The sequence below is a fragment of the Parafrigoribacterium mesophilum genome, from assembly GCF_039652555.1.
Taxonomy (GTDB): domain Bacteria; phylum Actinomycetota; class Actinomycetes; order Actinomycetales; family Microbacteriaceae; genus Parafrigoribacterium; species Parafrigoribacterium mesophilum.
The window spans coordinates 168,860-346,602 of record NZ_JBDJAF010000002.1; the positions used below are offsets into that span (position 1 = coordinate 168,860).

At 66.0% G+C, this 177,743-nt stretch carries 157 protein-coding genes, 1 tRNA gene and 1 pseudogene; 78 read left to right on the plus strand and 81 right to left on the minus strand.

Going from position 1 to position 177,743, the window contains the following annotated elements:
* Window positions 1-16 precede the first annotated feature (16 nt).
* A complete protein-coding gene (locus ABFX56_RS10900; protein ID WP_346233350.1) occupies window positions 17-991 on the minus strand; it encodes an MIP/aquaporin family protein in 975 nt (324 codons plus the stop codon).
* A gap of 235 nt (window positions 992-1,226) precedes the next feature.
* Between ABFX56_RS10900 and glpK the strand changes: the two genes are divergently transcribed.
* Window positions 1,227-2,741, plus strand: coding sequence for a glycerol kinase GlpK (gene glpK, locus ABFX56_RS10905; RefSeq protein ID WP_346233351.1), 1,515 nt, complete (start codon window positions 1,227-1,229; stop codon window positions 2,739-2,741).
* 10 nt (window positions 2,742-2,751) lie between these two features.
* Here glpK and ptsP (ABFX56_RS10910) read toward each other — a convergent pair whose 3' ends face one another.
* The 8 genes and pseudogenes from ptsP (ABFX56_RS10910) to ABFX56_RS10940 all read right to left on the minus strand — a co-directional run bounded on the left by ptsP (ABFX56_RS10910) (window position 2,752) and on the right by ABFX56_RS10940 (window position 10,985).
* Window positions 2,752-4,368, minus strand: a complete 1,617-nt coding sequence (gene ptsP / locus ABFX56_RS10910) for a phosphoenolpyruvate--protein phosphotransferase (protein WP_428834439.1) — start codon at window positions 4,366-4,368, stop codon at window positions 2,752-2,754.
* A 123-nt stretch (window positions 4,369-4,491) separates the two neighbouring features.
* Window positions 4,492-5,205 (minus strand): annotated as a pseudogene (gene dhaM, locus ABFX56_RS16310) (dihydroxyacetone kinase phosphoryl donor subunit DhaM); the annotation flags it as partial.
* Window positions 5,206-5,268: 63 nt separating this feature from the next.
* Window positions 5,269-5,865, minus strand: coding sequence for a dihydroxyacetone kinase subunit DhaL (gene dhaL / locus ABFX56_RS10915; protein ID WP_346233353.1), 597 nt, complete (start codon window positions 5,863-5,865; stop codon window positions 5,269-5,271).
* Window positions 5,866-5,905: 40 nt separating this feature from the next.
* Window positions 5,906-6,904: a dihydroxyacetone kinase subunit DhaK gene (gene dhaK, locus ABFX56_RS10920; RefSeq protein WP_346233354.1), complete on the minus strand. Its 999-nt coding sequence runs from the start codon at window positions 6,902-6,904 to the stop codon at window positions 5,906-5,908.
* Window positions 6,905-7,206: 302 nt separating this feature from the next.
* On the minus strand, window positions 7,207-7,803 hold the full coding sequence (locus ABFX56_RS10925; RefSeq protein ID WP_346233355.1) for a GNAT family N-acetyltransferase: 597 nt from the start codon (window positions 7,801-7,803) through the stop codon (window positions 7,207-7,209).
* Window positions 7,804-7,821: 18 nt separating this feature from the next.
* Entirely contained in the window at window positions 7,822-8,835 is a 1,014-nt protein-coding gene (trpS, locus tag ABFX56_RS10930) for a tryptophan--tRNA ligase (RefSeq protein WP_346233356.1), read from the minus strand.
* Window positions 8,836-9,026: 191 nt separating this feature from the next.
* Complete coding sequence (locus tag ABFX56_RS10935; RefSeq protein ID WP_346233357.1) at window positions 9,027-9,884, minus strand: exodeoxyribonuclease III; 858 nt, start codon at window positions 9,882-9,884, stop codon at window positions 9,027-9,029.
* 39 nt (window positions 9,885-9,923) lie between these two features.
* Window positions 9,924-10,985 (minus strand): YihY/virulence factor BrkB family protein, encoded by a 1,062-nt coding sequence (locus ABFX56_RS10940; protein ID WP_346233358.1) that lies wholly within the window; start codon window positions 10,983-10,985, stop codon window positions 9,924-9,926.
* 80 nt (window positions 10,986-11,065) lie between these two features.
* Between ABFX56_RS10940 and ptsP (ABFX56_RS10945) the strand changes: the two genes are divergently transcribed.
* Both ptsP (ABFX56_RS10945) and ABFX56_RS10950 read left to right on the plus strand, forming a co-directional pair.
* Entirely contained in the window at window positions 11,066-12,754 is a 1,689-nt protein-coding gene (gene ptsP, locus ABFX56_RS10945; RefSeq protein ID WP_346233359.1) for a phosphoenolpyruvate--protein phosphotransferase, read from the plus strand.
* A gap of 65 nt (window positions 12,755-12,819) precedes the next feature.
* Window positions 12,820-14,328, plus strand: coding sequence for a sigma-70 family RNA polymerase sigma factor (locus ABFX56_RS10950; RefSeq protein WP_346233360.1), 1,509 nt, complete (start codon window positions 12,820-12,822; stop codon window positions 14,326-14,328).
* Window positions 14,329-14,687: 359 nt separating this feature from the next.
* On the opposite strand, the gene ABFX56_RS10955 is transcribed toward ABFX56_RS10950, so the two are convergent.
* From ABFX56_RS10955 to sdhC, 4 genes are read right to left on the minus strand one after another with little or no spacing between them, the layout of a single operon-like run.
* Window positions 14,688-15,449 carry a succinate dehydrogenase iron-sulfur subunit gene (locus ABFX56_RS10955; protein WP_346233361.1) on the minus strand — a complete coding sequence of 254 codons (762 nt, stop codon included), beginning with the start codon at window positions 15,447-15,449 and terminating at the stop codon, window positions 14,688-14,690.
* A complete protein-coding gene (sdhA, locus tag ABFX56_RS10960) occupies window positions 15,449-17,266 on the minus strand; it encodes a succinate dehydrogenase flavoprotein subunit (protein WP_346233362.1) in 1,818 nt (605 codons plus the stop codon). Before sdhA ends, ABFX56_RS10955 begins: the two co-directional genes overlap by 1 nt.
* Complete coding sequence (locus ABFX56_RS10965) at window positions 17,266-17,712, minus strand: succinate dehydrogenase hydrophobic membrane anchor subunit (RefSeq protein WP_346233363.1); 447 nt, start codon at window positions 17,710-17,712, stop codon at window positions 17,266-17,268. The genes sdhA and ABFX56_RS10965 overlap by 1 nt, the downstream gene beginning before the upstream one ends.
* A 4-nt stretch (window positions 17,713-17,716) precedes the next feature.
* Window positions 17,717-18,055, minus strand: a complete 339-nt coding sequence (gene sdhC / locus ABFX56_RS10970) for a succinate dehydrogenase, cytochrome b556 subunit (protein WP_428834434.1) — start codon at window positions 18,053-18,055, stop codon at window positions 17,717-17,719.
* Between the two features lie 257 nt (window positions 18,056-18,312).
* On the opposite strand from sdhC, the gene ABFX56_RS10975 reads away from it, so the two are divergent.
* From ABFX56_RS10975 to ABFX56_RS11010, 8 genes are all read left to right on the plus strand, one after another.
* Window positions 18,313-19,434: a mannose-1-phosphate guanylyltransferase gene (locus ABFX56_RS10975; RefSeq protein WP_346233364.1), complete on the plus strand. Its 1,122-nt coding sequence runs from the start codon at window positions 18,313-18,315 to the stop codon at window positions 19,432-19,434.
* Window positions 19,435-19,780: 346 nt separating this feature from the next.
* On the plus strand, window positions 19,781-20,917 hold the full coding sequence (locus ABFX56_RS10980) for a BMP family lipoprotein (RefSeq protein WP_346233365.1): 1,137 nt from the start codon (window positions 19,781-19,783) through the stop codon (window positions 20,915-20,917).
* Between the two features lie 129 nt (window positions 20,918-21,046).
* Window positions 21,047-22,561, plus strand: coding sequence for an ABC transporter ATP-binding protein (locus tag ABFX56_RS10985; RefSeq protein ID WP_346233366.1), 1,515 nt, complete (start codon window positions 21,047-21,049; stop codon window positions 22,559-22,561).
* Window positions 22,558-23,877 (plus strand): ABC transporter permease, encoded by a 1,320-nt coding sequence (locus tag ABFX56_RS10990; protein ID WP_346233367.1) that lies wholly within the window; start codon window positions 22,558-22,560, stop codon window positions 23,875-23,877. The genes ABFX56_RS10985 and ABFX56_RS10990 overlap by 4 nt, the downstream gene beginning before the upstream one ends.
* Window positions 23,874-25,154, plus strand: a complete 1,281-nt coding sequence (locus ABFX56_RS10995) for an ABC transporter permease (protein ID WP_346233368.1) — start codon at window positions 23,874-23,876, stop codon at window positions 25,152-25,154. The genes ABFX56_RS10990 and ABFX56_RS10995 overlap by 4 nt, the downstream gene beginning before the upstream one ends.
* A 19-nt stretch (window positions 25,155-25,173) precedes the next feature.
* Complete coding sequence (locus tag ABFX56_RS11000; protein ID WP_346233369.1) at window positions 25,174-26,373, plus strand: CynX/NimT family MFS transporter; 1,200 nt, start codon at window positions 25,174-25,176, stop codon at window positions 26,371-26,373.
* Window positions 26,370-26,792 carry a cytidine deaminase gene (locus tag ABFX56_RS11005; RefSeq protein WP_346233370.1) on the plus strand — a complete coding sequence of 141 codons (423 nt, stop codon included), beginning with the start codon at window positions 26,370-26,372 and terminating at the stop codon, window positions 26,790-26,792. Before ABFX56_RS11000 ends, ABFX56_RS11005 begins: the two co-directional genes overlap by 4 nt.
* A gap of 236 nt (window positions 26,793-27,028) precedes the next feature.
* Entirely contained in the window at window positions 27,029-28,333 is a 1,305-nt protein-coding gene (locus tag ABFX56_RS11010; RefSeq protein WP_346233371.1) for a thymidine phosphorylase, read from the plus strand.
* Between the two features lie 258 nt (window positions 28,334-28,591).
* Here the strand turns inward: ABFX56_RS11010 and ABFX56_RS11015 are convergent, their stop codons facing one another.
* The 3 genes from ABFX56_RS11015 to ABFX56_RS11025 are packed head-to-tail and all read right to left on the minus strand — an operon-like array spanning window position 28,592 to window position 32,372.
* Window positions 28,592-30,094, minus strand: a complete 1,503-nt coding sequence (locus ABFX56_RS11015) for a glycoside hydrolase family 130 protein (protein ID WP_346233372.1) — start codon at window positions 30,092-30,094, stop codon at window positions 28,592-28,594.
* Complete coding sequence (locus ABFX56_RS11020; RefSeq protein ID WP_346233373.1) at window positions 30,091-31,107, minus strand: glycosyltransferase; 1,017 nt, start codon at window positions 31,105-31,107, stop codon at window positions 30,091-30,093. The genes ABFX56_RS11015 and ABFX56_RS11020 overlap by 4 nt, the downstream gene beginning before the upstream one ends.
* Entirely contained in the window at window positions 31,104-32,372 is a 1,269-nt protein-coding gene (locus ABFX56_RS11025) for a glycosyltransferase (RefSeq protein WP_346233374.1), read from the minus strand. Before ABFX56_RS11025 ends, ABFX56_RS11020 begins: the two co-directional genes overlap by 4 nt.
* Window positions 32,373-32,578: 206 nt before the next feature.
* On the opposite strand from ABFX56_RS11025, the gene ABFX56_RS11030 reads away from it, so the two are divergent.
* Window positions 32,579-33,700, plus strand: a complete 1,122-nt coding sequence (locus tag ABFX56_RS11030) for an adenosine deaminase (protein ID WP_346233375.1) — start codon at window positions 32,579-32,581, stop codon at window positions 33,698-33,700.
* Window positions 33,701-33,721: 21 nt separating this feature from the next.
* Entirely contained in the window at window positions 33,722-34,189 is a 468-nt protein-coding gene (locus ABFX56_RS11035; protein ID WP_346233376.1) for a PTS sugar transporter subunit IIA, read from the plus strand.
* On the opposite strand, the gene ABFX56_RS11040 is transcribed toward ABFX56_RS11035, so the two are convergent.
* Together ABFX56_RS11040 and ABFX56_RS11045 are read right to left on the minus strand one after the other, a co-directional pair.
* Window positions 34,186-35,937, minus strand: a complete 1,752-nt coding sequence (locus tag ABFX56_RS11040; RefSeq protein ID WP_346233377.1) for a phospho-sugar mutase — start codon at window positions 35,935-35,937, stop codon at window positions 34,186-34,188. The genes ABFX56_RS11035 and ABFX56_RS11040 overlap by 4 nt on opposite strands.
* Entirely contained in the window at window positions 35,934-36,758 is an 825-nt protein-coding gene (locus tag ABFX56_RS11045; protein ID WP_346233378.1) for a purine-nucleoside phosphorylase, read from the minus strand. The genes ABFX56_RS11040 and ABFX56_RS11045 overlap by 4 nt, the downstream gene beginning before the upstream one ends.
* Before the next feature lie 213 nt (window positions 36,759-36,971).
* Between ABFX56_RS11045 and ABFX56_RS11050 the strand changes: the two genes are divergently transcribed.
* Both ABFX56_RS11050 and ABFX56_RS11055 read left to right on the plus strand, forming a co-directional pair.
* Window positions 36,972-38,408 (plus strand): NAD(P)H-quinone dehydrogenase, encoded by a 1,437-nt coding sequence (locus tag ABFX56_RS11050; protein ID WP_346233379.1) that lies wholly within the window; start codon window positions 36,972-36,974, stop codon window positions 38,406-38,408.
* Between the two features lie 363 nt (window positions 38,409-38,771).
* Entirely contained in the window at window positions 38,772-39,566 is a 795-nt protein-coding gene (locus ABFX56_RS11055) for an endonuclease domain-containing protein (RefSeq protein WP_346233380.1), read from the plus strand.
* 208 nt (window positions 39,567-39,774) lie between these two features.
* Here ABFX56_RS11055 and ABFX56_RS11060 read toward each other — a convergent pair whose 3' ends face one another.
* Both ABFX56_RS11060 and ABFX56_RS11065 read right to left on the minus strand, forming a co-directional pair.
* Window positions 39,775-41,529 (minus strand): acetyl/propionyl/methylcrotonyl-CoA carboxylase subunit alpha, encoded by a 1,755-nt coding sequence (locus ABFX56_RS11060; protein ID WP_346233381.1) that lies wholly within the window; start codon window positions 41,527-41,529, stop codon window positions 39,775-39,777.
* A 79-nt stretch (window positions 41,530-41,608) separates the two neighbouring features.
* The gene (locus ABFX56_RS11065; RefSeq protein ID WP_346233382.1) at window positions 41,609-42,268 is read right to left on the minus strand and encodes a Maf family protein; all 660 of its coding nucleotides are present in this window, start codon (window positions 42,266-42,268) and stop codon (window positions 41,609-41,611) included.
* 20 nt (window positions 42,269-42,288) lie between these two features.
* On the opposite strand from ABFX56_RS11065, the gene ABFX56_RS11070 reads away from it, so the two are divergent.
* The 4 genes from ABFX56_RS11070 (at window position 42,289) to ABFX56_RS11085 (ending at window position 46,696) form a co-directional block, all read left to right on the plus strand.
* The gene (locus tag ABFX56_RS11070; RefSeq protein WP_346233383.1) at window positions 42,289-43,542 is read left to right on the plus strand and encodes a class I SAM-dependent RNA methyltransferase; all 1,254 of its coding nucleotides are present in this window, start codon (window positions 42,289-42,291) and stop codon (window positions 43,540-43,542) included.
* A 211-nt stretch (window positions 43,543-43,753) separates the two neighbouring features.
* Window positions 43,754-44,407 (plus strand): response regulator transcription factor, encoded by a 654-nt coding sequence (locus ABFX56_RS11075; protein WP_346233384.1) that lies wholly within the window; start codon window positions 43,754-43,756, stop codon window positions 44,405-44,407.
* Window positions 44,397-45,635, plus strand: a complete 1,239-nt coding sequence (locus ABFX56_RS11080; protein ID WP_346233385.1) for a sensor histidine kinase — start codon at window positions 44,397-44,399, stop codon at window positions 45,633-45,635. The genes ABFX56_RS11075 and ABFX56_RS11080 overlap by 11 nt, the downstream gene beginning before the upstream one ends.
* Entirely contained in the window at window positions 45,632-46,696 is a 1,065-nt protein-coding gene (locus tag ABFX56_RS11085; protein ID WP_346233386.1) for a hypothetical protein, read from the plus strand. Before ABFX56_RS11080 ends, ABFX56_RS11085 begins: the two co-directional genes overlap by 4 nt.
* Window positions 46,697-47,253: 557 nt before the next feature.
* Here the strand turns inward: ABFX56_RS11085 and ABFX56_RS11090 are convergent.
* The 8 genes from ABFX56_RS11090 to ABFX56_RS11125 all read right to left on the minus strand — a co-directional run bounded on the left by ABFX56_RS11090 (window position 47,254) and on the right by ABFX56_RS11125 (window position 55,697).
* Entirely contained in the window at window positions 47,254-47,529 is a 276-nt protein-coding gene (locus ABFX56_RS11090) for an acyl-CoA carboxylase subunit epsilon (protein WP_346233387.1), read from the minus strand.
* Window positions 47,526-49,127: an acyl-CoA carboxylase subunit beta gene (locus tag ABFX56_RS11095; protein ID WP_428834435.1), complete on the minus strand. Its 1,602-nt coding sequence runs from the start codon at window positions 49,125-49,127 to the stop codon at window positions 47,526-47,528. Before ABFX56_RS11095 ends, ABFX56_RS11090 begins: the two co-directional genes overlap by 4 nt.
* A 194-nt stretch (window positions 49,128-49,321) precedes the next feature.
* Entirely contained in the window at window positions 49,322-50,539 is a 1,218-nt protein-coding gene (gene fdhA / locus ABFX56_RS11100; RefSeq protein ID WP_346233388.1) for a formaldehyde dehydrogenase, glutathione-independent, read from the minus strand.
* A gap of 254 nt (window positions 50,540-50,793) precedes the next feature.
* Window positions 50,794-51,846, minus strand: a complete 1,053-nt coding sequence (locus ABFX56_RS11105) for a PfkB family carbohydrate kinase (RefSeq protein ID WP_346233389.1) — start codon at window positions 51,844-51,846, stop codon at window positions 50,794-50,796.
* 1 nt (window position 51,847) lies between these two features.
* Window positions 51,848-52,840, minus strand: a complete 993-nt coding sequence (locus ABFX56_RS11110; protein ID WP_346233390.1) for an ADP-ribosylglycohydrolase family protein — start codon at window positions 52,838-52,840, stop codon at window positions 51,848-51,850.
* Window positions 52,837-53,583, minus strand: a complete 747-nt coding sequence (locus tag ABFX56_RS11115; protein WP_346233391.1) for a GntR family transcriptional regulator — start codon at window positions 53,581-53,583, stop codon at window positions 52,837-52,839. The genes ABFX56_RS11110 and ABFX56_RS11115 overlap by 4 nt, the downstream gene beginning before the upstream one ends.
* Entirely contained in the window at window positions 53,576-54,187 is a 612-nt protein-coding gene (locus tag ABFX56_RS11120) for a cysteine hydrolase family protein (protein WP_346233392.1), read from the minus strand. The genes ABFX56_RS11115 and ABFX56_RS11120 overlap by 8 nt, the downstream gene beginning before the upstream one ends.
* 1 nt (window position 54,188) lies before the next feature.
* The gene (locus ABFX56_RS11125) at window positions 54,189-55,697 is read right to left on the minus strand and encodes a purine-cytosine permease family protein (RefSeq protein ID WP_346233393.1); all 1,509 of its coding nucleotides are present in this window, start codon (window positions 55,695-55,697) and stop codon (window positions 54,189-54,191) included.
* A 228-nt stretch (window positions 55,698-55,925) separates the two neighbouring features.
* Here ABFX56_RS11125 and ABFX56_RS11130 point away from each other — a divergent pair, with 228 nt between their 5' ends.
* Complete coding sequence (locus ABFX56_RS11130) at window positions 55,926-56,732, plus strand: biotin--[acetyl-CoA-carboxylase] ligase (protein ID WP_346233394.1); 807 nt, start codon at window positions 55,926-55,928, stop codon at window positions 56,730-56,732.
* A 9-nt stretch (window positions 56,733-56,741) separates the two neighbouring features.
* Window positions 56,742-57,278: a PH domain-containing protein gene (locus tag ABFX56_RS11135; protein ID WP_346233395.1), complete on the plus strand. Its 537-nt coding sequence runs from the start codon at window positions 56,742-56,744 to the stop codon at window positions 57,276-57,278.
* On the opposite strand, the gene ABFX56_RS11140 is transcribed toward ABFX56_RS11135, so the two are convergent.
* On the minus strand, window positions 57,202-57,756 hold the full coding sequence (locus ABFX56_RS11140; protein WP_346233396.1) for a GtrA family protein: 555 nt from the start codon (window positions 57,754-57,756) through the stop codon (window positions 57,202-57,204). The two genes, ABFX56_RS11135 and ABFX56_RS11140, sit on opposite strands and share 77 nt — an antisense overlap.
* Before the next feature lie 141 nt (window positions 57,757-57,897).
* Between ABFX56_RS11140 and ABFX56_RS11145 the strand changes: the two genes are divergently transcribed.
* From ABFX56_RS11145 to ABFX56_RS11155, 3 genes are all read left to right on the plus strand, one after another.
* Window positions 57,898-59,031 carry a 5-(carboxyamino)imidazole ribonucleotide synthase gene (locus tag ABFX56_RS11145; protein WP_346233397.1) on the plus strand — a complete coding sequence of 378 codons (1,134 nt, stop codon included), beginning with the start codon at window positions 57,898-57,900 and terminating at the stop codon, window positions 59,029-59,031.
* A gap of 210 nt (window positions 59,032-59,241) precedes the next feature.
* Window positions 59,242-60,753: an FGGY-family carbohydrate kinase gene (locus tag ABFX56_RS11150; protein WP_346233398.1), complete on the plus strand. Its 1,512-nt coding sequence runs from the start codon at window positions 59,242-59,244 to the stop codon at window positions 60,751-60,753.
* Window positions 60,750-61,637 (plus strand): hypothetical protein, encoded by an 888-nt coding sequence (locus tag ABFX56_RS11155; RefSeq protein ID WP_346233399.1) that lies wholly within the window; start codon window positions 60,750-60,752, stop codon window positions 61,635-61,637. The genes ABFX56_RS11150 and ABFX56_RS11155 overlap by 4 nt, the downstream gene beginning before the upstream one ends.
* Window positions 61,638-61,705: 68 nt before the next feature.
* On the opposite strand, the gene ABFX56_RS11160 is transcribed toward ABFX56_RS11155, so the two are convergent.
* Window positions 61,706-62,257: a GtrA family protein gene (locus ABFX56_RS11160; protein WP_346233400.1), complete on the minus strand. Its 552-nt coding sequence runs from the start codon at window positions 62,255-62,257 to the stop codon at window positions 61,706-61,708.
* A gap of 151 nt (window positions 62,258-62,408) precedes the next feature.
* On the opposite strand from ABFX56_RS11160, the gene purE reads away from it, so the two are divergent.
* Together purE and ABFX56_RS11170 are read left to right on the plus strand one after the other, a co-directional pair.
* Entirely contained in the window at window positions 62,409-62,903 is a 495-nt protein-coding gene (gene purE, locus ABFX56_RS11165) for a 5-(carboxyamino)imidazole ribonucleotide mutase (RefSeq protein WP_346233401.1), read from the plus strand.
* A gap of 13 nt (window positions 62,904-62,916) precedes the next feature.
* The gene (locus tag ABFX56_RS11170; protein WP_346233402.1) at window positions 62,917-64,263 is read left to right on the plus strand and encodes an LCP family protein; all 1,347 of its coding nucleotides are present in this window, start codon (window positions 62,917-62,919) and stop codon (window positions 64,261-64,263) included.
* A gap of 137 nt (window positions 64,264-64,400) precedes the next feature.
* Here the strand turns inward: ABFX56_RS11170 and ABFX56_RS11175 are convergent, their stop codons facing one another.
* From ABFX56_RS11175 to rfbB, 5 genes are all read right to left on the minus strand, one after another.
* Complete coding sequence (locus ABFX56_RS11175) at window positions 64,401-65,540, minus strand: glycosyltransferase family 4 protein (RefSeq protein ID WP_346233403.1); 1,140 nt, start codon at window positions 65,538-65,540, stop codon at window positions 64,401-64,403.
* Window positions 65,537-66,397 (minus strand): dTDP-4-dehydrorhamnose reductase, encoded by an 861-nt coding sequence (gene rfbD, locus ABFX56_RS11180; RefSeq protein WP_346233404.1) that lies wholly within the window; start codon window positions 66,395-66,397, stop codon window positions 65,537-65,539. The genes ABFX56_RS11175 and rfbD overlap by 4 nt, the downstream gene beginning before the upstream one ends.
* 69 nt (window positions 66,398-66,466) lie before the next feature.
* Entirely contained in the window at window positions 66,467-67,600 is a 1,134-nt protein-coding gene (locus ABFX56_RS11185) for a glycosyltransferase family 4 protein (protein ID WP_346233405.1), read from the minus strand.
* A 36-nt stretch (window positions 67,601-67,636) separates the two neighbouring features.
* Entirely contained in the window at window positions 67,637-68,497 is an 861-nt protein-coding gene (locus ABFX56_RS11190) for an FkbM family methyltransferase (protein ID WP_346233406.1), read from the minus strand.
* Between the two features lie 58 nt (window positions 68,498-68,555).
* Window positions 68,556-69,545, minus strand: a complete 990-nt coding sequence (rfbB, locus tag ABFX56_RS11195) for a dTDP-glucose 4,6-dehydratase (RefSeq protein WP_346233407.1) — start codon at window positions 69,543-69,545, stop codon at window positions 68,556-68,558.
* A gap of 66 nt (window positions 69,546-69,611) precedes the next feature.
* Between rfbB and ABFX56_RS11200 the strand changes: the two genes are divergently transcribed.
* Together ABFX56_RS11200 and rfbA are read left to right on the plus strand one after the other, a co-directional pair.
* Window positions 69,612-70,205, plus strand: a complete 594-nt coding sequence (locus tag ABFX56_RS11200) for a dTDP-4-dehydrorhamnose 3,5-epimerase family protein (RefSeq protein ID WP_346233408.1) — start codon at window positions 69,612-69,614, stop codon at window positions 70,203-70,205.
* Entirely contained in the window at window positions 70,202-71,062 is an 861-nt protein-coding gene (rfbA, locus tag ABFX56_RS11205; protein ID WP_346233409.1) for a glucose-1-phosphate thymidylyltransferase RfbA, read from the plus strand. Before ABFX56_RS11200 ends, rfbA begins: the two co-directional genes overlap by 4 nt.
* An 11-nt stretch (window positions 71,063-71,073) precedes the next feature.
* Here the strand turns inward: rfbA and ABFX56_RS11210 are convergent, their stop codons facing one another.
* From ABFX56_RS11210 to ABFX56_RS11225, 4 genes are read right to left on the minus strand one after another with little or no spacing between them, the layout of a single operon-like run.
* Window positions 71,074-71,925 carry a glycosyltransferase family 2 protein gene (locus tag ABFX56_RS11210; RefSeq protein ID WP_346233410.1) on the minus strand — a complete coding sequence of 284 codons (852 nt, stop codon included), beginning with the start codon at window positions 71,923-71,925 and terminating at the stop codon, window positions 71,074-71,076.
* The gene (locus ABFX56_RS11215) at window positions 71,918-73,054 is read right to left on the minus strand and encodes a glycosyltransferase family 4 protein (protein WP_346233411.1); all 1,137 of its coding nucleotides are present in this window, start codon (window positions 73,052-73,054) and stop codon (window positions 71,918-71,920) included. Before ABFX56_RS11215 ends, ABFX56_RS11210 begins: the two co-directional genes overlap by 8 nt.
* A 23-nt stretch (window positions 73,055-73,077) precedes the next feature.
* Window positions 73,078-74,037 carry a GDP-mannose 4,6-dehydratase gene (locus ABFX56_RS11220; protein WP_346233412.1) on the minus strand — a complete coding sequence of 320 codons (960 nt, stop codon included), beginning with the start codon at window positions 74,035-74,037 and terminating at the stop codon, window positions 73,078-73,080.
* A 4-nt stretch (window positions 74,038-74,041) separates the two neighbouring features.
* Window positions 74,042-75,025: a GDP-mannose 4,6-dehydratase gene (locus tag ABFX56_RS11225; RefSeq protein WP_346233413.1), complete on the minus strand. Its 984-nt coding sequence runs from the start codon at window positions 75,023-75,025 to the stop codon at window positions 74,042-74,044.
* Window positions 75,026-75,263: 238 nt separating this feature from the next.
* Between ABFX56_RS11225 and ABFX56_RS11230 the strand changes: the two genes are divergently transcribed.
* Both ABFX56_RS11230 and ABFX56_RS11235 read left to right on the plus strand, forming a co-directional pair.
* Window positions 75,264-76,670, plus strand: a complete 1,407-nt coding sequence (locus ABFX56_RS11230; protein WP_346233414.1) for a glycosyltransferase family 39 protein — start codon at window positions 75,264-75,266, stop codon at window positions 76,668-76,670.
* Between the two features lie 312 nt (window positions 76,671-76,982).
* Window positions 76,983-78,950, plus strand: a complete 1,968-nt coding sequence (locus tag ABFX56_RS11235; RefSeq protein ID WP_346233415.1) for a DUF4214 domain-containing protein — start codon at window positions 76,983-76,985, stop codon at window positions 78,948-78,950.
* An 11-nt stretch (window positions 78,951-78,961) separates the two neighbouring features.
* Here the strand turns inward: ABFX56_RS11235 and ABFX56_RS11240 are convergent, their stop codons facing one another.
* From ABFX56_RS11240 to ABFX56_RS11255, 4 genes are all read right to left on the minus strand, one after another.
* Window positions 78,962-80,278: a UDP-glucose dehydrogenase family protein gene (locus ABFX56_RS11240; RefSeq protein WP_346233416.1), complete on the minus strand. Its 1,317-nt coding sequence runs from the start codon at window positions 80,276-80,278 to the stop codon at window positions 78,962-78,964.
* A gap of 2 nt (window positions 80,279-80,280) precedes the next feature.
* Window positions 80,281-81,009: a glycosyltransferase family 2 protein gene (locus ABFX56_RS11245; RefSeq protein WP_346233417.1), complete on the minus strand. Its 729-nt coding sequence runs from the start codon at window positions 81,007-81,009 to the stop codon at window positions 80,281-80,283.
* Window positions 81,010-81,021: 12 nt separating this feature from the next.
* A complete protein-coding gene (locus tag ABFX56_RS11250; protein WP_346233418.1) occupies window positions 81,022-81,960 on the minus strand; it encodes a UDP-glucuronic acid decarboxylase family protein in 939 nt (312 codons plus the stop codon).
* Between the two features lie 86 nt (window positions 81,961-82,046).
* Entirely contained in the window at window positions 82,047-83,480 is a 1,434-nt protein-coding gene (locus tag ABFX56_RS11255; RefSeq protein ID WP_346233419.1) for a DUF4214 domain-containing protein, read from the minus strand.
* 154 nt (window positions 83,481-83,634) lie between these two features.
* Between ABFX56_RS11255 and ABFX56_RS11260 the strand changes: the two genes are divergently transcribed.
* From ABFX56_RS11260 to ABFX56_RS11270, 3 genes are read left to right on the plus strand one after another with little or no spacing between them, the layout of a single operon-like run.
* Entirely contained in the window at window positions 83,635-83,886 is a 252-nt protein-coding gene (locus tag ABFX56_RS11260) for a hypothetical protein (RefSeq protein ID WP_346233420.1), read from the plus strand.
* A gap of 56 nt (window positions 83,887-83,942) precedes the next feature.
* The gene (locus tag ABFX56_RS11265) at window positions 83,943-85,394 is read left to right on the plus strand and encodes a glycosyltransferase (protein ID WP_346233421.1); all 1,452 of its coding nucleotides are present in this window, start codon (window positions 83,943-83,945) and stop codon (window positions 85,392-85,394) included.
* On the plus strand, window positions 85,394-86,833 hold the full coding sequence (locus tag ABFX56_RS11270; protein ID WP_346233513.1) for a glycosyltransferase family 4 protein: 1,440 nt from the start codon (window positions 85,394-85,396) through the stop codon (window positions 86,831-86,833). The genes ABFX56_RS11265 and ABFX56_RS11270 overlap by 1 nt, the downstream gene beginning before the upstream one ends.
* A gap of 17 nt (window positions 86,834-86,850) precedes the next feature.
* On the opposite strand, the gene ABFX56_RS11275 is transcribed toward ABFX56_RS11270, so the two are convergent.
* Window positions 86,851-87,615, minus strand: coding sequence for an ABC transporter permease (locus tag ABFX56_RS11275; RefSeq protein ID WP_346233422.1), 765 nt, complete (start codon window positions 87,613-87,615; stop codon window positions 86,851-86,853).
* A 270-nt stretch (window positions 87,616-87,885) separates the two neighbouring features.
* On the opposite strand from ABFX56_RS11275, the gene ABFX56_RS11280 reads away from it, so the two are divergent.
* Window positions 87,886-89,091 carry an ABC transporter ATP-binding protein gene (locus tag ABFX56_RS11280; RefSeq protein ID WP_346233423.1) on the plus strand — a complete coding sequence of 402 codons (1,206 nt, stop codon included), beginning with the start codon at window positions 87,886-87,888 and terminating at the stop codon, window positions 89,089-89,091.
* Between the two features lie 59 nt (window positions 89,092-89,150).
* Here the strand turns inward: ABFX56_RS11280 and ABFX56_RS11285 are convergent, their stop codons facing one another.
* Both ABFX56_RS11285 and ABFX56_RS11290 read right to left on the minus strand, forming a co-directional pair.
* The gene (locus tag ABFX56_RS11285) at window positions 89,151-91,010 is read right to left on the minus strand and encodes a DUF4012 domain-containing protein (RefSeq protein WP_346233424.1); all 1,860 of its coding nucleotides are present in this window, start codon (window positions 91,008-91,010) and stop codon (window positions 89,151-89,153) included.
* 62 nt (window positions 91,011-91,072) lie between these two features.
* Window positions 91,073-92,383, minus strand: a complete 1,311-nt coding sequence (locus ABFX56_RS11290; RefSeq protein WP_346233425.1) for a hypothetical protein — start codon at window positions 92,381-92,383, stop codon at window positions 91,073-91,075.
* Window positions 92,384-92,673: 290 nt separating this feature from the next.
* On the opposite strand from ABFX56_RS11290, the gene ABFX56_RS11295 reads away from it, so the two are divergent.
* The 3 genes from ABFX56_RS11295 to ABFX56_RS11305 all read left to right on the plus strand — a co-directional run bounded on the left by ABFX56_RS11295 (window position 92,674) and on the right by ABFX56_RS11305 (window position 96,072).
* On the plus strand, window positions 92,674-93,642 hold the full coding sequence (locus ABFX56_RS11295) for an NAD-dependent epimerase/dehydratase family protein (RefSeq protein WP_346233426.1): 969 nt from the start codon (window positions 92,674-92,676) through the stop codon (window positions 93,640-93,642).
* 950 nt (window positions 93,643-94,592) lie between these two features.
* Window positions 94,593-95,144, plus strand: coding sequence for a polysaccharide biosynthesis protein (locus tag ABFX56_RS11300; protein WP_346233427.1), 552 nt, complete (start codon window positions 94,593-94,595; stop codon window positions 95,142-95,144).
* The gene (locus ABFX56_RS11305; protein ID WP_346233428.1) at window positions 95,137-96,072 is read left to right on the plus strand and encodes a glycosyltransferase; all 936 of its coding nucleotides are present in this window, start codon (window positions 95,137-95,139) and stop codon (window positions 96,070-96,072) included. Before ABFX56_RS11300 ends, ABFX56_RS11305 begins: the two co-directional genes overlap by 8 nt.
* Window positions 96,073-96,101: 29 nt before the next feature.
* On the opposite strand, the gene ABFX56_RS11310 is transcribed toward ABFX56_RS11305, so the two are convergent.
* From ABFX56_RS11310 to ABFX56_RS11335, 6 genes are all read right to left on the minus strand, one after another.
* Window positions 96,102-97,151, minus strand: coding sequence for a glycosyltransferase family protein (locus ABFX56_RS11310; RefSeq protein ID WP_346233429.1), 1,050 nt, complete (start codon window positions 97,149-97,151; stop codon window positions 96,102-96,104).
* Between the two features lie 116 nt (window positions 97,152-97,267).
* On the minus strand, window positions 97,268-98,452 hold the full coding sequence (locus ABFX56_RS11315) for a glycosyltransferase family 4 protein (protein ID WP_346233430.1): 1,185 nt from the start codon (window positions 98,450-98,452) through the stop codon (window positions 97,268-97,270).
* Between the two features lie 83 nt (window positions 98,453-98,535).
* Window positions 98,536-99,180 carry an acetyltransferase gene (locus tag ABFX56_RS11320; protein WP_346233431.1) on the minus strand — a complete coding sequence of 215 codons (645 nt, stop codon included), beginning with the start codon at window positions 99,178-99,180 and terminating at the stop codon, window positions 98,536-98,538.
* Window positions 99,177-99,821, minus strand: coding sequence for a sugar transferase (locus ABFX56_RS11325; protein WP_346233432.1), 645 nt, complete (start codon window positions 99,819-99,821; stop codon window positions 99,177-99,179). The genes ABFX56_RS11320 and ABFX56_RS11325 overlap by 4 nt, the downstream gene beginning before the upstream one ends.
* Entirely contained in the window at window positions 99,818-100,954 is a 1,137-nt protein-coding gene (locus ABFX56_RS11330) for a DegT/DnrJ/EryC1/StrS family aminotransferase (RefSeq protein WP_346233433.1), read from the minus strand. The genes ABFX56_RS11325 and ABFX56_RS11330 overlap by 4 nt, the downstream gene beginning before the upstream one ends.
* A complete protein-coding gene (locus tag ABFX56_RS11335; RefSeq protein WP_346233434.1) occupies window positions 100,951-102,663 on the minus strand; it encodes a polysaccharide biosynthesis protein in 1,713 nt (570 codons plus the stop codon). The genes ABFX56_RS11330 and ABFX56_RS11335 overlap by 4 nt, the downstream gene beginning before the upstream one ends.
* A gap of 930 nt (window positions 102,664-103,593) precedes the next feature.
* Here ABFX56_RS11335 and ABFX56_RS11340 point away from each other — a divergent pair.
* A complete protein-coding gene (locus tag ABFX56_RS11340) occupies window positions 103,594-104,298 on the plus strand; it encodes a class I SAM-dependent methyltransferase (RefSeq protein WP_346233435.1) in 705 nt (234 codons plus the stop codon).
* Between the two features lie 87 nt (window positions 104,299-104,385).
* On the opposite strand, the gene ABFX56_RS11345 is transcribed toward ABFX56_RS11340, so the two are convergent.
* From ABFX56_RS11345 to ABFX56_RS11355, 3 genes are all read right to left on the minus strand, one after another.
* Window positions 104,386-104,892, minus strand: coding sequence for an acyltransferase (locus ABFX56_RS11345; protein ID WP_346233436.1), 507 nt, complete (start codon window positions 104,890-104,892; stop codon window positions 104,386-104,388).
* Window positions 104,893-105,077: 185 nt separating this feature from the next.
* Window positions 105,078-106,391 carry an O-antigen ligase family protein gene (locus ABFX56_RS11350; protein WP_346233437.1) on the minus strand — a complete coding sequence of 438 codons (1,314 nt, stop codon included), beginning with the start codon at window positions 106,389-106,391 and terminating at the stop codon, window positions 105,078-105,080.
* A 13-nt stretch (window positions 106,392-106,404) separates the two neighbouring features.
* Entirely contained in the window at window positions 106,405-107,748 is a 1,344-nt protein-coding gene (locus ABFX56_RS11355) for an O-antigen ligase family protein (RefSeq protein ID WP_346233438.1), read from the minus strand.
* 257 nt (window positions 107,749-108,005) lie between these two features.
* On the opposite strand from ABFX56_RS11355, the gene manA reads away from it, so the two are divergent.
* Entirely contained in the window at window positions 108,006-109,292 is a 1,287-nt protein-coding gene (gene manA / locus ABFX56_RS11360; protein WP_346233439.1) for a mannose-6-phosphate isomerase, class I, read from the plus strand.
* 217 nt (window positions 109,293-109,509) lie between these two features.
* Here the strand turns inward: manA and ABFX56_RS11365 are convergent, their stop codons facing one another.
* The gene (locus ABFX56_RS11365) at window positions 109,510-110,463 is read right to left on the minus strand and encodes a GlxA family transcriptional regulator (RefSeq protein ID WP_346233440.1); all 954 of its coding nucleotides are present in this window, start codon (window positions 110,461-110,463) and stop codon (window positions 109,510-109,512) included.
* Window positions 110,464-110,741: 278 nt separating this feature from the next.
* Here ABFX56_RS11365 and galE point away from each other — a divergent pair, with 278 nt between their 5' ends.
* The 5 genes from galE to ABFX56_RS11390 all read left to right on the plus strand — a co-directional run bounded on the left by galE (window position 110,742) and on the right by ABFX56_RS11390 (window position 118,811).
* Window positions 110,742-111,704, plus strand: coding sequence for a UDP-glucose 4-epimerase GalE (galE, locus tag ABFX56_RS11370; RefSeq protein ID WP_346233441.1), 963 nt, complete (start codon window positions 110,742-110,744; stop codon window positions 111,702-111,704).
* Between the two features lie 140 nt (window positions 111,705-111,844).
* Window positions 111,845-112,162: a WhiB family transcriptional regulator gene (locus ABFX56_RS11375; protein WP_346233442.1), complete on the plus strand. Its 318-nt coding sequence runs from the start codon at window positions 111,845-111,847 to the stop codon at window positions 112,160-112,162.
* A gap of 223 nt (window positions 112,163-112,385) precedes the next feature.
* On the plus strand, window positions 112,386-113,843 hold the full coding sequence (locus ABFX56_RS11380; protein ID WP_346233443.1) for an HNH endonuclease signature motif containing protein: 1,458 nt from the start codon (window positions 112,386-112,388) through the stop codon (window positions 113,841-113,843).
* Between the two features lie 181 nt (window positions 113,844-114,024).
* Window positions 114,025-116,904, plus strand: a complete 2,880-nt coding sequence (locus ABFX56_RS11385) for a glycosyltransferase family 2 protein (protein ID WP_346233444.1) — start codon at window positions 114,025-114,027, stop codon at window positions 116,902-116,904.
* Window positions 116,904-118,811, plus strand: coding sequence for a DUF5719 family protein (locus ABFX56_RS11390; RefSeq protein WP_346233445.1), 1,908 nt, complete (start codon window positions 116,904-116,906; stop codon window positions 118,809-118,811). Before ABFX56_RS11385 ends, ABFX56_RS11390 begins: the two co-directional genes overlap by 1 nt.
* A 7-nt stretch (window positions 118,812-118,818) precedes the next feature.
* Here ABFX56_RS11390 and ABFX56_RS11395 read toward each other — a convergent pair whose 3' ends face one another.
* On the minus strand, window positions 118,819-119,262 hold the full coding sequence (locus ABFX56_RS11395; RefSeq protein ID WP_346233446.1) for a metallopeptidase family protein: 444 nt from the start codon (window positions 119,260-119,262) through the stop codon (window positions 118,819-118,821).
* Window positions 119,263-119,325: 63 nt separating this feature from the next.
* Here ABFX56_RS11395 and ABFX56_RS11400 point away from each other — a divergent pair, with 63 nt between their 5' ends.
* The 5 genes from ABFX56_RS11400 to ABFX56_RS11420 all read left to right on the plus strand — a co-directional run bounded on the left by ABFX56_RS11400 (window position 119,326) and on the right by ABFX56_RS11420 (window position 124,829).
* Window positions 119,326-119,583: a DUF3499 family protein gene (locus tag ABFX56_RS11400; protein WP_428834436.1), complete on the plus strand. Its 258-nt coding sequence runs from the start codon at window positions 119,326-119,328 to the stop codon at window positions 119,581-119,583.
* Entirely contained in the window at window positions 119,580-121,007 is a 1,428-nt protein-coding gene (locus ABFX56_RS11405; RefSeq protein ID WP_346233447.1) for a phosphomannomutase/phosphoglucomutase, read from the plus strand. Before ABFX56_RS11400 ends, ABFX56_RS11405 begins: the two co-directional genes overlap by 4 nt.
* A 165-nt stretch (window positions 121,008-121,172) precedes the next feature.
* Window positions 121,173-122,624 (plus strand): adenosylhomocysteinase, encoded by a 1,452-nt coding sequence (ahcY, locus tag ABFX56_RS11410; protein ID WP_346233448.1) that lies wholly within the window; start codon window positions 121,173-121,175, stop codon window positions 122,622-122,624.
* Window positions 122,625-122,796: 172 nt separating this feature from the next.
* Window positions 122,797-123,636, plus strand: a complete 840-nt coding sequence (locus tag ABFX56_RS11415; protein WP_346233449.1) for a hypothetical protein — start codon at window positions 122,797-122,799, stop codon at window positions 123,634-123,636.
* A gap of 92 nt (window positions 123,637-123,728) precedes the next feature.
* A complete protein-coding gene (locus tag ABFX56_RS11420) occupies window positions 123,729-124,829 on the plus strand; it encodes a hypothetical protein (protein WP_346233450.1) in 1,101 nt (366 codons plus the stop codon).
* A gap of 71 nt (window positions 124,830-124,900) precedes the next feature.
* Here ABFX56_RS11420 and aqpZ read toward each other — a convergent pair whose 3' ends face one another.
* Together aqpZ and ABFX56_RS11430 are read right to left on the minus strand one after the other, a co-directional pair.
* Window positions 124,901-125,662 carry an aquaporin Z gene (aqpZ, locus tag ABFX56_RS11425; RefSeq protein WP_346233451.1) on the minus strand — a complete coding sequence of 254 codons (762 nt, stop codon included), beginning with the start codon at window positions 125,660-125,662 and terminating at the stop codon, window positions 124,901-124,903.
* Between the two features lie 76 nt (window positions 125,663-125,738).
* Entirely contained in the window at window positions 125,739-126,572 is an 834-nt protein-coding gene (locus tag ABFX56_RS11430) for an RDD family protein (protein ID WP_346233452.1), read from the minus strand.
* Between the two features lie 17 nt (window positions 126,573-126,589).
* On the opposite strand from ABFX56_RS11430, the gene ABFX56_RS11435 reads away from it, so the two are divergent.
* A complete protein-coding gene (locus ABFX56_RS11435; protein WP_346233453.1) occupies window positions 126,590-127,588 on the plus strand; it encodes a stage II sporulation protein M in 999 nt (332 codons plus the stop codon).
* A gap of 92 nt (window positions 127,589-127,680) precedes the next feature.
* Here ABFX56_RS11435 and ABFX56_RS11440 read toward each other — a convergent pair whose 3' ends face one another.
* From ABFX56_RS11440 to ABFX56_RS11460, 5 genes are read right to left on the minus strand one after another with little or no spacing between them, the layout of a single operon-like run.
* Window positions 127,681-128,991, minus strand: coding sequence for a DUF58 domain-containing protein (locus ABFX56_RS11440; protein WP_346233454.1), 1,311 nt, complete (start codon window positions 128,989-128,991; stop codon window positions 127,681-127,683).
* 1 nt (window position 128,992) lies between these two features.
* A complete protein-coding gene (locus ABFX56_RS11445) occupies window positions 128,993-129,946 on the minus strand; it encodes an AAA family ATPase (RefSeq protein ID WP_346233455.1) in 954 nt (317 codons plus the stop codon).
* Window positions 129,947-129,950: 4 nt separating this feature from the next.
* A complete protein-coding gene (locus ABFX56_RS11450) occupies window positions 129,951-131,147 on the minus strand; it encodes a DUF4350 domain-containing protein (protein ID WP_346233456.1) in 1,197 nt (398 codons plus the stop codon).
* Window positions 131,144-131,824, minus strand: a complete 681-nt coding sequence (locus tag ABFX56_RS11455; RefSeq protein ID WP_346233457.1) for a DUF4129 domain-containing protein — start codon at window positions 131,822-131,824, stop codon at window positions 131,144-131,146. The genes ABFX56_RS11450 and ABFX56_RS11455 overlap by 4 nt, the downstream gene beginning before the upstream one ends.
* On the minus strand, window positions 131,821-133,062 hold the full coding sequence (locus tag ABFX56_RS11460; RefSeq protein WP_346233458.1) for a hypothetical protein: 1,242 nt from the start codon (window positions 133,060-133,062) through the stop codon (window positions 131,821-131,823). The genes ABFX56_RS11455 and ABFX56_RS11460 overlap by 4 nt, the downstream gene beginning before the upstream one ends.
* An 86-nt stretch (window positions 133,063-133,148) precedes the next feature.
* On the opposite strand from ABFX56_RS11460, the gene mtrA reads away from it, so the two are divergent.
* The 6 genes from mtrA (at window position 133,149) to secA (ending at window position 141,759) form a co-directional block, all read left to right on the plus strand.
* Window positions 133,149-133,829 (plus strand): MtrAB system response regulator MtrA, encoded by a 681-nt coding sequence (gene mtrA, locus ABFX56_RS11465; protein ID WP_346233459.1) that lies wholly within the window; start codon window positions 133,149-133,151, stop codon window positions 133,827-133,829.
* A gap of 1 nt (window position 133,830) precedes the next feature.
* A complete protein-coding gene (gene mtrB, locus ABFX56_RS11470; RefSeq protein ID WP_428834440.1) occupies window positions 133,831-135,432 on the plus strand; it encodes an MtrAB system histidine kinase MtrB in 1,602 nt (533 codons plus the stop codon).
* A complete protein-coding gene (locus ABFX56_RS11475) occupies window positions 135,425-137,128 on the plus strand; it encodes an LpqB family beta-propeller domain-containing protein (protein ID WP_346233461.1) in 1,704 nt (567 codons plus the stop codon). The genes mtrB and ABFX56_RS11475 overlap by 8 nt, the downstream gene beginning before the upstream one ends.
* A 192-nt stretch (window positions 137,129-137,320) precedes the next feature.
* Entirely contained in the window at window positions 137,321-138,034 is a 714-nt protein-coding gene (locus ABFX56_RS11480; protein ID WP_346233462.1) for a ComF family protein, read from the plus strand.
* 93 nt (window positions 138,035-138,127) lie between these two features.
* Complete coding sequence (hpf, locus tag ABFX56_RS11485) at window positions 138,128-138,814, plus strand: ribosome hibernation-promoting factor, HPF/YfiA family (RefSeq protein ID WP_346233463.1); 687 nt, start codon at window positions 138,128-138,130, stop codon at window positions 138,812-138,814.
* Window positions 138,815-138,930: 116 nt separating this feature from the next.
* A complete protein-coding gene (secA, locus tag ABFX56_RS11490) occupies window positions 138,931-141,759 on the plus strand; it encodes a preprotein translocase subunit SecA (protein WP_346233464.1) in 2,829 nt (942 codons plus the stop codon).
* 21 nt (window positions 141,760-141,780) lie between these two features.
* On the opposite strand, the gene ABFX56_RS11495 is transcribed toward secA, so the two are convergent.
* Window positions 141,781-142,302 (minus strand): Rv3235 family protein, encoded by a 522-nt coding sequence (locus ABFX56_RS11495; protein WP_346233465.1) that lies wholly within the window; start codon window positions 142,300-142,302, stop codon window positions 141,781-141,783.
* Between the two features lie 111 nt (window positions 142,303-142,413).
* Between ABFX56_RS11495 and ABFX56_RS11500 the strand changes: the two genes are divergently transcribed.
* Window positions 142,414-143,064, plus strand: a complete 651-nt coding sequence (locus tag ABFX56_RS11500) for a hypothetical protein (RefSeq protein WP_346233466.1) — start codon at window positions 142,414-142,416, stop codon at window positions 143,062-143,064.
* Here the strand turns inward: ABFX56_RS11500 and ABFX56_RS11505 are convergent.
* On the minus strand, window positions 143,040-143,354 hold the full coding sequence (locus ABFX56_RS11505) for a helix-turn-helix domain-containing protein (RefSeq protein ID WP_346233467.1): 315 nt from the start codon (window positions 143,352-143,354) through the stop codon (window positions 143,040-143,042). The two genes, ABFX56_RS11500 and ABFX56_RS11505, sit on opposite strands and share 25 nt — an antisense overlap.
* A gap of 126 nt (window positions 143,355-143,480) precedes the next feature.
* Between ABFX56_RS11505 and ABFX56_RS11510 the strand changes: the two genes are divergently transcribed.
* From ABFX56_RS11510 to ABFX56_RS11520, 3 genes are read left to right on the plus strand one after another with little or no spacing between them, the layout of a single operon-like run.
* Window positions 143,481-144,128 carry an SAF domain-containing protein gene (locus tag ABFX56_RS11510; RefSeq protein WP_346233468.1) on the plus strand — a complete coding sequence of 216 codons (648 nt, stop codon included), beginning with the start codon at window positions 143,481-143,483 and terminating at the stop codon, window positions 144,126-144,128.
* A 3-nt stretch (window positions 144,129-144,131) separates the two neighbouring features.
* Complete coding sequence (locus ABFX56_RS11515) at window positions 144,132-145,406, plus strand: CpaE/TadZ family protein (protein WP_346233469.1); 1,275 nt, start codon at window positions 144,132-144,134, stop codon at window positions 145,404-145,406.
* A 5-nt stretch (window positions 145,407-145,411) separates the two neighbouring features.
* On the plus strand, window positions 145,412-146,905 hold the full coding sequence (locus tag ABFX56_RS11520) for a sensor histidine kinase (protein ID WP_346233470.1): 1,494 nt from the start codon (window positions 145,412-145,414) through the stop codon (window positions 146,903-146,905).
* Window positions 146,906-146,923: 18 nt separating this feature from the next.
* Here the strand turns inward: ABFX56_RS11520 and ABFX56_RS11525 are convergent, their stop codons facing one another.
* A complete protein-coding gene (locus ABFX56_RS11525) occupies window positions 146,924-147,172 on the minus strand; it encodes a WhiB family transcriptional regulator (RefSeq protein WP_346233471.1) in 249 nt (82 codons plus the stop codon).
* Window positions 147,173-147,332: 160 nt separating this feature from the next.
* Between ABFX56_RS11525 and ABFX56_RS11530 the strand changes: the two genes are divergently transcribed.
* The gene (locus ABFX56_RS11530) at window positions 147,333-147,761 is read left to right on the plus strand and encodes a hypothetical protein (protein WP_346233472.1); all 429 of its coding nucleotides are present in this window, start codon (window positions 147,333-147,335) and stop codon (window positions 147,759-147,761) included.
* Window positions 147,762-147,799: 38 nt separating this feature from the next.
* Window positions 147,800-148,207 carry an aspartate 1-decarboxylase gene (gene panD, locus ABFX56_RS11535; RefSeq protein WP_346233473.1) on the plus strand — a complete coding sequence of 136 codons (408 nt, stop codon included), beginning with the start codon at window positions 147,800-147,802 and terminating at the stop codon, window positions 148,205-148,207.
* 10 nt (window positions 148,208-148,217) lie between these two features.
* Here panD and bcp read toward each other — a convergent pair whose 3' ends face one another.
* Window positions 148,218-148,694, minus strand: a complete 477-nt coding sequence (bcp, locus tag ABFX56_RS11540) for a thioredoxin-dependent thiol peroxidase (RefSeq protein ID WP_346233474.1) — start codon at window positions 148,692-148,694, stop codon at window positions 148,218-148,220.
* Window positions 148,695-148,819: 125 nt separating this feature from the next.
* Between bcp and ABFX56_RS11545 the strand changes: the two genes are divergently transcribed.
* From ABFX56_RS11545 to fliG, 3 genes are all read left to right on the plus strand, one after another.
* Window positions 148,820-148,895, plus strand: a tRNA-Lys gene (locus ABFX56_RS11545).
* A gap of 675 nt (window positions 148,896-149,570) precedes the next feature.
* Window positions 149,571-149,876, plus strand: coding sequence for a hypothetical protein (locus tag ABFX56_RS11550; protein ID WP_346233475.1), 306 nt, complete (start codon window positions 149,571-149,573; stop codon window positions 149,874-149,876).
* A gap of 224 nt (window positions 149,877-150,100) precedes the next feature.
* Window positions 150,101-151,132 carry a flagellar motor switch protein FliG gene (gene fliG, locus ABFX56_RS11555; RefSeq protein WP_428834437.1) on the plus strand — a complete coding sequence of 344 codons (1,032 nt, stop codon included), beginning with the start codon at window positions 150,101-150,103 and terminating at the stop codon, window positions 151,130-151,132.
* Window positions 151,133-151,627: 495 nt separating this feature from the next.
* Here fliG and ABFX56_RS11560 read toward each other — a convergent pair whose 3' ends face one another.
* Window positions 151,628-152,287 (minus strand): GDSL-type esterase/lipase family protein, encoded by a 660-nt coding sequence (locus ABFX56_RS11560; protein ID WP_346233477.1) that lies wholly within the window; start codon window positions 152,285-152,287, stop codon window positions 151,628-151,630.
* A gap of 573 nt (window positions 152,288-152,860) precedes the next feature.
* Window positions 152,861-153,670, minus strand: coding sequence for an SGNH/GDSL hydrolase family protein (locus ABFX56_RS11565; RefSeq protein ID WP_346233478.1), 810 nt, complete (start codon window positions 153,668-153,670; stop codon window positions 152,861-152,863).
* A gap of 482 nt (window positions 153,671-154,152) precedes the next feature.
* Between ABFX56_RS11565 and ABFX56_RS11570 the strand changes: the two genes are divergently transcribed.
* Entirely contained in the window at window positions 154,153-154,290 is a 138-nt protein-coding gene (locus ABFX56_RS11570) for a hypothetical protein (protein ID WP_346233479.1), read from the plus strand.
* Here the strand turns inward: ABFX56_RS11570 and ABFX56_RS11575 are convergent.
* A complete protein-coding gene (locus ABFX56_RS11575; protein ID WP_346233480.1) occupies window positions 154,287-155,012 on the minus strand; it encodes a helix-turn-helix transcriptional regulator in 726 nt (241 codons plus the stop codon). The genes ABFX56_RS11570 and ABFX56_RS11575 overlap by 4 nt on opposite strands.
* Before the next feature lie 192 nt (window positions 155,013-155,204).
* On the opposite strand from ABFX56_RS11575, the gene ABFX56_RS11580 reads away from it, so the two are divergent.
* The 3 genes from ABFX56_RS11580 (at window position 155,205) to ABFX56_RS11590 (ending at window position 158,056) form a co-directional block, all read left to right on the plus strand.
* Window positions 155,205-156,542, plus strand: coding sequence for an Ig-like domain-containing protein (locus ABFX56_RS11580; RefSeq protein ID WP_346233481.1), 1,338 nt, complete (start codon window positions 155,205-155,207; stop codon window positions 156,540-156,542).
* Between the two features lie 357 nt (window positions 156,543-156,899).
* Complete coding sequence (locus ABFX56_RS11585; RefSeq protein WP_346233482.1) at window positions 156,900-157,865, plus strand: hypothetical protein; 966 nt, start codon at window positions 156,900-156,902, stop codon at window positions 157,863-157,865.
* 50 nt (window positions 157,866-157,915) lie between these two features.
* Window positions 157,916-158,056: a hypothetical protein gene (locus ABFX56_RS11590; protein ID WP_346233483.1), complete on the plus strand. Its 141-nt coding sequence runs from the start codon at window positions 157,916-157,918 to the stop codon at window positions 158,054-158,056.
* A 14-nt stretch (window positions 158,057-158,070) separates the two neighbouring features.
* Here the strand turns inward: ABFX56_RS11590 and pstS are convergent, their stop codons facing one another.
* On the minus strand, window positions 158,071-159,183 hold the full coding sequence (gene pstS / locus ABFX56_RS11595; RefSeq protein WP_346233484.1) for a phosphate ABC transporter substrate-binding protein PstS: 1,113 nt from the start codon (window positions 159,181-159,183) through the stop codon (window positions 158,071-158,073).
* A 145-nt stretch (window positions 159,184-159,328) separates the two neighbouring features.
* Here pstS and ABFX56_RS11600 point away from each other — a divergent pair, with 145 nt between their 5' ends.
* The 4 genes from ABFX56_RS11600 (at window position 159,329) to mctP (ending at window position 163,988) form a co-directional block, all read left to right on the plus strand.
* Window positions 159,329-160,603, plus strand: a complete 1,275-nt coding sequence (locus tag ABFX56_RS11600) for a M18 family aminopeptidase (RefSeq protein ID WP_346233485.1) — start codon at window positions 159,329-159,331, stop codon at window positions 160,601-160,603.
* A 14-nt stretch (window positions 160,604-160,617) separates the two neighbouring features.
* Window positions 160,618-161,850: an MFS transporter gene (locus ABFX56_RS11605; protein WP_346233486.1), complete on the plus strand. Its 1,233-nt coding sequence runs from the start codon at window positions 160,618-160,620 to the stop codon at window positions 161,848-161,850.
* A 126-nt stretch (window positions 161,851-161,976) separates the two neighbouring features.
* A complete protein-coding gene (locus tag ABFX56_RS11610; RefSeq protein ID WP_346233487.1) occupies window positions 161,977-162,264 on the plus strand; it encodes a DUF3311 domain-containing protein in 288 nt (95 codons plus the stop codon).
* Complete coding sequence (gene mctP / locus ABFX56_RS11615; RefSeq protein ID WP_346233488.1) at window positions 162,261-163,988, plus strand: monocarboxylate uptake permease MctP; 1,728 nt, start codon at window positions 162,261-162,263, stop codon at window positions 163,986-163,988. Before ABFX56_RS11610 ends, mctP begins: the two co-directional genes overlap by 4 nt.
* A gap of 103 nt (window positions 163,989-164,091) precedes the next feature.
* Here mctP and ABFX56_RS11620 read toward each other — a convergent pair whose 3' ends face one another.
* From ABFX56_RS11620 to ABFX56_RS11635, 4 genes are all read right to left on the minus strand, one after another.
* A complete protein-coding gene (locus tag ABFX56_RS11620; protein WP_346233489.1) occupies window positions 164,092-164,814 on the minus strand; it encodes a GMC family oxidoreductase in 723 nt (240 codons plus the stop codon).
* Window positions 164,793-165,263, minus strand: coding sequence for a GMC family oxidoreductase N-terminal domain-containing protein (locus tag ABFX56_RS11625; protein ID WP_346233490.1), 471 nt, complete (start codon window positions 165,261-165,263; stop codon window positions 164,793-164,795). The genes ABFX56_RS11620 and ABFX56_RS11625 overlap by 22 nt, the downstream gene beginning before the upstream one ends.
* A complete protein-coding gene (locus ABFX56_RS11630) occupies window positions 165,230-165,382 on the minus strand; it encodes an NAD(P)-binding protein (protein ID WP_346233491.1) in 153 nt (50 codons plus the stop codon). Before ABFX56_RS11630 ends, ABFX56_RS11625 begins: the two co-directional genes overlap by 34 nt.
* A gap of 182 nt (window positions 165,383-165,564) precedes the next feature.
* Entirely contained in the window at window positions 165,565-165,741 is a 177-nt protein-coding gene (locus ABFX56_RS11635; RefSeq protein WP_346233492.1) for a hypothetical protein, read from the minus strand.
* Window positions 165,742-165,871: 130 nt separating this feature from the next.
* Here ABFX56_RS11635 and ABFX56_RS11640 point away from each other — a divergent pair, with 130 nt between their 5' ends.
* Complete coding sequence (locus ABFX56_RS11640; RefSeq protein ID WP_346233493.1) at window positions 165,872-167,140, plus strand: type III PLP-dependent enzyme domain-containing protein; 1,269 nt, start codon at window positions 165,872-165,874, stop codon at window positions 167,138-167,140.
* Here ABFX56_RS11640 and ABFX56_RS11645 read toward each other — a convergent pair.
* Entirely contained in the window at window positions 167,137-167,409 is a 273-nt protein-coding gene (locus tag ABFX56_RS11645) for a hypothetical protein (RefSeq protein WP_346233494.1), read from the minus strand. The genes ABFX56_RS11640 and ABFX56_RS11645 overlap by 4 nt on opposite strands.
* Window positions 167,410-167,545: 136 nt before the next feature.
* On the opposite strand from ABFX56_RS11645, the gene ABFX56_RS11650 reads away from it, so the two are divergent.
* Complete coding sequence (locus tag ABFX56_RS11650; protein ID WP_346233495.1) at window positions 167,546-168,397, plus strand: PHP domain-containing protein; 852 nt, start codon at window positions 167,546-167,548, stop codon at window positions 168,395-168,397.
* A 3-nt stretch (window positions 168,398-168,400) separates the two neighbouring features.
* On the opposite strand, the gene ABFX56_RS11655 is transcribed toward ABFX56_RS11650, so the two are convergent.
* On the minus strand, window positions 168,401-169,780 hold the full coding sequence (locus ABFX56_RS11655) for a DEAD/DEAH box helicase (protein ID WP_346233496.1): 1,380 nt from the start codon (window positions 169,778-169,780) through the stop codon (window positions 168,401-168,403).
* Between the two features lie 169 nt (window positions 169,781-169,949).
* Here ABFX56_RS11655 and ABFX56_RS11660 point away from each other — a divergent pair, with 169 nt between their 5' ends.
* Window positions 169,950-170,675: a ferritin-like fold-containing protein gene (locus ABFX56_RS11660; RefSeq protein ID WP_346233497.1), complete on the plus strand. Its 726-nt coding sequence runs from the start codon at window positions 169,950-169,952 to the stop codon at window positions 170,673-170,675.
* Between the two features lie 6 nt (window positions 170,676-170,681).
* On the opposite strand, the gene ABFX56_RS11665 is transcribed toward ABFX56_RS11660, so the two are convergent.
* Entirely contained in the window at window positions 170,682-170,972 is a 291-nt protein-coding gene (locus ABFX56_RS11665; RefSeq protein WP_346233498.1) for a hypothetical protein, read from the minus strand.
* Window positions 170,973-170,974: 2 nt separating this feature from the next.
* On the minus strand, window positions 170,975-171,199 hold the full coding sequence (locus ABFX56_RS11670; protein WP_346233499.1) for a DUF3107 domain-containing protein: 225 nt from the start codon (window positions 171,197-171,199) through the stop codon (window positions 170,975-170,977).
* A 74-nt stretch (window positions 171,200-171,273) separates the two neighbouring features.
* On the opposite strand from ABFX56_RS11670, the gene ABFX56_RS11675 reads away from it, so the two are divergent.
* Window positions 171,274-174,339 carry an ATP-dependent helicase gene (locus ABFX56_RS11675; RefSeq protein ID WP_346233500.1) on the plus strand — a complete coding sequence of 1,022 codons (3,066 nt, stop codon included), beginning with the start codon at window positions 171,274-171,276 and terminating at the stop codon, window positions 174,337-174,339.
* A complete protein-coding gene (locus ABFX56_RS11680; RefSeq protein WP_346233501.1) occupies window positions 174,332-177,565 on the plus strand; it encodes an ATP-dependent helicase in 3,234 nt (1,077 codons plus the stop codon). The genes ABFX56_RS11675 and ABFX56_RS11680 overlap by 8 nt, the downstream gene beginning before the upstream one ends.
* Before the next feature lie 21 nt (window positions 177,566-177,586).
* Here the strand turns inward: ABFX56_RS11680 and ABFX56_RS11685 are convergent.
* A partial coding sequence (locus ABFX56_RS11685) for an integrase core domain-containing protein (protein ID WP_346233515.1) occupies window positions 177,587-177,743 on the minus strand: 157 nt, incomplete at its 5' end.

Genomic DNA, 177,743 nt, shown 5'->3' on the forward strand with positions numbered 1-177,743 from the left:
GGAATACCGGTGACAGCTACTCCTCGTCGGCCGTGGTCGGCAAGTCGGTGTCGTCGCGGGTACGGCCCGTCGGTTCGACGAGCCCGGCCCTAGCGTGCAGGATGTCGCCGATGAACCAGTCGTACACGAACACGCCGACGATGCCACCGACCAGCGGACCGATGATCGGCACCCAGAAGTACCAGCTGAACGAACCGTCGATCGTGCCGGGGAGGGCGACGTCACCCCAGCCGGCCATCCACGCGAACAGACGGGGGCCGAAGTCACGAGCCGGGTTGATCGCGTATCCGGCGTTGGCTCCGAAGGAGATGCCGATCGCGGCCACGGCGAATCCGATAATCAACGGTCCGAGGTTGGCCTTGACGGCGAGGTTGCGCATGTCGATCACCGCCGCCACCAGCATCACCAGGAACATCGTGCCCACGACCTGGTCGATGAACGGAATGGTCAGGTTGCCGTGGAAGTACGGCGCCGGGAACGTGGCGAAGATCGAGAAGGTGGCTAGCCCACCCGCGGCATCCCTGGCTGTCTTGGATGCCTTGTTGAACGCGTCGATCGCGTCGTGGTAGAGCAGGTAGACCAGTGCGGCGCCGGCGAAGGCGCCGACGACTTGAGCGGCCATATATGGCAACACCTTGCCCCAGGCGAACTTGCGCCGGACGGCGAACGCGAGCGTGATCGCCGGATTGAGGTGCGCTCCGCTGACGCCGCCGGCGATGTACACGCCGAACACGACCGCGAAGGCCCAACCCCAGGCGATCAGCAACCAGTCGCCCGCCGCGAGGAAGATCGTGGTGTCGCTTTGCGCGCGACCCGATCCCGGCAGTGCGGCGACCGCCATCGCCACGACCCCGTCGCCGAATGAGAGCAAAACGAAGGTGCCGAGGAACTCGGCGAGTACCTCGCCCCAGGTGCCTCCCACGCGTTTCAGGCCGCTGCCGTTGCGCATAGAGTTGCGGAGCGAATTCCGGATGGGGCTGATGTCAGTCACGATTCAATCTCCCTCGATCGGTGGCGAGATCTGCCACGCATCCATGAAAGAACTGTCGAACGACCGCCAGGCTAGACCCACTGTTTGCGCCTCACCAGCCCCAATTTTTTGTCGTGAAATTCAGCCGGCATCGAGCCGAAGTGACGATAATGCACTTCCACACCCCCTTGTCCGCGGTGAGCGGCGGGGATAGCTTCATCACGCGGACCACTCTTAACGCAAGGAGTTGCACATTATGAATCAGTACGTTGTCGCCATCGACCAGGGCACGACCAGCTCCCGGGCCATCGTGTTCGACCACTCGGGATCCATCGTCTCCACCGGGCAACTGGAGCACGAGCAGATCTTCCCAAGGGCGGGCTGGGTCGAGCACGATCCCATGGAGATCTGGAACAACACCCGTGAGGTGATCGGGCAGGCGCTGTCCAAGGCGAACATCACTCGGCACGACGTTGCCGCGATCGGCATCACCAACCAGCGTGAGACCGCCGTGGTGTGGGACAAGACCACCGGTGAGCCGGTGTACAACGCCATCGTCTGGCAGGACACGCGCACGCAGGACATCGTCGACCGGCTCGCGGCCGACGGCGGTGTCGAGCGGTTCAAGCAGAAGGTGGGGCTGCCGCTGGCCACGTATTTCTCCGGCACGAAGATCGTCTGGATCCTGGAGAACGTGGACGGGGCGCGCGAGAAAGCCGAGGCCGGCGATCTGTACTTCGGCAACACCGACTCCTGGGTGCTCTGGAACCTGACCGGCGGTGTCAACGGCGGGGTGCACGTCACCGATGTGACGAACGCGTCCCGCACCATGTTCATGGACCTGGAGACGCTGCAGTGGGATGACGACATCCTGCGGGCCTTCAACGTGCCGAAATCCATGCTGCCCGATATCAAGAGTTCATCCGAGGTGTACGGCACCGCCGAGTCGTCGTCGTTGCTGCGCGAGACGCCGATCGCCGGCATCCTGGGCGACCAGCAGGCGGCCACGTTCGGCCAGGCCGCGTTCGACCAAGGCGAGGCGAAGAACACCTACGGCACCGGGAACTTCCTGATCTTCAACACCGGCGAGGACATCGTCCACTCGAAGAACGGACTGCTCACCACACTCGGCTACAAGCTCGGCGACGCCGCGCCGCACTACGCGCTCGAAGGCTCGATCGCCGTGACCGGCGCCCTGGTGCAGTGGCTCCGCGACAATCTGGGCATGGTCTCCTCGGCGGCGGACGTCGAAGCGCTCGCAAAGACCGTTGAGGACAACGGTGGCGCCTACTTCGTGCCGGCGTTCTCCGGCCTGTTCGCGCCGTACTGGCGATCGGATGCCCGCGGTGCACTCGTCGGACTCACCCGGTTCGTGAACAAAGGCCACATCGCGCGCGCCGTTTTGGAGGCGACCGCGTTCCAGACCCGTGAGGTGCTGGATGCTGTCAACGCCGACTCCGGAGTGCCGCTGGAGGAACTCAAGGTCGACGGTGGCATGATCGCCAACAACCTGCTCATGCAGTTCCAGGCCGACATCCTCGGGGTGCCGGTGGTGCGTCCGGTGGTCGCCGAGACCACGGCGCTCGGCGCGGCGTACGCGGCGGGACTGGCGGTCGGATTCTGGGAGAACCTCGACGACCTGCGGGCGAACTGGCAGGAGGACAGTCGCTGGGAGCCGAAGATGGATGCGGCCGAACGCGACCGCCTCATCCGCAACTGGAAGAAGGCCGTCACCAAGACTTTCGACTGGGTAGACGAGGACGTCACCTGAGGAGCAGCGACTACCCCAGCGCATCCCGGGCGCAGGCGCGCGCATCCGTCGCCGTGCGGGCGGCGCTGGCCGCATCCGCCGCGCGTCTGCACTGATCGAGGGTGACCGACTTCACCTGAACGGCGACCGGCCCGCGGGAGCGCGGCGACATCGACAGACTCGTCACGCCCAGTCCCACGAGCACGGCAGCCAACAGTGGGTCGGCGGCCGCCTCCCCGCACACCCCAACCGGTTTTCCGGCCGACCCGTCGCACACCATCCGAATCAGGCGCAGCACGCTGGGCTGCCACGGGTCGCCGAGCGCCCCGAGTGCGCCCAGGGTGCGGTCGGCGGCCAGCGTGTATTGGGTCAGGTCGTTGGTGCCCAGGCTGACGAAGTCCACCTCGGCGAAGATCTCCGCAGCCATGATGGCCGCTGCGGGGATTTCCACCATCACCCCCACGGTGTCGATCCCGTGAGCGCGGCAGAGCGTCGCGAATTGGGCGGCCTCGTCGGCCGTCGCGATCATCGGCGCCATCACCTGCACCTGCGCCGTTTCGGCCGCGGCGGCGGCAGCGATGGCGGTGAGCTGGTCGTCTAGCACCTGCGGATGCGTGGTGGCGGTGCGGTAGCCCCGCACGCCGAGCGCCGGGTTCGGTTCCGAATGGTCGGTCACAAACGGCAACGGCTTGTCGGCACCGGCATCCAGGGTGCGGATGACCACCTTCTTGCCCGCGAACCCGGCGAACACCTCCCGGTAGGCGGCGGTCTGTTCCTGGACGCTGGGCGCCTCGGTGCGGTCGAGGAAACTGAACTCGGTGCGGAACAGCCCGATCCCTTCTGCGCCTTCTGCCAGGGCGGCGGCGACAGCCTGCGCCGAGCCGATGTTGGCCAGTAGCGGCACCGGATAGCCATCTGCCGTGGCCCCCGGCTCCAGTACCGGGGGGTGCTCGCCGGATGCCGCGACGGTGCCGAGCTGGTCCGGACTCGGATCGATCACGATCTCACCGGTCGTCCCGTCGACCAGGACCGTCGTGCCCTCCGGGATGTCGGTGACGCCCGATGCGCCGACGACGGCGGGGATACCGAGCGAGCGGGCCAGGATGGCGGTGTGCGAGGTCGGACCGCCCTGCTCGGTGACGATGGCGAGACAGTGTGCCGGGTCGAGCACCGCGGTATCCGTCGGGGCCAGGTCGATGGCGGTGAGCACGTACGGTGCACTCGAGTGCGGGATACCGGGTACGGGCTGTCCGCTCAGGTGGGCGATGAGGCGGTCGCGCACGGAGGTGAGGTCGACAATGCGTGCCGCCAATCTGGTGCCGGCGCCCTTGTAGACGGCGGCGATGGCGGTGACCGCCTCCCACACCGCACGCTCGGCGCTCAGTCCGCGGTCGATGATGCCCGAGCGGATGGTGGTCGCCAGTTCCGGATCCCGGGCGATCGCGGCGGTGGCGGTGATGATGTCGCCAGCCTCACCGCGCACCCGGGCGGCCAGTTCCCCGAGGGCGCTGGCCACTGCGTCGATCGCCGGATCGACTCGGCTCGCGGCCGTCTCGCGCTGATCGTCCGGCAGCGGCATGCCGGTGGCGGGCTCGGCGATCGGTGGTGACACGACCATGACCGGGCCGGCGGCGCGCCCGGGGCTCACTCCGAGCGGCCTCCCGGCCCCGGTGGTACCGCCGGTACCGGTGGTTGAGCCTGTCGAAACCGTCGGAACCGCCCCGCTGGCGGTTCCCTCCGCTTTCTCCCCGAACCCCTCGGCGACAAACTGGCGCACAGCAGCCACCGCCTCGACGGCATCCGGCCCGCTGGCCTCGATTCTCAGCGTGTCGCCCTGGCGCGCGGCCAGGGTGGCCAATGCGATGGGACTGTTCGCGGCCGCCGGGCCAGCACCCGAGCGCAGGTTCGTCACGGCGACCGGTGCGGCAAAACCCGAGACCCGGGCGACGAGTGCCGCCGCCGGCCGGGCGTGCAGTCCATCCGGGTTCACCAGGGTGGCCTCGGCAGAGGCGTCGGGTGCGGCCGTCGGGTCCCCGACGGGCTTAGCCACCGCGGCAGGCTCGACCACCGCGGCAGGCTCAGGCAACTGCGCCTGCTTGGCGCTCAGCGCACCGGCCGCCTCCCGCTCCACCTCGTCGAGAGAGGCGCCGGCCGCGGCCAGAACGACAGCCGACTGCAAACCCTCGAAGAACGGGCCAGGGCTCAGCCGCACGTCGATGGATGCGTCCGGCAGCAACTCCAGGGCCAGTCCAGCGCTGAGCACGGCCGAGCCGAGATCCATGACGACGAGCACACCGTCCCCGGCGGAGACCTCACCGATGGCATCCGCCACCTTCGTGGCGTCGGTACCAGTGCCGCCGTCTTCCGTGCCCGCGGCGATCGCGATCGCCGGCTTGTCCCCGGTCACCATCTCCAGCGCCAGCTCGACCGCCGCTTCGGCCAGTCGCCGACTGTGCGAGACCACGACGATGCCGACCCTGGTCATGGGGCCTCTGTCATGCCAGTGCGACCGTTGCACTGCGTGAGGCCGTCGCTGCACTGCATGAGCTCAGTGCAGCGCGGTGGCGAGGGCGCGGAAAAGCAGTGCGGTGGATGTCGCGCCCGGGTCGATGTGGCCGATGCTGCGCTCGCCGAGGTAGCTGGCTCTGCCCTTCTTCGCGAGCATCGGCTCCGTGGCATCCCGGCCCTGTTCCGCGGCGGCCAGGGCTGCGTCGGCGGCCGCAGCAAGGTCGGAGCCTGACTCGACGGCGTTCTGGAAAGCGCCGACCGCCGGGATCAACGCGTCGAGCATGGTCTTGTCCTCCAGCTCGGCCTTTCCGCGGGCGACGACGCCCTCGAGGCCGGCGCGCAGGGCTGCAGCCAGGGCGTTTCCGTCCAGCGTTTCGGCATCACCGGCGGCGGTGCCCAGTCGCAGGAAGAACGTGCCGTACAGCGGACCGCTTGCACCGCCGACCGAGCTGACCAGCGTCATCCCGATCGTTTTGAAGAACTCGCCGGCGTCGGCGGCGGGCGCGGCGCCGGCTTTGGCCATCGCCGCCGTCATGCCGCGGGTCATGTTTGTGCCGTGGTCGGCGTCGCCGATGGCGGAGTCGAGTTCGGTGAGATAGTCGCGTTGCTCGGTGACGAGCCGGCTGAATTCCGTCATCCAGGCCGTCAGTTGGTCCAGCGTCAGCGCATCCGTGGTGCTACACCCCCCAGCGCAGGCCGGGCGTCTTCACCGGGGCGTCCCACAGCGAGATCAGCTCGTCGTCGGCGGCGAGGACGGTGAGTGAGCATCCGGCCATGTCGAGGGAGGTGATGTAGTTGCCGACGAGATTGCGGGCGACGCGCACGCCGGCCTTGTCGAGGAGCTTCTTCACCTCGCCGTACATCAGGTACAGCTCGATGAGCGGCGACCCGCCCATGCCGTTGAGCATCACGATGGTGTCGCCGCCGGTGAAGTCGAAGTCGGCCAGAACCGGATCGACCAGTTGCACGGCGATGTCGGCGGCGCTGGCCAACGGCTCGCGGTGCCGGCCGGGCTCGCCGTGGATGCCGATGCCGATCTCCATCTGATCGTCGGGCAGGTCGAAAGTCGGTTTGCCGGCCGACGGTACGGTGCAACTGGTGAGCGCCATGCCCATCGAACGGCCGGAGTCGTTGACGCGGCGTGCGATGTCGGCGACGGATGCGAGGTCGCGGCCCTCTTCCGCTGCCGCCCCGGCGATCTTCTCCAGCAGCACGGTGATGCCGACACCGCGGCGGCCCGCGGTGTAGAGGGAGTCCTGCACGGCGACGTCATCGTTGGTGACCACCGATTGCACCTCCACGCCGGCGTCGTCGGCCGCGATCTCGGCGGCCATGTCGAAGTTCATCACGTCGCCCGTGTAGTTCTTGACGATGTGCAGCACGCCGGCGCCGCCGTTGACGTTCTTCGTCGCCTCCACCATCTGGTCCGGAGTGGGAGAGGTGAAGATCTCGCCCGCGCAGGCGGCATCCAGCATCCCGAGCCCGACGAAACCGCCGTGGAGCGGCTCGTGGCCGGAGCCGCCTCCCGAGATCAGGCCGACTTTGCCTGACCGCGGAGTGTCGCGTCGGTAGATGATGCGGTGCTCGTGGTCGATTCGCAGGTCGGGGCAGGCTGCTTCGATGCCGACGAGCGCGTCTGCGACGACGTTGTCCGGCGAGTTGATGAGCTTTTTCATGGTCTGCTTCTCTCAGAGGAGTGAATACCGAGCGTTGAGTACGTCGGAGACTGAAGTACGTCGAATATGCTCCCGGCTTTGATCAACTGTCAAGGCCTGGCGCGGGGCCCTTCGGTGGTTGAGGTCCGTCGACACCGCGCCACGTTCGGTGCACGGGCTCGTCGAGATCCGCACATCCGGTGGTCGAGCCCCGTCGAGATCCGCACTGAATCCGGTCTCCGGTGGTCGAGCCCCGTCGAGATCCGCACTGAATCCTGATTCCGGTGGTCGAGCCCCGCCGAGACCGCGCGTGTCCCTCGGCCCTAGCTTTCCGTTTCCCACCAGCGCGGTGTGCCCGGTGGGGGAGCCGGCCAGCCCGGTTGCGGCACGGAGGGATCGCCGCGCCGCAGTACACCGTGCCAGGATCGCGGATACGAACCATCTCGCGCCGCAGTCGACGCCGGGCCTGCTCCCGTATACGTGAAGCCGCAGCTGCGTGCCACCGACATCGAGGACCAATTGCCTTCCACGCAAGCCCAATTGACTTCCGTGACCCCGCCGACGCTGCTGGAAAACACCCACTCGGTGAGCAGCCGCACGGCGCGAGGCATGTATCCCCGGCCCCGGCGTTCAGCTCCCAACCAGAAGCCCAGGTCCGACGTCGGCAACCGCAGCCCGATCACGCCGAGGAACACGCCGTCCGGATCCCGCAACGCCCACGTCAATTCACTGCCGTCCGCCCAGCCCTGCGGCACGAACTCCCTCACGAAGTACTCGGCGTCGTCCCGGCGGTACGGCCACGGAATCGTGAGGAACCGCTCGAACACCGGGTCCTGGCAATACTGAAAGATCGCCGCTTCATCGGAGGAACGGAATTCATCGAGCCGCAGACCGGGAGCACTCAGGGTGAACGGCGACATGGCGAATGCTGCTAGGTGTCAGGGCCGGGACTGGGGCAGCAGCCCGATCCGGTCATACACCTTGGCTAGCGTCACGTTGGCGATCGCCGCGGCGCGCTCGGCGTTGCCGGCCAGTACCCGGTCGAGTTCGGCCGGGTCGTCGAGCAGTTCCAGCGCACGCGAACGGATCGGCCCGAACCTGTCCACCACGATGTCCGCGAGGTCTTTCTTGAGGTCGCCGTATCCGTGTCCCCCGTACTGCTGCTCGAGCTCCGGAATCGGTCGGTCGGCGAGCACCGAGTAGATCGTGAGCAGGTTCGCGATGCCAGGCTTCGCCTCCTGGTCGAATCGCACCTCCCGCTCGTCATCCGTCACCGCGGAGCGGATCTTCTTCGCACTGACCGACGGATCGTCCATCATCCACAGCACTCCCGACGTGGATGCGGCGGATTTGCTCATCTTCGATGTGGGGTCCTGCAGGTCGTAGATCTTCGCCGTCTCCTTCAGGATCACCGCTTCGGGCACCACAAAGGTGTCTCCGAACCGGGAGTTGAACCGGGCGGCTAGGTCGCGGGTCAGCTCGACGTGCTGCCGCTGGTCGGCCCCTACCGGCACCACGCTCGCTCCGTACAGCAGGATGTCCGCTGCCATCAGCATCGGGTACGCGAACAGGCCAACGGTGGTCGACTCGGCGCCGTGCCGGGTCGACTTGTCCTTGAACTGGGTCATCCGGCCCGCCTCGCCGAACCCGGTGATGGTGTTGAGCACCCACGCGAGTTGCGGATGCGCGGCCACGTGCGACTGCACGAACAGTGTGGAGGCGGACGGGTCGATTCCGGCCGCGATGTACTGCGCCGCCGTGCGTCGGGTGTTCTCCCGCAGCTCGGCGGGATCCTGGGCGACGGTGATCGCATGCAGATCGACGATGCTGAACACGGCGTCGAATTCGGACTGCAGCTTCTTCCACTGCAGCAGTGCGCCCATGTAGTTGCCGATGTGCAGGCTGCCCGCGGAGGGTTGCATGCCGGAGAAGAGTCGGAGTTTGTCGGTCATGTGTCGATTCTTTCAGTCATCAGTGGAACAAGTTCGCGAGTGCCATCCGCCGTCCCCCTCCGGAAATTCAGGAACTGGGGAGACGAGCATCCGAGGAATCCGGTGGGGGACCCCGAGGTGGCACGCATCTTCCTGAATTTCCGGGGGGCGGAGAGAGAGGGGACGAGGCGGGCGGGGGCTGGGGTGGGTCGTCAGATGGCGTAGTCGACGACGACCGGCGTGTGGTCCGACCATCGCTGATCCCAGGACTGCGCGCGGTCCACGCGGTAGTCCTGCACGCGCTCCGCGAGGGCCGGGGTCGCCACGTGGTAGTCGAGCCGCCATCCGGTGTCGGTGTCGAAGGCCTTGCCGCGCCAGCTCCACCAGGTGTAGGGGCCGTCCACCTCGCCCGCCCAACGGCGGCCGACATCCACCCACCCCAGGCCGGGTCCGACGCTGCCGTCCACGCCCGTGACCGGTTCGCCGACCGGCCCGAAGAACCGGTCGAAGTAGGCGCGCTCCTTGGGCAGGAACCCGGCGTTCTTGCGGTTGCCCTTCCAGTTGCGGATGTCGAGCTCCCGATGCCCGACGTTGAGGTCGCCGAGCACGACGGCGAGTTCCGAATGCGCCGCCAGCTCCGGCAGTCGGGCGGTCATCGCGTCGAGGAACTTGTACTTCTCCGCCTGCTTGGGCGTGCCGTCCGCACCGGAGTGCACGTAGGTGCTCACCACAGTGACGATGTGGCCGTCCACCTGATAATCGGCCTCGAGCCAACGTCCGGCGCTGTCGAAGTCGGGGTCGCCGAGCTCCACGCGGTGAATGGATGCCCCGTGTCCATGAGCGCCGGCCCGGCTGGCCAATGCCACGCCGGCGCGACCCTTCGCGGTGGCCGGATCGTGCAGGATGTCCCACTTCGGCCCGAGCAGTTCCTCGAGGTCTTCTGTGGAGGCGCGCACCTCTTGGATGGCGAGGATGTCGACATCCCGGGTCTCCAGCCAGGCGGCCATGCCCTTGCGGTATGCGGCGCGGATGCCATTGGTGTTGATCGTGGCGATTCGCAGCGGCGGCATGCCCTCCAGCTTACCGATCGGCCTCCGACGCTCCGGCTGTCAGCGGCGCCGGAACAAGCGGCGGAACCGCCGCCGCCACCAGCCGCCCGCGGAGGCCGCCGCCTGTTCGGCGGTTGCCTTCTCTGCTGCCTTCGCGGCTGCCTTCTCTGCGGCCACCCGCTCCGCCTCGCGCCGCTCCGCCGCGATCTCCGGATCGGCGACGATGCCGTCGTCGGCCATGCCGGTGGCGATCCACGAGGCGGTGAGCAGTATCACCTGGCAGACCAGGTTGAACCAGATCAGCAGTCCGATGATGACGGCGAAGGAGGCGAGCAACGGATTCCGGCTCGCGCCGCCCAGCAGTGCGCTGCCGAGCACCTTCAGCACACCCAGGCCGACGGCGCCGAGCAACGCCCCGCCGAACAGGCGCCGCGACGGAATGGTCAGCCCGGACAGTAGCCGAAACAGCGCCGCCAACACCCCGGTGTCCAGCATCAGCATGAGCACCAGTCCGATCCCGCGGCCGACGACGGAGGCGACGACGGAGTGTTCGTCGACACCGAGCCAACCGAACACCACTCCGAGCGCCTGTGTGCTCACCACCGACAGCGCCGCCGAGACGAGCAGGACGGCGCCGAAGCCGAGCGCGAGGCCGAAATCCTTGAGCTTCAGCAGCAGAAAGTTGGTGCGCTCCCCTGGGAGGTCGAACAGCGCGCGCACCGCGTCGCGTGCGGACGACAGCCAGCCCAGCCCGGTGAACAGCAACCCGACGGCCGCGATGATGCCGGACCAGCCCAGGATGCTGGTTTGCAGCAGTTGGTCGACGGTTACGGCTCCCTTGCCGCTGCCGGTGTCGATAAGCCCGGGAATCGACGTGTTGATGGTGGCGAAGAACGCCGAACTCAGCTCCGGATTCGCGCGCAGGACCAGCCCGGCCACCGAGAACCCCAGCCACAGTGCGGCGAACACGGCAAATATCGACTGGAACGACAGCCCGCCCGCCAGGATCGGACCGCGCCGCTCCTGGTATCTGAGGAACATCCGCACCGCTTTGAGTTTCTGCGCCCGGCCGATGAGTCGCTGCACGGCATTCGAAGGTGCGGATCCTTCGGCAGCCCTCATGCGGTCAGCATAAGCGTAGGGCGCGTGGATCGCCCACCCCGATAGAGTGGCCGGAGGCGGCGAGGACGAAGAGAACAGCCATGGAATTGCACGGTGTGGGCGTCGGTCGCGGTGTCGTGGTCGGCACGGTGCGCCGGATGCCCGACCCCCTGCCCGAACCTGCCGACGTACCGTTCCTCGGCGATCCGGTGCTCGAATTCGCGGCGGTGGTGGCGGCCCAACGCCACGTGGCGCAGGAACTTCTCGGCCGCGGCGCCCGCGCCGGCGCCCAGGCGCAGGCCATCCTCGACGCCGTGGCGATGATGGCGGAGGATCCCAGCCTGATCGCGCAGGTACGCCAACGGATTGAGGCGGGCGCCACCGGCGAACGCGCGGTGTTCGAGGCGTTCGCCGGATTCCAGACCACCTTGGAGGGGCTCGGCGGCCGATTCGCCGAACGCGCCGTCGACCTCGCCGACGTCGCCGGCCGGGTCATCGCCCAGCTGCGCGGCGTGGGCGCGCCAGGAGTCCCGGTTTCCGAGCATCCGTTCATCCTCGTCGCGCCGGACCTCGCCCCCGCCGATGCGGCACTCCTCGATCCCGCGCTCGTGCTGGGACTGATCACCCGCGACGGCGGCCCCACCAGCCACACCGCTGTGCTGGCACGCGCGAAGTCGCTGCCGACAATCGTGGCGGTGGCGGAGGCGCTTGAGATCCAGGAGGGCACCGAGGTGCTGCTGGATGCCGCCGCCGGTGTGGTGCGGACCGACCCCAGCACCGCGGAGCGGGCCGCAGCCGGCACACCACCGCCGGCCGCGCACTCCGACACGGCCGGCCGGACCGGCGCCCGCGCCGGCTCCCTGGCCGACGGCACCGCGGTGCCGCTGCTGGGCATCCTCGGATCCGCGGCGGACGCCGCAGACGCGCTCGACCGCGGTGCCGAGGGGATTGGGCTGTTCCGCACCGAGTTCCTCTACCTGGACGCCGCATCCGCCCCCTCGATCGCCGACCAGCAGGCTCGATATCTGCAGCTGTTGCGGCACTTCCCAGGTAAGACCGTCATCGTTCGGTGCTTCGATTCCGGCGCGGACAAGCCGCTGAAGTTCCTGCCAGTGCCCCGGGGCGAGAACCCGGCCCTGGGGATGCGCGGACTGCGGGCGCTGCGCGCCCACGAGCCGGTGCTGCGCGACCAGCTGACCGCGCTGGCGCGCGCCGGAGCCCAGGCCGACGCCGACCTGTGGGTGATGGCGCCGATCGTCACGGACCCGGAGCAGGCGGCCTACTTCGTCCGACTCGGGCACGACAGCGGCTTGTCCACCGTCGGCGTGATGGCCGAGGTGCCGTCGCTGGCGATCCTGGCCGACCAGGTGGCCGAGGTGGCGGACTTCATCAGCGTGGGCACCAACGACCTCACCCAGTACACGCTGGCGGCCGATCGGCAGTTGGGCGCCATGTCCGGGCTGCAGGACCCATGGCATCCGGCGGTGCTGCGGCTGATCCAGCGGATCGGTGCCGCCGGCGCCGCAGCCGGCAAGCACATCAGTGTCTGCGGCGAGGCGGCAGCCGATCCGCAGCTCGCCGTGGTGCTCGTCGGGCTCGGCGCCACGACGCTGAGCATGGCACCGAACGCGCTGGGCGCCGTGCGGGATCAACTGGCCCAGGTCACGCTCGAGAAGGCCCGGGAACTGGCCGCCACCGCGCTGCAGGCGCGCTCCGCAGCCGAAGCGCGCGGCAGCATCCGACATTTCTTTGCCCCTGGCTCTACCGCTCCGGAGCAAAACCCGGCATAATTGGGGCAGTTTCACCTTCCGCTCCATGGTGGGCATGGGGGGGGCGGGGATCCTGAGGGGGATCAGTGCTGCGTCACCCGAGACGAGACCAGGCGACCGCGTCGGACGAGTCGTTGCTGGCCGGAGCGCGCGCCGGCGACAAGGGCGCGTTCGCCGAACTGTGGCAGCGTCACGCCCGTTCCGGCCTGCGGGTGGCCCGGCAGTTCACCTCGTCCCTGGACGCCGACGACCTCGTGGCGGAGGCATTCACGCAGATCTACCGCCAGGTGCTGGCCGGCGGCGGACCGAACGGATCATTCCGCCCGTATCTCTACACCACCATCCGGAATCTGGCGTGCCGGTGGGGCCGGGAGTCTCACGAGATCCCCATCGACGACCTGGATGGCATCGAGGATCCGTTCGCGCTCGATGATCCCGCCGTCGCTGCACTCGACCGCAGTTTCACCGTACGGGCGTTCCGCAGTTTGCCGCAGCGCTGGCAGTCCGTGCTGTGGTACACCGAGGTCGAAGGCATGGACCCGCACGAGGTGGCACCACTGCTCGGATTGACCGCGAATTCGGTCGCGGCGCTGTCGTATCGCGCCCGGGAGGGTTTGCGCACCGCGTGGCTCCAAGCCCATATCTCGGACACCGTGACGGATGCCGACTGCCGCTGGGCGATCGACCGTCTCGGTGGCCACGCCCGGCACGGGCTCAGTGCTCGCGAGGCCGAGCGGCTCGGCGAACACCTTCGGACCTGTGCGCGCTGCAGCATCATCTCGGAGGAAGTCGACGAGGTGGGCGCGCGGCTCGCCCTCGTTCTGCTGCCGCTGATTCTCGGCGGCGTGGCCGGCGGAGCGATGCTCGCCGGCGTTTCCGCGCCGACCGGTGCGGCAGCCGCGCAGCTGATGCCGGCCATCCCGCCGGCCTTCCAGACCCTCGCCGGCACCGGACTCGGCACCGCTACCGCAGGGTTGTCGCTGGCTTCCGCCTTCAGCGCCCCGGCCCTCGTGGGCAGCCTGGCCATCGTGGTGGCACTGTCCGGCGGACTCGCCGCCTCCGTGACGTCACCGCCGCCGGCATCCGCCGACGCGGTCGCGGTGCAATCGGGTGCTGCCTCGGCGGGCTCAGACGGCCGAACCGCGCCCAGCACACCGGCACCGGACGGGGTGATTCACCCTATCGTCGACCCGGCTGCCGCGGTGATTCCGGAGGTGCGCACCCCGGCTGCGATCGTAGGCGACGTCGACGGGGCAGTCGATCGGGTGCTGGGAGCTGTTCCGGATGCCGTCGGTCCGACGGTGGAATCGGTGACCGGCGCCGTGGACGCAACGGTCGGCACCGTCGCCGGCGCTGTGGACTCGACCGTTGACTCCGTCGCCGGCTCTGTCGACGCCGCGGCGGGTTCCGTCGGCGCGTTGACCGACGCGGCCGACGCGACGGTGGGGGCTGCCACCGACACGGTCGACGCGACGGTGGGCGCGAGCAACGACACGGTCGACGCGACGGTGGGCGCCGTCACCGGGGTTGTTGACTCCACAACATCCGAAGTCGCCACAGACGCCGGCGTCGTGCTTCCCGGGCTCTGGCGTTAGCCGCAAAAACTTTCTTTAAGATTCCGCGTCATAATTCACCGGTTTCCGACTCTCTTCAACTGAGAGGGTAAGCAGTCAATAAATAAATAAGGTCGCAATACCGTTCGGGGACGGGGCGGCCTTCACACTAACAGGACCGTCAGCGCTTCTTCGGGTGATGCGCTGGCGGTCTTGTGCTGTGTGGAAATGATTCCTGAGAAACGCGACTGCCTTCAGCTGAGCGGGTGAAAAAAGCAGGTATGAATGGAAAGCCCACCGTTCGGGGACGGGCGGCTTTCAAGACAGAGGGCCGTACGCGCTTCTTCGGGTGAAGCGCCCACGGCCCTCTGTTGTTGCGGTGTGTGTTGCTGCGGTGTGCGTTACGGCTTGCCGCGCATGATCGCCTGCTTGACCTCGGCGATCGCCTGCGTGATCTGGATGCCGCGCGGGCAGACATCCGTGCAGTTGAAGGTGGTGCGGCAGCGCCACACGCCCTCTTGGTCGTTGAGGATGTCCAGGCGCACCTGGGCGCCCTCGTCGCGCGAGTCGAAGATGAAACGGTGCGCGTTGACGATCGCTGCCGGGCCGAAGTACTGCCCGTCGGTCCAGAACACCGGGCACGACGAGGTGCACGCGGCGCAGAGGATGCACTTGGTGGAGTCGTCGAACGCGTTGCGCTGGGCGGGGGACTGCTTGCGCTCCTTGCCGTCGGCTGGCACGGTGCTGGACATCAGGAACGGCTGGATGGCGCGGAAGCTGTCGAAGAACGGCTCCATGTCCACGATCAGGTCCTTCTCCAGCGGCAGGCCTTTCAGCGCTTCGATGTAGATCGGTTTGCTGACATCCAGGTCTTTCAGCAGTGTCTTGCAGGCAAGCCGGTTGCGGCCGTTGATGCGCATCGCATCCGAGCCGCAGACGCCGTGCGCGCAAGAACGGCGGAAGCTGAGGCTGCCGTCCTGCTCCCACTTGATCTTGTGCAGCGCGTCCAGCACGCGGTCGGTGGCGTGCATCTCAACATCGAAGTCCTGCCAGTGCGGCTCTTCGTCGACGTCGGGGTCGAAACGGCGGATGATCAAGGTTGCCGTGAAGGTAGGAACAACATCGTGCTCCATCGGCCCTTTCTCAAGCAGTGCAGTGCTCATTAGTACTTTCTTTCAGTCGGCGGGTAGTTCGTCACGACAACCGGTTTGGTGCCCAACTTGATGTGACCGCCGGCCGAGGTCTCGGGGTCGCCGGTGAGGTAGGCCATCGTGTGCACCATGAAGTTCTCATCGTCGCGCTTCGGGTAGTCCTCGCGCATGTGGCAGCCGCGACTTTCCTTGCGGTTCCGTGCAGAGTACACGACCACCTCGGCAAGGTCGAGCAGGAAGCCCAGTTCCACGGCCTCCAGCAGCTCCGTGTTGAAGCGCTTGCCCTTGTCCTGCACGCCGACGTTGCGGTAGCGAACGCGCAGCTGCTGAATGAGCTCGCCGACCTCCCGCAGAGTTTCGTCGGTGCGGAACACCTGGGCGTTGCGGTCCATGTTCTCCTGCAGCTCTTTGCGGATCGCGCCGACCCGTTCGCTGCCGTCGCCACCGCGGGTGTGCTCGAGCAAGGCGCGGATGCCCGTGGTCGGGTTCTCCGGCAACGGCACCCAGTCTGCGGTCTTGATGAACTCCACGGCGTTGTCGCCGGCGCGCTTGCCGAACACGTTGATGTCCAGCAGCGAGTTCGTGCCGAGCCGGTTCGAGCCGTGCACGCTCACGCAGGCGCACTCACCGGCGGCGTACAACCCAGGCACCGTCTGGGTGCTGTTCGCCAGCACCTCCGCATTCACGGTGGTGGGGATGCCGCCCATCGCGTAGTGCGCTGTGGGCAGCACCGGGATCGGCTCGGTGTACGGCTCGACCCCCAGGTAGGTGCGGGCGAATTCGGTGATGTCCGGCAGCTTCGCGTCGATCACCGCCGGCTCGAGGTGGGTGAGGTCGAGGTACAGGTAGTCCCGGTACGGTCCGGCGCCACGCCCCTCGCGAATCTCGGTCGACATCGAGCGGGACACGATGTCGCGCGGTGCGAGGTCCTTGATGGTTGGCGCGTACCGCTCCATGAAGCGCTCGCCGTCGGCGTTGCGCAGGATGCCGCCCTCACCGCGGGCGGCCTCAGACAGCAGGATGCCCAGGCCGGCCAGACCGGTCGGGTGGAACTGGAAGAACTCCATGTCCTCCAACGGCAAGCCGTTGCGCCAGAGAATGCCGACGCCGTCACCGGTCAGAGTGTGCGCGTTCGAGGTGGTCTTGTAGATCTTGCCGAAACCACCGGTGGCGAAGATGAACGCCTTGCCCTGGAACACGTGCAGCTCGCCGGTCGCCAGCTCGTAGGCGACCACGGCGGACGGCTTCTTAACCCCGTCGACCTCGACCATGAGCAGGTCCAGAACGTAGAACTCGTTGAAGAAGTTGATACCGTGCTTGACGCACTGTTGGTACAGGGTCTGCAGGATCATGTGGCCCGTGCGGTCGGCCGAGTAGCACGACCGGCGCACGGCGCTCTTGCCATGGTCGCGGGTGTGACCGCCGAAGCGACGCTGGTCGATCAGGCCGTCCTCGGTGCGGCTGAACGGCAACCCCATGTGCTCGAGGTCGATGACCGCGTCAATGGCTTCCTTCGCGAGGATCTCCGCGGCGTCCTGGTCCACCAGGAAGTCACCGCCCTTGACGGTGTCGTAGGTGTGCCACTCCCAGTTGTCCTCCTCGACGTTGCCGAGGGCCGCGGCCATGCCGCCCTGGGCCGCTCCGGTGTGGGAACGAGTCGGGTAGAGCTTGGAGATCACCGCGGTATCCGCGTTCGGTCCGGCCTGGATCGCCGCGCGCATCCCGGCGCCACCGGCGCCGATGATCACGATGTCGTGCTTGTGGTAGTGCACACCGTCAATCAGCGTGCCTTCGTGGTTCTCGCCCGTCACGGTATCCTGTGCCGCCATCAGCTTGCCGCGCAGAACGACGGGAGGAGGTTGGCGGCTTGGCCTGCGGGGCAGGGGTCGAACGAAAAGATCACAAGGGTTCCCAGAATAAGTAGTACGACGGTGGCGGCAACGAGGCCGCCCTTGAAGATGACGGATAGAAGCCGGTTGTGGGCGTAGTCGTTGACGATGGTGCGCATCCCGTTGGCGCCGTGGATCAGCGCGAGCCACAGCATCGCGCAATCCCAGACCTTCCAAAACGGGTCGGACCACTTGCCGCCGACGAAAGCGAAGTCGAGCGCCTTGATGCCCTCGCCGGTGAGCAGGTTCACGAACAGGTGGCCGAAGATGAGCACGAGCAGCAGCACGCCGCTGGCGCGCATGAAGATCCAGCCCCACTTCTCCATGTTCATACCGGCGCGGCGGCGGGTGGGGAGCGCGGTGCGGGGGGCGTCAATGGTGGTCATGGTCTTATGCCCCTTCGCTGAAGACGTGCATCAAGTGGATCGGGGCGAAGCCGAGCATCAGGATGACCCAGATCACGATGACGATCCAGTACAGCGCCTTCTCGTGCTTGGCGCCGAAGCGCCAGAAGTCGACGAGGATGATCCGCAGGCCGTTGAGCGCGTGCAGCATGACCGCCGCGACCAGGATGGTCTCGCCGAGCCCCATGATCGGGTTCTTGTAGGTGCCGATCACCGCGTTGTACGCCTCCGGACTGACCCGCACGAGCGAGGTGTCCAGAATGTGCACCAGCAGGAAGAAGAAGATGCCGACGCCGGTGATCCGGTGCAGCACCCACGACCACATGCCGAGGTCACCACGGTAGAGAGTGCCTACAGGGGCCTTCGGTTTGCTGAGTCTGGGAAATGGATACTTTTTCGCTGGCCGTGGGGCGACCAGGGCCCCCGTGGACTTCTCCGGCACGAGCAACCCTCCCTGAGGTTCTTCGTCCCGTGAGCGGGACAGACGATTGGTCGGGATTCCGACAACGCCAGTCTATTCCCACCGAATACCGCACGGGCACGGCAGGGCGGGCAGCGGCGACCTCCGGCTACAGTGGTCGCATGGTCCCCAACCCGAGTGCACTTGACCGGCTCTACAGCATCATCCCGGCTGGCGGCATCGGTTCGCGGCTATGGCCGCTGTCCCGCGCTGATGCCCCGAAGTTCTTGCACGACCTCACCGGCAGCGGCAAGACGCTGCTGCGCGCCACCTGGGATCGGCTCGTCCCGTTGTCCGGCCAGGACCGGATCATGGTCGTCACCGGTCGGGCGCACCGGGCGGCGGTAGAGCAGCAGCTGCCGGAGCTGACCGACCCGAATGTGGTGCTCGAGAGCGAGCCCAAGGATTCCAGCGCCGCGATCGGACTGGCAGCGGCCATCCTGGTGAACCGCGAGCCGGATGTGATCATTGGATCGTTCGCTGCCGACCACGTGATCGGGGACACCCGCGGCTTCAAACGCGCGGTTGCCCAGGCGGTGGCGGCGGCCGATGCCGGATACATCTCCACCATCGGGATCACGCCCACTGAACCGGCGATCGGCTTCGGCTACATCCACTGCAATGGCACCCTGGAGATCTCCGGCGCTCCGAGCGCCGTGCTCGCCGACTCGTTCGTGGAGAAGCCGGCGCTCGAGGTCGCCGAACGGTACCTCGCCGACGGTCACTACCTCTGGAACGGCGGCATGTTCGTCTCCCGGGCCGATGTCTTGCTCGAGCAGCTCGGCAAGTCAGAACCGGAGTTGCTGGCCGGGCTCACCGAGCTGGCGGCAGCCTGGGACACCCCGCGCCGCGGTGCGGTGGTGGACAAGGTCTGGCCGCGGCTGAAGAAGATCGCCATCGACTACACGGTCGCCGAGCCCGCCGCCGCGGCAGGACGGCTGGCGGTCGTGCCCGGCGATTTCGACTGGGACGACGTCGGTGACTTCGCGGCGATCGCGAAACTGAACTCCGGCGGACGTAAGGCGAACCTCGCGATTCTGGGCGAGAACGCCCGGGTGCTCGCGGATGCCTCCAGTGGCATCGTCGTGAGCCAGTGCGAGCGGCTGATCTCGCTGGTCGGCGTCACCGACATCGTCGTGGTGGACACTCCGGATGCGCTGCTGGTGACCACCACCGCAAATGCGCAGCGGGTGAAGAAAGTGGTGGACGCCCTCAAGCTCTCCGGTCGAGGCGACATCCTCTAGCCGCCCCCAGCGGTCTCCCGCGTCGGTGATTTCGACGAGCTCAATCACCGGGGGTTGGTGACGTCTCGGGGTTGTGCGGGTTTCCGGTGGTCGAGCTCCGTCGAGACCGCCCCGACGGGGTCCGCGCCGACCGGAAGAACGAACGGAGCACGCGTCAAAGGGGTGTTCTGCGCAGTTATATTGCTTGGCATGGAGGCATCTTGCGGCAGATGGACTGCCGAGCCAACAATCTGGTAACCATTCAGAGTGACGTCCACGTGCATCCCTGAACTTAACGTCACTTTAGGTAATATTCATCGAACACAGCCTCGGCAACCTCTGTCGGGGCGGCACCTTGGAGGACATTGTGAGAATCACCTCACGTAAAGCCGCCCTCAGCGGCTTTGCAACGCTCGGCGTGGCTGTACTGCTCGCCGGATGCGCCACAGCACCGGAGAAAGCACCAGCAAGTTCTCCGACCGCGGGCGCCAACGATTTCCTGGGCTGTATGGTCTCGGACGCCGGCGGGTTCGACGACCGGTCGTTCAACCAACTCGGGCTCGAGGGTTTGACCACCGCAGTCAAGGATCTAGGGGCCAAAGAGAAGCACGTCCAATCGGATGCCGACACCGACTACGCGCCCAACATCAACCAGCTGCTGGAGAGCAACTGCAACCTCATCGTCACCGTCGGCTTCAACCTCGCCGCCGCAAGTCTGGCCGCCGCGAAGGCGAACCCCGATGTCGAGTTCGCGATCATCGACGACGCCGCAGACGCGACCGGCGCTAAGGATAAGGACGGCAAGGACACCGGAGACGGCAAGCCCGACTACCCGAACATCAAGCCGATTCTCTTCGACACCGCGCAGTCGGCCTTCCTCGGCGGGTACGTCGCGGCCAGCTACAGCAAGACCGGCATCGTCGGAACCTTCGGCGGCCTGCCCATCCCGCCGGTCACCATCTTCATGGACGGCTTCGTCGATGGCGTCAACTACTACAACAGCAAGAAGAACAAGAACGTGCAGGTGCTCGGCTGGGACGTCAAGACGCAGAACGGCTCCTTCACCGGTGGCTTCGCCGCCGGCCAAGAGGCGCTCGGCGCGGCCAACGCCCTGATCGACAAGAACGCCGACGTGATCCTCCCTGTCGGGGGTCCGATCTACCAGAGCGCTGCCGCCGCCATCCTGGACTCGAAGAAGGACATCGCGCTGCTGGGCGTCGACGCCGACCTCTTCGAGACCGACACGAAGTACCAGTCGCTGTTCCTCACCTCGATCCTGAAGGGGATGAAGCAGGGCGTCGAAGCCGTCGTCAAGGACGCTGCTGCCGACAAGTTCGACAACTCGCCGTACGTGGGCACCTTGGAAAACGGCGGAGTCGGCCTGGCGCCGTTCCACAACTTCCAGGACAAGGTCGACCCGGGCCTGCAGGGTGAACTGGATGCCATCAAGAAGGACATCATCAGCGGCGCGATCAAGGTCGAGTCGCCGTCGTCACCGAAGTAAGCAGTAAGACCGAGTAGAAGCAACACAGGGCAGAATGGGTCGGGGAGCCTATGGTGGCTCCCCGACCCGTTCGATGCGTAAACTGACAGCTCCGTGCCGCCGGGCACGGCGGATCGACAATGGTGACGGATGAAACTCGAACTTCGCGGCATTACCAAACGGTTTGGCGCCCTGGTCGCCAACGACCACATCGATCTGACGGTGGAACCCGGCGAGATCCACTGCCTGCTCGGTGAGAACGGCGCAGGCAAATCCACCCTGATGAACGTGTTGTACGGCCTGTACCAGGCCGACGAGGGCGAGATCCTGCTCGACGGCAAGCCCGTGCACTTCGCCGGACCGGGCGATGCGATGGCCGCGGGCATCGGAATGGTGCACCAACACTTCATGCTCATCCCGGTGTTCACCGTCGCCGAGAACGTGATGCTCGGCCACGAGCAGACCGGTGTCGGCGGGCGCCTGAACGTCGGCGCCGCCCGCGAGCAGGTTCGGGAGATCTCGGCACGGTTCGGCTTCGACATCGACCCGGATGCGCTGGTGGAGGATCTGCCGGTCGGCATTCAACAGCGGGTCGAGATCATCAAGGCGCTGTCCCGCGACGCGAAGGTGCTCGTCTTCGACGAGCCCACCGCGGTGCTCACGCCGCAGGAGACCGACGAGTTGATGGCCATCATGGAGCAGCTCAAGGCATCCGGCACCGCCATCATCTTCATCACCCACAAGCTGCGCGAGGTGCGCGAGGTCGCCGACAAGATCACCGTCATCCGGCTCGGGAAGGTCGTCGGCGAGGCGTCCCCGACCGCGAGCAACACCGAACTGGCTTCGCTGATGGTGGGCCGTCCGGTGGACCTCACCGTCGACAAGGGTCCGCAGAAGCCGGGCGAGCCGGCGCTCATCGTGAAAGACCTCTGCGTCATCGACCACCTGGGGCAGTTCGTGGTGGACCACATCGACTTTCAGGTGCACGCCGGCGAGATCCTCGCCGTCGCCGGGGTGCAGGGCAACGGCCAGACCGAACTCACCGAGGCGATCATGGGCCTGCAGCAGCGCGTCACCGGCGACATCCTGCTGGACGGCACCAACCTGCAGGGGCTGTCGGTGCGGAAGATTCTCGATGCCGGTGTCGGCTTCATCCCGGAAGACCGGCAGGAAGACGGCCTAATCAGCGAGTTCACGATCGCCGAGAACCTGATGCTGGACCGCTCCACCGGAGCGCCCTTCGTGCGCTTCGGCAACCTTCAACTGGGGTACCTGGCCCAGTTCGCCGAGGACAAGATCACCGAATTCGACATCCGCGCGCAGGGCATCGGCACGCACGCCGGCAAGCTCTCCGGCGGCAACCAGCAGAAGGTCGTGATCGCCCGTGAACTCAGCCGCGACCTGCGCCTGTTCGTCGCCGCCCAGCCGACCAGGGGACTGGATGTCGGGTCGGTGGAGTTCGTGCACTCGAGAATCGTCGCCACGAGGGATGCTGGCATCCCCGTCATCGTGGTCTCCACCGAACTCGACGAAGTGACCGCGCTGGCCGACCGCATCGCCGTCATGTTCCGCGGCCGAATCGTCGGCATCGTCCCCGGGGATACGCCCCGCGACGTGCTGGGCCTGATGATGGCCGGCGAGGCCCCGACCGAGGTGGCCGCATGAGCGATTCGCAGCTGCCCGTGCAGGGACGCACCCCCGACACGGAGTCGATCGAACCGGGTCAGACTCCGGCCGTGCGTCCGGACGCGGTGGAGGACGCCCCGCAGTCGCGATTCTCGGTGGTGCTGCGGGAAATCACCACCGGCGGTGCCGCGATTTCGCTGTTCGCCGTCATCCTCGCCCTGATCGCCGGCGCCGTGCTGATCGCCATCACCGACAAGAGCGTGCAAACCGCAGCCGGATACTTCTTCTCCCGGCCCGCCGACACCTTCAGCGCGATCTGGAACTCCGTCTCCGGCGCGTACGTGTCCCTGTTCCAGGGATCGGTCTACAACTTCCGCCGCCCAGGCTTTGCTAACGGCATCCGGCCGTTCATCGCGACGCTCACGTTCGCGACCCCGCTCATCGCAGCAGGCCTCGGCGTGGCGATCGGATTCCGCGCCGGTCTGTTCAACATCGGCGGCCGCGGGCAGATGATCATCGCGGCTGCCCTCGCCGGCTGGGTCGGCTTCTCCTTCGACCTTCCCGCCGGCATCCACCTCGTCGTCGCGCTGGCCACGGGTATGGCCGGAGCGGCGATCTGGAGCGGACTGGCCGGATTCCTGCGCGCCACGACCGGTGCGCACGAGGTGATCACCACGATCATGCTCAACTACGTCGCGTTTTACTTCATCAGCTACCTGCTCCGCCACCAAGGACTGCTGCAGGCGCCAGGGTCGAATAACCCGAAGTCCCCGGCGATGAACCAGACGGCGGTCTTCCCGCCGTTGCTCGGCCCGCGGTACGGATTGACCATCGGCTTCCTCTTCGTCATCGCCGCCACGGTTTTCGCCTGGTGGCTGCTGAACCGGTCCAACCTCGGCTTCCAGTTCCGCGCGCTCGGCGAAAATCCGAGCGCGGCACGGGTCGCCGGCATCAATGTCAAACGGATGTATGTCTACTCGATGCTCATCGGCGGCGCCCTCGTCGGCCTTGCCGGCGCCAACCAGGTGCAGGGCGTCATCACCACCGGTTTCACCGCGGGAATCGACGCCGGTATCGGCTTCGACGCGATCACCGTCGCCCTCCTGGGCCGTTCCCGGCCTTGGGGCGTATTCGCCGCCGGCATCCTGTTCGGCGCGTTCAAGGCCGGCGGCTTCTCCATGCAGGCCGCGCAGGGCATCCCGGTGGACATCGTGCTCGTCGTGCAGTCCCTCATAGTGCTGTTCATCGCCGCGCCGCCGCTGGTGCGGGCCGTGTTCCGATTGCCGAAACCGCTGCTGGTGCCCAGGGTGAAACCCGCGAAGATTCGGGGCAAGAAGGCGGTGGTGACCCGATGAGCATCCTCACCCAGGCCGCACCGTCCGGCGCCGTGCAGGTCGCCAGGGCCGTGGTCAAGAGCTGGAAGGTGCCGATCGCATTGGCCGTATTCGCGGCTATCTCCACCCTGTTGTTCTGGGGTTTCGGGCGCGACGGCGACAGCACGTTCCAGTTGTCTACTTCGCGCGACGCGATCCAGCTGCCCGACCTCACCGTGCCCACCAGGGCCACCGGAATCGTGATCTCCGTCATCCTCATCGCCATGGCGGTGTGGGCGGTCATCCTGGTCCGGCGCACGATCAAGGTGCCGCTCTGGTTCATCAGCCTGTTCGCGGTGCTGTTCCTGGTCGTTTTCCTGGCCTGGGTCTCCGCCGGCGACAAGCTGCCCGTGCCGGGGCTGCTGGTCGGCACCGTGGCTCTGAGCGCCCCGCTCATCTTCGGTGCACTCAGCGGTGTGATCTGCGAACGCGGCGGCGTGGTGAACATCGCCATCGAAGGCCAACTGCTTGCCGGCGCCTTCGTGGCCGCCCTGATCGCATCCATTACCGGTTCGGCATATATCGGCCTGCTCGGCGCGATGATCGCCGGGATGCTGGTCTCGTTCGTACTTGCGGCGTTCTCGATCAAGTACTTCGTCGACCAGATCATCGTCGGCGTCGTGCTGAACGTGCTGGTGGCCGGACTGACCAGCTTCCTCTACTCCACGGTGCTCACCCGCACCCCGGCCCTGAACAACCCGCCGCAGTTCCCGCGGATCAACATCCCGGTTCTCAGCGAGATCCCCATCCTCGGCCCGGTGCTGTTCCGGCAGACCATCATCATCTACATCATGTACGTCACCGTCGCGGCCGTCTGGTTCGGACTGTTCCACACCAAATGGGGACTGCGCCTGCGCTCCACCGGCGAGCATCCGCAGGCCGCAGACACGGTCGGCATCAACGTGAACCGCACCCGGTTCTGGAACGTGTCCCTGGCCGGGGTGATCGCCGGGCTGGGCGGCGCGTTCTACACGCTCACCTCCGTCGGAGCGTTCAACAAGGAAATGACCAACGGCGCCGGGTTCATCGCCCTGGCCGCCGTGATCTTCGGCGGCTGGCGGCCGTTGCAGGCCACCATGGCCGCCCTGCTGTTCGGCTTCGCCAGCAACCTGCAGAACGTGCTCAGCGTGATGGGCTCGCCCGTGCCGAGCGAGTTCATGCTGATGCTGCCCTACGTCGTGACGATCTTCGCGGTCGCCGGGCTGGTCGGAAAGGTGCGGATGCCGGCAGCCGACGGAAAACCGTACATCAAGTCATGAACACCCCAACCGAGGCGCCGTGACCGGCCATCGGCCGTCCTGGCGACTGTGGAGTGGCATCGCGGTCGTTCTGGTGTCGCTGAACTTCCGGCCGGCGGTGGTGTCCATGGCGCCGCTGCTCGATGAGATCAGCGCCGCAGTCGGACTGACGCCGTTCACGGCTGGACTGCTGCTGACCTTGCCGGTGCTCTGTTTCGGCGCACTCGGGCCCGCGGCGCCGGTCATCGCCCAGCGGTTCGGCATCGAGTGGACACTGGTCGGCGTGCTGCTGGCGGTGATCGTCGGCTCCGCGGTCCGGCTGATCCCCACCGTGCCTGCACTGTTCCTCGGTACCCTCCTCATCGGCGCCGGCATTGCGATCGGGAACATCCTGCTTCCCGGGCTGATCAAACGCGACTTTCCGCACTCCATCGGGCTGATGTCCGGCCTGTACACACTGTCACTCACCGGCGGCGCGGCGCTCGGCGCCGGCGCGACGGTGCCCATCGCCCAGGCTGTCGGGTTCGACTGGAACTTCGCGCTGGGCGCCTGGGGGCTGTTCGCGATCCTCGGCCTGATCGTCTGGCTGCCCGGGCTGCGCGGGGTGCGCGCCCGGCACGGCGCGCTCAAGCGGTCGACCCTCAAACTCGGACGTGACCCAGTGGCCTGGCTGGTGACCGCGTACTTCGGCTTCCAGTCGCTGAACTTCTACACGACTAGCGCCTGGTTGCCGACACTGCTGATCTTCGACGGCGCAGACCCGGCCTACGCCGGGTTGATGCTGTCGCTGATGAATCTGGTCTCGATCATTCCGGCGATGATCAGCCCGCTGATCGCGGCCAGGATGCGGCGGCAGTCGTCGCTCGCCGTTGCGCTGGTCGGCTTCTACGCCGTCGGGATCATCGGGCTGATGCTGGCGCCCGGCATCGCCGTCGTGTGGGTTCTTGTGCTGGGCATCGGTCAGGGCGCCACGCTGGGCATCGCCCTGGCCTACATCGTGCTCCGTTCGCCGGACGCCGACCACGCCACCAAGCTCTCGGGCATGTCGCAAAGCTGGGGGTACCTGATGGCGGCCGGCGGCCCGCTGCTGCTCGGCGCGCTGTTCGGCGCGACCGGCACCTGGTTCGTCCCGCTGCTGTTCCTCGCGGTGCTGTTGATCCCGCAGGCCTACACCGGCTACCGGGCCGGCGCGCCCCGCCTGGTAGGGGCGAAGCTGGAGTCGACGAAGGAGCAAGCATGACTGATCAGGCAAACGGCACACCGATCGACTGGGACTCGCTGCGGAAGGTCGCCGGCGCTGCCGCGGTGAACGCCTACGTGCCGTATTCGAAGTTCCCGGTCGGCGCCGCGGCGATCGTCGACGACGGACGGGTGATCTCCGGCTGCAACGTGGAAAACGCCTCCTACGGGCTCACCTTGTGCGCCGAATGCGGCCTGGTATCCGCGCTGCACTCCAGTGGTGGCGGACACCTCGTGGCCTTCACCTGCGTCGACGGACACGGCGCCGTGCTGATGCCCTGCGGTCGGTGCCGCCAACTGCTCTACGAACATTCCGCTCCGGGAATGCTTCTGGAGACCGTGTCAGGCATCCGCACCATCCACGAGGTGCTGCCTGATGCGTTCGGCCCGGGCACCCTGACCGAGTACGCGGGCACGTGAGTGGTGAGTGGGTTGAGTAGCCGCCCGAGCTTGCGAGGCCGGCGTATCGAAACCGCGTTGCACGGCGACCGGTTTCGATACGCTCGCTGGCGCTCGCTACTCAACCCGCTGGCGCGGTTTCGACAGATTCGCGCTGGCGCTCGCTACTCAACCCGCTGGCGCGGTTTCGACAGGTTCGCGCTGGCGCTCGCTACTCAACCCGCTTCTTCCCCCATCCATTTTCGTGAAAGGCATCCATGACCACCCGGCTTGAGCCATTCGACACCGTCGACCTCATCCACATCAAACGCGATCGGGGCACGCTCAGCACCGCGCAGATCGACTGGCTCGTCGACGCTTACACGCGCGGCTACGTCGGCGAGGAACAGATGGCGGCAATGGCCATGGCGATCTTCCTCAACGGCATGAACCGGCAGGAGGTGCGCGACCTCACCCTCGCCATGATCGACAGCGGCGACCGAATGAACTTCGCCGCCCTGTCGAAACGAACCGTCGACAAGCACTCCACCGGCGGCGTCGGCGACAAGATCACCCTGCCATTGGCCCCCCTGGTCGCCTCCTTCGGTGTCGCCGTGCCGCAGCTTTCCGGCCGCGGACTGGGCCACACCGGCGGCACCCTGGACAAGCTCGAGTCGATCCCGGGCTGGCAGGCGAACCTGACGAACGAGCGGATGCGCCGCCAACTGGAGACCATCGGCGCGGTAGTCTGCGCGGCCGGCTCCGGCCTTGCCCCCGCCGACGGCAAGCTCTACAGCCTGCGCGACATCACCGGCACCGTGGAGTCCATCCCGCTCATCGCATCCTCGATCATGAGCAAGAAGATCGCCGAGGGCACCTCCGCCCTGGTGCTCGACGTGAAATTCGGCTCGGGCGCGTTCCTGAAAGAGATCGACCGCTCCCGCGAACTGGCCGAAACCATGGTCGCTCTCGGCACCGACGCCGGCGTGGCCACCACCGCGCTGCTCACCAACATGAACGTGCCGCTGGGCCTGGCCATCGGCAACGCCAACGAGGTGCGCGAATCGGTCGAGGTGCTCGCCGGCGGCGGGCCGGCGGACGTGGTCGCTCTCACCGTTGCGCTGGCCCGGGAGATGCTCACCCTCGCCGGCCGGCCCGACGCCGACGTCGAGGCCGCCCTGAACGACGGCCGCGCGATGGACACCTGGCGGTCGATGATCCGCGCGCAGGACGGCGACCCGGATGCCGCGCTGCCGGCCCCGCGCGAAACCCAAGTGGTCACCGCGCCGCGCAGCGGCATCCTGGTGGAGCAGCAGGCGCTGCCGTTCGGCATCGCCGCGTGGCGGCTCGGCGCCGGCCGGGCCCGCAAACAGGACCCGGTGCAGCACGCCGCGGGCATCGACCTGCACGCCAAACCGGGCGACACGGTCACCGCCGGGCAGCCGCTGTTCACCCTGTCTGCCGACGACCCGGACCGGTTCGCCCGTGCCCTGGAGATCCTCGAGGGTGCCTACCGCATCGGCGACCCCGGCGACCCGGTGCTGGACGGTGGTCCGCTCATCGCCGCCCGAATCGGTAGCTGACGTCAGCGCGGTAACTCAGCCGGTTGAGTAGCGAGCGTCAGCGCGATGTCTCAGCCGGTTGAGTAGCGAGCGTCAGCGCGAGCGTATCGAAACCGCAGCAGGTAACCCGGGGGTTTCGATACGCCGTCCTCGTTCCTCGGGCGGCTACTCACCCCGCTGAGACGTCAGCTGGTTGAGTAGGCGAGCGCTCGCGCGAGCCGTATCGAAACCAGCGGACGCGGTGCGGTTTCGATACGCCGGCCAAGCTCGGGCGGCTACTCACCCCGCCATCGCGAGGCGGGCGAGCAATGCAGGGACATCGATAAAGGCGAAGTGCACCGACGAGTCACCCACCCCGAACGGCAGCAGCAGCTGGTCGCCGACGACCATCGCCCCGCACGAGTAGAGCACGTTCGGCACGTAGCCGTCGCGCTCCTCCGCCCGCGGCCGCATCAGCGGCTCCCGTAGCGAGCCGACCACCTTCGTCGGATCGTCCAGGTCGAGCAGGATCGCCCCGAGCGAGTACTCCCGCATCGGCCCGACCCCGTGGGTGATCACCAGCCATCCGGCGGCCGTTTCGATCGGCGAGCCGGCGTTGCCCAGCTGGATGATTTCCCACGGCTGCCGCGGCGAGTGCAACGTGATCGGGGCGCCCCAGATGCGCCCGTCCGCCGACGTAGCGATCGCTGTGCTCTCCCGGTCCCAGCGGGACAAGGCCACGAAACTGCCGTTCACCTTCCGCGGGAAGAGCGCCATGCCCTTATTTCTCGCGGACGGGCCGGAGAGCTGACTGATCCGGAACTGCTCGAAGTCCGCCGTCTCGATCAGCTGCGGCGCCACCTGGTCCCCGTTGTACGCGGTGTAGGTGCCGTAGTAGGTGGCGGTCCCGTCGTCGCCCACGAACCGGACGAAGCGCGCATCCTCCATTCCCTGGGACTCGGACGGGGCGTGCGGCCACAGGATGCGTTCGGCCAGCGGCGAGGACGCTGCGAAGTCCAGGTCGTAATTGCACGCGGCGATCCACCTGGCCAACTCGGCGGTGTGGGTGCTGCCGTGCCAGGCCATCGACCGATGGGATGCCTGCGACAGAGCGGTGCGCAGTGTCTCGTCGTCGAAGTGCGCCGGCAGCTGCTGCAGCAGGAAGGAGGCGCTCTCCCCGTCGGCGCCCGCCTCGGTGAGTTTGCCGAGGAACAGCGCCCGGTCGTACACGGTCGCGTGGTGTTGCCCGGCGTCGAGGAATCTGCCAGGGTCGTCCAGCGTCAGGGTTTGGCCGGGCCCGGCGACGCCGGTGCGGAATTCGATGCTGGAGATGTGGCCCTCGCCCACGGCCCGCAAGCTCATCACGAACCGCACCGCGCCAGCGGGAAGGCCGGACTGGTCGGGGTGCGGCACCACCGACGGGTTGAACAGCGCCGCCGCCTCGACCGCATACTCCTTGGTGAAGCAGGCGCCGATCAGCAGCCGCCGCGCCTCGGTGAGCAGGGCGACCGTCGGCACCCGGTGGGCGACCCGGTCGAAGTGCGTCTGGAGGATCTGCCGCAGGTTGCGGTGCCGGCCGGAGAAGTCGGCAATCACCGACTCGAGCGTTGCGACGACCGTCTCCTCGGGCAGGGACAGGATGCGGTTCAGCACGTTCGAGGTGCGCGACTCGTGGTCCAGCGCCAACTCCTGGCCGGGCACGAACAGTTGCGCCACCACGCGGGACGGGTCGGCGATCAGCGTGAGGTCGGCGCGGGTGACCACGCTCGGGGTCGTCGCGGCGCCCATCGGCTCGGCGCTCATCGGCTCAGCACGGGCAGCCGGCGGGCCAGTTGCAGCGTCGACAGCGCCGCCAGCGTGGATTCCGCACCCTGGTTCTCGTTGCGCCCGTTCGGCTGCAGCCCGTCGCAGCATCCGCCGCCGGCCGGATCGTAGAGCGCCACCCCTGCGTCGTTATTCCCGAGGAACCAGGCCGCGGCCAGGTCGACCCCGTCGGCGAAGCGGTGCTCGCCAGTGAGCCGGAACGCGCGCAAGCAGGCGCCTGCGATCGCGGCGGCCTCGATCGGCTGCTGGTCGAATCCGGATGCCTGCGTTCCCGGACCGCGTCCGCCGACCGGTGTCACGGAGAGGTGACCGCCTCGGGTCTCGACAGTCATAAGCCAGTCCAGCAGCATCAGCCCGTCGGCCAGAACTGAGTCGTCGCCCAGTGCCTCGCCGGCGGCGATCAGCGCCTCGGGCAGGGCCGCGTTCGCGTAGCGCAGGCTGTCCTCCGGCCACGGCCACAGGTGCGCCGCCCGTGGTCGGCCGATTGTCTCGGCCGCGGCGGCCAGCAGCGCACGCGCTCCGGTATGGTCGGGCAGCACACTCAGCACATCCGCGGCGCCGAGCGCGGCGAACGCCATCGAGTGGCGGTACGGCGAGCGCCACGCGGCGCCGGCGGTGAACGCGGCGAGAGCGTCATCAGCGGCGTCGCTGGTCGCGGCATCCGGATGCGCGGCGACCGCGGCGCCGAGCCCCCAGAGGGCGCGTCCCCAGCAGTCTTCGAGGCTGGGCAGGTCGCTCCAGTGCCCGGTCAGGCTGAGCCGGTTGTGGAATCGTCCGTCGCTTCCCTGAGCGTCCACCAGGAACTTCAGGTACACCGCGGCCAGGTCCTGCAGCTCGGTTCCCTCCCGGCTGACCACCACCAGGGCGCGGGCGACGTCGTCCACGCAGTAGCCGAGGTGGCGGCGGGCCACGGAGCCGCGGGCGTGTTCGAACAGAACCCGGTCGTCGGTGAGGCGCCGCAGGTGGGCGAAGGAAATTTCGGGCAGGCTCACGAGGCGGTGGCCAAGGTCGCCGGCGCGGCGGGCAGTGCCGCCGGGGTCAGGCCGACGGCGACGTCCCGGTAACGCCGGGCAACCGCGGACCACGCGAGATCGGGAGCCTCACCGGCCGCCGTGTCGGCCATGTGCTGGGCAAGTCCCGGTTCGGTGATCACCCGGCGCAGCGCGGCCGCCATCGCGGCGGGGTCGCGTTGCGGCACGAGCAGTCCTGCGCCGCCGGAGAGCAGCTCGACGGCGTGCGGGAAGGCGGTCGACACGACGGGACGACCGGCCGCGACGGCCTCGATCAGCACTCCGGAGGTGACCTGGTCCGGCGAGTCGTAGGGCAGCAGCACGACGTCCGCACGCTCCACGAGGTCGGCCAACTCGGTGAGGCTCAGATAGCTCGAGTCGATCTCGACGACATCCGTCACGCCAGCGGCGTCGGCGCGCTCGGCCAGGCTCTGACGGTACTGCTCGCCGTCCTTCTCCAGCACCTTCGGATGGGTCTTGCCGATCACGAGGTACCGCGGGTTCAGGTCCTTCAGCGACGCCATGGCGTCGATCGCCCACTCGATGCCCTTGCCCGGGCCGAGCAGTCCCCAGGTGAGTACAAACGGCCGATCGTTCGCGGGATGCGTGCGGCCCAGCGTGCCGTGGTCGATCGCTCCGTGCGGGATCACCGCGATGTGCTCGGGGTCGACGCCGTAGCACTCCTCGAGGCGGCGGCGTCCGGTCTGTGTCATCGTCACGACGACATCCGAGGCGGCGACCAGCCGGTTCAGGATGTCGCGCTGGCTGTCGGACGGCTCCTGCAGCACCGTGTGCAACACGACGATCGTCGGCACGGTGAGCGCCTCGACCACCTCGAGCACGTCGATGCCGTCGCGGCCGCCGTAGATGCCGTATTCGTGCTGCACGATGACGGTGCCGTAGTCATTGAGGGCGCGAGCGGTCTCGGCGGCACTCGCCGTGGAACCGTTGACCAGGTAGCCGACCACGCCGGGGGAGGTGTGCGTTCCGTCATCCGGGGCATCCAGCACGCTGATGATACCGACGCGGCCGGGCAGTTTGCCCAGCTGACCGTACAGGGCCTGCGTGAAGGTGGCCAGTCCGCACTGGGTGGGCGGATAGGTGCTCAGCAGCGCGATGCTGCCGGGCAGGGCGGACGCGGCGGGGGTCGTATGGCCGGACGAGACCGCGGTGCGGCGGGACCGGGCTGAACGGACCGCGTGTGTGAGCGAGGTAGTCGTGCGCGAATGAGCATGCTGCAGCGTCATGGCGACGCTCCTGTCTTGGCCGTAAAACCGGCCAGATTACTTCTGATGTTCTAGTGCTGGGGCGGTGCGAGACGGATGTCGACCGCGAAAACGAGCCTTCGATACCTCTTCAGGGTACGCCGGCACCCTGTGAGCCCCACCCGGTTCGCGCAGGACTGGTCGAGTTCCCAGATTATTGGGCCCGCCGAGCCGGTAGATTTGGCCCTATGAATACTGTTGCGGAGGATGTTCTCCTGACGGGTGGCGGCGTGAACATCACCTCCCTGCCTAAGGTCTCCTTGCACGACCACCTCGACGGCGGCCTCCGCCCGCAGACGATCATCGAACTGGGCGACGCCATCGACCTGGATCTGCCCGAAACCGACGCGGATGCGCTCGGACAATGGTTTGCCGACCGGTCGGATTCCGGATCGTTGGTGGAGTATCTGAAGACGTTCGACGTGACCACGGCGGTGATGCAGACCCACGAGGGCCTGGAACGGGTGGCCCGCGAATTCGTGCTGGATCTCGCCGCCGACGGCGTGATCTACGGCGAGGTGCGCTGGGCGCCGGAGCAGCACCTGACCCGCGGCCTCACCCTCGATGAGGTCGTCGACGCCGTGCAGGAGGGCATCGAGGCGGGCATCGACGATGTCGAGCGCGGCGGCGGCAACATCCGGATCGGCCAGCTGGTCAGCGCGATGCGGCACGCCGACCGCGGCCTGGAGATCGCCGAACTGGCCGTGCGGCACCGGGACCACGGAGTGGTGGGCTTTGACATCGCCGGACCCGAGGCCGGGTTTCTGCCGAGCCGGATGCGACAGGCGTTCGACTACCTGGCGCACCACTTCCTGCCGGTGACGGTGCACGCGGGCGAGGCGGACGGGCTGGACAGCATCCGCAGCGCCCTGTTCGACGGCCGCGCGCTGCGCCTCGGGCACGGGGTGCGACTGGCCGAGGGCATCGTCGTGGACCACGAGGACGAGGAGAACAGTTACGTCACCCTCGGCCCGGTGGCGCAGTGGGTCAAGGACCGGGAGATCGCGCTCGAGCTCAGCCCGTCGTCGAACCTGCAGACCGGCGCCATCGCACAGTGGGGTGACGACCTCATCGACCACCCGTTCGACCTGTTGTACCAACTCGGATTCCGGGTTACCGTCAATACCGACAACCGTCTCATGAGCAACACCACGCTCAGTCGCGAGTTGTCGCTGCTCAGCGATGCGTTCGGGTACGACCTGGCGGACCTTGAGGTCTTCCAGCTGAACGCCGCCGCGGCGAGTTTCTTGAGTACAGAAGACCGCGAGGAACTCGCGGACGAAATCAGTGTCGGCTTTGGGGAGATTTAGGCAATGACGCTTCCTCCGCTTATGGAAACTGGTGTGGTCATCGGGGCTGAGGCCGCCGACTGGCGCGCCGCCGTGCGCCTGGCCGGCGATGCCCTGGCCCGGTCCGGGGCGACGTTGCCCGGATATGGCGACGATATGGTGCGGATGATCGAGGAGCACGGCCCCTACGTCGTGATCGCCCCCGGTCTCGCGCTGGCCCACGCCCGGCCCGGGCCGGATGTGCTCGCGGACGGCCTCTCGGTCGTCACGCTGGCCACCCCGGTCGCGTTCGGGCATCCGCACAACGACCCGGTGTGCGTCGTGCTCGGGCTGTCCGTGGTGTCGGTGGGCGACCACCTGGAGTCGATCGCGCAGCTGGCGAACATCTTCAACGACGTCAGCGTGATTCCGGCGCTGAGGGGTGCGAAGGACGCGGCTGAGGTGATGCACATTATGGGCATCTCGCATCCGGCGGTCAGCACCGCCGCGGTGGACCAGGTCGAACTCTAGAGCTGGGGCGTTCTCAGTTCGGCCAGTAGCGGGTGGATGGCGGCTTCGAGTCGGTCCACGCACTGCTGCGCGGTCGTGATCCGCTCGGCTGCCGCCCCCGTGCTGCTGGACGCGTCGATGTACACCTTGAGCTTCGGCTCGGTGCCGCTCGGCCGCACGATAATGCGCGCGGAGCCGGCGAGGGTGAAGCGCAGGATGTCGCTGGGCGCGAAGTCGCCGAGCCCCGCCGCGAAGTCGTCCACGCTGTCGATGACCATGCCGGCGATGCGCTGAGGCGGGTCAGCGCGCAGCCGCCGCATGATCGTGGCGATGTCCGCGGTGTCGGTGACGCGCAGCGAGACCTGGGCGGAGGCGAACGCCCCGAATCGGGCGGCGAAGGCGAGCGCGTGCTCGGGCAGGTTCGACCCGTCGGCCTTCAGTTCCGCGGCGAGGGCGAGGAAGTCGAGCGCTGCCGAGATGCCGTCCTTGTCGCGCACGGTGTCGGGATCGACGAGGTAACCGAGTGCCTCCTCGTAGCCGTAGGCGAGGTTCGGCACCCGGGACACCCATTTGAAGCCGGTGAGGGTCTCGACGTGGTCGGAACCGTACTGCCGGGCGATCTCGGCCAGGGCCGGGGAGCTGACGATGGAGGTGGCCAGGGTGCCGCGGCGGCCCTCGCGGCGCATCCGTTCCGCAGCACGCCAGCCGAGGAGGTAGCCCACCTCGTTGCCGCTGAGCCGGCGCCAGGCGCCGGTGCCCGTGGCGGACGCATCCGGCACGGCGATGGCGAGCCGGTCGGCATCCGGGTCGTTGGCCACGATCAGCTCGGCGCCTTCACGCTGCGCGGTGGCGATGGCCAGGTCCAGGGCGCCGGGCTCCTCCGGGTTGGGGAAGGCCACGGTGGGGAAGGCGGCATCCGGCTCGATCTGCTCCGGAACCGGGATCGCCCCGGCCACGCCGGCGGCGGCGAACACGCGCTGCGCGGTCTCCCAGCCGACGCCGTGCATGGCGGTATAGATGAAGCGCAGCGGCGCCGGATGCGTGCCGAACCGGGCGGTGCGCGTCACGTAGTCGTCCAGCAACTGCTCGCCTACGATCTCGTAGTCGCCGCGCGGCAGGTCGGGCACGCTGATGCTGTCGGCGACCTGGAGAATGTGTGCGGCGATCTCCGCGTCGACCGGCGGGACAATTTGCGAGCCCTCGTCGTCCCCGCCGAGGTAGACCTTGTAGCCGTTGTCCCGCGGCGGGTTGTGACTGGCGGTGACCATCACGCCGGCGCTCGCGCCCAGGTGGCGCACCGCGAAGGCCAGCACCGGGGTGGGCAGCAGGCGCGGCAACAGGATGGCGCGCACGCCCGCGCCGGCGAGAATCTCGGCGGAGTCGGTGGCGAACACGCGCGAGTTTTTGCGACCGTCGTAGCCGATCACGACAGACGGGTGCGCCTGGCGCCCGATCAGGAACGCGGCCAACCCAGCGGCCGCTTGCGCCACGAGCACCCGGTTCATCCGGTTCGGGCCGGCGGCCAGCTCCCCGCGCAGTCCCGCGGTGCCGAACTGAAGGCGGGTGTCGAAACGGGAGTGCAGTTCCCGCAAAGCCTCGGAGTCACCGGGCTGTGCACCGGCGGTCTGGGCATCTTCTATTAGGGCATCCAGCTCGGCGCGGGTCTCGGCATCCGGGTCCTGAGCGCGCCAGGCCTGGGCCGCCGCTATGACTCCGGCCGCGCCGTCGGCTGCGGCGTCGCTCGCGCCGCCATCGGTCGCTGCGGTCACAGGGCCGCCACGATCCTGGCCAGCAGTGCGCTGATCACCGGCTCGGCGGCGGCTCCGGCGGCGAGCACCTCGGCGTGACTGAGCGGCTCCTTCTGGATTCCGGCGGCCGGGTTGGTGATCAGCGACATCCCGAGCACCTCCATGCCGGCCTGCCGCGCCGCGATCGCCTCCAACGCGGTCGACATGCCCACGATGTGGCCGCCGATCGCCTTGGCCATCTGCACCTCGGCCGGGGTCTCGTAGTGCGGGCCGCGGAACTGCACGTAGACGCCCTCGTCCAGGCTCTCGTCGATGCTGCGGGCGATGGCGCGCAGCCTTGCCGAGTAGAGGTCGGTGAGGTCGACGAAGGTCGCGCCCTCCAGGGGCGAATCGGCAGTGAGATTGATGTGGTCGCGAATCAGCACCGGTGTTCCGGATGCCCACTCCGGCTTGATGCCGCCGGCCCCGTTGGTGAGGATCATGATGGCGGCGCCGGTCGCCGCCGCCGCCCGCACGCTGTGCACCACCCGCCGGACGCCGTAGCCCTCGTAGTAGTGGGTCCGCGCGCCGATCACGAGGGCACGTTTTCCGCCGGGAAGCAGCACCGAACGCAGCACCCCGGAGTGCCCGACGACCGCCGGCGCACTGAACCCGGTGATCTCCTCGGCGGGGATCGTTGCGGTGGTGTCGCCGATCAGGTCCGCGGCCTTCCCCCATCCGCTGCCCAGGGTCAGCGCGATGTCGTGGTGGGCCACCCCGGTCTTCTCGGCGATCTGCGCGGCCGCGCGGGCCGCGATCTCGAACGGGTCGGCATCCGGGGCATCGAGCGGGTTCACAGCCATGGCCTCCACTCTAATTGCCGCCCCGCGCGCTCTGCCCCTTTCATCATTCAGGACGTTGTGTGGTCAATGTGCCTGAAGGGGCGGATGAGGGTAACTTGCGCCTCGAGGACACCACCAGTCACACCACGTCCTGAATAATGAAAGCCTCACCACGGCAGTAGGCGGCGGATGCGGCGGTTCGTCGGGTCCGGACGCCTGGGAGACAATAGAGCAATGGCATACGAGTTCGAGCGCAAGCAGCGGATCGCGATCGTCGGCGGGGGCCCCGGCGGATACGAGGCGGCCCTGGCCGGCGCCCAGCTCGGAGCCGAGGTCACCCTCGTCGAACGCGTCGGTGTCGGCGGGTCGGCCGTGCTCACCGACAGCGTGCCGTCCAAGACCCTGATCGCCACCGCGGAGGCGGCCAACGCGATCGGCGGCGCCGCGGGTCTGGGCGTCCAGTTCTTCGCCCGCGGCGACAACGGCAGGCCGGTGCGCCCGCAGGTCGCGGTCAACCTCGCCGCCGTCAATCAGCGGCTGCTGCTGCTGGCGCGCCAGCAGTCCGAGGACATGAAGGCCGCGCTCATCCGCGAAGGGGTGACCGTGATCCAGGGCGAGGGACGCCTGGACGGTCCGCAGCGCGTGCTGGTCTCCTCCGGCAAGGGCAGGCGCGGCACCGATTTCGACGCGATCGACGCGGACACCATCGTGCTGTCGGTCGGCGCGACCGCGCGCATCCTGCCCGCGGCCAAGCTGGACGGCGAACGGATCCTCACCTGGAGCCAGCTCTACACCCTCACCGACCTGCCCGAGCGGCTGATCGTGGTCGGCTCCGGCGTCACCGGTGCCGAGTTCGCCTCCGCCTACACGGCGCTCGGCTCCAAGGTCACCCTCATCTCCAGCCGCGAACGCGTGCTCCCTGGCGAGGACGAGGATGCAGCGCATGTCATCGAGGGCGTCTTCAAGCGCAACGGGATGACCGTGCTCTCCAAGTCCCGGGCCCAGTCGGTGGACCGCACCGCCGACGGCGTCGTCGTCACCCTGAACGACGGCCGCACCGTGGAGGGCAGCCACTGTCTGCTCGCGGTCGGCTCCGTGCCGAACACGAAGGGCATCGGGCTCGAGGATGCCGGGGTGCAGCTCACCGACGACGGCCACATCCGGGTCAACCGGGTCGCCCGTACCTCCATGCCGTCCATCTACGCGGCCGGCGACTGTTCGGACTTCCTGCCGCTGGCCTCCGTCGCGTCGATGCAGGGCCGGGTCGCAGTGTTCCACGCGATGGGCGACGCGGTGTTCCCGACCGAGCTGCGCAACGTGACCTCGAACATCTTCACCCAACCGGAGATCGCCACCGTCGGCTGGTCGCAGAAGCAGATCGAGGACGGCGTGGTGCCCGGCAACATCCACAAGCTCGAGCTGTCCTCCAACCCGCGCGCGAAGATGCAGGGCATCACCGAGGGTTTCGTCAAGCTGTTTGCCAGCCGAGGCAGCGGCACCGTGATCGGCGGCGTCGTGGTGGCGCCGAAGGCATCCGAACTCATTCTGCCGATCGCGATCGCGGTGGAGCACCGCCTCACCGTCGACCAGGTCGCCCGGGCCTTCGCGGTGTACCCGTCGCTCTCCGGCAGCATCACGGATGCGGCCCGAGCGATGCACATCGTGCACTGACCGCCCCGCTAAACCCTCCCCGCTACGCCCTCCGGCCGGTCCACCTCCTTTCATTATTCAGGAGGGTGTGTTGCAAATGGGGCTGCCGTGACTGGCGAGAATCACTTCAACCCCAGCGGTTGACGACTGTCACAGAGCGTCCTGAATACTGCAAGGCGACCGTGACGTGCGTTGCTACTCCTGCACAAGTAACGGTGGCAGGAGTTGTGCACGGATGCCGCGTATTCGTCCGGCGGGTGCCACCGGCTGCGGGACGGTACCGTTATGCACGACCCGACTGCCGCCATCCACCGCTGTGGATGCATCGCCACTCGCCAGCAACTCCTTGCTCGGGGCTTCAGTGGATACGACCTGACCTGTGCGGTGAGGCTCGGCCTCATTTCCCGTGTCCGTCAGGCCCGGTATGCCACGCCTGATGCGCCGTCCGATGCGGTCGCAGCAACGCGGATAGGCGGCATGCTCGCCGGACCCAGTGCAGCGAGCAGTTACGGTCTATGGCACGGGTTCGACACCCGATTGCACGTCTCGGTCGGGGAGAACTCGTCCAGGCTCAGGACGAACGTCGCGCCGAGCTTCCGGAGGTTGGGACAAAGGCTGACTCCCGATCTCTCGCCAAGGTCGGCCGTCCTTCACTGGCTGGTCGATGGTGCCGTCCCGGAACTTGGCCCCGAATGCTGGCGAGTTACATTACCGGTCTGCTTACGGCAGATGGTGGCATGGTGCGATCGCGAAACGGCGATCGCCTGCCTCGATACAGCGCTCACCGAATACAAGCTGTCGCGAACGGAGTTGTTGGGAATCTTCTCGGATGCTCCGGCATCAGATCGCCTACTCGCCGGTGAATGTTGTCTCGGCAGCGACTCCGGCACCGAATCGCTCGTGCGGCAACGGCTGGCCGCTGTGGGCATTCACGTGCGGCAGCAGATCGAAATCAGTGGCGTCGGTCGTGTCGATATGGGGATTTCGGGCACCCGCATCATTCTTGAAATCGACAGCGAGAAGTATCACGACAACGATGAGGCTTTCGAGAGGGACCGATGGCGCACCGCGGAACTCGTGGCGCGCGGTTACGTCGTGATCCGACTCAGCTACCGGCGCGTGACGGCCGACTGGAACTGGTGCCTCCGGGTGATCCTCGGCGCGATGGCCGCAGCCTGACCCGGCACCTGCGACGGTCCACAGACCCTGGCCCATCTGCATCCGGTCCCCCGCTTGCTTTCACTAATCAGGAGGACGTGGGACTGCTGGGGGTTCTGAGGCGGCTTTCAACCTCATCGGCCACACCTGTCACAGGGGCCACACAACGTCCTGAATGATGAAAGCACACCGGAGGGAGGGAGCCCGGCGCGGGCGGGTGTCTAGGTGCCTAGACGATGTTGAGCAGCAGGTGCCCGGATGACACGGTGGCGCCCACGTGCGCGTTCAGGTTCGCGATGGTGCCGTCCTTGTGCGCGGTCAGCGGCTGCTCCATCTTCATCGCCTCCAGCACCAGGATCAGGTCGCCCTTGACCACCGAGTCACCGTCCGCTACCGCGAGCTTGACCACCGTGGCCTGCATCGGCGCCTTCACCGAGTCTCCCGTGGAGGTACTCGCCGCCAGGCCGCTGGTGCGACGGCGCGGCGGGGCCACGGATGCGCCGGATGCGCCGGACCCGCCGAGCAGTTTCGCGGGCAGGGTGACCTCGATGCGTTTGCCGTCCACCTCGACGACCACGCTGTGCCGCGGCTTCGACGCCGGAGCATCCGTGAGCGATCCGCTCCATGGCTCGATGCCGCCGGCGAACTCGGTCTCGATCCACCGAGTGAAGATCGAGAACGGCTCGCTGGTGAACGCCGGATCGCGCACCACGGCGCGATGGAACGGCAGCACGGTGGGCAGCCCGGCCACCTCGAATTCGTCCAGGGCGCGGCGGGCGCGCTCCAACGCATCCTGGCGACTGGATCCGGTGATGACGAGCTTGGCCAGCAGCGAGTCGAATGCGCCGGTGATCACGTCGCCGGTGGTCACGCCGCTGTCCACGCGCACACCGGGGCCGCCCGGCATCCGCAGCACGTTCACCGGCCCCGGGGAGGGCAGGAAGCCGCGGCCCGGGTCTTCCCCGTTGATGCGGAACTCGAACGAGTGTCCGCGCGGGGCCGGATCGTCGTAGTCCAGCCGGCCGCCCTCGGCCAGCCGGAACTGCTCCCGCACCAGGTCGATACCGGTGACCTCCTCGGACACGGTGTGTTCCACCTGCAGCCGGGTGTTGACCTCCAGGAACGAGACCGTGCCGTCGCTGCCGAGCAGGAACTCGCAGGTGCCGGCACCGACATAGCCGACCTCGTGCAGTATCGCCTTCGACGCCGAGTACAGCAGCGCGGTCTGCTCCTGCGTGAGGAACGGCGCGGGTGCCTCCTCAACCAGCTTCTGGTGCCGGCGTTGCAGCGAGCAGTCCCGGGTGGAGATCACCACGACCTTGCCGAACGCATCCGCGAGGCACTGGGTCTCCACATGCCGCGGCCGGTCCAGGTACTTCTCCACGAAGCACTCGCCGCGACCGAACGCCGCCACCGCCTCGCGGGTGGCCGACTCGAACTTCTCGGCGACCTCCTCGCGGGTGCGGGCCACCTTGAGCCCGCGTCCGCCGCCCCCGAACGCCGCTTTGATCGCCACCGGCAGGCCGTAACTGTCGACGAATTCCAGGATCTCGGATGCGTCGGCGACCGGGTTCAGCGTGCCGGGCGCCAGCGGCGCACCCACCTTTTCGGCGATGTGCCTGGCCGACACCTTGTCGCCGAGCTTGTCGATCGCCTCAGGGGACGGGCCGATCCAGATTAGCCCGGCGTCGATCACAGCGCGGGCGAAGGACGCGTTCTCGGCGAGGAATCCGTACCCCGGGTGCACCGCATCGGCCCCGGAGCGCCGCGCGATCGAGAGGATCTTGGCCACCACCAGGTAGGTGTCGGCGCTGGTCGTGCCGTCCAGGGCGTACGCCTCGTCGGCCAGTTTCGTGTGCCGCGCATCGCGGTCTTGATCGGCGTAGATAGCGACAGACGCGAGGCCAGCATCTCGGGCCGCGCGGATCACCCGAACTGCTATTTCACCTCGGTTGGCGATGAGAACCTTTGAAATCCGGGGCATAGTCACTTAGCCTATTGCCCCCCAGGCACCGTTCTTTGGATCCAGTGCACAAAAAGGGTGCCGGGTTTGCTGCGCGTTTCTACAAAGGCGGGTTTTCGGCGCCGTTCCACAGGCTTGTCCAACTCACTTCGAAGTCGCGCAGCAGCATCCGGCGCAGCATCGGAATTGACAGGCCGATCACCGCGCTCGGTGCCCCGGCCATCCACGACACGAAGGCCGCCCCGCGCGCGTCGATGGTAAACGCTCCGGCCACGCTCAGCGGTTCGCCCGTGGAGATGTAGGCGTCGATCTCCGCGTCGCTGATGTCCGCCTCGAAACGCACGCGCGCGCTGTCGACGCCGACCGAGACGCCCTGCGGATGCCCGCCGCGGTGGTCGATCAGGCAGTGCCCCGACCAGAGCACTCCTTCGCCACCGCGTTGATCGCGCCAGCGTGCGCGGGCGACCTCGGCGGTGTGCGGTTTGCCGTGGATGTGACCGTCGAACTCGAACGCGGAGTCGCCGCCGAAGATGAAGCCGTCGATCGGCGCGCCCTCCACCTGGGTTCCGACGACCGCTCGTGCCTTCGCCTCGGCCAGGGCACTCACCATCGCGGCCTCGTCCAACGGTCCGCGCTGAGCCTCCAACGCGGCGACCACCGCCGGCTCGTCCACACCGGACGGCAGCACGACCGGTTCGACGCCCGCCGCCCGCAGCGTGGCCAGCCGGGCCGGCGAGGTGGACGCAAGATACAGCCGCACCGGACTCCTATGCTCGTGGGATGGGTGAATGGCTGGGCAAGCACATCGAGATCGAGGTTACCAAGATCGCGCACGGCGGGGTCGCGGTCGGCCGCCACGACGGCCGGGTCGTCTTCGTCGCCGATGCGATCCCCGGAGAAACCGTGCGCGCCGTGATCACCGACGACGCCAAGGACTCGTTCTGGCGCGCCGACACCGTCGCCGTGCTCACCGCCTCCCCGCACCGCCGCCCGCACGTGTGGTCGGCGGCCGCCCTGGAGCGAACCCCGGACGACCGGGCCGGCGGCGCCGAATTCGGCCACATCGAGCTGAGCCACCAGCGCGAGCTCAAGCGCCAGGTGCTCGCCGAGGCACTGTCGCGGATGGCCGGCGTGGCCACGGATGCGGTCGTCGAACCCGCGCATCCGGCCGGCGGCACTGCAGCACCGGACGATGACGGCACCGGATGGCGCACCCGGGTGCGACTCCACGTGGCCGAAGACGGCACCGTCGGCCCATATGCCGCCCGCTCGCATCGGGTCATCCCGGTCACCGACCTGCCGCTGGCCAGCGCCGGCATCGCACGGGTCTCCCCCCTCACCGAACGCTTCCCCGGTGCCCAGTTCGTCGACCTGCTGGACCCGTCCACCGGCGACCCGCAGGTGCTCGTCAACACCGGTCAGCGCGCCCGTCGTACCGTGATCACCGAGAAGGTGGGGGAGCGCAGCTTCCGGCTCGACGCGCGCGGCTTCTGGCAGGTGCACCGGGATGCCGCCGCGACGCTCACCGCCGCCGTGCAGGAGGCGATCGACCCGGCCCGATTCGACCCGGCCGCCGAGAACCTCGACCTCTACGGCGGTGTCGGCCTGCTCGCCGCCGCGATGGCCGACCGAGCTGGCGGCGCGGTGCGGCTCACCACCGTGGAAAGCGACCGGGGCGCTAGCGCTCACGCGGCCCACAACCTGGCGCAGTGGTCGGCCCGGGCCGTGGCCGACCGGGTGGACCGCTACCTGCGCGCGCTGAGCGGGTCGGCCGGCAGCGCGCAGAGGGCGGCACTGCACGCCGCCACGGTGCTGCTGGATCCGCCGCGCTCCGGGGCCGGCAAGGCCGTGGTGGCCGAGCTGGCCGCGCTGGCACCGACCCAGCTGGTGTACGTGGCCTGCGATCCGGTCGCGTTGGCCCGCGATCTGGGCCTGCTGCGCGGTCACGGCTACGAGCTCACCGCGCTGCGCGCGTTCGACCTGTTCCCGCACACCCACCACCTGGAGGCCGTCGCCACCCTGGTGCGTGCCTGAGCGAGAGTTCCCGTTGCGGCTGGCTGTTCCCGTTGCGCCGGGCACAGTTAGCCGGAATGGACACAATTGAGGTCGGCAATCGCGCGCTTGCGGCGGCTCGGCCGTTACCATGGTGGTGCGGCCGCGCTGTCTCGGCGGCCGGATAAAGACGGGACCGACCATAGTGCAGACCACAATTGAACGCTTCGGGGCGCCTCAGAAGGTAACGGGTGTGCGGGTTGCTGTGGTCGACGATCACGAGTCCGTGCGGTTGGGGTTGAAGACCGCCTGCATCGACGCGGGCTACGACTTCGTGCTGGCTGCGGCATCCGTCGACGAGTTCGTCACCGCCTTGAACGGCCGGGAATGCGACGTGGTGGTGCTCGACCTGTCGCTCGGCGATGGCTCGACGGTCACCGAGAACGTCAAGCGCGTGCAGGCGGCCGGATGCGCGGTGCTGGTGCACAGCATCGCCGACCGGGTCGCGTTCGTGCGCGAAGCACTCGCCGCCGGTGCCGCCGGGGTCATTCCGAAATCCTCCGCCACCGAATCCGTCATCGCCGCCGTCGCCGTGGTCGCCCGTGGTGAAGTGCTCAACAACCTCGAGTGGGCCAGCGCCATCGACGCCGACAGCGACTTCGCCAAGGTGCAACTCGGCCGTCGGGAACGAGAAATCCTGCACCTGTACGCCTCCGGCCTGCCGCTCAAGCGCGCCGCTGAGCAGCTGGGCATCGGCTATTCCACCGCCCGCGAGTACCTCGACCGCATCCGGGTCAAGTATGTGGAGGTCGGCAGGCCCGCTCCCACCAAGGTGGACCTGCTCAGGCGCGCGGTCGAAGATGGCATTCTGCCGGGGCTGGACCCGGATGGCGGAGATGGCCACTAGCCCGGCGGCTCTGCACCCGGCCACGCACCCAGCGCAGTCGCACAAGCCGGCCAGCCGGTCCCAGATCGATATCGTCATCTCGCGCTCGGTCGCCATCTTCGGACTGATCTTCGGCGCTCAAACCGTTCCTGCCGTGTTCGGACAGGCCAGCCAGCTGAGCGAAAGCTGGCTGTTCGGCTTCGTGGTCGCCCTCTTCGGCGGGCTGCTACTGGCCGTCGTCGCCTCCGTGGTGCAGCGTTTCGTCCGTGCCGTGAACATCTACATCGCGGTGGTCTACCTCATCGCGATGGTCACCTGGCCGTGGGGTGTGTTGGATGTCGCGGCCACGTCGGCCGGGCGGCCATGGTTGTGGTACTTGTGCACACTGGCCACCGCCGCTGCCGCCGTCGCCTTGTCCACGTGGATGGCCACCCTTTACCTCATCGTTGCACCGCTCGCCTACGCACTCATCCGGGTGACGCCGTCCGGTGGTGGGGCTCAGTGGCAATCGGCGCTGCTGGACGCCGTGTACGCCATCATCCTCGGCGGCGCCGTGCTCATCCTGATGACGTTGCTGCGCTCGGCCGCAGCCTCCCTCGACGCCGCGCAGACCACCGCCCTTGCCCGGTACTCGCACGCCGTGCGCCAGCACGCCACCGAGGTCGAACGGGTGCAGGTCGACTCAATCGTGCACGACAGTGTGCTGACGACCCTGTTGTCGGCCGCGAGCGCCTACGACGCCGACTCCAAGGCGCTGGCCGGGCGGATGGCGGAGCAGGCGATCGGCCACCTCAAAGACGCCGCCGCGGTCGCCCCCGACGACGCGGCCAGCGTGGCGCTGAGCCAGGTCGCCACCCGCATCATCGGTGCGACGGCCACCCTGTCGGCACCGTTCGCGTTGCACTCCCAGCCGGTGGCGGAGGGCGGTATCCCGGTGCAGGCGGCGGACGCGGTCTATTCCGCCTCGGTGCAGGCCATGGTGAACAGTCTCCAGCACGCCGGGTCTGCTCCCTCCATCGAGCGTTGGTTGAGCGTGAGCGGCACCGGCACCGGCGGCCTCGAGGTGCAGGTCGGTGACACCGGCGTCGGATTCGACCCGGACGACGTGCAGGTGGGTCGACTCGGACTCAGGGTATCCATCCTGGAGCGCGTCACCAACGCCGGCGGCTCAGTGCGCATCGACTCGAGCCCCGGGGCGGGAACGATCATCACGATCCTCTGGCCGGCGACGGATGCGGTGAGCGCATGAACATCTCCGTCCCGCGATATCTCATCGTCGCCCTGGCCGCCACCTTCTCGGCGTACCATCTCGTGCTCGCGGTCGCTGCCATCGACGTGCCCAGGCATCCGGGGCCGTTCGTTGCCGCCATGGTGCTGTATGCCGTCGCCACAGCGGTGAGTCTGTGGCCCACCGCGCACCTGCAGATGCCCAGTTGGATGGCCACCTTCAACGTTGCCGTCTGCATTGCACTGCCGCTGCTGGTGACCAGCCAGCTCGACCCGACCAAGCCGATCGACGAGAACTCGGCCACCTGGTACGTCGCGGCGATCGGCACGCTGATGGTGATCACCTCCACCCGGCGCCGGCACACCTACGCCTGGATCGGCATCGGCGTGCTCGTCGTGCAGTCCATCGCCTGGGCTGGTCCCGGGGCCATCATCGCACTCGGCCTGTTCGGCAGCGTCGTCTGGGTCGGTATCTCGCACGCGATCTCCCGCTCGCTGGCGAACACCACCCGACACGCCCGCCAGTTCGCGTTGGCGGAGCGGGAGGCGGCGGCCTGGCAGGCGGCTCAGGAGGCGCACCTGTTCGAGCGGCAGTTCCGGCTGCGTCAGACCAGCCGGATGGCCCTGCCGATGCTGCGGCAGATCGTCTCCAGCGGGGGAGACCTCACCGAGGACCAACGTCGGGAATGCGTGCACCTGGAGGGCGCCATCCGGGACGAGATCCGCGGCCGCAAGCTGCTCAACGACAACGTGCGCCGGCAGGTGATGGCCGCGCGTCGACGCGGCACCACCGTCATTCTGCTCGACGAGGGCGGCATCGACGAGCTACCGGACGCCGACCTCGAGCGGATCCTCGACCGTCTCGCGTTCGTGATCCGCGACACCGAAACTGAAAAGCTCATAGCGCGCACGGTACCGGACGGGTCCGACACTGCCGTCACGGTGGTGGGACTGAGCCAGACCGCGCCGGTGGCGCACCGGGGCGGACCGGCGGTGGCCGACGCTGGCCCGGATGACGATGATGATGACGACGACGAAGAACGTCTTGACCTGTGGCTGGAAATCCCGCGCACGGCCCAGTAGCCGCGCGCACGGTGCAGTAATCGTGGGCCGGGCAGTAATCGTGGACCGGCCGGTAGTCGTGCGCCAGGCATCGGTCCCGCGCGCACAATCCGCCCGTTAACGGCAGAAGGGCCGAAGACCCGATCTTCGGCCCTGCCTAAATGCTCCGAGTCAGGGCGACAACCCGAATGTCGCCCTGACTCGCCCCCAACTCATTAGCCCGCTTACCCTAGTCGGCTAATGGCTGGCGATGTGGCTCAATGAGCAACACCTAGCAGAGTCAATACTGCCGCGCCGGTCGAGTACTGCAAAGTCGACACTTCGGGGGACAACTGGGGGACAAACCCCTTATTTGCCCCCCAAATGGGGCGCGGAATTCCGGACTTTTCCCTGATTAGTGAGGTTCTTTCCGGGGTACATTTGCAGTTTCCCTGAGCCAAACGCCCACTTTTGTGAGGAAAACGCTACCTACAGGGGTTCCCACGACATTAACCGCTATTTAGGTCAAAACACTGTGGAAGTGCCACAATGCACTTAAAAATTGATCTGCCCCCAGTTTTGGGGCAACGGAGAAAGGTTCAGCGCTGGGCGCGGTTCCACCCGCCGCGCGAGGGCACGATCGGCACGGCGATCGGGCGTTGACTGCGCTCCCAGGCGGATGGTCCGGCATCCTTCGCTTCGCGGCGCCGGGCGGCCGACTCCCGCACCAGGCCTTCGATCACGGCCGCGACGGCGGCCAGCTCGTCCGGCGTTGGCGTGCCGGAGACCACGTGCAGCAGCGGCTCCGGTTCCGGTGTCGTCGCGGCGCCGGTCGTGGGGCCGCCGGTCGTGTCGGTCGCTGTGTCGTCGGTCAAAGGGGAATGTTCCCGTGCTTCTTGGGCGGCAGGCTTTCGCGCTTGGTCCTCAGCGCGCGCAGCGCCTTGACGATGGCGACCCGGGTGGCGGCGGGCTCGATCACGCCGTCGAGCTCCCCGCGCTCGGCGGCCAGGAACGGGCTGGCCACGTTGTAGGTGTACTCATTGGCCAGCTTGGTGCGAACCGCCGCCACATCCTCACCATTGGCCTCTGCGGTCTTGATTTCGCCGCGGTACAGGATGTTGACGGCGCCCTGGCCGCCCATCACCGCGATTTCGGCGGTCGGCCAGGCGTAGTTGAGGTCCGCGCCGAGCTGCTTGGAGCCCATCACGATGTACGCCCCGCCGTAGGCCTTGCGGGTGATCACGGTCACGAGCGGCACGGTGGCCTCGGAGTACGCGAACAGCAGCTTCGCGCCGCGGCGGATGACGCCGGTCCACTCCTGGTCGGTGCCCGGCAGATAACCGGGAACATCCACCAGGGTGACAATCGGGATCGAGAATGCGTCGCAGAACCTCACAAAGCGTGCCGATTTCTCACCGGCCTCGATGTTGAGGGTGCCGGCCATCGCGTTCGGCTGGTTCGCCACAATGCCGACGGTGCGCCCCTCGACCCGGCCGAAACCGACGACGATATTCGGGGCGAACAGCGGCTGCGTCTCCAGGAAGTCCCCATCGTCCACAATGTGCTCGATCAGGATCTTGACGTCGTACGGCTGGTTCGGGCTGTCCGGGATCAGCGTGTTGAGCTTGCGGTCCTCGTCGGTGATTTCGAGTTCGACGTCGCTCTCGTAGATGGGCAGTTCTGCGAGGTTGTTGTCCGGCAGGAAGCTGATCAGCGACCGGGCGTAGTCCAGCGCATCCTCTTCATCCACCGCGAGCCAGTGGGCGACGCCGGAGATCTTGTTGTGGGTGAGTGCCCCGCCGAGCTCCTCCATGCCGACGTCTTCCCCGGTGACGGTCTTGATCACATCCGGGCCGGTGACGAACATCTGGCTGGTCTTGTCGACCATGATCACGAAGTCGGTCAAGGCGGGGGAGTACACCGCGCCGCCGGCCGCCGGGCCCATGATGATCGAGATCTGCGGGATGACACCGGATGCCATCGTGTTGCGGCGGAAGATCTCGCCGTACTTGCCGAGCGCGACGACGCCCTCCTGGATGCGCGCCCCACCGGAGTCGAGCATCCCGATGATCGGCACGCCGGTTTTCAGGGCGAGATCCATGACCTTGATGATCTTCTCGCCGGCGACCTCGCCGAGCGACCCGCCGAAGATCGTGAAGTCCTGCGCGTAGACGCACACCTGCCGACCGAGGATGGTGCCCATCCCGGTGACGACGGCGTCCCCGTACGGGCGTTTCTTCTCCATGCCGAACGCGTGGGTGCGGTGCCGGACGAACTCGTCCACCTCGACGAACGAGCCATGATCCAGCAGCAGTTCGATCCGCTCCCTGGCGGTCTTCTTGCCGCGGGCGTGCTGCTTCTGGATGGCACTCTCGCCGCTGGCGGTGACCGCTTCGTGGTAGCGCGTCTTCAAATCGGCGAGCTTGCCCGCGGTGGTGGAGAGGTCCGGCCCGGCGTTCTCGTCTGCAATCACGCCCTCACTTTACCGTTTGGGCCATTCTCGCCGCCCGCCGCCGTGTGCTTGCTCGGTTGGCGAGCCTTTCATTATTCAGGAGGGTGTGTGACGGATGATGCGGACGATGCTGTTGAGCACGCCATCCGCCGCATCCGCCACACCAGCCACATGACCTCCTGAATAACGAAAGTGGGGCGCGAGTGCTGCAGTGCCTACGCGGCGATGTATCCGTTCGGGTTCAGCACGTACTTGACCGAGGTGCCCGAATCGAAGTCCGCGTACCCGCGTGGCGCATCCTCCAGGGGGATGGCGGTGCCGTTGACGTTCTTCGCGATGGTGACCTTGTCGTGCAGGATCGCGTTCATCAGCCCGCGGTGGTACTTCATCACCGGGCACTGTCCTGTGGTGAACGCCAGCGACTTCGCCCAGCCGGTGCCCAGGCTCAGTGACAGCGAGCCCTTCTTCGCGGCCTCGTCGGATGCCCCGGGGTCGCCGGTGACGTAGAGTCCGATGATGCCCAGGGCGCCGCCGGAGTTGGTGACCTCCATCAGCGAGTTGAGCACCGTGGCCGGCGCCTCACGATTGGACTCGGCCCCGTGCCCCTTGGCCTCGAATCCGACCGCATCCACCGCGCACTCGACCTCGGGGACGCCGAGGATCTGCTCGATCTGCTCCTGCGGTGTGCCCTTGGTCAGGTCGATGGTCTCGCATCCGAAGCTGGCCGCCTGTGTCAGCCGCTGGGTGTTCATGTCGCCGACGATGACCACGGATGCGCCGAGCAACTGCGCGCTGGTCGCCGCGGCCAGCCCGACCGGGCCGGCCCCGGCGATGTAGACGGTGGAGCCAACGCCGACCCCGGCCGACACGCAGCCGTGGAACCCCGTCGGGAAGATGTCGGAGAGCATGGTCAGGTCCATGATCTTCTCCAGGGCCTGGTCCTTGTCCGGGAACTTCAGCAGGTTCCAGTCCGCGTAGGGCACCAGCACGTAGTTGGCCTGCCCTCCCACCCAGCCGCCCATGTCGACGTAGCCGTAGGCACTGCCGTAGCCGTCCGGGTTCACGTTGAGGCAGACGCCGGTCTTGCGTTCCTTGCAGTTGCGGCAGCGGCCGCACGAGATGTTGAACGGCACCGACACGAGGTCGCCCACCTTGATGAACTCGACATCCGGACCGACCTCGACCACTTCGCCGGTGATCTCGTGGCCGAGCACCAGATCGACCGGCGCGGTGGTGCGGCCGCGGACCATGTGCTGGTCCGATCCGCAGATATTCGTGGCGACCGTCTTGAGGATGGCACCGTGGGGCACCTTCCTGCCGACGTTGGCCGGGTTCACGCCTGGCCCGTCCTTCAATTCGAAGGTGGGGTAATCGATGTCGATCAGTTCGACCTTGCCCGGACCCTTGTAGGCGACAGCCTTGTTTTCTGGCATGACACATCCTCTTTCTATTGGCCGGGGCCGCAGTTGTGGCCCGTTGGCGTGGATTTCCGTTGGTGTGGGCTCCCGTTTGGGGAACTCACTGGGCGTGGAGTTCACGTGACCGTGCGAGGAATGGGGCGCGATCGTGACTCCGTCGGTGAATGACGTGCATTCCCGGCACGGGACGACCTTTCGGCCGACGCTAGCACCGGCATCCGTGCAGGACAATGGCCCAATCCTGCGAAGGTCGTGAATGGGGCGGGGGATCAGGCTCCGGATGCGAGCAGCGCGTTGACCTCGGCGCCGGTCGGGGAGGTGGCCGGTCCCCACCGGGTCACGGCCAGCGCCGCGCACGCGTTGGCGCGGCGGGCGGCCTCGAGCGGATGCTGCCCGGCCGCCAGCGCCGCCAGGAACGCCCCGACGTGGGCGTCGCCGGCACCGTTGCTGTCCCGCACCTCGACCGGGAATCCGGGCACGTGCACCGGCTCGGCGCCGGACACCGCGAGTACGCAGCCGTCGGCGCCCAGGCGAACAATGACACCGCGGCGGGCCATGACACCGCGGCCGGCGCTGACGTCCCGGCTCGGGGCGGGGGCCGGTCGGTCCGCCAGCTGCCGTGCCGCCGCCATCGCGGCCTGCACCGTGTCGGCGGTGCCGACACCGGCCCCGGTCGCCGTGCCTGCGGTTCCGGCGGCGATCTCGGTGGCCTGGCCCTCGCCGGTGGCGGCCCGGATGGCCGTGACCGCCTCGGCCAGGGTGCCGCTGAACCAGGTCGCCCGCCGCAGCACGGCGGAGTAGATGCCGGCCGGGATGTCCCGCCCGAGTGGCCCGGGGTCGAACAGGACCAGGGTTTCCGCGGGCAGCGCCGGCAGCCATCCGGCGATCGCGTCGCGGCTCACCTCGTGCACGAGGGAGTACCCGGACACGTGCACCAGGTCGCCGGGCGCCACCGATACGGCGGCGAGGCGGCTGGCGCCCAGCTGCGACTCGGCGCCGACCGCGGTGATGAAGGTGCGCTCGCCGCCGGCATCCGTCAGCGCCACGTCGAAGCCGGTGTCCGCGCCCGGCACCGGCGGCAGCAGCACGCCGATGCCCTCGCGCTGCAGGGCCGCCCTGACCAGCTCGCCGAACGGGCCGGTGCCGTGCGCGCCGCCGTACCGGCCGGCCAGACCCTGCCGGGCAGCCGCCACCAGCACGTTGAACCCGGCACCGCCGACGCTCGGCCCACTCGAGGTGGCCAGCACGTCGCCGCCGCGCTCGGGCAGCGCCGGTATCCGCGCGGTGAGGTCAACCACCGCGTTGCCGACGCTGATCAGCACGTCACCTCCGCAGCCTCAGCAGCCCGTCCGCAAGCGGCGACAGGTGCAGGCGGTTCACCTTGCGCACCGTGTCTACGGCGGTGGCCGGGAATCCGCTCATCCCGTGGCAGGCGCCGGCGACCGCGCCGACCATCGCGGCGATGGTGTCGCTGTCCCCGCCCTGGGACGCCGCGGCCAGGCACGCCGCCCACGGGTCGTCGCCGAACACGGCGAGGATGCCGAACGCGGCCGGCACCGACTCCTGCGTCGCCAGGCTCGTGCCGATCAGGTGCTGGATGCGTTCGAGCGAGCCGGCAGCATCCGTCGGGTCGGCGATCGACACGGCCCACTCGATGCGGTGCGGCACGCTGCCGCCGGCCGCCCAGTGACCTCGGGAGGCACCGAGCCGTGCCGCGGCGATCGCCAGCTGGGTGGCCTCTGCGACACTGGCCCCGTCCAGTCCGGCCGAGACGGCCGCCGCCACCGCCGACGCTCCAGCCAGCGCCACGCCGGTGTTGTGGGTCACGCTGCTGGCCTCTACCACCCGGTCCACGAGCGCGGGCAGGTCGCCGGAGGCCATCACCACGCCCACCGGCGTCACCCGCATCGCCGCGCCGTTCGTCGTGCCGCGGCGGCCCGATTCAGCCGCCGACACCCCGGCGAGGATCGCGGCGACCGCCGCCTTCGTGGACGGGCCGAGCAGGTCTAGGGAGCCGGCCTCGCGCATCCGCCGTTCCCAGACCACCAGCCGTCCGGCGAACTCGACCGGGTCGATGTGGCCGCCGCCGTCGATCAGCGCTTCGGCGACCAGCACGGCCTGTTCGGTGTCGTCGGTGATCGAGCCGGCGGGCAGTCCTGCCGCCAGCGGATGATCCGCAGCGGCGGCCTGGAATCCGCGCAGCGTCCCGAAGCGGTTCGCCACTTCGGCCGGCGACATCATCTGGGTCGGCATGCCCAGCGCGTCGCCGATCGCCAGCCCGTACAGGGCCGCCAGCACCCGGTCGTCGGTCGTCACGCTCTGCCCTGATCCAGCCGGAAGTGCAGCTCAAAGTGCGCGGGATCGAGTACCGCCTCCACCTTCTCGACCAGCTCACCCCGTCTGGTGCGGGTCACCCGCGTCGCGTAGAGGAACAGGTCGCCTACGCCCCGGCCGAGCACCTCGGCCTCCTGGGCGGTAAGCCCGCGCGCGCCCATCCACTGCTCGGCCGAGTGCACCAGCAGACCGGCGGCGATCACGGTCTGGGTGATCGAGCCGTCCACCAGACCACGGCTGGGCAGATCCGCCAGCGCCGGAATGGCGGGCACCCGGCTGCGTTCGTAGGAGACCGCCGGTCCGTCCACGATCCGCCGCACCCGATCGATCGCGATGAGGTCGGCGGCGTCGTCCGACTCATCCACCACCGCCTCGCAGACCAGTTCGATGCGCAGCACGGTGATCTCCGACTGGATGCCTTGGGCCTGCAACCCACGCGCCCAGCCGAGCTGACCGTCCACCGGCCGGCCGTCGAACGTCACGTAGGAACCCTTGCCCGACCGGGTGGCGATCATCCCGGTCCGGTTCAACTCGCGCAGCGCCGCGCGTACCGTGTTGCGGCTCACCGAGAACCGTGCCGCCAGCGCCTGCTCGCCCGGCAGCCGCCGCCCGTGCCGCACCCGCCCGGTGCGGATCTCCTCGCCCAACGCATCCGCGATCTGCATGTGCTTCAGCGGCGGGAGGAGCGTCGGCGGCTCCGGTTCCGAACGGGGTCGCTCAGGCACTCGCATTCGCCTCGAGCAGGTACATGACCCTTTCGACCGAGGTGATCTTGATCAGCGGCCCGTACAGCGCCATCGCATCCAGAGCCCGCTGGTGATCGATGTTGCTCAGGCCCGCGGTGGCGTCGGCGGGGACGCGCACGTGCACCCCCGCATCCGCGGCCGCGAGCGCCGTCGAGAGCACGCAGCAGTCGGTCGACACGCCGGCCAGCACGAACTCCCGGCTGCCGTTCGTCGCCGCTTCCAATTCCGGCCCCCACTTGCCGAAGGTCGACCGGTCCACGACCGTGTGGCCGTCGGTCGGGAATTCCGGGCTCATCTCATTGAGCTCCTTGGCGTCCAGCGCGAAGGGCCATTCCTCGTAATAGGCGCGCCAGGCGCCTTCCGGATGCGCCGGTGCGATGAAGCGCGTATAAACCACCCGCTCGCCGAACGCGTCGATCAACCGGTGAACGGCGGGCACGATCGAGTCGAATCCCCGGGTGAACCAGCCGCTTTTCCGGTCGCCGAAGATCACCTGCATGTCGATCACCACGAGCCAGGGGTCCTCCGCGAACGGCGGCCAGGGTCGCGTCTCGACAGTGTGCTCGACGGGATCCATGGTCATTTCACGACACCTCCTGGGCGGTCTCCCGCATCCGCTCGGGCAGTGCTTCCTGCGCTCGCACCATCCGGCGACCGAAGAGTACAACGCCGAGATATCCGACCACCAGGGCTACCAGAACGCCAAGATTTGCGAAGCCCCAGGTGCCGTCACGGCCGCCCAGGCCGAACGGCCCGAGCAGGTAGCCCTGCCAGTTCAGCCAGTCGATGCCGAACGGGTTGACCACCAGCCCCCAGCCGAGGAAGGTGCCCACGGCGAGGGTGATCAGCGCGAGCCAGTTGGCGGCGCCGTAGCGGCCCTTGGTGCGGAACAGGTCGGACTCGGAGTAGTCGGCGCGGCGCAGTGTCATGTCGGCCAGGAAGATGCCGCACCAGGCGGCGATCGGCACGCCGAGGGTGATCAAAAAGCCCTGGAACGGGCCGATGAAGCTGCCGGCGAAGAACACGATGTAGACGGTGCCGATGATCATGATCACCCCGTCGATGCCGGCGGCCACCGCCCGCGGCACCTTGAGCCCGGCCGACAGCAGGGCGATCCCGGAGGAGTAGATGTCCAGCACGGCGCCGCCGATCAGGCCGAGCACGGCGACGATCGCGAACGGGATCAGGAACCACACCGGCAGGATGCTGGTGAGCGCGCCGATCGGGTCGCCTCCGATCGCGTCGCTGAGCTTGGTCGAGGATGCGGCCAGCAGCAACCCGAACACCACCAGGATCACCGGCGCCAGCGAGGCGCCGAACGTGGTCCAGCCCACCACGCCGCGGCTGGAGGAGGCACGCGGCAGGTAGCGCGAGTAGTCGGCGGCGGCCTGCACCCAGCCGAGGCCGAAGCCGGTCATCATGAACACGAAGCCGCCGATCAGCTGCTGGATACTGCCGTTCGGCACCGCGGCGACCGCCGCGAAGTCGATGTGGTTCCACACCAGCACGATGTACAACGCGGTGAGCACCGCGGTGATGATCGTGATGGCCAGTTGCATCCGCATGATCAGGTGGAAGCCGAACACGCCGCCGCCGATGACCAGCAGCACCACGACGATGAGGGTGATGATCTTGGTCGGGGTGCCGCCGTCCAGGCCGAGTTCGCCGAAGACGGTGGAGGTGGCCAGCACCGCGAGGGACGCCAGCACGGTTTCCCAACCCACGGTGAGCAGCCAGGCGATCACGGAGGGCACCCGGTTGCCGTTCACGCCGAACGGGGCGCGGCTCAGCGTCAGGGTGGGGGCGGAGCCGCGCTTGCCGGCCAGCGAGATGAATCCGCAGAACAGGAACGACACGAAGATCCCGACGAGCGCCACCACGGTGGCCTGCCAGAACGAGATGCCGAATCCGAGCAGGAACGAGCCGTAGCTCACCCCGAGCACCGACACGTTGGCGGCGAACCACGGCCAGAACAAGGAGCGCGGATGCCCCTGGCGCTCGCTCTCGTCGATCGGGTTGAGCCCGTTGGTCTCCACCGCCAATGCCTGTTGCCTCACGGCGTCGGCGGGGCGGATGTCACTTGCAGTCGTCATGAGAGCCTCTCAGAGGGGGTAGACCTGTTCAGACCTGTCCAGCACAAGCTAGCGGCATCCGGGTTGCCCTGTCAACGGGGTTCGGTGCCCCGTGATCGAACCCGGCCACGCTGACGACGCGGCATTTTGTGAACCATGCGGCTGCTGTAACCACCGCATCGTCGACAAACCACCGCGTCGTGGTGTCAAGCCGGCGAACCCGGGCACGTTGCCCCGTACCCTGGAGGCATGGACCTTCCGCTCAGCACGCCGCTCGTGCCCCGGCTCGTAGCGCTCGAGCAGTGCGACTCGACCAACAGCGAACTGGGCGCCCGCGCCACCGGCGGTCAGGAACCCGAGTTCTCCACCGTGGTCACGGCCAACCAGACCCGGGGACACGGCAGGCTGGGCCGCATCTGGGTCGCCCCGCCCGGGCAGACCCTCGCGGTGTCGGTGCTGGTGACTCCCGTGCAGTCGAGTGGTGAAGCGCTGGGCCTCGAGCACTACGGATGGCTGCCGCTGCTGGCGGGGCTGGCCATGACGCGCGCCGTGGTCGGACTGCTGGCCACGACGCCCCCTGAGCGTGTCGAAGGGCGCCCCACCGTCACCCTCAAGTGGCCCAACGACGTGCTGATCGACGGCCGCAAAGTGGCCGGCCTGCTGGCCGAGCTGCTCCCCGACGGCCACGGCGTCGTGCTGGGCGCCGGGCTCAACCTCGCGATCCCGGCCACCGAATTGCCGACCCCGGCCGCTACCTCGCTCACCCTGCACGGGGTGGCGCCCGAGGGCATCCTCGACGCCGCGTTGTCCGCTTATCTGCGTGAACTGCGCGACCTTTACGCGCAGTTCCTTCGGGACGGCAGCGCCGGCATCCGCACGCAGGTCAGCGCCGCGTGCGGCACCCTCGGGAAACAGGTGAAAGTGGAGTTGCCCGGCGGCGAGATCCTCACCGGCACCGCGGTCGACATCGACGAATCCGGGCGGCTGCGTATCAAGACGGCAACGGATGCGCCGCTCACGGCTGTCGCCGCCGGCGACGTCACGCACGTGCGGTAAGAAGGAGACATGTCTTCCCCGGCCCCGGATCCCGAGCGGATCGTCGCCCGACTCCGCCCGCACGGCCGGGTGCTGTTCTGGCCGTCGCTGATCCTCATCGCGGCCACCACGGCGATGGCTTACTTCACCGGCAACTTACCGGAGGCCTGGGAGAACATCGCGGTGTTCGGCGGGGGAGTGCTGGCGATCCTGGTGCTTTGGCTCCTGCCGCTGGTGGCCTGGCTGGGCACCCGTTACATCATCACCACCCGCCGCATCGTGTTGCGACACGGCTTCTTCGTGCGCATCCGACAGGAGTTGCTGCACAGCCGCGGCTACGACATCGTGGTGCGCAAGAACGCGCTGCAGAGCCTGTTCGGCAGCGGCGACGTGCGCATCAACACCGGTCTGGAGCATCCTGTGGTGCTGCGCGATGTGCCGAACGCCGACCTGGTTCAGGGCGTGCTGCACGACCTGATGGAACGCAGCCTCAATCCCATTGCGGCCCGTCGGCAGGCGGAGTCCGCAGGGGCACCGGACGAGACCCGAGTGTGGGGCGTTCGCTGAGCACTGCGGATTCGAGCACTGCGGATTCCACGGCGCTCGCCGACCGAGGCCGGGTGCGTTTCGGACTGAACACCCACACCCGGTAGAGCCAGAACCGGAACGCGGTGCCCAGCGCGAGCCCGACCACGTTGGTGGAGATGTTGTCGGCCAGCAGCGAGGTGTACCCGAGCAGGTAGTGCGACACCCACAGGCAGCCGAGCCCGATGGCCATGCCGCCCAGGCTCACCACGACGAAGTCGATGCCTTCACGCACCATCTCGGGGCGGCGCTCGCGGCCGAAGGTCCAGTACCGGTTGCCGATCCAGTTCGCGATGATCGCCAGCGCGGTGGAGATCACCTTCGCATAGACCGGGCCCTCGTGCACCGCCGACGGTTCGAACACGGTCAGCCGCAGCAGATTGAACACCCCAACGTCAATCACGAGCCCGACCGCGCCGACGAGCCCGAACCGCACCAGCTGGGTGATCAGCGCCCGCATGCTTCCCCTCGGTTCGATACGCCAAGCTCGATACGCAAAGATGGATCAGTGCGGTTCGCAGTCTAACCGCAGCGAACTTGACGCATCCTGTCACCAAGCAGTGTCTTGCCTGGACGGGACCAAGGAACAAGGAGTGAACGGATGATTGTCGGAGTGATCGGCGGAGGCCAACTGGCCCGGATGATGATTCCCCCGGCGGTCAACTTGGGGCTGGAGTTGCGGGTCTTCGCCGAGACCGAAGGGGAATCCGCGGGGCTGGCCACCACGACGGTCGGCGACTTCCGCAACGCGCAGGAGGTCCTCGCGTTTGCGCAGGGCGTGGACGTGATCACCTTCGACCATGAGCACGTGCCGCAGTCGGTGCTGGCCGAGCTCGTCGCCGCCGGCGTCGCGGTGCGTCCGGGGCCGGAGGCGCTGCTCTACGCGCAGGACAAGCTGCTGATGCGCCGGCGGCTGACCGAGCTGGGCGTTCCGGTGCCGGACTGGGCGGCGGTGGAGAGCGCCGAGGAGCTGGGCGCGTTCCTGGCCGACCACGGCGGCCACGCGGTGGTCAAGCCGGCCCGGGGCGGCTACGACGGGCACGGGGTACGGGTGGTGGCCGACGCGCATGACGCGGACGACTGGTTCACCACCCTCGCCGAGGACGCCAACGGCGGCGCCCTGCTGGTGGAGGAATTCGTCGAGTTTCAGCGTGAACTGGCGCAGCTGGTGGCGCGCCGCCCCTCGGGGGAGATCGTGGCCTGGCCGGTAGTGGAGAGCGTGCAGCGCGACGGGATGTGTGTCGAGGTGATCGCGCCGGCACCGTCGTCCGCGGTGCGAGTGGCCGACGCGGCATCCGACATCGCCTACACGGTGGCCGACAAGCTCGGCGTGACCGGCGTTCTCGCGGTCGAACTGTTCGAGACGACGGATGCCCGCCTGCTCGTCAACGAATTGGCGATGCGCCCGCATAACACCGGCCATTGGACCATCGACGGCTCGACCACCAGCCAGTTCGAACAGCACCTGCGCGCCGTGCTCGACCTGCCGCTGGGCGCGACCGGATTCCGGGAGCCGTGGTCGGTGATGGTGAACGTGCTCGGCGGCCCGCCCTCTGGCATTCTCACCGATCGGTACGCCGCGGCGCTGCGCGGCCGGCCCACGGTGAAGGTGCACAACTACGGCAAGGCCGCCAGACCCGGCCGCAAGGTCGGCCACGTCACGGCGACCGGAGACGACTTGGACACGGTCGCGTTCGAGGCCCGCGCGGCGGCGGCGGCGTTCACCGCCCCCTGACCCGTTGCAACCGCGGAAGGTCTTACCGGAATGCGCCCTCCTTTCATTATTCAGGACGTCGTGTGACCAACGTGGCTGACGGGTCGAATGATGACCACACCGGCCACAACGGCATCACTGGTCACACCACCTCCTGAATAATGGAACGGCGCGGGCCTCCAGGAGCGAAGCGGTGCCGCCGGTCAGTGCCGTGGCGAACATACTGGAGGGGTGAACCAGTCCCGTCGACCGACGGTGAAAGCGGCCACGACGGCGCTCGGCATCGACATCGGCAGCACCAATACCAAGGTCGCGGTGATCCGGGTGGACGCCTCGGTCACCGAACTCAGCGTGCAATCATCACCGACTCCGCGCGACGCCTCCAGCCTCATCGACACCGTGCTGCGACTGATCAGCGCTGCGCTCGCCGCCACGGGTGCCCGGCCGGAAGTGGTCGGAATCGCCTCCATGGCCGAAACCGGCGTGCCGCTCGATGCCGCCGGTGACCCGTTGACCGCTCTGCTGCGTTGGGACGGGACAACCGGTTCGAGGGCCGCCGACCACCTGTTCGACCGGCTCGGCCGCCGGGAGCTGTTCGCGGCCACCGGAGTGCCGGCCAGCGCGAAGGCTCCGCTGGCGATCTGGGCCGGCATTCGCCAGGAGCAGCCGCAGCTCTGGTCCGCCATGGCGCACTGGGCGGGGATGTGCGACCTCATCGGGTGGGCGTTGACCGGCGAGCTGGGCACCGACCACACCCTCGCCGGACGCACCATGGCCTACCGGCTGCCCGCGGCATCCGCGTCGTTGTCGCGCGAGTTCGACGACGCTCTGCTCGCCGAGGCCGGGATGCCGGTGGCGCGGCTGCCGAGGATCCTGCTGCCGGGCGAGATCCTGGGCTTCGTCACTCCGACCGCCGCGACGAGCAGCGGCCTGGTCGCCGGCACGCCGGTGATCATCGCCGGCCACGATCACGCGGTGGGCAGCTGGGCGGCCGGGGTTCGTAGCCCGGGCGACGCCGCGGACTCGGTCGGCACCGCCGAGGCGCTCGTTCGCGTGCTGGGTGCGCCGGTCGACCGCGCCGAGGTCGCCGGATGCGGCATGAGCCTCACCCGCTCGGTGACCGGCACCCACGAGTGCCTGCTCGCCGCATCCTCCAGCGCCGGATCGTTCCTGCGCTGGTGGTTCCGCACCCACCTCGGCGGGGCCGAACCGACGCGACTGCTCGCCGCCGGCGACTACCTCGACCCAGATCCGACCGGACTGCTCGTGCTGCCCTATCTGCGCGGCAGGCAGACCCCGGTGCCGGACCCGGATGCGACCGTGCAGCTGCTCGACGTCCACGGCGCCGCGGTGGCGCCGGGAACCCGCCCGCAGGCCGAGCTGGTCCGCGCCGCCTTCGAGGGCCTGTCGCTGCAGCTGCGCTGGATGGACGACGAGCAGCGTCGCCTGGCCGGCCACCCCGAGCCCGGCGCCATCGTCGTGCTGGGCGGCAACGTTGACCGGCACTGGACCAGGATCAAGGCGGCGGTGCTGCCCGGGGCGGTGAGCTCGGTGGCGGCGCGGGAGCCGGTGGCCGCCGGCGCTGCGCTGCTCGCGCTCGCCCGGCTGCATCCACGGGCGCAGTTCCCTACCCTGCCCGCCGTGCCCGAGCCGCACCACGGCACCGACCGCTACCGCGCCGTGTTTGACGCGTTCGTTGTCACGGCCGCCCGCACACCCACCCCAGTCATCGGAGAGAAATGACCGCCACGCTCGACGCCATCGCCCGCCCGTCCGGGGCGCTGGCCATGGTGGCCATGGACCAGCGCGAGAGCTTGCGCACCATGTACGCCGGCGCGGGGTGCGGACGTCCGGATGACGCCACCCTCGTGCACTTCAAACTCGAGGTGGCGAAGGCGCTCGGTCCGTTGGCTTCCGGATTCCTGATCGACCGGCACTATGGATTCGATGCGGTGCGCGACCAGCACCTGCTGCCGGCATCGACCGGTCTGATCCTGGCCGCCGATGAGCTGACCCAGGCGGACGGCGGCCCGGTCGAGGAGACCGCCCTGGACCCGGTGGTGATCCACGACGACTTCGACCTGTCCGGCGTCGCGGCCCTCAAACTGCTGATCATCTGGCGCCGCGACGACAAGCGTGAGGAGCGGGTGCGACTGGCCGAGGAGTTCATCCGGGTCGCGGCGGCCCGTGGTGTGCTGTCGGTGCTGGAGCCGGTGGTGCGGGCCACGCGCAGCGAGCTGGATGCCGGCACCTGGGACACCGATGTCGCCATCCGCGAGGCCGCCGCCGAGCTGTCGGCGCTGGCGCCCAGCCTGTACAAGGTGCAGGTGCCGTTGGGCGGCGATGGCAGCGAGCAGGACCAGCGGCGGGCCAGCGTCGAGCTCGGCCGGGTGATCACCGGGCCGTGGGTGGTGTTGTCGCAGGGCGTGCCGCTCGACCGGTTCCTGCCGGCAGTGGTGGCCGCCTGCCGCGCCGGGGCTAGTGGATTCCTGGCCGGCCGGGCGCTGTGGAGCGACGTGGTGGGCGCGGCCGATCCGGCCGCCGCGCTGCGGGAGCATTCAGTACCACGGCTGGAGCGCCTCGCCGCGGCCGTGGACGCCGAGGCGCGGCCCTGGAGCCAAGCGTGAGCGCGCACTACGGTGCGCGCATCAGCCTGCTGCACATTGAGCCGGTCGAGTGCCCGGCTTCGATGCCACTACCGATTGAGCGCAGCCGGCTCATCCGCAGACGACTCGGCGATGAGCCTCAATTCCGCCTCGCGGCGGGCGATGGTGGCGAGACCATCGGAGCGGTTGTGTCCGTACACCCAGTACCGATAAAGAAGGAATCTAAAGGCTGTGGCGAAAAAGAGGCCAATGACATTAGTCGAAATGTTGTCGGCGACCAGGCTGGTGAATCCAAGGACATAGTGCGAGACGAACAAAAAGAGCAGACTGATACCCATGCCGACGGCGGCAATAACCGAGAACTCCAGCAACTCGACCATGAAGTTTTGGCGGCGGTTTTCACGGAAGGTCCAGTAACGGTTTCCAAACCAGGTCGCGAGTGTGGCGATGGTTACGGAGATGATCTTTGCCCCGAGCGGTCCCTGCCAGAAGTGATCGCTGCCAAAGAAGCCCAGCCTCAAGAAGTTGAATATTCCGACATCGATGACGTATCCGATCAGACCCACAACACCGAACTTGACCGCGTAGCGAAGCAATCGCGTGTAGACGTAGTTGAACGCTCGCGTGAGTGGTCCGGCCACGGCGGCCCTTCGTTGAGATTCGGAAGAATTGAGACCCGTAAATGCTACTCCAGGCGCATGCGCACTATATGTGAGCTTCACAGGGCGGAAGATGCACACGTTCTCGCGTGTGGCCGAGCTGTTGAGATCCGCACAAAGTACTATCGAACACATGCCTACCCCGCTTGTTGCCGTCGTGATGGGCTCGGACTCCGACTGGCGCATCATGCAGGCCGCCGCCGCCGCGTTGGCCGAGTTCGGCGTCCCCTACGAGGTCGAGGTGGTCTCCGCGCACCGCACCCCGGAGAAGATGATCGCCTTCGGCAAGGATGCGGCCGGTCGCGGCCTCAAGGCCATCATCGCCGGCGCCGGGGGAGCGGCGCACCTGCCCGGCATGCTCGCCGCCGTGACCACGCTGCCGGTGATCGGGGTGCCGGTGCCGCTGTCCACCCTCGACGGGATGGATTCCCTGCTCTCCATCGTGCAGATGCCGTCCGGCGTGCCGGTGGCCACCGTGTCCATCGGCGGAGCGCGCAACGCCGGCCTGCTCGCGGTGCGGATGCTCGCCGCATCCGACCCCGACCTCACCGTCAAACTGGCCGACTTCGCGCGCGGGCTAGAGACCCTCGTGGCGCAGAAGAACGCCACCCTGCAAGCATCCCTGTGAGCGAATTATTTCAGTGAGCGCCAGCAACCCGGTGCGGTATCCGGATGCCCGCGACAGCGCCGTGATGACCAAGCGTGCCTGGTGGCTGATCGCGCTCAATTTCCTCCTCCCGGGCTCGGCGCAGCTGCTGGCCGGAAACCGGCGGCTCGGCCGGTTCGGAGTGCGGGCGACCTTGCTGCTGTGGATTCTCGCGATGGTGGCGCTGGTGGTGTTGCTCGCCGCACGGTCCACGCTGATTGGAATTGCCACGAACCCGATCGCCTTGACGGTCGGGCAGGTGCTCCTGGCCGCGTACGCCGTGCTGTGGATCGTGCTCACCCTCGACACGTTGCGGCTGGTGCGGCTGATCAAGACCGGGCCCGCGGCCCGGCCGTTCATAGCGGCGTTGTCCGTGATCGCCCTTGTCGCGGCTGCCGGTACGGCGGGCTATGGCGCTTACTTGGCCGGGTTGACGCGATCCACGGTGTCGGCGATCTTCGGCAGCGGCGAGTATCAGGAGCCGGTCGACGGCCGCTATAACATCCTGATGCTCGGCGGCGACGCCGGGCCCGACCGGTTGGGGATGCGTCCGGACAGCCTGTCCGTGGTCAGCGTCGACGCGAAGACCGGTCAGACCACGATGATCGGGGTACCCCGCAACTTCGAGCGCGCGAGGTTCGCGAAGGACTCCCCGCTGTATGGGCCGTTCCCCAATGGGTACGACTGCGGCGACAACTGTCTGATCAGCTTCCTCTACACCTACGCCGAGGAGCACCCAGAGCTTTATCCGGCCGCCAAGGCTCAGGGCAGCTCTCCAGGCATCGAGGCGACGCGGGATGCGATCGCGGGGGTACTCGGCATCAAACTGCAGTACTTTGCACTCATCGACATGCAGGGTTTCGCCGACCTTGTCGATGCCCTCGGCGGCATCACCATGGACGTGAAAGCCCGTCTCCCAATCAGTGGTGGTGAGAACTCTAATGGACAGCCGATCAACGTGTCCGGGTGGATCGAGCCGGGTGTGCAAAAGATGGACGGCTACACCGCGCTCTGGTACGCCAGGGCACGGCACGGCTCCAGCGACTTCGATCGGATGGCGCGGCAGCGTGACGTGCAGGAGGCCATCCTCAAACAGTTCAAGCCCGGTACGGTGCTCACGAAGTTTCAGGCGATCGCCGAGGCGGGCAAGCAGATCGTCAAGACCGACATTCCGTCAGTAATGCTCGGGGTCTTCGTTGACCTGGCGGCAAAGGCGCGCGCGCAACCGATCACGCGGTTGGAGATTGTGCCGCCACAGTTCGACCCGGCTCGGCCCGACTACCCGAAGATCGAGGCGGCGGTGGCCGACGCTCTGAAGCCGCGACCGACACCCCCCGGGTAACCTCGCCCCGGTGGCCGAGCGACCCCGTCCGGTGGTCGAGCTTGTCGAGACCCCCGCAGGTGCTCGGCGTCTCGACACTTCGACAAGCTCAGTGAAGTCCAAGCTCGACGACCGAACGACGCTCGACGACCGAACGCCTACAGGTCGGCGTGCAACTGCCACACTCGCTCGGCGGAATCCTTCCAACTGAACGCCTTGGCCCGGTCCAGCCCGGTCGTGCGCAGCCGGCGGCAGCGGGCGGCGTCACCGACCACTGATGCGATCGTCGTCGCGAGCCGCTCCGGGTAGCCCGCGGGTTCGTCCCGCGCGACCGTTACCCCGGCTCCTGCAGCCACTTCGAGCACGGCTGGGGCATCCGAGTGCACCACGGGCGTGCCGAAGTGGAACGCCTCGATCACCGGCAGCCCAAACCCTTCGGCCAGGCTCGGGAACACGAACACGGTAGCGCGGTCCAGCACCACCGCCAGGTCGGCATCGGCGAGGAAACCGAGCGCGCGCACCCTGCCCTCGGCGAGCCCCGCCTCGGCGGCGATCGCTGCCACGTTGAGGTCGCCCCAACCTTCCGGACCCACGATGAGCAGCGGAAGGTCCACCGACTCCGGGTGGGCCAGCGACTGGATGAGCGCGGTGAGACCCTTGCGCGGCTCCAGTGTGCCGACGCTGAGCAGGTATTCCCTCGGCAAGTCCAGTGTCGCGGCGCGGGAATCCGCATCGACCGGCAGCGCCAGCTTGGAACTGACGGCCCCGCCGATGATTCGGATCCGATCGCCAAAGTTCAGCACCGACGCCAGCTGCTCGCCGACCAGGTGAGTGGGCACCACCACCGCGTCCGCGTAACGGTGCGCTCGCCTGACCATCATTTTGTTCCACACCACCGCGCGCGGGCTCATCGTCTCCGGATGCGTCCACGCCACCATGTCATGGATGGTCACCACCGTCTGATCGCCCACGTTGTTGAGCCGGTCGTGTCGGCCCAGCGGCGCGAGCAGGTCGGGGGAGTGCACCATGTTCTTGCCCATCAGCGGGCTGAGGCCGAGCTGCCAGGCCACGCTGAGGGCGTTGCGGGGGAGCAAGGTCTTGTGCAGGCCGCTGAGCCCCGGCAGCAGGTCATTGATCCGGCCGTAGTCCTCCGCGGAGGAGGCCGGGACGATGCCCGCCACGTCGCATCCGGCCGGCGCGGTGTCGATCAGGTGCCTGGTGAGTTCTTCCGCATAGCGACCGGTGCCGCCGGGAACCGGTGCGACGACCTGGTCGAGCACCACCCGCAGCGTCGTCACGTATTCTCCAAAACTCCCCGGGCCGCAGCATCCGCCAGGGCGTCACGCCAGTCGCGCAACGGCGCCAACCCGGTGTGAGCCCAACTTTCATGTCCCAGAACCGAGTATGCGGGTCGCGGAGCTGGCCGCACGAAATGTGAGCTATCGGTCGGCTTGACCCTAGCAGGGTCGAGGCCGGCTTCCCTGAAAACCGCCTGCGCGAAGTCGAACCAGCTGCCGCTGCCCGAGTTGGTGGCGTGGTAGATACCGGCCGGGGCATCCGCGTCGAGCAGCGCGACGACCTGCCGGGCCAGGTCGAGCGTCCAGGTGGGCTGGCCGATCTGGTCGTCGACGACGCTGACGGTGTCGTGGTCGGATGCGAGGCGCAGCATGGTCTTGGCAAAGTTGGGGCCGTGCGCGCCGTATAGCCATGCGGCACGAACGATGAAGGTGCCACTGCGATGCAGTTCGGATACCAGCTGCTCACCGGCGGCCTTGGTGCGACCGTAGGCCGAGACCGGGTTCAGTGGGGCGTCCTCCGAGTACGGAGAGGTCGCGGTGCCGTCGAACACGTAGTCGGTGGAGACCTGCACGAGCCGTGCTCCGTTGCCCGCCGCGGCGCGGGCCAGGTTAGCGGCACCCGTGGCGTTAACCGCGAAGGCGAGGTCTTCGTTTGTTTCGGCGTCGTCGACCTTGGTATAGGCGGCGGCGTTGATGATCACGTCGTGACCTGCGGCGGCAGCGGTCACGGCGTCCAGGTCGGTGATGTCCAACTCGGCGCGGGAGAGTGCCGTCACGTCGCGTCCGCTAAAAGCGGCCTGCAGATCCTCGCCGAGCATGCCGGCGGCGCCGGTGATGAGGTAGCGGGTGGCGACCATCAAGTGTTCCTTTCGGGTGCCGAGTGGGCACCGTGCACGTCAGCGTACCGCTCGCCGTTGCCGTGATTTCTACAGGTCGGCGTGAAGCCGCCATACCTTTTCGGCGGAAGCGGCCCAGCTGAACGATCGGGCTCGTTCCAGGCCGCTGGCGCGCATCCGCTGTGCCATCGTCGAATCTGAAACAACCGAGGCAATGGCCGACGCCAGCCTCCGTGGGTATTCTTCGGGGTTCTCGAGAGCCACGCCGAGGCCGGCCCCTCCCGAAACCTCAAGCAGAGCGGGGTCGTCCGAATGGACAACCGGGGTACCGAAGTGGAAGGCCTCGATGATCGGCAGGCCGAAACCTTCCGCGAGGCTAGGAAACACGAACACCGAAGCACGGTCCAAGGCGATGGCGAGGTCCGCATCGGAGAGGAACCCCAGGGTACGCACCCGGTCTGATGCAACTCCCGCTTCCGCCGCAATTGCACCGACGTCGAGCGTTCCCCACCCAGGCGGACCGACAATCAGGAGTGGAAGATCGACCGATTCCGGCACCGCCAGTGACCGGATGAGGGCCGCAATGCCCTTGCGCGGTTCGAGGGTCCCGACGCTGAGGATGAATTCGGCGGGCAGGCCGAGTGCCGCCGCGCGGATGTCCGCGTCGGCCGGCACGACGAGCTTCGTGCTCACCGCGCCCCCGATAACACGGACACGATCGCCGAAGTCCAGGATTTCGCTCAGTTGCTGTGCCACGGTCTGTGTAGGAACCACGATGGCGTCAGCGAACTTCTGCGCCCGGCTGGCCATCGTCCGGTGCCACGAAGCGCCATGCCGCGTCAAGGTCTCCGGATGTGTCCACGGGACGGCATCGTGGATCGTCACGACGATTTGGTCACCACCATCGTGGTCATGGCGTGTGAGCGGCCCGAACAGGCTGGTGGCGTGCACCATTCCTTGTCCGTGTAAGTCGGTGAGACCGAACTGCCACATGGCTTGGAGCGCTTTGCGTGGAAGCGTGGCCCGATCGATGCCGTCGAGCCCGGGCAGCCGCGCCGAGACGTTGCGGAGGTCGGCGTCCGTTGATGCCGACAGCATTCCGGCGACGGTACAACCGGCCGGAGCGGTGTCGATGAGACCCTGGGTGAGTTCTTCTGTGTAGCGCCCGATGCCGCCGGGAACCGGCGCGATCATCTGATCGAGGATCACCCGCAGTGTCGGCATATGTGCTCCAAGACCTTGTGGCGCTCCCCGTATCTGTTAGTGACGACCGATTCCTCTAACCCATCGTAGGGGTGCCGTCACCCGCCAGGACAGAGTCCGCTTCACGGCCGCCACGAGATCTTGTAGCTCAGCGACCCGCTGAGAAAGCATAGCTATGTCGGTGCGGGCCGCGTCAAGTTCCGTTCTCGCACGCTGTTCACGTTGGGTGATGAAGTTATCGAAGACACACGCCGGATACGACAACGCCGCCTTCAGTTGCGCACTCCTCTCCTTCGACACGTAATAGCGGGACAGTCCGTCGAACAAGCAGAATTCGTATCCGGCCGCGAGCACGAGCGGCTCCCACGAGGAATGGCTTGCTGTTGTCGTCCCGGGTGATGTCGCCTCGATAACCAAGATCCAGGGGCGGTATTTCATGAAGTCAAGGGAGCGTAACACTCGCTCTTCTGCGCCTTCGGCGTCCACCACGAGGAAATGCACGTCGCTGCCGCCGATGCCAGATTGTTCGATCGCGGCGTCGAGACGAATGGTTGGGACCGTGAGGTCCGACACGCCATACCCGCCTTTGACGTGTTCAGCGCTGATGGAATCAACCAGCGTTGAGAGTCCGGTCCCGTCGATGACATGGAACGTTGCCGTTGCGTCGGGCGTGTCGGTCACTGCGGCTTCGATGACGGTGTCTCGAGGCCGCTCGGACCGGTACATTGACGCGAACGATGGGTTCGGCTCTATCGCCACACCGGCCCAGCCTCGGTCGTAGAAACTGCGCGTGACCGAGTCGATCAGAGGGTGATTGGCGCCGACATCGACGTACCTCCCCGTTTCGACATCGGCGAGCGCACGATTGAGGATCACGTCCTCACCGTTTTGTGCAAAGGAAATGAAGGGCGTGGTCATCGGAAACTAGGGCCTCTCGTCCTAGATATCCTACCGGGCCGGGGTAGTCGCCCCGTTTTTAGAGTGCAGCACTCTGCTTCAGCGGCTCCCACCAGGCGCGGTTGTCGCGGTACCACTGCACCACGTCGGTGAGGCCCTTCTCGAACGGCACCTGCGGCGCATATCCGAGCTCGGCCTGGATTTTCGCGATGTCGACGGAGTAGCGCAGGTCGTGGCCGAGCCGGTCCGGCACCCGGTCGACGAACGACCAGTCCTTGCCGGTGGCATCCAGCAGCAGCTGGGTGAGCTGTTTGTTGGTCAGCTCGGTACCGCCGCCAATGTTGTACACCTCGCCGGCGCGTCCACGGGTGAGCACCAGGGCGATGCCGCGGCAGTGATCGTCCACGTGCAGCCAGTCCCGGATGTTGTTGCCTTCGCCGTACAGCGGAACGTGCTTGTCGTCGATGAGGTTGGTGACGAACAGCGGGATGACTTTTTCGGGGAAGTGGTACGGCCCGTAATTGTTGGAGCACCGCGTGATGGACACGTTCAGGCCATGGGTGCGGAAGTAGCTGCGGGCGAGCAGGTCGCTGCCGGCCTTCGACGCGGAGTAGGGCGAGTTGGGTTCCAGCGGTCGGTCCTCCGCCCAGGAGCCTTCGGTGATCGAGCCATACACCTCGTCGGTGGACACGTGCACGAACCGCTTGCCGCCGGCGCGCAGGGCGGCGTCGAGCATCCGCTGCGTGCCGAGCACGTTGGTCTCGACGAAGATCGATGAATCGCGCACCGAGCGGTCCACGTGCGATTCGGCGGCGAAGTGAACGATGGAGTCGACCTCCGGCATGAGCTTGTCGAGCAGGGCGGAGTCCCGGATGTCGCCGTGCACGAAACGGTACCGCGGGGAAGCGGCGACCGGCTCGAGGTTGGCCAGGTTGCCCGAGTAGGTGAGCGCGTCGAGTACCACCACGTCGGCGCCTTCGAGTCCTGGGTATGCGTCCTGAAGCGTGCGCCGGACGAAGTTCGAGCCGATGAAGCCGGCCCCTCCCGTGATGAGCAGTCGAGCGGTCACCTTTACGCCTCCGCGTCCACTGTATCCAAACCCTCGGGAGCAAAAGCTGCACGATACGATGACGAAGTGAACATCCGAGAGCTGAAAATCGCTGGGGCGTTCGAAATAACGCCGCAGATCCACGCCGACGAGCGCGGTTCGTTTCTGGAGTCCTATCGTTTCGAGCCGTGGCTGAGCGCACGAAAAACCCCGATGGTGTGGAAGCAGACCAACCTCTCGGTGTCCCGTGCTGGGGTGCTCCGCGGCATTCACTACGCCATGACGCCACCGGGTCAGGCAAAGTATGTCACCGTGGTGGCGGGAAGCGGTCTTGACTTCGTCGTTGACCTTCGGGTCGGATCCCCAAGTTTCGGGCAGTGGGACGTGGTAAGGCTCGATACGTCGACTCGGCGCTCCGTGTTCATCGAAGAAGGCCTCGGGCACGCATTCTTCGCTTACGAAGATGGAACCACGCTCAACTACTTGGTGTCCGAAGTCTTCAATCCGGCGGTTGAGTTCGCCATCGACCCGCTCGATGCCGAGATCGGGCTTGAACTCCCGGTGAACGCAGACGAACTCATCGTTTCGCCGCGGGACCAGGAGTCCCCAACACTGAACGAAGCGGCAGCGCAGGGAAAACTCCCCAGTTGGAGTGCCCACTTTGCGGCGGCCGGCGCATGAAGGGCATCGTCCTCGCCGGGGGCACCGGCACCAGGCTGTATCCCATCACGATGGGAATCTCGAAGCAGCTGATCCCGATCTACAACAAGCCGATGGTGTATTACCCGATTTCCACGCTGATGTTGGCAGGGATCCGCGACATCCTGATCATCACAACACCGAATGACCGTGACGCGTTCGAGCGCCTCCTGGGCGATGGAAGCCGTTTCGGCGCACGGCTCACCTACATCACCCAGGACCAGCCGAGGGGCCTTGCCGACTCGTTCATCCTCGGTGAGAACTTCATCGGCTCAGATTCCGTCGCTCTCATTCTCGGGGACAACATCTTTTACGGCGCCGGGTTAGGGACATCTCTCAGGGCGCTCGCCGACGTATCCGGAGGTCACATCTTCGCCTACAAGGTGGCCAACCCTTCCGCCTATGGGGTGATCGAGTTCGACAATGACATGCGCGCCGTCTCCATCGAGGAAAAGCCGGCCAAACCGAAGTCGAACTACGTCATTCCCGGATTGTACTTTTTCGACAATTCGGTCATCGACGTGGCGAAGTCAATCGTTCCGAGTGCTCGCGGCGAGCTTGAGGTCAGCGACATCAACGCTCATTACCTAGCCGCCGGGCGGCTGAAGGTCACCGTACTGGACCGTGGAACGGCCTGGCTTGATACCGGAACAGTTGTGTCGATGATCCAGGCCAGCGAGTTCGTGCGGGTGGTGTCGGAACGACAGGGCCGAGAAATCGGATGCCTCGAAGAGATCGCCTGGGAACGCGGCTGGATCGACGACGACCAACTCCGGAAACTTGCCGCCCCAATGGCGAAGAGCGCCTACGGCGAGTACCTCCTGCGTTTGCTGGAGTAACCCGCGTTCCGCTAACTGTGCGCGATCAGTCCACGAAGGGTCAGGCCGACGCGCAGCGCCACGCGAAGCGGCCAAAGGTACCAGGCGCTGTACCGTGCCGCGAGGTAAATGTACGCACTGGTGTGATGGGCGCGAACCATTTTTCGGTTCACCTGCTCAGTGGCGTGACCACCTACGTGATGCACCTCGGCAGACGGTGCATAAAGGATACGCCAGCCGGCGCGACCCAGCCTCGCGCAAAGGTCGACGTCCTCAAAGTACATGAAGAACTTCTCGTCAAAGCCTCCGATACTCTCAAACGCGCGCCGACGCACCATCATGCAGGCACCGGACACCCAACCGGCGCTTCGGGCGCGAGGCGGCACCTCGTGATCGGACAAATACGCGCGCGTCCAGGGATTTCCCTTCCAGATTCGGGAAAAGAGCGCATGGCCGACGCCGTTCCTCAACGACGGGAGGTTTCGCGCAGACGGGTACACCTCGCGTGCACCGGTGTAGATGAGGGGACCGACCACACCGATCGCCGGATCAGACATCCCTACGCGAAGCAGTTCATCGATGGCACCCGGGTCGAAGCTGAGATCCGGGTTGACCACCAAGAGCCACTCGCTGTGCGGCTGACTGGACTTATTGGCGGCGTTGACAGCCCCACCGTAACCACGGTTCGAGTCCAGAGTGATGATCGCGGCCTTCACGTTCGTCTTGCTGATGACGACGTCTAACTCCGCGTCGTCCCGAGCGTTGTTGACAATCGTGATCGCAGTTTCGCCATTTGTCGCGCGGGCCACTGACCGCAGCATCCGTGCGATATACGGCCCCGAGTAGTAGGAGACAGTGACCAGATGCACCATCGGATTACCCATGGGTCACCGCGCGTTCATATGCCGCCTCGTGGATGAGGGCGCTGGCCTTCCAGGTGAACTGCTTCGCCCTGGCTGGTCCGGCCTTACTCAGTGCCGTGCGCAAGTTACTGTCCGTCACGAGATCGTACAAGGCGGCAGATAGGGATTCTTCATCGGTCGCCGAGTAGTACACCGCATCCCCACCGACTTCCGGCAGCGCAAGAGCTCGGGTCGTGAGCACCGGCGCCGCGCAGGACATCGCCTCGAGGATTGGCAGTCCGAATCCTTCGCCCAGACTGGGATAGGCGATCAGCACCGCGCCGCCGAGAAATCCTGGAAGAAGTTCGGTCGGCACAAATCCCAGCTGTGCCACGCGAGCCTCCGCCGGCGCGGCGGCCAATGTACTCTCGATATCCTGCTCCCAACCTTTGCCACCGGCTAGGGCGAGCGATGGCACCGATTTTCTCTCCGCCACTAGTCTCACAACGAGGCGGAAGTACGCGCGGATCAGCGCGGGAATGTTCTTACGCGGTTCGATGGTTCCCAGGAATCCGACCCATTGCGACTCCCCATCAAGCAGTGTGGTTCGCGCGCGGGAGATTTCCTGTTTGGTGGGCGGACGGAAGAGCGCCTGGTCAACGCCGTGGTACGCCACCGTGAAACGCTCGGGAGCCACCCCGAGGTATCGGCTGAACTCGTGTGCGGTGGCCTTGCTGGGCACCATGATTTCGCGCGCGAGCCGCTCCGATACCCTGACCCAAGTACGGAAAAACCACCGCTTCAGCCTGGTGTGGAGTTTCGGGTCGCTGAAGAACGTGGCGTCATGAAACGTGACCACTCTGGCACGGCGGGTGAACAGGGGAACCGTGTAGTGCGGTGAGTGGATCACCTCGGCGTGCACCCGCGCTGCCAACCGCGGCAACCCGAATTGCTCCCACAGCAGACGCATCGCGGTGGACTCGAAGCCACGCGGTAGTGGCACAATCCTGGCCGCGGGAAGGAGCGACGCGAAGATGTCCCGGTCCCTGGTCTGGCAGACGATGACGATCGGGCCGTGCAGTCCCGACACTAAACCGTCAACGTAACGACCGACGCCACCACGGTCGCGCGGGATGGCTGAGGCGTCGACGATCGTCAGCGGAGCAGGCATCGCGCAACGAAAATCGGCATGGTCTAGTCGAGAAGTTCTAGGTCGTGGGCGACCATGAGCTTCACGATTTCATCGAAGGATTTCGTTGGGGTCCACCCGAGCTCCGATCGCAGCTTTGAATTGTCTCCTCGCATGACCGGGGTATCGGCGGGACGGGCAAATCGTGCATCCAACGACACGAGACCATCCCAGTGTTCGATCCCTGCTGCGCGGAATGCCGCGTCGACGAAGTCACGTACCGAATGTGCTTTGCCCGTTGCAACAACGTAGTCGGCGGCGGCCGGTGCGAGGGCAATCCGCACCATCGCATCGACATAGTCGGGTGCCCAGCCCCAATCGCGGGCGACGTCGAGGTTGCCCAGTGTCAGTGATGTGGAGAGGCCGCGGGCGATTCGCGCCACTTCCCGGGTTATCTTGCGTGTCACAAACTGTGCCGGGCGCCGTGGCGACTCGTGGTTGAACAGGATGGCAGAACTGGCGTGCAGGCCCCGCTCCCGGTAAATCGCTATCAGTTGCTGTCCGAAAGCCTTGGCGGCACCATACGGCGAGACGGGCTTGATGGGCGCCGTCTCCGATTGCAATTGTGTGTTCGAGACACCGAACACCTCGGAACTGGAGGCCTGGAGCATCCGAATCTCCTTGCCGGAGGCCTCCCGAGCCGTCCAACAGGCGCTGAGCAGTGTCGCGACGGGGATTCCCGACACTAGACCGGTCCGCACCGGCTCCTGCCAGGAATAGGCGACCGAGGAGATACCACCGAGGTTGAAGATCACGTCGGGCATCAGGTCGAGAACCAGGGAGGTGAGGGCGGCCTCATCGGTTAAGTCCCCTGCGTGTTGCACAACCTCAGCGCGTACGTCTTGCTCGCCGTCATCCGAGGATAGTCGGACGAGACCATGGACCGACCACCCTTCGGCGAGCAACTGGTCCGCAAGATACGAGCCGTCCTGCCCGGTCAGGCCGGTGATGAATGCGGTGCGCATTTCGCTAGGAGTTCAGGGTCTTCTGTTCCGTGAGGTCGTTCTCGACCATCATCTGGACAAGCTGTTCGAATTTCACGCGAGGCGCCCATCCCAAGACTTCGCGAGCTTTGCTGGAGTCTCCAATGAGAAGGTCCACTTCGGCCGGCCGCATGAAACGCGGATCCTGTTTGATGTATTTCTGCCAGTCGGTGATGCCGGCGGCAGCGAACGCGACCTCCAGCAGGTCACGAATGGAGTGGGTCTCGCCGGTTGAGATCACGTAGTCATCTCCCGCGGGCTGCTGGAGCATGCGCCACATCGCGTCGACGTAGTCACCCGCGAAACCCCAGTCACGTTTAGCGTCGATGTTGCCGAGAGTGAGGTTGTCTTGCAACCCAAGTTTGATACGCGCAACCGCTTGAGAGACCTTTCGAGTAACGAACTCTGGCCCGCGCCGAGGTGACTCGTGGTTGAAGAGGATGCCGCTGGAGGCGTGCATTCCGTACGATTCACGATAGTTAATCGTCATGTAGTGCCCGAAGACCTTGGCTACGCCATAGGGAGACCTCGGCCACAACAACGTCGATTCTTTCTGCGGCACTTCTTGTACCTTGCCGAACATCTCGGAACTCGACGCCTGGTAGAACTTGACCTTTTCGATCTCGTCACCCGCATACAGCCGCGTGGCCTCAAGGACATTGAGGACTCCCTTGCCGGTGACATCCGACGTGAGACTCGCGTTCTCCCATGAGTACGCGACGAACGAAATCGCTCCGAGGTTGTAAATTTCGTCCGGTTGGGCCACACCGAAAGCTCTCATCAGACTCGAAAGATCAGTCAGGTCCCCGGTCAGTAACTTGACTTCTGGTACGGTCGTAGCCACCAGTTCGCGCTTCGGATTGTTCTGACCACGAATCAGGCCATATACCTCATAACCTTTGGAAAGTAGCAGTTCGGAGAGGTAGAGGCCGTCCTGGCCGGTGATTCCTGTAATGAGCGCGCGGGGCATATTTTCCTTGGAGAAGCATTGACTTTCCGCGTCCGTAATCTGGACGGAGCGGTCGCCTTCCGGCCAGTTTCGTCCCGGATCAGCGCGGCACTAGTCTAACCAGTTGGGCCAAGGCTTCCGAATTGAAATGAGTTGATAGATGGACCGATCACGTCCATTAACGTTCAGCCACGCCCTGCCGACGGCATACGCCTCAACGAGGCGGGCCCTCAGTCATCCCACAACCTTGGCGTTCTTCATGCTGCTCGTTGTCGGCATCATCGCCCGAATCATGTTCGTGTTCAGCATCGGGCATCATATGGATTCGGACCATGCCGTCGTCTATCTGATGGCCAAACACGTCGCCCAGGGCGAGTTTGCGGCGTTCTATTGGGGACAGTCGTACGGTGGCACGTTGCTTCAACTCACAGCTGGCGCCGCCATGGTCGTGTTCGGTGCGACGATTGCCGTCGTTTCGATCACCTCGGTGCTGTACTGGGCGTTCGCCGCCGTGATCCTGCGGTTGATCGTCCAGCGTTCGGTCGGACGCGCGGCTGGCGACCTTGCCGGCGTAATCTTCTGGTTCCCCGGTGCCGTCATCTTCTCGGTCAGCACAGCCGACCCCGGATTCTACGGCCCGACGCTGGTCCTGGGGCTCGGCACGATCTGGCTTGTACTTCGCTGGTCGTCGAGGAACTCCTGGAAGATGTGGGTCGTTCTCGGCGCACTCCTCGGCCTCTCGATGTGGACATCGCCGATGGCGTTGGCGCTGTGTCTGCCAGCAGCGGCGGCCGCACTGGCTAAGGAGCGGAACGTCCGGGGCTGGCTACTCGCCGGCTCGGCCGCGATCATCGCCGCGTCACCCTGGATCGTCGAGACGGCACGCCATTCGCTCGCATCGGTGAAGCCACTCGGCGGTGCGACGCACATGCACCTTGAGAGCTTTGTGTCCATTTTCACGGACATGCTTCCTGCCGCGTTCCCTCTCACCGGTCTCGAGGCGATCCGGTTGCTCGTCACTGTGGCGTTCGTCGTCGCCGTGGTGGCATTGCCCGGTTTCGGGCTCGTGCGCCGCAACTTGGGCGCGATCCTCGTTGGCTTGGGCTTAGTTCTCCTGGTCAGTGTGTTGGTGCTCGGCTCCGGTACTCGGCTTGCTGCCGATTCGGTGCGTTATTCGAGCCTTCTATTGCCTGGCCTGGCGTTTGCGGTCGCGTGGTGGCTTGCTCGATACACGTGGCTGCAGTGGCTGATCATGGTAGCAGTTGTGCTCGGTACGTTAGGCCTTGTTGCCCATAAGACAGACTTCTTCACACTCTCGACCGGCGCTCGGTTCGATCCGGGTCTCACCCAGGTGGCGAACACCCTCGAGTCGCATGGCGTCGCTGCTGCATATGGCGATTATTGGATGGCGTATGCACTGACCGCGACCACCGAGGAGCGCGTCACGGTGGCGGCCCTGGTTCCGCGGCGATACGCCGGCTACGAGGCCGCCGCGGCCGGGCACTCTCCCATGGCGGTCGTGGTGTACGCCGATCACGACAACGATGAATTACTGCGGACTCGTCCTGGATTACCGCACTTCTCACGCACGACCGTTGCCGGTTATGCGATTTATGAATTCGATCGATGGTTCAACCCTTATGCTCTGCCGCTGCAGCTCTTCTGAGCGGTGCCGCTGCTTTCTGTACACCGGAACTGACTTCTGTTAGCCTTTCGTCACCTGCGGGTGGGGGCATGTGCGGGAGCGAGTAACACTAGGGGGGATCTATCCGTGCGGAAATTCACGCGGGCGATGGTGGCAGTTCTAGCGACAGGGCTCATGGTTTCTGGAGTGCTAATTGCTCTTCCACCGGTCAGCTCAACGGCGGCATCCGCGTCTTTGGTCGAAATTGGTTCCGATGGTCAGCCAAGCAATGGGCGCGGAGCGTTCGCCACCGCAAACTTCGGCGGATGGCTTCAGGGGTTCGCGACCGGTGACATGTGGTCGTCCCCCGCTGTTGGCGATGTCACGGGTGACGGTGTTCCCGAGATCGTCGTCGGCGGGGTCAACAGCATTGCACGGGTCTACTCCATCAGCGGCCAACTGTTGACCACCATCGATCCCGGAGGAGCCGATGTCCCCGGCGGTGTCGGAGCAACCCACGCGTCCCCGGCACTTGGTGATATCAACGGCGATGGCACCGACGATATTGTGCTGGCTAACACCGGCAGCATCATGGCTGCGTATTCATTCAAGAATCGCGTTCTCGTCAATCTCATGAAGAAATTCGAAGACCGCGCTTTCAATTCCGGCCCCAACGGACTTTTCGCCACTCCGGCGCTTGGCTATGTCGACGGCGACAACCGATTGGACATCGTCACCGCAAGTTGGGGCCAGCGCCTCGACGTCTGGTCGGGTCGCACCGCGGACCGGGTAGCGAACTGGCCGCAGTGGCTCAAAGACACGATCTGGTCATCTCCGGCGATCGGTGATGTCGACGGTGACGGTGCCAACGAGATCGTCATCGGCGGGGATTGCGACGGGTCCGGCTCGCTGCAGCCCTGCTATGGGATGGGTGGTGGCGGGTACATCTGGGTATTCAACCTGGACGGTACGGTGAAGTGGAAGTACTTCGTCTCAGGCCAAGCAATTTGGTCCTCGCCGGCGCTCGCAGACCTGAATGGCGATGGTGGCCTGGACATCGTCGTCGGCACCGGCGCGTACTGGCCCGAACCGGCAGGGCGCAAGGTCATCGCGCTCAACGGCAAAACGGGAAAGCTCATGTGGGAGGCACCTACCTCCGCTCGGGTGGTGGGCTCACCATCGGTCGGCGATGTGGACGGCGACGGCAAACCAGAAGTCTTTATCGTGAGCCGAGGGGCACACCTGCTGTCCTACGACGGCGAAAACGGACATCTGCGATTCGACAAGTGCATCGACGATGGCAGCAGCTGCGGGGACCCCAATTCCGCGACCCACGGGGGAGTCGCGCTCGCCGATATTGACGGCGACGGTGTGGTCGAGGCCGTTACCCAGGGGGAGCAGAAGCTCCGCGTATTCGACGCGAACTCCGGGGCGTTGGAGACTACGGTGCGGTCCAGTTATGGACATACCCTCTTTGCCCCGTCCTCGACTCCCACGATCGCCAGCGTCAATGGCAAAACCTGGATCGTGCAAACCGCCCACGGCGACGCAAACAACAACTTCGCGCGTGACTCCGCCGATGAACTGGTGGTGATGGTGTGGCAGTCCGCATCGGCACTGGGTGCGGCGCCTTGGCCGACGTTCAAACGGAACATGGCCCGCACCAGCGCGCCGGTGCCAGCGCCTATCGACCCCGTTCCGACTCAGAATTTCGTGAAACAGCTCTACCTGGACTTTCTTGGTCGGGCGCCGAGTCCGACTGAGCTAGGCGACTGGAGTTCATCGTTGCTGGATAGGCGAGTGACGCGCTACAACGTTGCGACCGCGCTGTCGAGGTCTGATGAGTGGATCACCACCGTCATCACCAACTTCTATCGGAACACCCTTGGCCGCGAACCTGACTCTTCCGGATTGCGTGGCTGGATTGACGCTGCAAGAAGCGGTATGCCGGTTGCGCAGATAGCGGCGGCGTTCTACTCATCGCCCGAGTACTTCTCGACAGTGGGCCACAACGATTACAGGACGTGGGTCGCTGACCTGTATAAGAAGCTCCTTCTTAGGACCGCGGATGAGGGCGGTCTCAACGGTTGGGTCGCTGCGCTCAACGCCGGAATGCCCCGTGACACTGTCGCTTTCGGTTTCTACCAGTCGGCAGAGACCTTGGGAGTTAGAATCACGGCGCTGTACACCAAGTTGCTTGGCCGCGCCCCGGAGGCGGGAGCCATCCCGAACTGGGCACCGTTCGTCTCAAATCAGGGGGACCTGGTACTGGCCGCCGCACTGGCTGCATCGGACGAATACTTCACCCACGCAAACAAGTAAGGACTGACGCGCTAAAGCGTGCGTCCTGGAGCCAGCATTGTCCAGCCGGCTTGCTTCCAAAGTTCTACGTCGAGCACGTTTCGCCCGTCCACGATGTTCGGGATGGCGACAAGCTTCAGTAATTCTGCCGGGTTCGCGGATCGATATTCTCGCCACTCGGTCAGGTGTAAAATCAGTTCCGCGCCCCGAACGGCGACGTCGAGGGAATGTTCGTAGCTCAATTCCGGGTGGGACCGCTGAGCATTAGGGATGCCCTTCGGGTCGTGGACGATAACTTTGGCTCCGGCCTGGTGCATCAACACCGCCACGGCAAGTGAAGGTGAATCGCGGATGTCGTCGGACTCCGGCTTGAAGGTGGCGCCGAGCACTGTCACTTTTCGACCTGCGAGATCCGCTCCCAGCAAGTTGCGGGCGAGTGTGACGATTCGATCCCGTCGCCGGAGATTGATCGCATCAACTTGGCCTAGAAAGGTGACTGCATCCCCAACGCCGAGTTCCGCAGCACGAGCCGAGAAGGCTCGAATGTCTTTCGGGAGGCATCCGCCTCCGAACCCGACCCCAGAGCGCAGAAACTTGTTGCCGATGCGGAGGTCGTGGCCCAGTGCCTCGGCGAGGGTCGTTACGTCTCCGCCTGCTGCTTCACAGACCTCGGCCATCGCATTGATGAACGAAATTTTCGTGGCCAGGAATGAATTCGCCGCGACTTTGACCAACTCCGCCGTTGCAATGTCAGTGACGATGAACGGGATGCCCTCGGTGATCATCGGCGCGTATACCTGCCGGAGAACCGCTTCTGCGGCGGGGTCTTGCGTCCCGATGACCAGGCGATCGGGGTGGAGCGTGTCCTCCAGGGCGAATCCCTCACGCAAGAATTCCGGGTTCCACGCGAACAACACGTCGGTGCGATGTGGTTGAGCGGCAAGGAAGCGTTCCTGCAAAACCCGAGTTGTCCCCACCGGCACCGTCGACTTGCCGACAAGGAGAGCCCCCTGCTTGATGTGCGGAGCCAGTGCGTCTATAGCCGCGAACGCATAGGACAGGTCGGCACTCTTCTTGCCCGGTTGCTGAGGCGTACCGACGCAGAGAAACTGCACGTCGGCCCAAGCCGCTGCTTCGGCGGCGTCGCTGGTGAACCGAAGCCGTCCCGCCTCGATGTTTGCCGTCATGACTTCTTCGAGTCCGGGTTCGAAGAAGGGTAGCTCACCTCGTTGAAGGCTCGCCAGACGGGCCGGATTCACCTCGACGCCGACCACGTCGTATCCCAGTTCCGCCATCGCCACGGCGTGGGTAGCACCAAGGTAGCCGGTGCCGATCACTGAAACCCGCATTGTCATGCTGCGGCCCGCTCTGTGAGCTCGGGCGGCTGACGTCGCGAACCCTCCTTCAAGCGAATCTTGAGCAGGATCCACAGCGCCTCAATCCCGTCCTTCGCTGTGATCTTCTTACCTTCCGCTCTGGTACGTGCCTTGTAACTGATGGGCACCTCGTAGGGCCGATAACCCCGCGCGAGCAGCTTCCCGGTGACCTCGGCTTCCATTCCGAAGCCATTGGACTTGATCTTGAGCGATCGGTAGAGCCGCAGCGGCATCAGTTTGAAGCAGGTCTCGAGGTCTGAGATATAGGAGTTGAACAGGATGTTGGCCGCCAAGCTGACGCCTTTGTTGCCGATGACGTACCAGAACGAGAATGATGTGTGGCTGCCGAAGGTCCGGGTTCCGTAGATGACCTCCGCCTCACCGTCCAGAACCGGCTGCAGCAGGGTGGGGATTTCCTGCGGACGGTACTCTTCGTCGGCGTCACACATGATCACATAGTCGCCGGTCGCCAGTTCTACCGCCTTGCGAATAGCGGCGCCTTTGCCTCGGTTCGTCGGCTGGTGGAAGACCACGGCGCGTGTGTCGCTGATCCGGTCAAGGATTGCGGCGGTCTCATCAGTGCTTCCGTCGTTGACCAGAACGAACTCCACCTCGGTCGGAAAGTCGATCGCGAACAGCCGATCGATTACCTTCTGCAGCGTTTTGGCCTCATTGTAAACGGGCGTGAGTATAGACAGTTTCATGAAAGTTCCTGATCAGGCGAGAGTCTTGAACCACTCGATGGTTCTGGCCAGGCCCTCTTCGGCGCCCACGAGTGGTTTCCAGTCGAGCGTGGAGAGTGCAAGGGAGATATCCGGCTTGCGTCGTTCTGGGTCGTCGATGGGACGAGGCTTCATGACGATAGTGGACCTGTTACCAGTCAGTTTGATAATCAGCTTCGCGATTTCCAGAAGAGACTGTTCCCTTGGGTTTCCGATGTTCACGGGGCCACTGTGGTCCGTCATGGCAAAAGCCAGGATGCCGTCGATCAAGTCAGAAACATAGCAAAGCGACCGAGTCTGAGTTCCGTCGCCGTGCAGTGGCAGCGGCTCGCCACGCAGTCCGGCGTCGATGAACGCGGGGACGGCCCGACCGTCGTGAGGGTCCATCCGAGGCCCATAAGTGTTGAAGATCCGTACGATCCCGGTATTGACCTCGAAGCTTCGCCGATACGCCGCGGTGATGGCCTCCGCGTAGCGCTTCGCCTCGTCATAGACGCTCCGCGGCCCGTTCGGATTGACGTTGCCCCAGTAATTTTCAGTTTGTGGGTGTTCGAGTGGGTTGCCATAAACCTCTGACGTGGAGGCCAAGACGAAGCGTGCGGCATCCCGTTGGGCGACATTGAGCAACGCTTCTGTCGCCCTCGACCCTGAGTGCAGAGTTTCGATGGGGTGCCGCATGTAGTGCGGGGGAGAAGCGGGAGAGGCGAAGTGCATCACAAGATCGAAAGGTCCCTGGATGCTCATGGCTTCGACAACGTCCATTTCGACGATGCTGAACTGGGGGTTATCGACAAGGTGCGCGACATTGTCTCGCCTGCCGGTGATGAAGTTGTCAACCGCTACGACGGCGAATCCTCGCTCGAGAAGGCGTTCCGACAGGTGCGAGCCAAGAAAGCCCGAACCTCCCGCAATGAGGGCACGGGGCTTTTCCATTTACTGTCTACTGTCCTTTTGTAACTGTCGTCCGTAACCTCTAAAAGCTAGCACAAGGTATTGACGAGACAGCCCGATAGAGGGCCTCACGGATAGCGTGAAATCGCACGACTCTCGTACTCGTCACTCCCCAGGATGGCGGAGCGTACGGCGGAGTCGCCGTAGCGCAGGGCGTAGTCACCCCATTGCACGAGCCCAGCCCAGTCGGGGGTGCGGGCCAGGTAGTCCTGGTACATAACAGCGACTCGGGCGCGTGCCGTTTCGACCGAGAACCAGATCAAGTCCACCACGCCGGCTCGCCCATACTGGTCAACCGCCGAGGTCCAGTAATCGATCTCCGGCTGGGCGGCTGGGCGCTTGAGGATTCGCTCGTAGACGGCCGCGACGAACTTCGGGTTCGTACCGCCCGTGCTGTTGAAGTACTCCTCCGATTGCATGAAAATGCGGTAAACGTCATCCGGTGAAAGCGTGCCCGCGCGCATTCCGTTGAGCCACCCGATACGTCCCGCGTCATCGGCGGCGCGGCCGAGCACTTCCTTGTAGGCAAGATCGATCTTTTGCAGCCTGAACTCGTCACTGTTGACAAATGCGCCAGCCACCTGGCTTCTCGGCATATATGCCATGAGCGCCTTGCCCCAGACAATGGCCTCACCCTCGGAGGGTTGGCGTGCCAGAACATCCTGATAGACCGCCTTCACGAAAGACTGAGCAGCTTGGGAAATGGTCGTTGAGCCGAACCAGTCCGTGAAGTAAACCCAGAAGTTTCGGTTCCCGTAGGAGGAGCAACCATCCCCCAGGCCGTACAGGTTACTGAGTGCCGCTTGGTTGGGTCGATAGGGCGTATAGATGTACAGGCCGGCCGTTGCCGTGTTCTGGATAAGGACGTGGCTGCTCCCGCACTGGGCGTTGGGATGCCATTGAATGACATTGTCCTGCCCAGGCCGGTATCTGAAATCGTTCGGCCACATGGCATAGATCTGGAATTGTCGAGCCGCCGAATAGAGCTGGTTGGCGAAACCGTAATACTTGGAGTCGCAAGCCGCAGTGTCCGGGCAGCCGTATCCCATGGCTATTTTGTATTTCCCCGGTGTGGGGCTTGTCGACGTGACCAGCCCTTGCTCTTTCTGAAGGGTTACCAGCAGAACTTGCGGGTTGATGTTGCAGGCGGACGCAACGTTCATGATGATGCGTGACGCGAGTTCGTCTGTACCGCCCTGGTAGGCCCCGGTGCAGTACTTGTCCGCGGCGCGAGGAGCGCTGGATTGGCGGTATGACTTGAGGCAGGGTGCCTGCGCGGCCGTCGAGCAGGTGCGCACCTTTGAGTCCAGGAATGATTGGATTTGACTCTCGTTCATGAGCGAACTGTTGTAAAAGATCTGATCGCTGATGATGTTTCCCGGATCGAATTGCGTGGCGTCGGCCGCGTTGGCGGACTGTACCGCGATTCCGGACATCGTGGCGACCAGGGTGACAACCGCGGACAACACGGCAAGCGCCTTCACCGATCGCGTAGCTACCATGACTTCCCCTCCAGGCATGCAGTCAAGAGCCACAGGTCGTCGTGCTACGGTTGGGCCCCCTCGAAGAACTGTAAACTACTTCTGCGCATTTCGGCCTTATTCGTTGTCGGTGCGCGAGGCGGCAAGAGTGAGAAGCAAGGCGGGGAAGGACGAGATGACGCAGGTTGACCGTGACGCGGAGGCCGAACTCGTCGAACTCCGCGAGGCGGTCCTCGACGATTGGATCTTCGTGACGTCGCGGGTAAGTGGTGCACTGCGCGCCATGCAGCACACGCTCTCGTGGAGAATCACCAGGCCACTGCGAGTCTTCCGTAAGTTCAGCTACAAGGCTCGCGAAGTCGGGGTGGTCGATGCCGGCCAGCTCGCCGCCGTCGCGTTGGCCCGCAGGTTCGGATTGCATCGGTGACGGTAGAAGAGTTACCGCGTTCGAGCCGAGCGAAAGATGCACTCCACGAAAGGCTGATGACAGCAGCCCCGATTCTGGCACCGGAGCTAGGCCTGGGGCTCAGCACCAGTGAGCTTCTGGATCGGCTTGCGCGGCACGTCAAGGCCGAGGGCAGCGATCGTGGAAGCTGGCTGCTCTTTACCGCGATCACTGGGATGTTCCCGAATGCACGCCAACTCAGTCAGTTCCGCCGGTCGTTGTCGCTGGCCTCTGAAGCTACAGCGATCGTAGCCGTGCTGGAATCAACAGTCGAGGCGGCCTCGTTGCCGCACGCCGAATTCCGGCGACTGCACCTCGTGCACGATCGTGTGCTTGTGGATGTCGATTTCTGCGCGACACACGAGCACAACACAGGAATTCAGCGCGTCGTGCGTCGGACGGTTCCGGTTTGGGCGGAGGCGGGACGTCCGTTCGATCTGGTGGCATGGACGCAGGATACGTCGGGACTGCGATCGCTGACCGAACCGGAAGCCGACCGGGTCCTCAATTGGAACCATCGTCGTTTTGCGCCAAGTTATGACGCGGGTGCAGCTTCGCCCGACTCCATTGAGTCGATTATCGTCCCGTGGAACTGCCAGGTATTCCTTGCCGAGGTGCCGTCCGCCGCAGCCTGCACGATGCTTGAATGCCTTGCTGCATCATCGGGTAATCGTGTGAGTTTGCTCGGCTATGACGCGATTCCCCTCGTGAGCGCGGTGGGACAGCGTGACGAAGAGTCCGAGCGATTTGCGCACTACCTTACGGTCGTCAAACACTCTGAGGTAGTCGTGGCCATTAGTGAGTCGGCTGCCGAAGAATTCCGAGGATTCCGCGATATGCTCGTTGCCCAGGGGCTTGCCGGCCCAACAGTGAGCAGCGTCAGTCTCGCGGTGGACGTTCCGGCGGCCCTTAAAGCGACGCAGACGGAAGAGGGCACTCGACCTCTTGTCCTTTGCGTTGGCAGCCATGAACCGCGCAAGAATCAGGAAGCAGTTCTTTTCGCTGCGGACGCGCTCTATCGTGAGGGCTTTGACTTCGAGCTTGTCTTCGTGGGCGGTGGCGATACCGTTGTCCTGCACGACTTTGACAAGCGGATCAAGCGACTCAACACACGGGGCGGGCACGTGAGTTCGTTCCGCACTCTGGGCGACACGCAATTGTGGGAGCTTTATGCGCGGGCGCGGTTCAGTGTGTTCGTATCCCTGCACGAGGGCTTCGGGCTGCCAGTTGCGGAGTCCCTCGCGTTTGGCACTCCTGCGCTCACCTCTAACTTCGGTAGCCTTGCCGAGATAGCGCTCGCGGGCGGATGCCTGATGGTCGATCCTCGAGACGATCTACAAGTTGTCGAAGGATTTCGCAAGATGTTGACCGACGATGCCCTTATTGACAGCCTCACCGCGCAAGCCGCAGCCATGGTGACGAAAACCTGGCCGGAATACGCCGACGAACTGTGGAGTGTCGCCATCGAGGCCGGTGGAGTCGAGTCGTGATGCGCATCTCGGCCCAGGATCGGCTGCGGACCATCGCGAACTCAATGCAGTCGAGTGAGGCCCCGAGCGGAAGCTCTGTACGTGAACTCCGGGACTGGATCGTGGATAATGCGCCCGTCCCGAATGAAACGCTGGCGTTCCTCATACTTGCCGTGCTTTACAGTCGTATTCCGCGGACGGACCTCGTGGTGTCGTTCACGCGTGGCTGGCGGCTTGAGGGGCTACGACCCCTGCTTGACCGGCATCTCACGACTTCCCGCGGGGTGAGACGCCGATCGTCATTGCCGATTCGGGTGGAATCGGGCCTCGTGATTGACGTGACCGACACGTCACGCAGTAGGTTCACTTCGGGAATCCAGCGAGTTGCGCGTGAAACTCTTTCGCGCTGGGTGACTGCGCGGGACTTCACTCTGGTCGCATGGGACCTTCGAGGCGACGTTCTTACCACTCTCTCTTCAGAGGAAGAGGAACGGACGCTTCTCAGAGCCCCGGCTCGATCGCACCCACGCGAATTTGTCGTACCGTTCCACGCCACGTTTGTTCTTCCTGAGATCTCAGTACAGTCCGAACGCACCGCCCGACTCCTTTCGATCGCACTGTTTAGCGGCGGTCGCTCCATGGCGATCGGATTCGACTGCATCCCGGTCACTATGGCCGAGACCACCGGCGTCGGAATGCCCGGGGCGTTCAGCAAGTACCTCAGCACGCTCGCTCGATTCGACGTGGTCGCTCCGATCTCTTCGGCAGCCGGACAGGAGTACCGCGGCTGGAAGAGAATGCTTTCGGGTGCCGGACTGACCGGGCCTGTCATTCACGAAATCGCACTGCCCTTCGTGGCCAGTAGCACCGCCCGTGTGACGGTCGATGAGACACGCACACAACTTGGCCTCGTCGATACATCGGTCGTGCTGGCTGTCGGAAGTCGCGAACCCCGCAAGAATCATCTCAACCTGCTTCACGCCGCCGAGTTGGCGTGGCGGGATGGCCATGAGTTTGCACTCGTGTTGGTGGGTGGCAACGCATGGGACACCGAGCTCTTTGATGAGCTAGTGGCACGGCTGAGGCGTAAGGGGCGACGGATTCTTACGCTGCACGGAGTCGCCGACGACGTTGTTTGGGATCTTTACAAGATGGCCTGTTTCAGCGTCTTCTGTTCGCTCAACGAGGGGTTTGGCCTCCCGATCGCCGAATCGCTGTCAAGCGGCACACCCGTCATCACGTCAAACTTCGGAAGCATGCGTGAACTCGGTGAGGGACACGGCGCGGTGTTGGTGGACCCCCACAACGTCGAACAGATGGCCGCTGCGATGACTTCGCTGCTGTCGAATCCGCAACTGGTGGGGGAGCTCATCGCCTTGACCGGTGACTTGCCTGCTGCATCCTGGGACACCTATGCGGATCAGCTTTGGGCGCTTACCGCCGACGAGACCCGTGGATAAGCCGGAGCTTCTGGCTGCTACAGTTCCTGCGCGAAGTTTCCTTCTAGGCGGGCAAACACGCGCTGTGACACCCACAGCAGGCCCAGGCTGATCAACCCGACGACCACGAGGCGGAACGTGAGGTCGGTGGGCCAGGTTTCGTTGGTGCCCGAAATCCACATCGCCTTTTCAAAGCACATCACCACGACGGTCACAGGGTTCCAGAGGTAAATCTGCTCAAGCCAACTGCCGTTCAAGACCCGATTCACCAGCGTGAACGAGTACACAATGGGCGACGCCCAAAACAGGACAAGGAGAAGCACCTCCACCAAGTGCTCGAAGTCACGAAGATAAACGTTGACGGCCGAAAGCAGGAGTCCGAGGGCGAAACTGAACAGCAGCATCACCACGAGGGCGAGCGGCAGGTACAGCAGGTCCGCGTGGAATGGCGCTTTCCCGAAGGCAATGGTCGCGATCAGCAGAATGCAGAACTGCACGCCGAAATTGAACAGTGCAGAGCCCACGCTGCTCAAGGGGAAGATCTCCCGCGGAAGATATACCTTCTTGATCAATCCGGAGTTAGCGACGATCGATGTCGTCGATCCGAGCAGGATTTCCGAGAAGAGGCCCCACACAGTGAGTCCAGAAAACATGAAAATGGCAAAGTCTGGAATGGCGCGGTCCGCTCCGAGAAACTTGCCCACCGCTACGTAGTAGATCAGCAGCTGCATGAGCGGTTTCAGGAGGCTCCACATTAGCCCCAGAGAGCTGTCCTTGTAGCGAGCCTTGATCTCGCGCCGCACGAGCAGGCCGAGCAACTCGCGATGATTCCAGATCGCCCTGGCCGAGTACGTTGTTCCAGTAACCCAACCGGGAGGTGGGCCCGCGGTAACGAGCGGTGCTAGGTCGTCTGGGGCGTGCGGTGCCATCTGCTAGTGGGAGCCTTTCGAGTGATGCCCGAGCCCATGCAACTAACGCACTGGCCAAAGGCCCTACTGATGCACACTAATCTAGATGCGGAGCCGATGTCCATTCGACAGACGCCCCCCAGGGAGATTCCGGAGAAGAACCGCTTGAATGATTCTGACGTCGCGATACGCGTCAGTGACGTGTCCAAGCGATTCGTCATTCGCAAGGAGAAATCGCTGAAGGAACGCATCGTCAACTTCGGGCGGTCGAACCTCCACAAAGAGGACTTCTACGCCCTCAGTGACGTTTCGTTCGACATCGAGGCCGGCACGACGGTGGGATTGATCGGACCCAACGGTTCAGGCAAGAGCACGCTCCTGAAAACTATCGGCGGGATCATTCAGCCGACCACGGGGACGGTTCAACACCGCGGTCGGCTTGCAGCTCTACTGGAGCTCGGTGCGGGCTTCCACCCTGATCTGACCGGCCGCGAGAACGTCTACCTCAACGCCTCCATCCTTGGAATATCGAGGAAGGAGACGGAGGAGCACTTCGCCGAGATCGTCGAGTTTTCAGGCATTGGCCAGTTCATTGACACTCAGGTAAAGTTCTACTCCTCGGGCATGTATGTGCGCCTCGCCTTTGCCGTCGCTGTGCATGTCGACCCGGACATCCTCATCATCGACGAGGTGTTGGCGGTCGGCGATGAGCCGTTCCAACGCAAGTGCATGGACCGGGTTCGCGACTTCAAACGACAGGGAAAGACCATCGTTCTCGTCACCCACGCGCTGGACCAGGTCGCCGAATTCTGCGATCGTGCCATCGTTCTTGAAGCTGGAAAGATAGTTTTCGATGGCGAATCCAGTCCCGCGATTCAGGCGCTTCGCAAGGACTTCGAGACCATCAGACAAAACGCCGAGGCAGCAGATGTTTCGGGGGAATTGCAAGAGTCTTTGATCAAAGGCGTGGTCCTCAAGTCGCTGAAGGACGCATCTCCCGTTGACGTGATCGATTCTGGTCAAGGTCTCGCCGTCGAGATAACCTTGGCGGTGCCCGAAGCAACCACAGACTGGGTTGTCGGGGTAGGCATAGAGACGTCCATCGGCCAGGTCGTGTTCGGGACGAATTCGGAGCGGCTCGGCTGCGAAAGAGTTTCGATCAGCGGTTCGACCGTCTTTCGCTTCAATCTAGATCCTCTCCCGCTTGGCAAAGGGCAGTACTTCGTCCATGCATCTTATGGGACGCTGGGCCAAGGCGAGATCATGCGAGTAACGCAGGCTGCAGCCTTCTCGGTCAGTGAGCCGTCGGAGAATGTCGGTGTCGTCAGTTCACACGCACAAGGCGAAGTCGTTTCCACGAGCAGGCACTAAGGGTTCAGTACCGAATATTGCGGAACGGCGTAAGCCCCGCAACGAGTACGTCAGGCGGACTACGGCGCTGGTATCGACCCGCAGTCCAGCGGCACCGTGTCGACCGTTGTCGCGTGCACCATCGGCGTAATCTGTGCCTCCAGTTTCTTCTCACCTGGGGCGGCCGCTAAGACGTCGAAGGTGAGATTCTGAGTCTTCCCGGGACCGAAGATCACCGCTGCCTTCGCCACCGGGTAGTCGGTGTCGTGCAAGCCGTCGAGCTGGATCGGTGCGCCGCTGATGGTTGCGCCAACGATCTGCGAGCCCGGCGGGGCATAAAGCATGACGATCATGCGCTGGTCACCGGGCTTTAGCTGCGTGAACTTCCATTGACCAAGAATGGAGGGTGAGAGTTTCTTCAGTGCATTGTCCGGGGCCGTGTTGGTGAGGTCCACGCTGATGCGGTAGTTCTGGCGGCCATCCGCGCGACAGACGGCCTGACTTAAGTGCACGCTCTGCTTGAGGTAGTAGTCCATCTTTGACCCGATGGCATCCTGGAAATACACGCCCACTCGGTCAGCCGTCTTGTCACTCTTGGGCAACTCGCCAGCCAGGCCGGCTTTAACAAACTGTTCTTGCTCTTGTTGGCGGTCGCTCCAAAAAAGAAGACGATGTTCTGAGGTAGCGCGTGTTATTGACGCCAGGAGCTTCTTCGCGTCGAATTTCCCGCTCGAAAGCGCCTCGAAGGTAGAGCCCACCGCCTCACCATAGACAACATCTTGAGCGCGATTATCCGCGACAGCATCCTTGGTCCAGTACCGCTGATAGACCTGATTCAATAGCAAAGGCACAACTGTGTCCCCGGTCAAGATATCGCCGGTTGAAAGTTTGATGGGTTGCGCTGCGCTCAGGATGTAACTAAGCGCAACGGGATCAATCGAAATCACGCCGTCTGGCTGAAGCCCGAATTGCCTCTTCCACATCTCGCTCGTCATTTGTGCCGCCGACACGAAACTCGGCCGGATGGTTGCATCTGCGATGAAGGTGCCGAAAGAGCGACCCGGGTAAACATCGCGGGCGCCATCCGGAACGGGGATGACCGGCTCGTCATACTTATTGAAGTTTCCGAAGCCCGCGGAAACGGTCTTCGCCAGGTTGATCTTGCCGTGGTCCATCGTCACCAGGGCGAACGAGAGTGCCGTGCCGCCCAAAGCTCGTGCCTCCGCGTTGTTTTGGAACATCACGACATAATGTCGCGGACCCTCGGCGCCCATCGCCGGCGGCAACATCGGCAGGAGTGTTTCGACAGTGTCCAGCGTCGGCGCTACGACGCCGAGCAGGGTTCCGAGCTTTTTCTTGGCCGCCGAGATCTGGCTCATCGTGCCCGAGGTGTCCATGGCGTTGACGGTGGCTATGGCGGAATGGATCGCCTTGGTCGCTGCTTTGACCGGCGCGGCAGCGGTTTGGAACGGTACAAGATCAATGGCCCCGTCTTTGGGAGCCAGAGAGGCCGGCGTGAATACGCTCGCCACCTGGAGGAGAGGGGCGATGGCATCAGTGACCACCGTGTTCGTCACCCCAGCGAGCTCGCGAACCAGGGTGAGATTGCGGCCTAACATCGGGACAGCTTCTGCAGTGCGCCAGATGGGGTCGCTGGTGAGTTCCTCGGCCTTCGCCGCATGTTCGCTGAGGCGGGTAAGAGTCTTCGTGGCGCCAGCGATATTTTGGTCGAGTGCTTCGGTCTTAAGCTGACCGACAAGGGTCTGCGCTGCTTCCAGTTCTGACTTGGCCTGCAGTCCTCGGACACCAACCCAAGATCCGGCGGATACGACGATCAGCAGTACGCCAACGCTTGTCCAGAACCACCACCGGGAACTGATGCGCTGTCGTTTCCTTACCAAGGTGTGTCGCGGGCCATGGGAGTGAGAAGGCGCGCGCATTTATCCATTCAATCAGAGCGCAATGACAAGCCTTGGTAAGTGGGCCGCGAATTGGGAACGGTTCACATCGACTTGTGAGCCCACGTCCCGCTGCGTGGGCCCTCGGTCCACTTCCTGAACCATCGTCTCTCATTGGTGCTTGGTAATTCGAGCCTATCAGGGTGCTCACTTAGCGGAAATTGGGACTCGCGTTGGTACGCGCTGAACAGTGCGACCAAGAGTCCCCAGCTCATCCATATCAGCGGGCGCAAAAGCGACCCCTCGTAACTGGACTCGACTAGAAACGACGCCATCTGTACGACGAAGCCGATACCGATCGAACGAGCTAACCAGCGGCTTTCTCCGTGTTCCTTGCGGAACCACCAGGTAGTGACCCGAACGAGCAGTATGCAGACGACTAATCCGAGGAAGAGCCCGAAATACACGATCTGCTGAACGAAGGTGTTGTGTACATCGGAACCCGTTCCCCCGCCGGTGCCTACTGCCCAATCGTTGAGGATAGCGCCCAACGATTGGCTGAGGAGATCGGTGCGCGCTTCGTAGCCCGCTCCGGAGAATCGGCTCGAGATGAAGGATGCCATCGTTGGGTTCAGAAGCAGAACGAGGGATGAAACTCCGACAATGACAACAAGCGGCAACCAGCCAAGTTTCACCAGGCGGCGCCCATTCTTGCCGTCGATGATTAGGTACAACACGACACCCAGGGCAAGTGCAAGGAGCGTCCCGCGACTAAACGTCAATAGGGTGGCACCGGCCGTAGCCGTTGCCGTCACTCCTGCGAACCGGTTCTTAGTTCGCCATGACCACGCCGCGAGCGGAATCACAAAGAGCGACAATAGCGCCGCGAGATTATTAGAGCGTCCGATTAACGGGTGGCTCAGCCGGGAAAAATAGGAGATGTAATCGCCGCTCGCCGGATTAAGGCTGGCCGGTGGCAGGAATCCAGGAACGTGAGACCAGAGCAGCGCGGACCCAATTAAGAGCGCGATGATCCATAAGCACGCAAACTTCGCTATTTGCTGTGCAGAGGCTTCACGTAATAACGCGATGAATGCAACAAAGACGAGCATCGCTTCCAACGAGGAAACGACGTAAAAGAACGACTCTTCTGGCTCGCGGCTCCAGAAAACGGACGCGGCACTGATCAGGATCGAAACGGTACCTAGCCACATCATCGGTTTCGGGAGCCGTTGCGCTTCTCGACGTAGGAGCAAGGACGTCAGGACTGAAACAAGCACAGCCACATCGAAGAGCGATGCCGTTCGGGATCCAACCACTGGAAATCGGAACGGAAACGCTGCCGCAATGAGTGTCAGACCGACGACCGCTTGCGGAATGCGAGCAACGTAAAAGTGGCGCTTTGTAAGTTTCATCGACTCCGCTCGCCAGGCCTCTTGTATATTGCACCTTCGAACGCAACACTATCTCGCCGGCATTCTCCGATCAGACCTCACAACTGCGTTGGGGTTTTCCGTGTGCGAGCACGGTCCGCGGAAGGAGGAAATATGCAAGCACGCGGCGCGGCGCCGCACTCACACAAGGATGTGATGTGTCCGCCCGGCCTACTTTGTGCAGCTTCCTAGCGAAGTCGTCGGCTGGCGAACACACGATACGTTAAGGAGAGGCGGAACAAGCGCCCCTGTCCCGACTCGAAGGAGACGAATTGCGTGCTGTAGTCACCGGAGTAGCCGGTTTCATTGGAAGCACTTTGGCCCGGACTCTGCTAGAGGACACAAACAATGAAGTCATAGGAATCGATGCGTTCACCGACTACTACGATGTTGGACTCAAGCAGCACAACGTTCAAGAAATACCATCCGATCGTTTCACTTTGGTCACTGGCGACATAAATGAGTTGCCGTTAAGCAAGGTGCTTCGCGGCTCAGACGTAATTTTCCATCTTGCTGGTCAGCCCGGTGTGCGCCGGTCGTGGGGCACTGAGTTTGATCATTACACGCGTCACAACATAAACGCTACGCAGCGTCTTCTCGAAGTGGCTAGAGAGATTGCCACCCTACGGGCTTTCGTATTTGCATCATCGTCGTCGGTCTACGGAAATGCCGTACGGTACCCCACATCCGAGTTGGACCGTCCCGCGCCGCTTAGCCCATACGGGGTCACTAAACTCGCGGCAGAGCACCTCTGCTCACTATACGCAGCGAATTTCGCGGTTCCAACGGTCAGCCTTCGCTACTTCACTGTGTATGGACCGCGTCAACGCCCGGACATGGCTTTCAACAAGTTCATATCAGCCGCACTGGATGCCAGGGAATTGCGGATATATGGAGATGGAACGCAGATACGGGAGTTCACCCATGTCAGTGACATCGTTCGGGCGAATTTGCTCGCATCGCAGGCTGGGTTAGAGCCCGGCGCCGTTATCAACCTGTCTGGCGGCGCTGCGGTTTCCATAAACGAGGTCATTGACATAGTTGCCGCGCTCCACGGCAGTCGTCCAGCAGTCGCGTATGGTAAGTCTTTGCCCGGGGACGTTCTCCGAACCGGAGGGGACACGTCTCGTGCACGGGAACTGCTGGATTGGCGACCTCTGATTAGTATCGAAGAAGGGCTCGAAACCGAGTACGCATGGTTGTGCGGGGTCAGGAATCAACGGCTCGCGTCGGCGAGTTAGCTCAGGACTTTGGCTACGACATAAGCGGCCGCTCGTGTTCGCCTTGACGTCGCTGAGGCGCCCACAATTTTAGCTACGGCACAATGGAAACGTGTAGCGAGAATACGGAATGGAAATCATGCGGGCGGGTCCAGATTGCGCAGAGTGGGGTATTTCGTCAAATGTCGGAGAAGGGTGCACTTGCGCTTCCTCACGGGTGCTGACCTGAATGCAGTCGCACCGCGGAGACTGAGGACTTCGTGAACCTAACGCGAATTTCCGCCGGGACACCGGCGTCCAGGAAGAAGCTCCTGGACTTAATCCTTTCGCAAGCTGTGCCTCTGGCCGCTTCGTCACTCATGACTCTAGCGACGGCGGTCATTCTCGGGGCAGCCGGGAGAGGCGAACTCGCCCTCATATTGGGCACAAGCGGCTTATTGGGAACGATCGGATTCTTGAGTCTTCATGTCGGCATCGTTCGAGCGTATCGCGACGGGGATTCATCTGCGCCACGACGGGGCTGGGTCCTAGCAGGAATACTTTCTTTCGCTGTAGCAGCCGGTGGGTCGGCGATAGCTGGGCTCTTTCCCTCCAGGGTTGGTCTGTTTAACCAGTCGGCGACATTGATGGTCGCTATTGGCGGTGCGCTAGTCCTCATCAACTTGGTTGTACTTCGGACTCGCCAAGGCCTTGGTGACTCGAAAGTGTTTCGGAACGGCTGGATACTCCAATCGCTACTGTTTCCGTTCTTGGGTATTCCGGTCGCATTGTTTTCGCATTCAGCCAATGTGGTTGTGGCCTGTTGGTACATCGCCCTCTTTGCATCAACCTGCTACGGAATTGTCGCCAGGTCGAATGTCGAATTGCCCTTTTCCGCGCAGCCTCGAATCGGCTTCCGAGAGATAGTGACCAATTCTCTGTCGGCACACATAGGGACATTGGGCCAACAACTACTGTATCGAGGCGATGTCGTGGTTCTTGGCTTGTTCGTAAGCGCTGCCTCACTCGGCGTCTACTCAATCGCGATGCCGATAGCGGGGCTAATCTGGATTGTGTCCGAGGCCTTGAGCCTCTTCGCCTTTGACAACGGTGGCAAGTTCACCAGTGTGATACACCAACGCAGACGCTTCGTTCGGCTAACTACCTTGAATATGTTGTTCGGAACTGTTGGCGCCGTCGTGATTGCGCTTGCAAGCATATTCGTTATCCCGGAAGTCCTCCCGCAGTACGCCGGAGCGGTACCACTTGTTTTGATCTTGTTGCCTGGCGTTCTCGTTCAGGGTTATGCACGCATTGGGCTGTCTATCGTATTTACGACAGATTCGAGGCGCGCACCAGTTGTTATCGGAATGGCTTCTGCCGCCCTAAGCGTGCTTTACATCCCGTTCGTTATCGGAATGGGCACGATCGGCGCGGCCATTGCTTCGTCAGTTATTTACGTGCTCCAAATGCTCGTGGTGGGAATCGTTCTCAGGGCACTCTTGAATAGAATGCAGACGAAGGAGTCTCAGTCGAATGCCTAGAGAATTGGCTGCTCCACCGTTGGCCATTGGGGTCGTCATCGTTGCGTACGAGTCGAGCGATATCCTCCATCGTTGCGTCGTGAGTGCCCTCATCGACAATCATGTTTCTCAAGTGGTCGTGATTGACAATTCATCGAATTCGGAATCGGAACGGATTGTTGCGAAAATCTCGTCGATTGACAATCGGGTGCAATATGTCGATCCCGCTTCGAATCTTGGATTTGCGAAGGGGTGCAACGCCGGCGCAGCTAAGTTGGTAAGTCCTACTCATGTTTTCTTCGTGAATCCGGATGTAATACTTGCAAAACCCCTAACCCCGTTGGTAGATCTGTTGGAATCTAACCGGTATGCGATCGTGGCTGGACGGTTGAGGTCTCCCGGTCATGGACATGGCACAAATCGGAGGCCATTGGTGTCGCGTTGGAGGGAATTGAAGAAATCCGCAATCGGAAGCCGAGCATATCGACAGCCCTTGAAGGCATACGAACGGGATAAGCACGTGGTGGTCGTCGGACAGCTTGATGGTGCCCTAATGGGTATGCGATCCGAGACATATGCGGCGCTGGGAGGTTTTGATGAGCAGTTTGAGCTGTACTACGAGGATGTCGATATCTGTGAAAGGGCTCAGGTGTTTGGCGGGTGCGCGCTTGCCCCGATCGAGTGGGGGGTGCACGTCGGTGGCGCAAGTTCCGCGACAGCCTCCACCTTGTCATACTGTCTTGGTCGAATAAGCCGATTGCGCTATTTTCGAAAGCGGTACGGCGCGTCGTGGGTCACCGACGCAACCATCGGCGTCATCGCCGCTGTTGAGTTTCTCGCCAGGTCCATTACCGCGCAATCGGAAGGAATGCACGCTCGCCTGCAGTCAATTAGTCAGCAGTGGGCGGAGATGAGAACGCCAGGATCAGTTAACCTACTGTCGCCATAGTGCGTCGCAGCCCAAATCAGTACAGACTCTTAGGACAGCCTCATGACTTCGAGCCACTTCCGCGCCCAGGCATCGAAGCTATAGTGTTTTTCGACCCCGTCGCGGGCACTTTTGCCCATACCCGACCGCTCACGAGGATTCATTTCGAGGACGTTCGCAATTGCAGTTTCCCATTCTAATGAGGTATTTGCCTCCAAGCCGCCGAGCCTTTGAAGAGCAGCGACGTTTGCGCCGACTGCTGAACCGATGACAGGAACACCGGAGGCACCATACTGGAGAAGCTTGTATGAGCATTTTCCGCGAGTAAATGGATTGTTCGGCAGCGGCATTATCCCAATGTCGGCTGAAGCAATCTGCTCATAGAAGGTGTCCGGACCCCAGGTGTATCGGTCCACGATCTTGTCCAGTTCCCCGAGACTGGCATTGCCGGCACTTATTACAGTTAGCCGAAGGCCAAACCTAGTGTTGAGCGCAAGCAATCCTTTGGCCACAGGGAGGAGGTACGCTTCATTGCCTGGCGAACCGATCCACACTGCTCGTGGAATCTCACCGAGATCGTACGTGGGTTTTCTCATGTATTTACTGGGTTCGACACAACTAGGGATGATCACGACATCATCCCTGAGGACTGACGCCGCCTCCGCGAGGACTTCGCTTCCTGCGACCACTACGTCTGCAGATCGAACAGACTTCGTCCATACATTCTCGACCGACCGAATATTGCGGAAGAAATGATTGCCACTTGCGTATATGGCGTCGTCGAAGTCGTAGACAGAGTGCCGCGCGTTTTTCAGGAGAGTCGCTTCGAGCACTCCAGCGCTAAAGGGCGATGCCGAGCGGCTCAACACCAGAGACTTGTCTTCTAGGCGCTTGGTTAGTTTACGCAGCTCAGCCTCAGCACGGATCACACGAGGTGCGCCGAAAAGCATTGCGCGTGGGTTATTGTTTGCAGTTCCTATGTAGTCATGTATTTCAGCGTTAATTGCGAAATGCTCAAACCAGTCACGTAATCTAACGCGGCTGCTCGCGCCTGATGAGCCGTACCTTGAAACAGCAACGATTCCCGGCTGCTCAACCATTAACGCTCCCGGATGTTGGTCTTACCAAGCTACCGGATGCATTTCTTGCCCGAACGCGCGCGGATTTGCCCTGCATGCGGATCAGCCTTGGCGTTACTCGGACAAAGCCACGAATGCTACTCATTACGGGAGTCATACTGTGATGCGTAGAACAGCTGAAGTTGCTGCCAAACGGCGGGGCGATCGAAGTGCTTCTTTACATGGCGGCTTGCTGCAGATCCCATTGACTCAAGCCGATCAGGGTTGGCTAAGAGGGTTCTCAGCTCCCTGGCAAGCGCATCGCAGTCTCCCGCAGGCACAATTACTCCAGAAACGCCGGGCAGTACTGAATCTATGGCGCCCGTTGCGTCGGTGGTTATCGTCGGCTTGCCGGACGCACCTGCTTCCAATACAACGTTCGGATAGCCCTCTCGGTAGGTGGGAAGGCATAAAAGATCCATCAGCTGGAAGTAGATGGCTGGGTCTTGGACCGCACCAGTTGATGCCGCACAAAGCCCGCTGGCAAGCAGCCGGTCGAGAGTTTTGCGACTACTTGGATCGTCTATGCCGCCCACGATGAGCAGGTCGAATTCGATTCCCCACTCTCGCAGTTGGAGTACGGCATTCTCCAAAACGTCAAATCCTTTGTCTCGTGTCAAGCGCCCGACATAGCCGATTGTTGGAATGCCGGGACGGAGGCCGAGCGTTGCGCGCAACTCGTCGAGTCTGATTGTCGAAAATCTGGCGGGATCGAACTCGCGAACATCTACTCCGTTGCTACTACCCTCACCGACTACGACTACTTTTTCTGGTCTCGAGAGTTTCAGCTTTACGAGAGCTTGCTTGAGGCTTGGACTGACGGCAAGTACGGTGTGTGCAGTGGCAATCGCAATTCGCTCTGCCGAGTAAAGCACGAGTCTCTGCAACCCCGTGGCGGTTTCCATCCTTAATCCGCGTTGCACATAGACGCGACGTGGAACCCGGGTTAGCCAGCCCGCGAGGCCTCCGAGCAAGCCCGCCTTTGGCGTGCCAACCGCAATGAGGTCAGGTCGTACAACTCGGAATAAGCGGATCCATTCGAGTAATGCTCGCAGGTCGTGGAAGGGGGCGGGATTTCGTCGCATCTTCAGCGCGTGGAAGTGAACTGGACTACACAGTGCCCGTTGTGATAGCAAGGGTCCTGGCGAGCAAACTACATGAACTTCCCACCCATTCCTGTCAAGGTATTCAGGGAACCCTCGCATAAGGCGAAGGGACACTTCAGATGTGATTCCGATCAGGATGCGTGGACGTCGTCCAGCCGCTTGATTTCGGTAAGCCATTTTGGATAGCACTTTCCACTTTCATCCATAATTAGGCACAATAGCCTCGCCGGATGTGACTCCCACGGGCGTCTCTTTGGCTGTCAGCGAGCTGGCACCCCCATCACCGTTACACCAGCAGGCACGTTCTTGGTGACGCACGCACAAGCTCCCACGAGCACATTCTCGGCCAGATCCAACCCCTGCAAGACGACGGCGCCAGCGCCGATGACGGTACGTGTGCCCACCCTGACTTCGCCCGAGATTGTCGCGGCCGGATTGATCGAGACGAAGTCGTTCAATAAGGAATCGTGTCCTACCGTTGCATTCGGGTTGACGTGCACATGCCTACCGATGGATACATTCGTTGAAATCTGCGCCCCACCACAAATGATGGAGCCTTCTCCGATACTGACCATGGAGCCAACCGTCGCGGCGGGGTGAACAACGATCGCGCCAGTTAGCCCTGCAGTACGGAACTCCTCGTCAACGCGCTGTCGTAACGTTGGGCTCCCTATGCCTATGAGGTACTGTGCGCGATTCCCCCCAGCGAGCCATTCGGAAGAGCGCCCCAGATAGCGAATGCCTCGTGAATTCAACCGGGCGGCATTGTTGAGACTCGGATCGTCGTCGACTACCCCAAGTAGGTCGAAGACAGGTTCACCGGCCGCCCTATTCACTGCATCAACAACGTCTAGGGTCTCGCGACCGAAACCGCCGGCCCCGATGACTACCAGTGGCGTACTCACCGGTCGACAGCCTTGTCGCTGCGTTTCCCCATGAATTCACTGACCGTGGCATATCCCTCTGCCGAGATACCTTCGCGCTTCAATACTGAAAGTACTGTTGCGCACATGATTCGAAGGTCCATCGCAAAGCTGCGATTTTCGACGTACGCGATGTCCAATGCGAATTTCTTATTCCAATCGAGTGAGTTGCGCCCGCTGACCTGTGCAAGTCCAGTGATTCCAGGTCGCACTTCGTGTCGCCGGCTCTGTTCGGCCGTATACCGGTCTAGATATTGGACGAGCAGCGGCCGCGGACCCACCATGCTCATGTCACCGCGTACGACATTAAATAGAGTCGGGAGTTCATCGAGACTGGTTGACCTCAGAACTCGTCCAAAAGAGGTTAGGCGCTGGTCATCAGTAATTCTGCCTTGCTCGCTGTTAATGCTCCGCATCGTGCGGAACTTGTATAGTCGGAAGATTTTGCGATCGCGACCTGGGCGATCTTGCACAAATAGGATGGGTCGACCAAGGTTCAGCACAACGAGCCCAGCGACTAGGACTAGCACCGGTGACAAGAGGACTAGCCCGACACATCCGCCAACGATATCCAGCACGCGCTTTGCGAGTTCGTAGCGATGTCGACGGGCCGCAATTGTCATTGACGGCCGCCAAGAAAGCCGTTGACCGCTGAGAACAATCGGTCGATCTCGGATTCACCGAGTGCCGACCCGCTGGGAAGAGTCAGGCCAGTCCTAAAAAGTCGCTCGGAGTGGCCGTTCGTTAGCGAGCGGGTGCCCGCAAACACTGGCTGCAAATGCATGGGCTTCCATAGCGGGCGGCTCTCGATGTTCTCGCCAAGCAGCGCCGAACTCAGGTCGGCTGGCGTCCAGCCGGTCACCGCCGAGTCGACGATGATCGAAGTGAGCCAGAAGTTGTCCTGTGCATCACATGCTCCGCCGAAGATTTCGACACCGGCAACGTCCGCAAACAACTCGCGGTACAGATCGCGCATGGCACGGCGGCGGGCGATCATGTCGTCAAGGCGTGACAGCTGCGCACGGCCGAGCGCCGCCAGCAGGTTGCTCATCCGGTAGTTGTAACCAATGTCGATGTGCTCATAGTGAGTGACCGGTTGGCGGGCTTGCGTGGCCAGGTAGCGGGTGTGGGATGCGAGATCGGAGTCGTCGGTGAGCAGCATCCCACCGCCTGACGTGGTCATGACCTTGTTGCCGTTAAAGGAGACGATGGACGCCAGGCCAAAGGAGCCGGCTGGTTTACCGTCGTGGGCAGCACCAAGCGACTCTGCGGCATCGGAGAGCACTGGGATGCCGAACTCGTCAGCGACTGCGAGGATCTCGGTGTAGTTGACCGCCTTTCCCAACAGGTCGACCGGCACGATCGCGGCGACCTTCTCACCCGCACTCGTGAGTTGTTCGATCGCCTGCCCCAGCAGAGCCGGGTCCATGTTTCCAGTTTCCAGCTCGCAGTCCACGAAAAACGGCTCGGCACCCGTGTAAACGACTGCGTTTGCCGTCGCCGCGAACGTCATCGTAGAAGTGATCACTACGTCGCCGGCACCGATACCAAGCCCCAGGAGGCCAAGATGAAGCGCCGCCGTGCCCGAACTCAGGGCCACGCCGTGCTTAACCCCGATGCGGTCGGCTAACTCTCGTTCGAACGCGTCGACCTCAGGACCCAGCGGCGCAATCCAACCGGAGCGAATCGCTCGAACGACCGCCTCCTCCTCGAGGAGGCCAACGTCCGGTGACGACATGTAAATGCGTCCGCTCATCGCGACACGACCTCGGAATCCCATCTGGCTTGCTCAAGCTTGGCCGGCTCCAGTGCGGGCACGGTGGCATGCGAGATCTTCGGGTGAATAGGGCGCTGGTCAGTCTCCGACTCGCCCATGAGCACCTCGTGCAGCTTCTCGCCATCGCGGAGGCCTGTGAAGGTGATCCCGACGTCCCGTCCGGAGCGGGCGATCATCCGCTCGACGATGTCGAGGATTCGCACGGGCTCGCCCATGTCCAAGATCAAGACCTGCCCCGGGCTGCCGATCCCGCCGGCCTGGATCACCAGGTGGCTGGCCTCCGGGATCGTCATGAAGTATCGAGTTGCATCGGCGTGGGTTACCGTGACGGGGCCACCGGACTCGATCATTCTGCTCACGATAGGCAGAAGCGAACCGCGACTGCCGAGCACATTACCGAACCGGACGGACAGGTAACGGCGCCCGCTTTGCTCTGCTGCCCACGCGGTCAACTGCTCGCCAAGGCGCTTCGAATAGCCGAGCACGCTCGTCGGGTCCGCGGCCTTGTCGGTAGACACGTTGACGAAGATCTGCACGTCGATTGCCATGGCGGCCTTCAGAACATTGAGTGTGCCGAGCACGTTGGTCTTCCAGCCCTCCTCCGGGTAGCGCTCGAGAACGGGTAGGTGCTTGAGCGCAGCGGTGTGGAATACCACCTCGGGGCGCCGTTCGGTGAAAATCTTCTCTAGTGCTTCCTCGTCCCGGATGTCGGCGAGCACAGTTTCCTTGGTCTCCATCAGCCCGTGCCCCAGGATCAGGAACTCGGTCGTTTGCAGGTTGGTCTCATCGTGGTCGAGGAGGATCAGTTCGGCGGGGTCGTACTGGGCAATCTGCCGCGACAGTTCGGAGCCGATGGAGCCGCCGGCTCCGGTGACAAGCACCCGCTTGCCGGTGAGGTAGTCGGCGACCGTTTCCACGTGGGTGTCGATCGGATTGCGGCCGATCAGGTCCTCGATCGCCACCTCGCGCAAGTCGCTTAACCGCGACTTGCCCTCCAGGATCTCCTGAAGCAGCGGCAGCACCAGGACGCGTAGCCCTGCCGCTTCGCCTGCGTCGGAAATCTTGCGGATCAGTGCGGCGTCAGCGTGTCCGATGCTGATAACGAGCGCGGTTGCCCTCGTTTTCGCCACCAGAGCGGCCAGATCGTCGCCGGTTCCCAGCACACGCACCCCGTCGATGCTGAAGCGGGACTTGAAGGCGTCGTCATCGACCAGACCGACGGGAAGGTAGGGCGAGAGCGCGTCGGTTCTCATGCGATGCACCAAGTGCTTGGCGAGATAGCCGGCACCGTAGACCAGGGTCCGCTGAGCAGTACTGTCCGGTCGAGTCTGGCCCTCAACATAGACGCGCTGTAGATAGCGGAGTCCTCCCATGAGCACGAACGCCAGAGGTACCGCAATGATCGCGCTGCTCCGCGGTATGTGTATCGTCGACGCCGAGATGAGTTGAGCGCTAGCCAGTAGGACACCAACTATCCCAACCACAAGTGCAAGTGCCCTGGCCTCGTGGAAACTGCCGAGAACGAAACGCCCGCCGTAGAGTGTAATTCGCCAACCTAGAAGCAACTGCAGCAAGGCAGCCACCAGGCAGGCAATCAGCACGGACAACCAGTCGATCTGGCTCACATCGAAGTCATAACGGAGCAGCACAGCTCCGATTATTGCCAGGGCCCACGCGGCCGCGTCCATCGCATATTGGTAACGACCTCGAACCAATGACACAATGCGTCGCGGGGCCCGTTGCCCTGTCGATTCGCCAGCGATGTCAATGGGCGGTGTGCTGAAATTATTCATAATCTCACTGTGTTGGCCAGCGACGTCAGCTATGACGACTGGTCGAACTCTATTTCTCCTCTTTGTTGCATGTTGGGGGCGGTCCTCGGCAAGTACGAATCCGCGGGAATCGGGGACGTGGGTGCGGACTTCGTCAGGATGACTCCCACGGTGGTTTGCGGCCAAGCTCTGGAAAGCGCGATTCGACGGCAATTAGGTCGTATTTCACTTGCTCTGTCCGAGCGATGAGCGACACTTCTGTCGACACTTGACCGACCACGAAAAGCAGCAGATACGGCGTAACTGTTGGCTCGTAGTCGGAGTCTATCGCGAGCGCTGAAAAAAACTCCGTCATGGGGGCTGGGACCAGCGGATCGCCTGGCACTGTTTGAGAGGGGGCCGCGGAACTTCCGCTCCAACTCAAGGGTGGTCGACCGATGAGGCGAGATCACTGTCGGAGACGGTTTCGCCATCGGAATGTAGATCGTCGTTGGGCGGACACAGCGGTCCCGGTCTTTTGTCAAGCCCTGGGATAGGTTCTGAACCTCCAACAAGCGATTCGCCCCTTCGTGTCGAATAAGTCTCGTATAACCTGGCTCGTTTGATGTTTGCACAAAGCGATCAGCGCTGTCTCCTAACATACGATGAAAAGGCCTATTAATAGTGGCTCGGGCACGGGTAGTTGTTCGAAGTGGGGTGAGAGGGACACGGGGCCTAGCGTGCATGTCTCAATGAGCTCGTCGAGACTGGGGTGATCCCGTGCTAGGTTTCACCTCCGGATGCTGTGCGACTGAGCGCCAATCTTCTTCTGCGTGAGGCCGTTGGAGTGGCTGAGGTGCAGTTCACATGAATGGCCCGTCCTCCAAGAGTTTCTGGAACGACGCCGCACGCCGGAACGCCGCTTGGCACGTTGCAACTGGGTATTCAAGCGAAACCGAGGAGTTCTTTGCATCCGGCGTTCGCGAGGTAGACGAGTTTCTGTCGCGAGGCGGTGTGGCGTTGACACACGAAGACACGCTGCTGGAGATCGGCTCCGGAGTCGGGCGGATGACGCGACAGTTTGCCGCCCTCGCGGGACGGGTGATCGCCGTGGATGTCAGTGGAGTGATGCTTGATCGGGCGCGCTCGAATCTCGCCGGGCTGGAAAATGTTGAGTATCTCGAGGTTTCCGGGGAGGGAGAGCTGCCAATTGCGGACGCAAGCGTAGACGCTGTGTTCTCCTACATCACCCTGCAACACGTGCCCACCGCATCGGCCCAGGAACGCTATTTCGTCGAGGCGTTGCGAGTTCTCCGGACGGGCGGTTGGGTGTACCTTCAGTTTCGCCGTTCCGGGCTGCTGCCTAGGCTCCTGGACTGGGCTGGGCACCTCGGGCACCTGCTCCGTTGGAGACGGACCCTCAGCCGTGCGTGGCGTGGGTCTCGCATCAGTGAGCGGACGCTCTTGGGATACGCATCAGAGAGCATGAGCATCCGAATCCTGCCTCAAGGTCGACGGCATATATGGGTGCTCGGCCGAAAGGATTCAGGTGCCGATCGTCAACTCCCGTAGCCTCGTTGAGCTTGCGGCTCACCCTGCGGGCGCGCCAAGGCCCACCGGACTGGACCCCACGAGCGCTCACCGCGCTCTTATCTAGAATTAGACCTGCCCGGATGCCCATAGTGTGTCCGCACCTGTTTGTTCGTACCGTTTGTGCGTAACTGGACATACCCACCTGCCCGGAGAATCCTCGGTCAGCGGATGTCCTGCCCGGCCCACCCAGCCGACGCGTCGTGCGGGCGAGCCGACCACCAGCGCGAAAGCGGGCACATCCTTGACCACGGTTGTGCCGGCGCCCACCAGCGCCCACCGGCCGATGGTCACCGGCGCGATGCACACGCTGCAGGCGCCGATTGGGGCGCCTTCTAGGACGGTGACGCCGACGGCCTCCCAGTCGTCACCGGACTTGAGAGTGCCGTCGACGTTGACCGCGCGGGGGAACTGGTCATCGGTGAACACCACCGCCGGACCCACGAACACGCCATCGCCCAGCCTCGCCGGCTCGTAGACCAGGGCGTAGTTCTGGATCTTGCAGTTGTCGCCGACAACCACGCCCGGCCCGAGGTAGGCGCCGCGGCCGATGATGCAGTTCTCACCTACGCGCACATCCTCGCGAATATGTGCGTACGGCCACACCGTAGTACCGTTCCACAGACGCGTGCGGAGGCAGCGACCTCCGCCGTACTGTGGATGCGGTCATGGGAACTCCCGTGCGGTGGAGCTGAGCGTTCGTTGCGGATCAGCCTAGTCAGTCAGTCGGCCTCGCTGGACTTCTTTGATCGCGTCGAGGGTCAGCGAGGCGGGCGCGTCGCATCCGGATGTGGGATCGCCGCAAACGCCTTACGCCAGCTCAACTCGCGGGACGCCTTCACCGTGCATACCACCAGGGTCAGCCAGCCGAACTCGATCAGGATCGAACTTTCCGCGAACGAGCACGCCACCAGCGCGACCAGCACCAGAGCCGGCCAGGTGAACACCGTGCTGCGCTGGTGCGACCCGAGCAGCCAGGACCGCACCAACGCCAGCGCGATCAGCACGAGAAACGCGAACAGGCCCACCAGCCCCAACTGGAACCAGACATCCAGGAACGCATTGAGGGCCGAGGTCGACGGCCGGGCCGCCTCCACGTCGAACGCGGCGAACGGCAGCAGCTCGGGGCGCCAGTGCCCGATCCATCCCCAACCCTGCAACTCATGGAAAGGCACCAACTGCCAGATCGCCTGCCAGAGTCTGATCCGGTAGGTGACCTCGCCGGTGGCAGCGAGCATCGCGATGATGGTGCCACGGAACAGCCACGCGGACACGGCGACCACGATTGTCGTTGCCAGCAGCGCGAACTGCCAGCCACGGCGTTGATGCGGCTTCAGCCGCCGCAGCCAGTACAGCGCCAGCGCCGCGAGGCACACCAGCACCAGCGCCCCGCCGGACACGGGCGAGCGACTCAGCGCGAGGCACAGCCCCGCCACCACGATCGACCCGATGCCGACCCCGCGGGTCACCGACTTGGTGCGCAGCTCCGTGGCGAACGTGATCAGGGCGACCAGCGCAGTCACGCCCAGCTGATTGCGGGTGCCGAGCAGCCCCTGGATCGGCCCGAGTACATCCAGGTTGCCGGCGACGCCGAGGAAGCGCACCGGAGTGTCCAGCAGCAGTCCCGAGATCACCTCCACCACCAGGGATGCCGTCAGCACCACCCGGAGCACGTCGCCGAAGATCCGCACGATCTGAATCGTGTCGCGCAACAGCCCGACGGTCAGCCCGAGCAGCGTAAAGCCGACCAGATAGGCCAGGGAACCCAAGCTGGCCCACTGGTATTCGCTCCATATCACCGACAGGCCCGCCCAGCCGACGAACACCAGCAGCGACAGCGGCAGCAGTCCGTACCATTCGATCTCGCGCCGCTTCACCAGCAGCGCGAGCACCGCGAATACCGCCAGTCCGCCCAGGATGCCGAGCAGTCCCGGCCAGCCGATCGTCTGCCGCAGCGCGAACGCCGCCGCAGCCGTGCCGACCGCCGTCGTGCACAGGGCCGCCACGAACCGCGGCGAGCCGAGGAACGCCGCTGCGGCCGCGCGGGCGGTGTGGCTCCTCGGCTGATTGCTCATGATCACCTCAAAGTTACGGCATGACCTTCGGCAGGGCCGGGTCCGGCCGCGCGGTCTTCACGGCTAGCAGCGTCAACAGCAGCCAGCCGTACTCGACGATGAGCCGGCTCTCTGCGAGGCTCTGCACAATGAGGGCGGTCAGCAGCAGGATCGGCAGCAGCGTGAGGGCGGACGCGGCGCGGGGTGTGCGCGCCGTCAACGCGTCCGAATGTGCACTCGGCATCCGAACCGCCATCCGCGAGGCCCGAGACACCGTCACCACCACCAACGTGGCGAACACCACCACGCCCAGAATGCCCAACTGCAGCCAGACATCCAGCCACGCGTTGTGCGCGTGCAACTGCTGCACGCCGGCCTTCTTGACAAGGTTCTTGAACGGGGCCGCCCACGGCGCCCAATAGCTGATCCAGCCCCATCCGAAAATGGGACGCTGCTGCGCCAGGCCGATGACGGCGTCCCAGATTCCAAGCCGCCCGGTGAGGGTGTCGCTCTTGCCGAGCAGCGCCAGCAGTTGTTCCCGGAACACGCTGATGATCGCGGCGCCGGCCAGCACCAGGGCCGCCAGCGTCCAGTAGGTGGCAACCAGGGCGCGACGGGTGCGGGCGCGGCGCACCGCGAGCACCGCCACTACCACCGCCGCGCACACCGCGATCCCGACGAAGATTGTTGCCGAGCGGGTGATGGCAGCGATCAGCGCGGCCAGCAGCATCCAGAGCGTGCCGCTGACCCGGCCGACCGACCGGGAGGCCAGCTGCACGCCGAACACGATGAGGCCGAGCAGGGCGATCATCGCCAGCAGGCTGGAGTTACCGACGATGCCCTGGATCTTGCCGTCCACGAATAGTACGTCTCGGGACCAGTAGACGAGCTTGGGCAGGTGGGTGGTGTCGCCGTAGTCGACCCAGAAGGGCAGCACGGCGTGCCGGATGACCAGGGAGACGGTGAGTTCGAATAAGAGGGACAGACCCAGGATGATCCGCAGCGCGATGCCGAGGGCACGCAGCAACTCCGCCCAGCTCAGGGTGATGGCCAGCGCGGTCGCTCCGGCGGTGGTCAGCCACTGGGATAGCGCGCCCGCCGCGGTCAGCCCCGGATAGAAGGACCAGGCGATCGACAGTGTGGCGAGCACGAGGAAGGCGAGCAGTGTCACGGGGAACGGGCGCAGGCGTCTCCGGTTTTGCAGCAACAGTTGGACAGTGCCGATGGCGAGGATCAGGATGATGACGCCCCAGCCGTACCAGCTGATCGAGTAGCGCCAGGCGTCGCCGGCAAGCATCGTGAAGAATACAAGGACGGCGAATCCGATGCGGAATCCGCGGCGCTCGATCATGGAGTTGAGCTTATCGAGCCATGGCATGCGCGCCGTTCGTGCCTTTGGGGAAACAGGGCGGATCCCGCCGGTCGAGTCGCGAGCGTCGGCGAGTGTATCGAGACCCGGGTTGGTGGGTGCGGACCAGCGGTGTGCGGGTCTCGATACGCCGGCCTCGCAGAGCTCGGCCGGCTACTCGACCAGCGGGGCGGCCTCGCAGAGCTCGGTCGGCTACTCGACTAGCGGGCGGCGGAGTGGCGATGTTTCGCTAGCGTGGTGTTGTCACTAATAAGGAGACCCGTCTAATGTTCGTCGGCATTACCAACACACCTCGCCCTTACGCGTGGGGTTCCACCACAGCGATCGCTGAAATCCTCGGGGTGGCCGCCTCGGGTGGCCCGGAGGCGGAGCTGTGGCTGGGCGCGCACCCGGGGTCACCATCGCGAGTACTGGATGCGGCGCAGACCGGCGGCGCCGCCGACCTCGGCCGCTGGATTGCCACCGATCCGACTGCCGCCCTGGGCGCCGCCTACGATGGGCCGCAGCTGCCGTTCCTGCTCAAGGTGCTGGCGGCGGAGCATCCGTTGTCGCTGCAGGCGCATCCGTCCGCTGCCCAGGCGCGCGCCGGCTACCTGCGCGAAACCGACGCGGGCGTGCCGCTGGACGCCCCACACCGCAACTACCGCGACGCGCACCCCAAGCCCGAGATGATCTACGCGCTCAGCGACCGGTTCGATGCACTGTGCGGGTTCCGGCCGGTGGACGAGGTGCGCGACGTGCTGCAGGGCTTCGTCGACCTCGACGTGCGCGGTGACACCCCCCAGGCAGCGCTGCTCTACGACCTGATGGATCGGCTCGACACACTGCCCGAGGCGTTCGAATGGCTGCTCGCCGGCGGCCCACAGGTGGACGCGCTGGTAGCGCGGGTCAGCCGCATCGCCATGCTCGCCGGATACGCCGGACGGGATGCGTTCCCCGAGTTCGTCGGCGCCGCGCCGCTGCCCGGGTCGTTCGGCATCGACCGGGAACTGGCCACGGTGCGCCTGCTCACCGCGGAGTACCCCGGAGATCCCGGCATCGTCGTCTCGTTGCTGCTCAACCAGGTGAGCCTCGCCCGTGGTGAGGCGCTGTATCTGCCAGCCGGCAACATCCACGCGTATCTGCACGGGGTGGGCATCGAGCTGATGAGTGCCTCCGACAACGTGCTGCGCGGCGGACTGACGCCCAAGCACGTGGACGTGCCGGAACTGCTGTCGGTGCTCGACTTCACGGATGCGGCGGTGCCGCTCCTGGAGCCGGCGGCGCCGTCGGCGGGGGTCTCGGTGTTCCGGCCGGGATCCCGGGCCGACGCGCCCGACTTCACGCTGGTGCACGTGGCAGCGCCGGGGGAGCCCGGCGTATCGGGCGCGGGCAATTCGTCGTTCGCGCTACCGGGACCGGCGATCGCGCTCTGCACGGCTGGCGCGATGTGCGTGGCCGGCGCCGCGGCATCCGTCGACCTCGAGCGCGGCCAGGCGGTCTACATCACGCCGGATGAAGCAACTCTCACCTTCACCGGAACCGGCGAGCTGTTCCTGGCGACCACCCGCTGACCTTCCCGTGGCTCGCACTCACCTCGCCCCGGCCACTTTCACTATTCAGGAGGGTGTGTGACCCCTGTGGTCACCGGTGCTGTTGAGGACGACACCAGTCGCATCCGTCTCACCCATCACACACCCTCCTGACTAATGAAAGCGCGGTCAAGGACGAGTTGGCGCGCGTGGCGCGGTCCTGCCCGGTCGAGATATCCGGTAACCGTGTCCGGGCCGCTCAGCTGGCGACGCGCTCGCCGAAGGTGCGTCGGTAGGCGGTCGGCGTGATCTGCAGCACCTTGAGAAAGTGGTGCCGCATCACGGATGCCGCGCCGAATCCGGTCTCGGACGCGATCTCCTCCAGCGGCCGATCGGACTGCTCGAGCAGCTGCTGCGCCCGGATGAGACGCTGCCGGTTTAACCATGCCGCCGGCGTGGTGCCCATGTCGGCCCGGAACCGCCGGGCGAACGTGCGCGACGACATCAGCGCCTTGCGCGCCAACTGATCCACGGTGAGGTTCTGGTCCAGGTGCGCCACCATCCACTGCGTCACCGCCGCGAACGAGTCACTGCGGCACTCGGCGATCGGGAAGTCGATGTACTGCGACTGGCCGCCGTCGCGTTGCGGGGGCACCACCATCCGCCGGGCGATCACGTTCGCCGCCGCCGCGCCCAGCTCCCGCCGCACCAGGTGCAGCGCCGCGTCGATGCCCGCCGCGGTGCCCGCGCTGGTGATCACCTTGCGGTCCTCCACGAACAACACGTCGGGGTCCACGCTGGCCAGCGGGTACCGCGCCGCCAACTCGTCGGTGTACATCCAGTGCGTGGTGCAGCGGCGACCGTCCAGGATGCCAGCCTGCCCGAGGGCGAACGCGCCACTGCAGACGCTGAGCACCCAGGCACCCCGGCGCTCGGCATCCCGGAGCACCTTCAGGTAGGCCTCGTCGGCCGGGTAGTCGCCGTGCGCCGGCACGGCGATCAGGTCAGCGTCGGCGGCTGCGGCAAGGTCGTTCTCGACCACGATGTCGAAGCCGAGCTTCGTGGTGACCCGGCCGGGCATCGCCGTGGCGACCGTGAACTCGAACGACGGACCCCCGGTATCGGTGCGGTCGATGCCGAACACCTCGCAGATCACACCGAACTCGAACGGCGCCAGGCCCGGCACGGCCAGCGCGACGACTTTGTTGAGCATCCGGAACTCCCTCGGCGGTATTGGCAGAAAACAGTATTGGCAGAAATCATCCGTTGGGCGTCAATTCTGCCACTTTCGGCGCGGCCTGCCAATGCCCAAGATTGCTGGCATGGAATTTCTCATTGCAGCAGTGGGGATGCTGGGACTCGGCGGCATCGCCGCGACGGTCTCGCTCATTCGCCGCGACGGATACCGCCGGGTGCCCACCCGGCCGCCCCGCTGATCGCGCGCTGACTGGGCCGACTGGGGCGCCCCTGGCGGCGCGCTAACCTGGGGCCATGACCTGGTTGGTGACCGGCGGCGCCGGCTATATCGGCTCCCACGTGGTGCGTGCGCTGCTGGATGCCGGACAAGACACGGTCGTACTCGACGACCTCTCCACGGGGCGCGAGGCGTTCGTGCCCGGCGGCGCCCAATTGGTGCGCGGTTCGATCCTCGACGGCGAACTGGTGCTCGACGCGCTGCAGCAGCACCAGGTCACCGGCGTCATCCATGTGGCCGGATTCAAGTACGCCGGCGTCTCGGTGACCCGCCCGCTGCACACCTTTCAGCAGAACGTCGAGGGCACTCGGGTGCTGCTCGGCGCGATGCAGGAACACGGCGTCGACCGGATCGTGTTCTCCTCCAGCGCGTCGGTGTACGGCACCCCGGACGTCGACCTCGTCACGGAACACACGCCCAAGCATCCGGAGTCGCCGTACGGCCAGTCCAAACTGATCGGGGAGTGGCTGCTGGCCGACCAGGCCGTCGCCACCGGACTGCGGCACACCTCACTGCGCTACTTCAACGTCGTCGGCTCCGGCGACCCCAGCGTGTTCGACGTCAGCCCGCACAACCTGTTCCCGCTCGTGTTCGACGCGCTGCTGGGCGGGCAGACCCCGCACATCAACGGCGGGGACTACCCAACACCGGACGGCACCTGCGTGCGCGACTACATCCACGTCGCCGACCTCGCGCTGGCCCACGTCGCCGCCGCACGGCGCCTGGATGCCGGCGAACCCATCCAGCCGGCCTACAACCTCGGCAGCGGTGACGGCGTCTCGGTGGGCCAGATCATGGCCGCCGTGGCGGAGGTAACGAACATTCGGTTTACCCCAGAAGTGGGGGCACGCCGGCCGGGCGATCCCGCGCGCATCGTCGCCTCCGGAGACCTCGCCGCCCGCGATCTGGACTGGCGGATGCGGCACAGCCTGCACGAAATGGTCTCCAGCGCGTGGGAGGCGCGGCGGTTGGCCGGGTGAATCACAACTTCACTGGCGAGTCAACCCTGAAGGCGGAATTGAGGGTTTACGATTTGCGACTTGCGCTGGGGGAACTACACGGGTGTAATTATGTTTAACACGGTGCGCAAGTCGTGGGCTACACGAGGGGAGTTTGTGCTATGGCGCTGAACGATCATCGCGGCAGAGTCCCTGACGACTGGTTTGTCGACCCGATCAACCTCGGCGTGCCGGGAGTACGACGACGTACCGACGAGGACGACCCGCTGGCATGGCAGGCGGATGCGCTGTGCGCGCAGACCGATCCCGAAGCGTTTTTCCCCGAAAAGGGTGGATCCACCCGCGACGCGAAGAAGATCTGTGCGTCCTGCGAAGTGCGCGCCCAGTGCCTGGAATACGCGCTCAAGAACGACGAGCGCTTCGGCATCTGGGGCGGCCTCTCCGAGCGCGAGCGTCGCAAGCTGCGCAAGCGCGCCTAGCCCGTTCTCCGGCGACGGAGCCTCCGGTGGTCGGCCCTCCGGTGGTCAAGCTCCCGGTGGTCGAGCCTTCACGTCACGTGGCGTGCTCCAATGTCAGTGGTGTGGTATTCACTTAGACCCATGGAACACGAACACAAGTTCGAGTCTGCTGCGGTGATCACCGTGTCTGTGCGGTCGACACCGTGTCGGCACGTATGTCAGCGGCAAGGTGTGTACTAAGACTGTGAAAGACATCTTCGATGTTCCTACTCCGGATGCCGCCGAGCTGGCGGCAATGGGGATCGCGCCGTGGGAGTTGGACGGCCCGCTGGCCTGGGAGTGCGAGGACTGGGATGCCGAGGGTTGGACTCCCGAGGGCTGGGTCGACCCCCGTACCGACCCGGCGGAGGCGGTGGACCTGGATCCGTTGGGTGATGATCCGGTCGGATCGATCGATGTGTCCGAGGCGATTCGGGTGGGTGTGGGCCGGGTGACCGAGCTGCAGGCGCAGATGTCTCGGTTGCAGGCGCTGCAAATGCGGGAGTTAGCGGATTTGGAACAGCGGACGGAAAACGCCCTGCCCCAGGGAGCGACGCAGGAGCAGCGGGACTGGGCGCACCGATCGATGGCGGCCGAGTTGGCGGTGGCCTGCCGGGTGTCCACCGCCACGATGCAGAGTCGGCTGTCCGAGGCGCAACTGATGGTGCAGAATTTCCCGGCGGCCGTACAGGCGCTACACGCCGGCCGGATCCAGGCCGGACATCTGCGGGCCATCGCCCTGTACGGTCGGTGCATCGATGATGCGGATGCCCGGGCCCGCTATGAGGAGCTGGTGTTGGAGCGGGCCGAGCGGGTTACTCCGGGCCGGTTGACCAAGTACGCGCAGTTGACCGCGTCCCGGGTCGGGAAGGTGTCCTTCCAGGACCGGCACAAGAAAGCCCGGGAGGCCCGGTGTGTGCGCTTGTCCGACGAGGATGATGGGATGGCCACGTTGACCTTGTATGTGACCAAACTGCTGGGTACGGCCATCTGGGACCGGCTGACCGAGCAGGCCAAAGCCATCCATAGCGCCAACACCTGCACCGACGATCAGGCCAACACTGCGTCTGATCCGCGTACGTTTGATCAGATCCGCGCCGATTTGGCTACCGAGCTGTTGTTGACGGGGCAACCCACCGGTGGGCCGGATGCCCCGCACGCCGCGGGTATCGGTATCCGTGCCGAGGTGTCGGTGGTGGTCCCGGTGCTGTCGCTGCTGGGCCAGGGTAAGGTTCCGGCCGTGCTGGCCGGGCATGGTCCGATCGGGATGGATGACGCGCTCCGGTTGGCCGCCGATGCTCCGGAGTGGGTGCGGGTGCTCACCGATCCGGTGGCCGGGATGGTGCTCACCGTGGATAAGTACCGGCCCTCGAAACGATTACGCAGATTCTTGCAGGTCCGGGATGGCCGATGTCGGTACCCGGTATGTAACCGGGCCCCCCAGCGTACCGAGATCGACCACACCTTCGCGTGGGAGTTCGGCGGTAAGACCACACCAGAAAATCTGGAATGTTTATGCAAAGGCGATCACACGCTCAAACACCACAGTGCCTGGACGGTACGCCAAGTCGCCCCCGGCATCCTGGAATGGACCAGCCCCCTCGGCCAGATCATCACCGACCTACCCGACAACGATATTCCCGGCAACATCCCACCCTTCTAACCCACAGGCAGGGTCTCGACACTTCGACAGGCTCAGTGGAGTCCAGGCTCGACCACCGGGGGGCTGGGGCGGGGCGAGCTCGACCACCGGGGGAGTTCGAGCTGCGGGGCGGCGGCCCCGGCCGGAGGTGAGCCGCGTGTCCCGCCGCGTACGGCGCCATTCGGCGCCTAGTCTCGACTAGATGCAACCGAGAGTTACTGTGGTCCTCGTTGCCCGCACGGGGGCCGAGTTTCTTCCGCGGACTCTTGCCGCCCTCGCCGCACAGACGCACCGGCCCGACACCATCATTGCCGTCGACGCCGGCTCGACCGACGACACCAGCGCGTTGCTCGCCGAATCCGGCCCCACCCAACTGGTGGAGGTTCCCGGCAAGGTCGGCTTCTCCGCATCCGTCTCCCGCGCCCTGCGCGTTGCATCCCCCGCGACCGCAGACGTGAACGACGACTGGCTCTGGTTGCTCGCCCACGACAACGCTCCTGAACCAACTGCCTTGGCCCAGCTGCTCGCCGCGGTGGAGATCGCTCCCTCCGTGGCGGTCGCCGGCCCCAAGCTGGTGCGCTGGGACCAACCGGACGTGCTGGCCGACTTCGGCCAGACCCTCTCCAAACTCGGCGCCACCGTGCATCTCGTGGAGGGCGAACTCGACCAAGCCCAGCACGACGCCCGCGCCGACGTGCTCGGCGTCGCCGCCGGCGGCATGCTCGTGCGCCGCTCGGTGTGGAACGCGCTCGGCGGATTTGACCCGGGACTGGGCGTCGTGGACGCCGGCCTCGACTTCAGCGTGCGCGTGCGACTTGCCGGCCACCGGGTCATCCTCGTCCCCGGCGCCCGCGTCGCCAGCGCGCACGGTCCCGAGCTGTTCGGCTCCGCCGCATCCGGTGCCTTCGCCCGCCGCCGGGCCGCATCCGACGCCCGCCGCCGACGCCTGGTGCGCACCGCCCAACTGCACCGCCGTCTGGTCTACGCGCCGCTCTGGGCGCTCGGCATCCACTGGTTGTCGCTGGTGCCGCTTGCCGTGCTGCGCTCGCTCGGTCACCTGCTCACCAAACGCCCCGGCGCCATCCCCGGCGAATTCCGCGCCGCGTTCGTCGCCGCCTTCGCCGGCCACGTCACCGGCGGCCGCCGCAACTTCCGACGCACCAAACGGCTCAGCTGGGCCGCGATCGACGCGCTCCGGATGCCGGGAGCCGAGCTGCGCGAGCGACGCGCCCAAGAACGCGAGGCCCAGCGACAACTCCTCGGACAACGCACCAGAGACGACGACCGGGCCGAGTTCCTCGGCGACGGTGGATTCTGGGTTGCCGTCGCCGGCCTCGTGCTCGGCGTCGTCGCCTTCGGTCCGCTGCTGTCCGGCTCGGCGGTCGTCGGCGGCGGCCTGGCACCGCTCAGCCACAGCGTCGCCGACCTGTGGGCCAACGCCGCTTACGGCTGGCGGGACATCGGCGGCGGCTTCGTCGGCGCGGCCGACCCGTTCGCGGTGATCGTCGCGCTGCTCGGCAGCCTCGCCTTCTGGGCGCCCTCTTTCGGCATCGCGCTGTTCTACGTGGCCGCCCTACCGCTAGCCGCCATCGGCGCCTGGTTCTGCGCCCGACGCTTCAGCTCCCGCACCTGGCTGCCGCTCATCGCCGCCGTGCTCTGGATGCTCGGCCCACCACTCCTCGCCTCGCTCACCACCGGACACCTCGGCGCAGCCATCGTCCAGGTGCTGCTGCCGTGGCTCGTGCTGACCGTGGTCGATGCCGCGCACTCCTGGGGCAGCGCCGCCGCCGCCGCGCTGCTGTTCGCCGCGGTCGCCGCATCCGCTCCCTCGCTCGTGCCCGCACTGCTCGTACTCTGGCTGCTCTGGCTGATCGCCCAGCCCAAGAGCGTGCACCGGCTGATCGGCATCCCAATCCCGGCGCTCGCCCTGTTCGCCCCACTCATCCTGGCGCAACTGCAGCGCGGCAACCCGCTCGGCCTGCTCGCCGACCCCGGAGTGCCCAGCGTGGTCACCGCCCCACCGGGCTGGCGGCTGGCGCTCGCCGATGCCGGCACCGGCCTGCACGGCTGGATCCACCTGCTCGACGGCCTATCGCTACCGGGCGAGACCGCCCCGGTGCTTGTCGCCGTACTGCTGCTGCCGGTCGGCGTGCTCGCGCTGCTGGCCCTGTTCGTGCCCGGCTCCCGCCGCGCCATCCCGGCCATGAGCATCGCCCTGCTCGGCTTCGTCACCGCCGTGATCGCCACCCGGATCTCGGTGTCCTTCGCCGCCGGCAACGCCATCACCCTCTGGCCCGGCGCCGCCCTCAGCCTGTTCTGGCTCGGACTGATTGGTGGCAGCCTCGTCGCCCTGGATGCGCTCGGCCGCGCCGCCCTCGCCTCCGGAGTCGTCGCCGCCGCGGCCACCCTCGCCCTGGCGATGCCACTACTGGGCGCCACCCTGGCCGGCACCGCGGCCATCCACCCCGGCTCCGGACGCATCCTGCCCGCCATCGTCACCGCGCAGGCCCAGGTGCGGCCCACGGTGGGCACCCTGCTCATCTCCACCCACGACGGCGGAATCGCCAGCGAACTCGCTCGCAACGTGGGGGCGACGCTCGACGAACAGTCCACCCTCGCGGCGACGGATGCCAGGCTGGAGGCGACCGAGAAACGCGTCGCCAACCTGTCCGGCAACCTCGTCTCGCGTAGCGGCTTCAACGCGCAACCCGACCTCGCCGCCCTGGATATCGGGTTCGTCGTCGTCGCCGACACCACGCGCGGTGATACGAACGACAAGAACGACGAGCTGCGCCGCCGCGCGCTCGACGCGCTGAACAACAACGCCCTGCTCAGCCCGGTCGGCCACACCGCCGACGGGATGCTGTGGCGGGTGACGGACGTTCCGAAGCAGGCACCCGAACTGCGGCCCGAGGACACCGGCGCGCGACTGGGCACCGGCATCCTCCTCGCCCAGGGCGCCATCTTCGCGCTCACGCTGCTGCTGGGCATCCCCACCGCGCCGCGCCGCAAGCGTCAGGCCACGGTGAGCGGAGCCCGGCCGGCCGGCGCCGCCGAGGCCACGTCGGGGGAGGTCAACTGATGGCGAAATGGCCCGACAACCCCGACCCGAAGACGGGCGACATCCCGGCGCTGCGTCCACCTCAGCAGCCCGCGCACCGCGGCGACCTCTCCGAGATCGACCTGTCCAGAATCGGGCTGCCGGACGAGAACGGGGCGACCGAGCCGGCACCGGCGGAACCGTCGCGGTTCGCGCCGCGGCCTCCCGGCGCGGCAGAGCCGTGGCGAGCGCCCCAGCCGGAGCCGAAAGAGGACGAACCCAAGGAGGACGAACCCGAGGAGTCTGGACCGCAGCAGCCCGAGTCGGCACCGGTCGAGTCCGCACCGGTCGACCTCGAGGCGGCCCAAGCCGCGCCTCTCGAACCTGCACCACTCGAACCCGGACCCCTCGAGGCCGAGCCGCGTGAATTCGCGCCGGACGAGGACGATGACCGAATCTCCTCCGAGCCGTGGAACTCCGGGTTTGACGCCTTCGCCGACGATGAGGACGACGCGCCGCTTCCCCCGGTGCGCCCGAAACGGGATGCGCTGAGCAACCTCCGGATCGGGGCTCGAGCCGTCGCCGGCACCGTGGGAATCGGCATCGCGGCCGCCGCCATCGCCGCCGCCACCTGGCTCCCGCTGCCGCAACACGCCCCCGCCGCGCCGTCGATGCTGGTGACCCCGACGGCCACCACCCAGCAACGCGTCTGCCCGGGGCCGGCGCTGCGGATGGTGGATGCGATCGATGCGAACGCCTCCGCAATCTCCTCGGCCGGCCAGCCGGACGTCACCGCAGCATCCGCCAAGGGCGCCGCACGCCAATCAATGCTCACCGCCACAGAAAACAGCTCCGCAGTGGCCCCGGTCGCCATCACGCTGCCCGCCTCGGCGAACGCGGCCCTGGCCGGCAGCCAATCCCAATTGGTACCCACCGGCGGTTTTGCCGCCGCCGAGTGCGCCGAAACGGCTGCCGAGACCTGGCTGGTCGGCGGTGCCACCGACACCGGACGCACCACCCTGATCACCCTGAGCAACCCCGGCGCCGTGCCGGCCACCGTGTCGGTGACCGTGTTCACCGAGAACGGCGAGGTGCGTGCCGCCGGCAGCGAGGGCATCGTCGTGCCCGGCGGCAGCCAGCGCATCCTGCCCCTGGCCGGATTCGCCCCGAACGTGCTCTCCCCGGTGGTGCGGGTGACAAGCGCCGGCGGCCAAGTGGTCGCCAACCTGCAGCACCGCGTCGTGCGCACCCTCGCCTCCGGCGGGCTGGCCATCGTCGGCGCCTCCGCGCCACCGGCCACACACCTGGTGATCCCCGGCGTGGTACTCACCGGCACCGAGGCGCTGGCCGCGCAACAGTCCAGCCCCGGATTCGCCGACATCGCCCCGGTGCTGCGCCTGTACGTGCCCGGCACTGCTGCCGCCAAGGTGCAGATCGCCATCATCCCCGAAGACGGCTCCGCGCCCGACGAACCATCGTCGCTGAGCGTTCCCGGCGGCGTGGTGACCGACCTCCCGATCGAAGCGGGCGACGGCAGCTTCACCATCGGACTCTCGGCGGACATCCCGGTCATCGCCGCCGCCCGTGTCTCGGTCACCGGATCCTCCGGCGCCGCCGACCTCACCTGGTTCGCCGCCGCCCCGGTGCTGCACGAGCGTTCCGAGGTCGCCGTCGCGGCCGGACCCTCGCCCATGCTGCACCTGGCCAACCCCACCGAAAAGAGCCAAACGGTGACGCTGGAGTCCACAGATGCCTCGACGGCGTCGCCAACGTCCGTGTCGGTGCCGGCCAGCGCCAGCGTGACGGTGCCCGTCGCATCCGGCGGCTATCTGCTCAGCGGCTTCGACAGCCTGCGGGTCGCCGTCAGCTACCAGGGCGACGGTCAGCTCAGCGCGTACACGGTGAGCCCCGGCGCGCCCAGCGCCCCGCCGATCCGGGTGTACCCGTAACGACCGGTCAGAAGTGCCGGAACCGGTCCGGTGCCAAATCCCACGGGTCTTTGCCGAGCAACTCGGCCACCGCGCGGAACACGCAACTTTCGATGAGCATCCGTCGGTGCCATTCGTCGTGGCGATGCAACCGGGCTAGCCGCTCGATCGGCAGCCGGTACAGGATGATGCGACGCTCGGCCGGGATCACCCGCCACCGGTCGACGCCGTTGGCGCCCGACGCGGTCGGCAGGCCGGCCACCTCGAAGTGGGCGCCCTCAAGCTCGTCGGGCCACATGTCCTTGAGGTACTCGGCGGCGGCGGCCACGGTGGCGTCGAACACGTCGACCCTGGTGCGCAGCATCGGCAGGTGCGGCCCGGTCACCGCGGCGCGGATCCCGCGCCCGTGCCGGTCGCGCCAGCCGGCCCGCACCGAGCGCGGTGCGCTGCTGCGTCGGGATGTGCGAGCCATGGCTCAAGTGTAGGCGGCGCGGTTCCGCGGCAGCGGGGGAGTTCGCCGTTAGGGTAGAGGCAAATGACCCAGCGCTTCCAAACAACTCAGGGCGTGCAGCTGAACGAGAGACTGTGTAGCAAAGCGGCCTGCCAGGTGGAAGCCACTGCGACCCTCACCTACGACTACGAAGACTCGATGGTCGTGCTCGGCCCGCTCAGCCCGACCAATGAGCCGTACAGTCACGACCTCTGCGCCCGCCACTCGGAACAGCTGTCGGTACCGCACGGCTGGCAAATCGTGCGGCACCAAGTGCTCGGCAGGATAGATTCGGGAGTATGACTTCAGAGAGAACTGGTATTGACCTCAGCGCATTTATCAAGGCCTATGACGTGCGCGGGCTGGTCGGATCACAACTAACCGACGACGTCGTAGCCGCCCTGGCCGCCGGCTTCGTCGACGAGGTGCAGGCTGCCGGGATCGACGTGATCGTCGGTCACGACATGCGCGACTCGTCCCCGCGGTTCGCGGATGCCTTCGCCCGCGGCGCGCAGGCCCGCGGCGCCAACGTCGTGTCGATCGGGCTGTGCTCCACCGACGAAAGCTACTTCGCCTCCGGGCACCTGAACGCACCGGCGGCCATGTTCACCGCCAGCCACAACCCGGCCACCTACAACGGGATCAAGTTCAGCCGCGCCGGAGCACAGGGCATCAGCTTCGACACCGGACTGCGCGGCATTCGGGACCGCGCCGAGCAGTACCTGGCCGACGGCATTGCCGACGTGGCGCAGCCGGGCAGCTTCCGCCAGGTCGATGTGCTCGCGGACTACGCCGCGTACCTGCGCTCGCTCGTCGATCTGTCCGGCATCCGGCCGCTGCGCATCGTCGTGGATGCCGGCAACGGCATGGGCGGGCTGACCGTGCCGGCGGTGCTGGGCGAGGCGGCCGGGCTGCCGACACTGCCGATCGAGGTCATCCCGCTCTACTTCGAGTTGGACGGCACCTTCCCCAACCACGAGGCCAACCCGCTGGTGGCGGCCAACCTCCTCGACCTGCAGAACGCGGTCGTGGCCCACGGCGCCGACCTCGGGCTCGCCTTCGACGGCGACGCGGATCGCTGCTTCGTGGTCGACGAGAAGGGCCACCCGATGAACCCGTCTGCGGTCGCCGCCGTGGTGGCGCTGCGGGAGATTCAGCGGGTGCGGGCGCTGGATGCCGGTGCCGAGATCACGGTGCTGCACAACCTGATCACCTCCCGGATTGTGGAGGAGACGATCACCGCGGCCGGCGCAACGCCGGTGCGCACCAGGGTCGGCCACTCCCTGATCAAGGACCAGATGCACGCCACAGGCGCGATCTTCGGCGGGGAGCACTCCGCGCACTACTACTTCCGGGACTTCTGGGGCGCCGACAACGGCATGCTCGCGGCACTGCACGTGCTGGCCGAGTTCGGTGCCCAGTCCGACCCGCTGTCGGCGATGGCGGCCCGATTCACTCCGTACGCGCTCAGCGGCGAGATCAACTCCACCGTGGCCGACGTGCCGGAGGCCTACAACCGCATCGTCGAGGCCTACACCGGCGTCGCGGAGTTCGACGAGCTGGACGGCCTCACCGTCACCGGCATCGTGCCAGAGGACGAGCCGTTCTGGTGGTTCAACGTGCGCCCGTCCAACACCGAGCCGCTGCTGCGTCTCAACGTGGAATCGGGCACGGATGCGCAGATGCAGCGCATCCGAGACGACGTGCTGGCGATCATCCGCGGCTGACGCTCCGCCCCTCGCGCCCGCTGCTGCCGCTGCTGCCGCTGCTTTCATCATTCAGGACGTGGTGGTGCAGTTGTTGCCGGAGTCACCTGCTGAGGTCCCGCTGGCCGCCGCCGGCAACATCCGTCCCACAGCCTCCTGAATGATGAAAGCTGCGAGAATGGGAGGATGACCTCCGTGACGACATCCCTTCCCTTCAAAGTGGCCGACCTCGCGCTCGCCGCAGCCGGACGTCACCAGCTGCGCCTGGCCGAGAACGAGATGCCCGGGCTGATGGCGCTGCGGGAGGAATTCGGACCCTCCCAGCCACTGGCCGGCGCCCGCATCGCCGGATCCCTGCACATGACCGTGCAGACCGCGGTGCTCATCGAGACCCTGGTCGCCCTCGGCGCACGGGTGCGCTGGGCCAGCTGCAACATCTTCTCCACCCAGGACGAGGCGGCCGCCGCCGTGGCCGTTGGGCCGACCGGCACCGTGGATGCCCCGGCGGGCATTCCGGTGTTCGCCTGGAAGGGCGAGAGCCTCGAGGAGTACTGGTGGTGCACCTCGCAGATCTTCGACTGGGGCACCGAGGGCGGTCCCAACTTGATCCTCGACGACGGTGGCGACGCCACCCTACTGGTGCACAAGGGCCGCGAGTTCGAGCTCGCCGGCGCGGTGCCGGATGCGACGGAGACGGACAGCCACGAATGGCGCGTCATCCTGGACACCCTTCGCGCCTCCCTGGCCGCCGCACCGCAACGCTGGACCACGATCGCCGCCGGCATCGCCGGAGTGACCGAGGAGACCACCACCGGAGTGCACCGGCTGTACGAGCTGGCCAAGGCCGGCACACTGCTGTTCCCGGCGATCAACGTGAACGACTCGGTGACGAAGTCCAAGTTCGACAACCGGTATGGCATCCGCCACTCGCTGCCGGACGGCCTGAACCGGGCCACCGACGTGCTCATCGGCGGCAAGGTCTGCTTCGTCGCCGGCTACGGCGACGTGGGCAAGGGCGCCGCTGAGGCGCTGCGCGGCCAGGGCGCCCGGGTGATCGTCAGCGAAGTCGACCCGATCTGCGCGCTGCAGGCGGCGATGGACGGCTTCCAGGTCACGACCATCGAGGACGTGCTGGAGAAGGCCGACATCTTCGTCACCTGCACCGGCAACGAGAATGTGATCACGGTCGACCACATGCTCGGGATGAAGCACCTGGCGATCGTGGCCAACGTTGGCCACTTCGACAACGAGATCGACATGGCCGGGCTGGAGAAACTGGCCGGGGCGGAACGGATCGAGATCAAGCCGCAGGTGCACGAGTGGCGGCTGCCGTCCGGGCGCAGCGTGCTCGTGCTGTCCGAGGGCCGGCTGATGAACCTCGGCAACGCCACCGGGCATCCGTCGTTCGTGATGAGCAACTCGTTCGCGAACCAGGTGCTCGCCCAGATCGAGCTGTGGACCAACCGCGACGCGTACCCGTTGGGCGTGCACATGCTGCCCAAGGTGCTCGACGAGAAGGTCGCCAGGCTGCACCTGGATGCGCTCGGCGTGAAGCTCTCCCGGCTCACCCCGAAGCAGGCCGACTACATCGACGTGTCGGTCGACGGCCCGTACAAATCGGACTACTACCGGTACTGACCGCGCTCGAGAGCCCCTTCTCGGACGAGACACCCCGCCGCGGCGGCGTCACTCGTCCGGAATGGCATCTTTCGGGGTGCACCGCGGGCCTAGACGACCCCCGGATGGGGGGTTAGTCTGGCAGCATCGGTCCTTGGGGGGATCGGTCTTCCAGGGGTGGGGGTGACCAGCGGTGCGGCAGATCGATGCGGGGTCGACCGTCGGTGTGGTCGTCGGCTTGCGGGTTGCGATCGGCGCCGGGCTACTGGCGGTCGGCTGGCTCGTGCTCGGTGGCGTCACCGGCGGCGCCTCGGCCGCCGAACTGGACGTCGCCGACGGCTCGCTGCTGGGTCCTGACTCGGGTCTCGCGGTCGTGACCGAATCGCTTCAGGGCGTTGGCACGGATGCTGGACCACGCGTTGCGACGCCCGGTGCGGATCATGCGCCCGCCGTAGCGGGGTTGCCGGCTCTTGCCAGCATCGTCACGGATGCCGCCGCCGTACAGCAGCTCACCGAGCCCGTGTCGGAGAGCGTTGAGCCGGTGCTGGAGTCGGTCGAGCCGGTACTGAAGAACGTAGAGCCGGTGCTGAATGTGCTTGATCCGGTGCTGCAATCGGTCGAACCGGTGCTTAAGACCGTCGGCGTCGACGCGACCGTGTTCGGTACGCAGCCTGAGAGTATCGAGGTAGCGCCGGAGCGGGCGACCGCGGCGTACTGCGTCACCGACTGCGACGCGCGCGCGACCGAGGTTCCCCCATCTGTGCGGGGCGACATCCGGTCCACACGTAATCGGTCCGCCGCCGCCATTGCGCCGGAGGATCCGGTGCCACACGCGCCCGCGCCATCCGCGCCGTTGGCGCCGATGGTTCTTTCCGAGACGGTGACGCCCGGCACATCCGGGAGCATCGCCCTAGCGAGCGACGTCGCCGAGCGGGGTTGGGTTTTCTGGGCCCCAAGCGCTCGCACCATGCCGCCGGGCGAGGACGTCCCGCCGGCTTCCCCCACATACGAATCCAACTCAACTCCTGACTGAGTGAGCCCCGCCTGCCCGGAATCGGGCGGGACACCGGGTAAAAGCGCCCGTTCGCGGGCGCGATCATTCATTCAATTCAAGGAGTACAGATCATGAAGAAGTATGTCTCAAGGGCGCTGTGGTGCGCCCTCTTAGCCGGAGGGCTCACGGTCCTCGGCGCCACGGCGGCCAATGCCGCAGAGAGCAGCGGTGAGGATGGGCTCGGCTCGGGAAACCAGATCCTGAGTTCCATCACGGCACCGTTGGCTGTGGAGGGAAATGCAATCTCGTTGCTGGGTGACAGCTCGAGTAGCGGGACCTCGACGGCTCCGGCTGTCGTGGCCGATGGCAGTGGTTCGGATGCTGCTGTGACTGATGGTGGGGATGGGGTTGCTTCAGGCAATCAGGTTGCGCCGGATGTGGTTGCGCCGGTGACGGTGGAAGGAAACGCAATTTCGTTGCTGGGTGACAGCTCGAGTAGCGGGACCTCGACGGCTCCGGCCGTGGTGGCCGATGGCAGTGGTTCGGATGCGGCTGTGACTGATGGTGGGGATGGGGTTGCTTCGGGTAATCAGGTCTCGCCGGATGTGACGGCACCGGTGGCTGTGGAGGGGAACGCGATCTCGTTGCTGGGTGACAGCTCGAGTAGCGGCACCTCGACCGGTCCGGCTGCCGTAGCTGGTGACGCCAACGAGGGGATCCTTGGCTTCGGTGACGATGAGGACGGCATCCTCGATTTCGGTAACGGTGACCAGGGGATCCTCGGCTTCGGTGACGATGAGGGTACCGTTCGTCTCGGGTTCGCCTCTCAGGCCGGAACTGTTGTCGACGGTAACGTCGCCGACGAGCGCACTGGCGACAACGAGGGCGTCCTTGGGTTCGGCACCGACAGCCCTCGGGTTCTTCGTCTCGGATTCGCCTCTCAGGTGGGCGCGGTTCTCGACGGTAACGTCGCCGACGTGCCGGCTGACGACAACACCGCAGAAGGACCGGCAACCACAGCGGTGATCCAGAGCACGAGCACCGGCTCAGTCGACGGCGAATTGGAGACGCTGGCGCTGAGCGAGCCCGCGGCCACCGACGGTGACCTGTCGACGCAGGCACTCGCCGCGACCGGCGGCGACACGGGCAACGGCGCAACCGCCGCGGCCCTGATGCTCGGCGCCGGACTGACGCTGATCGCCGCGGCACGACGCAAGAGCCTGCAGTTCTAAGTGTTGCCGTTCCGGCTAACTGTGCCCCGCGAAACGGGAACAGTTAGCCGGAACAGGCACAATTAGGCGCGCTACTGGACGCGAGCGAACAGCGGCTTGTAGCTGGCTCCGGCGATGATCCCGCCGACGATCGGCGCGACCACGAACGCCCACACCTGACCGAGCGCGACCCCGTCACCGAAGATCGCCGAGGCGATCGAGCGCGCCGGGTTGAGCGAGGCACCGCTAACCGGAAGGCCGACCAGCAACAACATGGTCAACGCGAGACCGATGGCCAGCGGCGCGAGTCCCGCCGGGGCACGCCGGTCGGTCACCCCGAGAATGACATACACGAACAGCGCGGTGAGGATGACCTCGATCAAGAGCACCGACAGCAGGCTGAACCCGCCGGGGGAACGCTCGCCGAAGCCGGTCGACGCGAATCCGCTGGACTGCGCCTTCGCGAGGAAACCGTCCTTGCCACCCGCGGCGATCGCGAACAGCAGCGCGGACGCGATGATCCCGCCCACCAGCTGCGCCACCAGGTAGCCGACGACATCCTTCCAGGGCAGCCGACCGGCGACGGCGGCACCGATGGTCACGGCCGGGTTGAAGTGCGCGCCCGACACGTGCCCGAACGCGTAGGCGCCGGCGACCACCGACAGCCCGAAGGCCAGGGCGATAGGCAGGTACACCTCACCGGCGCCGGGGAACAGTGTGGCGAACAGCACGGTCCCCACGCCGACGAACACGAGGATGAAGGTTCCCAGCGCCTCCGCAGTGAGCCGCGCGGTGATCGACGGGGCATCGGTCGGAGTGTGGGCGGTACGGGTCGGTCGACTGGTTTGCGCCATGATCCTGCTTTCTGATAGGGGGAACCTTCATCCCGAGGCTACCGGATACACACAGCGTACTTCCAGCAATTACCGATCAGGTTCTTGGCGGAAACCGATGCGGCAGGCCGGTCAACACCGGCTCCACGGCCGACAGGCGCTGCTTTCGCAGCTGCAGCGCCAGCAGCTCGCGTTCCCGCCGCACCGCGGCGACCGCGGCGAGGAACAGCTCCGGGTCGGCCCGCGGCAGCGGGGACACAAATCGCGCCGCCTCCGCCGCCAACTGCGAGGCCACCCGCAGCCGCGTCTCCGGGGTGAGGCCGTCGGCCTGCCGCAGGAACTGCGCGATCCGCCGCGCCAGCGGGTCCGGCATCCTGGCGACATCCGCCGACCGGGCCCAGTCGACCAGCACGACCGGCACGCCGAAGATCGCCGGATCCCTGCGCTGCACCCGCTCGTATTGGCTGTAGGTGCCGGCCAGGATGTCGCCCATCCGTTTCGTGCGCGCGTTCAGCAGCCCGAACAGCGCGGCGATCCCGCCCAGCGACATGAACAACTCGAGCACGCCGCTGAGTGCCCGGATGAACGCGTGCCGGAACCCGATCGCCCCGCCGTCGTCGCGGACGATGCGCGCGCCCACCACCAGCCGGCCGAGCGACTTGCCGTGCGTGAGCAACTCCACGGCGGTCGGCAGCACCACGATGCAGAACACGAGCGACGCGATGGTCACCGCCTTCACCGCCGCATCGTCCAGCGCGCCGGCGACCACGGGGGAGTTGATCGCCAGGACGAGCCCGAGCCAACTGCCCAGGTAGACGATCACATCCAGCAGCGCCCCGGCCCCGCGCAGCACAAAACTGGTCGGCCGCAGGTCCAGGCCGACGGCCTCCCCGGTCATCAGCTCGCCTTCGTCGGGCTCCGGGCTTGCCATGTCTAGTATCTAAGCAGATGGATCTTGACGCCTATTCCGCCGCCCACCGCGATGAGTGGGATGAGCTTGCCCGGCTCGCCGGCAAGCGCCATTTCAGCGGCGCCGAGGCGGATGCGCTGATCGAGCGGTACCAAGCCGGCGCCACCCAGCTGTCGGCGATCAAAACCACCGCCGGGCAGTCGGTGCAGGGCGACCGGCTGTCGCTGCTGCTCTCCCGAGCCCGGCTGCGATTCACCGGCGCCAGCGCCAACGTGCTGAGCCGGCTGCCGGAGTTCTTCGGCGCGGGGCTGCCCGCCGCGCTGTATCGCATCCGGTGGCTCAGTCTGGCGATCACCGCCGCGTCGCTGTTGATCGGACTGCTTTACGCGATCTGGGCGATTCAGCACCCCGGGGTGCTGGCCTCCGTGTTCGGCAGCGACGCCGAGCGGCGACACTACGTGGAACACGACTTCGTGGAGTACTACTCCAACTACAGCGGCGGCTCGTTCGCCAGCTCGGTGTGGACCAACAACGCCTGGATCGCCGCGCAGGCCGTCGCCTTCGGCATCGTCGGCGTGTACACCCCGTACCTGCTGTTCACCAACGCGATGCACATCGGCTTCGCCGGCGCGCTCATGCAGCAGTACGGGCAGCTGGACACCTTCTTCCTCTACATTGCACCGCACGGGCAGCTCGAGCTGTACTCCATCTTCGTGGCCGGCGCGGCCGGCCTGCGGATCTTCTGGGCCTGGATCGCACCCGGCGCCCGCAGCCGCGGACAGGCGCTGGCCGAGGATGCGCGGGCGCTGTTCACCGTGGCGATCGGCCTGATCCTGGCGCTGCTCACCTCCGGGATCATCGAGGGATTCGTCACCCGGCAGGACTGGCCCTGGCCGGTCAAGATCGGCATCGGCACCCTCGCGCTCGCGGGATTCCTGGCCTACCAGTGGATCTTGGGTGGCCGGGCCGCGCGGGCCGGCCGCACCGGCGACCTGGACGAGTTCGAGGCCGGCGCCCGCCGCCTCGTGGCGGGCTAACCCGCACCATGCGGTGACTTGCATATTGTTGTGGTTCCCGAGGCCTGGGAAGGTGCACAAGGCGCAACTCAGCGTGGTGGTAGGTCACCCAACTAGAGGCGACCGGCCGCCTTCAGCGCCAGGTACGTGTCGGCCAGCGCGGGAGGCAGCTCCGCCGGCGCGCCGGTGACCACCTCGGCGCCCAGCTGCCGGATGGCGGCCGACACGCGCGCCACATCCAGCAGGGCGCGTTCCGCCGCCGCCGCGCGGTACACCTGCGTCCGGTTCTCGCGTTGCAGCGTCGCCTCGAGCACCGCCGGATCGGTCACCGACGACACCACCACGGTGTGCTTGTGCGTCAGCTGCGGCAGCACCGACAGCAGCGCCCCGGAGCCACCGGGCGCGTCGATCGACGTCATCAGCACCACGAGCGCACGATGACTGGTCACCGACCGCACCAGCGCCGGCACCGCACTCCAGTCCATCTCGATCAGCTCCGGGTCGATCGGCGCCATCGTGTCCACCATCCGGGACAGCAGCTCCGCTCCGCTGGCGCCCTGCACCCGGCCGCGCGCCCGCCGGTCGAACACCACCAGGTCGATCCGATCCCCGGCCCTGGTCGCCAGCGCGGCCAGCAGCAGCGCCGCCTCGAACGCGGTGTCGATGCGCGGCTCGTCCGCGATCCGCGCCGCCGACGTGCGCCCGGAATCCACCACGATGACGACCCGGCGATCCCGTTCCGGACGCCAGGTGCGCACCACCAGCCGGCGGTCGGCATCCGGCCCGGTGCGCCGCGCGGTCGCCCGCCAGTCGATCGAGCGCACATCGTCGCCGCGCACGTACTCCCGCAGCGAGTCGAACTCGGTGCCCTGCCCGCGGATCATCACGCTCGTGCGCCCGTCGAGCTCCCGCAGCCGGGCCAGCCGCGACGGCAGATGCTTGCGCGAATGGAACGGCGGCAGCACCCGGATGGCGCCCGGCACCGCAATGGTCGCCTGCCGCGCCGCCAAGCCCAGCGGCCCGAACGCGCGCACGCTCACCTGGCCGGCGTGCCGCTCACCGCGGCGGAACGGCGTCAACGTCGTGGTGACGGCCCGACGCTCGCCGGCCGGCACGACCAAGCGCGCCCGGGTCGGACTCGCCCCGGCGGAGGGCTGCCAGCCGTCCCGGACCACCCCGCGCACCGGCCGGGACCCCTCGTTGACCACGAGCAGCGTCGAGGTCGTACTTTCGCCCAGCCGGATGCGACCGGGCAGCTCCCGGGTCAGCCGCAGCCGCCGCGGCGAGCCGGCGAGCATCGCATCCACGGCCCCCACCACGACGACCAGCAGCACCCAGGCCGCGGCCACCCACGGGTCGTTCAACAGCACCAGCGGAACGATCCCCAGCGCCAGGAACGCGACGAACCACCCGGAGACGGCCATGCTAGATCGGCACCTGCACCTGCTGCAGAATCGACCGCAGGATCGCATCCGCCGAAACACCCTCCAGCTCCGCCTCCGGACGCAACTGGATGCGATGCCGCCAGACCGGCAAGAGCATCGCCTGCACATGGTCGGGGGTGACCCCATCGGAGCCGTTCAGCCAGGCCCACGCCTTGGCCGCCGACAGCAACGCCGTCGCCCCGCGCGGACTGACCCCGAGCCCCACCGACGGACTGCTGCGGGTGCCGCGCGCCAGGTCCACGATGTAGGCCAGCACATCGGCGCTCGCCGTGACCGCCGCGACCTGCCGCTGCGCCTGCGCCAGCTGCGCGGCATCCAGCACCGGCGTGACCCCGGCGGCCGCCAGGTCCCGCGGGTTGAACCCGGCGGCGCTGCGATTGAGGATCTCCACCTCGTGATCGCGGTCCGGGATGTCCAGGGTGAGCTTGAGCAGGAACCGGTCCAACTGCGCCTCGGGCAGCGTGTAGGTGCCCTCATACTCGATCGGATTCTGCGTGGCCGCCACCAGGAACGGCTCCGGCAGCGGATGGGTCTGCCCGTCCACGGTGACCTGCCGCTCCTCCATGGCCTCCAGCAGCGCCGACTGCGTCTTCGGCGGGGTGCGGTTGATCTCATCGGCCAGCAGGATGTTCGTAAACACCGGCCCGGCGCGGAACTCGAAGTCACCGGCCTTCGCGTCATAGACGAGCGAACCGGTCACATCCCCGGGCATCAGGTCGGGGGTGAACTGCACCCGCTTGGTGTCCAGCCGCAGGCTGCGGCTGAGGGTGCGCACCAGCAGCGTCTTCGCCACCCCGGGCACTCCCTCCAACAGCACGTGGCCGCCCACCAGCAGCGCCACGATGAGGCCGGTCACCGCGCCATCCTGGCCGACCACCGCCTTGCCCACCTCGGCGCGCACCTGCGCGAAAGAGTTCCTCATCTCGTCGGTCATGCGTTCATTCTCCCGTGTTGGCGCCGGTTCCGGATGCCGCCCGCGCGGCGCGCTCGAGCTCCAGCAACTCGTCCGAGAGCCGCACCAACTCGCGGTCGGTGGCGGGCACCGCGTCGACGAGCAGGTCGCGGATCCGGGCCGGGTCGGCCCGGGTCATCGCGGCCACCGCGGCGGCGACCTCGTCCACGCCGGCCAGTCGGGACTGTCCGCACTGCGCGGCGAGCCGCTGGACCGCACCGATCCGCAGCGCATCCAAGGCGTGTAGCCGGGCGGAGGACTTCTGGTACAGCCGCGCCCTGCCCTCCATCGTCTCGCTCGCGCGCACCACCACCGGCAGGTTCTCCACCACCAGCGGCCCGAGCCGCCTGCCGCGCCAGAACGCGGCGGCCACGACGACGAGCAGCAGCAGGATCATCACGCCGGGCACCCACTGCGGGGTGAGCTCCGCCAGGGTGGGTGCCCCACCGGCGACATCGGACACGCTGGGCAGGTACCAGACCAGGTGCGAGTGCTCGCCGAGCAGGCCGAGGGCCAGCGCCGCATTGCCCCGCTCCGCGACGTGCTCGTTGGCGAAGACATCCTGGAGGCCCAGCACCGTGACCGACCCGGATGCGCCGGCGACGCGCACGAGCGAGAACACTGCTCCCTTGTTGTCTGAGTTCGTGCCGGCCAGGCATCCGGTGGCCCGCTCGGCCGCAGTGATCCGGAACCCGGTGCCGCCGCCGGACACTGACCCGGCCCGTCGCACCGCCGGCACGTCGCAGTCGGCGGTCAGCGCCGCATCCGGGACCCGGCCGGCCTGCGCCACCCCGGGTGCCACGGCGGCCAGTGCGGAGAAGCCGGGGCTCACCAGCACACTGTCGGCGGCCAGACCGGCGACCTTCTCGTACTGCTTCGCGTCGAGATAGCCCTTCGGGTCGTACAGGAACAGGGTGGTGTCCCGCGGGTCGGTGATCGCCGCGGTCGTTGCGGCCAGGGTCGAGGTCGCCGTCACCGTCACGCCATGCTGCCGCAGCACCTCGGCCAGCGCCTTGCTGCCGGCGGGCGCCGCGTTGCTGGCCGACAGCGCGTCTCCGGCGCGTCCGGCGGCCCCGGTGAACAGCACGGTACCCACCGCGAACAGGAGCAGGACGACGCCCGCGGCGATCCAGAACGCCCAGCGCCGGGTGGCGCCGCGCACGGTGGGGGTGGTGATCGTCATCGCGGCAGTCCGTTCAGCTGCGGTCGGGCGCCCGCCAGCTCCCGCTCCAGGTCGGCCACCTGCCGGAACGCCTCCTCGGTTCCCGGCCGGCCCAGATAGCGCACCTCGTCGAACGCGGCGGCGGCGAACTGGAGCCGGTCGTCCAGTGTCGGGAACGCGTGCCCGGCGGTGTCGGCGAAGGTGCGCGCCGTGGTCCCTGGGCTCACCGACACGATCGTGCGTTCGGCCAGCCCGCGGGCCAGCGCCCGGAACATCTCCGAGATGGCCAGCGACCACTGCGCCCGGCCCGCCGCCGCCTGCGCCGCGGCCCGCATCGCGGCGGCATCCCGGTCGTCGTCCACGCCGAACAGCACGCCGGCCGCGCGACTGCGGCGGTTCAGCCGGGGCGCGCCGAAAATGAAGTAGGCGGCGATGATCCCGGCCAGCAGCAGCACCGTGATGATCACCAGCAACGGTCCGGGGCCGAGACCGGTGTTGCCGAGGTCCAGCGAGGTCAACCAGTCCCAGAATGCAGCGGACACCCGATCGAACAGGGTCGGTTGCGCGGCCTGGTATTCCGGCTTCGACAGCTCAGCGACGATCCAGCGGCGCGCCTGGTCGGCATCCGGGTCGACCGGCACCTTGGCGGCCAGCCCGCCGAGCAGTGCGGAAGACCCCAGCGCCGCGAGGTGCATCATGCCCAGGGCGACGCATCCGTGGGCGGAATCGGCGCGGCCGGTCGCCGCAGGTTCTGCGCGCCCGGCAGGTACGGGTCGACGACGCCGTGGTCACCGGCCTGGCGGGCTTCGACCACGCGCGCCAGCTCGAGATCGAGACCCTCGGTGCGGATGCGACGGTCGAGATAGATCAGCGCGGACGTGGCCGCCTGCACGACGGCGCCGATCGCGCCGAACACCAGCGTGACCGCGGCGGCGAGCACGGTGATGCCGACGGACACGGCGATCGTGGACGGCTGGTTCTGCCCGTTCGGATCGAGCAGCATCAGCAGCAGCGGGCTCAGCAGCGACAGCGGCGCGGAAATCACCTGCAACGCCACGTTGATGATCACCGCCACGAGCAGCTGGATGCCGAAGGTCTTCCAGAACGCGCCGGTGGTGAGCCGCCAGGACCGGGCGATGGCCCCACGCAGGCTGAGCCGCTCGATCATCAACGCGCTGGAGACCAGCGACAGTTTCGTGCCGATCCAGATGCCCAGGGCCAGCAGCACGAACCCGCCCAGGATGCCCAGCAGCACCGCGATCACGATGCCCGCGGTGCCGGCGGTGGCCGCCAGCAGCACGATCGCACCGACCAGCAGCAGCACCGCGACGGCGATCGCGGCGGTGACGAGCAGTGCCCAGCCGATCAACGCCCACAGCCTGCCGTGGGCCAGGCGCCACAGCTGCCGCAGCGTGAGTTTCTCGCCGAGCGTCGCGCGCGACACCTCGAGCACGATGATGCCTTGCAGCAGCGCCGAGGTGGCGATGGTGAACAGTGCCGCGCCGATGCTGGTGGCCACGATCGCGGCGATGGAGCCGGCCTCGATGACGGCGCTGGTGTCGCTGGCGGCGAAGTCGATGCGGCTCAGCGACAGGTAGGTGACCAGCCCGAGCACGATGAGCACGAGCACCGAGGAGGCACCCTGGATCAGCAGTGCCGCCCCGAACGTGGGCTTCGGGTTGCGGCGCAGCACCCGGAACGAGCCGCCCAGGATCGTGCCGAGGTCCAGCGGCCGCAACGGGATCAGCCCCGGTTTCGGTGGCGGCGTCCAGCCAGGAGGCGGGCCGAGCGTCGGACCGGGTATCCGGCCGTCGGGGGAGTCCGATGGAGAGGCGGCTCCGTACGGTGGCCGCGCGGGTGTGCCGCCGGGAGCCTGCCACTGCTGATTGTCGCTCATTGTCGTCCCCTCGACCGCGCCGGCGATGCCCGCACGCATGCGATTATCGTGACACACTCGACTACTCTTGTGCCAAAGCAATACCACCGCCGAAGAAGGCGGTGCAATTGGATGAAGACGGGACCATGTCAGCGCGCATCTTGGTAGTGGACGATGATACCGCGCTGGCGGAAATGATCGGGATCGTGCTGCGCTCCGAGGGCTTCGATCCGGCGTTCTGTTCCGATGGCGCCGCCGCGTTCGGCGCGTTCCACAGCAGCAGGCCCGATCTCGTGCTGCTCGACCTGATGCTGCCTGGCAAGGACGGCATCGAGGTGTGCACGCAGATCCGCGCCGAATCCGGTGTGCCGATCATCATGCTCACCGCGAAGTCCGACGCCACGGATGTCGTGCGCGGCCTGGAGAGCGGAGCCGACGACTACGTCGTCAAGCCGTTCAATCCCAAGGAGCTGGTGGCGCGCATCCGCACCCGCTTGCGCCCCACGCCGGTCGGGTCCACCGAGGTGCTGCGGGTCGGCGATCTCACCGTGGACGTGCCGGGGCACGAGGTGCGCCGCGGCGATGCGAAGATCAACCTGACCCCGCTGGAGTTCGAGCTGCTGTTCGCGCTGGCGCAGAAGCCGCAGCAGGTGTTCACCCGGGAGATGCTGCTGGAGCAGGTGTGGGGCTACCACTACAAGGCGGACACGCGGCTCGTGAACGTGCACGTGCAACGCCTGCGCGCCAAGGTCGAGGAAGACCCCGACAACCCCAAAATCGTGATGACAGTTCGCGGGGTCGGTTACCGTGCGGGCGCCGCGGGATAGTCTGCGCGTACGCCGCGGTGATTGGCGGGGCTATCCTGCGGCTCTCGCGCGATTCTGGCGAACGTCGCTGCAGTTCCGCACCGTGACCATCACGATCCTGCTGTCCAGCGTCGCGGTGAGCCTGATCGGCGCGTACATGTCGATGAGCATCGGCGACAACCTGTTCTCCTCCCGCCGGGACCAGGTGTCCCAGGAGACCTCGCGGGCCACGGTGCTGGCGCAGGAGATCTTCGACGCCGCGCTGGCCAGCGACGACAACAACCCGGTCGACCTGGAAACCCTCAGTACGGACGCGCTGAACAAGATTCTGCCGTCGGTGACCAGTCCGGCCACCACCGACATCGCGATCCTGCGCAAGCCCGGGCAGCAGACCTCGTTGATCATGCAGCAGACCCAGAGCGCCAATTTCCCGCCGGTGATCACCCAGAGCCTGCGCAGCCAGGTGCAGCGCGGTGATGAGCGCGTGTACCTGCAGTCGGTGCAGTTGCCGGATGGTGCGCCCGGCATCGCGGTCGGCTCGCTGCTGACCGTGCCCAACGCCGGGTCCTATGAGCTCTACCTGGTGTTCGACCTCACGGATGCGCAGCAGACCCTCAACTTCGTGCAGCAAACCCTCGCCCTCGGCGGCCTGGCGCTGGTGCTGCTGATCGGCGCCGTCACCTACGTGGTGGTGCGGCTGGTCGTCGGCCCGATCGTGATGGCCGCCCAGACCAGCGAGAAGCTGGCCGGCGGTCAACTCGAGGAGCGCATCCCCGAGCGCGGCGAGGACGTGATCGCCACCCTGGCCCGCTCGTTCAATAAGATGGCCGACAGCCTGCAGCAGCAGATCACCAAGCTGGCCGAGTTGTCCAGGGTGCAGCAGCGGTTCGTTTCCGACGTCTCGCACGAACTGCGCACACCGCTGACCACCATCCGGCTGGCCGGCGACGTGCTGTACGACCAGCGGCACTCGTTCTCGCCGACCGCGGGCCGAACCGCGGAACTGCTGCACACCCAGGTGGAGCGGTTCGAGATGCTCCTGTCCGACCTGCTGGAGATCAGCCGTTACGACGCCGGCGCGGTGGAACTCGACCTGGAGCCGACCAACCTGGTGCGCCTGGTGGAGGACTCGGTGGAGACGGTGCGCCCGCTCGCCCAGGAACGCGGCTCCGACCTGCGGGTGGTCGCCCCCGGCGGGTACTTCGACGCGGAAGTGGATGCCCGTCGCATCCGTCGCATCCTGCGCAACCTGGTCGGCAACGCGATCGAGCATGGCGAGGGCAAACCCATCGTGGTCACCGTGGACAGCAACGAGACGGCCATCGCGATCGCCGTGCGGGACAACGGGATCGGGATGGACCCGGCGGATGCCGCGCGCGTGTTCGACCGGTTCTGGCGGGCCGACCCGTCCCGCAAGCGCACCATCGGCGGCACCGGGCTGGGGTTGTCCATCGCGCTGGAGGACGCGGCCCTGCACGACGGCGTGCTCGAGGTGTGGTCGCGCAAGGGTGAGGGCACTTGCTTCCGGCTGACACTGCCGCGGCACCGCGGCGCGGCGATCGTGGATTTCCCGGTCGAGTTGCCGCCGACCGATCCGCGCGAACTGGAGGTCGCCGATGCCTGACCGTCGGATACAGTTGCGCCGGATACTGGCGGGCGCGGCCATCGTCGTGGCGGCCAGCGTGCTGTCCGCGTGCGTCGGCATCCCGGCATCCGGCCCCGTGGTGGAGGGCCCGACCATCGACAAGGAGGTCGGCCGGCCGAACGTGTACCTGCCGGAGGGACCCGTCAACGGCGCCGATCAGGAGCAGATCCTGCGCGGGTTCATCTCCGCGTTCGTGGGGCCGCAAAACGACTACAAGGTGGCCAGGCAGTTTCTCACCACCGAGTTCTCCGGCAAATGGGAACCGCGCAGCAGCGTGCTCGTGCGCTCCGGCGGATTCAGCTTCACCTCGATCGGCGAGAACACCATGACCTACTCGTTCAAGGCGCGGGCGGCTATCGACGCCACCGGCTCATACTCCGAATCCCCGACGCCGCTGCCGCAGTCCCTCACCTTCACGTTCGCCAAGGAGGGCAACCAGTGGCGGATCAGCGAGGCGCCGAACGGGATCGTGCTCTCCGACGGCGCGTTCCCGAACGTGTTCGGGCCGCAAACGCTGTACTTCCTCGATCCGTCGCTGCAGCACCTTGTGCCCGATCTGCGCTGGTTCCCCTCCGGCACCGCTCCCACCCGGATCGTGAATGCGTTGCTGGCCGGGCCGCCGCCGTGGTTGCAGAAGGGCGCGGTGACTTCGGTGTTCCCGGACGGCACCCAGCTCACCTCCCCGAAGGTTGTGCTGGTCAACTCGGGGGTGGCGAGGATCGACCTGAGCAGCGAGGCCCTCGCGGCCAAAGGCCGGGAGCGGCAGCTGATGAAGCTGCAACTGACCGCGAGCCTCAGCGGCCTGGCCAGTGTGCGCAGCATCGACATCACCGCCGAGGGATCCCCGTATCCGATCTCCGATTCCGAGGATGGGTTGCCGGTGCTCCAACGGGACGTCGACGGCAGGGCGGTGGTGTCTCGGGAGGGCCAGTTCGGCTATTACGCCAACGGTAAGGTGACCCCGATCGACCAGCTCAGCTCCGGGGTGCTCAGCGCGTCACCCACGGCGGCCACCGTGGACGTGAACCGCCAGGCGGCGGCCGTGCTCGGCAGCGGCGGCGTGTACGCGGTGCGACCCGGCAGCCAGAAGGCCCAGCTGATCGACGACCGGCCGGGGCTCATCCCGCCCACCCTCGACGGGTTCGGCTACGTGTGGTCCGTGCCGGCCGACAACCCAGGCGCGATTCGGGTGTTCGGGCCGGATGCCGCGCCGCACGACATCGCGCCCACCCTGCCGAAGGATGCCCGGGTGGTGTCCTTCGACGTCTCCCGCGACGGCGCCAGGATCGTGGTGCTGCTGCAGACCGACGACGGCCCGCGCGTCATCGTCAGCGCTATCATCCGCGACCCGGACCAGCGCTGGCTGCCGACGACCCTGGGCAGCCCGACCCTCGATGTCGTCGGGGATCCGGGCACGGCCATCGACGCCACCTGGCTCGACGAGCTGTCGGTGGCGACCCTCACCTCGGCGGATGGCATCACCGTGGTCACCCGGTACGAGGTCGGCGGCATGCGCAGCAGCATGGGTCGGCCCGGCGATGGCATCCGCATCGTCGGCGGCAACGACAGCGACAACCTGCGAGTGCTCAGCACCGACCATGTCATCCAGGTACCGCGCGGCAGCAGCTGGTCGAGCACCGAGGTCAAGGTCGACTTCATCGCCACCCAGCACTGAGGCACCCGCCGACAGATACCTTTTCGGACGAGACACCCCGCCGCGGCGGCGTCACTCGTCCGGAACGGTATCGCTCGGCAGCGGAGGCGCCTGCTCTCCGCGCTTCTCCTCCCCAGGCGGGCGCAGGGCTCGCGGCGCACGGTTCCCGGATGCGACGGCGCCGCGGCGCCCGAACGGCGGCACCCTGACACCATGAACCCGCAGAACCCGTCCCAAAAGGTACTGCGGAACGCCCTGCTGGATGCGCTGCGGAACGCGGTCCTGGATGCCTGGTCGGTGCTCTCGCCGGTCAGCTGCGCCGGCTGCGGCGCCGACGACCGCGCATTGTGCCCGGCCTGCCGCGCGGCGCTGGCACTGGACCTGCGGCGGAACGCGCTGCCGGACGGTACACCGGTGTTCAGCGCCCTGCCGTATTCCGGCCCGGTGCGCAGCACGATCCTCGCCTTCAAGGAGCAGGGCCGCACGGATGTCGCGCGCGCCCTCGCCCTCCCGCTGCGGCTGGCATTGGAAACGGCACTACAGACGGTGTCGGCCGGCGCCGCGCACCTCACCACGGTGCCCAGCACCCGGGCCGCCTACCGTCGCCGCGGCTACGATCCGGTGACGTTGCTGGTGGCCAAGGCCGGCGGACATCCGGTTCGGCTGCTGCGGCACACCCGCGCCCACCAGGAGCAGAAATCACTCGGGCGCAGCGAACGCTCCCGCAACCTCGTCGGCTCCCTCGCCGCGCGGCATCCGGGCGTCGGTGCGGTGGTGATCGTGGACGACATCATGACCACCGGGTCCACCCTCACCGAGGCGGTACGGGCCGTGCGGGCGGCCGGTGGACACGTCGAGGCGGCCGTCACGCTGGCGTTCACGGAACGGATTCTGCCCGTCCCGGCGGTTCCCAGAACTTATGAATGACAAGCTCAGCCCGCCACGCTACGGTTGCTGAAAGAGGCGCGAATCATCGCCTGGGTTTTCCGAGCGACGCGCTGATCGGATCGGGAGGGCTCCATGGAAATTTCCATCAACGGTCGCAACCTAGGGATCACGGATCGGTTTCGGGATTACGCGACGGAGAAGGCCGAAAAGATCGAACACCTTGCGGAGAGGGCGCAGGCGTTCGAAGTGAAGGTCAGTCGACACAACGAAAAGAACGGCTCCAACGGCGACGACAAGGTCGAGCTGATGCTGGTCGGGCCGGGTCCGTTGGTGCGTGCAGAGTCGCACGGCACCGACAAGTACGTCGCCTTCGATCTGGCGATGGCCAAACTCATCGAGCGCATCCGTCGCGCCAAAGACCGCACCAAGGTGCACCGCGGCAAGCGCACCCCGGTCTCGCTGCACGATGCCAGCGCGACCGGATTCAGCGTCGTCGACATCACTCCGGCGGCTCCAGAGACCCTGGAGAAGGTGCGCACCGGGGCGATCGACGTCATCCAGGACGAGCAACTCCGATCCGACGAGGAAGAGTGGAGCCCCGTCGTCATAAGAAAGAAGGTGTTCGCGGCGACGCCGATGACGGTCGACGACGCGCTGTACCGGATGGAATTGGTCGGCCACGACTTCTACCTCTTCATCGACGCCGAAACGGACCGGCCGAGCGTCGTCTACCGGCGCAAGGGCTGGGACTACGGCGTGATCGGCTTGGATGTCGAGGACGACCTCGCGGTCAGAGCCGGCCGAAAGGTGCGCCGCTAGCTACCAGTTAGGATTGCTACAGTTATCGGCTGACAAGGGTCGGTTGACTTGCGCTGACCGGAGCGCCGTCGCGCTTCGGTCAGCGGCAGTGCCGAGACGATAAATTGGAGTAATCGGTGTCCAATGTTCTTGAACGGGTTCTTCGAATCGGCGAAGGGCGCACCCTTCGCCGATTGAACCGTTACGCCGCGGCTGTGAACGCACTCGAAGACGACTTCACAGCGCTCAGTGACGACGAACTGAAAAACGAGACGATCGAACTGCGCGAGCGGTACGTGAACGGCGAGTCGCTGGACGACCTGCTGCCCGAGGCGTTTGCCGCCGTGCGGGAGGCATCCGTGCGCACGCTGGGCATGCGCCCATTCGATGTGCAGCTGATGGGCGGCGCTGCGCTGCACCTGGGCAACATCGCTGAGATGAAGACCGGTGAAGGCAAGACCCTGGTGGCCACCCTGCCGGCGTACCTCAACGCGATCGCCTCCCGCGGCGTGCACGTGGTGACCGTGAACGATTATCTGGCCAGCTACCAGTCTGAGCTGATGGGCCGGGTGTTCCGCGCGCTGGGGATGACCACCGGATGCATCATCTCCGGCCAGACCCCGGCTGAGCGCAAAGAGCAGTACGCCGCCGACATCACCTACGGCACCAACAACGAGTTCGGCTTCGACTATCTGCGCGACAACATGGCCTGGGACGCGGCCGACATGGTGCAGCGCGGCCACCACTTCGCGATCGTCGACGAGGTGGACTCCATCCTCATCGACGAGGCCCGCACCCCGCTCATCATCTCCGGGCCGTCCTCCGGGGAGGCGAACCGCTGGTTCACCGAGTTCGCCGGTTTGGCCAAGCACCTGATTGCCGGCGAGGACTTCGAGGTGGACGAGAAGAAGCGCACCGTCGGCGTGCTAGAGCCCGGCATCGAGAAGGTCGAAGACTACCTCGGCATCGACAACCTCTACGAATCAGCCAACACGCCGCTGATCTCGTTCCTCAACAATGCGATCAAAGCATCCGCGTTGTTCAAGCGCGACAAGGACTACGTGGTGATGAACGGTGAGGTGCTCATCGTCGACGAGCACACCGGTCGCATCCTGCTCGGCCGCCGCTACAACGAGGGCATCCACCAGGCGATCGAGGCCAAGGAGGGCGTCGCGGTCAAGGCGGAGAACCAGACCCTGGCCACGGTGACCCTGCAGAACTACTTCCGGCTCTACGACAAGCTGTCCGGCATGACCGGAACCGCCGAGACCGAGGCGGCCGAATTCATGGGCACCTACAAGCTCGGGGTGGTGCCGATTCCGACGAACAAGCCGATGATCCGGATGGACCAGTCCGACCTCGTCTATAAGAACGAGAAGGCCAAGTTCGAGCAGGTCGTGGAAGACATCGCGAAGCGGCACGAGAAGGGCCAGCCGGTGCTGGTCGGCACCACCAGCGTGGAGAAGAGCGAGTACCTCTCCAAGCTGCTGGCCAAACGCGGCGTCAAGCACGAGGTGCTCAACGCGAAGAACCACGCCCGTGAGGCCGCGATCGTCGCGCAGGCCGGGCGGCTCGGATCGGTGACCGTCGCCACCAACATGGCCGGCCGCGGCACCGACATCATGCTCGGCGGCAACGCCGAGTTCCTCTCGGTTGCGGAGTTGAACAAACAGGGCCTCAGCCCGGTGGAGACGCCGGAGGAGTACGAGGCGGCCTGGGACGCCGTGTTCGAGAGCGTGAAGAAGACGGTCGAGGAGGAGGCCGCGAAGGTCATCGAGGTCGGCGGGCTCTACGTGCTCGGCACCGAGCGGCACGAGTCGCGCCGCATCGACAACCAGCTGCGCGGCCGGTCCGGCCGTCAGGGCGACCCGGGGGAGAGCCGGTTCTACCTCTCGCTCACCGACGACCTGATGCGCCTGTTCAACTCCTCGGCGGCGGAGTCGCTGATGGGTCGCAGCAACGTGCCGGATGATCTGGCGATCGAGTCCCGCGTGGTCAGCCGCGCCATCCGCAGCGCTCAGGGCCAGGTGGAGGCGCGCAACGCCGAGATCCGCAAGAACGTGCTCAAGTACGACGACGTGCTGAACCGGCAGCGCGAGGCGATTTATGGCGACCGTCGCCGCATCCTCGAGGGCGACGACCTGCACGACCGCACCCAGAACTTCCTGCAGGACGTCATCACCGCCGTGCTCGACGAGCACACCTCGGAGGGTCACGCTGACGACTGGGATCTGGAGGCTCTGTGGAACGACCTCAAGTTGCTCTACCCGATTTCGATCACCCTTGACGAGCTGGTGCACGAGGTCGGCGGGCGCAATCAGATCACCCGGCAGGTGCTGGATGAGGAGATCCTCTCCGATGCCCGGCTCGCCTACGAGCGCCGCACCGAAGCGCTCGGCGAACCGGCGATGCGGGAACTGGAACGTCGCGTTGTGCTGTCGGTGATCGATCGCCGCTGGCGGGACCACCTCTACGAAATGGACTACCTGAAAGACGGCATCGGGCTGCGGGCGATGGCCCAACGCGACCCGCTGGTGGAGTACCAGCGCGAAGGGTTCTCCCTGTTCCAGACCATGATGGAGCAGATCCGCGAAGAGTCGATCGGCTTCCTGTTCAACCTGGAAGTCGAGGTGAACGCCGGCGGCGACACCACCGCGGCGGTTCCGCAGGTGGCGGCGAAGGGTCTCAGCGGCGCCGGCGCAGGCAACCAGAAGCTCAGCTACTCCGCGCCGTCGGATGCCGGCGGGGTCGAGGTGCGCAACCAGCGCGGCCAGATCGAACAGGCCGCCACCGCCAAGGCCCGCCAGGCTCAGGCCGCTGCGGAACCGGGGTTGAGTCCTGCCTTCGGCGGTCGCGGAGCGCCGAGCGGCCAGCAGGGCGGCACGAAGGCGGCGCCACCGGCCGGTCCGGCCCCGAGCAACCGGGCGGAGCGGCGCGCGCAGGAGCGCAAGCGCGCGCAGCACTGAACGGGTACCGTCCGGGCTCTCTCACAGCACGTTGATCGCGGTCGCCCGCCATCGGTGGTCGAGCCCCTCGAGCCGAAGCGCCACGACCCTGGTGCGCACCCGGCCGTGCACCACGACGACGGCCTCGACCACGCCGTCGCGCGGCTCGCACATCGACGTCGAGCCGATCGTGAACGTCGGCCGAGCGCCGGGCTGCCCCTTGGCTTGCCGCGCCCGGGCCGACAGCACCACCCGTTTCAGCAGGTGTCGGTACACGTCGTCGGTGACCCACCGTGAAATCTGCTCCAGGTCGCGGGCTCCGGCGAGGATCTCGATAACACAGCGGGTGAGATTTTCCAGCAGCGGCTGCGGATCGGGCAGAGCCGACCGCTGCGCAGGCTGATGTCCGAAGAACTCGTCGGACTCGAAGTGCTGATGGATGATTTTGCCCGGCGACGTCGACTCGCGAGATCGCGTCTGGCGGCCGTGCGTCCGGCCGGCGTGCGTTTGATCGGGTTGCGTCTGGTCGGGTTGCGTCTGGTCGGGATTGAGCGCGTTAGTCACGGTTGCTCCCAGGTCTCATGCCGGTCCGGTCTACCCCATAACGGGGGTCGCGTAATGGACAAGAACTTAAGCAGACTCGACCATCGGATGTCCACGCCCCACTGCGGGGCTGTGGATAACATCGCCCGGGTGTCGGTGCGGGTGGCTACGGTCGCATCTATGCGCTGGGACAACCTCTTTGATGACCTCGAAAGTCAGCTCGAACAGGGGCTGACGGCTGAGGAGCTCGACCTGAAGGCCGAGGAGGAGCGCTTGCGCCTCGGCCGGCTCGGGCTGCGCGACCGGATCACGGCAATCCTCCACGCGCAGAAATTCGACCCGGCTTACGGCATCCGTTTCACCCTGCGCGGCGGGCAGAGCCTGTCACTGCGCCCAGTGGCCATCGGCAAGGACTGGCTGTCCGCGGACCTCCTGGACGATTCCACCCGGCGCGCCCAGTGCGTGCTGCCCTTCCCCGCCATCGCCGGCATCATCCTCACCCCGCCCCAGGTGCAGCAGAGCCTGAACCCACCATCACCCCGGGATGCCGAGCCAGGGATCACCAGCCGGCTCGGCCTCACGTTCGTGTTACGTGACCTGTGCCGCCGTCGCCGCGAGGTGAGCGTGCGCCTTGCCGACGGCGATCTGCACGGCACCATCGACCGGGTCGGCCGGGATCACTTCGATCTCGCCGTGCACGAGTCGGGTGCCGCACGGAGGGACTCCGCCGTGTTCTCCTACCGGATGATCCCGCTGGATCAGCTCCTGCTGGTGCTGCTGTGATCACCGGTGCTGCGGTGACCGCCTCGGCCGCCGAGTAACTCCGGGATGCTGCCCAGGTCTGACTGGTTCCACAGGCTGAGCCGTCGCGACTCCTCGTACTTGGCCTCGATGTAGGACTCCAGCACACTGCGTTCCACCCGCCACTGCCCACGTCCGCCGACCTTGATCGCCGGCAACTCGCCGGAGCGCACCAGCGCGTAGGCCTGGCTCGCCGAAACGTTGAGCAGTTCCGCGGTGTCGGCCAAGGTGAGGAACCGGGCGAGGGTGCCGGCGGGGTTGGTGTCGTTCATGTCTCGATTATGGGTGAGCCGGGCACGGCGGAACGGGGCTGTGGATAACTTTCGGCGCCGCAGGGCGCGGGCGGCGACCATAGAGATCACCCCTGGTGGGAGCCCGGGAACCGAAGGAGATCGCCGATGCCCCGCAAAAACACGGCACCCGTGACCGAACGCACACCGCGGTCGTTCTGGTTCGATCCACGGTTCGCCATCGGCGTCTGCCTGATCCTGGCCTCCGTAGTCGGTGTGCTCTGGATCGTTTCCAACGCCGATCGCACCGTGCAGGTGCTGTCGGCGGCGGGCCCACTGAGTCCAGGCGACCGGGTCGCCGCCGCGGACTTCGGTGTACAGAGTGTGCGATTGGGCTCGGCCGGCGACAAGTACCTCACCCGGTCCGACGTGCCGAAGGCCGGTGTCGTGGTCACCAGAGCCGTGGCCGCTGGCGAACTGGTGCCGCTGTCCGCGGTCGGCAGCGTCGAGGGGCTGGACGTGGCCTCCGTCGTGGTCGGGGTGCACGGCGAGCTTCCGCAGGCCGTGGCCGCCGGGACGGTGGTGGATTTGTGGTCGGCGCACGAGACCGAGCAGCACGGCGTGTTCGGTGCTCCGGCGGTGCTCGTGAGCTCCGCCACCGTGGTCAGGGTGATCACCCCCGATGGCCTGGTCGCCGGCAGCACCCAGAGCGTGGAACTGCTCGTGTCGCGCTCGAAGACGGCCAGTGTGCTGGAGGCGGTGGCGAACCAGGATGCGATGTCAGTGGTTCCGGTGAGCCTTCCGGCGAAAGGCTGAACCGTGCCCACGATAGCGATCGGAGTGCCGGAACCCTCCGACGACACTCTCGCCCGTGAGGCCGGCCGCAACGGTTACGACGTGGTAGCGCGGTGCCGCAGCGCCGTGGAACTGGTGACGGCCATCCTCGGGACGCTGCCGAACCTCGTCGCGGTGTCCGCGGCGGAGGGCTACCTGGATGCCAACCTGCTGGCCCAGTGCGATGCCGCGGGGGTGCGCATCGTCGCCTTCGCCGCATCCGAGCGGGACCGGCGCCGGGCCAGCGCGCTGGGACTGCACGAGGTCATCGTCGGCGAACCGAGCTGGTCCGCGTTGGAGTCGCTGCTCGAACGGGTCGACACGCCGTCGACCGGGCCTCGCGGTGGCGGCCAGGTGCTGGCGGTCTGGGGGCCGGCTGGTGCTCCGGGGCGCACGACGCTGGCCGTCAACATCGCCGCCCAGTTGGCGTCCGCCGGTTTCAGCGTCGTGCTCGCCGACGTCGACACGCACGGGGCCGCGGTGGCGCCGGCGCTCGGGCTGCTCGACGAAGCGCCCGGGTTCGCGGCCGCATGCCGGCTCGCGGGTGCCGACAGCCTCACCCAGCTGGAACTGGAACGGATCGGGCAACGCTACCTGTCGGCGCACGGCAGTTTCTGGGTGCTCACCGGCATCGGCCGGGCCAGCCGATGGCCGGAGCTGTCTGCGGAACGGGTCGGTACCGTGGTGCGGGAGTGCCGTAGCTGGGCCGACTTCACGGTGCTCGACACCGGATCCAGCCTGGAAAGCGACGAGGAGATCTCCAGTGACCTGTTCGCGCCGCGCCGCAACGCCGCGACGATCGCGGCGCTGCGTGCGGCCGATCGGGTCATCGCCGTGGGCGCAGCGGATCCGGTGGGGCTGTCCCGGTTCCTGCGCGCCCACGTGGATTTGATCGAGACCCTGGAGACGGACCGGATCACCGTGGTGATGAACAAGATCCGCGCCAGTGCGATCGGGCCGGGCCCAGGCGCACAGGTCGCGCAAACCCTGCAACGCTTCGGCGGGATCACCGCCGCGGTGCTCGTGCCGTACGACCAGCCGGCGCTGGATGCCGCGGTGCTGCGCGGCAAGACGCTGATGGATGCCGCCCGCAAGTCGCCCGCGAACCTGGCCATCGGCAAGTTCGTGTCGGCCCGTCTGATCCCGCCATCGAGCGAATCTGCTCAGCACTGGATGCGGTGGCGACGGCTGCTGCCGGCGCCACGGCTGGCCCGTCCGACGGGGCAGCACCAGAGGATCGCCGAGCGCAGGCTAACCTAGAGGGCGTGTCGACCCTCAGTGATCTGGTCATAGCGCAGGGGCGCTCCGAGGAAGCCGACGTCGAGTGGCTGCACCTGCTCGTGGGGGACTGGCAACTGCTGGCGGACCTCGCCTTCGCGGACATCGTGCTGTGGGTGCCGTCGGCGCAGGGCAGCTTCGTCGCCGTCGCCCACGCCCGTCCGTCCAGCTCCGCCACCCTGTTCTATCGCGACTTCGTCGGGCAGGATGTGCGGCCGGAGTGGGTGTCCCAGGTCACCGAGGCGTTCGAGACCGCGCACATCGTCGATTCCGCCTCGCCGGACTGGTTCGAGGAGACCCCGACCAGGGTGCGTGCGGTGCCGGTGATGCGGCGACTGTCGCCGAGCGGCGCGGAAACCACCAAGCATCCGATCGCCGTGATCAGCCGGCACACCAACTTGAGCGAGGCGCGTACCCCGAGCCGTCAGGAGCTCACCTTCAACGAGTGCGCCAACGATTTGTTCGCGATGATCGAGGTCGGCGACTTTCCCGACCTCGGTGCCCCGGCCGGCCCGCGCCGCGGTGCGCCGCGCGCCTCGGACGGCCTGATCCGGCTGGACGTGGACGGCATCGTCACTTTCGCCAGCCCGAACGGCCTCTCCGCGTTCAACCGGATGGGGTTCGGCGGGGAACTCGAGGGCGAATCGCTGGCCGAGGTGACCACCGGGCTGTTGGCGGGCAAGGTCAGCGTCGACGAATCGCTGCCGCTCGTGGTGACCGGTCGGGCGCCCTGGCGCACCGACATCGAGGCGAAGGGAGTGACCGTCTCACTGCGGTCGATTCCGATCCGCGATCGCGGCGAGCGGGTAGGCGCCATCGTGCTCAGCCGGGACGTCACCGAGCTGCGACACCAGGAGCAAGAATTGCTCACCAAAGACGCCACGATCCGTGAAATCCATCACCGGGTGAAGAACAACCTGCAGACTGTGGCGTCACTGCTGCGCATCCAGGCCCGACGATCTCACTCGGATGACGCGCGGGAGTCGTTGACCCAGGCGATGCGTCGGGTCGCGGCGATCGCGGTGGTGCACGACACGCTCAGCGAAGGGCTCAGCCAGAACGTGGACTTCGACGCGGTGTTCGAGCGGGTGCTGCTGCTCATCGCGGAGATCTCTTCCACGCACAACGCCAAGGTGCATCCGAAGTTCTCCGGCAGCTTCGGCGAACTGCCGAGCGCCTATGCGACGCCGCTGTCGCTCGCGCTCACCGAATTGGTGACCAACGCGATCGAACACGGCCTGGACGGGCGCGAGGGCAACGTGGAGATCACGGCGGAACGCACCGACGCCACGCTCAGCGTGCGGGTGCGCGACACGGGCGCGGGGATGCCTGAGGGCAAGGTCGGTTCTGGACTGGGAACGCAGATCGTGCGCACCCTCATTCAGGGCGAACTGGGCGGCACCATCGACTGGCACACGATGGTGGGCAGCGGGACCGAGGTGACCATCGACATTCCGCTGGCCTGGCTCACGAAGAGCTAGCGGCTCACGAAGAGCGAGCTAGGAGGCCCTGCGGGCGCGGGCGGCACGGCGCTTGAGCGCACGTCGCTCGTCTTCACTGAGCCCGCCCCAGACGCCGTAATCCTGGTTGGTCTCCAGTGCGTACTGCAGGCACTGCTCGCTGACTGTGCAACGACCGCAGACTGCCTTCGCCTTTTCGATCTGGTCGACCGCGGGGCCGGTGTTTCCTACCGGGAAGAACAGTTCGGGGTCGACGGTGAGGCAGGCTGCTTTATCGCGCCAATCCATGAATAGGTACTCCTTCAGGTGTGATGCATAGGTCTAGACCCGTAACGGGATGACGAAGAGGGTTTTGGGATATGCTCACAGCCCTGTGAGGAACAAATCGACCTCAGCTAGAATCTCACACTGGTTGTAGCAAATCAATAGTTTTGTATCGGATCTCCCTGTGAGCGAAAAGAATGACCCGGCCCCGGCGCCCGACGAGGGGCGGATGCGTGCCCCCGTGCTAGTGAGGATCTTGGTCGTCCTGCTCGTGGCCGAAGCCGCCGCACTCGCCGCCGCCGCCGTCTTCCTGCTGGTCGAACTTCTCGCCGAAACCCCGCAGTCCTACGCCGCTGCCGTGGCGATTTTCGCGCTCACCGCCCTCGCCGCGGCGTGGCTCGTCATGGTCGCGGTGAACACGCTTCGCGGCCGGCCCTGGGTGCGCGCGGCGGCGATGGTGTGGCAAGTGCTGCAGATCGGCCTCGGCATCGGCAGCCTGCAGGGGCTGTTCGCCCGCGAAGACGTCGGGTGGTTCCTCATCGTGCCGGCGGTCGTGGTGATCGTCTTGCTGTTCACTCCGTCCGTGCTGGCCGCCACCCGACGCGATCCCTGAGCCCGGCGCCGGCGGAGCACCGGGTAGCCTTGAACCTGATGTTGAAGACACTGTTGACGGCGAAAATCCATCGGGCGACGGTCACCCACGCCGACCTGAACTACGTCGGGTCGATCACGATCGACAAGAACCTTCTGGATGCCTCTGGCATCCTTTCCGGCGAGTTGCTGTCGATTGTGGATGTCACCAACGGCGCACGACTGGAGACGTACGCGATCACGGGTGAGCCGGGCAGCGGCGTCATCGCGATCAACGGGGCCGCGGCCCACCTCGTGCACCCCGGTGACCTCGTCATCATCATGGCGTACGGCCTGTTCGAGGCCGAGGAAGCGCGCTCGTTCCAGCCGAAGGTCGTTCACGTGGATGCCGAGAACCGAGTCGTCGAGATCGGCGCAGACGCCGCATCCGCCCCCGAAGGGCTCCTCACCACCCCGCACCGCTTCTAACGGCGCACGGTCAGGCGTCGAGGCCGAGCTTCTTGCGCAGCGAGGCGACGTGCCCGGTTGCCTTCACGTTGTAGAGCGCGTGCTCGATCGTGCCGGACTCGTCGAGCACGAACGTCGACCGCAGCGTGCCGGTGACGATCTTGCCGTAGAGCGACTTCTCGCCGTAGGCGCCGTACGCGTTGTGCACGTCCAGGCTCGGGTCACTCAGCAGTGGGAAATTCAGACCCTGCTCTTTCTGGAACTTTTTCAGTGGCGGCAGGTCGTCCTTCGAGACGCCGAGCACTTGGTATCCGGAGGACTTCAGCGAGTTGATGTTGTCCCGGAAATCGCAGGCCTCTGTGGTGCAGCCGGGGGTGCTGGCGGCCGGGTAGAAGTAGACGATGACCTTCTTGCCGGCGAAATCGGCCAGCGAAACGGAGTTGCCGTCCTGGTCGTTGAGGGTGAAAGCCGGGGCGGAATCGCCGGGGGCGAGTTTGGTGGATGCCATACGGATTCTCCTGACAGAGGTGGTCGTCCCATTCTACGAAACGCACGGATGCTCCCCGCCAATTCGCACCCGTCGGCGGCGTAATGCTATCGTTGCTTCTCGGCTCATGTTCGAGCCGCAGCCACGCACCTCTAGCTCAATTGGCAGAGCAACTGACTCTTAATCAGTGGGTTCCGGGTTCAAGTCCCGGGGGGTGCACCATTGGTTTGGGTGGAAACATAGCCGTTTAGGTACTAGTGATCTGGCTCAATGTCGTTGACCGACATGCGCCCGAATGGGTTACAGAACTCGATTGTGTCTCCCGGCAGGCCGTTGCCCCGCTTGATGAGATGCTCGTCGCCATCGGGTGCGCTCAAGCCACCTACGGCCGGGAGCGGCTACGGCTGCGTCTTCGGGTTGGTGAATGGGGGGATGGCGTTGTCCCCCCCAGTTTTGGGGCTGTATCGGACGAGTAGAGATGAGGAATAATATAAGAGCTACTCCCGTTGCGCAGCCCGATTTTGCGCGATGAGTTGAGTCGCTGCCCTGATGGCCGCTCCCGGCCGTAGGTGGGCTGCGAATCGCACTCATTACCATTTCTCGTATTGCACTGCTGCCAAGGGATCCCAGCTTGATATTTACCGACGCCCACCATTTCTGTGTAGGTGGTGCGGATGCTGCTTTGTGTCTGACTGTTCGAGTGCACAATTCCAGCGAGAGCTGGTTGGCGCGGCAGGCCAGTCGTCGGCATTGGGACCCTCCTGTCTGGATACTCGGCAGCCCCTTCTGCGGTCAACTGACGTCGGTGCCAATCTCGGCGTACAAATTCTCTGCCTCGGCCATGCTTCGGCACCGTGGTGGTTGCGAAAACTTGGCTGCCGCCGACTGGGGCCAACCATGAGTTCGATAAAGGTGAACGACGGGACCGAGTCGGAGCTGACCATCACCTGCTGGTATACGCTTGCCCGGATCCACGCCTGGGGTTTGCGCGAATGGCGGCACAAGACGCCCCAAAAGCCAGCGCTCATATTCCTCGACGATCCGCCGCGGTCCTCGATGCACCCGAGGGTTGTGGAGATTTTGCTCGCATCCGGTCTCTTGGAAGATTTAGGCGACGATCTAAAAGTTACCAACTCGGGTGCTGCTGTCCTCAAAGAACGGCCGGAAATAATGCAGCGGATGCGCTCCGCTGGAGTCATCTGAGGTGGGCACCATCAGTCAGATTGCTGCGAGCTTCCACAAACCTTTCACTTCCCGGGGCAGACGGCCGCTGGCGGTTTGTCAGGGATGCGGAGCAGGCACTCCCGGTGGTTTCGTCCCCGGAGCGTGCTCGGTACCCGGCGGTGGTGCGGCGAAAAGGTATTGATGAGTTTGGTTCGGACGCTGGTGAGGGAAGTAGTGGAATTCGTGCGCGGGTTGTTGGTTGATTGGCTGTTGGTCGCGTGAGTGTCGGAAAAGGAGAGCTAACCGGTACCCAAAAGGTTGCTGTGGTGCTGATGAACATGCATCAGGAACGTGCTGCGCGGGTGATGATGCAGTTTTCCGAGACGGAAGCCGACGAGATTACAGCGGAGATCGTGCGTTTGCGGCGGGTCGATGCGGATGTAGCAAGTCAAACGCTCACAGAGTTCCATGAAATGGCGCTTCAGGGTCGCGTGCACCAGCGTGGGGGCCGCGAGTTTGCCGTGGGATTGCTGGAGGCATCGTTTGGCGCGGACAAAGCGGCCGGCATGATGAATCGGCTCGCCTCGTCGATGGCAGGGAAGTCGTTCGAGTTCCTCGACGCGGCCGAGCCGGGACAGATCGTCACCCTTTTGGATGGCGAACTGCCGCAAACCATTGCTCTAGTGCTCGCGCACTTGCGCCCGGAGCACGCTTCTGCGGTGCTTGCGGGGTTCGAGGATACGGTGCGTACCGATGTGGCCCGGAGTATTGCGACCATGGGATCGGCGACCCCGGAGGCGGTGAGTGTCGTCGCGGAGACGTTGAAACTGCGTGCCGGTGCCGTCGTAGCCCCGCGCGGCCCGATCGAGATCGTCGGGGGAGTGCAACCGCTGGTTGACATCATCAATCGGGCGGATGTTGCTGTCGAACGTGCTCTTATGGAGGGACTCGACCAGCGCGATCCAGAATTGGCTGAAGAGGTGCGTTCGCGCTTGGTTACCTTCGCTGACATCGTCAAACTGGATCCACTTGACGTACAGCGGGTGGTGCACAGCATCGATCCGAGCGTCCTCGCTCTGGCAATGAAGGGATCATCACCGCTGGTGATCGAGGCAATTCGAATGAACCTGTCCGTGCGGAAGCGCGAATTCCTCGACGACGAGATCGGGAAGATGGGTCCGGCACGAGCGTCCCAGGTGGAGGATGCCAGGGCGGTGATCGTGAAATCTATCCGCGAGTTAGTGGCCGAGGGTAGCATCCGAGTGCAGCGTAACGAGGAAGACTATATTTACTGAGGCAAACGCGAGCCTATTTCGACGAGGTGCTCGCGTGCTGGATGCCTTTGTTGCCAGTTGGCCGACTCCATAAAGGAGATCTCGATGAAGGCCACCGCCAACTAGCGGAATGTCGACTACCCGTATCCGACGAACTGCGAATCGTCCGCTGACAGGCCGGTGCAGCGATATGCTCTGACCTCGGGCGTCATCGATTCTGGGATCAGCTTTTTCCAAGAACGGATCGAAGTCTCCAGACGAGACCACTTGGGCGGCGCCGCTGCCCAATAGCAGTTTCGCCGGGTGGCTGTTTGGCCAGATTTGTCTGGATGAATATTTTTTGGCAGTGGGGGCAATCGATCAGATTCTGGTGCACGGCCATGCCGGTCCCATGGAACGGATTAGCCACCTCCCGGGCAGGTAACCCACACTCAGGGCAAACCACAAACACATCCTCTCTGTTGGTACCGTTCTTGGAATATCCGGCGTCTGCATACAATCGGTGGGTGCATCGTGTTACTCCGTTGTTTGAAATGAATTATTCGGATTCGTCGTGCGGTGGAGTCGTCGGAGCACCCGCTTCGCCCGGAGTTCCTTCGGCCCCGTGCTCTCCCTCCGGTATTGCGGTGCATGGTTGATCGCAGCGGCAAGGGGAGGTGCAAGCTGGGTCGACCACCGGTAGTAGCTTTCGGAACCGCCGGCGAGTGCAATCAGCGCACCATCATGCTCGTGCGAGGGGAAAGGCATTTGCGTGACATAGTCACGATCGCGGCATACCAAGTCGGTGGCTTCGTTAAGTAGACGCGACTGCCAGTCAGCAACAAACCTGGGCAGTGGAGCGAGACTTTGCAAGTGCTTCAATACGGGTATGGCTACCAGAAAGACCTGGATGTCCTCCGCCGCGTCACTATGAAGCACGTCGAGCAACGTTCGAAGGTCTCTTTTCCAGAAACGTGGCGCGGTTAGTCGTAGGGCGTCGTCGATGCCCACCATCACCAGAACCACATCTGAGCGAACTGCCGGCAGGTTCTGGACCCGGCCAACCAACGTGTGGAGAGTCATCCCGGCACCCGCACAGGCCTCGATCTCCACCCCGCGCCCTGTCACGCTGGCCAACTGTCTGCTGAGATGGCCCAGAAGTCCTAATTGGTGGGTTAGCACACCGAAGCCGGCCACGCTCCCGCCTCCTAGAAGGAGTATCCGGACGGGGCTAGGGCCCGGGAGATATCCATACGGCGGATCCTGTGCCCAGGGTGCATTTGGCCACGAGTCGGATACTCCAAGGTGCCACAGCCGCATAAAGGGTCTCAATACCGAGTGAATGAGCAATTCACCCCGGCTCACGATACGGTGTGCCCCGCGATCCGCGTGATGTCACCCGAACCACAATCTGCAACCAATTCCAAGACACTGTCGACACGAGTCGACGAGGCGGACGCAGTAAGCGCGATGAAGGATTCTTGGGGAGCAGGCACCGAAAACCTCAAGCTTGTAATCTCAGGATCTCGGGAACCGCGAATGCGAACGATCTAATACCCAGGCTACCCATCGTGACTTGCCGTCACGTCTGGGCGGTACCCCCAGTTTTGGGCAATACTCTCAAAGGGCTTGCCATGCATGTATCGGCTGGAGTCGCCCGGGTCGGGTGTTCGCACTGCACCGCACCGTTACGGTCGCCTCTCGCAAGAGTTTCGGCGGCCCCAGGATGCCCCATAGCCGGCGGGAACAAGTTGAAGCATGGAGGGGTAGCTACTGGTATTCCGGCTTTATTTGACGCCGGGCATCGTGCTGCGCCTGTGTGTGCCCCAAATAGAGTGCCGCGTGTTTCATGTGAATGGTGAGTTCGGAGGCCCACCTTCGGTAGCTATCGGCACTGCCACCATCCATCCCCGGCCAGTGTGCGTCGTCTGTCATCGGTGAGGGCACGAGGGTGACGTAATCCAATCGGCTGCATATCCGCCTGGTTGCTTCATTAAGGAGCTGGGATTGCCAAACTACGATCCGCTGCGGCAACCACGCGAACACAATGTTCTTGTGCAGTGACGGCGCTTTCACAACGACGATCTGGACGTTCTCAGCCCTATCTTCACGGACCAGATCGAACAAACGGTTCAGGTCCCGCGCCCAACTGCGCAAGGACGTCATCCGGAGGATGTCGTTGATTCCGAGCGCAATCACTACTATGCCGGTACGAACTCGAGGTAGCGTGGCGACGCGGCTCACCAGTTCATTAATGGTCATCCCCACCCGACCGCAGGCTTCCACCTCGATACCCCGACCAGTAGCGTGCGCAAGCTGTCGACCGATTTGCCCTACGAGGCCCAACTCGTGAGTGAGAACGCCGAATCCTGCGACGGCGTTCCCGCCCAAAAGCAGCACGCGTATCGGGTCAGGGCCTTCCACGTAGGTATACGGCGGGTCATCCGCACAAGGCGACATAGACCATGTCGCCTGTGTTGCTAACCGCCACAGTCGCATGATTGGCTTGGCTGAAATATGGCAGAGCACCGCAGCCAGCCAGACTCGCGCCGACGCCATCGTGCCTTCGCCTGCAACCATTGGTCCTCAAGAACAGTGTGCCTAGACCTCGGGTTTCGCGGAAGCGAAGGGTCTGTCACTGATAGTACTTTGGGGGATATTTTGGCTGACCATGCACCGCACCCCCTCTTGTAGGGACGCAACTTCTCTGGTAACCAAACGTGTCCTCCGGCCGAGACGAAGCAGTAATGATGTTCCTACTCGAGCTGAAACTGATGTGGTTGGCCTTGGTTAGATCTCGGCGCTGAAGTGACTGCTATTTATCCGGAATGAACCCGCTCCTGGCCACCGCACCAGTCTTGGTGGGTAGCGGCATGCCATCCGGCTCCAAAGCTTCTTGACAAGAGTCGGCAGCGGGTGAATTCTAAAACCAATATTCATTGGAGCTAGACATCAATTTCACCCGCCCGGCTCCTCACCCCACCGAAGGGAACGCCATGTTCGACTCAGCCAGGAATTACGCGTGCACCATCACTCGTCAGATTGGCGTGCTTACTGCCGCCATGTTGCTGACTGCTGCCGTGTTGGTAGCACTGCCCCAGCAGGCCCAAGCGGCCACGAACGCTGCCGGGCAGACAGTTACCGTCAGTCTCGATGGATCGGCCACCTCGTTCATTGTCACGAAGGGCCAGAAGGGTTAGTCGCCCGACTGCTTTTGCTGCAATAAGTTCGGGCGACCGTCTGAATTCACCCATTCCGAGTTCGTGAGCTCCACGCAACAGCGGTTTGGGCGGAAGGCTAGTTCGGCGTGGATCTGCCGATGATCGCCACTGGCCAAGACACCCTCGATGAGCTGCAGGTTCAAGGTGCAGACCACGTCGCGGTGATCTTGGGAGAGGGTGTGGAACGGGCAGTTGCACAGCTCGATGCGGCCATCATCCGTGGTGCGGGGTTGATATCCGCAGCTACGTAGCGTTGCTAACAGGTCGCCATGTGCGTCTGCGCCCGCGCTGCGACCGGTTTCGAACGCCGCCTGATTCACCGCCGCGCCTACCGAACCGGTGGGGTCCCGGTCTACGGAGGAGACCAGCAGTCGGGCGAGCAACGGATAGTTGCGCGGCGGCACGCTCAGGGAGAGTTCCCGCTCGGCACGACTGTAGACCTTGGCCGGGCGTCCGGCTCCGGGCCCGCTGCGCCCGGGTGGGCGGGCGTAAGTGGCGCTCAAGAGTCCGGCCTTCACGAGCTTGTCTAAGTGGTAGGCCGCCAGAGTGCGGCTGATCCCTGTCGCCGCCGCAGCTTGATCGCGGCCCGCGGGCTGGTCGCAATCACAGACGTATTCATACAGGCGTCGGCGCACCGGATCGTCCAGGCTGCCCAGCCGGGCTAGCACGTCTGCGTCGAGCGAAGACTTGTCACCGGGCATGAGCGAATTCTATAACCGAACAGTTTTGACCGACTGGGTGGAGTCGAGAATTAGGCCGCGTCCGCACGATGACGCCATTGACACCGGTGCGGGCGCGGGGTCTACACTCTAAAACTAACATCTATTAGTGTTAGTGGCGCCCCCCGGCGCTCACGATGCGACGTCGCTGCTGACCGGATCGAAAGGAACACCATGTTCACATCACTAGTCCCCCGTATCGCCGGCGACGACGAACCGCCGGATGCCTCACGACACCGCCGGGATAGGAAGCGGCTGGGCGCAGTCCTGGCCATGGCCTCGGCTCTGGCCATGGGCATTGCAATGATGGCCGCCCCGCAACCCGCCGAGGCGGTTACCAGTATTGACGGGCAGTGGACCGTCTCCCACGGTGGAACTGGGCTGATCACCCTCGACATTGACGGTACCTACACCTCCACCTGCCAGGTCTACCCCGACTACGAAGACGCATGGTGCCCAGCAGCCTCCGGCACCTTCCTCTATGGGTCGGGCTGGGTGGACTTCAACGGTGCCGATGGCAGCACCCATTCGTACCGCGTCTCCGGCCTCGTCTCCAGCCCGGACACCATCTCGTCGGTGTTTGGCAGTGCCACATACTCCGCCCTGGTGATGAAAAAGGGAAGCCAGTTCGTCTGCACCGATTGGTCCGTTGATCGTCTCACGTCGGACAGCCAAATCGTGGACTACGACGCCGCCAGCAACCTCTACTACGCCCACGGGTCACATGAACTGATCAGCTCGGGGTCGCTGAATCTTGCCGAGACCGCACCGGACTACTTCCAAATCGGATACTGTGCCGATTTCCCCGCGCCTCCCGCGCTGCCGACCATCATCATTGATAGCGCCACTGACGCCAGCATCCCCGCCGCTGAATCAGGGTACTGGCTACCCCAAGCGACCGTCACGATCAAGGACCAGGCGGGAGCCCCCGTTGCCGGCGCAACCGTGAACGGAACGTTCACCGACTCCTACGGTCAGAGTTGCGTCACTGCAGCCGACGGCACGTGCACGGTCAGCGCCCGATCCACTATTTCGCACATAGACGACACCTTCCACGCGATTTGGCTCATCAAGGACGGGATGGAGTGGGACGGAAATGCCGTGTACGTCACGCTCAACAAGCCGGAAGGCACTGGCACGCTTCCGGAGCCCACACCGACTCCGACTCCGGCGCCCGTGACCCATCATGTTGTGGATTTGGACAACGTCAGCGCGGCATCGTCGCCGTACTGGCAACCGCAGGTGACCATTACGGTGTTGGATTCGAACGGGGCCCACGTCGCGGGCGCATCCGTCAGCGGAACGTTCAGCGGGCGAACCGGAACGGAGACCTGCATCACGGCGGCGGACGGCAGCTGCACGGTGTCGGACTTCTTCGTCAAGAAGACGACCAAGTCGACGATGTTCACGGTCACCGACGTCACGGCGGCCTCCTCGATATACCAGCCGACGGAAAACAGCGATTCCGAGGGTGACAGCGACGGGACGGTCATCACCGTGAAGCGCCCGTAGCCAGCATGTCGGCGCCACGCCAATAACAGGTGATCTCCCAGGTCCTGGACCGGGGAGATCACCTGTTCGAGTCAGGCGGGTCTGTACCTTTATTCGACGAAGTTGTATGCTGACCCCGCCTAGCGATAGCTGGTCAATAATCTGATCGTTCCGGTGACTTGTCATCGACCAGGAAACAGAGATCAGCGATCACCGTGGGCGCCGCCGATTCGGCGGTGCCGGTGCGGCCACACGGGCATCCAGTGGAGTGCCCGTGCGTCAAGAGGCCTCCGAAGCTCTCTGCCGCCTGACTCAAGGGAGAGCACTGTGTCGATCACGGAACTTCCACCCGCGAAGAGGATCACTTTTGCATGCTGTGTGGAATACGGACCGTTGGAGGAAGGCGCCATCCGCCTGGTGGAGAGCCTGCGCCGCTACGGCGAGGCATTCGCCGGGGCCCGGGTCATCGCGGTGACTCCCCGGCGGGGCCCGCGCTTGCGCGCCTCCACGCTGCGCCGCTTCGAGCAACTCGAAGTGGAGTACGTCAGGAGCGTCCCGCGCAACCGGTACTCGTGGATGCCGTACTTGAACAAGTATTTTGTCTTGAAATCCGCGGAGAGCCGCGCGCAAGGAGACCTGCTGGCCTGGCTTGACAGCGACGTTCTTGTGCTCCGACCACCCGAGAAACTGCTCCTGGATGATGGACTAGACCTCGCGGCGTGCCCGCGGGACAAGAACATCGGAACCAGTGGTCCCGGCGATGAGTTTGAGCCGTACTGGCAGAAGGTCTGCTCAGACGTCGGGCTCACCACGGAGGACCTGCCCTGGGTGCGCACCGCCGCCGATGATCAGCGAGTCCGACTGTATTGGAATGCCGGCATCTTCGTCTACCGCCCGGCATCGGGCTTCATCGACGCGTGGCGGGAGGTCATCGAAGCCATCCTGGATCGCACTGACGCGTCGAACCTGGACAAACTCTTTTGGACCGATCAGGTCGCCCTTGGGCTCGCCGCCGTGCGGATGCACGCGCACACGATGAACCTTCCCGGTGCGTCGAATTATGGCATCGCCTCGCACTTCCGTGACCATCTCAGTTCCGAAGGCCTGGCCTCGGCCCGGTTGCTTCACTACCACGACAGCATGTCCGAAGCCAATTGGGATTGGTTCCTGGGGGAACTTTCCCAGCCATTGCCCTACCGGAGCGCGTGGCTGGCGGGGAAGGGCCCAATACGGGAAGTGAATGATCCGCTCCGCCACCTGACCAGGGACGGATATCGGGTGGCCCGCCAACTCCGGCGGCGGGTGTGGAGCCGAAGCCACGGCGCGGGAGTGCTCGGCCGCTGACCGGCCGTAAGACCCTTTGCCGGCGCCCTGGGCCGCGACAAGCTGTGGTCATGACCGGTGCGCAGGAGGTCGCGGCGGCGCTCACTGAGGTGAGTTGCCCAGCCGATGCCGCATTCGCACCACCCTCAGCTACGCCACAGAACATCCTGACCGCCGCCGAGCGCGGCCACTTTCGGAGCCTGCGGGCGTGAACGCGCGAGCAGTGTCACTTGATCGACGCGACGGCCGCCGCCACCGTGGCCGCCAGCCCGCCGGACAGCGGCGCCGAGCCGGCGGAGTCCGCCGCCTGTTGCTGACCCGCGGAGCCGGACACAAACCCGAGGTACGCCTTCACCAGCTTCGCGGTGGCGGCATCCGGGTACTGCTGGCAGGCGATCAGGTAGCTCACCAGCACCAGCGGGTAGTGGGAGGCATCGGTGGTCTTCCGATCGAGGGTGATCGCGATGTCGTTCGCGGCCCGGCCGGTGGCCAGCGGAGATCCGGCGACGACCGCCGCGGCCGCTTCGGCGCTGTACCGAACGAACGAATCGCCGACCTTCAGTGCCGCGACGCCCAGCTTTCCGGCACGCGAGGCATCCGCGTAGCCGATCGTGTTCACCCCGTTGGTCACCGCGTCGACCACCCCGGAGGTACCCTGGGCTGCTTCGCCTGCGGTGTAGGGGAATGTGTCGGCCGGCTTGGCGTCCCACACCTCCGGGGCCACCTGGTGCAGGTAGTCGGCGAAGTTCTTGGTCGTGCCAGAGTCATCCGAGCGGTGCACCGCGGTGATCGCCGCGCTCGGCAACTCGGCTCCCGGGTTCAGCGCCGCGATCGCCGGGTCGTTCCATTTCGTGATCGCACGCTTGAAGATCCCGGCGATGGTGGCCGCATCCAGGTTCAGTTTGCTCACGCCCGCGACGTTGAAGATCACCGCGATCGGCGAGATATAGACCGGGAGGTCGAGGGCCGCGGAGTCCGGTGCGCACGCGGCGAAGCTTCCGCCCAGTTCCTCGTCGGACAGCGCCGAGTCGCTGCCGGCGTACTGCACCCCTCCGGCGATGAACGCCTTGCGTCCGGCGCCTGAGCCGTCGGGGGAGTAGTTGACCGTCACTTCCGGATTGGCGGTTTGGAAGGCAGCGACCCAGGCATCGGATGCGCTGCCCTGCGACGACGCACCCGACCCGTTGAGCGTGCCGGTCAGCGCGGCGCTGGTGCCCGCCGCCGCCGGTGACTCGTTGCTGGCGCACGAAGACAAGGCGATCGCCGCCACAGCGGCGATGGCGATGGTGCTGGCGACGCGTGCGGTGATGGAGCGCACATGGGGACGCTGGATGTTCATGGGTTTCCCTTTCGGAAGGTTGGTGTGCTGTGCCGGCCGTTGCCGACCCGCGACCTACGCTAAGAAGGTGCCGTGACGCACACCTTCCCGAAGCATGAACTCCGGGTGAACGGTGTCCGAACGCCCTCGGGCCTAGTCTTGAAACATGGATTCCTCAGCGCATCTCGGCGATCTCGCTGATTTCATCGCCGCATCGCCGTCCTCGTACCACGCGGCGGCCGAGGCGGCCCGGCGTCTGACCGCCGCCGGATTCCGCCGGCTCGACGAGACACAACCGTGGCCGGATGCCGCCGGCCCGGCCCGCCGCTTCGTCGTCCGCGACGGCGCGATCGTCGCCTGGATTCAGCCGGCTTCCGCCGGCCCGGCCACCGGGTTCCGCATCCTGGGCGCCCACACCGACTCGCCCGGCTTCAAGCTCAAGCCGAAGCCCACCATCGCCTCACACGGCTGGCTGCAGGCCGGGGTGGAGGTGTACGGCGGTCCGCTGCTGAACTCGTGGCTGGACCGCGAACTGGAACTGGCCGGCCGGCTCGTCAGCCGCGACGGCACCGAGCACCTGGTGCGCACCGGGGCGTTGCTGCGCATCCCGCAACTGGCGGTGCATCTTGACCGCACGGTGAACGATGCGCTCACCCTCGACCGGCAACGCCACCTCACCCCGGTCTTCGGCGTCGACGCAGCGGCGACGGACCTGCTCGACCACCTGGCGGCGCTCGCCGGACTCGACGCCGCGGAGGTCGCCGGCTACGACCTCCTCACCGCCGCCACACAGGCCCCGGCCGTCTTCGGACTGGACGGCGCGTTCTTCGCGGCCGGCCGGTTGGACAACCTCTCCTCGGTGCACGCCGGTCTGCAGGCGCTGCTGTCCGCCCCCGACGACACCGACCAGATCAGCGTGCTCGCCGCCTTCGACCACGAGGAACTCGGCTCGGCGTCGCGCTCCGGCGCCAGCGGCCCGCTGCTCGCCGACATTCTCAGCCGCATCGGCGCCGGCCTGGGTGCCACCGTGTCCGAGCGCGGCCAGGCGTTCGCCGCCTCCTGGTGTCTGTCCGCCGACGCCGGGCACGCGGTGCACCCCAATTACCCGGAGCGGCACGACCCGGTCAACACCCCCACCATCGACGGCGGTCCGCTGCTGAAGATCAACGCCAACCAGCGCTATGCGACGGATGCGCACGGTGCGGCCCTCTGGGCCCGCTGCTGCGAGCAGGCCGGCGTGCGTTACCAGCACTTCGTGTCGAACAACGACGTGCCCTGCGGTTCCACCATCGGTCCGCTCACCGCGACCCGGCTCGGCATCCGCACGCTGGACGTCGGCATCCCGCTGTTGTCGATGCACTCGGCGCGAGAACTGTGCCACGCCGATGCGCCCGCGGCGCTGTCGAACGCGATCGGCGCCTTCTTCGGTCCCCAAGAGTAAGGGGTCCGCTGACCGTGGACATCGTGCCAGAGGGGATCCCGTCGCTGCGCCGCGGCACCCCGGAATATCGTCGGACCAGCCGGGTGCTGTTCGCCGCGGGATTCATGACCTTCGCGATGCTCTACGTCGTGCAGGGCATTCTGCCGGATGTCAGCCGGGACTTCTCCGTCTCACCGGCCGTCGCGAGCCTCACCCTGTCGCTGACCACGCTGCCGTTGGCGGTGGCCGTCATCGTCGCCGCGTCATGGTCGGAGGGCCAGGGTCGTCGCGGAGTGCTCGTGGGCGCGGTGCTGTCCGCCGCGCTGCTCACCCTGGTGGCCTCGATCGTGCCGAGCTTCGGCGCCCTGCTGACCGTTCGGATCCTCACCGGCCTGGTGCTGGCCGGCCTACCGGCCGTGGCGATGGCGTACATCGCCGAGGAGTTCCACCCGTCCGGTTTGGGCACCACGATGGGGTTGTACGTCAGCGGGACTGGCCTGGGTGGGATGAGCGGTCGCCTAGCCGGCGGGCTCATCGCCGGTGCACTCAACTGGCGGGTCGCGATGGCGGTCGTCGGTAGCTTCTGCCTGGCCGGCGGGATCTGGGTGGCGCTGCGGTTGCCGCAATCCCACCATTTCGTGCCGGCGCCCGGCACGATGCGTCAACGACTGGCCGGCATCCGTGGTCCGCTGCGCGACCCGGTGATCATCAGGTTCGCGCTGATCGGTTTCGTGCTGATGGGCGGGCTGGTGTCGTTCTTCAACTACCTGCAGTACCGACTGGTCGCCAGCCCGTTCGATCTGCCGCCCACTCTGGTGGCGCTGGTGTTCGTGCTCTACCTGTTCGGCACCGTCAGCTCCAATTGGATGGGTGGGCTCACCGATCGGCGGGGCCGGCGCAGCATCCTGCTGCTGGGCATGGCCATCATGGCCGCCGGCGCAGTCGTGAGCCTGGTCGACACGCTGCCGTTCGTGCTCGTCGGCACCGCCGCCACGGTGTTCGGCTTCTTCGGCGCGCACTCGGTGATCAGCGGCTGGGTGAGTTCCTGGGGAGCCAGGCAGCGGGCGCAGTCCTCGGCCGTCTACCTCTTCGGCTACCACGTGGGCTCCAGCATCGCCGGTTTCGTCGGCGGATTGTTTTACGCGGCGTTCGGCTGGCCCGGCGAGGTGGGCACGGTGCTCGTGCTCCTTGCGGCCGGCTACGCGATCGCCTTGTCGTTGCCGGCCGGGCGTACCGGAGCTGACGCCGGCCCGGTGTTCACAGGATAATCCCAGGGTATATCCTCGTCTGCGGAGCCCTGTTTGCCGGCCGACGCGATCACAAAAAATGCACGCCGCCGAGTCTCAAGTTCCGGCGGAAATCCCGTCGAACGCCCGACTCTAGAAGAGACACCGATGTCACGTTCTGACACACCCACGCGCGGGCCAGCACGGCCCGGGCCTTACATTCTCGCAGGAATCCTCCTGGCCGCGGGAATCGTTCTTCCACTGCTGGTACCCATGTACGCCAAGAAGGGACCGGAACTGTTCGGGTTCCCCTTCTTCTACTGGTACCAGATCCTCTGGGTCTTCATTGAGGCCGCCCTGCTCTGGGCCACCTACGCGATCGTCACCCGTGAGGACAACCGGCGCCGCGCCGCAGTGCGCACCGATGACGCTGCCACCAAGGGAGGACAGCGATGATCGGCTCCGTTTCGAGCTCCGTTGCCGCGGCAACCACCGGACATCCGGTCCATGGCGTGGCTCTGGCCGTCGTCATCATCATCTTCACCCTCGTCGCCGTCATGGGCTTCATGGCCGTGCGGTGGCGGGTCAAGCCGGAAGAGCGCGGCCTCAAGTCCCTGGACGAATGGGGCCTCGGCGGACGCAGCTTCGGTAACTGGATCACCTGGTTCCTGCTCGGCGGCGACCTGTACACCGCCTACACGTTCATCGCCGTCCCGGCCGCCATGTACGGCACCGGATCGGTCACCGGGTTCTTCGCCGTGCCGTACACGGTCGTGCTGTACCCGATCGTGTTCCTGCTGATGGCGCGCCTGTGGTCGGTCTCACACCGCCACGGCTACGTCACTCCGGCCGACTTCATCAAGGGCCGCTACGGCAGCAAGCCGCTGTCCGTCGCGATCGCCGTCACCGGCATCCTGGCGACCATGCCGTACATCGCGCTGCAGCTCGTCGGCATCAAGGCGGTGCTCTCCGTGCTCGGTCTGGGCAGTGGTGAGAACTGGTTCATGGCCGACCTACCGCTGATCATCGCGTTCGCCGTGCTCGCCGCCTACACGTACACCGCGGGCCTGCGCGCCCCGGCGACCATCGCCGTGGTGAAGGACCTGCTCATCTATCTCGCCATCGTGGTCGCCATCATCTGGCTGCCGTCGCACATGGGCGGCTGGGGAGCGATTTTTGACTCCGCGGAGACGAAGATGGCCGCGGTCAACCCGGCGACGCAGAAGGCGGTCGGCTCGATCATCCCGGGGGCGACCAGCTTCAACGCATACTGGACGCTCGCGCTCGGCTCGGCCATGGCGCTGTTCATGTACCCGCACACCATCACCGGCGTGCTGGCCACCAAGAGCCGCAACACGATCCGCCGCAACGCGGTCGTCCTGCCCCTCTACACGGTGATGCTCGGCTTCCTCGCGCTGCTCGGTTACGTCGCCATCAAGGCCGGCACCGTGCCGATGGGCGTGGACGGCAAGATCAACCCGCAGCTCATCGTGCCGCAGTTGTTCCTGGACAACTTCCCGGCCTGGTTCGCGGGAGTCGCCCTGGCGGCAATCGCGGTCGGCGCTCTGGTGCCTGCGGCGATCATGTCGATCGCGGCATCCAACCTGTTCACCCGCAACATCTACCGGGACCTGTTCCGGCCGAACGCGTCGCCGGAGCAAGAGGCGAAGGTATCGAAAGTCACCTCCCTCGTGGTCAAATTCGGTGCGTTGATCTTCGTGCTGATCATGGACCAGTCCGCGGCGATCAACATGCAGCTGCTCGGCGGCATCTGGATCCTGCAGACCTTCCCCTCGATCGTCGCGGGCCTGTACACCAGGTGGTTCCACAAGACCGCGTTGCTCATTGGTTGGGCCGTCGGTATCGGCTACGGCACCTGGGCGGCCTGGAACGTCGTCAACCCGGTGACCCACGCCCACTTCGGCGGATCCGTCGCGGCGATCCCGTTCACCGACATCCCGGTGTACATCGCGATCACCGCGTTCGTCATCAACGCCATCGTCGCGGTGGTGCTCACCGTCGTCTTCAAGGCCCTCAAGGTCAAGGACGGCGTCGACAGCACCAACCCGAGCGACTACGGCGCCGACGAGCACGACCCGAAGGTCGCCGACCTGGAGAAGTCCGTGGAGGACGAGCTGCTGGCCGGCAACGACGAGCCGGAGGCTGCCCCGGTTCACTGATCACCAGCTGAGTCGATTCCGGCCGGTTCGCAGTCTTTGCTGCGGGCCGGCCGGTGTCGTCGGGCCAGAAGTTGTCGGCCAGAAGTCGTCGGGCAGGAAGTCGTCAGGCCAGAATCAGATCGGCAGCGCGCTCGCCGATCAGCAGGGTCGGCGCGTGCGTGTGGCCCCGGATGATCGTCGGCATCACCGACGCATCCGCGACCCGCAGGCCCTCCACGCCGCGCACCCGCAGCTGAGGATCGACCACCGACGCCGCATCGGATCCCATTCGACAGGTCCCCACCGGGTGGTACATGGTATGTGCATACTGCTCAGGGGCCGCGACGTACCGTTCCTCCGCGGCCAGGCTGCCGCCGCCCTCCGGCGCGATATAGTCGCCCACCACACCGTGGAACGCCGCAGCGTGCAGGATGCGATCGGCCAGCCGCAGTCCGGCCAGCATCGCGCGTCGATCGGCGCCGTCCGGATCGCTGAGGTACCGCGGATCGATCAGCGGCGCGGCCATCGGATCAGCGGAGGCCAGGCCAACCGTGCCGTGGCTGCGCGGCTGCTCGAGCAGCACCCCGAGGGTGATGCCGCGGCGGCGCAGCAGGTAGTCGATCAGCTGCGCGGGCCGGCCGGCGGCACTGAGACTGCCGCCGGCGACCTCGACGATCAGACCGCTGACCAGGTGGTCGACCAGGTTCTTGCCGACCTCCGTCCGGTCGGCCACCACGTCGATGCCGTGTGCGCGCAATTCGTCGCCGTCGCCGACACCGGACAGCATCAGCAACTGCGGCGAATTCAGCGCACCACCCGCGAGGATCACCTCCTTGGCGACCCGCACCGTGTGACGTATACCGCCGCGGACATATTCGACTGCGGCAGCTCGGCGCGGCCCGTCGCCGGCGCCTCGAAGAGCACTCTGGTCGCCTGGGCGCCAGTGAGCACCGTGAGGTTGCTGCGGTGCCGCACCGGCTTCAGGTAGCCGTCCGCCGCCGAAAAGCGCCGGCCTCGGTGTTGGGTGACCAGCGTCTGCACGAATCCGTCCGGCTGCGCCGAGTTAGGCTCGGCCCGCGGCAGGCCGAGTTCGTCGGTCGCGGCGAGGAACCGGGCGGTGTGTCGGCGTGGGCTGCGCTGTGGCTCGATGTGCATCGTCTGGTCGATGCGGGCGAAGTACGGCTGCAGCTGCCGGTAGCCCCAGCCGGCACCGGCGAGTTCGGCCCACCTGTCGTAGTCCGCGGCATAGCCGCGCACCCACATCATCGCGTTGATGGAGGAGGAGCCGCCGAGCACCTTGCCGCGCCTGCCTCGAGGAGAAGCACCGAGGCATCCGCCCTGGAACTGAGTCGGGCTGCGAGCACGGATCCTGAGGAACCGGCACCCACGATCAGATAGTCGACCACGCCTGGCATGCCGCCTCCTGCCTCCACACTAGGCCAGGCTCCCCCTGTACTGGGGTATAGCAGCACAGGACAACACGCTGTTAGCGTCTAGGAATCACCGGGGGGTTGGTGTTCGACACCGAAAACGCCGTTGCTACTTGGGGGAGTAGCAACGGCGTTTGTTCGTTAAATCCTCGTGCGCGACGTGTGCGTCAGCGGCCGTTGATGCGCGGCAGGATGTGGATCGGGATGAAGAACCCGCCGCACATCGCCAGCAGACCTAAGAAGAAGGTCTCGGGCTGGAAAGCTGAGATTTCGAACGCCAGTCCCATGAGGAACAAGCCCAACAGGAACACCCCGAAGGAGACGACGTAGCCGATAGCTTTCATGCCACCATCCTACCTGTGCGGCACGCGCGCGCTCAACGGCGCGGCGCCGGTCGGGCCGCGGTCCGGCAGTAGCCTGGGTACACCGGCGCACCGATGGCCGGCAGGGTGATCAACATACGAGGAGTTGGCGATGGCCGGCGTTATTCTGGGGCCGGCGTACAAGTCCTTCCCCCCACACAGCTGGGGTGCGGCGCTCGACGACTTTCTCTCGAAGCGTCCCGGCCTGGAGGAATTCGCGACTCCGCTGGTGACGGCCGACGCGAACGCCATGGCGCACAACGTGGCGCTGCTGGCCAGGTGGAGCGCCGCCCGCGGCATCCGGCTCGCCCCGCACGGCAAGACGACCATGGCGCCCGCACTGTGGCGGCAGGTGCTCGACGCCGGAGCGTGGGGGCTCACCCTGGCGACCGGCTGGCAGGTGCAGGTGGCGCGCTCCTTCGGCGTGGACCGCATCCTGCTCGCCAACGAGCTGATCGATCCGGTGGCGCTGCGCTGGCTGGCCGCGGAACGGTGCGCGCATCCGCACTTCGAGTTCTACTGCTGGGCGGACAGCCTCGATGCCGTTCGCGGCATGGAATCGGTATTGGCCGGCCTCGAGCTGCCATCCCCGGTGAACGTGCTGGTGGAGCTCGGCACGCTCCGCGGACGCACCGGCGCCCGGTCGATCGACGCCGCACTGGCGGTCGCGGCCGCCATTGCGGCGTCGCGGAGCCTGAGGCTCGCGGGCGTTGGCGCCTACGAGGGCCCGATCACGCACGACCGCAGCGTCTCAGGCCTGGATGCCATCGGCCGGTATCTGGACGACGTCGTCGACCTCCACCACCGACTGGAGGCCGGCATCGGCTACGCGGGCCTGCGCCCGGTGGTCAGCGCCGGCGGCAGCGCCTACTTCGACCTGGTGGCCCAGCACCTGGCACCGCTGGTGGACTCGGCGACGGTGGTGCTGCGCTCCGGTGCCTACCAGGTGCACGACGACGGGTTCTACCGCGGAATCTCACCGTTTGCGCATGCGCCGGCCGAGCAGCGCTTCCATGCGGCGATGCACGGCTGGGCGCGAGTGCTCTCCCGCCCGGAACCGCGGCTGGCCATCCTCGACGGTGGGCGCCGGGATTTCCCGTTCGACGAGGGGCTGCCAACACCGCAGCGGATCGTCGGCGCCTCCGACGCGGACAGCGCCAGGACGCTCTCCGGCAGCCGGGTGACAAAGCTCAACGACCAGCACACGTTCTTGCAACTGGGTGAGGGCGCCGGCGCCGACGCGCTTCCGGTCGGCAGCGTCGTGCGGTTCGGCCTGTCGCATCCGTGCACGGCGTTCGACAAGTGGCGGCTGATGCCGGTCGTGGACGACGCGTCACTACCGCATCCGAGCGTCGTCGACGCGGTGGAAACCTACTTCTAGGCGACCAGGCGCGGGGCCGCCAGCGGCACCGGCACCGAATGGGTGGCGGCGAGCGATGCGGCGATGTCGCGCGCGATGCTGTCGGCGAAGACTTCGCTGAAGAACGCGTCGTCGTCATCGGGGTGACGCACCGCCACGGCGAAGGAACCGTCGCGGCCGATCGCAGTCGTCAGGCGAGTACGGACTAGCTCGTAGACGAGGTCATGCAGATCCGCCGTGTTGGGCGCGTAGACATCGCGGCCAGCACTCCGGTATTTGGAAAACAGCACCGCGCGCTCCCTTCGGTAAGATCGTGTCCCCATTATGGAGGTCACGGCACCACCGTTTCCGGCCGACACGCCGCAGCCGAGAGGAACTCATTCCCGGCCGTAAACCGCCCGGATTGCCGCCAACTAGCATGGAACCATGGCCGGCGCGATCGATCTGCACACCCACAGCAGCGTGTCAGACGGCACCGAGCCGCCCGCCGAGCTCATCGCCTCCGCCGTGCGCGCCGGCCTGGGCGCCGTGGCCCTCACCGACCATGATTCCAGCGCGGGCTGGCAGGAGGCCATGGCCGCCGCCCGCGGCACGGGACTGACCGTGATCCCCGGGATGGAGCTGAGCACGCAACTGGACGGCAGAAGCGTGCATCTTTTGGCATATCTTTTCGACCCGCTCGATCCCGGCATCCTCGACGAGACGGCCCGGATCCGCGAATCGCGGTTGCACCGGGCGGAGGCCATCGTGAGACGGATCGGGGTGGACTACCCGATTGCCTGGGCCGACGTTCTGGCGCAGACCTCCGACGGCACCACCGTCGGCCGACCACACATCGCCGATGCCCTCGTCGCGTTGGGCATCGTGGCCGACCGTGGCGCGGCCTTCGCCGACATCCTGCATCCGCGCAGCAACTACTTCCAGGCGCACTACGCGCCGAATCCGCTGGACGCGGTGAAGCTGGTGCGCGCGGCGGGCGGTGTGCCGGTGCTCGCCCACCCCGGTACCCGCGGCCGCGATAAAGTCGTGTCCGAGGACAGGCTGGCCGAGCTCGTGGATGCCGGCCTGTTCGGGCTGGAGATCCGACACCGGGATAACACCGACGACGGCAAGGAACGGCTCACCGAACTGGCGGCCCAGTTCTCACTGGCGGTCACCGGTTCCAGCGACTACCACGGCGACGGCAAGTCGAACCGGCTCGGCGAGAACTTCACGGAGCCCGCGGTGCTTGAGCGGCTCATCGCCGCCGGCACCGGCTCCGCACCGTTCTACGGCTGAACGCTACGCGGCCGGAGGCGTGCTGCGACGGGTGCGCTGCCGGGACCGCGGAGTGCGTGAGGTCTCCGGCTTCGACTCGGATGAGCGTTGCCCGGCCGGGGCGCCGGCCGCCGCTGTGCGCTGCGAGCGACCGCCCGAGTGCCGCTGACCGCCCGAGCGGGCCTTGTCGGTGCTCCGCGGCCGCACGGCGGCTGGACCGGCGCCGGGCAGGCGGCCCTTGGCTTCCGCGGGGATGTCCAGGTCCGTGTACAGGTGCGGGGACGACGAGTACGTCTCGATCGGCTCCGGCACGCCGAAGTCGAGCGCTTTGTTGATCAGCGTCCACTTGTGCATGTCGTCCCAGTCCACGAAGGTGACGGCGATGCCGGTCTTGCCGGCCCGGCCGGTGCGGCCGACGCGGTGCAGGTAGTTCTTCTCGTCCTCGGGGATGGTGTGGTTGATCACGTGGGTCACGTCGTCGACGTCGATGCCGCGGGCGGCGACATCCGTGGCCACCATGACGTCCTTCTTGCCGGCCTTGAACGCGGCCATGGAGCGCTCGCGCGCCTCCTGGTTCATGTCGCCGTGCACCGCGGTGGTGTTGAAGCCGCGGTCGTGCAGCTCCTCGGCGAGCTTGGCGGCGGCGCGCTTGGTGCGCGTGAAGATCACGGTTTTGCCGCGACCCTCGGCCTGCAGGATGCGCGCGATGACCTCGTCCTTGTCCAGGCTGTGCGCCCGGTAGACGACGTGCTTGATGTTGGCCTGCATGAGGCCCTCATCGGGATCCGACGCGCGGATGTGGATGGGCCGGTTCATGAACCGGCGGGCGAGCGCCACCACCGGGCCGCGCATGGTGGCCGAGAACAGCATGGTGTGCCTGGTCGGGTTGGTCAACGCGAAGATCTTCTCCACGTCGGGCAGGAAGCCGAGGTCGAGCATCTTGTCGGCCTCGTCGAGCACCATCACCTTGACGTTCTTGAGCGACAGCAGGTGCTGCCCGGCGAGGTCGAGCAGCCGGCCCGGGGTGCCGACGACGACCTGCGCGCCGGCCTTGAGCTGCTCGATCTGGCCCTCGTAGGCCTTGCCGCCGTAGATGGCGACGACCTGGGTGGAGCGGTTGCTGGAGGCCAGCACGAGATCCTCGGCCACCTGCACGCACAGCTCGCGGGTGGGGACGACCACGAGCGCCTTCACGCCGGGCTCTGGATCGAGGCCGAGTTCCTGCAACAGCGGCAGGCCGAAGGCGAGAGTCTTGCCGGTTCCGGTCTTGGCCTGGCCGATGATGTCCTGGCCGGCGAGGCCCATCGGGATGCACTGCGTCTGGATCGGGAACGGTTCAACGATCCCTTCCGCCGCCAGCGCATCCACCATGTCGTGGTCTATGGAGAGATCTGAAAATGTCAAAAGAAGTACTGCCCTGTCATTAGGTGGAGCGGATACGCCCACTTTGTCGTCAGGGCGTAAAACCCCCGTCAGAATAGGGGGACTGAGGCCAGTTTACCCGCCGTAGCTGCGCTGCGTCTGCGAGCGGGCCTCCGATGGCGCGTCGGCTTGTTGCCGTAGGCTATTGGCCGTGGTCAGCTTGTTCGGTCGTCGTCGCGCCATCCGAGGCGGCGCCCCCAAGCCGAAATCGCGTCGCGATACCTCCTCGCTCGTGGTGAACCACGTCGGCCTGCGCGAATTGACCCCGGACATCGCCCGCTACCTCGGTCAGGCCGCCTATCTTCAGCTGTCGATTTTCGAGACGCTGACCGGATGCCTTGAGCCGGCTCCGTCGACAGCCGCGAAAGAGGCGGTCACCAAGATCGCCGCCGTGTCACTGGCCAAGCACCGCGGTCTCGTCGCGGAGATCGAGCGCCGCGGCGATGACCCCGGCACGGTGATGGCGTCGTACTCGCGGCGCATCGACGAGTTCCGCCGCACCACGCTCGGCGCGGACTGGCACGAGACCCTGACCACCTGCTACGTCACCGCGGGCATCCTCGACGAGTTGTTCGTCAGCCTGGCTGAAGGGCTGCCCGGCGACTACCCGGCCAAGATGACAGCGCTGCTGTCCGGGGACGAAGAGTCACAACTTCTCGCCGCCGTGCTTCGTGACGCGATCGAGGCCAACCCGCGGCTGGCGTCCCGGCTGGCCATGTGGGGACGCCGCCTGGTCGGGGACACCCTGCTGATGGCGCGTGCCGCCCTCGCCCTGCCGGAAAATACCGCACCGGATGACGCGCGCCTCGAGCCCGTCTTCACCGAATTGATCGCGGCGCACACGCGCAGGATGGACGACCTGGGCCTGACCGCGTAGAACCGGCTACGCCTTGCTGAGCTTCTCGAACATCCGCTCGTCCGAGGCGGAGCGAACCCGCGCCAGCACCAACCCGATGAGCGCCGACGCGGCAACCGCCGCCGCCAAGGCGATCACCCAGATCCAGCCGCCGTCGAACTTCCAGCCCGCCCAGGTGAGCCCGGCCCACACCACCGCCGTCGCGGCGCCGGCCGCCGCCGGCAGCAGGGCAGCACCGTAGCTGTCCTTGCCCGGCAGCAGGTAGTACACGCCGATCCCGAGGAGCAGGCCCCCCAGGACGACGAACAGCATCTCCATGCTCAGGCGACGAAACCGATGCGGCGGGACTCCTCCGAGCCGACCTCGATGTAGGCGAACGTCGCCATCGGAACAATGAAAATCCGTCCCTTGTTGTCGAGAAGCTTCATGAATTTGGCGCCGGACTCCAGTGCCTCTTGCACAATGTTCTCGACGTCGTTGCCGGACTGCGAGGATTCGAAATTGATCTCGCGGGAAGTATTGATGATGCCGATGCGAATGTCCACGCGCCTAGATTACGACAGAACAGCGGCGGACCGCGCTCCCGTTCACTGTCGGCGCAAGCCGCTAGCGTTCAGACATGAGCAAACTCGACCTGTCCCAGTCGGCGGTGCTCGCCCTGCCGCAGGATGCCTGCGCGGCGGTGCTCGGCGCGCCGGGCACCGGTAAGACCAGCACGCTCATCGAACTCGTGGCGCAGCGGGTGCTCGCGGACGGCTGGCCGCCGGAGGAGGTGCTCGTGCTCACCACCTCCAGGTCCACGGCGACAGCACTGCGCGACTCACTCGCCCTCCGACTGGGCATCGCCACCAGCGGCCCGCTCGCCCGCACCGTCAACTCGATCGCGTTCGATATCGTCGGAAACGACCGGCGGGCCTCCGGCGGCACGCCGCCGCGGCTGCTCACCGGATCGGACCAGGACAGCGACATCGGCCACCTGCTCGCCGGGCACCTCGCCGACGGCACCGGCCCCGACTGGCCCGATCCGCTCGGCCCCGACGTGCGCCGCCTGCGCGGATTCCGCACCGAGTTGCGTGAACTGATGATGCGCGCCACCGAATACGACGTCACGCCGAGCCGGTTGCGCGCCCTCGGACTGCACCACGGGCATCCGGAATGGGTCGCCGCCGCCGACTTCACCGCCGAGTATCTGCAGGTGATGGGCGGCGCCCGGCCCGACCAACTCGACTCCGCCGAGCTGGTGCGTGCCGCCTGCCTGGCGCTGGCGGACGGCGAGCCGGGCGAAACGGTCGCGGCGTTGAAGCTGGTGCTGGTCGACGACCTGCAGGAGGCGACCAAATCCACCGTCAACCTGATCGCCGCGCTGGCTCGCCGGGGGATCGCGGTCGTCGCGTTCGGGGACCCCGATGTCGCCACGAACGCGTTCCGCGGCGGCGAACCGGATGTGCTGGGGCGGCTGGGCGCCGTGCTCGGCCGGCAGGTCAGCACCCTGAACCTGGGAACCGTCTACCGGCACGGTCCGGGCTTGCGCGGCTTCACCCGCGCCATCACCGACCGGATCGGCACGGCCGGCACGGTCGGTCACCGCAGCGCCGGCAGTCTCGGCGCGGCGCGCGCCGAGGCGGTGCTGCGGCTGACCGCCGGCACACCGGCGCGCGAAGCGGCGACGGTCGCTCGCCGGCTGCGGGAGCATCATCTGCTCGGCGGCATCGGCTGGCAGCAGATGGCGGTGATCGTTCGCAGCGGCGCCCAGGTGCCCGCGGTGGCGCGGGCGCTCGCCCTGGCCGACGTGCCGACCCGCACCGCGTCGGGCGGAACCGCGCTGCGCGACCACGGCGCCGCGAGGAACCTGCTGGGCGTTGTCGATGTCGGTATCGGCCGCACGCCGCTGACCCCCGAACGGGCCGGCGAGCTGCTGCTCGGCCCGTTCGGCGGCCTAGACCGGCTGGCGCTGCGCCGGCTGCGTCTGGCGCTGCGCGCCGAGGAACTGGCCGGCGACGGCCGTCGCAGCAGCGACGAACTACTCGTGGATGCACTGTCGGCCCCCGGACGGCTGGCCAGCATCGACTCCCGCGTCGCCCGGAACGCCGACCACCTGGCCGGCACGCTCGCGGAGGTGCGCGCGCTGGCGGCCTCCGGGGGAACGATCGAGGAGTTGCTCTGGCTGGTGTGGAAGCGCAGCGGACTGGCCGACGCCTGGCGCACGCAGGCGCTCGGCACCGGCATCCTCGCGGCGGAGGCCAACAACAACCTCGACGGGGTGCTCGCCCTGTTCACCGCGGCGACCCGGTTCGTGGAACGGCAACCCGACTCCGGCCCGAGCGTGTTCCTCGAGGCGGTGCTCGACGCCGAGGTGCCGGAAGACACCCTGTCGCCCCGCTCCGGCGGCGACAGCGTGCTCGTGACCACACCGTCGGGTGCCATCGGCCTCGAATTCGAGGTGGTCGCCCTGCTCGGGGTGCAGGACGGTATCTGGCCGAACCTCAAGTCCCGCGGGTCGCTGCTCTACCCTCAGGAGTTCGCCCGCGTCGTGAGCGGCCAGCCGGAAGGGATCGACGGACGCAAAGAGGTGCTGCACGATGAACTGCGGATGTTCGCACTCGCCGTGTCCCGCGCCCGAGCGCAGGTCATCGTCTCGGCCGTGGCAAACGACGATGAAGCGGCCAGCGTCTTCTTCGCGCTGCTGCCGCGCGACGCCGCGACCTGCGATCCGGCACCGCTGCCACCGCTGTCGCTGCGCGGACTCACCGGGGCGTTGCGGCGCGAGCTGGCTTCGCCGGCGGATGCCGCCTCGGCGCGCCAGGCGGCATCCGCCCTGGCACGGCTCGCGTCGGAGCAGGTGCCGGGCGCGGACCCTGCGCAGTGGCACGGCACGCTGCCGCTGTCGAGCCTGGAGCCGCTCTTCGACGACGACGAGCCGGTGCCGGTCTCCCCGTCCAAACTGGAATTGTTCGAAGAGTCACCGCTGGACTGGTTCATCCAGTCCGTCTCCGGCGGCAGCTCCAGCACCGCCATGGGAATCGGCACGATCGTGCACTGGGCCATGGAGACCGCCACCGACCCGAGCGTCGACGCGTTGACCGCCGCCATCGAGAGCCGCTGGAACGAGCTCGTCTTCGAGTCGCCCTGGCTCGCGGAACAACAAAAGCGGGCCGCCCGCATCCTCGCCGGCGGCCTGGCCGAATACCTCGGCGACTTCGCCGGTGCCGGCAAGGAGCTGGTCGCCGCCGAAGGAAGATTCACGCTGTCAGTGGGCCGCGCTACCGTGAACGGGTCCATCGACCGCGTGGAACGCTCCCGCGACGGGTCGGTAGTGATCGTGGATCTGAAAACGGGGAACGCCATCACGAGCGCAGACGCCATCAACGCGCATCCGCAACTGGGCGCCTACCAGCTCGCCTACGCCGCCGGCGTGCTCGACGACTTTCTCGGCGAACTGGGGGAGCACCACGGCGGCGGCGCCAAGTTGCTGTACGTCAAGAAGGGCATCCGCGGCAAAGGCTACCGCGAAGGCATCCAGCAGCCGCTGGACGAAGAGCAACTGGAAGGATTCCGCACCCGCATCCGGCAGGCAGCCATCGGCATGGCCGCCGCGCAGTTCCGCGGCAGCGTCGACGTCGACCAGTGGGGTTGGGACACCGCCGCCCGGGCCCTGCACCGGGTGAGAGCCGTGTGCAGTGACTGATTCGCTCACCCTTCCCGCGGCGGCACCGGCCGGCGCCGACCTGCGTGCCACCGACATCGCCGCCGCCATCGGGTTGCCCAGACCCACCGCCCAGCAGGTGGCGATCATCGAAGCCCCGCTCGCGCCCGCCCTGGTCATCGCCGGCGCCGGCAGCGGCAAAACCGAGACGATGGCCAGCCGGGTGCTCTGGCTGCTGGCCACCGGGCAGGTGCGGCCGGGGGAGATCCTCGGTCTCACCTTCACCCGCAAGGCGGCCGGTGAACTGTCCGCGCGCATCCGGGAACGCATCACGCAACTCAGCAGCCACGGGCTGCTGCCGGGTGAGTATGACGAATTCGACCCGCCGGTCGTGGCCACCTACAACTCCTTCGCCAACACGATCTATCGCGACCATGCGCTGCTGATCGGCCGGGAGGCCGACGGGGCGGTGCTGGGCGAGGCGTCCGCGTGGCAACTGGCCAGGACGCTGGTGGTGCGTTCGACCGACAGCCGGCTGCCGGACCTGGAGAAGAGCGTCGACACCGTCACCAAGGCGGTGCTCGCACTCAGTCACGCCCTCAGCGAGAACGTCGCCGACACCGATGCGGTGCGGGAAATGGCGCGCACCTTCGCCGCCGTCGGCGACCTCCCTTCCGGCGGCAAGGGCGATTATGCGCGGGTCGTGGACCTGGCGCGCACCGTCGGCGCCCTTCCGGTGCTCCTCGACCTCGCCGAACAGTTCGCGCACGAGAAGCTGCGCCACGGTTTCGTCGAGTACTCCGATCAGGTGGCGCTGGCCCTGCAGATCGTGCGGACCGTTCCGAAGGTCGCCGCCGAGCACCGGGACCGGTTCAAGGTCGTGCTGCTCGACGAGTACCAGGACACCAGCGTCGTGCAGACCTGGCTGCTGGCGGAACTGTTCCGCGGGCATCCGGTGATGGCCGTCGGCGATCCGAACCAATCGATTTACGGATGGCGCGGGGCCAGCGCCGCGAACCTGGAACAGTTCGGTGGGCAGTTCGCCCAGGGCGACGCGCTGCACTTCTCGTTGTCGACGAGCTGGCGCAACGGCCACGGCATTCTCGCGGTGGCCAACGCCATCGCGCAGCCGCTGGCTGCCCACAGCCGCGTGGGCGTGGAACGGCTCGATGCGTCACCCACCGCGTCGGGCGGGCGAGTGGAGGTGGTGTTCGAGGAAACCCTGCCAGAGGAAGCCGACGCGGTCGCGCTGTGGCTGAAGGAACGGCTGGCCGTGCGCGGTCCGCACGGGAAACTGCCCACCGCGGCCATGCTGTTCCGCGCCCGCAAAACCCAGGGCGTGTTCATCGAGGCCCTGCGCCGCCACGGCGTGCCGTTTCACGTACTCGGAGTCGGCGGTTTGATGGCCGAACCGGAAATCGCCGACCTGGTCTGCGCGCTCACCGTCATCCACGACCCGAACGCCGGCTCGGAGCTGGTGCGACTGCTGTCCGGATCCCGTTGGCGCATCGGCGTGCGGGACCTGCGCGCGCTCAGCCGCCTGGCCAGCAAACTCCGCGACCGCGACTACGCGCAGCGCGCGCTGGACGACCTGGTGAAGCAACGGATGCGTGATTCCGTCGCCGACTCCGAGGGTGCCTCCATCGTGGACGCGCTGGATTTTCTGGCTCATACCGCCCCGTCGCACTCGTTTCTGACCGACTTCACCGAGGTCGGACTGACCCGACTGCGGCAGGCGGGACTCACACTGGCACGGCTGCGCGCCCGCTCCACGCTCGATCTGCTCGACTTCATCACCCTCGTCGAGCAGGACTTTCTGCTCGATATTGAAATCGCCGCGAACGAGTGCCGTCCGCTCGGCTCGGCCAACCTCGACGCCTTTTTCGACGCCGTCAACGGATACCTCGCGGTCAACGAGATCGCCGGACTGGGCGGGTTCCTCAGCTGGCTGCGGGAGGCGGAATGGCGTGATGGGCTCTCGCCGCGCCCGGAGGACGCCGAGCCGGGAACCGTGCAACTGCTGACCATCCACGGCTCCAAGGGTCTGGAATGGGACATCGTCGCGGTACCGCGGCAGGTGGAAAAGGAGATGCCCGCCACCGGCAGGGAGGGTTCCAACGGCTGGCTCGGTTTCGGCACATTACCCTACGAGTTCCGTGGTGACGCGCCCGAGCTGCCGAAGTTCGGGTGGCGACAGGCGGCCAGCCGTAAGGAGCTGTTGGAGCTGAAGGCCGGCTTCAAACAGGAGGTCACGCAGCGCCATGAATTGGAGGAACGCCGGCTCGCCTACGTCGCGGTGACCCGGGCCCGGCATTCCCTGCTGCTCAGCGGATCATTCTGGGCGACCCACACCGCCGCTCGCGGGCCGAGCCCGTTTCTGCTTCCGCTCGCCGCAGACGGCATCCTCGGCGAACTGCCCACTGTCAGCGAGTTCACCGAAAGCCCGCTCGGCGATTCCGCCGACACGATCGTGTGGCCGCTGGATCCACTGGGAAGCCGCCGCACCGTGCTGGAGCGCGCCGCCGAGCTGGTGCGGGACGCGCAACGCGGCCACGCCGTGATTGCGGATGCGCCGGTGCCGGATGCCGGACCGTGGCAGAAGCAACTCGAGCTGCTGCTGACCGAACGCGACCGCGCCGCCCGCCCGGCCCGGGTCGCGCTCCCGGCCCGGGTGCCCGCCTCCCGGTTCAAGGACTACATCACCGATTTCGAGGCCGTCGCGGGAACGCTGGTGCGACCCATGCCGCAGCAGCCGTACCGGGCGACCCGACTGGGGACACTGTTCCACGGCTGGGTGGAGGAGCGGTACGGAATCGGCGGATCCAGCGAGGTGATCGACGTGATCGATTCCGAACTCGACCTGGCGACCGGCGACGACTCGGTGAATTCCGGCGAACTGGCCCGGCTCCAGCAGATCTTCGAACATTCGCCGTGGGCGGCGCTGAAACCGCTCGAGGTGGAGCGGGAGATCCACCTTCCGTTCGCAGGCCGCACCGTGGTGTGCAAGATCGACGCCGTGTACTTCACGGAGGGCCGTTACGAGATCGTCGACTGGAAGACCGGAAAGGCTCCCACCGGCGCCGCGGATGTGCGCCAACGGCAACTGCAATTGGCCCTGTACCGGCTCGCATACGCCCGGTGGAAGAACATCGATCCCGAACTGATCGACGCGGTCTTCTATTTCGTCAGCGACGATCTCGTGGTGCGGCCCGAGCGGCTCTTCGACGAGGCGGAGCTCCTCAACCTCTGGTACGCCACCGTCGGGTGACTCCCGCCGACCGTTAGCGGCCTAGCTGTACTGCCCAGGGACGTTGGTTAACCGGGTGATGGGTGGTTTGGCTCCGATCGCGGTGTGGGGCCTGTGGTGATTGTATTCGTGGAGCCAGGCCGGGAGGGCTGCGCGGCGGGCTGATTCGCTGTTGTAGTGGCGTTTGAACGCCCAGCCG

What these genes read in the sequence shown, in the direction of transcription:
- glpK (WP_346233351.1), top strand. Translation starts at nt 1,227, where the DNA reads ATGAATCAGTACGTTGTCGCCATCGACCAGGGCACGACCAGCTCCCGG.
- dhaL (WP_346233353.1), bottom strand. Translation starts at nt 5,865, where the DNA reads ATGACGGAATTCAGCCGGCTCGTCACCGAGCAACGCGACTATCTCACC.
- dhaK (WP_346233354.1), bottom strand. Translation starts at nt 6,904, where the DNA reads ATGAAAAAGCTCATCAACTCGCCGGACAACGTCGTCGCAGACGCGCTC.
- ABFX56_RS10925 (WP_346233355.1), bottom strand. Translation starts at nt 7,803, where the DNA reads ATGTCGCCGTTCACCCTGAGTGCTCCCGGTCTGCGGCTCGATGAATTC.
- trpS (WP_346233356.1), bottom strand. Translation starts at nt 8,835, where the DNA reads ATGACCGACAAACTCCGACTCTTCTCCGGCATGCAACCCTCCGCGGGC.
- ABFX56_RS10935 (WP_346233357.1), bottom strand. Translation starts at nt 9,884, where the DNA reads ATGCCGCCGCTGCGAATCGCCACGATCAACACCAATGGCATCCGCGCC.
- ABFX56_RS10940 (WP_346233358.1), bottom strand. Translation starts at nt 10,985, where the DNA reads ATGAGGGCTGCCGAAGGATCCGCACCTTCGAATGCCGTGCAGCGACTC.
- ptsP (WP_346233359.1), top strand. Translation starts at nt 11,066, where the DNA reads ATGGAATTGCACGGTGTGGGCGTCGGTCGCGGTGTCGTGGTCGGCACG.
- ABFX56_RS10955 (WP_346233361.1), bottom strand. Translation starts at nt 15,449, where the DNA reads ATGAGCACTGCACTGCTTGAGAAAGGGCCGATGGAGCACGATGTTGTT.
- sdhA (WP_346233362.1), bottom strand. Translation starts at nt 17,266, where the DNA reads ATGGCGGCACAGGATACCGTGACGGGCGAGAACCACGAAGGCACGCTG.
- ABFX56_RS10965 (WP_346233363.1), bottom strand. Translation starts at nt 17,712, where the DNA reads ATGACCACCATTGACGCCCCCCGCACCGCGCTCCCCACCCGCCGCCGC.
- sdhC (WP_428834434.1), bottom strand. Translation starts at nt 18,055, where the DNA reads ATGTGGTCGTGGGTGCTGCACCGGATCACCGGCGTCGGCATCTTCTTC.
- ABFX56_RS10975 (WP_346233364.1), top strand. Translation starts at nt 18,313, where the DNA reads ATGGTCCCCAACCCGAGTGCACTTGACCGGCTCTACAGCATCATCCCG.
- ABFX56_RS10985 (WP_346233366.1), top strand. Translation starts at nt 21,047, where the DNA reads ATGAAACTCGAACTTCGCGGCATTACCAAACGGTTTGGCGCCCTGGTC.
- ABFX56_RS10990 (WP_346233367.1), top strand. Translation starts at nt 22,558, where the DNA reads ATGAGCGATTCGCAGCTGCCCGTGCAGGGACGCACCCCCGACACGGAG.
- ABFX56_RS10995 (WP_346233368.1), top strand. Translation starts at nt 23,874, where the DNA reads ATGAGCATCCTCACCCAGGCCGCACCGTCCGGCGCCGTGCAGGTCGCC.
- ABFX56_RS11005 (WP_346233370.1), top strand. Translation starts at nt 26,370, where the DNA reads ATGACTGATCAGGCAAACGGCACACCGATCGACTGGGACTCGCTGCGG.
- ABFX56_RS11010 (WP_346233371.1), top strand. Translation starts at nt 27,029, where the DNA reads ATGACCACCCGGCTTGAGCCATTCGACACCGTCGACCTCATCCACATC.
- ABFX56_RS11015 (WP_346233372.1), bottom strand. Translation starts at nt 30,094, where the DNA reads ATGAGCGCCGAGCCGATGGGCGCCGCGACGACCCCGAGCGTGGTCACC.
- ABFX56_RS11025 (WP_346233374.1), bottom strand. Translation starts at nt 32,372, where the DNA reads ATGACGCTGCAGCATGCTCATTCGCGCACGACTACCTCGCTCACACAC.
- ABFX56_RS11030 (WP_346233375.1), top strand. Translation starts at nt 32,579, where the DNA reads ATGAATACTGTTGCGGAGGATGTTCTCCTGACGGGTGGCGGCGTGAAC.
- ABFX56_RS11035 (WP_346233376.1), top strand. Translation starts at nt 33,722, where the DNA reads ATGGAAACTGGTGTGGTCATCGGGGCTGAGGCCGCCGACTGGCGCGCC.
- ABFX56_RS11045 (WP_346233378.1), bottom strand. Translation starts at nt 36,758, where the DNA reads ATGGCTGTGAACCCGCTCGATGCCCCGGATGCCGACCCGTTCGAGATC.
- ABFX56_RS11050 (WP_346233379.1), top strand. Translation starts at nt 36,972, where the DNA reads ATGGCATACGAGTTCGAGCGCAAGCAGCGGATCGCGATCGTCGGCGGG.
- ABFX56_RS11060 (WP_346233381.1), bottom strand. Translation starts at nt 41,529, where the DNA reads ATGCCCCGGATTTCAAAGGTTCTCATCGCCAACCGAGGTGAAATAGCA.
- ABFX56_RS11070 (WP_346233383.1), top strand. Translation starts at nt 42,289, where the DNA reads ATGGGTGAATGGCTGGGCAAGCACATCGAGATCGAGGTTACCAAGATC.
- ABFX56_RS11080 (WP_346233385.1), top strand. Translation starts at nt 44,397, where the DNA reads ATGGCCACTAGCCCGGCGGCTCTGCACCCGGCCACGCACCCAGCGCAG.
- ABFX56_RS11085 (WP_346233386.1), top strand. Translation starts at nt 45,632, where the DNA reads ATGAACATCTCCGTCCCGCGATATCTCATCGTCGCCCTGGCCGCCACC.
- fdhA (WP_346233388.1), bottom strand. Translation starts at nt 50,539, where the DNA reads ATGCCAGAAAACAAGGCTGTCGCCTACAAGGGTCCGGGCAAGGTCGAA.
- ABFX56_RS11120 (WP_346233392.1), bottom strand. Translation starts at nt 54,187, where the DNA reads ATGACCATGGATCCCGTCGAGCACACTGTCGAGACGCGACCCTGGCCG.
- ABFX56_RS11125 (WP_346233393.1), bottom strand. Translation starts at nt 55,697, where the DNA reads ATGACGACTGCAAGTGACATCCGCCCCGCCGACGCCGTGAGGCAACAG.
- ABFX56_RS11130 (WP_346233394.1), top strand. Translation starts at nt 55,926, where the DNA reads ATGGACCTTCCGCTCAGCACGCCGCTCGTGCCCCGGCTCGTAGCGCTC.
- ABFX56_RS11135 (WP_346233395.1), top strand. Translation starts at nt 56,742, where the DNA reads ATGTCTTCCCCGGCCCCGGATCCCGAGCGGATCGTCGCCCGACTCCGC.
- ABFX56_RS11140 (WP_346233396.1), bottom strand. Translation starts at nt 57,756, where the DNA reads ATGCGGGCGCTGATCACCCAGCTGGTGCGGTTCGGGCTCGTCGGCGCG.
- ABFX56_RS11145 (WP_346233397.1), top strand. Translation starts at nt 57,898, where the DNA reads ATGATTGTCGGAGTGATCGGCGGAGGCCAACTGGCCCGGATGATGATT.
- ABFX56_RS11155 (WP_346233399.1), top strand. Translation starts at nt 60,750, where the DNA reads ATGACCGCCACGCTCGACGCCATCGCCCGCCCGTCCGGGGCGCTGGCC.
- purE (WP_346233401.1), top strand. Translation starts at nt 62,409, where the DNA reads ATGCCTACCCCGCTTGTTGCCGTCGTGATGGGCTCGGACTCCGACTGG.
- rfbD (WP_346233404.1), bottom strand. Translation starts at nt 66,397, where the DNA reads ATGGTCGCCACCCGCTACCTCATCACCGGCGCCGCCGGCATGCTCGGC.
- ABFX56_RS11185 (WP_346233405.1), bottom strand. Translation starts at nt 67,600, where the DNA reads ATGCCGACACTGCGGGTGATCCTCGATCAGATGATCGCGCCGGTTCCC.
- ABFX56_RS11190 (WP_346233406.1), bottom strand. Translation starts at nt 68,497, where the DNA reads ATGACCACGCCCTTCATTTCCTTTGCACAAAACGGTGAGGACGTGATC.
- rfbA (WP_346233409.1), top strand. Translation starts at nt 70,202, where the DNA reads ATGAAGGGCATCGTCCTCGCCGGGGGCACCGGCACCAGGCTGTATCCC.
- ABFX56_RS11210 (WP_346233410.1), bottom strand. Translation starts at nt 71,925, where the DNA reads ATGGGTAATCCGATGGTGCATCTGGTCACTGTCTCCTACTACTCGGGG.
- ABFX56_RS11215 (WP_346233411.1), bottom strand. Translation starts at nt 73,054, where the DNA reads ATGCCTGCTCCGCTGACGATCGTCGACGCCTCAGCCATCCCGCGCGAC.
- ABFX56_RS11220 (WP_346233412.1), bottom strand. Translation starts at nt 74,037, where the DNA reads ATGCGCACCGCATTCATCACCGGCCTGACCGGGCAGGACGGCTCGTAT.
- ABFX56_RS11225 (WP_346233413.1), bottom strand. Translation starts at nt 75,025, where the DNA reads ATGCCCCGCGCGCTCATTACAGGAATCACCGGCCAGGACGGCCTCTAC.
- ABFX56_RS11230 (WP_346233414.1), top strand. Translation starts at nt 75,264, where the DNA reads ATGCTGCTCGTTGTCGGCATCATCGCCCGAATCATGTTCGTGTTCAGC.
- ABFX56_RS11235 (WP_346233415.1), top strand. Translation starts at nt 76,983, where the DNA reads ATGTGGTCGTCCCCCGCTGTTGGCGATGTCACGGGTGACGGTGTTCCC.
- ABFX56_RS11240 (WP_346233416.1), bottom strand. Translation starts at nt 80,278, where the DNA reads ATGCGGGTTTCAGTGATCGGCACCGGCTACCTTGGTGCTACCCACGCC.
- ABFX56_RS11245 (WP_346233417.1), bottom strand. Translation starts at nt 81,009, where the DNA reads ATGAAACTGTCTATACTCACGCCCGTTTACAATGAGGCCAAAACGCTG.
- ABFX56_RS11250 (WP_346233418.1), bottom strand. Translation starts at nt 81,960, where the DNA reads ATGGAAAAGCCCCGTGCCCTCATTGCGGGAGGTTCGGGCTTTCTTGGC.
- ABFX56_RS11255 (WP_346233419.1), bottom strand. Translation starts at nt 83,480, where the DNA reads ATGGTAGCTACGCGATCGGTGAAGGCGCTTGCCGTGTTGTCCGCGGTT.
- ABFX56_RS11260 (WP_346233420.1), top strand. Translation starts at nt 83,635, where the DNA reads ATGACGCAGGTTGACCGTGACGCGGAGGCCGAACTCGTCGAACTCCGC.
- ABFX56_RS11265 (WP_346233421.1), top strand. Translation starts at nt 83,943, where the DNA reads ATGACAGCAGCCCCGATTCTGGCACCGGAGCTAGGCCTGGGGCTCAGC.
- ABFX56_RS11270 (WP_346233513.1), top strand. Translation starts at nt 85,394, where the DNA reads ATGCGCATCTCGGCCCAGGATCGGCTGCGGACCATCGCGAACTCAATG.
- ABFX56_RS11285 (WP_346233424.1), bottom strand. Translation starts at nt 91,010, where the DNA reads ATGCGCGCGCCTTCTCACTCCCATGGCCCGCGACACACCTTGGTAAGG.
- ABFX56_RS11290 (WP_346233425.1), bottom strand. Translation starts at nt 92,383, where the DNA reads ATGAAACTTACAAAGCGCCACTTTTACGTTGCTCGCATTCCGCAAGCG.
- ABFX56_RS11305 (WP_346233428.1), top strand. Translation starts at nt 95,137, where the DNA reads ATGCCTAGAGAATTGGCTGCTCCACCGTTGGCCATTGGGGTCGTCATC.
- ABFX56_RS11310 (WP_346233429.1), bottom strand. Translation starts at nt 97,151, where the DNA reads ATGGTTGAGCAGCCGGGAATCGTTGCTGTTTCAAGGTACGGCTCATCA.
- ABFX56_RS11315 (WP_346233430.1), bottom strand. Translation starts at nt 98,452, where the DNA reads ATGGCTTACCGAAATCAAGCGGCTGGACGACGTCCACGCATCCTGATC.
- ABFX56_RS11325 (WP_346233432.1), bottom strand. Translation starts at nt 99,821, where the DNA reads ATGACAATTGCGGCCCGTCGACATCGCTACGAACTCGCAAAGCGCGTG.
- ABFX56_RS11330 (WP_346233433.1), bottom strand. Translation starts at nt 100,954, where the DNA reads ATGAGCGGACGCATTTACATGTCGTCACCGGACGTTGGCCTCCTCGAG.
- ABFX56_RS11335 (WP_346233434.1), bottom strand. Translation starts at nt 102,663, where the DNA reads ATGGACGCGGCCGCGTGGGCCCTGGCAATAATCGGAGCTGTGCTGCTC.
- ABFX56_RS11340 (WP_346233435.1), top strand. Translation starts at nt 103,594, where the DNA reads ATGAATGGCCCGTCCTCCAAGAGTTTCTGGAACGACGCCGCACGCCGG.
- ABFX56_RS11350 (WP_346233437.1), bottom strand. Translation starts at nt 106,391, where the DNA reads ATGAGCAATCAGCCGAGGAGCCACACCGCCCGCGCGGCCGCAGCGGCG.
- ABFX56_RS11355 (WP_346233438.1), bottom strand. Translation starts at nt 107,748, where the DNA reads ATGCCATGGCTCGATAAGCTCAACTCCATGATCGAGCGCCGCGGATTC.
- manA (WP_346233439.1), top strand. Translation starts at nt 108,006, where the DNA reads ATGTTCGTCGGCATTACCAACACACCTCGCCCTTACGCGTGGGGTTCC.
- ABFX56_RS11365 (WP_346233440.1), bottom strand. Translation starts at nt 110,463, where the DNA reads ATGCTCAACAAAGTCGTCGCGCTGGCCGTGCCGGGCCTGGCGCCGTTC.
- galE (WP_346233441.1), top strand. Translation starts at nt 110,742, where the DNA reads ATGACCTGGTTGGTGACCGGCGGCGCCGGCTATATCGGCTCCCACGTG.
- ABFX56_RS11375 (WP_346233442.1), top strand. Translation starts at nt 111,845, where the DNA reads ATGGCGCTGAACGATCATCGCGGCAGAGTCCCTGACGACTGGTTTGTC.
- ABFX56_RS11385 (WP_346233444.1), top strand. Translation starts at nt 114,025, where the DNA reads ATGCAACCGAGAGTTACTGTGGTCCTCGTTGCCCGCACGGGGGCCGAG.
- ABFX56_RS11390 (WP_346233445.1), top strand. Translation starts at nt 116,904, where the DNA reads ATGGCGAAATGGCCCGACAACCCCGACCCGAAGACGGGCGACATCCCG.
- ABFX56_RS11395 (WP_346233446.1), bottom strand. Translation starts at nt 119,262, where the DNA reads ATGGCTCGCACATCCCGACGCAGCAGCGCACCGCGCTCGGTGCGGGCC.
- ABFX56_RS11400 (WP_428834436.1), top strand. Translation starts at nt 119,326, where the DNA reads ATGACCCAGCGCTTCCAAACAACTCAGGGCGTGCAGCTGAACGAGAGA.
- ABFX56_RS11405 (WP_346233447.1), top strand. Translation starts at nt 119,580, where the DNA reads ATGACTTCAGAGAGAACTGGTATTGACCTCAGCGCATTTATCAAGGCC.
- ahcY (WP_346233448.1), top strand. Translation starts at nt 121,173, where the DNA reads ATGACCTCCGTGACGACATCCCTTCCCTTCAAAGTGGCCGACCTCGCG.
- ABFX56_RS11420 (WP_346233450.1), top strand. Translation starts at nt 123,729, where the DNA reads ATGAAGAAGTATGTCTCAAGGGCGCTGTGGTGCGCCCTCTTAGCCGGA.
- aqpZ (WP_346233451.1), bottom strand. Translation starts at nt 125,662, where the DNA reads ATGGCGCAAACCAGTCGACCGACCCGTACCGCCCACACTCCGACCGAT.
- ABFX56_RS11430 (WP_346233452.1), bottom strand. Translation starts at nt 126,572, where the DNA reads ATGGCAAGCCCGGAGCCCGACGAAGGCGAGCTGATGACCGGGGAGGCC.
- ABFX56_RS11435 (WP_346233453.1), top strand. Translation starts at nt 126,590, where the DNA reads ATGGATCTTGACGCCTATTCCGCCGCCCACCGCGATGAGTGGGATGAG.
- ABFX56_RS11440 (WP_346233454.1), bottom strand. Translation starts at nt 128,991, where the DNA reads ATGGCCGTCTCCGGGTGGTTCGTCGCGTTCCTGGCGCTGGGGATCGTT.
- ABFX56_RS11445 (WP_346233455.1), bottom strand. Translation starts at nt 129,946, where the DNA reads ATGACCGACGAGATGAGGAACTCTTTCGCGCAGGTGCGCGCCGAGGTG.
- ABFX56_RS11450 (WP_346233456.1), bottom strand. Translation starts at nt 131,147, where the DNA reads ATGACGATCACCACCCCCACCGTGCGCGGCGCCACCCGGCGCTGGGCG.
- ABFX56_RS11455 (WP_346233457.1), bottom strand. Translation starts at nt 131,824, where the DNA reads ATGATGCACCTCGCGGCGCTGGGGTCTTCCGCACTGCTCGGCGGGCTG.
- ABFX56_RS11460 (WP_346233458.1), bottom strand. Translation starts at nt 133,062, where the DNA reads ATGCGTGCGGGCATCGCCGGCGCGGTCGAGGGGACGACAATGAGCGAC.
- mtrA (WP_346233459.1), top strand. Translation starts at nt 133,149, where the DNA reads ATGTCAGCGCGCATCTTGGTAGTGGACGATGATACCGCGCTGGCGGAA.
- ABFX56_RS11475 (WP_346233461.1), top strand. Translation starts at nt 135,425, where the DNA reads ATGCCTGACCGTCGGATACAGTTGCGCCGGATACTGGCGGGCGCGGCC.
- ABFX56_RS11480 (WP_346233462.1), top strand. Translation starts at nt 137,321, where the DNA reads ATGAACCCGCAGAACCCGTCCCAAAAGGTACTGCGGAACGCCCTGCTG.
- hpf (WP_346233463.1), top strand. Translation starts at nt 138,128, where the DNA reads ATGGAAATTTCCATCAACGGTCGCAACCTAGGGATCACGGATCGGTTT.
- ABFX56_RS11505 (WP_346233467.1), bottom strand. Translation starts at nt 143,354, where the DNA reads ATGAACGACACCAACCCCGCCGGCACCCTCGCCCGGTTCCTCACCTTG.
- ABFX56_RS11510 (WP_346233468.1), top strand. Translation starts at nt 143,481, where the DNA reads ATGCCCCGCAAAAACACGGCACCCGTGACCGAACGCACACCGCGGTCG.
- ABFX56_RS11525 (WP_346233471.1), bottom strand. Translation starts at nt 147,172, where the DNA reads ATGGATTGGCGCGATAAAGCAGCCTGCCTCACCGTCGACCCCGAACTG.
- panD (WP_346233473.1), top strand. Translation starts at nt 147,800, where the DNA reads ATGTTGAAGACACTGTTGACGGCGAAAATCCATCGGGCGACGGTCACC.
- bcp (WP_346233474.1), bottom strand. Translation starts at nt 148,694, where the DNA reads ATGGCATCCACCAAACTCGCCCCCGGCGATTCCGCCCCGGCTTTCACC.
- ABFX56_RS11550 (WP_346233475.1), top strand. Translation starts at nt 149,571, where the DNA reads ATGAGTTCGATAAAGGTGAACGACGGGACCGAGTCGGAGCTGACCATC.
- ABFX56_RS11565 (WP_346233478.1), bottom strand. Translation starts at nt 153,670, where the DNA reads ATGGTTGCAGGCGAAGGCACGATGGCGTCGGCGCGAGTCTGGCTGGCT.
- ABFX56_RS11570 (WP_346233479.1), top strand. Translation starts at nt 154,153, where the DNA reads ATGTTGCTGACTGCTGCCGTGTTGGTAGCACTGCCCCAGCAGGCCCAA.
- ABFX56_RS11575 (WP_346233480.1), bottom strand. Translation starts at nt 155,012, where the DNA reads ATGCCCGGTGACAAGTCTTCGCTCGACGCAGACGTGCTAGCCCGGCTG.
- ABFX56_RS11580 (WP_346233481.1), top strand. Translation starts at nt 155,205, where the DNA reads ATGTTCACATCACTAGTCCCCCGTATCGCCGGCGACGACGAACCGCCG.
- ABFX56_RS11590 (WP_346233483.1), top strand. Translation starts at nt 157,916, where the DNA reads ATGACCGGTGCGCAGGAGGTCGCGGCGGCGCTCACTGAGGTGAGTTGC.
- pstS (WP_346233484.1), bottom strand. Translation starts at nt 159,183, where the DNA reads ATGAACATCCAGCGTCCCCATGTGCGCTCCATCACCGCACGCGTCGCC.
- ABFX56_RS11600 (WP_346233485.1), top strand. Translation starts at nt 159,329, where the DNA reads ATGGATTCCTCAGCGCATCTCGGCGATCTCGCTGATTTCATCGCCGCA.
- ABFX56_RS11610 (WP_346233487.1), top strand. Translation starts at nt 161,977, where the DNA reads ATGTCACGTTCTGACACACCCACGCGCGGGCCAGCACGGCCCGGGCCT.
- mctP (WP_346233488.1), top strand. Translation starts at nt 162,261, where the DNA reads ATGATCGGCTCCGTTTCGAGCTCCGTTGCCGCGGCAACCACCGGACAT.
- ABFX56_RS11630 (WP_346233491.1), bottom strand. Translation starts at nt 165,382, where the DNA reads ATGCCAGGCGTGGTCGACTATCTGATCGTGGGTGCCGGTTCCTCAGGA.
- ABFX56_RS11635 (WP_346233492.1), bottom strand. Translation starts at nt 165,741, where the DNA reads ATGAAAGCTATCGGCTACGTCGTCTCCTTCGGGGTGTTCCTGTTGGGC.
- ABFX56_RS11640 (WP_346233493.1), top strand. Translation starts at nt 165,872, where the DNA reads ATGGCCGGCGTTATTCTGGGGCCGGCGTACAAGTCCTTCCCCCCACAC.
- ABFX56_RS11650 (WP_346233495.1), top strand. Translation starts at nt 167,546, where the DNA reads ATGGCCGGCGCGATCGATCTGCACACCCACAGCAGCGTGTCAGACGGC.
- ABFX56_RS11665 (WP_346233498.1), bottom strand. Translation starts at nt 170,972, where the DNA reads ATGGAGATGCTGTTCGTCGTCCTGGGGGGCCTGCTCCTCGGGATCGGC.
- ABFX56_RS11675 (WP_346233500.1), top strand. Translation starts at nt 171,274, where the DNA reads ATGAGCAAACTCGACCTGTCCCAGTCGGCGGTGCTCGCCCTGCCGCAG.